General features: G+C 58.6%; 213 protein-coding genes and 2 pseudogenes (1 of these 215 cut by a window edge). 151 read left to right on the top strand and 64 right to left on the bottom strand.

Annotated elements, in window-relative coordinates:
• Positions 1–848 carry the 5' portion of a LysR family transcriptional regulator gene (locus tag AWM79_RS08870; RefSeq protein ID WP_017133436.1) on the bottom strand. Its footprint begins 70 nt before the window's first position, so only the first 848 of its 918 coding nucleotides appear in the window; it begins with the start codon at positions 846–848; its stop codon lies off the left edge, out of view.
• A gap of 151 nt (positions 849–999) precedes the next feature.
• On the opposite strand from AWM79_RS08870, the gene AWM79_RS08865 reads away from it, so the two are divergent.
• The 4 genes from AWM79_RS08865 (at position 1,000) to AWM79_RS08850 (ending at position 4,715) form a co-directional block, all read left to right on the top strand.
• Entirely contained in the window at positions 1,000–2,286 is a 1,287-nt protein-coding gene (locus tag AWM79_RS08865) for an MFS transporter (RefSeq protein WP_017133437.1), read from the top strand.
• Positions 2,287–2,347: 61 nt separating this feature from the next.
• Positions 2,348–3,100, top strand: a complete 753-nt coding sequence (locus AWM79_RS08860; RefSeq protein ID WP_017133438.1) for a 5-oxoprolinase subunit PxpA — start codon at positions 2,348–2,350, stop codon at positions 3,098–3,100.
• Entirely contained in the window at positions 3,097–3,801 is a 705-nt protein-coding gene (gene pxpB, locus AWM79_RS08855; protein ID WP_060782637.1) for a 5-oxoprolinase subunit PxpB, read from the top strand. Before AWM79_RS08860 ends, pxpB begins: the two co-directional genes overlap by 4 nt.
• Positions 3,798–4,715: a 5-oxoprolinase subunit C family protein gene (locus AWM79_RS08850; RefSeq protein WP_060782636.1), complete on the top strand. Its 918-nt coding sequence runs from the start codon at positions 3,798–3,800 to the stop codon at positions 4,713–4,715. Before pxpB ends, AWM79_RS08850 begins: the two co-directional genes overlap by 4 nt.
• Positions 4,716–4,772: 57 nt before the next feature.
• Here AWM79_RS08850 and AWM79_RS08845 read toward each other — a convergent pair whose 3' ends face one another.
• A complete protein-coding gene (locus tag AWM79_RS08845; protein WP_060782635.1) occupies positions 4,773–5,951 on the bottom strand; it encodes a vWA domain-containing protein in 1,179 nt (392 codons plus the stop codon).
• A gap of 66 nt (positions 5,952–6,017) precedes the next feature.
• A complete protein-coding gene (locus tag AWM79_RS08840) occupies positions 6,018–6,863 on the bottom strand; it encodes an AAA family ATPase (RefSeq protein ID WP_017133442.1) in 846 nt (281 codons plus the stop codon).
• A 238-nt stretch (positions 6,864–7,101) separates the two neighbouring features.
• On the opposite strand from AWM79_RS08840, the gene cysK reads away from it, so the two are divergent.
• On the top strand, positions 7,102–8,076 hold the full coding sequence (gene cysK, locus AWM79_RS08835; RefSeq protein WP_017133443.1) for a cysteine synthase A: 975 nt from the start codon (positions 7,102–7,104) through the stop codon (positions 8,074–8,076).
• Between the two features lie 208 nt (positions 8,077–8,284).
• Positions 8,285–9,223: an aspartyl/asparaginyl beta-hydroxylase domain-containing protein gene (locus AWM79_RS08830; protein ID WP_017133444.1), complete on the top strand. Its 939-nt coding sequence runs from the start codon at positions 8,285–8,287 to the stop codon at positions 9,221–9,223.
• Positions 9,224–9,277: 54 nt separating this feature from the next.
• Here AWM79_RS08830 and AWM79_RS08825 read toward each other — a convergent pair whose 3' ends face one another.
• The gene (locus tag AWM79_RS08825; RefSeq protein WP_026013346.1) at positions 9,278–10,189 is read right to left on the bottom strand and encodes a DMT family transporter; all 912 of its coding nucleotides are present in this window, start codon (positions 10,187–10,189) and stop codon (positions 9,278–9,280) included.
• Positions 10,190–10,333: 144 nt separating this feature from the next.
• On the opposite strand from AWM79_RS08825, the gene aceK reads away from it, so the two are divergent.
• From aceK to AWM79_RS08780, 9 genes are all read left to right on the top strand, one after another.
• On the top strand, positions 10,334–12,055 hold the full coding sequence (aceK, locus tag AWM79_RS08820) for a bifunctional isocitrate dehydrogenase kinase/phosphatase (RefSeq protein WP_060782634.1): 1,722 nt from the start codon (positions 10,334–10,336) through the stop codon (positions 12,053–12,055).
• Positions 12,056–12,225: 170 nt separating this feature from the next.
• Entirely contained in the window at positions 12,226–13,413 is a 1,188-nt protein-coding gene (locus AWM79_RS08815) for an AAA family ATPase (protein ID WP_060782633.1), read from the top strand.
• Positions 13,414–13,421: 8 nt separating this feature from the next.
• Positions 13,422–13,988, top strand: coding sequence for a DUF4276 family protein (locus AWM79_RS08810; protein WP_244159627.1), 567 nt, complete (start codon positions 13,422–13,424; stop codon positions 13,986–13,988).
• Positions 13,989–14,087: 99 nt separating this feature from the next.
• Complete coding sequence (gene hrpA, locus AWM79_RS08805; protein WP_060782631.1) at positions 14,088–17,999, top strand: ATP-dependent RNA helicase HrpA; 3,912 nt, start codon at positions 14,088–14,090, stop codon at positions 17,997–17,999.
• Between the two features lie 348 nt (positions 18,000–18,347).
• Complete coding sequence (locus tag AWM79_RS08800; protein ID WP_017133451.1) at positions 18,348–19,469, top strand: beta-ketoacyl-ACP synthase III; 1,122 nt, start codon at positions 18,348–18,350, stop codon at positions 19,467–19,469.
• A gap of 167 nt (positions 19,470–19,636) precedes the next feature.
• Positions 19,637–20,248: an RNA polymerase sigma factor gene (locus AWM79_RS08795; RefSeq protein ID WP_060782630.1), complete on the top strand. Its 612-nt coding sequence runs from the start codon at positions 19,637–19,639 to the stop codon at positions 20,246–20,248.
• Positions 20,242–20,481, top strand: a complete 240-nt coding sequence (locus tag AWM79_RS08790; RefSeq protein ID WP_060782629.1) for an anti-sigma factor family protein — start codon at positions 20,242–20,244, stop codon at positions 20,479–20,481. Before AWM79_RS08795 ends, AWM79_RS08790 begins: the two co-directional genes overlap by 7 nt.
• Positions 20,482–20,736: 255 nt before the next feature.
• Positions 20,737–22,065: an OprD family porin gene (locus AWM79_RS08785; protein WP_017133454.1), complete on the top strand. Its 1,329-nt coding sequence runs from the start codon at positions 20,737–20,739 to the stop codon at positions 22,063–22,065.
• Positions 22,066–22,359: 294 nt separating this feature from the next.
• A complete protein-coding gene (locus AWM79_RS08780; protein ID WP_026013349.1) occupies positions 22,360–23,484 on the top strand; it encodes a GNAT family N-acetyltransferase in 1,125 nt (374 codons plus the stop codon).
• 7 nt (positions 23,485–23,491) lie between these two features.
• On the opposite strand, the gene aqpZ is transcribed toward AWM79_RS08780, so the two are convergent.
• The 5 genes from aqpZ to AWM79_RS08755 all read right to left on the bottom strand — a co-directional run bounded on the left by aqpZ (position 23,492) and on the right by AWM79_RS08755 (position 28,602).
• Positions 23,492–24,190: an aquaporin Z gene (aqpZ, locus tag AWM79_RS08775; RefSeq protein ID WP_017133456.1), complete on the bottom strand. Its 699-nt coding sequence runs from the start codon at positions 24,188–24,190 to the stop codon at positions 23,492–23,494.
• A gap of 185 nt (positions 24,191–24,375) precedes the next feature.
• On the bottom strand, positions 24,376–26,208 hold the full coding sequence (locus AWM79_RS08770; RefSeq protein ID WP_017133457.1) for an ABC transporter ATP-binding protein: 1,833 nt from the start codon (positions 26,206–26,208) through the stop codon (positions 24,376–24,378).
• An 85-nt stretch (positions 26,209–26,293) separates the two neighbouring features.
• Positions 26,294–26,857, bottom strand: a complete 564-nt coding sequence (locus AWM79_RS08765; RefSeq protein WP_017133458.1) for a peptidylprolyl isomerase — start codon at positions 26,855–26,857, stop codon at positions 26,294–26,296.
• Positions 26,858–26,860: 3 nt separating this feature from the next.
• Complete coding sequence (locus AWM79_RS08760) at positions 26,861–27,664, bottom strand: alpha/beta fold hydrolase (RefSeq protein ID WP_017133459.1); 804 nt, start codon at positions 27,662–27,664, stop codon at positions 26,861–26,863.
• A gap of 14 nt (positions 27,665–27,678) precedes the next feature.
• Complete coding sequence (locus AWM79_RS08755; RefSeq protein ID WP_017133460.1) at positions 27,679–28,602, bottom strand: PA3225 family LysR-type transcriptional regulator; 924 nt, start codon at positions 28,600–28,602, stop codon at positions 27,679–27,681.
• A gap of 49 nt (positions 28,603–28,651) precedes the next feature.
• Between AWM79_RS08755 and AWM79_RS08750 the strand changes: the two genes are divergently transcribed.
• The 3 genes from AWM79_RS08750 to AWM79_RS08740 all read left to right on the top strand — a co-directional run bounded on the left by AWM79_RS08750 (position 28,652) and on the right by AWM79_RS08740 (position 30,788).
• A complete protein-coding gene (locus tag AWM79_RS08750) occupies positions 28,652–28,966 on the top strand; it encodes a hypothetical protein (protein WP_026013350.1) in 315 nt (104 codons plus the stop codon).
• Between the two features lie 147 nt (positions 28,967–29,113).
• Entirely contained in the window at positions 29,114–29,713 is a 600-nt protein-coding gene (locus tag AWM79_RS08745; protein ID WP_060782628.1) for an FMN-dependent NADH-azoreductase, read from the top strand.
• A gap of 220 nt (positions 29,714–29,933) precedes the next feature.
• On the top strand, positions 29,934–30,788 hold the full coding sequence (locus tag AWM79_RS08740) for a carboxylate/amino acid/amine transporter (RefSeq protein ID WP_060783959.1): 855 nt from the start codon (positions 29,934–29,936) through the stop codon (positions 30,786–30,788).
• Positions 30,789–30,824: 36 nt separating this feature from the next.
• On the opposite strand, the gene AWM79_RS08735 is transcribed toward AWM79_RS08740, so the two are convergent.
• The gene (locus tag AWM79_RS08735) at positions 30,825–32,078 is read right to left on the bottom strand and encodes a mechanosensitive ion channel family protein (RefSeq protein ID WP_060782627.1); all 1,254 of its coding nucleotides are present in this window, start codon (positions 32,076–32,078) and stop codon (positions 30,825–30,827) included.
• Positions 32,079–32,271: 193 nt separating this feature from the next.
• On the opposite strand from AWM79_RS08735, the gene AWM79_RS08730 reads away from it, so the two are divergent.
• Together AWM79_RS08730 and AWM79_RS08725 are read left to right on the top strand one after the other, a co-directional pair.
• Positions 32,272–33,618, top strand: a complete 1,347-nt coding sequence (locus tag AWM79_RS08730; protein WP_060782626.1) for a DEAD/DEAH box helicase — start codon at positions 32,272–32,274, stop codon at positions 33,616–33,618.
• A 195-nt stretch (positions 33,619–33,813) separates the two neighbouring features.
• Positions 33,814–34,206, top strand: coding sequence for a hypothetical protein (locus AWM79_RS08725; RefSeq protein WP_060782625.1), 393 nt, complete (start codon positions 33,814–33,816; stop codon positions 34,204–34,206).
• Between the two features lie 12 nt (positions 34,207–34,218).
• Here the strand turns inward: AWM79_RS08725 and AWM79_RS08720 are convergent, their stop codons facing one another.
• Positions 34,219–35,079: a DUF6279 family lipoprotein gene (locus AWM79_RS08720; RefSeq protein WP_060782624.1), complete on the bottom strand. Its 861-nt coding sequence runs from the start codon at positions 35,077–35,079 to the stop codon at positions 34,219–34,221.
• A 168-nt stretch (positions 35,080–35,247) separates the two neighbouring features.
• Complete coding sequence (locus AWM79_RS08715) at positions 35,248–35,436, bottom strand: hypothetical protein (protein ID WP_176987101.1); 189 nt, start codon at positions 35,434–35,436, stop codon at positions 35,248–35,250.
• Between the two features lie 347 nt (positions 35,437–35,783).
• Here AWM79_RS08715 and AWM79_RS08710 point away from each other — a divergent pair, with 347 nt between their 5' ends.
• Together AWM79_RS08710 and AWM79_RS08705 are read left to right on the top strand one after the other, a co-directional pair.
• Positions 35,784–36,620 (top strand): CvfB family protein, encoded by an 837-nt coding sequence (locus tag AWM79_RS08710; protein ID WP_060782623.1) that lies wholly within the window; start codon positions 35,784–35,786, stop codon positions 36,618–36,620.
• A gap of 94 nt (positions 36,621–36,714) precedes the next feature.
• Entirely contained in the window at positions 36,715–37,644 is a 930-nt protein-coding gene (locus AWM79_RS08705; RefSeq protein WP_017133469.1) for a DMT family transporter, read from the top strand.
• Here AWM79_RS08705 and AWM79_RS08700 read toward each other — a convergent pair.
• On the bottom strand, positions 37,592–38,776 hold the full coding sequence (locus AWM79_RS08700; protein ID WP_060782622.1) for an MFS transporter: 1,185 nt from the start codon (positions 38,774–38,776) through the stop codon (positions 37,592–37,594). The genes AWM79_RS08705 and AWM79_RS08700 overlap by 53 nt on opposite strands.
• A 104-nt stretch (positions 38,777–38,880) precedes the next feature.
• On the opposite strand from AWM79_RS08700, the gene ptrR reads away from it, so the two are divergent.
• Positions 38,881–39,783 (top strand): putrescine utilization regulator PtrR, encoded by a 903-nt coding sequence (ptrR, locus tag AWM79_RS08695; protein WP_017133471.1) that lies wholly within the window; start codon positions 38,881–38,883, stop codon positions 39,781–39,783.
• A gap of 127 nt (positions 39,784–39,910) precedes the next feature.
• Entirely contained in the window at positions 39,911–40,036 is a 126-nt protein-coding gene (locus AWM79_RS25865) for a PA1414 family protein (protein ID WP_017124508.1), read from the top strand.
• Between the two features lie 433 nt (positions 40,037–40,469).
• Here AWM79_RS25865 and AWM79_RS08690 read toward each other — a convergent pair whose 3' ends face one another.
• Together AWM79_RS08690 and speB are read right to left on the bottom strand one after the other, a co-directional pair.
• Positions 40,470–41,849 (bottom strand): sodium:solute symporter family protein, encoded by a 1,380-nt coding sequence (locus tag AWM79_RS08690; RefSeq protein WP_060782621.1) that lies wholly within the window; start codon positions 41,847–41,849, stop codon positions 40,470–40,472.
• 211 nt (positions 41,850–42,060) lie between these two features.
• Positions 42,061–43,011, bottom strand: a complete 951-nt coding sequence (gene speB, locus AWM79_RS08685; RefSeq protein WP_060782620.1) for an agmatinase — start codon at positions 43,009–43,011, stop codon at positions 42,061–42,063.
• 243 nt (positions 43,012–43,254) lie between these two features.
• Here speB and AWM79_RS08680 point away from each other — a divergent pair, with 243 nt between their 5' ends.
• The gene (locus tag AWM79_RS08680; RefSeq protein ID WP_017133475.1) at positions 43,255–44,148 is read left to right on the top strand and encodes a LysR family transcriptional regulator; all 894 of its coding nucleotides are present in this window, start codon (positions 43,255–43,257) and stop codon (positions 44,146–44,148) included.
• A gap of 15 nt (positions 44,149–44,163) precedes the next feature.
• A complete protein-coding gene (locus tag AWM79_RS08675; RefSeq protein WP_017133476.1) occupies positions 44,164–44,757 on the top strand; it encodes a tRNA-uridine aminocarboxypropyltransferase in 594 nt (197 codons plus the stop codon).
• 24 nt (positions 44,758–44,781) lie between these two features.
• On the opposite strand, the gene AWM79_RS08670 is transcribed toward AWM79_RS08675, so the two are convergent.
• Positions 44,782–45,369 (bottom strand): UPF0149 family protein, encoded by a 588-nt coding sequence (locus AWM79_RS08670; protein WP_017133477.1) that lies wholly within the window; start codon positions 45,367–45,369, stop codon positions 44,782–44,784.
• A gap of 285 nt (positions 45,370–45,654) precedes the next feature.
• On the opposite strand from AWM79_RS08670, the gene recQ reads away from it, so the two are divergent.
• The 3 genes from recQ to AWM79_RS08655 all read left to right on the top strand — a co-directional run bounded on the left by recQ (position 45,655) and on the right by AWM79_RS08655 (position 50,649).
• On the top strand, positions 45,655–47,784 hold the full coding sequence (gene recQ, locus AWM79_RS08665; protein ID WP_060782619.1) for a DNA helicase RecQ: 2,130 nt from the start codon (positions 45,655–45,657) through the stop codon (positions 47,782–47,784).
• A 152-nt stretch (positions 47,785–47,936) separates the two neighbouring features.
• The gene (locus AWM79_RS08660) at positions 47,937–48,371 is read left to right on the top strand and encodes a MarR family transcriptional regulator (protein WP_060782618.1); all 435 of its coding nucleotides are present in this window, start codon (positions 47,937–47,939) and stop codon (positions 48,369–48,371) included.
• Positions 48,372–48,552: 181 nt separating this feature from the next.
• The gene (locus tag AWM79_RS08655; RefSeq protein ID WP_167375455.1) at positions 48,553–50,649 is read left to right on the top strand and encodes a FimV/HubP family polar landmark protein; all 2,097 of its coding nucleotides are present in this window, start codon (positions 48,553–48,555) and stop codon (positions 50,647–50,649) included.
• A gap of 60 nt (positions 50,650–50,709) precedes the next feature.
• Here the strand turns inward: AWM79_RS08655 and AWM79_RS08650 are convergent, their stop codons facing one another.
• Positions 50,710–52,899 carry a patatin-like phospholipase family protein gene (locus tag AWM79_RS08650; RefSeq protein WP_060782616.1) on the bottom strand — a complete coding sequence of 730 codons (2,190 nt, stop codon included), beginning with the start codon at positions 52,897–52,899 and terminating at the stop codon, positions 50,710–50,712.
• A gap of 67 nt (positions 52,900–52,966) precedes the next feature.
• Between AWM79_RS08650 and AWM79_RS08645 the strand changes: the two genes are divergently transcribed.
• Positions 52,967–53,251 carry an Rdx family protein gene (locus tag AWM79_RS08645; RefSeq protein ID WP_060782615.1) on the top strand — a complete coding sequence of 95 codons (285 nt, stop codon included), beginning with the start codon at positions 52,967–52,969 and terminating at the stop codon, positions 53,249–53,251.
• Positions 53,252–53,313: 62 nt separating this feature from the next.
• Here the strand turns inward: AWM79_RS08645 and AWM79_RS08640 are convergent, their stop codons facing one another.
• Both AWM79_RS08640 and AWM79_RS08635 read right to left on the bottom strand, forming a co-directional pair.
• On the bottom strand, positions 53,314–53,610 hold the full coding sequence (locus AWM79_RS08640; protein ID WP_017133483.1) for a hypothetical protein: 297 nt from the start codon (positions 53,608–53,610) through the stop codon (positions 53,314–53,316).
• Between the two features lie 147 nt (positions 53,611–53,757).
• The gene (locus tag AWM79_RS08635; protein WP_017133484.1) at positions 53,758–54,648 is read right to left on the bottom strand and encodes a DMT family transporter; all 891 of its coding nucleotides are present in this window, start codon (positions 54,646–54,648) and stop codon (positions 53,758–53,760) included.
• 222 nt (positions 54,649–54,870) lie between these two features.
• On the opposite strand from AWM79_RS08635, the gene AWM79_RS08630 reads away from it, so the two are divergent.
• Entirely contained in the window at positions 54,871–55,692 is an 822-nt protein-coding gene (locus AWM79_RS08630) for a UDP-2,3-diacylglucosamine diphosphatase (RefSeq protein ID WP_017133485.1), read from the top strand.
• Between the two features lie 132 nt (positions 55,693–55,824).
• Here AWM79_RS08630 and AWM79_RS08625 read toward each other — a convergent pair whose 3' ends face one another.
• Positions 55,825–56,136, bottom strand: coding sequence for an Mpo1-like protein (locus AWM79_RS08625; RefSeq protein ID WP_017133486.1), 312 nt, complete (start codon positions 56,134–56,136; stop codon positions 55,825–55,827).
• A gap of 158 nt (positions 56,137–56,294) precedes the next feature.
• On the opposite strand from AWM79_RS08625, the gene AWM79_RS08620 reads away from it, so the two are divergent.
• Entirely contained in the window at positions 56,295–57,356 is a 1,062-nt protein-coding gene (locus tag AWM79_RS08620; RefSeq protein ID WP_039792811.1) for an AraC family transcriptional regulator, read from the top strand.
• On the opposite strand, the gene AWM79_RS08615 is transcribed toward AWM79_RS08620, so the two are convergent.
• Complete coding sequence (locus AWM79_RS08615) at positions 57,313–58,767, bottom strand: TrkH family potassium uptake protein (protein WP_017133488.1); 1,455 nt, start codon at positions 58,765–58,767, stop codon at positions 57,313–57,315. The two genes, AWM79_RS08620 and AWM79_RS08615, sit on opposite strands and share 44 nt — an antisense overlap.
• Before the next feature lie 118 nt (positions 58,768–58,885).
• Between AWM79_RS08615 and AWM79_RS08610 the strand changes: the two genes are divergently transcribed.
• A complete protein-coding gene (locus AWM79_RS08610) occupies positions 58,886–59,446 on the top strand; it encodes a nitroreductase family protein (RefSeq protein WP_060782614.1) in 561 nt (186 codons plus the stop codon).
• A gap of 235 nt (positions 59,447–59,681) precedes the next feature.
• Here the strand turns inward: AWM79_RS08610 and AWM79_RS08605 are convergent, their stop codons facing one another.
• From AWM79_RS08605 to AWM79_RS08580, 6 genes are all read right to left on the bottom strand, one after another.
• The gene (locus AWM79_RS08605; RefSeq protein WP_060782613.1) at positions 59,682–61,016 is read right to left on the bottom strand and encodes a sensor histidine kinase; all 1,335 of its coding nucleotides are present in this window, start codon (positions 61,014–61,016) and stop codon (positions 59,682–59,684) included.
• A gap of 75 nt (positions 61,017–61,091) precedes the next feature.
• Positions 61,092–61,517: an LTXXQ domain-containing protein gene (locus AWM79_RS08600; RefSeq protein ID WP_017133491.1), complete on the bottom strand. Its 426-nt coding sequence runs from the start codon at positions 61,515–61,517 to the stop codon at positions 61,092–61,094.
• Positions 61,518–61,764: 247 nt separating this feature from the next.
• Positions 61,765–62,442, bottom strand: coding sequence for a response regulator transcription factor (locus tag AWM79_RS08595; protein ID WP_017133492.1), 678 nt, complete (start codon positions 62,440–62,442; stop codon positions 61,765–61,767).
• A gap of 34 nt (positions 62,443–62,476) precedes the next feature.
• Positions 62,477–62,884, bottom strand: a complete 408-nt coding sequence (locus AWM79_RS08590) for an SH3 domain-containing protein (RefSeq protein WP_017133493.1) — start codon at positions 62,882–62,884, stop codon at positions 62,477–62,479.
• A 110-nt stretch (positions 62,885–62,994) separates the two neighbouring features.
• Positions 62,995–63,294 (bottom strand): YciI family protein, encoded by a 300-nt coding sequence (locus AWM79_RS08585; RefSeq protein ID WP_017133494.1) that lies wholly within the window; start codon positions 63,292–63,294, stop codon positions 62,995–62,997.
• A 1-nt stretch (position 63,295) separates the two neighbouring features.
• Positions 63,296–63,892, bottom strand: coding sequence for a septation protein A (locus tag AWM79_RS08580; RefSeq protein WP_026013352.1), 597 nt, complete (start codon positions 63,890–63,892; stop codon positions 63,296–63,298).
• Positions 63,893–63,976: 84 nt separating this feature from the next.
• Between AWM79_RS08580 and AWM79_RS08575 the strand changes: the two genes are divergently transcribed.
• The 8 genes from AWM79_RS08575 to rluB all read left to right on the top strand — a co-directional run bounded on the left by AWM79_RS08575 (position 63,977) and on the right by rluB (position 71,439).
• Positions 63,977–64,843, top strand: a complete 867-nt coding sequence (locus tag AWM79_RS08575) for a PHP domain-containing protein (RefSeq protein ID WP_017133496.1) — start codon at positions 63,977–63,979, stop codon at positions 64,841–64,843.
• A 13-nt stretch (positions 64,844–64,856) separates the two neighbouring features.
• Positions 64,857–65,486, top strand: a complete 630-nt coding sequence (locus AWM79_RS08570) for an L-threonylcarbamoyladenylate synthase (RefSeq protein ID WP_017133497.1) — start codon at positions 64,857–64,859, stop codon at positions 65,484–65,486.
• 120 nt (positions 65,487–65,606) lie between these two features.
• Complete coding sequence (locus tag AWM79_RS08565) at positions 65,607–66,305, top strand: segregation and condensation protein A (RefSeq protein ID WP_176987099.1); 699 nt, start codon at positions 65,607–65,609, stop codon at positions 66,303–66,305.
• A gap of 11 nt (positions 66,306–66,316) precedes the next feature.
• Positions 66,317–67,324 carry an SMC-Scp complex subunit ScpB gene (gene scpB / locus AWM79_RS08560; protein WP_060782612.1) on the top strand — a complete coding sequence of 336 codons (1,008 nt, stop codon included), beginning with the start codon at positions 66,317–66,319 and terminating at the stop codon, positions 67,322–67,324.
• A gap of 219 nt (positions 67,325–67,543) precedes the next feature.
• Entirely contained in the window at positions 67,544–68,734 is a 1,191-nt protein-coding gene (locus AWM79_RS08555) for an NAD(P)/FAD-dependent oxidoreductase (RefSeq protein WP_017133500.1), read from the top strand.
• Between the two features lie 25 nt (positions 68,735–68,759).
• On the top strand, positions 68,760–69,152 hold the full coding sequence (locus AWM79_RS08550; protein ID WP_017133501.1) for a DUF1641 domain-containing protein: 393 nt from the start codon (positions 68,760–68,762) through the stop codon (positions 69,150–69,152).
• Positions 69,153–69,168: 16 nt separating this feature from the next.
• Entirely contained in the window at positions 69,169–69,993 is an 825-nt protein-coding gene (locus AWM79_RS08545) for a methyltransferase domain-containing protein (RefSeq protein ID WP_060782611.1), read from the top strand.
• A gap of 240 nt (positions 69,994–70,233) precedes the next feature.
• Positions 70,234–71,439, top strand: a complete 1,206-nt coding sequence (gene rluB / locus AWM79_RS08540; protein ID WP_060782610.1) for a 23S rRNA pseudouridine(2605) synthase RluB — start codon at positions 70,234–70,236, stop codon at positions 71,437–71,439.
• 73 nt (positions 71,440–71,512) lie between these two features.
• Here the strand turns inward: rluB and AWM79_RS08535 are convergent, their stop codons facing one another.
• Together AWM79_RS08535 and AWM79_RS25265 are read right to left on the bottom strand one after the other, a co-directional pair.
• A complete protein-coding gene (locus tag AWM79_RS08535; RefSeq protein ID WP_017130114.1) occupies positions 71,513–72,478 on the bottom strand; it encodes a CgnE/CgnB domain-containing protein in 966 nt (321 codons plus the stop codon).
• Between the two features lie 66 nt (positions 72,479–72,544).
• A complete protein-coding gene (locus tag AWM79_RS25265) occupies positions 72,545–72,682 on the bottom strand; it encodes a hypothetical protein (RefSeq protein WP_017130115.1) in 138 nt (45 codons plus the stop codon).
• Positions 72,683–73,478: 796 nt separating this feature from the next.
• Here AWM79_RS25265 and AWM79_RS08530 point away from each other — a divergent pair.
• Positions 73,479–74,888 (top strand): amino acid permease, encoded by a 1,410-nt coding sequence (locus tag AWM79_RS08530; protein WP_017130117.1) that lies wholly within the window; start codon positions 73,479–73,481, stop codon positions 74,886–74,888.
• A gap of 243 nt (positions 74,889–75,131) precedes the next feature.
• On the top strand, positions 75,132–75,545 hold the full coding sequence (gene arfB, locus AWM79_RS08525; protein ID WP_017130118.1) for an alternative ribosome rescue aminoacyl-tRNA hydrolase ArfB: 414 nt from the start codon (positions 75,132–75,134) through the stop codon (positions 75,543–75,545).
• Between the two features lie 76 nt (positions 75,546–75,621).
• Here the strand turns inward: arfB and AWM79_RS08520 are convergent, their stop codons facing one another.
• The 5 genes from AWM79_RS08520 to phhA all read right to left on the bottom strand — a co-directional run bounded on the left by AWM79_RS08520 (position 75,622) and on the right by phhA (position 78,587).
• Entirely contained in the window at positions 75,622–75,804 is a 183-nt protein-coding gene (locus AWM79_RS08520; RefSeq protein ID WP_060782609.1) for a hypothetical protein, read from the bottom strand.
• A gap of 85 nt (positions 75,805–75,889) precedes the next feature.
• On the bottom strand, positions 75,890–76,021 hold the full coding sequence (locus AWM79_RS25860; RefSeq protein ID WP_017130120.1) for a hypothetical protein: 132 nt from the start codon (positions 76,019–76,021) through the stop codon (positions 75,890–75,892).
• A gap of 132 nt (positions 76,022–76,153) precedes the next feature.
• Positions 76,154–77,344, bottom strand: a complete 1,191-nt coding sequence (locus AWM79_RS08515; protein WP_017130121.1) for an amino acid aminotransferase — start codon at positions 77,342–77,344, stop codon at positions 76,154–76,156.
• Positions 77,344–77,700 carry a 4a-hydroxytetrahydrobiopterin dehydratase gene (locus AWM79_RS08510; protein WP_060782608.1) on the bottom strand — a complete coding sequence of 119 codons (357 nt, stop codon included), beginning with the start codon at positions 77,698–77,700 and terminating at the stop codon, positions 77,344–77,346. Before AWM79_RS08510 ends, AWM79_RS08515 begins: the two co-directional genes overlap by 1 nt.
• Positions 77,701–77,795: 95 nt before the next feature.
• Positions 77,796–78,587, bottom strand: coding sequence for a phenylalanine 4-monooxygenase (gene phhA, locus AWM79_RS08505; protein WP_060782607.1), 792 nt, complete (start codon positions 78,585–78,587; stop codon positions 77,796–77,798).
• A 291-nt stretch (positions 78,588–78,878) separates the two neighbouring features.
• Between phhA and AWM79_RS08500 the strand changes: the two genes are divergently transcribed.
• The 53 genes from AWM79_RS08500 (at position 78,879) to AWM79_RS08245 (ending at position 137,170) form a co-directional block, all read left to right on the top strand.
• Complete coding sequence (locus AWM79_RS08500) at positions 78,879–80,450, top strand: sigma-54-dependent transcriptional regulator (RefSeq protein ID WP_060782606.1); 1,572 nt, start codon at positions 78,879–78,881, stop codon at positions 80,448–80,450.
• Between the two features lie 245 nt (positions 80,451–80,695).
• On the top strand, positions 80,696–81,436 hold the full coding sequence (locus AWM79_RS08495) for a flagellar basal body rod protein FlgF (protein ID WP_026012980.1): 741 nt from the start codon (positions 80,696–80,698) through the stop codon (positions 81,434–81,436).
• Between the two features lie 46 nt (positions 81,437–81,482).
• Positions 81,483–82,268 carry a flagellar basal-body rod protein FlgG gene (flgG, locus tag AWM79_RS08490; RefSeq protein WP_060782605.1) on the top strand — a complete coding sequence of 262 codons (786 nt, stop codon included), beginning with the start codon at positions 81,483–81,485 and terminating at the stop codon, positions 82,266–82,268.
• A gap of 52 nt (positions 82,269–82,320) precedes the next feature.
• Positions 82,321–83,016 carry a flagellar basal body L-ring protein FlgH gene (gene flgH, locus AWM79_RS08485; protein ID WP_060782604.1) on the top strand — a complete coding sequence of 232 codons (696 nt, stop codon included), beginning with the start codon at positions 82,321–82,323 and terminating at the stop codon, positions 83,014–83,016.
• A 12-nt stretch (positions 83,017–83,028) separates the two neighbouring features.
• Positions 83,029–84,138 (top strand): flagellar basal body P-ring protein FlgI, encoded by a 1,110-nt coding sequence (locus AWM79_RS08480; RefSeq protein WP_060782603.1) that lies wholly within the window; start codon positions 83,029–83,031, stop codon positions 84,136–84,138.
• 10 nt (positions 84,139–84,148) lie between these two features.
• Positions 84,149–85,414: a flagellar assembly peptidoglycan hydrolase FlgJ gene (gene flgJ / locus AWM79_RS08475; RefSeq protein ID WP_060782602.1), complete on the top strand. Its 1,266-nt coding sequence runs from the start codon at positions 84,149–84,151 to the stop codon at positions 85,412–85,414.
• A gap of 10 nt (positions 85,415–85,424) precedes the next feature.
• Positions 85,425–87,485 (top strand): flagellar hook-associated protein FlgK, encoded by a 2,061-nt coding sequence (flgK, locus tag AWM79_RS08470; RefSeq protein WP_060782601.1) that lies wholly within the window; start codon positions 85,425–85,427, stop codon positions 87,483–87,485.
• Between the two features lie 13 nt (positions 87,486–87,498).
• Entirely contained in the window at positions 87,499–89,076 is a 1,578-nt protein-coding gene (locus tag AWM79_RS08465) for a flagellar hook-associated protein 3 (RefSeq protein WP_060782600.1), read from the top strand.
• A 119-nt stretch (positions 89,077–89,195) separates the two neighbouring features.
• Positions 89,196–92,792 (top strand): glycosyltransferase, encoded by a 3,597-nt coding sequence (locus tag AWM79_RS08460; protein ID WP_060783958.1) that lies wholly within the window; start codon positions 89,196–89,198, stop codon positions 92,790–92,792.
• A 295-nt stretch (positions 92,793–93,087) separates the two neighbouring features.
• A complete protein-coding gene (locus AWM79_RS08455; RefSeq protein WP_060782599.1) occupies positions 93,088–96,018 on the top strand; it encodes a TIGR00180 family glycosyltransferase in 2,931 nt (976 codons plus the stop codon).
• A gap of 298 nt (positions 96,019–96,316) precedes the next feature.
• Positions 96,317–97,243 (top strand): ketoacyl-ACP synthase III, encoded by a 927-nt coding sequence (locus AWM79_RS08450; protein WP_017130134.1) that lies wholly within the window; start codon positions 96,317–96,319, stop codon positions 97,241–97,243.
• 439 nt (positions 97,244–97,682) lie between these two features.
• Complete coding sequence (locus AWM79_RS08445) at positions 97,683–98,534, top strand: flagellin domain-containing protein (RefSeq protein WP_060782598.1); 852 nt, start codon at positions 97,683–97,685, stop codon at positions 98,532–98,534.
• Between the two features lie 73 nt (positions 98,535–98,607).
• Positions 98,608–98,970, top strand: coding sequence for a flagellar protein FlaG (locus tag AWM79_RS08440; protein WP_060783957.1), 363 nt, complete (start codon positions 98,608–98,610; stop codon positions 98,968–98,970).
• An 81-nt stretch (positions 98,971–99,051) separates the two neighbouring features.
• Positions 99,052–100,509, top strand: coding sequence for a flagellar filament capping protein FliD (gene fliD / locus AWM79_RS08435; RefSeq protein ID WP_060782597.1), 1,458 nt, complete (start codon positions 99,052–99,054; stop codon positions 100,507–100,509).
• A 292-nt stretch (positions 100,510–100,801) separates the two neighbouring features.
• On the top strand, positions 100,802–101,197 hold the full coding sequence (gene fliS / locus AWM79_RS08430) for a flagellar export chaperone FliS (protein ID WP_017130138.1): 396 nt from the start codon (positions 100,802–100,804) through the stop codon (positions 101,195–101,197).
• A gap of 13 nt (positions 101,198–101,210) precedes the next feature.
• The gene (fliT, locus tag AWM79_RS08425) at positions 101,211–101,507 is read left to right on the top strand and encodes a flagellar protein FliT (RefSeq protein WP_017130139.1); all 297 of its coding nucleotides are present in this window, start codon (positions 101,211–101,213) and stop codon (positions 101,505–101,507) included.
• A 170-nt stretch (positions 101,508–101,677) separates the two neighbouring features.
• Positions 101,678–103,153 carry a sigma-54-dependent transcriptional regulator gene (locus AWM79_RS08420; protein WP_060782596.1) on the top strand — a complete coding sequence of 492 codons (1,476 nt, stop codon included), beginning with the start codon at positions 101,678–101,680 and terminating at the stop codon, positions 103,151–103,153.
• A 128-nt stretch (positions 103,154–103,281) separates the two neighbouring features.
• Entirely contained in the window at positions 103,282–104,475 is a 1,194-nt protein-coding gene (locus AWM79_RS08415) for a sensor histidine kinase (RefSeq protein ID WP_208599944.1), read from the top strand.
• Between the two features lie 8 nt (positions 104,476–104,483).
• Positions 104,484–105,872 carry a sigma-54-dependent transcriptional regulator gene (locus tag AWM79_RS08410; RefSeq protein WP_167375453.1) on the top strand — a complete coding sequence of 463 codons (1,389 nt, stop codon included), beginning with the start codon at positions 104,484–104,486 and terminating at the stop codon, positions 105,870–105,872.
• Between the two features lie 134 nt (positions 105,873–106,006).
• On the top strand, positions 106,007–106,336 hold the full coding sequence (gene fliE / locus AWM79_RS08405; RefSeq protein ID WP_060782593.1) for a flagellar hook-basal body complex protein FliE: 330 nt from the start codon (positions 106,007–106,009) through the stop codon (positions 106,334–106,336).
• A 15-nt stretch (positions 106,337–106,351) separates the two neighbouring features.
• Positions 106,352–108,136 carry a flagellar basal-body MS-ring/collar protein FliF gene (fliF, locus tag AWM79_RS08400; RefSeq protein WP_060782592.1) on the top strand — a complete coding sequence of 595 codons (1,785 nt, stop codon included), beginning with the start codon at positions 106,352–106,354 and terminating at the stop codon, positions 108,134–108,136.
• Entirely contained in the window at positions 108,129–109,148 is a 1,020-nt protein-coding gene (gene fliG / locus AWM79_RS08395; RefSeq protein WP_017130145.1) for a flagellar motor switch protein FliG, read from the top strand. The genes fliF and fliG overlap by 8 nt, the downstream gene beginning before the upstream one ends.
• 10 nt (positions 109,149–109,158) lie before the next feature.
• Positions 109,159–109,941 (top strand): flagellar assembly protein FliH, encoded by a 783-nt coding sequence (fliH, locus tag AWM79_RS08390; RefSeq protein ID WP_017130146.1) that lies wholly within the window; start codon positions 109,159–109,161, stop codon positions 109,939–109,941.
• On the top strand, positions 109,931–111,289 hold the full coding sequence (gene fliI / locus AWM79_RS08385) for a flagellar protein export ATPase FliI (RefSeq protein ID WP_060782591.1): 1,359 nt from the start codon (positions 109,931–109,933) through the stop codon (positions 111,287–111,289). The genes fliH and fliI overlap by 11 nt, the downstream gene beginning before the upstream one ends.
• Before the next feature lie 6 nt (positions 111,290–111,295).
• On the top strand, positions 111,296–111,745 hold the full coding sequence (gene fliJ, locus AWM79_RS08380) for a flagellar export protein FliJ (RefSeq protein ID WP_017130147.1): 450 nt from the start codon (positions 111,296–111,298) through the stop codon (positions 111,743–111,745).
• 85 nt (positions 111,746–111,830) lie between these two features.
• Positions 111,831–112,136 carry an STAS domain-containing protein gene (locus tag AWM79_RS08375; protein WP_017130148.1) on the top strand — a complete coding sequence of 102 codons (306 nt, stop codon included), beginning with the start codon at positions 111,831–111,833 and terminating at the stop codon, positions 112,134–112,136.
• Between the two features lie 5 nt (positions 112,137–112,141).
• Positions 112,142–113,848 carry an ATP-binding SpoIIE family protein phosphatase gene (locus tag AWM79_RS08370; RefSeq protein WP_060782590.1) on the top strand — a complete coding sequence of 569 codons (1,707 nt, stop codon included), beginning with the start codon at positions 112,142–112,144 and terminating at the stop codon, positions 113,846–113,848.
• A gap of 89 nt (positions 113,849–113,937) precedes the next feature.
• Positions 113,938–114,237, top strand: coding sequence for an Hpt domain-containing protein (locus AWM79_RS08365; RefSeq protein ID WP_051000584.1), 300 nt, complete (start codon positions 113,938–113,940; stop codon positions 114,235–114,237).
• Between the two features lie 88 nt (positions 114,238–114,325).
• On the top strand, positions 114,326–115,726 hold the full coding sequence (locus tag AWM79_RS08360; protein ID WP_060782589.1) for a flagellar hook-length control protein FliK: 1,401 nt from the start codon (positions 114,326–114,328) through the stop codon (positions 115,724–115,726).
• Positions 115,727–115,975: 249 nt separating this feature from the next.
• The gene (gene fliL, locus AWM79_RS08355; RefSeq protein WP_017130152.1) at positions 115,976–116,482 is read left to right on the top strand and encodes a flagellar basal body-associated protein FliL; all 507 of its coding nucleotides are present in this window, start codon (positions 115,976–115,978) and stop codon (positions 116,480–116,482) included.
• A gap of 9 nt (positions 116,483–116,491) precedes the next feature.
• Positions 116,492–117,460 (top strand): flagellar motor switch protein FliM, encoded by a 969-nt coding sequence (fliM, locus tag AWM79_RS08350; protein ID WP_017130153.1) that lies wholly within the window; start codon positions 116,492–116,494, stop codon positions 117,458–117,460.
• Between the two features lie 57 nt (positions 117,461–117,517).
• Entirely contained in the window at positions 117,518–117,979 is a 462-nt protein-coding gene (fliN, locus tag AWM79_RS08345) for a flagellar motor switch protein FliN (RefSeq protein WP_017130154.1), read from the top strand.
• Positions 117,980–118,411: a flagellar biosynthetic protein FliO gene (gene fliO / locus AWM79_RS08340; RefSeq protein ID WP_017130155.1), complete on the top strand. Its 432-nt coding sequence runs from the start codon at positions 117,980–117,982 to the stop codon at positions 118,409–118,411.
• Positions 118,411–119,163: a flagellar type III secretion system pore protein FliP gene (gene fliP, locus AWM79_RS08335; protein WP_017130156.1), complete on the top strand. Its 753-nt coding sequence runs from the start codon at positions 118,411–118,413 to the stop codon at positions 119,161–119,163. The genes fliO and fliP overlap by 1 nt, the downstream gene beginning before the upstream one ends.
• A gap of 21 nt (positions 119,164–119,184) precedes the next feature.
• Complete coding sequence (locus AWM79_RS08330) at positions 119,185–119,454, top strand: flagellar biosynthetic protein FliQ (RefSeq protein ID WP_017130157.1); 270 nt, start codon at positions 119,185–119,187, stop codon at positions 119,452–119,454.
• A gap of 1 nt (position 119,455) precedes the next feature.
• On the top strand, positions 119,456–120,238 hold the full coding sequence (gene fliR / locus AWM79_RS08325) for a flagellar biosynthetic protein FliR (RefSeq protein ID WP_060782588.1): 783 nt from the start codon (positions 119,456–119,458) through the stop codon (positions 120,236–120,238).
• Positions 120,239–120,241: 3 nt separating this feature from the next.
• On the top strand, positions 120,242–121,381 hold the full coding sequence (flhB, locus tag AWM79_RS08320; RefSeq protein WP_060782587.1) for a flagellar biosynthesis protein FlhB: 1,140 nt from the start codon (positions 120,242–120,244) through the stop codon (positions 121,379–121,381).
• Between the two features lie 170 nt (positions 121,382–121,551).
• Positions 121,552–123,681: a flagellar biosynthesis protein FlhA gene (flhA, locus tag AWM79_RS08315; RefSeq protein ID WP_060782586.1), complete on the top strand. Its 2,130-nt coding sequence runs from the start codon at positions 121,552–121,554 to the stop codon at positions 123,679–123,681.
• Between the two features lie 11 nt (positions 123,682–123,692).
• Positions 123,693–125,021, top strand: coding sequence for a flagellar biosynthesis GTPase FlhF (gene flhF / locus AWM79_RS08310; protein ID WP_017130160.1), 1,329 nt, complete (start codon positions 123,693–123,695; stop codon positions 125,019–125,021).
• A gap of 121 nt (positions 125,022–125,142) precedes the next feature.
• Positions 125,143–125,976, top strand: coding sequence for a flagellar synthesis regulator FleN (gene fleN / locus AWM79_RS08305; protein WP_017130161.1), 834 nt, complete (start codon positions 125,143–125,145; stop codon positions 125,974–125,976).
• On the top strand, positions 125,973–126,713 hold the full coding sequence (gene fliA, locus AWM79_RS08300) for an RNA polymerase sigma factor FliA (RefSeq protein ID WP_060782585.1): 741 nt from the start codon (positions 125,973–125,975) through the stop codon (positions 126,711–126,713). Before fleN ends, fliA begins: the two co-directional genes overlap by 4 nt.
• 180 nt (positions 126,714–126,893) lie before the next feature.
• A complete protein-coding gene (locus tag AWM79_RS08295) occupies positions 126,894–127,265 on the top strand; it encodes a chemotaxis response regulator CheY (RefSeq protein WP_003183998.1) in 372 nt (123 codons plus the stop codon).
• 22 nt (positions 127,266–127,287) lie between these two features.
• The gene (locus AWM79_RS08290) at positions 127,288–128,076 is read left to right on the top strand and encodes a protein phosphatase CheZ (RefSeq protein WP_017130163.1); all 789 of its coding nucleotides are present in this window, start codon (positions 127,288–127,290) and stop codon (positions 128,074–128,076) included.
• A 14-nt stretch (positions 128,077–128,090) separates the two neighbouring features.
• Entirely contained in the window at positions 128,091–130,325 is a 2,235-nt protein-coding gene (locus AWM79_RS08285; RefSeq protein ID WP_060782584.1) for a chemotaxis protein CheA, read from the top strand.
• Between the two features lie 49 nt (positions 130,326–130,374).
• Positions 130,375–131,496: a protein-glutamate methylesterase/protein-glutamine glutaminase gene (locus tag AWM79_RS08280; protein ID WP_060782583.1), complete on the top strand. Its 1,122-nt coding sequence runs from the start codon at positions 130,375–130,377 to the stop codon at positions 131,494–131,496.
• Complete coding sequence (locus AWM79_RS08275; protein ID WP_060782582.1) at positions 131,496–132,236, top strand: flagellar motor protein; 741 nt, start codon at positions 131,496–131,498, stop codon at positions 132,234–132,236. Before AWM79_RS08280 ends, AWM79_RS08275 begins: the two co-directional genes overlap by 1 nt.
• Positions 132,237–132,247: 11 nt before the next feature.
• Entirely contained in the window at positions 132,248–133,135 is an 888-nt protein-coding gene (gene motD, locus AWM79_RS08270; RefSeq protein ID WP_017130167.1) for a flagellar motor protein MotD, read from the top strand.
• Positions 133,136–133,187: 52 nt separating this feature from the next.
• The gene (locus AWM79_RS08265) at positions 133,188–133,976 is read left to right on the top strand and encodes a ParA family protein (RefSeq protein ID WP_017130168.1); all 789 of its coding nucleotides are present in this window, start codon (positions 133,188–133,190) and stop codon (positions 133,974–133,976) included.
• 84 nt (positions 133,977–134,060) lie between these two features.
• Complete coding sequence (locus tag AWM79_RS08260; protein WP_017130169.1) at positions 134,061–134,894, top strand: CheW domain-containing protein; 834 nt, start codon at positions 134,061–134,063, stop codon at positions 134,892–134,894.
• A 71-nt stretch (positions 134,895–134,965) separates the two neighbouring features.
• The gene (locus tag AWM79_RS08255; RefSeq protein WP_017130170.1) at positions 134,966–135,448 is read left to right on the top strand and encodes a chemotaxis protein CheW; all 483 of its coding nucleotides are present in this window, start codon (positions 134,966–134,968) and stop codon (positions 135,446–135,448) included.
• On the top strand, positions 135,449–135,841 hold the full coding sequence (locus AWM79_RS08250; protein ID WP_017130171.1) for a DUF2802 domain-containing protein: 393 nt from the start codon (positions 135,449–135,451) through the stop codon (positions 135,839–135,841). It begins immediately after the preceding gene.
• Between the two features lie 24 nt (positions 135,842–135,865).
• Positions 135,866–135,991, top strand: a complete 126-nt coding sequence (locus AWM79_RS25855) for a hypothetical protein (RefSeq protein WP_279615809.1) — start codon at positions 135,866–135,868, stop codon at positions 135,989–135,991.
• Positions 135,992–136,402: 411 nt separating this feature from the next.
• Positions 136,403–137,170, top strand: coding sequence for a sulfite exporter TauE/SafE family protein (locus AWM79_RS08245; protein ID WP_060782581.1), 768 nt, complete (start codon positions 136,403–136,405; stop codon positions 137,168–137,170).
• Positions 137,171–137,390: 220 nt separating this feature from the next.
• Here the strand turns inward: AWM79_RS08245 and AWM79_RS08240 are convergent, their stop codons facing one another.
• Both AWM79_RS08240 and fliK read right to left on the bottom strand, forming a co-directional pair.
• Positions 137,391–137,720, bottom strand: coding sequence for an EscU/YscU/HrcU family type III secretion system export apparatus switch protein (locus AWM79_RS08240; protein ID WP_060782580.1), 330 nt, complete (start codon positions 137,718–137,720; stop codon positions 137,391–137,393).
• The gene (gene fliK, locus AWM79_RS08235) at positions 137,717–139,294 is read right to left on the bottom strand and encodes a flagellar hook-length control protein FliK (protein ID WP_060782579.1); all 1,578 of its coding nucleotides are present in this window, start codon (positions 139,292–139,294) and stop codon (positions 137,717–137,719) included. Before fliK ends, AWM79_RS08240 begins: the two co-directional genes overlap by 4 nt.
• Before the next feature lie 161 nt (positions 139,295–139,455).
• Between fliK and ccmA the strand changes: the two genes are divergently transcribed.
• From ccmA to AWM79_RS08180, 11 genes are all read left to right on the top strand, one after another.
• Positions 139,456–140,127 (top strand): cytochrome c biogenesis heme-transporting ATPase CcmA, encoded by a 672-nt coding sequence (gene ccmA, locus AWM79_RS08230; RefSeq protein ID WP_167375425.1) that lies wholly within the window; start codon positions 139,456–139,458, stop codon positions 140,125–140,127.
• A complete protein-coding gene (gene ccmB / locus AWM79_RS08225; RefSeq protein ID WP_017131568.1) occupies positions 140,124–140,792 on the top strand; it encodes a heme exporter protein CcmB in 669 nt (222 codons plus the stop codon). Before ccmA ends, ccmB begins: the two co-directional genes overlap by 4 nt.
• Positions 140,793–140,837: 45 nt before the next feature.
• The gene (locus AWM79_RS08220) at positions 140,838–141,596 is read left to right on the top strand and encodes a heme ABC transporter permease (protein ID WP_176987058.1); all 759 of its coding nucleotides are present in this window, start codon (positions 140,838–140,840) and stop codon (positions 141,594–141,596) included.
• On the top strand, positions 141,593–141,769 hold the full coding sequence (gene ccmD, locus AWM79_RS08215; protein ID WP_017131566.1) for a heme exporter protein CcmD: 177 nt from the start codon (positions 141,593–141,595) through the stop codon (positions 141,767–141,769). The genes AWM79_RS08220 and ccmD overlap by 4 nt, the downstream gene beginning before the upstream one ends.
• Positions 141,766–142,221: a cytochrome c maturation protein CcmE gene (ccmE, locus tag AWM79_RS08210; RefSeq protein ID WP_017131565.1), complete on the top strand. Its 456-nt coding sequence runs from the start codon at positions 141,766–141,768 to the stop codon at positions 142,219–142,221. The genes ccmD and ccmE overlap by 4 nt, the downstream gene beginning before the upstream one ends.
• Positions 142,222–142,239: 18 nt before the next feature.
• Complete coding sequence (locus AWM79_RS08205) at positions 142,240–144,213, top strand: heme lyase CcmF/NrfE family subunit (protein ID WP_167375452.1); 1,974 nt, start codon at positions 142,240–142,242, stop codon at positions 144,211–144,213.
• A complete protein-coding gene (locus AWM79_RS08200; RefSeq protein ID WP_017131563.1) occupies positions 144,210–144,746 on the top strand; it encodes a DsbE family thiol:disulfide interchange protein in 537 nt (178 codons plus the stop codon). Before AWM79_RS08205 ends, AWM79_RS08200 begins: the two co-directional genes overlap by 4 nt.
• The gene (locus AWM79_RS08195; RefSeq protein WP_017131562.1) at positions 144,743–145,213 is read left to right on the top strand and encodes a cytochrome c-type biogenesis protein; all 471 of its coding nucleotides are present in this window, start codon (positions 144,743–144,745) and stop codon (positions 145,211–145,213) included. Before AWM79_RS08200 ends, AWM79_RS08195 begins: the two co-directional genes overlap by 4 nt.
• Positions 145,210–146,409 (top strand): c-type cytochrome biogenesis protein CcmI, encoded by a 1,200-nt coding sequence (gene ccmI / locus AWM79_RS08190; protein WP_060782578.1) that lies wholly within the window; start codon positions 145,210–145,212, stop codon positions 146,407–146,409. The genes AWM79_RS08195 and ccmI overlap by 4 nt, the downstream gene beginning before the upstream one ends.
• 10 nt (positions 146,410–146,419) lie before the next feature.
• Positions 146,420–146,812 carry a hypothetical protein gene (locus AWM79_RS08185; protein WP_017131560.1) on the top strand — a complete coding sequence of 131 codons (393 nt, stop codon included), beginning with the start codon at positions 146,420–146,422 and terminating at the stop codon, positions 146,810–146,812.
• A 307-nt stretch (positions 146,813–147,119) separates the two neighbouring features.
• Positions 147,120–147,758, top strand: a complete 639-nt coding sequence (locus AWM79_RS08180; protein WP_017131559.1) for a hypothetical protein — start codon at positions 147,120–147,122, stop codon at positions 147,756–147,758.
• 96 nt (positions 147,759–147,854) lie between these two features.
• On the opposite strand, the gene AWM79_RS08175 is transcribed toward AWM79_RS08180, so the two are convergent.
• The 3 genes from AWM79_RS08175 to AWM79_RS08165 all read right to left on the bottom strand — a co-directional run bounded on the left by AWM79_RS08175 (position 147,855) and on the right by AWM79_RS08165 (position 150,512).
• On the bottom strand, positions 147,855–148,853 hold the full coding sequence (locus tag AWM79_RS08175; RefSeq protein ID WP_017131558.1) for a sulfate ABC transporter substrate-binding protein: 999 nt from the start codon (positions 148,851–148,853) through the stop codon (positions 147,855–147,857).
• 90 nt (positions 148,854–148,943) lie between these two features.
• Complete coding sequence (locus AWM79_RS08170; protein WP_017131557.1) at positions 148,944–149,768, bottom strand: ion transporter; 825 nt, start codon at positions 149,766–149,768, stop codon at positions 148,944–148,946.
• 135 nt (positions 149,769–149,903) lie between these two features.
• Positions 149,904–150,512, bottom strand: a complete 609-nt coding sequence (locus AWM79_RS08165) for a TetR/AcrR family transcriptional regulator (RefSeq protein ID WP_017131556.1) — start codon at positions 150,510–150,512, stop codon at positions 149,904–149,906.
• Between the two features lie 128 nt (positions 150,513–150,640).
• Here AWM79_RS08165 and AWM79_RS08160 point away from each other — a divergent pair, with 128 nt between their 5' ends.
• Complete coding sequence (locus AWM79_RS08160; protein WP_060782577.1) at positions 150,641–151,570, top strand: DUF808 domain-containing protein; 930 nt, start codon at positions 150,641–150,643, stop codon at positions 151,568–151,570.
• A gap of 76 nt (positions 151,571–151,646) precedes the next feature.
• Here the strand turns inward: AWM79_RS08160 and AWM79_RS08155 are convergent, their stop codons facing one another.
• The 5 genes from AWM79_RS08155 to puuE all read right to left on the bottom strand — a co-directional run bounded on the left by AWM79_RS08155 (position 151,647) and on the right by puuE (position 156,097).
• Entirely contained in the window at positions 151,647–152,954 is a 1,308-nt protein-coding gene (locus AWM79_RS08155; RefSeq protein ID WP_026013127.1) for a urate hydroxylase PuuD, read from the bottom strand.
• 19 nt (positions 152,955–152,973) lie between these two features.
• On the bottom strand, positions 152,974–153,507 hold the full coding sequence (locus tag AWM79_RS08150) for an ureidoglycolate lyase (RefSeq protein WP_017131553.1): 534 nt from the start codon (positions 153,505–153,507) through the stop codon (positions 152,974–152,976).
• 82 nt (positions 153,508–153,589) lie between these two features.
• Positions 153,590–154,585: an allantoicase gene (alc, locus tag AWM79_RS08145; RefSeq protein WP_017131552.1), complete on the bottom strand. Its 996-nt coding sequence runs from the start codon at positions 154,583–154,585 to the stop codon at positions 153,590–153,592.
• 73 nt (positions 154,586–154,658) lie between these two features.
• Positions 154,659–155,174, bottom strand: a complete 516-nt coding sequence (gene uraD / locus AWM79_RS08140; protein WP_017131551.1) for a 2-oxo-4-hydroxy-4-carboxy-5-ureidoimidazoline decarboxylase — start codon at positions 155,172–155,174, stop codon at positions 154,659–154,661.
• On the bottom strand, positions 155,171–156,097 hold the full coding sequence (gene puuE, locus AWM79_RS08135) for an allantoinase PuuE (protein ID WP_060782576.1): 927 nt from the start codon (positions 156,095–156,097) through the stop codon (positions 155,171–155,173). Before puuE ends, uraD begins: the two co-directional genes overlap by 4 nt.
• Before the next feature lie 385 nt (positions 156,098–156,482).
• Here puuE and uraH point away from each other — a divergent pair, with 385 nt between their 5' ends.
• A complete protein-coding gene (gene uraH, locus AWM79_RS08130) occupies positions 156,483–156,836 on the top strand; it encodes a hydroxyisourate hydrolase (protein WP_017131549.1) in 354 nt (117 codons plus the stop codon).
• A 161-nt stretch (positions 156,837–156,997) separates the two neighbouring features.
• The gene (locus AWM79_RS08125; protein ID WP_017131547.1) at positions 156,998–157,393 is read left to right on the top strand and encodes a lysozyme inhibitor LprI family protein; all 396 of its coding nucleotides are present in this window, start codon (positions 156,998–157,000) and stop codon (positions 157,391–157,393) included.
• 12 nt (positions 157,394–157,405) lie between these two features.
• On the opposite strand, the gene AWM79_RS08120 is transcribed toward AWM79_RS08125, so the two are convergent.
• From AWM79_RS08120 to AWM79_RS08100, 5 genes are all read right to left on the bottom strand, one after another.
• On the bottom strand, positions 157,406–157,777 hold the full coding sequence (locus AWM79_RS08120) for a glutathione S-transferase N-terminal domain-containing protein (protein ID WP_017131546.1): 372 nt from the start codon (positions 157,775–157,777) through the stop codon (positions 157,406–157,408).
• Positions 157,778–157,882: 105 nt separating this feature from the next.
• Positions 157,883–158,428: a GTP cyclohydrolase I FolE gene (folE, locus tag AWM79_RS08115; protein ID WP_017131545.1), complete on the bottom strand. Its 546-nt coding sequence runs from the start codon at positions 158,426–158,428 to the stop codon at positions 157,883–157,885.
• A gap of 78 nt (positions 158,429–158,506) precedes the next feature.
• The gene (locus AWM79_RS08110; RefSeq protein WP_017131544.1) at positions 158,507–159,064 is read right to left on the bottom strand and encodes a Smr/MutS family protein; all 558 of its coding nucleotides are present in this window, start codon (positions 159,062–159,064) and stop codon (positions 158,507–158,509) included.
• 77 nt (positions 159,065–159,141) lie between these two features.
• Complete coding sequence (locus AWM79_RS08105; RefSeq protein WP_017131543.1) at positions 159,142–159,462, bottom strand: hypothetical protein; 321 nt, start codon at positions 159,460–159,462, stop codon at positions 159,142–159,144.
• Positions 159,463–159,604: 142 nt separating this feature from the next.
• Complete coding sequence (locus AWM79_RS08100) at positions 159,605–160,195, bottom strand: cysteine hydrolase family protein (protein WP_026013126.1); 591 nt, start codon at positions 160,193–160,195, stop codon at positions 159,605–159,607.
• A gap of 218 nt (positions 160,196–160,413) precedes the next feature.
• Between AWM79_RS08100 and prmB the strand changes: the two genes are divergently transcribed.
• Positions 160,414–161,322 carry a 50S ribosomal protein L3 N(5)-glutamine methyltransferase gene (prmB, locus tag AWM79_RS08095; protein WP_017131541.1) on the top strand — a complete coding sequence of 303 codons (909 nt, stop codon included), beginning with the start codon at positions 160,414–160,416 and terminating at the stop codon, positions 161,320–161,322.
• Positions 161,323–161,346: 24 nt separating this feature from the next.
• On the opposite strand, the gene AWM79_RS08090 is transcribed toward prmB, so the two are convergent.
• Positions 161,347–162,138: a hypothetical protein gene (locus tag AWM79_RS08090; RefSeq protein ID WP_017131540.1), complete on the bottom strand. Its 792-nt coding sequence runs from the start codon at positions 162,136–162,138 to the stop codon at positions 161,347–161,349.
• A gap of 99 nt (positions 162,139–162,237) precedes the next feature.
• On the bottom strand, positions 162,238–163,194 hold the full coding sequence (locus AWM79_RS08085) for an alpha/beta hydrolase (protein ID WP_060782575.1): 957 nt from the start codon (positions 163,192–163,194) through the stop codon (positions 162,238–162,240).
• Positions 163,195–163,322: 128 nt separating this feature from the next.
• On the opposite strand from AWM79_RS08085, the gene aroC reads away from it, so the two are divergent.
• From aroC to AWM79_RS25980, 4 genes and pseudogenes are all read left to right on the top strand, one after another.
• Positions 163,323–164,414, top strand: coding sequence for a chorismate synthase (gene aroC / locus AWM79_RS08080; protein ID WP_060782574.1), 1,092 nt, complete (start codon positions 163,323–163,325; stop codon positions 164,412–164,414).
• On the top strand, positions 164,414–165,568 hold the full coding sequence (locus AWM79_RS08075; RefSeq protein ID WP_017131537.1) for an MFS transporter: 1,155 nt from the start codon (positions 164,414–164,416) through the stop codon (positions 165,566–165,568). The genes aroC and AWM79_RS08075 overlap by 1 nt, the downstream gene beginning before the upstream one ends.
• 25 nt (positions 165,569–165,593) lie before the next feature.
• Complete coding sequence (locus AWM79_RS08070; protein WP_060782573.1) at positions 165,594–166,139, top strand: 1,2-dihydroxy-3-keto-5-methylthiopentene dioxygenase; 546 nt, start codon at positions 165,594–165,596, stop codon at positions 166,137–166,139.
• 410 nt (positions 166,140–166,549) lie between these two features.
• Positions 166,550–166,729 (top strand): annotated as a pseudogene (locus AWM79_RS25980) (helix-turn-helix domain-containing protein); the annotation flags it as partial.
• 105 nt (positions 166,730–166,834) lie between these two features.
• Here the strand turns inward: AWM79_RS25980 and AWM79_RS08060 are convergent.
• Positions 166,835–167,107 carry a DUF3509 domain-containing protein gene (locus AWM79_RS08060; RefSeq protein WP_026013123.1) on the bottom strand — a complete coding sequence of 91 codons (273 nt, stop codon included), beginning with the start codon at positions 167,105–167,107 and terminating at the stop codon, positions 166,835–166,837.
• Positions 167,108–167,530: 423 nt separating this feature from the next.
• Between AWM79_RS08060 and AWM79_RS08055 the strand changes: the two genes are divergently transcribed.
• The 5 genes from AWM79_RS08055 (at position 167,531) to csrA (ending at position 172,125) form a co-directional block, all read left to right on the top strand.
• On the top strand, positions 167,531–168,049 hold the full coding sequence (locus tag AWM79_RS08055; protein WP_017131533.1) for an ankyrin repeat domain-containing protein: 519 nt from the start codon (positions 167,531–167,533) through the stop codon (positions 168,047–168,049).
• An 85-nt stretch (positions 168,050–168,134) separates the two neighbouring features.
• Complete coding sequence (locus AWM79_RS08050; RefSeq protein ID WP_017131532.1) at positions 168,135–168,665, top strand: hypothetical protein; 531 nt, start codon at positions 168,135–168,137, stop codon at positions 168,663–168,665.
• 73 nt (positions 168,666–168,738) lie between these two features.
• Positions 168,739–168,930: a PLDc N-terminal domain-containing protein gene (locus AWM79_RS08045; protein ID WP_060782572.1), complete on the top strand. Its 192-nt coding sequence runs from the start codon at positions 168,739–168,741 to the stop codon at positions 168,928–168,930.
• A gap of 488 nt (positions 168,931–169,418) precedes the next feature.
• Entirely contained in the window at positions 169,419–171,500 is a 2,082-nt protein-coding gene (locus AWM79_RS08040) for an LTA synthase family protein (protein ID WP_060782571.1), read from the top strand.
• 424 nt (positions 171,501–171,924) lie between these two features.
• A complete protein-coding gene (csrA, locus tag AWM79_RS08035; protein ID WP_017131529.1) occupies positions 171,925–172,125 on the top strand; it encodes a carbon storage regulator CsrA in 201 nt (66 codons plus the stop codon).
• Between the two features lie 2 nt (positions 172,126–172,127).
• On the opposite strand, the gene AWM79_RS08030 is transcribed toward csrA, so the two are convergent.
• The 4 genes from AWM79_RS08030 to AWM79_RS08015 all read right to left on the bottom strand — a co-directional run bounded on the left by AWM79_RS08030 (position 172,128) and on the right by AWM79_RS08015 (position 177,229).
• Positions 172,128–172,355: a YheU family protein gene (locus tag AWM79_RS08030; RefSeq protein ID WP_017131528.1), complete on the bottom strand. Its 228-nt coding sequence runs from the start codon at positions 172,353–172,355 to the stop codon at positions 172,128–172,130.
• A gap of 100 nt (positions 172,356–172,455) precedes the next feature.
• Complete coding sequence (locus AWM79_RS08025) at positions 172,456–173,649, bottom strand: osmoprotectant NAGGN system M42 family peptidase (RefSeq protein WP_060782570.1); 1,194 nt, start codon at positions 173,647–173,649, stop codon at positions 172,456–172,458.
• A 60-nt stretch (positions 173,650–173,709) separates the two neighbouring features.
• Positions 173,710–175,452 carry an N-acetylglutaminylglutamine synthetase gene (ngg, locus tag AWM79_RS08020; RefSeq protein ID WP_060782569.1) on the bottom strand — a complete coding sequence of 581 codons (1,743 nt, stop codon included), beginning with the start codon at positions 175,450–175,452 and terminating at the stop codon, positions 173,710–173,712.
• Positions 175,453–175,456: 4 nt separating this feature from the next.
• Positions 175,457–177,229: an N-acetylglutaminylglutamine amidotransferase gene (locus tag AWM79_RS08015; RefSeq protein ID WP_060782568.1), complete on the bottom strand. Its 1,773-nt coding sequence runs from the start codon at positions 177,227–177,229 to the stop codon at positions 175,457–175,459.
• Between the two features lie 415 nt (positions 177,230–177,644).
• Here AWM79_RS08015 and AWM79_RS08010 point away from each other — a divergent pair, with 415 nt between their 5' ends.
• Entirely contained in the window at positions 177,645–182,516 is a 4,872-nt protein-coding gene (locus AWM79_RS08010) for an NEL-type E3 ubiquitin ligase domain-containing protein (RefSeq protein WP_244159626.1), read from the top strand.
• Positions 182,517–182,536: 20 nt separating this feature from the next.
• Here AWM79_RS08010 and mnmC read toward each other — a convergent pair whose 3' ends face one another.
• Entirely contained in the window at positions 182,537–184,537 is a 2,001-nt protein-coding gene (gene mnmC, locus AWM79_RS08005) for a bifunctional tRNA (5-methylaminomethyl-2-thiouridine)(34)-methyltransferase MnmC2/FAD-dependent 5-carboxymethylaminomethyl-2-thiouridine(34) oxidoreductase MnmC1 (protein ID WP_026013121.1), read from the bottom strand.
• A gap of 136 nt (positions 184,538–184,673) precedes the next feature.
• Between mnmC and pap the strand changes: the two genes are divergently transcribed.
• Positions 184,674–186,194, top strand: a complete 1,521-nt coding sequence (gene pap, locus AWM79_RS08000; protein WP_017131523.1) for a polyphosphate:AMP phosphotransferase — start codon at positions 184,674–184,676, stop codon at positions 186,192–186,194.
• Between the two features lie 204 nt (positions 186,195–186,398).
• Positions 186,399–187,352, top strand: a complete 954-nt coding sequence (locus AWM79_RS07995; protein WP_026013120.1) for a DMT family transporter — start codon at positions 186,399–186,401, stop codon at positions 187,350–187,352.
• A 20-nt stretch (positions 187,353–187,372) separates the two neighbouring features.
• Here AWM79_RS07995 and AWM79_RS07990 read toward each other — a convergent pair whose 3' ends face one another.
• A complete protein-coding gene (locus AWM79_RS07990) occupies positions 187,373–188,767 on the bottom strand; it encodes a class II fumarate hydratase (RefSeq protein WP_017131521.1) in 1,395 nt (464 codons plus the stop codon).
• Positions 188,768–188,960: 193 nt separating this feature from the next.
• Here AWM79_RS07990 and AWM79_RS07985 point away from each other — a divergent pair, with 193 nt between their 5' ends.
• From AWM79_RS07985 to AWM79_RS07955, 7 genes are all read left to right on the top strand, one after another.
• Positions 188,961–189,482, top strand: coding sequence for a DUF2059 domain-containing protein (locus tag AWM79_RS07985; RefSeq protein ID WP_017131520.1), 522 nt, complete (start codon positions 188,961–188,963; stop codon positions 189,480–189,482).
• A 12-nt stretch (positions 189,483–189,494) separates the two neighbouring features.
• Positions 189,495–189,788, top strand: coding sequence for a BolA family protein (locus AWM79_RS07980; RefSeq protein ID WP_017131519.1), 294 nt, complete (start codon positions 189,495–189,497; stop codon positions 189,786–189,788).
• A gap of 169 nt (positions 189,789–189,957) precedes the next feature.
• The gene (gene trhO / locus AWM79_RS07975) at positions 189,958–190,896 is read left to right on the top strand and encodes an oxygen-dependent tRNA uridine(34) hydroxylase TrhO (protein ID WP_060782567.1); all 939 of its coding nucleotides are present in this window, start codon (positions 189,958–189,960) and stop codon (positions 190,894–190,896) included.
• Positions 190,897–190,932: 36 nt separating this feature from the next.
• On the top strand, positions 190,933–191,535 hold the full coding sequence (locus AWM79_RS07970; RefSeq protein WP_167375451.1) for a DsbA family protein: 603 nt from the start codon (positions 190,933–190,935) through the stop codon (positions 191,533–191,535).
• Positions 191,528–193,336, top strand: coding sequence for an ABC transporter ATP-binding protein (locus tag AWM79_RS07965; RefSeq protein ID WP_060782566.1), 1,809 nt, complete (start codon positions 191,528–191,530; stop codon positions 193,334–193,336). The genes AWM79_RS07970 and AWM79_RS07965 overlap by 8 nt, the downstream gene beginning before the upstream one ends.
• A gap of 211 nt (positions 193,337–193,547) precedes the next feature.
• Positions 193,548–196,007, top strand: coding sequence for an EAL domain-containing protein (locus AWM79_RS07960; RefSeq protein ID WP_060782565.1), 2,460 nt, complete (start codon positions 193,548–193,550; stop codon positions 196,005–196,007).
• A gap of 78 nt (positions 196,008–196,085) precedes the next feature.
• On the top strand, positions 196,086–196,841 hold the full coding sequence (locus AWM79_RS07955) for an iron-containing redox enzyme family protein (RefSeq protein ID WP_218165943.1): 756 nt from the start codon (positions 196,086–196,088) through the stop codon (positions 196,839–196,841).
• A 207-nt stretch (positions 196,842–197,048) separates the two neighbouring features.
• Here AWM79_RS07955 and AWM79_RS07950 read toward each other — a convergent pair whose 3' ends face one another.
• The 4 genes from AWM79_RS07950 to AWM79_RS07935 all read right to left on the bottom strand — a co-directional run bounded on the left by AWM79_RS07950 (position 197,049) and on the right by AWM79_RS07935 (position 200,610).
• Entirely contained in the window at positions 197,049–197,789 is a 741-nt protein-coding gene (locus tag AWM79_RS07950; protein WP_017131513.1) for a YciK family oxidoreductase, read from the bottom strand.
• A 49-nt stretch (positions 197,790–197,838) separates the two neighbouring features.
• Positions 197,839–198,510, bottom strand: a complete 672-nt coding sequence (gene mupP, locus AWM79_RS07945) for an N-acetylmuramic acid 6-phosphate phosphatase MupP (RefSeq protein WP_017131512.1) — start codon at positions 198,508–198,510, stop codon at positions 197,839–197,841.
• Positions 198,511–198,513: 3 nt separating this feature from the next.
• Positions 198,514–199,212: a bifunctional 2-polyprenyl-6-hydroxyphenol methylase/3-demethylubiquinol 3-O-methyltransferase UbiG gene (ubiG, locus tag AWM79_RS07940; RefSeq protein WP_017131511.1), complete on the bottom strand. Its 699-nt coding sequence runs from the start codon at positions 199,210–199,212 to the stop codon at positions 198,514–198,516.
• Positions 199,213–199,278: 66 nt separating this feature from the next.
• Positions 199,279–200,610: a TRZ/ATZ family hydrolase gene (locus tag AWM79_RS07935; RefSeq protein ID WP_060782564.1), complete on the bottom strand. Its 1,332-nt coding sequence runs from the start codon at positions 200,608–200,610 to the stop codon at positions 199,279–199,281.
• Between the two features lie 109 nt (positions 200,611–200,719).
• On the opposite strand from AWM79_RS07935, the gene mtnA reads away from it, so the two are divergent.
• From mtnA to AWM79_RS24230, 21 genes and pseudogenes are all read left to right on the top strand, one after another.
• Positions 200,720–201,796: an S-methyl-5-thioribose-1-phosphate isomerase gene (gene mtnA / locus AWM79_RS07930; protein WP_060782563.1), complete on the top strand. Its 1,077-nt coding sequence runs from the start codon at positions 200,720–200,722 to the stop codon at positions 201,794–201,796.
• A gap of 324 nt (positions 201,797–202,120) precedes the next feature.
• A complete protein-coding gene (gyrA, locus tag AWM79_RS07925) occupies positions 202,121–204,919 on the top strand; it encodes a DNA gyrase subunit A (protein ID WP_017131508.1) in 2,799 nt (932 codons plus the stop codon).
• Positions 204,920–205,127: 208 nt separating this feature from the next.
• Positions 205,128–206,213, top strand: coding sequence for a 3-phosphoserine/phosphohydroxythreonine transaminase (serC, locus tag AWM79_RS07920; RefSeq protein ID WP_026013119.1), 1,086 nt, complete (start codon positions 205,128–205,130; stop codon positions 206,211–206,213).
• Complete coding sequence (gene pheA, locus AWM79_RS07915) at positions 206,213–207,307, top strand: prephenate dehydratase (protein WP_017131506.1); 1,095 nt, start codon at positions 206,213–206,215, stop codon at positions 207,305–207,307. Before serC ends, pheA begins: the two co-directional genes overlap by 1 nt.
• 11 nt (positions 207,308–207,318) lie before the next feature.
• Positions 207,319–208,431, top strand: a complete 1,113-nt coding sequence (gene hisC / locus AWM79_RS07910) for a histidinol-phosphate transaminase (RefSeq protein WP_017131505.1) — start codon at positions 207,319–207,321, stop codon at positions 208,429–208,431.
• A 28-nt stretch (positions 208,432–208,459) separates the two neighbouring features.
• A pseudogene (locus AWM79_RS07905) lies at positions 208,460–209,359 on the top strand (prephenate dehydrogenase/arogenate dehydrogenase family protein); the annotation flags it as partial.
• A 20-nt stretch (positions 209,360–209,379) separates the two neighbouring features.
• The gene (gene cmk, locus AWM79_RS07900; protein ID WP_017131503.1) at positions 209,380–210,069 is read left to right on the top strand and encodes a (d)CMP kinase; all 690 of its coding nucleotides are present in this window, start codon (positions 209,380–209,382) and stop codon (positions 210,067–210,069) included.
• Positions 210,070–210,189: 120 nt separating this feature from the next.
• Positions 210,190–211,875: a 30S ribosomal protein S1 gene (gene rpsA / locus AWM79_RS07895; protein WP_017129659.1), complete on the top strand. Its 1,686-nt coding sequence runs from the start codon at positions 210,190–210,192 to the stop codon at positions 211,873–211,875.
• A 190-nt stretch (positions 211,876–212,065) separates the two neighbouring features.
• Positions 212,066–212,347, top strand: a complete 282-nt coding sequence (locus AWM79_RS07890) for a hypothetical protein (RefSeq protein WP_017131502.1) — start codon at positions 212,066–212,068, stop codon at positions 212,345–212,347.
• Positions 212,348–212,478: 131 nt separating this feature from the next.
• On the top strand, positions 212,479–212,769 hold the full coding sequence (ihfB, locus tag AWM79_RS07885; RefSeq protein WP_017131501.1) for an integration host factor subunit beta: 291 nt from the start codon (positions 212,479–212,481) through the stop codon (positions 212,767–212,769).
• Between the two features lie 754 nt (positions 212,770–213,523).
• Entirely contained in the window at positions 213,524–214,801 is a 1,278-nt protein-coding gene (tviB, locus tag AWM79_RS07880; RefSeq protein ID WP_060783955.1) for a Vi polysaccharide biosynthesis UDP-N-acetylglucosamine C-6 dehydrogenase TviB, read from the top strand.
• A gap of 41 nt (positions 214,802–214,842) precedes the next feature.
• On the top strand, positions 214,843–215,877 hold the full coding sequence (locus tag AWM79_RS07875; RefSeq protein WP_060782562.1) for an NAD-dependent epimerase/dehydratase family protein: 1,035 nt from the start codon (positions 214,843–214,845) through the stop codon (positions 215,875–215,877).
• The gene (locus tag AWM79_RS24250) at positions 215,877–216,290 is read left to right on the top strand and encodes a sugar 3,4-ketoisomerase (RefSeq protein WP_074862107.1); all 414 of its coding nucleotides are present in this window, start codon (positions 215,877–215,879) and stop codon (positions 216,288–216,290) included. Before AWM79_RS07875 ends, AWM79_RS24250 begins: the two co-directional genes overlap by 1 nt.
• Before the next feature lie 106 nt (positions 216,291–216,396).
• Entirely contained in the window at positions 216,397–217,524 is a 1,128-nt protein-coding gene (locus AWM79_RS24245; RefSeq protein ID WP_082712592.1) for a DegT/DnrJ/EryC1/StrS family aminotransferase, read from the top strand.
• Positions 217,524–218,804, top strand: a complete 1,281-nt coding sequence (locus AWM79_RS07865) for an O-antigen translocase (RefSeq protein ID WP_060782561.1) — start codon at positions 217,524–217,526, stop codon at positions 218,802–218,804. The genes AWM79_RS24245 and AWM79_RS07865 overlap by 1 nt, the downstream gene beginning before the upstream one ends.
• The gene (locus tag AWM79_RS07860; protein ID WP_060782560.1) at positions 218,801–219,679 is read left to right on the top strand and encodes a glycosyltransferase family 2 protein; all 879 of its coding nucleotides are present in this window, start codon (positions 218,801–218,803) and stop codon (positions 219,677–219,679) included. The genes AWM79_RS07865 and AWM79_RS07860 overlap by 4 nt, the downstream gene beginning before the upstream one ends.
• The gene (locus AWM79_RS24240) at positions 219,676–220,578 is read left to right on the top strand and encodes a glycosyltransferase (RefSeq protein WP_082712591.1); all 903 of its coding nucleotides are present in this window, start codon (positions 219,676–219,678) and stop codon (positions 220,576–220,578) included. Before AWM79_RS07860 ends, AWM79_RS24240 begins: the two co-directional genes overlap by 4 nt.
• A gap of 397 nt (positions 220,579–220,975) precedes the next feature.
• On the top strand, positions 220,976–222,934 hold the full coding sequence (asnB, locus tag AWM79_RS07855) for an asparagine synthase (glutamine-hydrolyzing) (protein WP_060782559.1): 1,959 nt from the start codon (positions 220,976–220,978) through the stop codon (positions 222,932–222,934).
• An 87-nt stretch (positions 222,935–223,021) separates the two neighbouring features.
• Positions 223,022–225,256 carry a lysylphosphatidylglycerol synthase domain-containing protein gene (locus AWM79_RS24235; protein ID WP_167375424.1) on the top strand — a complete coding sequence of 745 codons (2,235 nt, stop codon included), beginning with the start codon at positions 223,022–223,024 and terminating at the stop codon, positions 225,254–225,256.
• 25 nt (positions 225,257–225,281) lie between these two features.
• The gene (locus AWM79_RS07845) at positions 225,282–226,412 is read left to right on the top strand and encodes a glycosyltransferase family 4 protein (protein ID WP_060782558.1); all 1,131 of its coding nucleotides are present in this window, start codon (positions 225,282–225,284) and stop codon (positions 226,410–226,412) included.
• The gene (locus tag AWM79_RS24230) at positions 226,409–227,374 is read left to right on the top strand and encodes a UDP-glucose 4-epimerase family protein (RefSeq protein ID WP_074862087.1); all 966 of its coding nucleotides are present in this window, start codon (positions 226,409–226,411) and stop codon (positions 227,372–227,374) included. Before AWM79_RS07845 ends, AWM79_RS24230 begins: the two co-directional genes overlap by 4 nt.
• A gap of 439 nt (positions 227,375–227,813) precedes the next feature.
• Here AWM79_RS24230 and AWM79_RS24225 read toward each other — a convergent pair whose 3' ends face one another.
• Together AWM79_RS24225 and AWM79_RS07840 are read right to left on the bottom strand one after the other, a co-directional pair.
• Positions 227,814–228,311, bottom strand: a complete 498-nt coding sequence (locus AWM79_RS24225; protein ID WP_074862084.1) for an acyltransferase — start codon at positions 228,309–228,311, stop codon at positions 227,814–227,816.
• A gap of 373 nt (positions 228,312–228,684) precedes the next feature.
• Positions 228,685–229,622, bottom strand: a 938-nt coding sequence (locus tag AWM79_RS07840) for an IS3 family transposase (RefSeq protein WP_156430169.1), incomplete at its 5' end; no start/stop codon positions are given.

Raw genomic sequence — 229,622 nt, 5'->3', positions numbered from 1 at the left:
AGCGCGACAATCTCTTCGACCAACTCCACACCGACTCGCCAGGACACCACCACTTCCAGGTTCGGTGGGCGTATTTCCAGCGCCAGCAGGGTCAACTCGCCCCGCGCCAGTTCCGCGCTGACCAGCGCTGGCGGGAAAGCACCGATACCGAAGCCGTCGCGAATCAGTCGGGTAATCGCCGACACCGAGTTCACGCAATTGAGGCGCGGCGCGGGAACGCCGTGGGTCTGCATCAAACCGAGGATTTCCTGATGCGGTCGGGAGTTCTTGGAGAAGGTCACGATGCGTTCCCGGGCAATCTCCGCTAGGCTTGTATACTCGCGGTTGTAGATCGAGTGGCTGGCCACCACCCAGCCCATCGGGTAGCTGGCCAGTTCCAGGCTGCGGATGGATTCCTGACGCAGCAGGTCGGTTTGCAGGACCAGGTCAAGAAAGCCTTTTTGCAACTGATCGCAGAGGTTCAGCGCCGTATCGGCCACCAGCTCGATTTCCACCAGGGGGAAACGGTCCATCATTTCCGCCACCAAGGGACTGAGCCAGGTGTGGATCACCGTATCCATGACACCGATGCGTATACGCCCGACCTTGGTCGAGCTGATCTCGATAGACTGCTTGAGGGCCTGCATGGTGTCGATCATCTGCTCGGCATAATCGAGCACCTTGAGTCCTTCGGGAGTCAGGCTGACACCCCGCGAATCGCGCAGGAACAGCTTGACCCCCAGCTCGCTTTCGAGCACGGCGATCCGGCTGGAGATGGACGCCTGAGTGGTGAAGAGCTTGTCCGCGGTCAGGCGAAAGCTCTTGAGCCGGGCAACCCATACAAAGGTTTCGAGAAATTTGAGGTTCATACAATCAACTTTTTCTTATGCCTGGGAACAGCTTTTATTAGTTGGACGCGCAGGGCAGGTGCAACAAAAATGGCGCCCGACTGGTGACCAACGATAAGCGTCGCCGGCTGTTAGAACAATACCAATAAGTTCGCTGTGGAGAATTTCCCCCATGAGTACGCCCGACTCGCTGGATGTTGCCAAGGCCGAAGGTCCGCCTGGACCGTTCGCCTGGTACCGCCGTATTAATCAACAGGAACGTCGGACGTTCTGGAGTTGCAAGATCGGCTATGGCCTCGACGGTATGGACACCCAGATGCTTAGCTTTGTTATCCCGACGCTGATCGCCATGTGGGGTATCACCACTGGTCAGGCCGGGCTGATTTCCACCAGCACGTTGATCTCCTCGGCCCTCGGTGGCTGGATCGCTGGGATCCTCTCCGACCGTATCGGTCGGGTGCGCACGCTGCAATTGACCGTGCTCTGGTTTGCCTTTTTCACTTTTCTCTGCGGCTTGGCCCAGAACTATAACCAGTTGTTGGTGGCACGAACACTGATGGGCTTCGGCTTCGGCGGTGAGTGGACTGCTGGCGCGGTGTTGATGGGCGAGGTGATCCGCGCCCAGGATCGTGGCAAGGCGGTGGGCATGGTGCAATCCGGCTGGGCGCTGGGTTGGGGTATGGCAGCGCTGCTGTATGCTTTGCTGTTTTCGCTGCTACCTCCTGAAGACGCCTGGCGAGCGCTGTTCCTGTTGGGCATCGTGCCGGCGATCTTCGTGATTTTCGTCCGCCGGCTGGTCAAGGACCCGGAAATCTATCGTCAGGCCAAGGCCGAAGAAGCGCCCAGCAACCCGGCGCGCTTTTACGAGATTTTCGCCCCCGGGATGCTCAGCACCACGATTCGTGCGTCGTTGTTGACCACCGGTGCCTTGGGTGGCTATTACGCCATCACGTCCTGGCTGCCGACCTTCCTGAAAAATGAGCGCGGCTTGAGCGTGCTGAGTACGGGCGGGTATCTGGCGATGGTGATCATCGGCTCCTACGCGGGCTATGTGATCAGTGCCTATCTGACCGACCTGTTGGGGCGCAAGAGGAACTTCATCCTGTTTGCCGTCGGCTCGTTCATCATCGTCCTGCTTTATACCCAATTGCGGGTCAGCAACGAGGTGATGTTGTGGCTGGGTTTCCCGTTGGGCTTCTTCGCCTCGGGGATCTTCAGCGGCATGGGCGCGTTTCTCACCGAACTGTTTCCGACCCGGATTCGCGGCTCGGGCCAGGGCTTCTGCTACAACATCGGTCGCGCACTGGCCGCGCTGTTCCCTCTGCTGATCGGTCTGCTCAGCCAGACAGTGCCGCTGAGCGTAGGGATTGGGGGCTTTGCCGCCGTATCCTATGGCGTGGTGATCCTCGCGGCCCTGAGCCTGCCGGAAACCCGTGGCAAGCAACTCCAAGCACAGTAATCCGTGGGCGCGGGTTCTGCGCCCCGAATCAAGTCGATAACCCCCCACAGGAGCATCTACCGTGAGCCGCCTGTTACTGAATTGCGATATCGGTGAAAGCTATGGCAACTGGACCATGGGTCTGGATGCTCAAGTCATGCCGTTCGTCGACTGCGCCAACATCGCCTGTGGTTATCACGCGGGAGATCCGAGCATCATGCGCAAGACCGTCACCCTGGCCCTGACCCATGATGTGCGCATTGGCGCTCATCCGGCGTATCCGGATCTGGTCGGTTTCGGTCGCCGCTCCATGGCCTGCACCCCCCAGGAAATCCAGGATCTGCTGCATTACCAGATCGGTGCGCTGGACGGTATCTGCCGGGCCCAGGGCGCACGGGTCAGCTATGTCAAACCCCATGGCGCGATGTACAACGACATGATGGCCAATCCCGAGCAGTTGCGTTCGGTGATCAAGGCGATTGCCGCCTATGACCGCGAGTTGCCGCTGATGCTGCTGGCGATGCGCGACAACAGCGCGGCCCAGGCGCTGGGCGACGAGTATGGCGTGACGCTGTGGTTCGAAGCCTTCGCCGACCGCGCCTATGACAGCGCCGGACGCCTGGTTTCCCGGCAATTGCCGGGGGCGGTACACCATGAGCCGGAGCGCATCATCGAGCAGGCCCTGACTATCGCCCGTGGCGATGATCTGACCGCCAGCGATGGCAGCGCCTTGCGTTTGCAGGCCAACACACTTTGCGTGCATGGCGACAACGCCAGTTCGGTTGAGGCCGTGCGGCGCATTCGCGAGGCCCTGGATCGGCAGTCGAACCCATGAAGCCACGGATTGAAGTGGTGGCCATCGACTGCCTGATGGTGCGTTTATTCGATGTGATTGCCGAAGAAAACATGCTGTGGATGCTCGCCGCCAGCGAACGCCTGCGTAACGGTTTTGCCGGACACCTGGTCGACCTGGTGCCGTCCTATACCACCTTGATGGTGCATTACGACCTGATGGCCTTGAGTCCGAGCCAGGCTCGGGAACTGATCGCCGAGGCCTTGAGCGACCTGGCGCCCAATGCTCGGACTGGCGGCCAATGTCATGTGCTGCCGGTGTGGTACGACCTGAGTGTCGGCCCGGAGTTGAGCCTGTTGGCTGCACGGACCGGTTGGTCGACCGGCGAAGTGATCCGTCGCCACAGCGAGCGCGAATATCAAGTGTTTGCCCTGGGCTTTGCCCCAGGCTTCGCCTTTATGGGGCTGGTGGAAGAGCCACTGGCGGCGCCGCGCCTGAGTACGCCGCGCAAGAAAGTCGCAGCGGGCAGTGTCGGTATTGCCGAGCGCCAGACGGCGGCCTACCCGGTGGTCTCGCCGGGCGGTTGGAACCTGATCGGGCGCACCCCGAGCAAACTGTTCGACCGCGAGCGCGACGGCTACAGCCTGATGCAGCCGGGCGATACCGTGCGGTTTGCCGCGATTGACCACGCCGAGTTCATCAAGTTGGGTGGCGACGATACGCCTTTGGAGGCCCTGGCATGAGCCATCTGTTGATCGAGGCCAGCACGCCGCTGTGCCTGTTGCAGGACCGTGGACGGTTCGGCGTGCGCCATCTCGGGGTTACCCAGGGGGGCGCGCTGGATTGGGTATCGATGTCCTGGGCCAACCACCTGCTGGGCAATCCATTAGACGCGTCGGTGGTGGAAATCGCTCTCGGTGGACTCACGTTGGTTGCCCAGGAGAATTGTTGCCTGGCGTTGGCCGGAGCCGACCTGGGCGCTCAGATAGATGGCCAGGCCCTGGTGCCCTGGCGTAGTTTCGTCCTGAACAAGGGACAGCGCCTGCAATTCACCCAGCCTTTGCTGGGCGCCCGTGCCTATCTGGCGGCCCCGGGTGGTTTTGATGCGCCCAAGGTACTGGGCAGTAGCGCCTGCGTGGTGCGTGAAGAGCTGGGGGGACTTGATGGGCTTGGCAAGCCTTTGCCCAAAGGCGCCAGCCTGAGTTATTCAGGCGCGGCGGTGCCCCCCAGAGAGCTATCGGCGGCGCAGGTTCCTGACTTCCACGCCAAAGCGCCGCTGCGGGTGGTCTTGGGCGCACAGATTGGCGCGTTCAGCGGGCAAAGTCTGTTCGACGCCTTCAACAGCACCTGGACCCTGGACAGTCGTGGTGATCGGATGGGTATTCGGCTGTTGGGACCGGCGCTGACGTATCAGGGCCAACCGATGATTTCCGAGGGCATTCCCCTGGGGGCGATCCAAGTACCGCCAGACGGACAACCGATCGTGTTGCTCAATGACCGACAGACCATTGGCGGTTATCCGCGGCTGGGGGCATTGACGCCACTATCGCTGGCGCGATTGGCGCAATGCCTGCCGGGGACAAAGGTAAGGCTGGCACCGACAGTGCAGGACAGCGCTCATCGGCAGCAAGTCGAATTCATGCGCAAGTTCGCCTGATGCCGGTCCCCTGTGGCGAGCGGGCAAGTCCGCTCGCCACAGGAGTTTCGTCGCTGTTTATTTGGACAGAAATCGCATCCCTTCTTCCAGACCGCGCAGGGTCAACGGATACATCTGGTCCTCGATCAGATCCCGGACAATATGGGTCGAGGCGGTATAATCCCAAGTGTCTCTCGGATACGGGTTGATCCAGATAAGTTTCTTGTACTTTTCCATGAAACGCTGCATCCACAGATAGCCCGGCTCTTCGTTCCAGTGCTCGACGCTGCCGCCGGCCTGAGTGATTTCATACGGGGCCATGGCCGCATCACCCACAAAGATTACCTTGTAGTCGGCGCCGTACTTGTGCAGCAGGTCCTGGGTCGAAGTTCGCTGCGAACCCCGGCGCAAGTTGTTCTTCCACACCGATTCATAAATGAAGTTGTGAAAGTAAAAGTACTCCAGGTGCTTGAACTCGGTCTTGCACGCCGAGAATAACTCCTCGCAGATCTTCACATGGGTATCCATCGAACCGCCGATATCGAATAGCAGCAACAGCTTGATGGTGTTGCGCCGCTCCGGGCGCATCTGGATATTCAGCAGGCCGGCGTCACGGGCGGTGTGGTCGATGGTGCTCTCGATGTCCAGCTCTTGCGCTGCGCCCTGACGGGCGAATTTACGCAGGCGGCGCAGGGCTACCTTGATAGTGCGTGTGCCCAGTTCGACCTGATCGTCGAGGTTCTTGTACTCGCGCTGGTCCCAGACCTTGACGGCCTTGCCCTGGCGCTTGCCGGCATCGCCGACGCGGATGCCTTCCGGGTTGAAACCGCCGGAACCGAAGGGGCTGGTGCCGCCGGTGCCGATCCACTTGCTGCCGCCGGCGTGACGTTCCTTCTGTTCTTCCAGGCGTTTCTTGAATTCTTCGATCAGCTTGTCAAGACCGCCGAGGGACTGGATCTGGGCGCGCTCTTCAGCACTTAGCGAACGTTCGAATTCCTTGCGCAGCCAGTCTTCGGGAATCAGCGCCTGAAGATGCTCGTCGAGTTTTTCCAGGCCATTGAAATAGGCACTGAACGCTCGGTCGAACTTGTCGAAATGGCGTTCGTCCTTGACCAGGATCGTCCGTGCCAGGTAGTAGAACTCGTCCATGTCGGCGAAGGTCACCCGCTGTTTCAGCGCGTTGATCAGATCGAGCAGTTCGCGTAACGATACCGGCACCCTGGCCACGCGCATTTCATTGAATAGGTCGAGCAGCATGGCAATCGCCTCGGATAAACGGGAGGGTCTGTGGGAGCGCTCGCCGAGCGACAATCAGGCAGGCCACTAGCGGCTGCCGCGACGGCTCATGAACGCCAGGCGCTCAAGCAGTTGCACATCCTGCTCGTTCTTCACCAGGGCGCCGGCCAGCGGCGGGATGGCCTTGGTCGGATCGCGTTCGCGCAATACCGCTTCGCCGATATTGTCGGCCATCAATAGCTTCAACCAGTCCACCAGTTCCGAGGTCGAAGGTTTCTTCTTCAGGCCCGGCACCTTGCGCACGTCGAAGAACACATCGAGGGCTTCGCTGACCAGGTCTTTCTTGATGTCCGGGTAGTGCACATCGACGATCTTCTGCAACGTGGGGCGATCCGGGAAGGCGATGTAGTGGAAGAAACAGCGGCGCAGAAAGGCATCCGGCAGCTCTTTTTCATTGTTGGAAGTAATGATGATGATCGGGCGCTTCTTGGCCTTGATGGTTTCATCGATCTCGTAGACATAGAACTCCATCTTGTCGAGCTCTTGCAGCAGGTCGTTGGGGAACTCGATATCGGCCTTGTCGATCTCGTCGATCAGCAGGATCACCCGCTCATCGGATTCGAAGGCTTCCCAGAGCTTGCCCTTTTTCAGGTAGTTGCGCACATCGTGGACCCTGTCCACGCCCAGTTGCGAGTCGCGCAGGCGGCTGACCGCGTCGTACTCGTACAGGCCCTGATGGGCCTTGGTGGTGGACTTGATATGCCAGGTGATCAGCTTGGCACCGAAGGACTCGGCCAACTGTTCGGCAAGCATGGTCTTGCCAGTACCGGGCTCGCCCTTGACCAGCAGCGGACGCTCCAGGGTAATGGCGGCGTTGACGGCCAACTTCAGATCATCGGTGGCGACGTAGGCTAGGGTGCCTTCGAACTTCATCTGTCATTCCTCGAACGGTAACACCGGCCTGGCAGACAGGACGGCGGGAAAATGCCATGCCCGACTATAACGCGGCGTCCGGTGGAGTGTGAACGCCGACGGTTTATTCAGTCTCTGAATGGTGCGTCACATCCTGACCCGGTCGGGATACTTCATGTCAGGTTTGCCACGACTGGACGATTCGAACCCCGAGGCATACCCTTGAGAGCTTACTTTCTGTTGCCCAAAGGACCCTGTCATGAGCCGTATTTTCGCCGACAACGCCCACTCCATCGGTAATACGCCCCTGGTTCAGATCAATCGCATCGCGCCGCGCGGTGTGACTATCCTGGCCAAGATCGAGGGGCGTAACCCAGGATATTCGGTGAAGTGCCGGATCGGCGCGAACATGATCTGGGATGCCGAAAGCAGTGGCCGGCTCAAGTCGGGGATGACCATCGTCGAGCCGACCTCGGGCAATACCGGGATTGGCCTGGCCTTTGTCGCTGCCGCCCGTGGCTACAAATTATTGCTGACCATGCCGTCGTCCATGAGCATCGAGCGGCGCAAGGTCCTCAAGGCACTGGGTGCCGAGCTGGTACTGACTGACCCGGCTCTGGGTATGAAGGGCGCGATCGAGAAGGCCGCCGAGATCGTCAACGGCGATCCGGCCCACTACTTCATGCCTGCGCAGTTCGACAACCCGGCCAACCCGGCGATCCATGAGAAAACCACCGGGCCGGAAATCTGGAATGACACCGATGGCGCGGTCGATGTGCTGGTGGTGGGGGTAGGCACTGGCGGCACCCTCAGCGGTGTTTCGCGGTATATCAAGCTGACCCGGGGCAAGCCGATCCTCTCGGTGGCAGTGGAGCCGGTGTCATCGCCGGTGATCACCCAGACCCTGGCCGGACAGGAGGTCAAGCCGTCGCCTCACAAGATCCAGGGCATCGGAGCGGGTTTTGTGCCGAAGAACCTCGATCTGTCGTTGGTGGATCGGGTTGAATTGGTCACTGACGAGGAGTCCAAGGTCATGGCCCTGCGGTTGATGCAGGAGGAAGGGATCCTCTGCGGCATTTCCTCTGGCGCCGCCATGGCCGTGGCCGTGCGCCTGGCGGAGACTCCGGAAATGCAGGGCAAGACCCTTGTCGTGGTGCTGCCCGACTCCGGCGAGCGCTACCTGTCGAGCATGCTGTTCAGCGATTTGTTCACCGACCAGGAGATCCAGCAATAAATCGGCACGGGCGGCGCCCGCGCAACTGATCTGTATCAGTCCCGGTTCAGCGGGGACGTGCTACATACATGCTGTGTAGCGCCACCGCCGCTGCTGAATGTGTGGGCCGATGGGTTTTTCCCGAGGCAGGGAATGTTTATCATGGCCGGCTGCCACGTCGGGCGAATATTGCCCTGTCCCGAGGTTGCCCATTTTCAAGGAGTGTTGAATGACCTTTTCCTTTGCCGCCAAGGCCACAGTGTTGCTGCTGTTCCTCGGCAGTACGCTTTACGTGCATTTGCGCGGCAAGGCGCGTTTGCCGGTGCTGCGCCAGTTCGTCAACCATTCCGCGCTGTTTGCCCCGTACAACGCCTTGATGTACCTGTTTTCCGCTGTACCGTCCAAGCCGTACCTGGACCGCAGCAAGTTTCCCGAGCTGGATGTACTCAAGGACAACTGGCAGGTGATTCGCGAAGAGGCCATGCACTTGTTCGACGAGGGCTATATCCGTGCCGCCGAGAAGAACAACGATGCCGGTTTCGGTTCGTTCTTCAAGAAGGGGTGGAAGCGCTTCTACCTCAAGTGGTACGACAAGCCGCTGCCGTCGGCCGAGCTGCTCTGCCCGAAAACCGTCGCCCTGGTCAGCAGCATTCCCAACATCAAGGGCGCGATGTTCGCCCTGTTGCCCGGTGGCAGCCATCTAAATCCACACCGCGACCCGTTCGCCGGTTCGTTGCGTTATCACCTGGGGTTGTCGACACCCAATTCCGACGATTGCCGGATTTTTGTCGACGGCCAGGTCTACGCCTGGCGCGACGGCCAGGACGTGATGTTCGACGAGACCTACGTGCACTGGGTCAAGAACGAAACCGAGCAGACCCGGGTCATCTTGTTCTGCGATATCGAGCGGCCATTGAGCAATCGCCCGATGACCCTGATCAACCGCTGGGTCAGTGGTTTGCTGGGGCGTGCCACCGCGCCGCAGAATCTCGATGACGAACGTGTGGGCGGTATCAACCAGGCCTACGCCTGGAGCAAAAACTTCAGTGACCGTTTCAGTGGCGTGGTCAAGCAGTGGAAACGTAAGCACCCCAAGGCCTACCGCATTATGCGCCCGGTGCTGGCGGTGATGGTGCTGACGCTGCTCGGCTACTGGTTGTTCGGCTGAGTTGTTGCGATCTGTGTCGAGCGCTGGTTAGGGTCAACGCTCGCTGCATTCGCCTTATCGGTCGGCCACGCCGACCGCTTTCACCATCGCGGCCGGTTTCAGCACCTGCCACAACGCCACCGCAATCAACACCCCGCCATACAAATGGGCCATCGACAGCGGCTCACCGAGAAACAGCGCGCCCCACAATACGCCGAACGCCGGGATCATAAAGGTCACCGTCATCGACTTGATCGGGCCGATACTGCTGATCAGCTTGAAATACATGATGTAGGCCAATGCCGTACACACCAGACCCAGACTCAGCAGCGAGCTCCAGACGCTGATTCCACCCCAGTTGGCTGGCGGATGGACGATGGCGCTGTAGGCGAAGAATGGCAGGATCACCAGGGTTGCGCCGAACATGCTGCCCATGGCCGACAGCCGTGGATCCAAGCCCCCTTGCTGGTCGAGCCAGCGGCGGGTGAGGAAACCGGCGAAGCCATAACTGGTGGTTGCCAGCAGGCACGCCGCGGCGCCCAATAGTAATTCCAGATTGAAGCTCACCGGCCCGGCACGGGTCAACACCGCGACCCCGAACAGACCGAGGAAGATGCCCAGCAGCTTGCTCAAGCCGAGTCTTTCATGGAAGAACAGGCCGCCGATCAGCACGCCCATCAGTGGCGTGGTGGCGTTGAAGATCGACGAATAGCCGGCCGGTAGCACCTGGGCGGCGACCGAATACAGTGTCGCCGGCAATCCGGAGTTGATCACACCGAGCATCAAGCAGACTTTGAACTTACCCTTGAAGTCCCAACGGACGCGCATCAACGACAGGATCACCAGCAGCCCCACGGCGGCGATGGAGACGCGAAAGAAGGCGGTGGGAAAGGCTCCCAGCTCCGGGGCAATGATGCGCATGAACAGGAAACTGGCACCCCAGACGGCGGCCAGACTAAACATGCGCACAATATCGACGGGTCTCACAGGGGCGTCCTTGACGGGGTAAGGCGGGCCAGTGTCCCCGGATGTGGGTGGCAAGGCAATGGTTGCGTCACGCGACCATTGACCTCTAAGCTCAAGTGTTCCGCGATCAGAATAATCTCCGAAAAGTCACGCAGGGGTTTGACCATGTCACGGCAACGGCTGGCCACCGATATCGCCCGTCTGATCCTTGATGGTTTCGATAATTACCGCGAGCACTTTCGCCAGATCACCGACGGCGCCCGTGCCCGTTTCGAAGGTGCACGCTGGCAGGAGGCCCAGGCGGCATCGGTGGCACGAATCAACCTCTACGAAGAGCAGGTCAGAGAGGTTAGCGCGCGGCTGCGGGGCGGATTCGAGGCCAATGCCTTACTCGATATCACCCTCTGGCCCCTGGTGAAAAGTGCCTATATCAGCCTGATTGACCTGCGTTTGGACGATGAACTGGGGGAGACCTGGTACAACTCGATCTTCTGTGGGTTGTTCAGTCATGAGCTGATCAGCGACGGCTGCATGTTCATCCATACCACCCGGCCATCCTTGCGGCGGGCATGGGCGGCGCAGACCCGGACTTATCGCCCCTTCGGCGAGCTCTTGGGTATGCTCGAGCAGATCTTTACCGATTACACGTTCAGCGAGGCCTACGCCGACCTGCCCGGCGATCTGCGGCGGTTGGCGGTGCAGTTGCGCAAAAGCCTGCCGGATTGGGTCTGTAAGGACCCCGAACTGAGTGTCGAACTGTTCTCCTCGGTGCTCTACCGCAACAAAGGAGCCTATCTGGTGGGGCAGATCTCTACCCATGAGGAGCAATGGCCACTGGTGATTGCGTTGTTGCACCGTGAAGGTCGCGGGATCCAGATCGATGCGCTGATCACCGATGAAGCCGATGTCTCCATCATCTTTTCCTTCACGCGCTCCTACTTCATGGTTGATGTGCCGGTGCCGGCGCAGTTCATCGGTTTTCTGCGGCGCATCCTGCCGGGTAAGCATATCGCCGAGCTGTACACCTCCATCGGTTTCTACAAGCACGGTAAGTCCGAGTTCTACCGGGCGCTGATCAATCACCTGGCCGATACCGACGACCGATTCATCATGGCGCCGGGCGTGCGCGGGATGGTCATGAGCGTGTTTACCCTGCCGGGGTTCAACACGGTGTTCAAGATCATCAAGGATCGTTTCTCGCCATCGAAGAACGTCGATCGAGCGACGGTGATCGAGAAGTATCGCCTGGTGAAAAGCGTCGATCGGGTGGGACGCATGGCCGATACCCAGGAGTTCGCCGACTTCCGTTTTCCCCTGGGCAAGTTCGATCCTGCCTGCCTGGAGGAGTTGCTGGAAGTGGCGCCATCCACCGTGCGGGTCGAAGGAGAGACGGTGCTGATCCGTCACTGCTGGACCGAACGACGCATGACACCGCTGAATCTCTACCTGGATAACGCCAATGCAGCCCAGGTCCGCGAGGCGCTGGAGGACTATGGCCTGGCGATCAAGCAACTGGCGGCGGCGAATATCTTCCCCGGCGACATGCTGCTGAAGAACTTCGGCGTGACCCGTCACGGTCGGGTGGTGTTCTACGACTACGACGAGATTTGCCTGCTGACCGAAGTCAACTTTCGTCATATCCCCGCGCCGCGCACCCCGGAGGACGAGATGGCCTGCGAGCCCTGGTACTCCATCGGGCCGCTGGACGTGTTTCCCGAGGAGTTCCCGCCATTCCTGTTTGCCGACCTGGCGCAGCGCCGCTTGTTCGAGCAGTTGCACGGCGAGTTGTACAACGCTGATTACTGGAAGGGGCTACAGGAGGCGATTCGCGCCGGCAAGGTCATCGATGTGTTCCCGTATCGGCGCAAGGGGCTGGAAAACGGATAATAGGGTGTTTACTGGATCGAGTAGCATGGGCTGATTTGTTTTTTGCCACTTTTTAAGTGTTTTTGGGCATCATAAACGGGTGGGTAACCTCGATGAAGCAAAGGCTAAGATTTATAGAAGATTTTTGAGATATCTGTGATAATTAGAAATACTTGAAAGTTGAGATAGATATGAAAATTGAATCGATTCGTCTTAAAAATTTTAAGGTTTTCCGAGATGTCCATTTGCAAGATATTCCTCCGTTTTTGATCGTTGTTGGAGCGAATGGTGCTGGTAAGACTTCGCTCTTTGATGTTTTTGGTTTTTTGCATGACTGCCTGAAAGGCAATGTACGCCAAGCTTTAGATAGTCGTGGTCGTTTTCGCGAAGTGCTCAGCAGGGAAAGTGATGGTGATACCATCTTAATTGAAGTTCAGTATCGAATGCCTATTGCAGGTGTTAATCGTCTTGTTACATATTCTCTGGAGATTGGTGAGCGAAATAACGTCCCTTATGTTAAACGAGAAATATTGCGCTATAAGCGTGGGCGTTATGGAAGTCCCTATAGGTTTTTAGATTTTGAGAATGGCCAGGGTTTTGCTATTACTAATGAAGAGGAGTTTAAGCGATCGGACGATGAATTGGATCGAGAATATCAGTCTGTGGCGCCTGATACCCTGGCGATTAAAGGGTTGGGGCAGTTTGAGAGATTTAAAGCAGCGAATGCGTTCCGTCAGTTAATCGAACAGTGGCATGTATCAGATTTTCATATAAGTTCTGCGCGAGGTAGAAAAGAGCCTTCAGGTGATTCTGAACATCTTTCAGAGTCGGGAGGTAATTTGCCTCTAGTCGCTCGTTATATGTATGAGCAGCATCCAGAACAGTTTAAGAAAATCCTTGAAACGATGGCGAGACGGGTTCCCGGTGTGAGGGGGATTGAGCCGAGGCTTATGGATGATGGCTATCTGACCTTGCGTTTTCAGGATGGCTCATTTAAAACGCCATTTTTGGACAGATATGTTTCGGATGGAACCATAAAGATGTTTGCATATATGGTTCTTCTACATGACCCCGCTCCGCATCCTCTCCTATGTGTTGAGGAACCGGAAAATCAGCTGTACCCCACTCTTATGGAGGAGCTGGCCGAGGAGTTTCGAGGTTATGCTCTGCGCGGGGGGCAGGTTTTAGTGTCTACACATTCTCCCGATTTTTTGAATGCGGCACAATTGGATGAGGTTTGTTGGTTAGTTAAACGTGATGGAGGAACAGAGATTCGGCGCGCTAAGGACGATCCTCAAATTTGTGCTTATATGGCTCAAGGTGATCAGCTGGGATATTTGTGGAAGCAAGGATTTTTCGAAGGGGCTGATCCGCAATGAGGAGGGAATTGGTTTTTCTGCTGGAGGAAAGGTCTGCGAAGGTAATGCTTGAGAGTTTTTTACCGCGAGTGCTTGATGAGCGAGTAGAGTTTAAGCTTATTGCTTTTGAAGGGAAGCAAGATCTTGAAAAAAGAATGACAATGCGTATGCAGGCTTACTTGAACCCTGAAGCTAGATTCATAGTCATGCGCGACCAGGATAGTGTTCCTGATTGCAAAGCTATTAAGTCGAAATTGGTCGAAAAATGCAATGCCTCAGGGAGAGGAAAGCATAGTTTGGTGCGTATTGCATGTCGTGAATTAGAGGCTTTTTATTTGGCTGACCTATTGGCTGTTGAAAATGCGCTTGATATAAAAGGGTTGAGTGCTAAACAACGAGGAGCAAAATTTCGGAGTCCAGATTACCTTGTCTCCCCCAGCCATGAACTGAAGGCTGTCACCGGACATCGGTATGAAAAAATTAGCGGCTCACGAGAAATAGGTCGCTACCTAAACGTAAAGGGGGAGCGTTCTGATAGCTTTCGTAACCTGGTTGAGGGTATCAAGCGGCTAGAACAGGAGCTGCTTTCGCTGTGAGTTTTACACAGAGGAACTGGTGATGCATTAGTCTTATCAGTCAGTTGCATGCGACAATGTAAGTTCACTTGCACTGCTAAAAAGCCCTCTGCGTACCTAATGACTGACGAATCGCCTGCTATCGAGCAACTGCTGAAAAACCTTGACCTCGCCATGATTGCCGACCGCCACCGGTTGCGGCGGCAATTGCATGAGCTGCGCAAGAAGCCCGATGAGACGAAGCTGGGGCAGTGGGCCGAGAGGGTTCAGGCCTCCTGCGCCCAAGTCACGGCGCGGCGCCAGAGCGTGCCGCTGATTCGTTATGACGACAGCTTGCCCATCGCCGCCAAGCGCGACGAGATCAAGCAGGCGTTGCTCAAGCACCAGGTGCTGATCATCGCCGGTGAAACCGGCTCGGGCAAAACCACCCAGTTGCCGAAAATCTGCCTGGAAATCGGTCGCGGCCAGCATGGCCTGATTGGCCATACCCAGCCACGGCGGATCGCCGCCCGTAGCGTGGCGAGCCGGGTGGCCGAGGAGTTGGCGACCCCACTGGGCGCGTTGGTGGGTTATCAGGTGCGCTTCGAGGACCAGAGCGACGCCAACACCCTGATCAAGCTGATGACCGATGGCATCCTGTTGGCGGAAACCCAGAATGATCGTTACCTCGAACGCTACGACACGATCATCGTCGACGAAGCCCACGAGCGCAGCCTGAACATCGATTTCCTGCTCGGTTATCTGAAGACCCTGCTGCCACGGCGTCCGGACCTGAAAGTCATCATCACCTCGGCGACCATCGACCTGGAGCGCTTTTCCCGGCACTTCAACGATGCGCCGATCGTCGAAGTCTCCGGTCGGACCTTCCCGGTGCAAACCTGGTATCGCCCGCTGACCTCCGAACAGGATGAAGAAGGCAACAGCGTCGAGGACGACCTGACAGTCGACCAGGCCATTCTCGCCACCCTCGACGAGATCGCCGCCTTCGAGCGCAGCGAGCGCAAGAGCCCCGGCGATGTGCTGGTGTTTCTACCCGGCGAGCGGGAAATTCGCGATGCCGCAGACATACTGCGCAAGGCCCAATTCAAGCACACCGAAATTCTTCCTTTATATGCGCGGCTGTCACCGGCCGAGCAACAGCGGATCTTCCAGTCCCATCCGGGACGTAGAGTGGTACTGGCGACCAACGTCGCGGAAACCTCGCTGACCGTGCCGGGCATCCGTTATGTGATCGACAGCGGCACCGCCCGCATCAGTCGTTACAGCTACCGCGCCAAGGTCCAGCGCCTGCCCATCGAGGCGGTCTCCCAGGCCAGCGCCAATCAGCGCAAGGGCCGTTGCGGTCGGGTCGAGCCGGGGATCTGCGTGCGCTTGTACAGCGAAGAGGATTTCAACGGCCGGCCGCCATTCACCGACCCGGAGATCCTGCGTACCAACCTGGCGGCGGTGATCTTGCAGATGCTCCACCTGCGCCTGGGCGAGATCACTGCGTTTCCGTTTATCGAGCCGCCGGATGGCAAGGCCATCAGTGACGGTTTCAACCTGCTGCAAGAATTGTCGGCGGTAACCCGCGAGAACCAGTTGACGCCATTAGGCCGGCAATTGGCGCGGCTGCCGGTAGACCCGCGCATGGGCCGCATGTTGCTGGAAGCGGCCACACTCGGCAGCCTGCAGGAAGTGTTGATCGTCGCCAGTGCCATGTCGGTGCAGGACCCGCGCGAGCGGCCGCCCGAACGCCAGCAGGCTGCTGATCAGGCCCATGCACAGTGGAAGGACGTGGATTCGGATTTCGCCGGCCTGATCAATGTCTGGCGGGGTTTCGAGGAACAGCGTCAGGCCCTCGGCGCCAGTGCCTTGCGCAATTGGTGCAGGAAGAACTTCCTCAATTATCTGCGGATGCGCGAGTGGCGTGATTCACATCGGCAGTTGGGGCTGATCTGCCGCGACTTGCAGTTGAGCGTCAACAAGGAGCCAGCGGATTATCCCAAGCTGCACAAGGCGGTGTTGTCCGGGTTGCTGAGCCAGATCGGCCAAAAGACCGAGGACGGCGACTATCTCGGCGCGCGCCAGCGGCGGTTCTGGGTCCATCCGTCTTCGGGTCTGGGGCGCAAGCGCCCGCAATGGTTGATGGCCGCCGAACTGGTGGAAACCAGCAAGCTCTATGCGCGCATGGTCGCCAAGATCGAGCCGGACTGGATCGAACCGCTGGCCGGGCACCTGATCAAGAAGAATCACTTCGAGCCCCATTGGGAGAAGAAGCGCGGTCAGGTGGTGGCTTTCGAGCAGATCACCTTGTTCGGCCTGATCGTGGTCGGACGCCGTCCGGTGCATTTCGGCCCCGTCGATCCCGTCGCTTCCCGCGAGTTGTTTGTCCGCGAGGCACTGGTACGCGGCGAGATCCAGTCGAAGGCCAGGTGCCTGAGTGCCAATACCCGCCTGCTCGAACAGCTCGACGAACTGGAGGCCAAGGCCCGGCGTCGGGACATTCTTGCCGATGAGGAAACTCTGTTTGCCTTCTACGATGCGCGTCTGCCGGCGCAGATCCATCAGACCGCAACCTTCGACAGTTGGTATCGGGTCCATAGCCAGAAAGATCCACAACTGCTGATCATGCGCGAGGAGGACGTGCTGGCTCGCGAAGCCAGTGAAGTCACCGCCGCGCATTATCCGGACACCCTGCATCTGGGCGACTTGGCCCTGGCCTTGAGTTATCACTTTGAACCCAACCATCCCCGTGACGGCGTGACCTTGCGCGTGCCGGCGCCGCTGTTGCCGGTACTGCCCGCCGAACGCCTGGAGTGGCTGGTGCCGGGAGTGATCGAGGCCAAGTGCATTGCCCTGGTGCGCAACCTGCCCAAGGCGCTGCGCAAGAACTTCGTACCGGTGCCGGACTTCGTCAAGGCGGCGCTGCAACGTATCGAGTTCGCCCAGGGCTCGCTGCCCCAGGCGCTGGGGCGCGAGCTGTTGCGCATGACCGGGGCACGGGTCAGCGACGAAGCCTGGGTCGAAGCGGCGCAGCAGGTGGAAAGCCATCTGCGGATGAACCTGGAGGTGGTCGATGCCCAGGGCAAGTTCCTCGGCGAAGGCCGCGACCTGGCGCAACTGACGGCGCGCTTCGCCCAGGCCAGCCAGGCCGCGTTGGCTGTAGCGCAAACCGCGACGAGCCAGCAGCCGGTGGAGGCCAAGGTCTTCGCTGCCGTTGCCGAAACTACCCAGCAGAAGATCGCCGGGCTATCGATGACGGTCTATCCGGCACTGGTGGAGGAGGGCGGCACGGTCAAGGAAGGGCGTTTTTCTACCCCAGCGCAGGCTGAGTACCAGCATCGCCGAGCCTTGCAGCGGCTGCTGATGCAGCAACTGGCCGAATCGGCGAAGTTCCTGCGTGGCAAGCTGCCGGGCCTGACCGAGCTGGGCCTGCTGTATCGCGAACTGGGACGCATCGAGGCGTTGGTGGAGGACATCCTGCTGGCCAGCCTCGACGGCTGTGTCCTTGACGGTGAAGACCCGCTGCCCCGTGATGGCGCCGGCCTGGCTTCCCTGGCCGAACGCAAGCGTGGCGGCTGGACCGAGCATGCCGAGCGCCTGGCACGCCTGACCCTGGAGATTCTCAAGCTCTGGCACGGCTTGCAGAAGCGTTTCAAGGGCAAGATCGATCTGGCCCAGGCCGTGGCGCTCAACGACATCAAACAGCAACTGAGCCAACTGGTCTACCCGGGGTTTGTCCGGGAAACCCCAGGTGCCTGGCTCAAGGAACTGCCGCGTTATCTCAAAGCCATTGAATTGCGCCTGGAGAAGTTGCCCAGCCAGGTGCAGAAGGACCGGGTCTGGAGCAGCGAACTGGGGGGATTGTGGAGCCAGTACCAGACCCGTGTGGCCAAGCATGCTCAGGAGGGCAAGCGTGATCCGCAACTGGCGCTGTACCGCTGGTGGCTGGAAGAGTACCGGGTGTCCTTGTTCGCCCAGCAATTGGGGACCAAGGTGCCGATCTCGGACAAGCGCCTGGGCAAGCAATGGAGCCAGGTTGATGGCTAGTGGCCTGTGTGGTGAGTGCTGTGAGGTAACTTCGGCGCCAGCGGTCTCTGACCGGCGTTGTCGTTCCTTGCCATAGCCGGCTATGACTCGTCACAGCGCCTTGGTCATGGACTTTTGGTACCCGAACTTGAGCTAACGAACTCACCGTAGCGGCCAGCAGTCGTTAATATTGGCGTTGCGGCGAAATCCCGGCGTTTATGGCACAATTGGCGGTTATAAATGCCAGGTTCAGCGACTGAACCGGAAAAAACGCGCCAGGGTCCTCCCTGCTGTCAGGGGTTGGCCCTTTTATGTATTGGTACGATGGTGCCAGTGCTTTCTGCCTGAACAGAATATAGAGGAACGACCGTGCATAACGTGGTCATCAGCGGCACCGGCCTATACACTCCGCCAAACAGCATTTCCAACGAAGAGCTGGTGCAGTCTTTCAATACCTATGTACAGCTGTTCAATGACAAAAATGCTGCAGCCATCGAGCGGGGCGAGGTTCAGGCCTTGAGCGAATCCAGCGCGGCATTCATCGAAAAGGCTTCCGGCATTAAGAGCCGCTTTGTCATGGACAAGGATGGCATTCTCGACCCCCGTCGCATGAAGCCGCGCCTGCCCGAGCGTGGTAATGACGAATGGTCGATCCTTTGCCAGATGGCCACCGGCGCCGCCGAGCAGGCCTTGCAGCGTGCCGGCAAGACCGCCGCCGATATCGATGGAGTGATCGTCGCCTGCTCCAACCTGCAACGGGCCTACCCGGCAGTGGCGATCGAAGTCCAGGAAGCGCTGGGCATTCGGGGTTTCGGTTTCGACATGAACGTGGCCTGTTCTTCGGCGACCTTCGGCATCCAGGCCGCCAGCAACAGCGTGCAGTTGGGCCAGGCCAGAGCGATCCTGATGGTCAACCCGGAAGTCTGCACCGGCCACCTGAATTTTCGCGACCGTGACAGTCACTTCATCTTCGGCGATGCGGCGACGGCGGTGATTGTCGAGCGTGCGGACCTGGCGACTTCTTCTTATCAGTTCGACATTGTCGGCACCAAGCTGTTGACCCAGTTCTCCAACAATATCCGCAACAACTTCGGTTTCCTCAACCGCGCGGCGGAAGAGGGCGTCGGCGCACCGGACAAGCTGTTTGTCCAGGAAGGCCGCAAGGTGTTCCGCGATGTCTGTCCGATGGTGGCCGAACTGATCGGTACTCACCTGCACGAGAACCAGTTGGATATCAGTCAGGTCAAGCGTTTCTGGCTGCACCAGGCCAACCTCAGCATGAACCACCTGATCGTCAAGAAGCTGCTGGGTCGCGAAGCCTCGGAAATGGAGGCGCCGGTGATTCTCGATACTTACGCCAATACCAGCTCGGCGGGTTCGGTGATTGCCTTGCACAAGAACCAGGACGATCTCGCGGCGGGGTCGCTGGCGGTGCTCAGCTCGTTCGGCGCGGGTTATTCGATCGGCAGCGTGATTCTACGCAAACGTTGATTGACACCTTCGCGTCAGGCATCGTGTGCGCGCAGGGTCGCCAGGGCCATGTCCATATTCCGCTGGGTTTCGGGCAGAGGACGCATTCTCGTGTTGAACATGGGCATGGAGCGGCGGCAAACACTGACGCTCCATAATGTCTCGGAAATCTGAGCGCGAGGTTGTAAATGGCAGCGATGGACGATACTCAATTGCTCGAACGCTTGTTGGCTGGTGAACAACAGGCGTACAAGGAGTTGGTCAGTACCTACCAGAGTGCGATGCTCGCGGTGGCCTATGCCATTGTCGGCAGCCGCCAGGCCGATGAAGCCGTGCAGGATGCCTGGTTGGCGGTGACGCGTAACCTTTCGGGGTTCCTGGGCCGTTCGAGTCTCAAGACCTGGTTGCTGACCATCACCGCGAACGCGGCGAAGAATCGCTACAAGCAGAATCGCCGGGAAGTCCTGCTCGAAGATTTAGCTTCTCCTCACGGCACTGTCGGCGACGAGCGTTTTTCCGCTGACGGGCATTGGGCGCTGGCACCCTTCTCCTGGCACGAGGACACGCCCGAGGCCTTGCTCAGCGAGGATCAGCTGCGTGAATGCCTGGAACAGACGCTGTCGAGTCTGCCCGAGTTACAGAGCAGTGTGCTGCTGCTGCGTGAACGCCAGGGCCTGGAGTTGAAGGAAATCTGTAATCTTCTCGATATCTCGCTCTCTAATGTCCGGGTGCTGCTTCACAGGGCACGATTGAAGGTCTTCGCGACCGTGGAACATTTTGAGGAAACCGGCGAATGCTGACCTGCAAGGAACAAGTGGCGCGCTCCAGCGACTACCTCGATGATCAATTGAGCTTTCGTGAGCGGCTGATGGTGCGTCACCACTTGATGGTCTGCCCCAACTGCCGGCGTTTCATTCGCCAGATGCGATTGATGCAGGGCGCCTTGAAGGAAATGCCTGAACCGCCGGTCGAAAACCTCGATGCATTGGCCCGTCGATTAGCGGCTGAACAGCAAAACGCTGAAAAAATCTGATTTGCAATAATCTCAAGAAGCCACTATCTTTTTACGCAAAGCCCCGGGACAGGGGCTTTGCTTTTTTATGTGTGTCAAAAAGTTCCGTTGTCATAAATCTTTCACTTTATGGCAACCGCCTTGAAATAACCCAAAGCCAAGATTCCATGCCAACAACAAGGCAGATTGGGCATGGGCGACGACCGCACAGGTGTTTCAGGGCAATGGATGCAACCCAAGAATAATAGAAGTTTTTGAACCTAGAGGAGCGAATCAATGAAGAAGTCTACCTTGGCCATGGCCGTGGCCGTAGGGGTGTTGGCGCAGCATGCAGGCGCCGCTGGTTTTATCGAAGATACCAAGGGGTCGCTCAGTTCGCGCACGTTCTACTACCGTGCAGACACCCGTGAAGGCACCGCGAATGATCAAGATGAAACCGCTGAGGGCCTGAAGCTCGACCTCAAGTCCGGTTTCACCCAGGGGACAGTGGGTTTCGGTGTCGACGTTCAGGGCTTGATGGGTATTCACCTGGACGGTGGCCGTGGCCATCACCCGGACAACAACTCGTTCTTCCCGAGCGACAGCGACGGTTCCGCGCCGTCCACCTGGAGCCGTCTGGGGGCGAACGCCAAGTTCCTCGTGTCCAAGACTGAAGCTCATGTCGGTAGCGCTCTGGCGCCGAACCTGCCGATCCTGGTCGCCAACGACAGCCGCCTGCTGCCACAGACCTTCGACGGTGGCATCGTGACTTCCAAGGAGATCGACAACCTCACGCTGACCGCGGGCCAGCTCGAACATTCCGCCGGTCGCGCCTCGAGCAATAGCTCCGGCCTGAGCGTTGCCGGTGGTACCGAGGACAGCAACCAGTTCCGGTTTGCCGGTGCCGACTGGAAAGTCACCAAAGATTTGCTCCTGCAGTACTACCACGCCAACCTGAAGGACTACTACAAGCAGGACTTCTTCGGCCTGGTACACGTATTGCCGATCGGTGAGGATCAGTCGTTCAAGACCGACCTGCGTTACTTCGACAGCAGTTCCGATGGCCATAACGGCGATGCCGGCTATCGATTCAACAACAACGGTGGCTATGCCAAGCACGCTGGCGAAGTCGACAACCGCACCTGGAGCGCCATGTTCACCTACACCCTGGGTGGTCATGCCTTCCTGCTCGGCCATCAGGACGTTGGCGACGACGGCGGTTTCGTCTACCTGAACCAAGGCAACGTGGTTGACGGTAACGGGCGCAACGAGGGTAACGGCGGCACCAGTTTCTACCTGTTCACCGACAGCATGGTTAACGGCTTCGTTCGGGCCGGCGAGAAGACTAACTTCGGTCAGTACTCCTACGATTTCGCCAAGCTCGGTGTCCCCGGCTTGAAGGCATCGATCGCTTATCTGCGCGGTACCGACATCAAGACCCCTACCGGTATCGGCAAGGATCAGAACGAGTGGGAGCGTGACATGCGCGTGGACTATGTTATCCAGAGCGGCGCGCTCAAGGGCTTCGGTACCACCCTGCGTACTGGTACCTATCGTGGTGAGACCAACATCGCCGCCCAGGATCAGACTCGCCTGATCTTCAACTACACCTATAACTTCCTGTAATCAGGCGGTTTTAGCGTAATAGTCGCCAGGCCCGAGGCCTGGCGATGTGGTGATTCAAAGCTTTTTCTTCATCCGTTAAAGCTTGCGCAGTTCTTTGGACCCTGTCTTTGGCAGGGTCTTTTTTTGCCTCGACTATCGCGCATCCGCCGAGACCTCCCTGGCGGCGAGCTCGACAGGATCCCAGTCAGCCCGGTCCAGGACTCTTTAACATCGGCGCTGCAAAGACTTCGGGTTCTCATGGCCGGGTACTTGCGCGATACTCCCACCGCGTTACGCACCTGCCTGGGGATATCGATGCCGCTACAACGTCTGCACAGCCTTTGCGAGATCGCTCCCGCGGATTGGGATGCGCTGGTCCCCACGGGACAACCGTTTCTGCGGCATGCTTTCCTCAGCGCCCTGGAGGACAGCGCCAGCCTGGGTGAACATTGCGGCTGGCAGCCGGAGCATCTACTGCATATCGAACAGGGCCGGCTGATCGCGGCGCTGCCCAGTTACCGCAAATGGCATTCCTACGGCGAGTACGTGTTCGACCATGGCTGGGCCGAGGCCTGCGAACGCGCCGGTATTGCCTACTATCCCAAACTGCTGACGGCGGTGCCTTTCAGCCCGGTCAGTGGCGCGCGATTGCTGGCGGCCCGTGCCGAAGACGGTTTCGAGCTGCTGGCGGCGCTGCCGGGGTATCTGCAGATCGAGGAACTGTCCAGCGCCCATATCAATTTCACCGACACCCTGGCCGATACCGCCCTGGCGGAGCAACCGGGCTGGTTGCAGCGCTTCGGTTGCCAATACCATTGGCCGAATCGCGAGTACCGCGACTTCCAGGACTTCCTCGACGCCCTGAGCTCGCGCAAGCGCAAGCAGATGCGCAAGGAACGCGAGCAGGTCGCGGCCCAGGGCTTTGAGTTCGAGTGGCTAGAAGGGCGTGAGCTGAGCGAAGCACAGTGGGATTTCGTCTATGCCTGCTACGCCAACACCTATGCGGTGCGCCGCCAGACGCCATACTTGACGCGGGCGTTCTTCAGCCTGCTGGCCGAGCGCATGCCCGAGGCGATCCGGGTGGTGTTGGCGCGCCAGGGGACTCGACCGGTGGCGATGGCCTTCAGTCTGATCGGTGGTGACAGCTTCTATGGGCGTTATTGGGGCTGTCTGGCCGAGTTCGATCGTCTGCATTTCGAGACCTGTTTCTATCAGGGCATGGATTACGCCATCGCCCATGGCTTGCAACGCTTCGATGCCGGGGCCCAGGGCGAGCACAAGCTGATTCGCGGTTTCGAACCGGTGATCACTCATTCCTGGCATTACCTGCGCCACCTTGGTCTGAAGGCGGCGGTGAGTGATTTCCTGGTCCGCGAGCGCGTCGGCATCCTGGCCTATGCCGAAGAAGCGAGGGCGGCGCTGCCTTACCGGCAAGCCTGATCCTCTATCAGTCTTGCTCTTTGCCCAGCCAGCGATAGACCAGGCCACCGAGTAGCGCGCCGAGCAGCGGTGCGAGCCAGAACAGCCACAATTGCTGGAGTGCCCAACCGCCGACGATCAGGGCCGGTCCGGTGCTGCGGGCCGGGTTGACCGAGGTATTAGTCACCGGGATCGAGATCAGGTGGATCAGCGTCAGGGCCAGGCCGATGGCGATGGGCGCTAATCCGCTGGGCGCGCGTTTATCGGTGGCCCCGAGAATGATCAGCAGAAACATCGCCGTCATCACCAGTTCGCAGACAAACCCCGCCGCTAGCGAATAACCGCCTGGAGAATGTTCGCCGTAACCGTTGGAGGCCAAGCCACTCGCCAGTTCGAAGCCGGGCTTGCCGCTGGCGATAAAGTAGAGCAGTGCCGCCGCGACGATGCCGCCGATTACCTGGGCGACCACGTAGGCCGGCAGCTCCCGCAGAGGAAAGCGCCCGCCGACCACCAGCCCGACGGAAACCGCCGGATTCAGGTGGCAGCCACTGATATGTCCGATGGCAAAGGCCATGGTCAGCACCGTCAGCCCGAACGCCAGGGACACACCGAGCAGACCGATGCCCACATTGGGGAAAGCCGCCGCCAATACCGCGCTGCCGCAACCTCCCAAGACCAGCCAGAACGTACCTAATCCTTCTGTTACTGAACGTTTGAACAGAGACATGCATCCTGCCTTGATAGGTCAGCCTATCGCTCCGATAACGCGGTGATGCTTCCATGCAACCTGACGACAGGCTCCCTGCCTGAGTCAGAAATCAGTACAGCAGGCTTTACCGACAATTCCAGTCCCGCCAGGCCGCCACGGCGCACTTTTTTGTGGGGGGCGTGGCACGATCAACGAGGGCGAGGTCAGTCGATACCGACAAAGCCGCCGGTCTGGTGTTGCCACAATCGCGCATACAGGCCGCCATGGGCCAGCAATTCGGCGTGGCTGCCGGTTTCGGCGATGCGGCCGTTTTCCAGCACCACCAGGCGATCCATGCGGGCGATGGTCGAGAGGCGGTGGGCGATGGCGATCACCGTCTTGCCCTCCATCAGAGTTTCCAGGCTCTCCTGGATCGCCGCCTCGACTTCCGAGTCCAGCGCCGAGGTGGCTTCGTCCATGATCAAGATCGGTGCGTTCTTGAGCAGCACGCGGGCAATGGCGATGCGCTGGCGCTGGCCACCGGAGAGCTTCACCCCGCGCTCGCCGACATGGGCGTCGAAGCCGGTACGGCCCTCGGCGTCCGACAGCCGGGGAATAAACTGGTCGGCCTTGGCCTTGCGTGCCGCTTCCCAGAGTTCGGCATCGCTGGCATCGGGCTTGCCGTATAGCAGGTTGTCGCGAATCGAGCGATGCAGCAGCGACGTGTCCTGGGTAATCATGCCGATGCGCGCGCGCAGGCTTTCCTGAGCGACCTCGGCAATGTTTTGACCATCCACCAGAATTCTTCCGCCCTGCAGGTCATAGAGCCGCAGCAGCAGGTTGACCAGGGTCGACTTGCCGGCGCCCGAGGGGCCTATCAGGCCGATTTTCTCGCCCGGACGAATCGTCAGGTTGAGGCCGTCGATCACCCCGCTGCGCTTGCCGTAGTGAAAGTCCACCTGCTCAAAGCATACTTCGCCACGGCTGACCGCCAGGTGTGGCGCTTGCTTGCGATCGGTCACACTCAGCGGCTGGGCGATGGTCTGCAAGCCGTCCTGGACCATGCCGATATTTTCGAAGATGCCGTTGACTACCCACATGATCCAACCCGACATGTTGACGATGCGGATCACCAGGCCAGTGGCCAGGGCGATGGCGCCGACCGAGATCAGCGACTGGCTCCAGAGCCATAGCGCCAGGCCGGTGGTGCCGACAATCAGCAGACCGTTCATGCTGGTGATGGCGACGTCCATGCTGGTCACTACGCGAGAGGCCAGTTGAGTTTTCTCAGTCTGCTCCAACAGCGCATCGCGGGCGTACTGCTGCTCGAAATGGGTGTGAGCGAACAGCTTGAGAGTGGTGATGTTGGTGTAGCCGTCGACAATCCTGCCCATCAGCTTGGAGCGGGCGTCGGAGGAGATCACCGAACGTTCCTTCACCCGTGGTACGAAGTAATACAGGGCGCCGATGTAGCAAGCGATCCAGACCAGCAGCGGGATCATCAGGCGCCAGTCTGCCTCGACGAACAGCACTAGCGAACTGATCACATAGATCAGCACGTGCCAGAGCGCATCAACGGCCTGGACAGCGGAGTCGCGTAGCGAGTTGCCGGTCTGCATGATGCGTTGGGCGATGCGTCCGGCGAAATCGTTCTGGAAAAAATTCAGGCTCTGCTTGAGCACATAACTGTGGTTTTGCCAGCGGATCAGGCTGGTCATGCCGGGGCTGATAGTCTGATGCACCAGCAGGTCGTGCAAGCCGAAGAAGATCGGTCGCAGCACCAGCGTAACCGCCGTCATCCACAGCAACTCAGTGCCATGGAGGGTGAAGAATTCGCTATTGGGTGTGCCCTGGGTCAGGTCGATAATTCGGCTCAGGTAGCTGAACAACGCCACTTCGATCAGGGAGGCGAACAGGCCGACGACCAGCAAGGCGGCAAAACTGGGCCAGACTTGGCGCAGGTAATACAGATAAAAGGGCAGGACGGCATTGGGGGGAGCGGCGGTGGGGGCGTCGCGGAAGATATCGATCAGTTGTTCGAAACGACGATATAGCATGGGTTCTGACGCCCGTCGGGCGGGCTCTCCTTGAAAGTGAAGCAGCGCCAGCCGCCGGCACCCGGCCTACGGTTGGCGCCTGCTTTTAGTCGATGCGCTTGACCGACTTGATGATCACGGGGTCGACCGGCACGTTCTGCATACCTTGTTTGGTGGTGGTTTGTGAGTTGACGATGATATCGACCACATCCATGCCTTTCACGACCTTGGCGAATACGGCATAACCGGCGTCGCGGCCTGGATCGAGAAAGGCATTGTCCGCGACGTTGATGAAGAATTGGCTGGTGGCCGAGTCGGGGTCCGAGGTCCGCGCCATCGACAGGGTGCCGCGCACGTTGTGCAGGCCGTTGCTGGCTTCGTTCTTGATTGGCGCTTTGGTGTCTTTTTGTTGCATTTGTTGGGTAAAACCGCCGCCCTGAGCCATGAAGCCTGGAATAACCCGATGGAAGATGGTGTTGGTGTAGAAGCCGCTGTCCACATAGGCAAGGAAATTCTTGGTACTGATCGGCGCCTTGACTGGGTCCAGCTCGATTTCGATCTGGCCGTTGGTGGTCTCCAGCAATACATGCTGGGCCTTGGTGGCGTCGGCGGCCATCAGGTTGGCGGCGAACAGTACGGAGCCGGTGAAGAGGGCAATTTTTTTCAGCATGGTTCAGTGATCCTGGGTGGTGGTTTCGACTGCAGTTAGAAACTCAAGCAGGGTACGGTTGAAGACCTTGGGTTGGTCCAGTGGTGTCGCGTGACGGGAGTCGGCGATGACGACCAGTCGCGCATCGGGAATCAGTTTGACATAGCTTTCCTTCAGTGCGACCGGGGTGTAGTCGCGATCGGCGCTGACAATCAGGGTTGGACAGGCAATACGTGACAGTCGTTCCTGAACCCCCCAGCCGACGATGGCGTCGAAGCTGGCGAGATAAGCATGTTTGTCGTTCTTTGCCCAGCGCTCGGTCATCGCGCGACGCAATGGTTCCTGTTCCGGCTTGGGAAACAGCATCGAGCCGAGGGCCTTGCCGATGCTGTTCAAGCTCAGCAGGCGCGCCAGGCTCCAGCGCTTGGCCCACTGCCAGTAATCGCCCAGCGTGCGCACCTTGACCTCGCAGGTGCTGTTGATCACGCACAGGCTTTTGAGCAATTGTGGTTGGTCCACCGCGATCTGAAAGCCGATCATTGCGCCCATGGACAGGCCCGCCAGATGCACGCGGCCCAGCTCCAGGTGTTCGATCAGCGCCACAATATCGGCACTGAAACCCTCGATGCTGTAGCGTTCGCGAGGCTTGTCGGAGCGGCCATGGCCGCGAATATCCATGACGATCACCCGATAGTGTTCAGCCAGCACCGGTACCTGCATTTCCCAGTCCAGGCCACTGGAGCCCAGGCCGTGTACCAACAGCACTGGCGTGCCCTGGCCATGGTCGTCATAGTGCAGCGTGCAACCGTTGTGTTCGAAATAGGCCATGGTCAACGTCCTTGTCAGGCTTGCTGGGGAGCGGCGAAGGGGGCGTCCAGTGGTGCGGTGTCGAAGGTACGCAACAGTTCAACGAGAATCTGCGTCGCCGGTCCCAGGGGTTTGTCTTTGTTTGAGTACAGATAGAACGTCGGGTGGCGGCTGCCGCCCTGGTCCAAGGGGAGTTGCTTGAGCAGGCCCTCACGGATTTCCCGCTCGATCATATGACGTGGCAGCCAGGCAAAGCCCAGTCCGTTACCGACAAAGGTGGCAGCGGTGGCCAGGCTGCCGACCGTCCAGCGTTGCTCGGCACCGAGCCAGCCGACATCCCGTGGTTGCTGACGACCGGAGTCGCGAATCACCACTTGCAGCTGGCTTTCCAGATCCTGAAAGGTCAGCTCCCGTTGCAGGCGATGCAGGGTGTGTTCCGGATGGGCGACGGCGACGAATTCGACGGCGCTCATTTCGGTGCCCAGGTAGCCGGGGATATTGAAGCCGCTGATGGCCAAGTCGGCGACACCTTCGAGCAGCACCTCCTCGACGCCGGACAACACTTCCTCGCGCAGGCGCACGCGGCAGCCGCGGCTCTGCGGCATGAAGGCGGTCAGGGCTCGGACCAACCGGGCATTGGGGTAGGCGGCATCGACCACCAGGCGCACCTCGGCCTCCCAACCCTGCTCCATGTGATGGGCCAGGTCTTCGAGCTGGCTGGCCTGTTTCACCAATTGTCGCGAGCGGCGCAGTAACACGCCGCCGGCTTCGGTCAGCACGGCCTTGCGCCCATCGATGCGCAGCAGCGGCACGCCGAGCTGGTCCTGCATGCGGGCCACGGTATAACTGACTGACGACTGTGAACGATGCAGGGCTTCTGCCGCCTGGGCGAAGCCACCATGATCGACCACGGCCTGCAGCGTTCGCCATTGATCGATCGTCACGCGGGGCGCTTTCAAGTTGAGCTCCTCTTGTCCTAAGCTGGCGGTCCACATTGGGGACCGTCGAATGAGAAAGATCTGTTGTGTGTTGCTGGCGCTATTGCCGCTGAGCGCGTTTGCCTATCCCATCGATGTGCGCAAGCAACTCAATGGTCTGAGTATCGACTACACCCCCCACGACACCGATGAAGACATCGGTTCGATCAATCTGAACAACTACGGTAAGACCGACGCCCTGTGCAAGGTGGTGTTCCACAACGGCCCCGAAGCGCCGCGCAGCCGCCGAGTGGAAGTGCTGGCCGGGAAGAACACCAACGTCACCGCCAAGTTCAATCGCAAGATCATTCGGTTGCGAATGGACCTGTCCTGCTCTGTGAAATGACACCGGCTGTGCATCGCTGACAAGCATGCTCCGTCTATAAACAAATTTATAGATAGGTTGTAGCAAATTTTTCCGCTTTTTTATCGATATCTTACTGTTTAGTCTTCACTCCATTGACTTACCGCACTCATCGATGGAGCACTTCCCATGCCCCGCGTACTGATCATCGAAAGCAGCGCTCGCCAGCAGGGCTCGGTTTCCCGCCAACTGACCCGGCAGTTCATCGGCCAGTGGCAAGCTGCACACCCGAGCGACCCGATCAGCGTGCGTGACCTGGCGGAAAGCCCGGTACCCCATCTGGATAGCAACCTGCTGGGGGGCTGGATGAAACCGCTCGAACAGCGCAACGAGGTCGAGCAGGCCTCCCTCGAGCGTTCTAAACTGCTGACCGACGAATTGCTGGCGGCGGACGTGCTGGTACTCGCTGCGCCTATGTACAATTTCGCGATTCCGAGCACCCTCAAAGCCTGGCTGGACCACGTGTTGCGAGCCGGTGTGACCTTCAAGTACACCGAAACTGGCACGCAGGGACTGTTGACCGGTAAGCAAGCGTATGTCCTGACCGCCCGCGGTGGGTTGTATGCCGGTGGCACCCACGATCACCAGGAACCGTATCTGCGCCAGGTGCTGGCGTTCATCGGTATCCACGACATCAACTTCATTCATGCCGAAGGCCTGAACATGGGTGACAATTTCCAGAAAAAAGGTCTGGGCCAGGCGAAAGCCCGAATCGCCCAAATCGCTTGAAACCTTAATCTTCAGCTAATCCTCGGGTGTTCTAGTGTCTCCAGCGAGATAGACCCTTCAAGTTGTTCGCGCATTGATCCTCCCTTTGCACTGGTTGCTCCCTAGGTGCACCTAGCCCGATCCGGCCCCCCGCCCGATCGGGTTTTTTTTCGCCCCGGATTCCTTGTGCGGCGCAAAGCCGTTAAGGTCGCTGGCGTATCGCAACATGGGTGAGGCATTCATGGGTTATCTGCTTTTCGTTACGCTGATCCAAGCGTTTTCCTTCAGTCTGATCGGCGAATACCTGGCCGGTCACGTCGACAGCTACTTCGCCGTGCTGGTGCGGGTATTGCTGGCTGGGCTGATCTTCATTCCCCTGACCCGCTGGCGTCTGGTGGAGCCGGCTTTCATGCGTGGCATGCTGCTGATCGGCGCCTTGCAGTTCGGTGTGACCTACGTCTGCCTGTACCTGAGTTTCCGTGTGCTGACGGTGCCGGAAGTGTTGTTGTTCACCATCCTTACCCCCTTGCACGTCACCCTGATTGAAGATGCCCTGAACCGGCGCTTCAACCCTTGGGCCCTGGTCGCGGCACTGGTGGCGGTGGTTGGCGCGGCGGTGATCCGCTACGACCGGATCAACCCGGACTTCTTCCTGGGTTTCTTGCTGCTGCAACTGGCCAACTTCACCTATGCCGCCGGCCAGGTGCTGTACAAACACCTGGTGGCACGTCATCCCAGCGATCTGCCGCACTACCGCCGTTTTGGCTATTTCTACCTGGGCGCACTGGCGGTGGCGCTGCCAGCCTTCCTGCTGTTCGGCAAGAACAACTACCTGCCGCAAGCACCGTTGCAGTGGGGCGTGCTGGTATTCCTCGGGCTGGTCAGCACGGCGCTGGGTCTGTACTGGTGGAACAAAGGCGCTTGCCTGGTCGACGGCGGCACCCTGGCGGTGATGAACAACCTGCACGTGCCGGTGGGACTGCTGATCAACCTGCTGATCTGGAATCAGCATGAAGACCTGGGGCGTTTGTTCCTGGGGGGCGGGGTGATTCTGGTGGCGGTGTGGGCCAGTCGTCTCGGTGTTCGTCGCGCCTGACAGCGGCAATGTCCTTCAGTATCGAGCATAAAGGACTCACCGCGCCGACAACCCCGCCCGCCAATCAGCCCCACTTGGCTGTTGATAAACACTCAACCCAAACTCCGGCAGTATCGCCAGCAGGTAATCAAAAATATCCCCCTGTATCCGTTCGTAATCGGCCCATGCCGTCGTGCGGGTAAAGCAGTAGATTTCCAGCGGCACGCCCTGTGCCGTGGTCTGCATCTGGCGGACCATGCAGGTCATGTCCGGCTGGATCTGCGGGTGGCTCTTGAGGTAAGCCTGCGCATAGGCGCGGAAGGTGCCGAGGTTGGTCATGCGCCGGCGATTGGCCGACATCGCCGCGACAGCGCCCTGGGCCTCGTTCCAGCTTTTCAGCTCGGCCTGTTTGCGGTCGATGTAACCGGTGAGCAGGTGCACCTGGCTCAGGCGCTGTTCTTCGTCTTCATGCAGGAAGCGCACACCGCTGGCGTCAATAAACAGGTTGCGCTTGATCCGCCGGCCACCGGATTGCTGCATGCCCCGCCAATTGCGGAACGACTCGGACATCAGTCTCCAGGTGGGAATCGAGACGATGGTCTTGTCGAAGTTCTGTACCTTGACCGTGTGCAGGGTGATGTCCACCACATCGCCGTCGGCGCCGACCTGAGGCATCTCGATCCAGTCGCCGACCCGCAGCATGTCGTTGCTGGTCAGTTGCACGCTAGCGACGAACGACAGCAAGGTGTCCTTGTAGACCAACAGGATCACCGCCGACATAGCACCCAGCCCGGACAGCAACAACAGTGGCGAGCGATCGATCAACGTGGCGACGATAACGATCGCGCCAAACACGAACAGCACCATCTTCGCCAGTTGCACGTAGCCCTTGATCGAGCGAGTGCGGGCATATTCGGTGCGCGCGTAGATGTCCAGCAGGGCGTTGAGCAGAGCGCTCAGGACCAGCACCAGGAACAGAACGGTGACGGCCAGCGCCGCGTTGCCAAGGAACAGCAGGGCGGTCTTGCTCAGTTCCGGCACCAGGTGCAGGCCGAACTGGATCACCAATGACGGCGTCATCTGCGCCAGGCGATGGAATACCTTGTTCTGGCGCAGATCGTTGAGCCAGTGCATCGCCGGCTGCCGACCGAGCAGCTTGGTCGCGTGCAGGATCAGGTAGCGTGCCACTCGTCCGAGCAGCAGCGCTACCAACAGCAGCAATACCAGGCCCAGGCCAGTGTGTAGCAGGGGATGTCGATCAAGGCTGCCCCAGAGGTCTTGGGCGTTGAGCCAGAGCTGTTTCATATCCATGGGAAAAGAGCGATCTTCTGCAGAAAGTAACGGTTCGATTAGAACATTTAAGTCAGCAGATGAGACGGTCCTGGACAAATCCGCTCACAAAAACGTCACTGTTTGCGGCGATAAGTGCAAAGAAACTCGGCCTCGGCGCTCGAAACCGTTACCCTATGCGGCTGAATATTTGCATTTCTTCGAGGTAGCACCCGTGTTTTCCCAATTCGCCCTGCACGAACGCCTGCTCAAAGCCGTGGCCGAGCTTAAATTTGTCGAGCCAACGCCCGTGCAGGCCGCGGCCATTCCGCTCGCGCTCGAAGGGCGTGATTTGCGGGTGACGGCGCAAACCGGCAGCGGCAAGACCGCTGCGTTCGTGCTGCCGATCCTCAACCGCCTCATTGGCCCGGCCAAGGTGCGGGTGAGCATCAAGACCCTGATCCTGCTGCCGACCCGCGAGCTGGCCCAGCAGACCCTCAAGGAAGTCGAGCGCTTCTCCCAGTTCACTTTCATCAAGTCCGGCCTGATCACCGGCGGCGAGGATTTCAAGGTCCAGGCGGCGTTGCTGCGCAAGGTCCCGGATATTCTGATCGGCACCCCAGGGCGGATGATCGAGCAACTGAATGCCGGCAATCTCGACCTCAAGGAAGTCGAGGTGCTGGTGCTCGACGAAGCCGACCGCATGCTCGACATGGGATTTGCCGAAGACGTGCAGCGCCTGGTGGACGAGTGTCCGAACCGCCAGCAGACCATGCTGTTCTCCGCCACCACCGGCGGTTCCGGCCTGCGCGAGATGATCGCCAAGGTTCTGAACAATCCCGAGCACTTGCAGCTCAATGCGGTCAGCCAACTGAACGACACCACTCGCCAGCAGATCATCACCGCTGACCACAACCAGCACAAAGAGCAGATCGTCAATTGGTTGCTGGCCAATGAAACTTACCAGAAGGCCATTGTCTTCACTAACACCCGGGCCATGGCCGACCGTATCTATGGCCGTTTGGTGGCCCAGGAATACAAGGCCTTCGTGCTGCACGGCGAAAAGGACCAGAAGGACCGCAAGCTGGCCATCGACCGCCTGAAGCAGGGTGGGGTGAAGATCCTCGTGGCCACCGATGTCGCTGCCCGTGGCCTGGATGTGGAAGGGCTGGATCTGGTGATCAACTTCGATATGCCGCGCAGTGGCGACGAGTACGTGCATCGTATTGGTCGGACCGGGCGTGCCGGCAACGACGGCCTGGCGATCTCGCTGATCTGCCACGGCGACTGGAATCTGATGTCGAGCATCGAGCGCTACCTCAAGCAGAGCTTCGAGCGCCGCACCATCAAGGAAGTCAAAGGCAGTTACGGCGGGCCGAAGAAGGTCAAGGCTTCGGGCAAGGCCGTGGGCGTGAAGAAGAAAAAGACCGACGCCAAGGGCGACAAGAAGAAGTCGGCGGCCAAGGCACCGACCAAGCGCAAGATCGCCAACCGGCCGAAGACCGACGCCCTGTCGCTGGTCAGCAAGGACGGCATGGCGCCGCTCAAGCGCCGCAAGCCGCAAGCGCCAGCGGACGAATAACCCGCTCGACGGGTGGACTGGTTGTCTTGCCCGGTGAGGTGCAGCGCAGGCTGCCCCTGTGTCGGGTCCGGCAATCGATGTTGGTCCGCCCAATGGTCACGCTGACCTGAAATCGGGCTGAACGTCGATCGCTGCTGTCTGTCACTACTGTAGAGGGGGGGATTTCTTCTATCAACGGTAGGAGGTCGCATCAGGATGACGACTTATAACTGGGAGCTGATCGAACGTCTGCTCCACGAAGTACAGAACAGTGCCGGCCACAGCTTCGCTCCGCGGGCCTATGCCGAACAACATGCCTGCGCGCAGGCTGCCGAAGGCGAGCCGACGGGTAACCTCGATGCACTGAAAACCCTGGCGACCGATTATGAGCGGTTATTGCTCAACAACGGCTTTATCGAGTCGCGGCCAGAAGAAGAGGGCGGCGATGGCGAGAACTTTGTCCTGACGCCCCGCGGTTCCAGCTTGTTGAGCATGATCGACAGCAGTATCCCCGGCAACGACCACCCGCGCCAGATGCTGGATGAACAGCGCGATGCGCTGGACCCACTGGTGTTCGATGCCCTGGTGTCCGAGGCCCGGATTGCCTGATTGCCCAGGGCCTCAAACTGCCTTCAGGCAGCTCAGTTGGCTGAAGTCGCGGCGCAGATCGGCGATTCTTTTCAGTAGCTGGCTGCGCTGGGCAGGCGTGCTGTCGGCCATCAAGTCCACCAGTAGGCGGCGGGTGGACTGCTCGGTACGCTCGTAGGCCTGGCGGTACTCAACGGTCCACAGGCTGTCCCGATGTTGCAGTAATTGCTCGATGCGCTGGGGAAAGTCGGCGTTCTGGCGTTCGGCGACTGCCGCGCTCAGTTGCGCCTGCCAGTGCGCGCGGTTGGCAATCCAAAAGCGGTTCTGCTCACCGAGTTCGGTTGACCAATCAATGACCCGTTGCTGCTGGTCCGGGCTGAGCGGTCCGAGCCAGACCTCCAGGCGTTTGCTCATCCGCTTCGCGCGTTGGCGAATCTGCTCATCCAGGGGCGGTGCGACATACTCGGTATAGCGTTCGCGTTGTTCCTTGGCGAATGCCTCGTTCATCTCGGCCACTTGTCGAGCATCCAGACCCTTGAGCAACTCGATGGCTGACGGCGTGATTTGCCGGGCGACTTGGGCTATAGCCGCCTTGGCCTCAACGGTCCGCGCCAACAACTGGGCATCGCTGACCTGAGTGTTTTCGACCATCTGCCGCAAGCGGTCGAGCCACTCCAGATAAGCAGGCAATTGCGTGGTGCAATGCCATTGTAGGTGCTCCTTCAGACGTTCTTTGAACCAGTCCTTCTGCTCGCGGCGCATGTCCACATAGTCGCTGAGGGTCCAGGGGATGATGACATCCAGGTGGCGATAGGCGACGCCGACCCGGTTGCAGCCAAACAGCGCCAAGCCCAGGATCAGGCAGCAAAACAGGAAGTGGGATCGGCGCGACATGAGCGAATCCTTGCGATGGCGTTTTCCCCATAGAGCGCCTTGTGGCCTGGCAGTTCAATGGCAAGATGCAATCGGAGTCAGGCTATATCGCCTCAGCCCTAGCGCCTTGAGGATCAAAGCGCATAGCGGCCAACGTGCTGCGAGGGCAGAGCAGTTTCGAGGGATAACTTATTTTTTGCCGAGGGTGATCTGTTTCGACGGGCCGAAAGTCTGGCCGCTGACGCCTTTGGCAATCTGTTGGATTTCGCCGCCGGATTTCAGGAAAGCAGCAATTTGCTCGTTGATCGAGTCGCTGGTTTCAACGGCTGGGGCTGGCTTTGCTTTGCTGTTGGATGCTTTTACGCGCATGGCGGCCATTAACCTGTAGATATTAACTGAATCAGCCAGCATACCAGAAGTTCTTGATAATAGCTCGGCAAATATGTTCTCGAAATAGGCGACGGTTTTATCCCTGTGATTGTCAAACTGAACGCATTATTGTTCGCTAAGCCGCTGTTTTAAATCGTAACTCCGCTCCATCGACTTTTTTTGGCGAAGGATTTCGCTCGACCAAAGAGTGTCTGGTCTGACGAACGGTGACATAGAGGATCGGGAAACCCTTGAAAGATTGGGGTTGGCGGGGATTTTTCAGTCGTGGGCAAGGGCCATGAAACAGCACTGGCAAACTCGGGTAGAATGGCACCCACGTAATAAGGGGACTGGAAATGGCTTTAGTCGGGCGTTACAACAGCTTGCAAGTGGTTAAGCACACTCACTTCGGTTTGTATCTGGACGGTGCGCAGGATGGCGAAATTCTTTTGCCCAATCGTTATATTCCCAAGGATATTCCCAGTGAAGATGAAGATTGGCTGAATGTTTTCATTTATCTGGACAGTGCTGATAAGTTGATTGCCACCACTGAAACACCGAAAGTGCAGGTCGGTGAATTCGCTAGTCTCAAAGTCAAGGAAGTCAACAGCATTGGTGTATTCCTCGACTGGGGGCTGCCCAAGGATCTGCTGCTGCCATATTCCGAGGAAAAACGCCAATTGACCGCTGGCGAGTACTGCGTGGTGCATGTCTATCTCGACAAGCACACCCGGCGCATCACCGCCACCACGCGCCTGGATCGCTATCTGGACAAGACTCCGGCCAATTACAAGGTAGGCCAGGGAGTCGACTTGCTGGTGGCTGAGGCCACCGATATGGGCTTCAAGGCCATTATCGACAACAAGCACTGGGGCTTGATTCACAAGAACGAAGTATTCAAGTTTCTGCGTGCTGGCAAACAGGAAAAAGGTTTTATCAAGGAGATTCGCGCCGACGGCAAGATCAGCCTGAGCCTGCAACCCGTGGGTGCAGAAGCCGCCAGCAGCCTGAATTCGCAGATTCTCGCCAAGTTGCGGGAAAACAACGGCGTTCTGGCGGTCAGCGACAAGAGCGATCCGACCGTGATCAGCGCTCTATTCGGTGTCAGCAAGGGCAACTTCAAGAAGGCCATCGGTGCGCTGTACAAACAGGGCCAGATCGTTATTCACGCCGATCGCATCGAGTTGAGCTGAATCTCGCACGGCAAGTCGCTACTTGAGGCGGCTTGCCAGGGAGCTGGTTTTTTTTGGAAACTGCCATGTCTTTGTTTTCTAGCCCGGCGCGCTCATGAGTACGTCACGGCGTAATGCTGATCGTTTTGCCATTCAGGTCATGCTCGGACTGTGCCTGATCTGGGGTGTCCAGCAAGTGGTGATCAAGTGGGCCGCGGCGGATATCGCGCCGGTCATGCAGGCGGTCGGGCGCTCCGGGATCTCGGCGCTGCTGGTCGGCCTGTTGATGTGCTGGACGGGCGGCTGGAGCCATATCGGCGCGACCTGGCGCGGCGGGCTGCTGGCGGGCGCGCTGTTCGGCCTGGAGTTCCTGTTCATCTCCGAGGGCCTGCAACTGACCTCGGCGGCGCATATGTCGGTGTTTCTCTACACCGCGCCGATCTTTACCGCCTTGGGGGTGAATTGGCTGTTGCCCAGCGAGTGCCTGAGGCCGTTGCAGTGGCTGGGGATCGGCCTGGCCTTTGTCGGCATTGCCTTCGCGTTTGCCGGTGGTGTGTCGTTCTCCGACATGGACAGCAACATGTTGCTGGGCGATGCCCTGGGGGTGCTGGCCGGAGCCGCCTGGGGTGCGACCACGGTGGTGGTGCGGGCTTCACGGTTGTCGGAAGCGCCGGTGACACTGACGCTGTTCTATCAGTTGATCGTCGGTTTCGTCGGCTTGCTGGCGATTGCCGCGGTTTCCGGCCAGATCAGTCAGGTCAGCCTGACGACCGTTGCCGTCGCCAGCGTGCTGTTCCAGGGTTTGGTAGTCTCGTTCTTCAGCTATCTGGTGTGGTTCTGGCTGCTGCAGCGCTACCTGGCGTCGAACCTGGCGGTGTTTTCCTTTATGACCCCGATGTTCGGCGTGACCTTCGGGGTTGTCCTGCTCGGCGACCCCTTGAGTCTTGACTTCGTCATTGGCGCGGCACTGGTGCTGCTGGGAATCACCCTGGTCAGTGCCGAGCAGTGGATACGCCGCCGTTTGCGTAAGGCACTGGGGCAGTAGGGGGTCGCAGCACGGCCAATCCGGCCAATACCAGGCCGCTGCCTGCTACGATCAACGCCGGTTGCAGGCCACCGCTGAAGTGGTTACTCACGGCGGCCAGCAATGGCCCGGCGAGCTGGCCAACGGCGAAGCAGGCGGTGAGCAGGCCGGCATTGCGCTGGGTGGAGTGAGGTGCCAGTTCCCGCGAGCGCTGCATCACCAACTGCATGCTGGCAAGAAACGGGGTACCGCAGAGGAGCACGCCCAGCACCAGGCCGATGCTGCTCGATGACAGGCAGGCGAACACCCCGGCCGCCTGCAGCCACAAGACCCCGGTCAACCAGTGGTGGGTTGCAGGGGAGGTGGGCCGACGTAGGCTGACCAATAATACCCCGAGGGCCGCCGCCAGGCCGAAGCTGGGCCAGAACAGATCGGCCTGCCATTCGCCGTGGAAGCGCACGTTGGCCATCTGCGAGAGAAAGGTTGCCGGGATGATATAGCCCAAACCAAACAGGCCGTAGGCCACGCACAGGATACCGATGCCCTGGCTGCCGGAGTTCGTCGCCAGCGCAGCGGGGGTGGCATCGGCGGTGTTCGCGGGGTGGGGCAGGAACGGCACGATCATCAGCAACATCAGCAGGCCGGCCGTGGCGTAGACCAGCCACAACACGGACGAGCTTTGCTCCAGCCGATTAGAACCCAGCGCCAGCAGCCCGGTGAGCAGGATGCCCAGGCCGGGACCGGCGAACACCAGAGCCCCCAGGCGATGTCGGCCACTGCTGGCGGCCAGTGGTTGACTCAGGCTGGTGATCATCACCACGACCCAGGCACTGCCGAGCCCGGTACCGAAACGCAACAATAGATGCGACCAGAATCCATGGGCCCAGAACGAAGCCAGGGTCAACAGCACGCACAACCATAAACCGACCAGCAGACGCTGGCGAACCTGGCGCGGGCGTCGAGCAAACATTGCGTCCAGCGCCCCCAGCATATAGCCCAGATAGTTGGCGGCCGCGATCAGGCCGCCAGCGGTCAGGTCGATCTGGCCTTCGCTGATCAGGTGCGGCAATTGTGGCGTCAGGGCAAAACGGCCGATGCCCATGGCGATCATCAACGCGATAAAACAGGCGATTAAACGAATCAGCGGCGACATGGCGGCCATTCCCGGAGAGAGGCAATTGATCGTCAGACTAGAGCTGATTGACTTTCTTTAAAAATGAATAATATTAAGTAACTTGTTCATTTTTGGAGAGGAACATGGAGTTCAGCCAGTTGCGAATCTTCCAGGCCGTGGCCGAGGAGGGGTCTATCACCCGTGCGGCCGAACGTTTGCATCGGGTACCGTCGAACCTGTCGACCCGGCTCAAGCAGCTCGAGGAACAACTCGGTGTCGAGTTGTTCCTGCGCGAGCGCCAGCGTTTGCAACTGTCGCCAGCGGGCAAGGTGCTGCTGGACTACTGCGCGAAACTGTTCGTGCTGCATGACGAAGCCCAAGCGGCGGTGCAGGGCGGCCAGCCGGGCGGCGACTTTGTGCTGGGGACCATGCACAGCACGGCGGCGATCCATCTGCCGCCGCTGCTGTCGCGTTACCACCGCGCCTATCCGGCGGTGAACCTGCAGGTGCAATCGAGCATCAGCTGCGAGCTGTTCGAGGGCGTGCTCAGTGGCCGTCTGGATGCCGCGCTGGTCGATGGTCCACTGCAACTCGCGGGGTTGGAAGGCATTCCGTTATTCCAGGAGTCGCTGATCATGATTGGCGCCGCCGACCATCCGCCGATACACAGTGCGCGGGATGTCGAGGGGCGTCCGGTGTTTACCTTCCGCCCAGGCTGTTCCTACCGTGGTCGCCTTGAAGCCTGGTATGCGCATTATCAGGCCACCATGGGGCGGGCCATCGAAATCGAGTCCTATCCCGGCATGCTGGCTTGCGTCACCGCCGGCTCCGGCGTGGCGATGATGTCCCGCTCGATGTTGGCCAGCCTGCCCGGACGCGAGAATGTCTCGGTGCATCCAATGGCCGCGCCGTTTGACACCGCCACCACTTGGCTGATGTGGCGCAAAGGCATGAAGGGCGCGAACTTGACGGCCTGGATCGAGATGGAGCAGGAGCGCAGGGCACAACGGAATGCCGATGTCGTGAGTGTCCGTGCGTCGGCCTGAAGCTTTTTGCCATGATTTAGCGCCACGAACGCTATGGAAAGGAAGCATTACGTAGGACTTAGAGCTATGATTTGTGTGAGGCGACTTACGAGAGCTCCGTCGCTCGCATTACCCTGAAGGGGGCTATATGAAAGACAAACTGCAAACTTGGCTCCACGACCTCGGTGTTGCCCTCGGCCTGATCGAGCCACCGCTGCAACCGGTGCCGATTCGCACGGACGACGAACGTCGTCGTCGGCAGCCACGTCGGTAACGCCTCCCAGTCGACAGCCCGCTCGGACTGTATGATCGCGCTCCCCGTGGTGTGCGGGAGCGTGGTTTTCCCGCAAAAAAGGGCTGCCTCCTTTGTCCTTGGCTCTATTGCGCCGGAGCCGTCAAGATGGGCGCCTTGTTATACGAAGGCACCTTGAGCTATCACCGGCAGCAGTGTCATTGGCAAATCAGGGCCGGAGCCACGGGCATTATTCGATGTCCGACACACGAGCAGTATTTTGCCTGTGAATCGTGTCGCGATCTTTTCGAAAACACCCACGACCCGCTTTGAACCGGCGTCGCGTCAAAGATCGGCGATTGATCACCTTCAATCAGCACCTCGGGCGGGCATTTTGGGCTGCGCCCAACAGGCAACCATTGAAAAAAAACGGGTGTGACAACCGACGTCGCACCCGCTGAAGTAGCTGCGTTTATCAGATGGCGTTGGCCACTGTCGACGGACGCGGGGGCAGCAGGCTGATCACCACGAAGCTGATCAGGCCGATGGCCAAGCTGTAGTAGATCGGCGTGTTCGAGTCCAACCCATCGACGACCATGAATACCAGTGCGGTGATGAAACCCAGGGCCATGCTGGTGATCGCGCCGGCGGTGGTGGCGCGTTTCCAGAAAATGGCACCGATCAGCGGGATCAGCATGCCGCCAACCAGCAGGTTATAAGCCAGGGTCAGCGCGCTGATCACATCGCTGACCAGCAGGGCGATGCCTAGTACGATGATCCCGGTCAGGCAGGTGAACAGGCGGTTGACCGCCAGGTTCGACGGCTTGCCTGCGCGCAGTTTCGGCAGCAGGTCTTCGGTCAGTACGGTGGACGCGGCCAGCAGCCCGGCGCTGGCGGTGGACATCATGGCAGCCAGGGCTGCGGCGATCACCAGGCCACGAATGCCATCGGGCAGCGACAGCTTGACGATGGCGGCGAAGGCGTTGTTGACGTTGTCCAGGTCCGGGATCAACACATGGGCGGCCATGCCGATCAGTGCGCAGGCCAGGCCGTAGGCGATGCAGTAGACCCCGGCGACGCTGCCGGCATACTTCGCGACGTTCTCGTCCCTGGCGGTGAACACCCGTTGCCAGATGTCCTGACCGATCAGGATGCCGAAGAAGTAGATCAGGAAGTAGGTGATGATGGTGTCCCAGCCGATGGCGGTGAAGCTGAAGCTCGCCGCCGGCAGCTTGCTCACCAACTCATCCCAGCCGCCGACTCGGTACAGGCAGATCGGTAGCAGGATGAACATCAGGCCGACGGTCTTGATGACGAACTGGACGATATCGGTCAAGGTGAGCGACCACATACCGCCGATGGTCGAGTAGACCACTACCACGCCGCCGCCGAGCAGTACCGAAAGCCAGAACGGCAGACCGAACAACACTTGCAGCACGGTGCCGATGGCGAGGGTCGAGGTCACGCCGATCATCAGCGCGTAGGCCAGCATGATCACCGCGCTGGCTTGGCGGGCCATGGGGTTGTAGCGCTTTTCCAGTACCTGGGTAACGGTGAAAATCTTCAGCTTGAGCAGCGGCTTGGCGAGGAACAGGTTCAGCGCGATGATGCCCAAGCCCAAGGCCGCGCAGAGCCAGAAACCGGAAATCCCATGGACATAGCCCAGGCGCACCGTACCGACGGTGGAGGCACCGCCTAGTACGGTCGCAGCCATGGTGCCCATGTACAGGGTCGGGCCCAGGTTGCGCCCGGCAACCAGATAGTCTTCGTGGGTCTTGGCCTTGCGCATGCCGTAGTAACCGAGTACGAGCATGCTTGCGGCGTAAATGAGTACAACCAATAAATCCAGGGCCATGACGGTGTGTCTCCGATTATCTTTTTTATGATGAAACAGTCAGTTGTGCGCTGCCGGTGGTTGACACCGAACCTGTGGGAGCGGTGCTTGTGTGGGAGCCGAGCTTGCCGGCAAAGGTGCCGGGCAGGAATAACAGGCTGGCGACCAACACGGTGATGCGGTTACCCATGGCTCACAGCGCAGCCATGGCAGGGTCGTTCATGAGATCGCCTCAGCGATGGGCCACGCCTGGAAGTACACAGAGCATTTCGTACAGCAGGTTGGCGCCCAGCAGTGAGGTGTTGCCGGTGGTGTCGTAGGGTGGCGAGACTTCTACCAGGTCGCAGCCGACCAGGTCGAGGCCCTGGCAGCCACGGACGATCTCGATGGCCTGGATAGTGGTCAGGCCGCCGATTTCCGGGGTGCCGGTGCCGGGTGCCCATGCCGGGTCGATGCCGTCGATATCGAAGCTCAGGTACACCGGGCCGCCGCCGACCTTTTCGCGGACTTCAGCCATTAACGGCACGAGGGATCGGTGCCAGCACTCTTCGGCCTGGACCACGCGAAAGCCCTGCTTGCGGCTCCAGTTGAAGTCTTCGGCAGTATAACCCTGGGCGCGCAGGCCGATCTGGACGACACGGTTGCAGTCCAGGAGGCCTTCTTCCACGGCGCGCCGGAAGGTGGTGCCGTGGGCGATCTTCTCGCCGAACATGTGATCGTTGACATCGGCGTGGGCGTCGATGTGCACCAGGCCGACCTTGCCGTATTTCTTATGGATCGCCCGCAGGATCGGCAGGGTGATGGTGTGATCGCCACCCAGGGTCAGCGGGATCACAGGGTGTTCGAGAATGTCGTCGTAGGCCTCTTCGATGATGCGCACGGCGTCGAGCAGGTTGAAGGTGTTGATCGCCACGTCACCGATATCGGCGACCGACAGCGAATCGAATGGCGCGGCGCCGGTGGCCATGTTGTATGGTCGGATCATCACCGATTCGGCGCGGATTTCCCTTGGGCCGAAACGGGTCCCGGCGCGTAGCGAGGTGCCGATGTCCAGAGGAATGCCGATAAAGGCGGCGTCGAGGCCGGCGGCCGTCGGCAAGTGAGGGAGGCGCATCATGGTCGCGATGCCGCCGAAGCGCGGCATTTCGTTACCGCCCAGTGGTTGGTGAAGAATCTTGTCCACGGGTAAGCCTTAGCATTTGTTTGGGTTATCGGGTGGCGATTCTGCGAAAGGAGGCGGGCGGGAAGAATCGCTGTCGGCAAATACTTAGTTCAGATTTTTCTAAACTAACTGCAGGCCGAGGGATAGACTTGTTTCTGCTCAATAGCGTTTCTGTTCAATACCTATGTGGCGAATATCTCTGTGGCGTTGCGCCAAGCCCCCTCTCCACAATGCCCGGCATTCAGGCCCTCTATAGGAATTCACATGGCCAGCGCTTTACCCGACCTGAAGCTATTGCGCGTCTTTGCCAGCGTGGTGCGCCACCAGGGATTTGCCAATGCCCAGCAGGAACTCAACCTGTCGACCTCGGCCATCAGCACCTACATGAGCCAGCTTGAGGCCACGTTGGGGCTGATATTGTGCCATCGTGGCCGGGGTGGGTTCAGTCTGACCAGCAAGGGTGAACTGTTCCATCAGGAAACCCTACGGTTGCTCGGCGAACTCGAAGGTTTCGAGCAATATGCCGCCGCCCTCAAAGGCGAGTTGCGCGGCACCCTGAACCTCGGGGTGATCGACTCCACCGTCAGCGAGCCGGCGTTGCCCTTGGCCGAAGCCATCGGTGCTTACAGCCAGGAACACCCGGCTGTGCATCTGCACCTGTCGGTGATGAGCCCCTACGAATTGCAGCTAGGTGTGCAGGACAACCGCCTGGACCTGGCCATCGGCGCATTTTCCACGCGCATGAGCGGGCTGGTCTACCAGCCGCTGTACCGCGAACAGCACTGGCTGTATTGCAGCAATCGCCATCCGCTGTACAACGAGCGCCGGATTCCTCAGCAGGTCATTACCCAGCAGCGCATGGTCGGTCGGGGCTACTGGAGCCAGGCCGAACTGGCCCGCCATGGCTTCAAGCACAGCGCGGCCACCGTGGAGAGTATGGAGGCGCAGTTGATCCTGGTGCTGTCCGGTGCCTATATCGGCTACTTGCCCGAGCACTATGCCCAGCCCTGGGTGGATAAGGGCGACTTGCGGGCGCTGCTACCGGCGACCTTTGGTTACCAGGCGCCGTTTTCGATGATCCTGCGCCGTGGCCGCAGCCGCGAGCCGCTGATCCAGACCTTCCGCGACCTGCTCAAAGCGCCACTCAACCCATCCTGATTGGAGCCTTCTTTAATGTCCAGAGCTCGCTGCGACCGCTGCCTGCGCCCTGAAACCCATTGCCTGTGCGCACTGATCCCGCAACTCGACAGCCGCACCCGAGTGCTGGTGTTGCAACATCCCAGCGAGGTCGGCCACGCCTTGAACACGGCGCGGCTGGCGACCCTGGGACTGACCAATGCCGAGCTGCGGGTGGGTGAAGTGTTCGAGGATCTGCCGGCGTTGCTCAATCAACCGGGTTATCAGGCGCGACTGCTGTTTCCGGCGGACGACGCGCAGTTGCTGCGAGCCTATCGGTTGGCCGCAGAGGAAGAACCGTTGCTGCTGGTGGTGCCCGACGGAACCTGGCGCAAGGCGCGCAAGTTGTTGTATCTGAATCCGTTGCTGGCGGCGTTGCCAAGAGTCACTCTGGGGCTAGGCAGGGTGTCCCGCTATCGCCTGCGCAAAGCCCCGGAGCCGGGGGCGTTATCGACAGTGGAAGCGCTAGTCCAGGCGCTGGAAACCCTGGAGCAACCGACCTCCTTCGACGTCTTGCTCAAGCCGTTCGAAGCGCTGATCGAGGGGCAGATCCAGGCCATGGGCAGTGACACCTATCAGCGCAACCACTAGTGGCCCGCCGCCACAGGCTACGGCTCAGTGGTGACGGGGCTTGAGGATCGCCGGCTTTTCGTCGGGCGCGTTGCACAGCAGGTACAGCGCGGTCAGCGCTTCCGGAATCTGCACGATCATATCGTCCATCAGGTTGGCGTCGGCGGCGATATCGGAGAACTCCGGTTGTTCGTCGAACAGCCCCGAACCGACCATGATCGGCAGGAGCATTTCGCTGACTTCTTCCTCGGCGGTTTCGAACCAGGCGGCTTCACGCAGGAACACGCCTTCCATGAAACCGATGCACCAGCCGCGCAGGTCGGAATCGTCCGGATCGTCGCCCAGGTCGAGGTCGCACGGCAGTTCGAATTCTTCGTCGGAAGCCAACTGGCGGGCGATATGGGCCTTGAGCTGAACCAGCGTGGTTTCGATTTCCTCGCGCTGGGCGGCATTGTTGTAGTGCGGTTCCTCGGCAAACAGGGCATCGATCCATTCGCGCTCAGGCACCACCTCGGCACAGATCGACAGCGCGGTCAGGTAGCCATGGGCGGCGACATAGTCCAACGCTTCTTCATGCAGCTCGTCGGCGTCGAGGAAGGCTTGCAGGCGGGTGAGTTGCTCAGCGAAGGACATGGGGGGCTACCTTGGGAATAAACGATGCTGAATTCTAGGCGTTCTTGAGCGTCCAGGCCAGCAAGCACATAGATTTGCGCGGTTTTAACGGTGAAATAAGTGCGAAGGTCGAGCGACCGGCATAGCCCTCTGTCGTGGAGTGCTCGGGTATACTGCCGCGCTTTGTAATGCCCTGCCGACGGTGGCTATGACGGGAGAAATTCCTGTTTACGGTTTTTTCCGTGAAAACGGTGAATTTTCGACCAGCCTTGAGGCAGGGGTGTTTCGGTGATTTTTGGAGTGGTTATGCTCGAACAGGCTCAGCGCGTGCTCAAGGACATCTTCGGTTACGACAGCTTTCGTGGTCGTCAAGGTGCCATTATTGAGCGCGTGGCCAACGGCGGCGATGCTCTGGTGCTGATGCCCACCGGTGGCGGCAAATCGCTGTGCTTCCAGGTTCCTGCGTTGTTGCGCGAGGGGCTCGCGGTGGTGGTTTCGCCTCTGATCGCGCTGATGGACGACCAGGTCGCGACGCTGGAAGAGCTGGGTGTGGCGGCGGCCTCCCTGAATTCCACCCTGAGCGCCGAGCAGCAGCGCGAGTTGGCCTCGCGAATCCGCCGTGGTGAAGTAAAAATGCTCTACCTTGCCCCCGAACGGCTGGTACAGCCGCGTATGCTGGCGTTCCTGCAGAACCTCGATATCGCCCTGTTCGCCATCGACGAGGCCCACTGTGTGTCGCAGTGGGGCCACGACTTCCGACCGGAATACCTGCAACTTGGGCAACTGGCCGAAATGTTTCCGAATGTGCCGCGTATCGCCCTGACCGCCACCGCCGACAAGCGTACCCGCGAGGAGATCGTCAATCGCCTGCACTTGCAGGAGGCCGAGCGTTTTCTCTCCAGTTTCGACCGACCGAATATCTTCTACCGGATCGTGCCCAAGGAGCAGCCGCGCAAGCAGTTGTTGGCGTTCCTCTCGCAGCGCCGTGGTGATGCCGGGATCGTTTATTGCCTGTCGCGCAAGAAAGTCGATGAAGTAGCCGCGCTCCTCTGCGAGCAGGGTTTTCCGGCATTGCCGTATCACGCCGGCTTGCCCAACGAAACCCGTGCGGCCAACCAGAAGCGCTTTCTCAACGAGGAAGGCTTGATCATGGTTGCGACCATCGCCTTCGGCATGGGCATCGACAAGTCCAACGTGCGGTTTGTGGCGCACCTCGATTTGCCCAAGTCCCTTGAGGCCTATTACCAGGAGACCGGTCGTGCTGGCCGCGACGGACTGCCGGCGGACGCCTGGATGGCCTACGGCCTGCAGGACGTGGTGATGCTCAAGCAGATGCTCCAGAACTCCGAGGGCGACGAGCGCCACAAGCGCCTGGAACATCACAAGCTCGATGCCATGCTGGCGTTGTGTGAGGAAATCCGATGCCGACGCCAGACCTTGCTGGCCTATTTCGACGAAGACCTGCCGCAACCCTGCGGGCATTGCGACAACTGCGTCGATGGTGTGCGCACCTGGGATGCCACCGAGCCGGCACGGCAGGCGCTGTCGGCGATTTACCGCACAGGGCAGCGCTATGGTGTCGGCCATCTGGTGGATGTGTTGCTGGGCAAGGAGAACGACAAGGTGCGCAGCTTCGGTCACCAGCACCTTTCGGTGTTCGGCGTGGGCAAGGCGCGTGGCGAGAGCGAGTGGCGCTCGTTGTTCCGGCAACTGGTGGCGCGCGGGCTGGCGGATATCGACCTGGAAGGCTACGGCGGCCTGCGTCTGACCGACACCTGCCGACCGTTGTTGCGGGGGGAAGTTAGCCTGGAGTTGCGCCACGAGCTCAAGCCGCAGACCTTGGCCAAGAGCGTCTCCGCCAGCCCGGCCAGCCAGTTGGTGCGCGGTGAAGAACGTGAGCGCTGGGAAGCCCTGCGTGCCCTGCGGCGCAAGCTGGCCCAAGAGCATGGCGTCCCGCCGTATGTCATTTTTCCCGATTCCACTCTGCTGGAGATGTTACGCAGCCAGCCGACCTCTCTGGCGGAAATGGCCCGGGTCAGTGGCGTCGGCGCACGCAAGCTGGAGCGTTACGGTGAAGCCTTCCTCGAAGTGCTGGGCGGCGAGGCCGAGGCGCCCAAGGTGGTTGCCGATATCCGCCATAAGTTGATCAGTCTGGCCCGTGCCGGGATGACGCCCCTGCAGATTGCCGGCCAGTTGCAATGCTCGGAAAAAAATGTCTATACCCTGCTGGCTGAAGCCATCAGCCGCCAGCAATTATCGCTGGAGCAGGCCCTGGACCTGCCCGAAGATCTGCTTGGCGAAGTGCAGGATGCATTTCTTGACGGTGAAGGCCAATTGCCCGCTGTGACGGAGATTGCCGCGCAGTTCGTCGGGCGCGTCCCGGAGGGTGTTCTGTACTGCGTGCGGGCGGCCCTGCAATCCGAATTCGAATCATAAGGAGCAGGAAATGGACTATTGCCGGGGTTTCGCTGTTTTAATCGCTACCCGTCATATTTGCATACAGCGTAGACCTTGCCTCCGGCCGAGCGTCATGCTTAGCTGACTAATAATTAGTTTTGTCCTGTTTTCAGTCTATCCATGAGTCTTTTATGTCGTTAACCGATGAACACCGTTTTGGCATGCAGTTGGCACACATGTCCCGAGGCTGGCGCGCCGAGCTGGATCGTCGCCTGGCCGGCCTGAGCCTGTCGCAAGCGCGTTGGTTGGTATTGCTGCACCTGGCACGTTTTGCCCAGGCGCCTACCCAGCGCGAGTTGGCGCAGAGCGTGGGTGTCGAAGGACCGACCTTGGCGCGGTTGCTCGACAGCCTGGAAACCCAGGGACTGGTACAGCGCCAGGCAGTACTCGAGGACCGCCGGGCGAAGAAGATCGTGCTCTGCCCCTCGGCCTGCCCCTTGATCGAACAGATCGAAACCATTGCCACTGCCTTGCGCCATGAGCTGTTTGTGGGGATCGACGAGGAAGAGCTGCGGATATGCATGCGGGTTCACAGCCGGATTCTGGCCAACTTGGAAAAATCCTGAGGCATTCTCATTCTGTCGGATTTGGAGAATCTTCGGTCGGCATACTATAAGAATGAGTGGTTCTGTGTAGTGTGTTGGCATTCCGAGCCTTTTCGGGGCCGATGAGGTTTAAGGGATACTCATGCTCGAGAGTTTGCAGTCCGTGTTGCGGTGTTCCACTGAAAAGTCCCCAGTGACCAAGATGCGCCTGTGCTGGATGGTGATCGCGCTGGTGTCACTGTTGCATTCGGCACTGACCTCGGCCATGGGACTGGGGGATATCACCCTGCATTCGGCGCTTAATCAGCCGCTCAATGCGCAAATCGCTCTGGTCGATCCCGGCGAGTTGGCCGAAGGCGAGCTCTCTGTCAGCCTGGCGACCCCTGAAGAGTTCTCCCAGGCGGGGGTCGAGCGGGTCTTTTTCCTCAACGACCTGCGTTTCACGACGATCCTGCGGGGTAACCGCAGTGTGATTCAGGTGCAGTCGAACAAGCCGGTCACCGAACCTTTCCTGAATTTCCTGGTGCAGGTTAACCGACCTAATGGCCGCTTGTTGCGTGAATATACGGTGTTGCTCGATCCACCGGGCAGTTCGAGCGTCTACAACCTGCCGGCGCGCGGCGCGGCGTTGGAACCACAGGCGCCGCTGGCCGATATCGCGCCTCCGGCAGCGGCCCAAGGCAAGCGTTATACAGTGGTCAAGGGCGACAGTGTCTGGATTATTGCCAAGCGTCTGCAGGCCGGCGGCCAAACCAGCGTCGACGAGATGTTCCAGGGTATCCGCGCCCTCAATCCCGGCAGCGAGCAATTGACAGTGGGCCAGAGTTTGTTGCTGCCGGACGTCGCTGTCGTGCCGGGGGCTCCTTCGCCGACGGCTGCTCCGAACCTTGCGGTCCCGGCGACCGACACTGCGGGCAACGCCGAGCAGTTGGCGGCGGCGAGCCTGGAAAACCAGCAACTGCAAAAAACAGCCGAGCAATTGCGGGTCAGGCTGGAGGCCCAGGATGAGCAGATCAGCCGCGACCAGAAGCAAATGGGCGACCTGCGAGCCCAGTTGGCGGAGCTCAAGGCCCGGGCCGCTGCCGTGCCCGTCACGGCACCCGCGCCAGTGGTGGCGCCTCCGGTGGTCGCCCAACAGTCCGGCGAATTCAGTCTGCCGCTGCTGGTTGCCCTGGCCTTGCTGGTTCTGCTGCTGGCTGGCGCCCTGATCGTGCGCCGACGGCGGCGGTTGGCACAAATGGCCGTCGAGCCCGCGCCTGTTGCACCGGTGGGTCAGGATACGCCGATGGTCAGCCAGATGGTTCCCGCCGCCGCGCCGGTGGTCGTCAGTGCTTCGGCGACGCGGATCGAGCCGGTGGCCGAAGCGCTGGCGACAGCACGGCGCGAGACCAATGAAGTCCCGGATGCCCTTGAGGGGGTGAGTATCTACATCGCCTATGGCCGCTTCAGCGAGGCCGCCGGTATTCTGCGTGAAGCGATGCTCAAGGAACCCCAGCGCACGGACCTGCGCTTGCGCTTGCTGGACATGTTAGCCCTGCAGGGCGACAGTACTGGCTATGCGCTCGAGGAGCAGAGCCTGTTGGCGTCCGGCTTCAGCGAGGCGACATTACGCGAGCTGCGCTCAAAGTACCCGAAACTGCAAGCCGCTTCGGTCTCCCCTGTGGTTGCGACCTCCGAGCCAGCCCCCACGCCGGCATCTTCAGGCGTACCGATGGTACCGGTCGCCGCGCCTGTACTGGCGGCCGAATGGATGGAAGCGGTGCCCAAGGCCGAGGCCAAGCCGCTGGAGGATGAGTTCCAACTCAATCTCGACGACTTGTCGATGGATGCCGACTGGGATCTTGCCGGTTCGTTCGAGGACGCACCGCGGCAGGGGAACAAAGCGGCCCTCGATTCGTCGGTACTTTCCGGTACCGATCCGGTGTCGACCAGTCACCTCGACGAACTCCCTGAAGTGTTCGAGATGCCTGAGGAGCAGTTCCTCTGCGATTTTGCCGAGCCAGAGCCCGAGTTGTTCGCCGAAACCGAGTTGAGCTTGCCGTTGACGGGCGATGCCTCGGACGACGAGTTTCTTGAGCATTTCATGGACGATGCCCAGCCGCTGGACATCGAGCCGCTGGAAGTGGACTTCGCCAGCCTGGAACGTGAGCAAGCCTGTGCGAGCAAGCTGGAGCAGGCGCAGGCCTGCATCACTATCGGTGAGCTGGACAACGCCAGCCAGTTGCTACACGAATTGCTCAGGGAAGCTGACGAGGCCCTCAAGCAGGTGGCCCGCACGCTGCTCGCCAGTATCCGTTGACTGCCCGGCGCCCGAGACGACAACGCCGCACCCCTGCGCGTGGCGTTGTCGTTTCGGGCTTCAGAAGGTTTGCCCGAGGTTGAGGTAGAGGGCTTGCTGGTTGTCGTCATTGATGCCATAGCTGAAGTTCAGCGGGCCCAGTGGTGTGTCGAAGCCAAGGAAGATACTGGCGGCGTTGATGTAACCGCTGTCGAATGGGTTGTCATTGTTCCAGGCCCGACCACGTTCCAGCGAGGCGCCCATATATAGCGGGAAGTCCAGCGGCAGGTAGGCGCGCGGAGTGAGACGCCGGTAATACACGGCGCGCATCAAACTGATGTTCTGCCCGCTGAGCGAATCCTGGCGAAAACCCGACAACTGTCGGGCACCGCCAAGCAGGAAGCTCGACGTCACCACTTCGGACTTGTCCAGGGTACGCCCGTAGCGACCGCCGAGGATCCAGGTGTCCGCCCCCCGGCTGAGGGCTTTGTCCAGTTTCATCTCCCACTGCCGGTAGCGTTGATCGGAACCGAGGTTGGGGTCGAACTGCCGCAAACTCAGACCGATGTCCTCGCCGCTGTGGGGGAAGTAAACGTTGTCGAGGGAGTCGAAGGAATACTTCAACTGGTAGAAGCCCTCGCTGAAGCTCACCCGCGGCAGGTCGCGATCGCCAATCTTGACATCGGCCTTGCCCCAGGCTTCGCCGATGCCGAAGCGGATTTCACCGTTATTGGCGATCTGCCGTCCGAGGTTTATGCCCAAACCATAACGTTCCAGCCGATACTCGGCGATGGGGTCACTGTCGAGTGTGGCCTCGACGTTTTGCGACAGGGCATTGACGTAAGGCGCGACAAAGTAGCGCGAGCCCTCGTCCAGAGGCTGGTAGAATTCGCTGTAGAGGTCCTGTGTGTCGCCGATCTGCAAGCGTGTCAGCCACTCGCCGCCGAGGCGGTTGATGCCGTTGACCCGATAGCTGGCACCAATATTGAAAGCGCTGTCGCCGCGCAGGTCGTCGGACAGGTTCAGTCCCAGGCGCAGGTAGTCGGTACCGCTGCGTTTGCCTCGTGCGTTGATGACCAGGGTGTTGTCCTGGCCCTTGTGTACCACCCGGTATTGCACCTGCTCGAAGTAGTCCAGGCCATAGAGCGTGCCCATATCCGTTTGCAGGCGGCCCAGGTCAAGCGGTTTACCCAGGGCCTGGCGGATGTAGTAGCGAATCACCGAGTCGCCGACTTTCGAGTCGTTCTCGATCTTGATGGCAGTGATGATCGGTGTGCGTTGTTGGGGGGTGCGAGCGGCATTCAATTCGGGATCGAGTGTTTGCGCCGGGCGCAGCGAGGCCAGGCGTGCGTCGAGAACACGTGTCGCCCGATAACCGGCATCGATGATCTCCTGAGCTCGGCCAAAGTCGGTCCCGGTGTAATTGGCCAGGCTCGGCTGGATCAGGATGTCGTCGCGTTGCAGGGTTGCCAGTTGCTCCTCCGAATTGCGCCGGGTCATCAGGGTGATTGACTGATTCAGCACGTCGACCACCGTGGTCAGTTGTTTACGCGAGCGTAGCGGGGTGCCAATGTCGACCACGATGACGAGATCGACGCCCATTTCCCGCGCCACATCCACGGGGATGTTATCGGTCATGCCGCCATCTACCAGCAGCCGGCCATCCAGCTCGACCGGGGCGAACACCGCCGGGATCGACATGCTGGCGCGGACCACTGTGGGCAGGTAGCCCTTGCGAAACACGACTTTTTCACCGCTGGCGATATCGGTGGCGACGGCACGGAACGGAATCGGCAGTTTGTCGAAATCAGCCGTGTCGCTGGCGTGGGCCAGCATGCTTTCGAGCAGCAGGGCCAGGTTCTGTCCCTGGATCACCCCCAGTGGCAGGCCGAGGCTGCCGTCATCGCGAAAGCTGAGTTTCTGTTTCACCAGGAAGTCGCGATCATCCTGTTTGCGCCGAAAGGGCATGTCCTCGCGTGGCGGATCGTCGGACAGCGTGCGTTTCCAGTCGATATCCAGGGCCAGCTTTTCCAGTTCGTCGATCTTGTAGCCGGAGGCATACAGGCCGCCGATCACCGCGCCCATGCTGGTGCCGGCGATAGCGTCGATGTGGATACCCTGTTCCTCGAGGGCCTTGAGTACGCCGATATGCGCCAGGCCTCGGGCCGCGCCACCGGACAGCACCAGGCCGACCTTCGGCCGGGGAGGTTCGGCGGTGTGCGACAGGACGGGAAGCAGGCAGAGCAATAGGCAACACAGCAGGCGGCGCATCACGGATCTCAAGGAACAAAGGGCGTTATTATAACGGCACCCAACCACCCAGGAGCCCAAGTCAATCATGTCCGCAGGTAAACCGGAAATCGTCATCACCTACTGTACTCAGTGCCAATGGCTGCTGCGCGCCGCTTGGCTGGCCCAGGAATTGTTGAGCACTTTCGCCAGGGATCTCGGCAAGGTCTCTCTGCAGCCAGGGACTGGCGGGGTGTTCCGCATCACCTGCGATACGGTGCAGATCTGGGAGCGCAAACTGGACGGTGGCTTTCCCGAGGCCAAGGTGCTCAAGCAGCGTGTGCGCGACCGGATCGACCCCGAGCGTGACCTGGGTCATAACGAATCGCGCTGAGGTCGACAACGTCATTGCCGCACGGCGCTGACGTTGTGGTGATCGACCGTTCAACCATGGGCTTACTCGGTGGTCTTGAGCTTGGCCTTGATAAAACCGACGATCAGGGTCAGGAGTGCGCCGCCGACACCACCGCTGGCGATGCTGCTGACAATGGCTGTCAGGTCCATGCCGGCGACACTGCCGCCCAGGGTGCCATTGGTAAGGGCTGAGAGCACCTGTGCCAGCAACGCTCCGCCAACCCCGCCCGCCACTGAGTTGAACCAGGGGCCGAGGCTGTATTTACCGCTGGCCGCGCCCGCGACATTGCCGCCCACGGCACCGCTGATCAGTTGAATCAGGAGACTGATGAATTCCATGGATAAACCCTCCACAGTTTGAGTAGGAGGGCAACTGGCATCGAGCTACTGCCTGGAACACTGCCGCTGTCGCCGAGCAGCCCTGGTTATCCGGATAACGACGGCTGGCTGTTGCGGATGCTCCAAGTATAGGACAGTCTCCGCAAATCAATGGGTCGAAGCCACTTCCGTGGTTTTGGGAGCGGATGCCTGGCCCAACACGCTCGACAACACGATCGCGACAATGATCAACGCGCCACCGAGCAGCATGCGCGGACTCGGATTTTCGTCGAACAATAACCAGGCGGCACTGATGCCGTACACCGGCTCCATGGCGAAGACCACGGCGGCAGTGCGGGCCTTGATTACCGCCAGGCTGGCGACGAACAAGCTGTGGGCAAGGCCGGTGCAGAAGATTCCGAGCAGACCGATCCACAGCCAGTCCAGTGCCCGGACTTCGCCCAGCCCAGACGCCGCCCAGGGTAGCAGGCAAGCGGCGACTACCAGGTTCTGGCACAGCGCCGCCTGCACTGGCGCAATCCGTTGGGAACCGGCCCGATTGGCCAGCGACAACAGGGCAAACAGCAGTCCCGACCACACCGCCCAGAGCAGGCCGCTAGTGGCTTGGCTGGCGAGGTCGAAATCAGGCGTGACCAGCACCAATCCGACGCTGACTAGCAGCACCAGGAGGATCTCGTTCAAACGGATACGCTCACGGAAAATCAACCCTTCGAGGAGCACGGTAAAGGCCGGAAAACTGGCAAAGCCCAGGGTGGCGATAGCGACACCGGCGACTTTCACCGCAATGAAGAAGCTCACCCAGTGTCCCGCCAACAGCAGGCCGCTGAGCAACAGTCGGCGCCAGTCCTGGGCCTGCAGGCGCTGCCAGCCGCCGTTGCCGGCCAGACCGGCGAACAGCGCAAGGGCGAGCACGGCAAAGGTGGCACGACCGAAGACGATGATGGCGGGAGAGGTGGCGGCGAGTTTGCCGAACACGCCGGTCAGGCCGAACATCAATGCGCCGATATGTAGGGCGCCGAGGGCGGAGCGGGGAGTCATTGCAGTCCTTGGACACGCGGGTCAGGGGCTTGTAGAGCCGAAATTGACTGACAGAATCAGCCATACAAGCCGCTAGAGTGCCAGTGATGTTACTGTCTGTCGTGTGCCTCGTGTCAATGGTCGTCAGGCTTGCGACGTGGCGATTGTCATCAGACCGTCGTGCGATTGTCATGGAGCATTAATGGCTCCGGTGCAAGCTCAGGAAAAATCCGGAGAATGCCCATGACCCGTGCGGAGCTCGCCAAACCCAGCCGTAAGCAGCGTGTGCGAACCCTGTGGATTTCCGATGTGCATCTCGGCACCCGTGATTGCCAGGCGGAGCACCTGTCACAGTTCCTCAAGGGCTATCACGCCGACCGGATCTACCTGGTCGGGGATATCATCGATGGCTGGAAGTTGCGCGGCGGCATGTATTGGCCGCAGGCCCACACCAACGTGATTCGTCGCCTGCTGACCATGAGCAAGCGTGGCACCGAAGTGATCTATGTCACGGGTAACCACGATGAATTCCTACGCCGCTATTCGAAGTTGATCCTCGGCAATATCCAACTGGTGGACGAGGTTGTACATGTCACTGCCGATGGTCGCAAGCTCCTGGTGATCCACGGCGACCAGTTCGACGTCATCACCCGTTACCACCGTTGGCTGGCCTTTCTCGGCGATTGGGCCTACGAGTTCACCCTGACCCTCAACCGCTGGCTGAATCATTGGCGGGCGCGTTACGGTTATGGCTACTGGTCGCTGTCGGCCTACCTTAAGCACAAGGTCAAGACCGCGGTCAGCTTTATCAGTGATTTCGAGGAGGCCATCGCTCACGAATGTGTGAAGCGCGGGCTCAATGGCGTGGTCTGCGGGCATATCCACCATGCCGAGATTCGCCAGGTCGGCGAAGTGGAATACCTCAACTGCGGCGACTGGGTCGAATCCTGCACGGCGCTGATCGAGCACTGGGATGGCACCATCGAACTGTATCGACTGGCCGATGCTCATGCCCGCGAGGCGCAGCTCAAGTTGGAACTGGAGAAGGTTGCGCGGGTGGGATAGTTTTTTCGACGTAGATCCGCGCTCGCCCATGCGGCGTTGCAAGCAGGTTCCTAAGGCTCATTGACGGCGGTCGACTGCACTTGCTGGTCGGTGTCTTGCCTATCCTTCGCTCGAAAGCAGTTCGTACAGACCCTAAAACGGCACCTTACCCAGCAGCATGTCGCGGTACATGGCGAAATCGCCCAGCACGCTGTAGAAAGGATACTGAAAAGTTGCCGGGCGATTCTTTTCGAAGAAAAAATGCCCAACCCAGGCAAAGCTGTAGCCGGCCACCGGCACGACCCACAGCAACCACCAGGCCGAGCGCCCGATGGCCAGGGCGAGAATGAAGATGACCAGGCTGGTTCCGACAAAATGCAGGCGCCGGCAGCTGCTGTTGCCGTGCTCGCTCAGATAATAAGGATAGAACTCGGTAAAGCTGTTGAATTTCCTTGGGTTTTCCACTGTGTAGGCTCCGTACTTCGACGACGGGTGGTGAGAGCTTCGCGGGGAGCTTATTTGAGTCTAGGGTCATTCGCTGTAACCACCAGTGACAATAGGCGCCACTTTAGTATCCTTAGGCCGTCAGTCGTAATATGCGGCTTATCATGTAAGAAAAGGCCATGAGCGAAAGAACGACTTCTGCAAGCTGGGCGATGGGGATTGTCAAAGCACTGGAGATGGACGGTCTGGATTGCCGTGCTCTTTTCAAGCAGGTAGGGCTCGATTACGCGGCGCTGGAGGACCCTGACGCACGTTTCCCTCAGGACGCCATGACACGCCTCTGGCAGCGCGCGGTAGAGCTTTCCGGCAACCCGGCGATTGGCTTGAACATGGGCAAGGTCGTGCGTCCGGCGTCCTTTCATGTGGCCGGGTACGCGTTGATGTCCAGTCGGACCCTGGCCGAAGGTTTCATGCGCCTGGTGCGTTACCAGCGAATCATCGCCGAAAGCGCGGACCTGAGCTTTCGCTTGCTGCCCGAGGGGTACGCGCTGATCCTGACTGTACACGGCGATCACCTGCCGCCGACCCGGCAGAGTGCCGAGGCGTCGTTGGCTTGTGCGCTGGCGTTGTGCGGCTGGCTGACCGGGCGCAGGCTGCAACCGCGCAAGGTCTTGGTCCAGGGGGCCCAGCCGGAAAACATCGAGCCCTACAAAGAAGCGTTTCACGCGCCGCTGGTGTTCAACTCACCCTACGACGCGCTGATTTTCGAAAAAGCCGATATGGAAATGCCGCTGCCGACGGCCAATGAAGCGATGGCCTTGCTGCATGATCGCTTCGCCGGGGAATACCTGGCGCGCTTCTCCGAGAGCCGAGTGACCCACAAGGCGCGCCAGGTGTTGTGCCGGTTGCTGCCCCAGGGAGAGCCCAAACGCGCGCGAGTCGCGCAGACCCTGCACCTGTCGCAGCGCACCCTACAGCGGCGCTTGCAGGAAGAAGGCACGAGTTTCCAGGCACTGCTTGACGACACGCGTCGCGAGCTGGCCGAGCAATACTTGGCGCTGCCACGCATGACCCTGCTGGAAATCGCCTATCTGCTGGGTTTTGCCGACCCGAGCAACTTCTTCCGCGCGTTTCGGCGTTGGTTCGAAGTGACGCCCGGCGAGTACCGGGCGCGGTTGCTGGGGACGATGGCGACGATCAGTGACGCCAGAAGGCTGGAATACACAACACGAACACTGTGATGATCTCCAGTCGACCCAGCAACATGCCCAGGGACAGGATCCACTTGGCTCCGTCCGGTAGGCTGGCGAAATTGCCCGAAGGGCCGATCACTTCACCCAGGCCCGGTCCGACTCCGGACACGGTGCTGGCTGCGCCGGTCAGGGCGGTCATCCAATCCAGGCCGAGCAACGACAGGGCCAGGGCAATCGCACAGATGGTGATGGCGAAGAAGAACGAGAAGGTCAGGATCGAACGGACGATTTCCTCGTCGAGCCGATGACCATTGTACTTCTGCTTGATCACCGCCCGTGGATGGATCAACTGGTTGAGGTTGGCCTTGAGCAGGATATAGGCCACCTGGAAACGAAAAATCTTGATCCCCCCCGCTGTCGACCCTGAGCAGCCGCCGATAAATCCCAGGTAGAAAAACAGCATCAGCGAGAAATTGCCCCACAGGCTGTAGTCGCCCAGGGCAAAGCCGGTGGTGGTGACCACCGAGGTCACGTTCAGCGCCACATGGCGCAAGGCATCGAGCCAATGCAGGTCGGTGGTCCACCAGTACCAGGTGCCGAGCACCAGCCAGGTGACCAGCAACAACCCGAGCAGGCCCTGCACCTGTTGGTCCTTGATCAACGCCTTGCGGTGCCCGCGCAGGGTCGCGACGTAGAGGGTGAACGGCAGGCTGCCCAGAATCATCACCGCCACCGCCACCCAGTGCACCGCTGGCTGCCGCCATTTGGCCAGGGACTGGTCGGAGGTGGAGAAACCGCCGGTGGAGATTGCCGACATCGCATGGTTGATCGCATCGAACAGACTCATGCCGGCCCACCAGAAGGCCAGGCTACCGAGGACAGTGATGCCGATATAGGCGGTGACGATCAGGCGCGCCACCATATGCGAGCGCGGCATGACTTTTTGCGAGCGGTCCGAAGATTCGGTCTGGAACAACCGCATGCCGCCGATCCTCAGCAACGGCAGGATCGCCACCGCCATGCCGATAAAGCCGATCCCCCCCAGCCAGTGCAACAGCGAGCGCCAGATCAGGATGCCGGGGGACATGCCGTCCAGGCCGCTGAGCACCGTCGAGCCGGTGGCGGTGATGCCTGACATGCTTTCGAAGAAGGCGTCGGCGTAGCTGGTGTGCAGCGTCAGTAGAAAGGGCAGGGCGGCGAAGATGCACACCACCACCCAACTGCAGACGGTCAGCAGGTACATGTCCCGGGGGCGCAGGTGTACCTGCTCGGGGCGCCCTGGGATCACCAGCGCCAGGCCGGCGATAAAGGTCATGGTGCTGGCCCAGAGAAACGGCGGCAGGTCGCCGGTACGTTCGAAAATCACCAGGGTCAGCATGGGCACGACCATGCTGATAGCCAGGGTAATCAGGAAGATGCCGATAATGAAACCGATGATGCGCAGGGTCGGCAACGCCATGAAATAAGCTCGGGGCAGGGGAAGGCCGTCATTCTACCTGTGAGCCTGTCCATGTAAACCGCCAAGGCCGCTACGGATATGGCTAAAATAACCGCACATTTTCCCGAGGAGGTGGCCGATGGAGGCTCTCGATAATTTGCTTAACCGTGTTTCCGCCCCGCGTCTGTTGGACCCGGCGCCGACGCCGGCCCAGCGCGACATCCTGTTCGCCGCGGCCATGCGCGCGCCAGATCATGGGCAATTGCGGCCCTGGCGCTTCCTGACGGTGGAAGGTACTGCCCGCGAGCAGTTGGGGCAATTACTGGCCGAGGCGGTACGACAGCAAGGTGGCGAAGTGACCCAGGCGGCGCTCGACAAGGCCTTGGCAATGCCGTTGCGAGCACCGTTGGTGGTGGTCGTGGTTGCGCGTCTGCAGGCGCACTTCAAGGTGCCGAAGTCGGAGCAGGTGCTGGCGGCCGGCTGCGCGGCCCATGCGATTTTGCTGGCGGCGCATGCCCAGGGCATCGGTGCGGTGTGGCGCACTGGCGAGCTGTCCTACTCGCGCCATGTGGCCAAGGGTCTGGGCTTGAGCGACGATGAAGAGGTGATCGCCTTCCTCTACCTGGGCACACCACAGAACGAACTGCGTCCGGCGCCCAAGGTTGATCTGACGGAGTTCGTCAGCGCCTGGTCGGCCTGAAACGTTTTCTGATGATGAAGCGATGGACGAGATGCGTGCCTTGGTCGCGTCCAGCGCACCCTGAACAGCGGTCACGAGTGGCCTGTGTGGTGAGTTCTATGAGTCCATTTCGGCGCCCTAAATCCCTGGCCTGCGTTGCTGTTCCTCGCCATAGCCCGGCTACGGCTCGTCACAGCGCTTTGGCCATGGACTTATGGCATCCGACCTTGAGCTAACGAACTCACCGTACAGGCCACTAGACTACCGCTCCGGGCTCCAACGGTAGATCGAGTTTGGCAACGAACCCTCCCTCGGGATGATTCATCAGAACAAGGCCGCCGCCATGCCGTTCCGCTGCCCGGCGGGCAATTGCCAGGCCCAGGCCATGGCCCGGCGCAGTCTGGCCCGGCGCACGGAAGAACGGTTCGCCCAACTGCGCCAGGTGCTCGGCCTCGACGCCGGGGCCATGGTCGCGGACGCTGATTTCGATTCGTTCGCCCTGGCGCCGCGCTACGACTTCGATGACCCGACCTTCAGGGTTGAAGCGCTGGGCATTGCGCAGCAGGTTGTCCAAGGCTCGTTCGATCATGGTCGGCCAGCCCCTGAAGCGCAGAGCTTGCTCGACATCCAGTTGTACCGGCTGTTGCGGTGAGCCGAGCACGGCTTCCCTTTGCAGGTCTGTCAGCAACGAGTTGAGGTCGACTTCTTCGGCGCTGGCCTGGTCGGCATCGACCCGAGCCAAGGCCAGAATCTCACTGATCAGCGCTTCCAGACGGTCGCATTCGCGGGTCAGCCGCGGCCAAAGCCGCTCACGTTCTGCGGGACCTGAACGTTCGGCCAGGGCCAGGGCGATTCGCAAACGCGCCAGCGGCGAGCGCAGTTCGTGGGAGACATCGCGCAACAACTGGCGCTGGCTGCCGATCAGGCTCTGCAAGCGGGCGCCCATTAGGTTGAAGTCTCTGGCCAGCACGCCGAACTCATCGCGCCGCGCCGCCAGTTTCGCCAGGCTGTTCTGTTGATAGGTGGCCTGGCCCAGGTCGTGCACCGCGCCGCGCAGGCGGCTCAGTGGACGGGTGATCGATAGCGTCACCAGCAGGCTGAACAAGGTCAGCACCACCAGGGCGATACCTAGGGCGCTGAGAGGCCAGAGCAGGCTTTCGCGGTGCCAGGCATCCAATTCGGGATGAGGAATACGGTAGATCAACAGGTAGGTGTCGCCGCTTTTCGGGCTGGTGTATTCGGCGGTCAGGCGCCGCCATGGCAATCGACGGTCATCGTTGTTTTGCCGGGCCTCGAAGGCGGCTGCGCGTTGTGGAAAGGTGCCCCGCACGACCGGGTCGCCACTTTCGTTGAGGACCTGGACATTGATGTGATACTGCTGTTTGCGTTGTTCCAGGATCTCCTGGGCGGCTTCTTCGCCCTGGTTCTCGTAGGTCTGGGTCCATTCTTCGGCCAGGGTTGCCAGGCCGGGATGCCGGCTGAGGATCCAGGCGTCCTGGTTGAGTATGTGCCCGAGCAGAATCGACAACCCCGCGACAAGGGCAATGGCCAGCCAGAAGCTGGCCAGGACGCGCCAGAACAGTGATCGCACAGCAATTCCTCAAACCATCGGATGCAAAGAGGGAACGCCCGACGGGGTTGGCCGTCGGGCTCGGTGTGGCGTGGATTATTGCGCTTTTTGCGCTTGCTGTGCTTTCCAGGCCTTGAATTCTGCCCATTCGGCACGGCGTTCGGCGCGTTTTTTCTGGATTTCGTCGAAGGCCTTTTGCTGATCGGGCTTGAGCAGGGCGCGGATTTCGCTCTGGGTCTTCTGGCGAGCGGCGTCTTTCTCGTTCTTGAAGGCTGTTTGGTCGGCTGCCGGGAGCTTTGCCAGGTACTTCTCGGCCAAAGCCTTGCGGCTGTGCATCTGCTCGCCCATCAGCTTGCCAATCTGCTGGCGCTGTTCGCGGCTCAGGTCCAGTTGACTGTAAGGGCTTCTCCACTGATGCAGGTCGCTGTGAGGGCCACCCATGGCGCCAGTATCTCTGGGCATGGCCATGGCGACGGTCGGCAGGGCAGCAGCGAACATCAGGGCGATAAGGGTCTTGCGCATGGTGTCTCTCCTTGTCTGGGGTCCGGTCGGTCCGGATGGGTACAGCTTAAGGAGATCAAGGTCAGCGGCGGTCAGCGCAGGGTAAAGCTTGGGTAAAGAGGTTGGCACAGGGCGCTGACATTGGCCACGAAGTCGCAATTATCTGCAGGCGTCGGCGGGCTGACGCTGAGGACGCAAGTTGACGGCGTTCCGACCGTCGTGGCCGGCAATCGAGCGTCGATCGGCGTTCCTACCCGAAAGGGATGGCTTACGGCGCATAGTAATAACCCCGGCTGCGTAGCGCGACAATGCGCGGTCGGCCATCGGCGTGCGGACCGATTTTTTTGCGCAGGTTGCTGACGTGCATGTCCAGGCTGCGATCATAGAGGGTCAGCTTGCGGCCCAAGGCGATCTGCGCCAGTTCCTGCTTGTCCAGCGGCTCTCCCGGCTGTTGCAGCAGGGCCTCGAGCAGGCGGCTTTCGGAGACGGTCAGAATGAAATCCTGTTGGTCGATGGTGACCACGCCGCGCACCGGGCTGAAACATAAATCCCCCAGGGCCAGCTGGCTCGGCGTCGCAGTCGGGTGGCTACGGCGCAGCACCGCGCGCAAGCGGGCGGTCAGCTCCCGTGGATCACAGGGCTTGGCCAGGTAATCGTCGGCTCCCAGTTCCAGGCCGAGGATGCGATCCAGGGGTTCGCCCCTGGCCGAAAGCATCACCACCGGCAATTCCGGATGCTCACCGCGCAACTGTTTGAGCAGTTCAAGGCCGCTGCCGTCAGGCAGCATCACGTCCAGTACCACCGCTGCCGGGGTGCTGTCGACTAATGCCTGACGCGCACTGAGGCCGTCGTGGCAGGCACGTACCTGAAAGCCTTCCTGGCTCAACCAACTGCTCAGGAGCTCGCACAGCTCCTGGTCATCGTCTATCAGTAACAGGTCGCTCATGAAGTTCTCGATAACAGATCGCCCGATGGCGTTCTCAATTCAACCATTGCCGGCGCTTTCTGCGTCCGCCACCCGCGAAGATACCGCAGAGCAGGGCCAGGAGTGCAACTGCGCCACCGGTAACGAACCATTGCTGCTGGTCGGTCAGCAGACGGGACGCCGGGCTGGCCTGCGCCTCCCTGAGTTGTAGCTTGAGGCGTTGGTTTTCCTGACGCAACCGGCTCAGTTGAACGCTTTCGCGTTCGGCGTCGGTGTTGGCCAGTTGCTTGCCCAATTCTTCACGCAGTCGCTCGCTTTCTTTCAGGCGTTGGCGCAAATCGGTGATCTGGCCGCCGACACTCAGGGACAGGGGGGTGGTAGCCCCCGCGCCGCTTTCTTCAGCCTGAGCGATTGCCCCAATCGATAACATGACACACAGCAGACACAACGGACCTTTACGCATCGGAAACTCCTGATTCCAATCGGTATTCAGAACGTTGTCGGCTGTCGAAGGAGAATAATGAGCGATTGCAGGCGCGATGCTCCACGGCGAGTCATCGCACCAGCGGCGACTCAGGGCATGGTTTGGCGCAAGGGTTTGACCTGTACATGGTCGTAGACACCGGCGCTGACAAACGGATCGGCATCGGCCCAGGCCTGGGCGGCGGCCAGGCTCTCGAACTCGGCGACGATCAGGCTGCCGGTAAAACCGGCCGCGCCCGGATCGTTGCTGTCGATGGCTGGATGCGGGCCGGCCAGGATCACGCGGCCCTCGGCATTGAGCCGTTGCAGGCGCTCGATATGCGCGGGACGCGCCGCCAGGCGTTTTTCCAGGGAGTTCTCGACGTCGGTGGCAATGATTGCGTAGAGCATGTCAGTCCTCGGTTTTTGGCGTAGCGGGGTCGGCGTCGTGCAAGTGACGGGACAGATAGATGCCCTGGCCGACCAGGAACAGCAACGTCATGCCCAGACTGCCGAATACCTTGAAGTCGACCCAGTACTGTTGAAAGGTGAACGCGACGAACAGGTTGGCCGCGCCACAGAACAGGAAGAACACGATCCAGGCGACGTTCAGGCGTGTCCAGACCGGCTCCGGCAGGTTCAGGGCGTGACCCATGATGCGCTTGATCAACAGGCGGTCGCCAATGAAGTGGCTGCCGGCAAAGGCCAGGGCGAACAGCCAGTTGACCACCGGAGCCTTCCACTTGAGGAAGGTTTCGCTGTGGAAGGCCAAGGTCAGGCTGCCAAATACCAGGCAGGCGATCAACGTCAGCCACTGGCTCTTCTCCAGCTTGCGTTGCTTGACGAACAAGGCGCCATAGACCACCAGGGAACTGATGATCAGTACCGCCGTGGCGCTGTAGATACCGCCGAACGTCACACTCTCGCCAGCGATGTCGAGGATGCGGGGTTCGATTTTATAGACGATGAAAAACAGGAACAACGGGATGAAATCGATGAATTGTTTCACAGTGGCAGCCAGAAGCAGGATGTAGCGGCATAATAACAAACATACTTGCCAGCGAAAGCGCCACCTAGAGGTTATTCAGTTCCCGTGGAAATCGACCTGCATTGCCATAGCACGGCGTCCGACGGCGCCCTCGCGCCCGCGCTGCTAGTTGCCCGCGCGCACGAGAAAGGCGTGCGAGTCCTGGCGCTGACCGACCATGACACCCTCGAAGGCCTTGCAGAGGCCCGTGTCGCGGCCAATGTGCTGGGTATGCAACTGGTCAATGGCGTCGAATTGTCCTGCACCTGGGGTGGCGCGACCATCCATGTGCTGGGTTATGGCTTTGATGCGAATGCACCCGTTCTGGTCGAGGCTATCGCCAGGTTGCATGAGGGTCGTTGGCTGCGCTCCGAGGAAATCAGCCGCAAGCTGGCCCTCAAGGGCATGCCGGGCGCGTTGGAAGGTGCGCGGGCGATCCAGCGGGAACTGGGCGATAGCGGTAATGCGCCGGCGCGGCCGCATTTCGCCGACTTCCTGGTACGCGAAGGTTTCGTCAAGGACCGTGCCGAAGCTTTTCGCAAATGGCTGGGAGCCGGCAAGCTGGGGGATGTCAAACTGCACTGGCCGAGCCTGGACGACACCGTCGGCACCCTGCGCGCAGCCGGCGCCTGGGTCAGCCTGGCGCATCCCTGGCACTACGATTTCACCCGCAGCAAGCGCCGCAGGTTGATTGCCGACTATATTCAAGCAGGAGGCCAGGCGCTTGAAGTGGTCAACGGGCGCCAGCCGGCCGAGCAGGTCGGCAGCCTGGCGATCCTGGCCCGTGAGTTCGGGCTGTTGGTCAGTGCCGGCAGTGATTTTCATGGCCCCGGAGGTTGGTCCGAGATCGGCGAGTATCGCCCGCTTCCCGAAGATCTACCGCCGCTTTGGTGTCGGTTCAACTATGCCCAGCCAACAACCGAATGCGTCTGAACAGGTAGAAAATGTGAGTCAATTTTTCCAGATTCATCCGGAAAACCCGCAGGCGCGCCTGATCAAGCAGGCGGTGGAGATCATTCGCAAAGGTGGGGTGGTGATCTATCCGACCGACTCGTCCTATGCCATCGGCTGCCAGATCGGTGACAAGACTGCGGTCGAGCGCGTGCGGCGGTTGCGGCAACTGGACGAAAAACACAACTTTGCGCTGATCTGTGCCGACCTGTCGCAACTGGGCCTGTTCGCCAAGGTCGACACCGGCCTGTTCCGTCTGCTCAAGGCGCATACGCCGGGGCCCTATACCTTTATCCTGAACGCAACACGGGAAGTTCCGCGGCTGCTGCTGCACCCGAAAAAACGCACTATCGGCCTGCGTATCCCCAGCCACCCGATTGCCCTGGCGTTGCTGGCCGAGCTGGGCGAACCGCTGATGAGCGTGAGCCTGATCATGCCCGGCGACAGCGATCCGATGATTGATCCCTACGAGATCCGCCAGTTGCTCGAACATCAGGTCGAGCTGATCATCGATGGCGGTTTCGGCGGGATCAAGGCGTCCACCGTGATCAACCTGGCCGATGGCGAGCCGCAAGTGGTGCGCGTCGGTTGCGGCGATCCGGCACCCTTTGGGGGCGAGGCCTGAATGTCCGCCGTTGAAACCGTCGACAGCCAGGCTGGAGCGCAGCAGGAACTGCCCTTTGCCATGGTCTACGGCCAGGCAGTCATGGAAATGCCGCTGGATCTGTATATTCCGCCGGATGCCCTGGAGGTTTTCCTCGAAGCTTTCGAAGGCCCGTTGGACCTGCTGCTATACCTGATCCGCAAGCAGAACATCAATATTCTCGACATTCCGGTGGCGGAAATCACTCGCCAATACATGGGCTATGTCGAACTGATGCAGTCGGTGCGCCTGGAGCTGGCAGCCGAATACCTGGTAATGGCGGCCATGCTCGCCGAGATCAAGTCGCGGATGCTGCTGCCGCGTTCGGCTGACGTCGAGGAGGAGGAGGGCGATCCGCGTGCCGAACTGATCCGTCGCCTGCAAGAATATGAGCGGTTCAAGGCGGCTGCCGAAGGCATCGATGGCTTGAGCCGGGTGGGGCGCGATGTCGTCGTGCCTAAGCTCGACGCGCCGCAAGCGCGAGCGCGCAAATTACTGCCGGACGTCAGCCTGGAAGAAGTATTGCTGTCCATGGCCGAAGTGTTGCGCCGTGGCGACATGTTCGAAAGCCATCAGGTCAGCCGTGAACAACTGTCGACCCGCGAGCGCATGAGCGATGTACTCGACCGGCTCAAGGGCGGTGGTTTTGTGCCGTTTGTCGAGCTGTTCAGCGCCGAGGAAGGCAAGCTCGGTGTGGTTGTGACCTTCATGGCAATCCTCGAACTGGTCAAGGAATCCCTGGTCGAGCTGGTGCAGAATGAGCCCTTCGGGGCAATCCATGTGCGGGCCCGAGCCGAATAACGAGCGAATCAATGAATCTGACTGAACCCCGCGAGCTGGCTACGCTGCTTGAAGCTTTTCTGTTGGCCTCGGGAAAGCCGCAATCGCTGGAACGCCTGTACGAGCTGTTCGAGGAAGCCGAGCGCCCAGAGCCGGCAGTCTTCAAGAAAGCCCTGACGCTCCTCGCCAAGTCCTGCGATGGCCGTGCCTTTGAATTCAAGGAAGTGGCTTCCGGCTATCGCCTGCAGATTCGCGAAAAGTTCTCGCCCTGGGTCGGTCGGCTCTGGGAGGAGCGTCCACAGCGTTATTCCCGGGCGATGCTGGAAACCCTGGCACTCATTGCCTATCGCCAGCCGATTACCCGGGGCGAGATCGAGGATGTGCGCGGGGTGGCGGTCAACAGCCAGATCGTCAAGACCCTGCTGGAGCGTGAATGGATTCGGGTGGTCGGTTATCGCGAGGTGCCGGGCAAGCCTGCGATGTTTGCCACCACCAAGGCCTTTCTCGACCACTTCAACTTGAAGAACCTTGACGATTTGCCGCCGCTGGCGCAGCTGCGTGAGCTTGAGCCGGACCCGGTGCTCGATTTCGAGGATGCGCCGGTGCCCGAAAGCCTTCAAGCCCTGGCCGATGCCAGCGCCGATCCGGAGGCGGTGGAGGAGCAGAAGGAAGAAACCAGCTTTCATACCCTGCTGCTGGAGCTGGATTCGATGGAGGAAGGCATCAAGACCGATTTCGACGATTTGCTCAGAGATAGCGAAAGCCCGGTGCCGAGCGGGGAGTCGCGCAGGGAACCCGAGCTGGAGCTGCCCGCAGAGGTCGAGGAGCTGCGTGACGGGTTGGATCCGGATCTTCGCTCCGCCGAAGTGCCTGATGAACCGGAGGAAGATTCAGTCGGCGCCGCCGAGGCTCGCGAGCGGCTGCTGGCCGCGGTCGCCGCGCTGAACGTCGCCGCCCCGCCCGATTTGAGTGATGAAGAAGCAGAGGCCCAGGCCCTGGCCGAAGCCATCGAGAACGAACGGCGTCAGTGGGAGGATTGACTTTTGCCCTGGAAGGCGGATGGGCCGCAATGTGCCCCAAAAACCGACTACCTCTGATCAACGCCCTTTCGAGGTGTGGAAACGACGCGCAGGACATAAAAACCAGCCTGTTAGGTGGTAATTAGCCAAGCTGTTTTAATCGCCTATTATTCTTAGCTCTTTTCAGAAATCGTCTAATTTCCATCCGATGGATCGAACTTAAACCAAGGAAGGTGACGGGTGGCCAAGCAGGTTATTATTGTCGGTGGCGGTGTTGGCGGCACGATGCTTGCCAACCAGTTGGTCAACAAGCTCTATTCGGAGATTCAGCGCGGTGAGGTACGCATTACCTTGCTATCGAATTCGCCTGATCATTTTTATAAACCCGCGTTTATGTACGTGGCCTTCAATCAGTTCTTTGAAGAGGAGCTAAAGCGTCCGGAGCGTTCATTGTTGCGCCCGGAAATTGACTTTCAAGTCGACGAAGTCACGCGCTTCGACTTCTCCGGACAGTACGTGCAGACCCGCGGCGGCAAACGTCATGGTTACGATTTTCTAGTCATCGCAACAGGTTGCATTCCAGCTCCCGAGCGCATCGAGGGGCTTAAAGAGGCGGGCGACCACTTCTATCAATACCCAGCGGCACGGCAATTGGCCCAGCGCTTGAGCACCATAGAAAAGGGCCGAATCTTTATTACGGTGTCTTTCCCCAAGACGCCAAATGTTCCGCACCAATGCGGTATCGCTCCGGTGGAGACGACTTTGATGCTGGACGACTTCCTGCGTCGTCGCGGCGTGCGGGATAAGGTTGAAATCATTTACACCTATCCCACCACCGCCCAACTCCTGCGCAATTGTTTGTTCTTACAGCGACCGACTGGCGAGATTCTTCCAAGCATCTTCGAGCAGAAAAACATCCGCTTTCAGCGCGGTTTTACCTTGAGCAAGGTCGATCCAGGGCGGCGTATTGCCTACTCCGAAGAAGGTGACGAGCAACCCTTCGATATTCTGATGGCGACACCCCCCATTCGTGCGGTGGATGTGGTACTCGAGAGTGGTGCATCGCAGGCCGAGCATGACGAAGGTTGGTTGCCGACCCATCATGAAACGCTACAAGTCTATGGGTTGGAAGGCGTCTATGTAATAGGTGACACAGTGGATCTACCTATCAGCAAGGCGGGAGGAGCCTGCCACAACCAAGCTCCGGTCATCGCCAATAACATCGCTGCCGAAATCCGTCTGGGGGCGCCCTGCGCGGTGTATGACGGGCGCGTCCAAGCGGTGGCACAGATGGGGCTCAATGGCGGGATGCCGCTGTGGTACGACTACACACATGATGTTCTGCCGACTCCGCCGAGCAAGCTAGGCGGGCTGCTTCGCAACGGATTCAACCGCGGCCTGTATTGGGCCGTGGCTCGGGGAATGCTTTGAACCTGCATACGGATGAGTGAAAGTCATGGATGTCGCCAATGAGTTGCCGCAAATCAATACCACTGCCAACGTTCTATCGCCTGGCCACAATGCAGGGCTCGAGGCGCTGCTTGGCAAGCTACAACCTCTGCTGGACGGCGGTCGCATGGATAATATTGCCGATGCTCTAGCTTTGATTTCCGACCTGGTGGATCTGCTGGATTCTGCCTTGGTGGAAAAGCTTGCCGGGTTGTTCGAGAGCGCGACTGCTGTCTCTTGGAGCTTTGGCAATGCGTTGCGTATGGCCAAGGCTGAGACCACGGCGGAGGAAGGTCCCCCCAGTCTCTTTGGGCTACTGTCGTTGCTGCGTGAAACGGACACCCGCCGAGGGATAGCACTGATACTCAGAACACTGAATGTCATCGGAAAGCAACTTTGATCTAAAGGACTAGCTCATGCTTATCAAGCCTCAGCCGTCAACGGCAAGGACTGCCAGTACCCAATGGGATCCCCAGGCATACCTCAAATTCACCCGTCTACGAGAACGACCAGTGGTGGAATTGTTAAACCAGGTCAATCTAGAACATCCTAAACGAATCTATGACTTGGGGTGCGGCACCGGGATTGCAACTCAATTGTTAGCCACACGCTGGCCAGAGGCTGATCTGACCGGCGTTGACAACTCGACGGAGATGCTCGAAGAGGCCCGGAGCTTGCCAATCAAAGCGTTTTGGCAGGCATGCGACCTACAAGTCTGGAAGGCCGATCAGCGAGCAGACCTGTTGTTTGCAGCGGCGGTGCTGCACTTCATCAAGGATCACAAAGTGTTGCTGCCACATTTATTGGCACAACTCAATCCCGGTGGCTGCCTGGCGGCGCATATGCCCAACTGGCGTGATGCACCCTGGTATCAATTGATGCTGGAAACCCTTGAGCACGGCGGTATCAATAACGGACCACTGGGGGATTTGCAACTGCGACGGTCTATGGCCGAGCGTTCGGTGCTGTCACTAGACGATTACTATCGTTTGTTGGCTCCGCTGACCAAGGACGTGGATATCTGGGAAACAGAGCACTTACAGATAGTCGAGGGCAACTCACCGATCTTCGACTGGGTCAAGGTCTCGGCATTACGTCCAGTGCTGCTGGCACTGGACGAGCAAGAACGGCAAAGATTTCTCGATCACTATCTGCCACGTGTTCATCAGGATTACCCACCGGAAGGGAATGGATGCACCCTGTTTCCGTTCAAACGGATCTTCATTCTCGCGACTGTTTGAGCGCGAAGGCGGCGGTGCCCGACATAACGTGGATAACCGCCCGGACTTAACCATCGAAGCCAGGGGGCGGAAAAGTTGCTCTCCAAACCCCTGGAAACGGCGTTCCCACAAACTGCTGCTCGTTAGTGCATGAAACTGCGGATCGGCGTATGATTGGTGCCCCTTCGACGATCCTATCGTCCAGAACAGGCTTTTATCTCTTCAGGCCGAGCCTGAATCGACACACCGGGAGGTGCCCAGATGAGTGACAACGATCAGAAAGACAGCCAGGAAATCGGCCCCGCAGGCGAAAAACTGCAGAAGGTCCTCGCCCGTATCGGCGTTGGCTCGCGCCGCGACGTGGAAGGCTGGATCAGTAAAGGCCGGATCAAGGTCAATGGCAAAGATGCCACTCTTGGCCAGCGCGTCGACCTGCACGACGCCATCACCATTGATGGCAAGGTCATCAAGCGCGAAGAAGCCGCTGAATCGGTGCGCCGCGTGATCATGTACAACAAACCCGACGGCGAAATCTGCACCCGTGACGATCCGGAAGGGCGCCCGACTGTGTTCGATAAGCTGCCGCGTCCGAAAGAGGGCCGTTGGATCAATATCGGCCGCCTGGACATCAATACCACCGGTTTGTTGATGTTCACCACCGACGGTGAACTCGCCAATCGCCTGATGCACCCGTCCTACGAAATGGACCGTGAATACGCGGTCCGTGTGCGTGGCGAGGTTGACGACGAGATGATCGAGCGGCTCAAGGCTGGTGTGGTCCTCGAAGACGGTCCGGCGAAGTTTACCGACATCCAGCAGGCACCGGGTGGCGAAGGCTTCAACCATTGGTACCACTGCGTGGTGATGGAAGGTCGCAACCGTGAAGTTCGTCGCCTCTGGGAATCTCAGGGCCTGGTGGTCAGCCGTCTCAAACGCGTGCGTTTTGGCCCGGTATTCTTGAACTCCGACTTGCCGATGGGCCGCTGGCGCGAAATGACCCAGTACGAGGTCGATATCCTCAGTGCCGAGGTTGGCCTGACGCCGGTGGCGATGCCGCAGTTGAACGCCAAGAGTAAGGACAAGCTGGAGCGGATGCAGCGTAAATCCTCGCGTCCAATGGGCAAGACCGAGCGTGTACGGACCTTGCGTCCGGCCAGCGGCGCAGCCGCCCCTGAGCGTGTATCGCGCGAGCCGCACATCGACGGTGAGCGCCCGGCTCGCAAACCGGCCCCTCGTCAGGATGGTGAGCGCACCCCCCGCGCCCCGCGGCCAGCCGGTCGTGGCGAGTCGCGCGGAACACCGCTGGCGGATCGTCCGGTGGACAGCAAGCGTCCGGCCAAGCCAGCACCGAAGTCCAAGCGTCCAGGTATCAGCCTGGTGGACAAGGACGCGCCGTCGGGCAAGCGTCGTGGCGCCCCGGCCGGTTCTGGCCAGCGCCCTGGATTCGGGCGGCACAAGCCTGAATAAGCGCTGAGCGTCCTGTTGGAATAAACAACGCCAATCCTCGGATTGGCGTTTTTTTTGCCGATCAATTGTGTAATCAGAACGCGAATTGGCCGTCGAATACCGGTTTGCCATCCAGCGCCAGTTCACCACTGGCGAATATCAGGTCCAGGTGGTGACTGCCCTTGGCGCCGCCACCGAGGCCCAGGTGTAGGCCGCAATGCCGTTCCTCGAATCCCGAGTTGCGCGCATACAGCTCTGTTATGCCTTCATTGGTTCCGATGCCTAGCTCCTCGACCCGACGATTGGAGGGGTTGGCACTCAGGTATTTGTTGAAATCGGCTTCCAGGCCCGGCACTTGGCTGGAAACCCGGCTGATGATGGAGTTGTCGATCCACAGCTCCAGGGGGGACTCCAGCACGCCATACTTGCGGGCGAAGGGAATGGTCCCGAGAAAGGTCCCGATAAATTGCACGTGACCATTGATTGTATCGCTGTGGGTGGCGATTTCTCCGGGCGCCAGGTCGTAGTTGCCGACGCCGTTGATATTGGTCCACTTGTGGATGTTGTGCAGCGGCGCCTCCAGGTAGGAGCCATGGCGGTCCTTGAAGCTCAGTATGCTGGCTTGGGAGATCCGTCGGATCAAGGTTTCATTGAGGTCGGCAATGCGCTGGGGACTGACGCTGAAGGTGTCGTAGAAATAGTCGCCGTAATCCTTGAACAGCAGCGACTTACGCCAATGTTCAGCCATCACGCCATGCAGTGCGCGCATGAATTCGGGTCCTTCCGGACGCGGTGGCGAGAGTGTCGAGGAATCGTAGAAGAAGATATACAGGTCGCTGTCGGTAATGGCCTCCTGAAGGATCGGGCTGGGTTGGAGATCCAGGCGCATGGCGTCGAACGAAAAATGCCGGGTACCAGCAGCGTGCTCGATAATGGCGGCGCAGATGTCGGTGTAGTCCAAGGTGTGCCCCACCAGCACTTTCGGATGGGCAACGCCTTCAAGGGCCGGGTGGTGTCCCAGGTAGTAGAGAAAGTGTTCGAGGGCGTGGGTCTTGTCCATGACGTCGTTCCTGGTCCGCATCGAAAAGTGGCGGGTGCGTTGCACCGCCCCCGCCCTGGGATGCCTTTAGAAAGGCCACATCGCGGTGCCGAATGGCACGACCGCATCGGCTTGCATCATTTCAACGGCTGCCTCGTGTGTCGGGGCTTCAAACCAGTCGTCCAGTTGCAGGTCGGTTACCACGTCTTGATCCGATACTTGCATGATGAATCTCCTTATTAAGAATGTCTTGCACGGCTATCGGGCGGTGTTCAAAGAGGCGTACCGGTTTGCACCGCTCGTTGACTCGCCGAAGCGGTTTCGGCAAGTGGGTGAAAATTTAGTGCAGGAACTTCCTTGGTGCAAAAAATAATTCAAAATATTTTTAGATGGATTTTTTATTCTGTTTTTTGCTGAAAAGCTTGCTCAGTAAAAACAATGGTTCAGTCGAAAATATCGGATCGAAAAGCGCTATTCGTCAATTTACAGGCAGTCGAGTTGATTCGCATGATTGGAAGATTTTCGTTACGCAGTGTCAGACAATGCTTACGGATTACCGGTCAAGCCCTTTGAAATCACTCGTCTGGATGCCGTGCAAGGAATAGTTGCCGAGGTTGCGAGCAACCGGGTTTTTTCTGCCGACTGTCCTCCGGCATCGCGGTGGTGTGATGCGCCTACCTGCCGGTCGCAGCTTAGCGGTGTACAATACCGGGCGTTTTAACTGTGACCCAACTGCGTACCCGCATTTTGTCCTGCTCGGTGGCTGCCTCGCGATGCCCCGAAGGCCGTACACTCAAGGCTACCCGCCTTATTCACGCCATCGCGCCACAAGCGTGATGGGTTCGATTTCGTCACGGATAAAAACAAACAGGTGACGCATGACTCGTAATATTTCCTACAATTGCTGCCCTCTGAATGCCTGGCGTCCATGCGGTGGCCTGGTGTGTGTCTCTGCGGTTTCATCTAGCACCCATCGCTGATACCTCGACACCTCATCAAACCTTGCGTGAGACCCTTTGTAATGAGTGGATCCATTCCCCCTTCAGGTGAGCTGAAACGCGGCCTGAAAAATCGTCATATCCAATTGATCGCCCTTGGCGGCGCCATCGGCACAGGGCTGTTCCTCGGTTCCGCCGGGGTGCTGAAATCCGCCGGTCCGTCGATGATCCTCGGCTATGCGATCTGTGGCTTCATTGCCTTCATGATCATGCGTCAACTGGGCGAGATGATCGTCGAAGAGCCGGTGGCCGGCTCCTTCAGCCACTTCGCCCACAAGTATTGGGGCGGCTTCGCCGGTTTCCTGTCGGGTTGGAACTGTTGGCTCCTGTATATCCTGGTGGGCATGTCGGAGTTGACCGCAGTCGGCAAGTACATCCACTATTGGTGGCCGACTGTCCCCACCTGGGCTTCGGCGGCGGCTTTCTTCGTACTGATCAACCTGATCAACCTGGCCAACGTCAGGGTCTTCGGTGAGGCGGAGTTCTGGTTTGCCATCATCAAGGTGGTGGCTATTGTCGGCATGATCGCCCTCGGCAGCTACCTGTTGGTCAGCGGCCACGGCGGCCCTCAAGCCTCGGTGAGTAACCTGTGGGAGCACGGTGGTTTCTTCCCCAATGGCGTTAGTGGCCTGGTTCTGGCCATGGCGATCATCATGTTCTCCTTCGGTGGCCTGGAAATGCTCGGTTTCACGGCAGCTGAAGCCGACCAGCCGAAAACCGTGATTCCCAAGGCGATCAACCAGGTGATCTACCGGATTCTGATTTTCTACATCGGCGCCTTGATCGTGCTGCTGTCGCTGACACCCTGGGACAACCTGCTCAGTAGCCTGAACGGCTCTGGCGACGCCTACAGTGCCAGCCCGTTCGTCCAGGTGTTTTCGATGCTCGGCAGCAACACCGCCGCGCATATCCTCAACTTCGTGGTCCTGACTGCGGCGCTCTCGGTGTACAACAGCGGCACCTACTGCAACAGCCGTATGCTGCTGGGTATGGCCGAGCAGGGTGATGCGCCGCGGATGTTGGCGCGGATCGACAAGCGTGGCGTGCCGGTGCGTTCGATTCTCGCTTCGGCGCTGGTGACCTTCGTCGCCGTGGTCATGAACTACCTGATCCCGCAGCATGCCCTGGAGCTATTGATGTCACTGGTGGTTGCGACCCTGGTGATCAACTGGGCGATGATCAGCTACTCGCACTTCAAGTTCCGCCAGCACTTGAATAGCACGCAACAGGTGCCGTTGTTCAAGGCACTCTGGTACCCCTATGGCAACTATGTCTGCCTGGCGTTCGTGGTGTTCATCCTCGGCATCATGCTGATGACTCCGGGTATCCAGGTCTCGGTGTATGCCATTCCGCTGTGGTTGGCGTTCATGTGGTTCTGCTACGGCCTCAAGAACAAGCGCGATGCCAGACAGCCGGTGCCAGCGGTGAAGTAGGCAATGATGGTGCCAGACAAACCCGGTCCCGCAGCAAATGTACCCGCGTGTGCCTTGTCTGGCCCTCGCTCTCAAACATTTGGTACTGAGCCCATGAGTTAAACCTGGACGTGCGGCGTTCCGATACGCAGGCTCGCCACAAGGGGGGGGCGACTGCAAAGGTTTAAGTGAACAGCATGATGCGGCCCTGTATCGGGTTGGTTATTTCGGTATCCTGAATGCCCTGATGTCGGACGCTTTCACATGCTGGTGATTTCCAACAACGTGCACCTGCCGGATACCGAGATCGAGCTGACGGCCATCCGCTCCCAGGGCGCTGGCGGGCAGAACGTCAACAAGGTGTCCAGCGCGGTGCACCTGCGTTTCGATATTCCGGCCTCGTCCCTGCCGCCGTTCTACAAGGAGCGCCTGCTGGCCCTGCGGGACAGTCGCATCACTGCTGACGGAGTGATTGTGATCAAGGCCCAGCAATATCGAACCCAGGAGCAGAATCGCGCGGATGCCCTGGAGCGCCTGGTCGCGTTGATTCTGGCGGCGACTAAGGTCGTCAAGAAGCGCCGTCCGACCCAGCCCACACAGGGCTCGAAAAAGCGTCGACTGGAGACCAAGAACCAGCGCGGGGCGATCAAGGCAGGGCGCGGCAAGGTCGATTTCTAGGCGAATAACAACGATAGGCTGAGCGGCGGGTGGCTTGCAGGGCGTTAAATCGAACCCAGGCCGGGCGGGGCAGCGTTCAGGATTGGGTCGGTGCCAACAGTCGAGTAGCGACCAGGGCGGCCAGGGCATTTTCCTGATTGCCGAAACGGGCGAGCAAGACAGCCTGTTTTTCCGGGCTAAGACTGTTCCACAGCTCGATCATCTTTTCGGCGGTGCCGATCAGTAGGCTGGCTTGGGTTTCGTCGAAAGTGTCGGTCACGGCGTGGTCCGGGGAGTGATGGTTGTGTCTGGCTGTATGAAAAACACCAGAGGCGGTTTTTCACACGGCCAGCGTTTCAGGCGTTTCAGTCTTCGCTGTCGGCCTTGAGGCTTTCTGCGGCCTCGGTCTTTTCAGGCGGTTGGGCACTGGCTGGTTGCGGGGTTTTCTGCTCAGTTTCGTGCAGGCTTGGGAAGGGGAGGTTGGGTATCTCGTGCATCGTCGTCGCTCCTCGCAAGGTCTGTTTTTAAATCGCTGGGTAGATCCGCGCTTTTAAAAAAGCCTGGATAGGATACAGCAGTACAAATAACAGAAAGATTTTTATCTGTCCGGTGGTGGCTCATTACCGGTACTAGCAGACCGCCGCAATCGCCTCGGCCAGTGCGTTCAGGCGTGTCGCGTCGATCCCGGCGACGTTGGCCCGGCCAGAGCTGACCATATACACGCTGTACTCGTCGCGCAGGCGCTTGACCTGGGCGGGTGACAGGCCTGTGTAGGAAAACATCCCGCGCTGCTGGCCGATATGCGCAAAGCGTTGCGCCAACCCATGGGGCTGCAGGGCTTCGACCAGGCCGCTGCGCAACTGCGCGATTCGCAGACGCATGGCTTCCACTTCGTCGGCCCACAGGCTTTTCAATTGGGCATCGTCAAGGATGCTCATGACCACCGCTGCGCCATGGTCCGGCGGGTTGGACCAGAGATTACGGGCGATGGCGGCCAACTGGCTGCGCACATCCAGCAGCTTATCGGCATCGGCGGTGCTGACGATCAGCGCGCCGGTGCGCTCGCGATACAGGCCAAAGTTCTTCGAGCAGGAACTGGTGATCAGCACCTCCGGCAGTTCCTGGGCGAACAGGCGCACGGCCCAGGCATCCTGCTCTACACCGTCGCCAAAGCCCTGGTAGGCGAAGTCGATCAGTGGCAGCAGTTCGCGGCGACGGACGATATCCAGCACCTTGTACCAATCCGCGTGGGACAGATCGAAACCGGTCGGGTTGTGGCAGCAGGCGTGCAACAGCACGACGTCGCCCGGCGGAACCTGCTCCAGGGTGGCCAGCATGCCTGCGATGTCCAGGCGGTTGTGGGCGTCGACGTAAGGGTAGTGGCTGATCTTCAGGCCGGCGGCGGCGAAGATGGTTTCGTGGATCGGCCAGGTCGGATCGCTGAGCCAGATGCCCCGCCCCGGCAGGCAGTGGGCGATAAAGTCGGCGCTCAGGCGCAACGCCCCGGTGCCGCCGGGGGTCTGGGTGGCGCCGACACGCTGGCCGGCGATCAGCGGCGAATCGGCGCCCATGACCAGTTCGGTCAGCAGACTGGCGAAACGCGGATCACCATGGCCGCCGATATAGGACTTGGTCATCTGTCCTTCCACCAGTTTCTGCTCGGCCAGCTTGACCGAGCGCAGGATCGGCGTCAGGCCTTGGGCGTCTTTGTAGACCCCTACGCCGAGATCGAACTTGGCCGGGTTGGGGTCCTGGGCATAGGCCTCCAATAATCCGAGAATCGGATCGCCAGGTACGCGCGCAATGGCGGTGAAATGCATTATTTACAGCCCTCGGCGGATTTGCTGACCTCGTCGGTGCGTGCCGCCATGATGAAATCGTTACGGTGCAGACCCTTGATCGAGTGGCTCCACCAGGTCACGGTGACTTTGCCCCACTCGGTCAACAGGCCAGGATGATGGCCTTCGGCTTCGGAGAGGTCGCCGATGGCATTGGTGAAGGCCAGGGCGAACTTGAAGTTCTTGAACCGGTAGACCTTCTCCAACTGCATGATGCCGTCGCGGACTTCGATATTCCAGTCCGGAATCTGTTTGATCAGTACCGGCAGTTCTTCGTCGCTGACATGTGGGGCATCGGCGCGGCAGGCTTCGCAGTGGGCTTGGTGCAAGCTGTTCATGGGGTATTCCTGTGGTTCGTTTTTGTTCGGTAGACGCCATTCGCCCAGATGAACGTATGTGGGCGAGAATGGCTCGGGCAGTGGCAAAAAGCCGATCAGGCAGCCTTGGGCTTGGGCGCAAATTTCGCTGGGTGCAAGCCCAGCTTCATCCCTTGTTCGACCATACCCATGATGTCCTCGTGGGCCAGATCGAACAACCGCTTGAGGTTCGGCAGCGTAAAGTACACCGGTTGCAGGATATCGATGCGATACGGGGTGCGCATGGCTTCCAGCGGGTCGAACGGTTGATGCTCGGGCGTGTCTGACAAGCTGTACAGCGTCTCCTTGGGCGAGGAGAGAATGCCGCCGCCATAGATGCGCCGGCCTTGTGGCGTGTCCACCAGGCCGAATTCGATGGTCATCCAATACAGGCGCGCCAGGTACACCCGTTGTTCCTTACTGGCCTGCAGGCCGAGCTTGCCGTAGGTGTGGGTGAATTCGGCGAACCAAGGGTTGGTCAACAGTGGGCAGTGGCCAAAGATCTCGTGGAAGATGTCCGGCTCCTGCAGGTAGTCCAGCTCTTCTTCGGTACGAATGAAAGTGGCCACCGGAAACTGCTTGTTGGCCAGCAATTCAAAGAAGGTCTGGAACGGGATCAATGCCGGCACTCGAGCCACCTGCCAGCCAGTGGTGGCCGCCAGGACCGTGTTGATTTCGCCGAGTTGCGGAATTCGCTCATGGGGTAGCTTGAGCTTTTCGATGCCATCCAGGTATTCCTGGCACGCACGACCCTCGATCACTTGCAACTGACGAGTGATCAGAGTGTTCCAGACCGCATGCTCGGCGGGCGGGTAGTCGATAAACCCTTGTGCGTCGGGCTCGCGCGCCACGTATTGCGTCTGCTTCATACCGCTCTCCTGCTCGAGGGATCATTCTTGTTATGTCTACTAGTGTTGATCCGCGGACGCGGGAAATGCATCGGAGCGGGAGGTCGCGATGAAGCGCTTGAGGCGGTTGACCTGTAAAGTATTCGTGACGAGTGTCGGCCGTTGTCGAGAAGACGGGGCTTTTGTGCGATGGCGAAGTTGATATCTGTCACGTAATCTTTACGAAAAATTGCAAGGCAATGGAAAAAATTGCCCAGAGTCGGGCCGAAAAACGCCCACGACACCGTCCCCACCATCTTCCTGGATCTTTCCATGCGTATCAAAGTGCATTGCCAGAACCGCATCGGCATCCTGCGCGACATTCTCAACCTGCTGGTGGACTACGGCATCAACGTGGCCCGTGGCGAGGTCGGTGGCGACCAGGGCAATGCCATCTACTTGCATTGCCCGAACCTGATCAACCTGCAGTTTCAGGCCCTGCGTCCGAAGTTCGAGACCATCGCGGGGGTGTTTGGCGTGAAGCGGGTCGGGTTGATGCCCAGCGAGCGCCGGCACATGGAGCTCAATGCGCTGCTGGGGGCGCTGGAGTTTCCGGTGTTGTCCATCGACATGGGCGGCTCGATTGTCGCGGCGAACCGGGCGGCGGCGCAGTTGCTCGGTGTGCGGGTCGATGAGGTGCCGGGGATCGCTTTGTCCCGCTATGCGGCGGATTTCGACCTGCCGCAACTGGTGCGCACCAGCAAGTCGCGAATCAATGGCCTGCGGGTCAAGATCAAGGGTGACGTCTTTCTGGCGGATATCGCCCCCCTGCGGTCGGAGCATGACGACATCGAGGCGATGGCTGGCGCGGTGTTGACGCTGCACCGCGCCGATCAGCTCGGTGAACGGATCTATAACGTGCGCAAGCAGGAATTGCGTGGGTTCGACAGTATTTTCCAGAGTTCCCGGGTGATGGCCGCGGTGGTGCGCGAGGCTCGGCGTATGGCCCCGTTGGATGCGCCGCTGTTGATCGAAGGTGAGACCGGTACCGGCAAGGAGCTGTTGGCGCGCGCCTGTCACCTGGCCAGTCCACGTGGCCAGGCGCCGTTGATGGCGCTTAATTGCGCTGGGCTGTCGGAGTCGATGGCCGAAACCGAATTGTTCGGTTATGGCCCCGGCGCTTTTGACGGTGCGCGCGCGGAAGGCAAGCTCGGGTTGTTGGAGCTGACGGCCGGCGGCACGCTGTTTCTGGATGGGGTTGCGGAGATGAGCCCGCGCTTGCAGGCCAAGCTGCTGCGCTTTCTGCAGGATGGCGGTTTCCGTCGGGTGGGCAGTGACGAAGAGGTTTATCTCGATGTGCGGGTGATCTGCGCCACCCAGGTCGATCTGTCGGAGTCGTGTGCCCGTGGCGAGTTTCGCCAGGATCTGTATCACCGCCTCAATGTACTGTCGCTGCATATCCCGCCCTTGCGTGAATGCCTGGACGGCCTGGCGCCACTGGTGGAGCACTTCCTCGACCAGGCCAGCCGGCAGATCGGCTGCCCGTTGCCGCAACTGGCGCCGGCGGCCATGGAGCGCCTGAGTCACTACCACTGGCCGGGAAATATCCGGCAACTGGAAAACGTATTGTTTCAGGCGGTTTCGTTATGCGAAGGGGGATGGGTCAAGGGCGAACATATTCGCCTGCCGGATTACGGGGTGCGCCAGCCGCTGGGGGACTTTTCCCTGGAGGGTGGGTTGGACGAGATTGTCGGACGATTCGAGAAGGCGGTGCTGGAGCGCTTGTATTCGGAGCATCCGAGCAGTCGTTTGCTGGGCAAGCGGCTGGGCGTTTCCCATACCACCATTGCCAATAAACTGAAGGAACATAATCTCGGAAAGAGAGACAGCGTATCGGATTCCTAGGGTACATCGGAGCTGGGTCTGCCTGGGCGCCGGCTTTTCTCCCGCATCGCTACCGATACTTGCCGTCAGCGGCATAACTGCGCCGTTTTTTCGTCCCTGCTCACCCTCTTGAAACCCTCGAAATACCATCGAAGTCCCGGCTGGCTTGGGTTTGGCCGTAAAAAAAACAAGTTGGTGCAAAAATTGCTAGGCCTCTCGCTGTACAACGGTGGGCGGCAAACGTCCGTCAGTAAAGAGGAAAGACTGTGGACAAGTACCTTTACGTGGCAATGACCGGCGCCAGCCAGAATGCTCTGGCGCAAAAGGCACATGCCAACAATCTGGCGAACATCTCCACCAGCGGCTTTCAGCGTGACCTGGAGCAGGCCCGTTCGATGCCGGTGTTCGGTGATGTCTTTGCGGCGCGCGCGTTTGCCATGTCCGAGCGGCCGGCAACCGACTTCTCGCCAGGCCCGATGCAGCAAACCGGGCGTGATCTCGACGTAGCCGTGGGCGGCACCGGCTGGGTGGCGGTGCAGGCTCCCGACGGTAGCGAAGGCTATGTGCGTACCGCGAGCATGAATATCGATGCGCTGGGCATATTGCGTGCAGGCAACGGTATGCCGGTGATGGGCAATGCCGGGCCGATTGCCGTGCCGCCCGAGGCGAAGGTCGAAGTGGGCGAGGACGGCACCATCAGTATCCGTGCGATGGGTGAAGGCCCGCGTGTCGTGGCCGTGGTCGATCGCATCAAGCTGGTCAACCCGGACCTGAAGAACATGACCAAGGGCCTGGACGGGATGATCCACACCAAGGACGGCCAGCCAGCGGCGGCGGATGCCAACGTCAAGCTGGTGTCCGGTTTCCTTGAGGCAAGCAACGTCAATGCCGTCGAGGAAATGACCTCGGTGCTGGCCTTGGCCAAGCAGTTCGAGTTGCATATCAAAATGATGAACACCGCCAAAGACGATGACCAGGCAATGGCTCGGGTCTTGCAGATTAGCTAATCACCACAACGTAGCGCCGTAAAACAGGCGCGCGAAGGAGAGCAGAATGCTTCCGGCACTATGGGTTGCAAAAACAGGTTTGGCGGCGCAAGACACCAACCTGACCACCATTTCCAACAACCTGGCCAACGTCTCGACCACCGGCTTCAAACGTGATCGCGCCGAGTTCCAGGACCTGCTGTACCAGATCAAACGCCAACCTGGCGCCCAGTCCACTCAGGACAGCGAACTGCCGTCTGGCTTGCAACTGGGTACGGGTGTGCGCATTGTCGGCACGCAAAAGAACTTCGCCGCCGGCAGCCTGCAGACCACTGATCAACCGCTGGACATGGCGGTCAACGGTCGCGGCTTCTTCCAGATACTGCAACCGGACGGCACCACGGCCTACACCCGTGACGGCACTTTCCATCTGGACAACAACGGCCAGATCGTCACCGCCAGCGGCTTTGCCCTGGATCCCGCGATCGTGATTCCGAACAACGCCCAGACCTTCACCGTGGGCAAGGACGGCACCGTGTCGATCACCGTCGCCGGCAACCCGGCTTCGCAAGTGATCGGCAACCTGCAGACCGCCGACTTCATCAACCCGGCTGGCTTGCAAGCCGTGGGCGGCAACCTGTTCCTGGAAACCGCCGCCAGTGGCGCGCCACAGGTCGGTACGCCGGGGCTCAACGGTTTCGGTACCACCGAGCAGAGCACCCTGGAAACGTCGAACGTCAGCACGGTGGAAGAGATGGTCAACATGATCACCACCCAGCGTGCCTACGAAATGAACTCCAAGGTGATCTCCACCGCCGACCAGATGCTCTCGTTCGTCACGCAGAATCTGTAATCAAGTCTATGGGGCGGTCTGACGGTCGTCTGCAACACCGTGAGGTAGGGTCATGAATCGGTTGTTTTCAATTCTCGCGCTGAGTGGGGTCGTTGCACTGGCAGGTTGCGTGAATCCGCCACCCAAGCCGAACGACCCTTACTACGCGCCGGTGTTGCCGCGCACGCCGTTGCCCGCAGCGGCAAACAACGGTTCGATCTATCAGGCCGGTTTCGAACAGAACCTGTACAGTGATCGCAAGGCATTCCGGGTCGGCGACATCATCACCATCACCTTGAACGAGGCGACCCAGGCCAGCAAGAACGCCAGCTCCAACCTGTCGAAGAAAAGTGCCACGAACATCGGTCTGAGCTCGTTGTTTGGCAGTACGCCCAATACCAACAACCCACTGGGCGGCGGTGACCTGAGCCTGAGCGCCGGCTACAGCGGCAACCGTGCCACCGACGGCTCGGCCAAGGCCGGCCAGAGCAACAGCCTGACCGGTTCGATCACCGTCACCGTGGCGGATGTATTGCCCAACGGCATCATTGCGGTGCGTGGCGAGAAGTGGATGACCCTCAACACCGGCGATGAGCTGGTGCGGATTGCCGGCCTGGTTCGGGCCGACGATATCTCCACCGATAACACCGTTTCATCGACCCGAGTGGCCGATGCGCGCATCACCTATTCGGGGACCGGCTCCTTTGCCGATACGAGCCAGCCGGGTTGGTTCGACCGTTTCTTCCTCAGCCCGCTCTGGCCTTTCTAGGTGCCGATGACCATGTTCAACTTCAAGCATCTGATGGTGGTTGTGTTACTGATGTCCATCGCCTTCGATGTCCAGGCCGAGCGGTTGAAGGACATCGCCAGCATTTCCGGCGTGCGCTCCAACCAGTTGATCGGTTATGGCCTGGTGGTCGGCCTCAATGGCACCGGTGACCAGACCACCCAGACGCCGTTTACCCTACAGACGTTCAACAACATGCTGTCGCAGTTCGGTATCAAGGTGCCGCCCAGTTCCGCCAACGTGCAGTTGAAGAACGTCGCGGCGGTGTCGATCAGCGCCGATCTGCCGGCGTTCGCCAAGCCGGGTCAGGTGGTGGATATCACCGTTTCTTCCATCGGTAACTCCAAGAGCCTGCGTGGTGGCACTTTGCTGCTGACGCCGCTGAAGGGGATCGACGGTAACGTCTACGCCATCGCCCAGGGCAACCTGGTGGTGGGCGGTTTTGATGCCGAGGGGCGTGACGGTTCGAAGATCACCGTCAACGTGCCGTCGGCCGGTCGTATTCCCGGTGGTGCTTCGGTCGAGCGCGCGGTGCCCAGTGGTTTCAATCAGGGCAATAGCCTGACCCTGAATCTCAACCGTTCGGACTTCACCACGGCCAAGCGCATCGTCGATAAAATTAACAATATGCTCGGCCCCGGCGTGGCACAAGCCATCGACGGCGGCTCGATTCGGGTCACCGCGCCACTGGATCCGAGCCAACGTGTCGACTACCTGTCGATCCTGGAAAACCTTGAGGTCGATCCGGGGCAGGCGGTGGCTAAGGTCATCATCAACTCGCGTACCGGCACTATCGTGATCGGTCAGAACGTCAAGGTTTCGCCGGCGGCAGTGACCCACGGCAGCCTGACGGTGACCATCACCGAAGACCCGATCGTCAGCCAGCCAGGCCCGCTGTCGAACGGCACCACGGCGGTGGTCCCGCGTTCGCGGGTCAATGCCCAGCAGGAAGCCAAGCCGATGTTCAAGTTCGGTCCAGGCACGACCCTGGACGAGATCGTCCGGGCGGTGAATCAGGTGGGGGCGGCGCCAGGCGACCTGATGGCGATCCTCGAAGCGCTGAAACAGGCCGGCGCGCTGCAAGCCGACCTGATCGTGATTTGAGGCCGTTTCCATGGTGGATATTCACAAGAGTGGGATCGTCAGCGCCAGCGACTCGGGCGCCTATACCGACCTCAATCGCCTGAACAATCTGAAGGTCGGCGACCGCAACAGTGACGGCAACCTGCGCAAGGTCGCGCAGGAATTCGAGTCGCTGTTTCTCAGTCAAATGCTCAAGTCCATGCGTTCGGCCACCGAAGTGCTGGGCCAGGACAATCCGCTCAATACTCCGGCGGCCAAGCAATACCAGGAAATGTATGACCAGCAACTGGCCGTGACCATGTCCCGCCAGGGTGGAGGTATCGGTCTGGCTGACGTGTTGATGCGCCAGATGTCCAAGGAAAAATCCTCCAGGCCGTCGGAAAGTGGGCTCAAGGCCGGACCGCCAGCGGGAGCGCTCGAGAAGCCGGCCCAGACGCCGATTGCCGCAGGTACCGCGACGCCGACGCCGGGTTCGCCGTTCGTGCGCTCTAACGGCCAGCACGCCCTGTGGGCGTCGCGGGTCGCTACGCAGAACAACGCCGACGCCAGCCTGCGCAACGATGTGGCGAAACTCAACTCGCGGCGTCTGGCGTTGCCGAGCAAGCTGGCTGATCGCTTGCTGGCCGGGCTTGTCCCGTCGATTGACGGTGCCCAAGTCGCACCGGCCAGGCACGTCCTGGCGCAACGTGCCGCTGGCGATAGCGTGGTCAATGGCGACTGGCTGGCCGTACCGAATGGGGGCATGCAGATCTACGGTCGCGCCATGGCTCAGCCGCCCTTGGCGCCGGCCAGGCGGGCGTTCAGTTCTCAGGATGAATTTGTCGCCACCCTGCTACCCATGGCGCAACAGGCGGCCCAACGCATTGGTGTCGATCCGCGTTACCTGGTGGCTCAGGCAGCCCTGGAAACCGGTTGGGGCAAATCGGTCATGCGCCAGCAGGACGGCAGCAGCAGTCATAACCTGTTCGGCATCAAGACCGGCGGCAGTTGGCAGGGACCGCAGGCTCGGGCGATCACTAGCGAGTTTCGCAATGGGCAGATGGTCAAGGAAACGGCGGACTTTCGCTCTTACGCTTCCTACCAGGACAGCTTCCACGATTTGATCTCGATGCTGCAAAGCAACAATCGTTATCAAGATGTGCTGAAGTCAGCCGATAACCCAGAGCAGTTTGTCCGTGAGCTACAAAAGGCCGGGTATGCAACCGACCCGGACTACGCCAGCAAGATTTCGCAAATAGCAAAAACCATGAAGAGCTACCAGAACTACGCTGCGGCGGGCGCTTCCACGAATTTATAAGGTCTGAATCATGAGTCTGCTCAATATCGGGATGACGGGGTTGAACGCGGCCAGCTCGGCGCTATCGACCACCGGCAACAACATTGCCAACGTGGATACCGCCGGTTATTCGCGTCAGCAAACCGTGCAGAGCTCCGCAGCCTCGCAGAAGTACGGCAGCGTCTTCATCGGCACCGGTACCACCCTGGCAGATGTGCGCCGAGTCTACAGTTCGTACCTGGAATCGCAGCTGCATACCGCGACCTCGCTCAACAACGATACTGCCTCGTACCTGGCCCAAGTCACGCCGACCGATGCGATGCTGTCCGATACCAACACCGGCATGACGGCCTCCCTGCAGAAGTTTTTCAGTTCCCTGCAAGCGGTCTCGGCCTCGCCAACCGACGACCCCTCCCGGCAGAGCGCACTGAGCAGTGCCAAGGCCCTGAGTGATAAGTTCAACGCCATCGCCAAGCAGCTCAACGAGCAGAACACCGGTATCAACACCAATCTGGCGGATATGGCCGACCAGGTGAACAAACTGGCAACCAGCGTCGCTCAATACAACGACCAGATTTCCAGGATTTCCCCATCCGGTGGCGCGCCCAACGACCTGATGGACAAGCGTAACGAGGCTGTTCGTCAGTTGTCCGAACTGGTCGGCACTTCGGTGACCGAGCGCGGCGCCAACTATGATGTCTACCTCGCCAATGGCCAACCGCTGGTCATGGGCAACAGCACGAACACCCTGGCGGCGGTGCCGAGCAAGGACGATCCGAGTCGTTCGGCACTGCAACTGAACCGCGCCTCGAGTACCATCGATATCACCAACACGGTGAGCGGTGGCGAGATCGGCGGTCTGCTGCGTTATCGCAACGAAGTGCTGAACCCGGCGCTGAACGAGCTGGGTCGCGTGGCCTTGGTGGTTGCCGATCAGATGAACCGGCAGAACGCCCAAGGCATCGACAAGAACGGCAACTTCGGTTCGGCGATCTTCAACGATATCAACAGCGCCGCGTTGATCAGCCAGCGCAGTATCGCCAAGTCGACCAACAGTGCCGGTTCCGGCAACCTGAACGTGAATATCAGCGACACCGGCGCCTTGACCACCTACGACTACCAAGTGACCTTCACCAGCGGCACGAACTACTCGGTCAAGCGTTCCGACGGCACCGACATGGGCAGTTTCAGCACGGCTACCACGCCGCCGCCGGTTATCGATGGCTTCACCCTGAACCCCAATAGCGCCACGGCGATGACTGCCGGCGACAGCTTCAAGATCACCCCGACCCGCAGTGGCGCCAGCGATATCCAGACGGTGATGAGCGATTCGAAGAACATCGCCGCCGCTGCGCCGCTGACCGGTGTGACCAGTGCCAACAATGGCGGGACCTATACCCAGCCGACCCTGGTCGACCAATTGGGGGCCTCCACCCCGATCAACAACGCGCAGTTGCGGGACGCCATCAAGTATGGGACGCCGGCCAAGCTCGTCTTCGCTGCCCCCGGCACCGGGGCGGCGGCGGGCACCCAGAACTACACCCTGACCGACGCCAAGGGCAATGTCATGGGCACCGGCACCATCGTGCCAGGCCAGGCCAACACCCTGAACTTGAAGATCAACATGGTGGATGCCTCGGGTAACCCAGTGATGGACACCACCGTCACGCCTAACGTGCAGAAGACCTTCACGGTCCAGACCACGGTGGGCGGCAACCCGAAGGCCGGTGAAAGCTTCACCCTGTCGATGACCGGTGCCGGTTCCTCGGACAACCGCAACAGCACCGTCCTGGTCGGCTTGCAGACCAAGAAGACCGTCGACACCGGCACGCCAAGCCAGGGCATCAGCCTCTCGGATGCCTACGGCAAGCTGGTCTCCAATGTCGGTACCCGGGCATCCACGGCCAAGTCGGACAGCGACGCGACCACCATGGTGCTGACCAACGCCAAGGGCGCGCGCGATTCCCTGTCCGGGGTCAATCTCGACGAGGAAACCGGCAACCTGGTCAAGTACCAGCAGTACTACACCGCCTCGTCGCAGATTATCAAAGCGGCCCAGGAAACTTTCAGCATGCTGATCAACAGTCTTTAAGGAGTCGTAATTGATGCGCATTTCCACCGCTCAGTATTACGAAACGACCGCTGCCAATTATCAGCGTGGCTACAATGACACGCTCAAGAGCGCCGCCGAAGCCAGCAGCCTGGTCAAGGTCAATACCGCCGCCGACGACCCGGTTGGCGCGGCGCGGCTGCTGCAACTGGGTCAGCAAAGCGCGGCGCTGACTCAGTACGGCACCAATAGCTCGGCACTCAAGACACAATACACTCAAACCGAAACGGCGCTGGACTCGATCCAGACGGCGATGCAGCGGGCTCGTGAGCTGGCGTTGGCCGCCAACACCGGCAGCAAGACCGATGCCGACCGCAAGGCGGCGGCCCAGGAACTGGGGCAGATCCAGCAGACGATCCTTGGCCTGATGAACAGCCAGGATTCGAACGGCAACTACCTGTTTGGCGGCTCGAAGACCAATGCCGAGCCTTATACCGCCAACGCGGACGGTACCTACCGCTACAACGGCGACCAGTCCACCTTGAGCCTGCAAGTTGGCGAGAATCTGTCGCTGGGCAGTAATATCACCGGTTGGGAAGCCTTCCAGCAGTCCATCAATACCGCGCGAACCCAGGTCACCCTGACCGCGCCGGCGGTGGACGATGGTCGGGTGAGCCTGTCCAACGGCCTGGTCAGCGACAGTGCAACCTACAACGCCGCATTCACTGCCGGCCAACCGTATACCGTGACCTTCCTCAGTAGCACGCAGTTGAGGATTACCGACGGCGCCGGCAACGATGTCACCGCGCAAGCGAGTCAGAACGGCCTGATCAGCAACAGCAACGGTGCCAATCAGACCGTGAACTTCCGTGGCGTCGACCTGGCCCTTAACATCAATCTGAAGGCCGGCGATGTCCCTGACACCGTGATCGCCGGACATAGCTTCACGCTGGCGGCGCAACCGGACTCCTTCAATACCACGCGCAGTCCGGGCAACAGCTCGACAGCGGTGATTACCAGCGCCACCACCACCAACCCGGCGGCCTATACCAGCACCTTCCCTGGCGGTGGGGCAATCATCAAGTTTGGCGCCGGCGGCGCCTATGACCTCTATGCCGCGCCGATCTCGGCGGACAGTAAACCGGTGTCCTCGGGCACCCTGCCGGCGCTGCCGGCGGCGCAGACCATCACCGCCGCTGGCGTCACTTTCACCTTCAATGGCGCGGCCAATGCCGGTGACCAGTTCATCGTTCAGCCCAACGATCATCAGACCCAGAATATCCTCGACACCCTGAACTCGATGATTATTGGCCTGAACACTGCGGTCGACGGCAATCCGCCAGCCCAGCAGAAACTCCTCGCGACCATAAATGCCGGAATCAGCAATATCGACAGTGCGATGAATCAGGCGGGTAGCGCGATTACCACCGTCGGTACGCGGGGTGGGGCACTCGATACTCAGGCGGCCACCAACGAAAGCCTGACCCTGGCCAACGGCAGCAGCCAACAGGCCATCAGGGATTCCGATCCGGCCGAGGTGATGACTCGTCTGACGCTGCAGCAGACCATGTTGCAAGCAGCGCAGTTGGCTTTCAGCAAGATCAGCCAGCTCGGTCTGTTCAACAAGATTTGAAGGCGCTGGGCGCCAAAGCGTCCTCGGCTTCCAATGGTACTGTCGTCTATCAGCCGCTGTGCTCAGCGGCCCTGGGGGTCTCCCGGTCGGGAGAGTCCCTGTCGCTTGAGAGCTTCGTCGTGAACCCTATCCCGCTTGTCAGTGTTGTTATCCCAGCCTTCAATCCACGGTTTTTCGCCGCCGCGCTGAGTACCGCGTTGACTCAGAGTTACGCCAATCTGGAAGTTGTCGTCTGCGACGACAGCCAGGGCGATGAGATCGAGAAGCTGGTGTTGTCGCTCCGCGAGCAGACGGCCAAGCCGGTGCGTTACGTGCGCAATCCTCAGCGACTGGGTTTTGTCGCTAACCTGCTAGCGTGCCTGGAGCAGGCCCAGGGCGACTACATCAAGTTTCTCTGCGACGATGATCGACTGTTTTCCGGGTGTGTCGAGCAGCAGGCACAGGTCTTGATTGGACAGGCGGATGTCAACCTGGTGCTGGGCCAGCGGCTGCTGTGGGATGCGGACAATCTTCAGTTGCCCTCGCGCCTGGAGAACAGCGCGCTGTCGCCGGTCTCGGGATTGTTCAAGGGCGAGGATCTGTTGGGGATCTGTGAAAACTTCCCGGTCAATTTCTTCGGTGGTTTTAGCAGTACGTTGTTTCGTCGGGTGGACATGCTCGAGTTGTTGCCCGCGCTGACTCAGCCGGGGCATTGTTTTGCCGCGTCGCTGGACTTGGCCCTGTACATCTGCCTGATGCGCCGCGGCAATATCGTGGTATTGAACACCGTCTTGAGCGTCGAGCGTCTTTATCCTGAACGGCTGAGCAACCAGCAGTCGATGAAGGAGGCAAAAACCATCGAAATGGATTGGCTGATACAGATGCTCAAGGCGCGCAGTGGCGAGCCGGCGCCAGCGCCAGGCTGGGTGCGGTATGTGCCCCTGGTGCGCGCCGATGAAGTGCCACGCCCCTGGGAGGAACTGCCACTCAGTCGGACGCTGGGGACCAAGCAGACCACGCAATCCTGGCGGGTCGGGATTGCCAGCGAGAGCTTTGCACAGATGTATGCCCAGTGGCTGGGCTGCCGCACGCTGACCGACGCCCAGCGCCTGTTGCTGCCCGATACCGTCAGTGGCTGGGCGACGCAGCCGAAGATCGTAGCGGTCGTCATTGACGAGCAGGGCAGCCATGCGGGCCTGCAGGTGACGCTCGACAGTCTCGACGGGCAAAACTATGCGTCGGAGCTGACGCTGGTGCTGTCCAGTGCCTGTACCGAGTCGGTACTGGACGGGCGCGTGTTCCGCCTGCCCTTGCTGGACGACTGGAGGCAACAACTGAACGAGTTACTGCCGCAGTTGCAGGGTGCTCACTGGTTTTATCTGCTGCGCGCCGGTGACCGGCTGGTGGCGCCGGCCTTGCTGATTCTGGCCGAACGTATTGCGGTCTCGTCGCAGGCCCTGTGTGTCTATAGCGACGAAGGTGGCCTGCATGAAGGGGAGTCCATGGCGCCGGTGTTCAAGCCGGACTTCAACCTGGACCTGATGCGTAGTTATCCCTATGTCGGACGGGCATTGGCGTTCCAGCGCGAGGCCTTTCTGGCCTCGGGTGGCTTTGACGTGAGCCATGGTGAGTTGGCACCGCACGATATGCTGTGGCGCCTGGTCGAACTCGCGGGCACCCAGGCCGTGGAGCATATTGCCGAGATCCTGCTGGAGTCGGGGTTTTCCCTGGCCGACTGGCTTTCGTTGCCTGAACTGGTCGAGCTCAACCCTCTTGTCGTAGGTGCGCATTTGCGGCGTCTGGGTATCGCGCACGAGATCCGTCGCGGCTCCGCGCCGTTGCTCAACCACGTGGAGTACCGGCATGGCGAGCGACCGCTGGTGTCGATCATTATTATCAGCAAGGATCAATCGGCCGCCGTGCAGCGTTGCGTCGAGAGTCTGCTGGAGAAGACCGCTTATGCCGAATACGAGTTGCTGCTGGTCGACAATGGCAGTGAAGGCGTCGAGGCCAAGGCGTGGTTGGCCGGCATGGCGCAATTGGCCGGCAGCCTGGTGCGGGTGCTGGAATATCCTGGGCAAGGTAATGTCGCCGCAGTGCGTAATTTCGCGGCTCGACAGGCTCGTGGCCAGTACTTGTTGCTGCTTAATCCCTTTGCCGTGATCACCGACGGCCAATGGCTGGAGCAAATGCTCAATCAGGCCCAGCGGCCGGAAGTCGGGGTGGTGGGGGCGAAACTGTTCAGTCATGATGGCAGTATCCTACACGCGGGCTTGATCCTCGGGTTGCGCGGCCCGGCGGGCTTGCCGTTCTATGGCGAGACCCTGAATGCCTCCGGGTATATGTATCGGTTGCAGGTGACACAGGATCTGAGCGCGGTCGGTGCCGATTGCCTGTTGGTGCGCAAGTCGGTGTTTGATGACGTGGGAGGGCTTGACGAACAACACTTTGCCCACACCCTCAATGAGGTTGATCTTTGCCTGCGCATCGTTCAAAGCAATCACTTGGTGGTGTGGACACCCCACGCACAGTTGGCTATCGGCGTTCAGCCAGCGGTGGCCCAGAATGCAGCCGAGCAGGCGTTGCGAGCCAAGGAAGAAGAGCTGTTTTACCAGCGTTGGTTGCCGTCGATTGCCAGAGACCCGGCGTACAATCCCAACCTGACACTCGACGGCCTCAATGGCTCCAGCTTCAGCCTGGAACCGGGCTTGTGTGCAGGCTGGACACCTTTTTCCAGTCGACATCTGCCTAGGATCATGGCGCTGCCGGTCAATGCCTCGGCTATCGGCCACTATCGGGTGACCCAGCCGCTTATCGAGCTGGAAGCGGCGGGCAGGGCGGTTGGCCGAACCTACTACAACTTGCCGACGATCATTGAGGTAGAACGTCAGTCGCCTGATGTGATTGTCCTGCAAGGCCGTTATGCCGAACAGCCGATCAATGAAATCACGGGTTTGAAAACCTATAGCCATGCCCGGCGCATCTATGAACTGGATGACTATGTCATTAAGGTGCCCCACAAGAACGGGCACATCCGCAACTTGCCGGACCAGATGGAGATGGAGCGGCTGGTGCGTCGTGGCATCGGCATGTGTGACCGGGTCGTCGTGTCGACGCCGGAGCTGGGCAATGCCTTGTCGTCCATGCACAGCGATATCCGGGTGGTCCCGAACATGCTCGCGCCTCACCTCTGGACGGGCCTGCGCAGTCGACGGCGGACATCGAGCAAGCCACGGGTGGGCTGGGGTGGTGGCACCAGCCATGCGGGGGACCTGGCGATTATCGCCGATGTCGTCCGGGAGTTGGCGGACCGGGTCGATTGGGTGTTCTTTGGCATGTGCCCGGAAGAGTTGCGTCCGTATATGCATGAATTCCACGGCGTCATCGACCTGAGCATCTACCCGGCGAAACTGGCCAGCCTCAATCTGGACCTGGCCCTGGCACCGTTGGAGTTTCATATCTTCAACGACTGCAAGAGCAACTTGCGCCTGCTTGAATATGGCGCTTGCGGTTACCCGGTGGTCTGTACCGATACCGCCGCCTATCGAGGTTACTTGCCTTGTACGCGGGTGATGACCAACACCACCGAGGAATGGCTGGAGGCTATTGGCATGCATCTGGCCGATCCCGATGCCAGTTACCGCATGGGTGATCAGCTTCGCGAGGTGGTGCTGCGCGACTACCTGCTGCAGGGCGATAACCTGCGCTACTGGGAGCACGGCTGGTTGGCTGACTGATCGAGAGTGCCCGGTGGTTGTCTTCGACTGGTGCTCGATAAAGAGCGACTCGGCGTAAGGTCCTCTCGGCTGCCGGCACCACTGACCTATCCTCCTGTATTCGCGGCCTTTCCTGCCTGTCAGGCCAGTGAATTGGCGCGTTTCCTGCAACGACTGCATCACTTCAAGCCTAAGCCAATTATCTGGCACACCCTGGGCCCTTGGTGAGTCAAACAGCGCGTCATTAGTCTTGTGTCTAAAACAAAGACATCACTATTAAGTTCATCGGGCGATTAGCCGACTGTGGGGAAAAGTTATGCAAGGCAATTTCGGTTCTGAACACGCGTTACCACTGAACGAGCTGTTGACGGTGCTGTTGATCACCCACAACCGACCTGCTTTCCTACGCAGAGCATTGGAGTTCTACAGCCCGCTGCCTTGCCGGATCATTGTTCTCGACTCCTCTGTGCAGACCAGTGAAGGCGTGGCCGATGGCATGTCCAATGTCGATTACCGGCACCTGCCACAATTCGGTTATTGGGATGCCCAGGCCAAAGTCGTGTATGGCATCGATCAAGTCACCACGCCTTATACGGTGTTTGCCGCCGACGATGACTTCCTTATCCATGACTCGGTGGTCGAGTCGGTAAAATTCCTCGAAGCCAATCCCGATTATGGTATGTGCCATGGTTATTGCCTGATGTACCTGGCACTGGCCAACAGCGTGACTTACTACCGGCGCGACAAGAAAGTCTGTGAAGACTATGCGTCCGAGCGGGCACAGGATCGTGTCCTGGATTTCATGAATCAGTTCATTCCGCCGTTTTATGCCGTGCATCGGACCTCGCTGTTTCGCGACTGGTATGCAGCCATGCCGAACGACGCGAAGTTCGAATGGCAGGAGATTGGCCATACGTTCTACATGCTGGCCCAGGCCAAGGCGCGGATTCTTCCGATGGCGTATGTGGTCCGCGAGATCAACTACATACAGTCGGAGCACAAGACCGAGGTTTATCACTCGCTGACGTTCACCGACAGCAAGTCGGTAGCCGAGCGCGAAGCGTTTGCCGAGTTTCTGGCGGGTCTGACCGCCGGACAAACCGGCTTGGACCTGCGCGAAGGCAAGGCGTTTGCACTCCAGGCCTTCGAAGCGATGGCCGAAAGCCTGATTTGCGGGCGAGCCCTGGCAGCCGAAATCATTTTCGAGTCCTACTGGAAGAGCGCCACGCAAGCGCCTGAGCGACGTTTCGGCCCTCGCCAGTACGTCGAGATGCCGTTTTACAACCAGGTGTTTTTCGACGAGTTGACTCATATCGAGTTTCTGCTCCACGGCTTGCCGGCGGGGCGTCTGCAGCTCGAAAAACTGGAAGGTGTCTGGGCGCGGCAGCACGACCTGATACGGGCGCGTAATAACGATACGGCGCAAAGCGTGGTTGATCGTTTGTGGCAGGCGCACGATTGCAATATGTTTGATCGGGATCTGGTCAAGCGATTGGCCCGGCAACTGGATCTGCTCGGAGAGCAAGAAGATGCCGAGAAAATGAGCGCCTGGGCGACGCGCCTGGACACCTTGCCGGATCCTCACAATCAGCGGACCTTCGCCGCGACCCGCTCGGGACGTCTGCTGCAATGGCTGGAGGCCCGCCAACCCGATCACGAGCAAGCCGAGGCGGCGATCCAATACCTGGCGGCTCGCCAGGGCCCGCCTCAGTTCGGGATCATGGTGCTCGATCTGGAGGGTGATATCGATAAACTGCAGGTGACGCTCGATAGCCTGCTGGAGGGGCATTGCAAGTCCTTCCGGATCGTCGTCCTGACCACCGGTGAGCCGTTGGCGGCGACCACCCCACAGAACCTCCTGCACTTTGTCCGGGTGAGCCTGGGCAACTACGTCGACAAACTCAACCAGGTGGCGCGGCAGTCGCCTTGTGAGTGGCTGTTGCTGGTTGAAGCGGGCGACGAGTTTACTGCCAGCGGCCTGTTGCGCGCCGACCTGGAGCTGCTGGATGCAACCTCCTGCCGGGCGGTGATGACCGATGAGATCCAACGTGCGGCGGACGGTGCGCTGATGGATGTATTCCGTCCGGGATTCAACCTCGATCTGCTGCAAAGCGTGCCGGCCTTGATGGCGCGCCATTGGCTGATTCGCCGCGAGGTCCTGGTGGCGGTCGGTGGCTATAGCGCCGACTTCAGCAAGGCACTCGAATTCGACCTGTTGTTGCGGGTGATCGAGCAGGGCGGCATGGCCGGGCTGGCGCATCTGGATGAGCCCCTGCTGATCAGCCGGGCGGTGGAGGTGCAGGAAAACCCTCAAGAGCGCCAGTCTCTGCTTCGCCATCTGGGCACGCGCGGTTACAAGGCCCAGGTGAGTTCGCCGTTGCCGGGTACTTATCTGATCGATTATCGGCATACCGCACGTCCTCTGGTATCGATCATCTTGCAGAGCCAGGACAATCTGCCCGCGCTACAACGCTGCCTGGCCGCTGTCCTGCAGCGCACTCGCTATACCCACTACGAAGTGTTGATTGTCGATAACCATAGCCAATCCGCTGCCGTTGCGGCCTGGCTGGAGGAGCTGGCGCGCCAGGGCGGCAAGGTCAGTGTGATCAGGCTTGAGCAGCGTCTGGAGACATCGGCGTTGCACAACGTTGCCAGCCAACAGGCCCAGGGCGAATACCTGGTACTGTTATCGGCCGAGAGTGAGGTGGTCAACCCGAATTGGATTGAATCGCTGCTCAATCAAGCGCAGCGCCCGGAGGTCGGGATCGTGGGGGCGAAGCTGTTTGATCGGGACACCAAGGTTTTCCAGGCTGGGTTGCTGCTGGGGCTGAACGGCGCCGTGGGCTCGCCTTTCGTGGGTGAAGACAAGGATGCCAAGGGCTACTTGCAGCGTTTGGTGGTAGGACAGAACTACAGCGCGGTTTCCTCCGTGTGTCTGATGATTCGCCATGACCTCTACAATGCCGTCGGTGGTATGGATGAGGAAGTTTTCGTCGATGCCTTGGGGGATGTCGACCTGTGCCTGAAAGTCGGGCAGGCCGGTTACTTGATCGTCTGGACACCGCAAGTGCAGGTTCTTTACTCGGGAGAGGTGGCGCAAGCCGCGTCGGCGATCGAGGCACTCCGCGAGAAGTGGGCAGATGCGTTCGCGCATGATCCGGCCTACAATCTGAACCTGTCGTTGAGCGGAAAAGGCTTCGCTCTGGGCGCCGCCGCCGGTCCGGATTGGGCTCGGTTATTGGTTTGAACGGGTTGAAGCGTTCAGTGCCCACCAGCGCTGATACGCCTCTGGACGGCTTGCTGGTCGAATAAGTTCCTTCATCTGTGGATTCGGGCAAAATAAGCGTGACCTGTGAGTCATAACGCGCATCTTCACTGTATTGTATTTGCCGGGGATGCGGGCACCTGAGCCTTTTGGGTCAGTGATTGCCCCTCGACTCCGCCGTTTCTACTCCATTTTTTGGGAGGGCGGCAAATCCCTGTTGGTCGGCGCCCTCGATTCCTGCGAGCGGCGGTATTCAGCTGTTTATTATTGGGAAGCCATAATGATTGGCATAAAAAGCATTGCCAGTTACGTGCCGACAGCCGGCGTGGATAACTACGCTCAGGGTGCCAAATTCGCCAAGGATGAAGACTTTATCCTGGGTAAGATCGGTTCAGCCTTTCTGCCGCGCAAAGACCCCGGTCAGGAAACCTCGGACCTGTGTGTCGAAGCGGTGAATGCCTTGTTCGCCAGGCATCCCGAACTCCAACGCGAAAGCATTGATGCGCTGATCGTGGTCACCCAGAACGGTGACGAGGAAGGCCTGCCGCACACTGCGGCGATTGTCCAGGACAAACTCGGTCTGGCGACCAGCGTGGCGGCGTTCGATATTTCCCTGGGCTGTTCCGGTTACGTCTATGGCATCTATGCCATGAAAGGTTTCATGGAAGCCGCCGGTCTGAAGAACGGCCTGCTGGTGACCGCCGATCCGTATTCGAAGATCGTCGACCCCGAGGATCGCAATACCACCATGTTGTTCGGCGATGCCGCGACTGCGACCTGGATGGCCGAAGATGCGCCCTGGCAGTTGGGCAAGGCCAAGTTCGGTACCGACGGTGCTGGTGCGCCGCACCTGAAGGTCAGCGACGGGGTGTTCTTCATGAACGGTCGCCAGGTGTTTAACTTCGCCTTGCTGAAGGTGCCGGCGCACTTGCACGAACTGCTCGATGAGTCCGGCCTGCAACCGGCCGACATCGACGCATTCTGTATCCACCAGGGCAGTGCGGCGATTGTCGACGCCGTAGCGCGGCGTTTCGAGGGCGAGCCGGAGAAGTTCATCAAGGACATGGTCGAGACCGGCAATACCGTGTCTTCGAGTATTCCGTTGCTGCTGGAAAAGCATGCCCTGGATTCCACTTGGAAGCGCGTCGCCCTCAGTGGCTTCGGCGTCGGTCTGTCGTGGGGTTCGGCGATTATTCATCGACCTTGACCCCACAAGGTCGCAAAGTAGCGCTGCGGGTAGGTTGACCGTGAGCGCTATTTTTTTGCGCGGATATTGAGCGAAGTACCCGCAGCGCAAGCTTTGCGCTCAATGCACGGATCAGCGGGGCGCACCGGTCAGGTTTGTCGCCCCGGCGTCATACGCAATAGCCCCCGGCTTGCTTTGCGGTTCCTCGCCATAGTCGGGCCATGACTGTTCACAGCGCTTTGGCCATGGGCTTCTGGCCTTCGAACTTGCGCTAACGAACGCCCCGTACAAACCACTAGACCCTCGTTTTTTCAGGGATGGCAGCTTGATGGCAAAATTTTTGAAAAAACCCCTCAAGCAACCTGCTATCGCGACGATAACTATTACGAAGGTTCTCTAGGCCACACCCGGCGGTTGCCAGGGCCGGAAGCCGCAGTACCCAACCCACGAGGATTTCGTCATGGCTTTAACCGTAACCACCAACACCACGTCGTTGAGTGTTCAAAAGAACCTGAATCGTGCTTCCGATGCACTGTCTACCTCCATGCAGCGCCTGTCTTCTGGCCTGAAAATCAATAGCGCCAAAGACGACGCCGCCGGCCTGCAGATCGCCAGCCGCATGACCTCGCAGATCCGTGGCATGGTCCAGGCCACGCAAAACGCCAACGACGGTATCTCCATTGCACAGACCGCTGAAGGCGCGCTGCAAGCTTCGACCGACATCCTGCAACGTATGCGTGAATTGGCGATCAAGGCACGTAACGGCACCAACAGTTCCGCCGACCAGACCGCTACCAACGCTGAATTCGGTCAGATGTCCGACGAACTGACCCGTATCGCCGCTTCGACCAACCTGAACGGCAAAAACCTGCTGGATGGCACAGCTGGCACCATGCAACTGCAAGTCGGCGCCAACGTGGGTTCGGCCAACCGCATCGACCTGGTGTTGAGCTCCCAGTTCGACGCCGTCAGCCTGTCGGTAGGTAGCGGTACTGTTGTGCTGACCGGCGCCACTTCCGCCACTCTATCCGCGAACATCGACAACGCCCTTACCGCAATCGACGCCGCACTGGCAACCATCAACGCCACTCGTGCCAACCTCGGTGCTTCGCAGAACCGCCTGACCAGCACCATCGCCAACCTGCAGAACATCACCGAAAACACCACCGCGGCACAAGGTCGCGTACAAGATACCGACTTCGCCGCAGAAACCGCTAACCTGACCAAGCAGCAGACCCTGCAACAGGCTTCCACTGCTGTTCTGGCCCAGGCTAACCAACTGCCTTCCGCTGTACTGAAGCTGCTTCAGTAATTTCGGAATGAGTTTGAGCGAGAGAGTGTGCCGGTTGCGCTCTCTCGCTTTTTTTCGTTGAGAGGTGATGAAGATGGACATGAGTGTAAAGCTTAATCTGTCTTACCCTGCTGTGACGCCGGTCAGTTCAAGCCCGGTGGCCGATCAGCCGACCGTGGCACCTCAGGTGGATAGAGTGAAAGCCGCTCCTGCTCCGCACAAGGATGAGGGTTCCTCCGAAAGACTCAAGCAGGCTGTGCGGGACATCGAAAAGTTCGTGCAGTCGATCAAGCGAAACCTGGAGTTCTCCATTGATGAACACTCCGGGAAGGTCATCGTCAAGGTCATCGTCAGCGAGACCGGCGAAGTGGTACGGCAGATTCCGACCGCTGAAGCCTTGAGCCTGGCGGACAATTTAAGTTCGGCGAGCAGCGTGCTGTTCGACGGCGAAGTCTGACAACGGCATGAATAGTGCCTGTATGTTCTTTAGGCGCGGTTAAGGGTCAAAAGACTGGCGGCAAGCTGAAGGGAGAAGTCAATGGCAAGTCCAATTTTACCAGGCGCGGGCTTAGGTTCTGGCCTGGACATCGGTGCGATCGTCACCGCTCTGGTGGATGCCGACAAGTCGGCCAAGCAGACCCAGATCGATAAAGCCACCAAAACCAACACGCTGAAGATTTCCGGCATTGGTTCCCTGAAAAGTGCGTTGACCGCATTTCAGGCGACGCTGACCAATCTTGGCAATACGACGAGTCCGGCGTTTTCCGGGTATACCGCGACTTCGGGTACTCCGGCGATTTTGACCGCCAGTTCCGACAATACCGTGGTTGCCGGTACGTACGGTGTCGTGGTGCAGAGCCTGGCCACCGGTTCGAAAATAGCCAGTGCCGCTTTTGCCGGTGGCGCGAACAGTGCCATTGCCAGCGGTACCTTGAAAATCAACCAGAATGGCATTGATTACGATGTCGCGATCCCGGCCAACGCGACCTTGCAGAGCACTCGCGATGCGATCAACAGCTCGCAGGCGAGCAATGGCTTCTCGGCTAACATCGTCACCGATAGCAGTGGCTCGTCGCGCCTGGTGATCAGTTCGAGCAAGACCGGTGCGGGCTCGGACCTGAAAGTCAGCGGTATTGCGGGGCTTGTCATCGACGGTACGCAGGTTATGGCCAACCCCCCCCTGGCCTCGTCTTCGGGCGCGGTCAGCGGAGTCGCCACCGATGCAAAACTGACCGTCGATGGCCTGCAGGTGACCAGTAAGAGCAACACGGTGACCGGTGCGATCAGTGGTCTGACGTTGAATCTGGTGGCCGTCAGCGCGGGAACGCCGCCAGCGACTCCTGCGGCGATCACCGTTGCGACTAATACCACAGGTTTGCAGACCTCGATCAAGTCGTTCGTCGACGCCTATAACACCTTGCTGACCGCCATCAATGCACTGTCCGATGCGACGCCCGACGCCGATGGCAAGCCGGCCGTCGCGGCCGCTTTCACTGGCGACTCCATGCCGCGCTCGTTGATTGCCGATATTCGCAGCGTGCTGACGGCTCCTGGAACCGGCAGCCAGTTGGCGGTCCTGTCGCAGTTGGGAGTGATGACGGACAGGAGCGGCCAGTTGGGATTCGACAGCGTCACTTTCAACAAGGCGATGTCGACCAGTGGCATGAGCAGTCAAGTGCAACAACTGTTCACGGGGACCGATCCCAGCAACGGTCTATTGTCGCGCATGGGGCATGCGCTCGACGCCTATCTGGGGACGCCGCTCTCGACGGGGTTGCGAACAGGAGGACTGCTCGATCAGCGCAACACCAACCTGCAGGTCCAAAGCAAGCAACTCCAGGAGCAGCAGACGGCCTTGAACGTGCGAGTCACCAGCCTGACCGCGACCCTGACCGCCAAGTACAACGCAATGGACATATTGGTCGGGCAGATGAAAGCGACGGCCAGCAGTATCACCTCGTTTTTCAACTCTCTGAACGCACAGAAGTCCAGCTAGTGGCCTGTACGGTGAGTTCGTTAGCTCAAGTTCGGCTGCCACACGTCCATGACCAAGGTGCTGTGACGAGTCATAGTCGGGCTATGACGAGGAGCGGCAATGCAGGCCAGGGGCGGGTGGCAGCCGAAATTGACTGACAGAACTCACCACACCGGCCACTAGTTTCCAAACTGGCGCCAAAAACCCGGCTACACTTTAGTGCGCGCCGGGTTTTTGCCTTTCGAGCTAAAGTTTTTTGGCGCGAAGGCGATACATTGGGTATACGAACTCTTGAGTTGCGACGAGGTAGAACATGAACCCGATGCTAGCCCTTCGGCAATATCAGAAGGTGGGTGCTCAAGCACAGACTTCCGAGGCCAGCCCTCACCGTCTGGTACAAATGCTGATGGAGGGTGGCCTGGATCGTATCGCCCAGGCCAAGGGCGCCATAGAGCGCAAGGATATCGCCGCCAAAGGCGTGGCGATCGGCAAGGCCATTGGCATTGTCGGTGGCTTGCGCGAAGGCTTGGATCTGGAAAATCAGGCCGACACGCTCGCGGATCTGGACAACCTGTACGCTTACATGATGAAGCGACTGGTCGAGGCCAATATCCATTCCGATCCGCAGATCCTGGATGAAGTCTCAGGCCTGCTCGGCACCGTCAAAGAGGGCTGGGACACAATCGGCGCGCCGGGACCACAGTTTTAAGGAGTAGATCTTCATGAGCTCGGTACTGCAGCGTATCCAGGAGACCCGCGAAGCCCTTGTCGAGGCTTTAGCCGAGCGCGATTGGGCGAGTATTGCCCAGTTGGACCTGGCCTGTCGTGCCTGCATGGAGGAGGTGCTCAACGAGGCATCACTGAATGAGGATGCCTTGCGCAGTCATCTGGAAGAGCTATTACACGTCTACCGGCAGTTGTTGGAAACGGCGATGGCACAAAGACAAGCGATAGTCGACGAGATGCAACAGATCCAGCAAGCGCAGAACGCGACAAAGGTTTACCATCTGTTCGGTTAACGGCGGGTTAATCGAAGCGTATTGCGCCATAAATTTGACTGGGTACGATTTTTTGACTTAACTAGTGCTGTTTTTCAGGTTTAAGTCGTCTTTGAGGATGTTATCGCACCTCGGGCGTCTAACTTGCCCACCATCTTGGGCATCGAGTTGACTAGGGAAGTTGCTATTGCATGTGGCGTGAAACTAAAATTCTGCTGATCGATGACGATAGCGTTCGCCGCCGCGACCTGGCGGTGATTTTAAATTTTCTTGGCGAAGAAAATCTGTCCTGCGCGAGCCTTGACTGGCGCCAGGCGGTCGACGCTCTGGCTTCCAGTCGTGAGGTGCTTTGTGTCCTGATCGGCACGGTCAATATGCCGTCGGGGCTATCGGGCTTGTTAAAGACACTCGGAACCTGGGATGAGTTCCTTCCGGTTCTGCTTTTGGGTGAAAATACTTCCAGCGACCTATCCGAAGACTTGCGTCGTCGGGTTCTTTCCAGTCTGGAAATGCCGCCCAGCTACAGCAAATTGCTCGACTCCCTGCACCGTGCCCAGGTCTATCGCGAAATGTATGATCAGGCTCGCGAGCGTGGTCGCCAGCGCGAGCCGAACCTGTTTCGCAGTCTGGTCGGCACCAGTCGTGCCATCCAGCATGTGCGCCAGATGATGCAGCAAGTGGCCGATACCGATGCCAGTGTGCTGATCCTCGGCGAATCCGGCACCGGCAAGGAGGTGGTGGCGCGCAACCTGCACTATCACTCCAAGCGCCGTGATGCGCCGTTCGTCCCGGTCAACTGTGGGGCGATTCCTGCGGAGCTGCTGGAAAGCGAACTGTTCGGTCATGAGAAGGGCGCCTTTACGGGAGCCATCACCAGTCGCGCCGGACGTTTCGAACTGGCCAACGGTGGCACCCTGTTCCTTGACGAAATCGGCGACATGCCGCTACCGATGCAGGTCAAGCTGCTGCGCGTGCTGCAGGAGCGTACCTTCGAGCGCGTGGGCAGCAACAAGACCCAGAGCGTGGACGTGCGTATCATTGCCGCGACCCACAAGAACCTCGAAAGCATGATCGAGGTCGGCAGTTTTCGTGAAGACCTCTACTACCGCCTGAACGTTTTCCCGATCGAAATGGCGCCGCTGCGCGAGCGGGTCGAAGATATCCCTTTGCTGATGAACGAGCTGATTTCGCGCATGGAGCACGAAAAACGCGGTTCGATTCGTTTCAACTCGGCGGCGATCATGTCCCTGTGCCGCCACGGCTGGCCAGGCAATGTTCGCGAGCTGGCCAACCTAGTGGAGCGCATGGCGATCATGCATCCGTATGGGGTGATCGGCGTCATCGAGCTGCCAAAGAAATTTCGCTATGTCGACGATGAAGACGAGCAGATGGTCGACGGCCTACGTAGCGATCTGGAAGAACGCGTGGCGATCAATGGTCATACGCCGGACTTCGGTACTTCGGCGATGCTGCCGCCCGAAGGTCTGGACCTCAAGGATTACCTCGGTAGCCTGGAGCAGGGTCTGATCCAGCAAGCGCTGGACGATGCCAACGGCATTGTTGCGCGAGCAGCCGAGCGCCTGCGCATCCGCCGTACCACCCTGGTGGAGAAGATGCGCAAGTACGGCATGAGTCGTCGTGAGGGCGAGGAACAGGCGGATGATTGACGCCTGTTTTTCAAGTCACTGAAAACCAGTTGGTTTTTTTTAGGCACGGGTATTGCTAAGTCTCCTGCAACGTTCCGTTTAAATGACGGTCAGCCAAGCGAGAGAGCACGATGCCCCAAGCCGCCCAGATGTCTCCTGTCCCCGCAGTGCCGGGACAACCGTCGTCCGTAGAGCGAGCCAACCGGCTGGGTCTTGAGCAGACCTTCGACCTGTTCGATCAGATGTCGACGCAGCTCAGCGACTCCTACAGCTTGCTTGAGGCGCGAGTCACTGCGCTCAAGGGCGAACTGGCCGTGGTCAGCGCCCAGCGTATGAGCGAGCTGGCGGAAAAGGAGCGCCTGGCCAATCGCTTGCAGAACCTGCTGGATCTGTTGCCTGGCGGGGTGATCGTGATCGACTCCCATGGTTTTGTCAGCGAGGCCAATCCCGCGGCCCATGAGCTACTGGGCTTGCCGCTGGAAGGTGAGTTGTGGCGTCGGGTGATCGCCCGCAGCTTTGCGCCCCGTGAAGATGACGGTCATGAAGTCTCCCTCAAGGACGGTCGGCGTTTGTCGATTGCCACGCGTTCGCTGGAAGGCGAGCCGGGGCAACTGGTGCTGCTCAATGACCTGACTGAAACCCGTCGCCTGCAGGGCCAGTTGGCTCGCCATGAGCGGCTATCGTCCCTGGGGCGGATGGTGGCCTCGCTGGCCCATCAGATTCGCACCCCGTTGTCGGCGGCGCTGCTGTACGCCAGTCATCTCACCGAGCAGGCCTTGCCGGTGCAAACCCAGCAACGTTTCGCCGCACGCCTGAAAGAGCGCCTGCACGCACTGGAACATCAAGTGCGCGACATGTTGGTGTTTGCTCGTGGCGAGCTGACGCTGACCGATCGCCTGGCGCCCAAAGTGTTGTTGCAGGCTTTGCAGAGTGCCGCACAGGTCCACGTGCAAGGCGTGGCGATCCGTTGGCAGTGCGATAGCCATGAGGGCGAGCTGCTGTGCAATCGCGATATTCTGGTTGGAGCGCTGCTCAACTTGCTTGAAAATGCCTTACAGGCCGGCGGTCGCGATGTGCGCCTCAAGGTGCACTTGTACAGCCGTGGGAGCACCTTGCGCCTGAGCGTCAGCGATAACGGCAGCGGGATCGAGCCCGAAGTGCTGGCGCAACTTGGCGAACCTTTCTTCACCACCAAGGCTACCGGCACCGGTCTGGGCTTGACCGTGGTCAAGGCTGTTGCCAGGGCGCACCAGGGCGACATGCAACTGCGTTCACGACTGGGACGCGGCACCTGTGCAATGTTGTGCCTGCCGCTGATCCCTGGCGCCATGGAGATACACTAATGGTCGGGATGATCAAAGTCCTGTTGGTCGAGGACGATCGGGCGCTACGCGAAGCACTGGCGGACACCTTGTTGCTGGCGGGCTATGAATGCCTCGCGGTCGCCTGTGCCGAGGAGGCCCTGGAGGCCGTGACGCGAGAGTCGTTCAGCCTGGTGATCAGTGATGTGAATATGCCGGGCATGGACGGGCATCAGTTGCTCGGCTTGCTGCGCGTGCGCCAGCCACTGCTGCCTGTGCTACTGATAACCGCGCACGGTGCGGTCGAGCGCGCCGTGCAAGCGATGCGCCAAGGGGCCGCCGACTATCTGGTCAAACCGTTCGAACCCAAGGCTTTGCTGGATCTGGTGGCGCGCCATGCGCTTGGTCAGTTGGGCGCGGTGGAGAGCGAAGGGCCGATTGCCGCTGAGCCTGCCAGCGCCCAGTTGCTCGATTTGGCGGCACGGGTGGCACGCAGCGATTCGACTGTGCTGATTTCCGGCGAGTCGGGGACCGGCAAGGAAGTACTGGCGCGGTATATCCACCAGCAGTCCCATCGCGCCTGCCAACCGTTTGTCGCGATCAACTGTGCGGCAATCCCCGACAATATGCTTGAGGCGACCCTGTTCGGGCATGAAAAGGGCGCGTTTACCGGTGCCATCGCCGCCCAGGCGGGCAAGTTCGAGCAAGCTGATGGCGGGACGATTCTACTCGACGAGATTTCCGAAATGCCCCTCGGTCTGCAAGCCAAGCTGCTGCGAGTGCTGCAGGAACGCGAGGTCGAGCGGGTCGGGGGCCGTAAACCGATTACCCTGGATATCCGTGTGGTTGCCACCACCAACCGCGACCTGGCCGGCGAAGTCACGGCAGGGCGGTTTCGTGAAGATCTCTATTATCGGCTGTCGGTATTTCCGTTGGCCTGGCGTCCGTTGCGCGAGCGCACTGGCGATATCCTGCCGCTGGCCGAACGCCTGCTGACCAAGCACAGCGCAAAAATGAAGCATGCCGCCGTTAGATTGTCGCCCCAAGCCCAGGCTTGCCTGATCGGTTATGCCTGGCCGGGCAATGTCAGGGAACTCGATAATGCGATTCAGCGAGCGTTGATTTTGCAGCAGGGCGGACTGATCCAGGCCGAGGATTTTTGTCTGGCCGGGCCATTGGCTTGCGCACCCTTGCCAATCCTGTCGGCGCCGTTGATCGAGACGGTGGCCCGTGAAGGGGGGGCTGGCGAATCCGGGGCCTTGGGCGACGACCTGCGTCGACGCGAGTTCCAGATGATCATCGACACTTTGCGTGCCGAGCGCGGGCGGCGCAAGGAAGCGGCGCAACGCCTGGGTATCAGCCCACGGACGTTGCGCTACAAGTTGGCGCAGATGCGCGATGCCGGCATGGACGTCGAGGCTTATTTATTCGCCACTTGAGTCAATCTAATCCTAATGCAGTGCGGTAGCGGTTTTTGTTCAGGGGCGACAAGGAGCTGGCACCCTTGTTGCTAACACCTCATTAACCGCTGCACGAGTGTCAAAAAATTGCAGGTCGCCGGAGAGAGCAATCCATGAGCCAGGGTATTGAATTTAATCGATTGATGTTGGACATGCGGGCCATGCAAATGGACGCCATGGCTCAACCGAAATCGGCTGTGGCGGCGCCGCAAATAAGTGGTAGCAGCTTTGCCGATCTGCTCGGCAAAGCCGTCGGCAAGGTCAACGACACCCAGCAGGCCGCGGGCCAGTTGGCGAACGCCTTCGAGATCGGCAAAAGCGGTGTGGACTTGACGGACGTGATGATTTCCTCGCAGAAAGCCGGCGTTTCATTCCAGGCCTTGACCCAGGTGCGCAATAAGTTGGTCCAGGCCTACCAAGACATCATGCAGATGCCGGTTTAAGGACGAGATTGAGTCATGGCTGAAGCAGTCGCCGATAACGTACCGGTCAAGACCGGTTCGACAGACGGCAAACCACCGCTGTTTGGTTTGTCCTTTCTGGAAAACCTTTCCGAGATGACCATGCTGCGTCAGGTCGGCCTGATGGTCGGCCTGGCCGCGAGCGTGGCGATTGGCTTTGCCGTGGTGTTGTGGTCTCAGCAACCGGATTACCGGCCGCTGTATGGCAGCCTGGCCGGTATGGACGCCAAGCAGATCATGGAGACTCTGGCGGCCGCGGATATTCCCTACACCGTTGAACCCAATTCCGGCGCGTTGTTGGTCAAGGCTGACGACGTGTCCCGCGCCCGCATGAAGCTGGCGGCGGCGGGTGTGACGGCCAGCGATGGTAATATCGGTTTCGAGATCCTCGACAAGGATCAAGGCCTGGGCACTAGTCAGTTCATGGAGGCGACCCGTTATCGCCGTGGCCTGGAGGGTGAGTTGGCACGGACCATCTCCAGCCTGAACAATGTCAAGGGCGCGCGCGTGCACTTGGCGATTCCAAAGAGTTCGGTGTTCGTGCGCGACGAGCGCAAGCCGAGTGCCTCGGTATTGGTCGAGCTGTATTCCGGTCGTTCGTTGGAACCGGGCCAGGTGGTGGCGATCATCAATCTGGTGGCGACCAGTGTTCCCGAACTGAGCAAGGCGCAGATCACCGTGGTCGACCAGAAGGGCAACCTGCTCTCCGACCAGGCGCAGAACAACGAATTGACCATGGCCGGCAAGCAGTTCGACTACAGTCGCCGCATGGAAAGCATGCTGACCCAACGTGTACACAATATCCTGCAGCCAGTGCTGGGTAACGACCGTTATAAGGCCGAAGTGTCCGCCGATGTGGATTTCAGCGCCGTCGAATCGACGTCCGAGCAGTTCAACCCGGATCAGCCGGCGTTGCGCAGTGAGCAATCGACCACCGAGCAGCGCACTGCCAGCAACGGTCCGCAAGGTGTTCCCGGCGCGTTGAGCAACCAGCCGCCGGCACCGGCCTCGGCACCGCAGACCACCGCTGGCGCCACCGCCTCGACGGGCCCGGTGCAGCCCGGCCAGCCGCTGCTCGATGCCAACGGCCAGCAGATCATGGACCCCGCCACCGGCCAGCCGATGCTGGCGCCGTACCCGGCGGACAAGCGTCAACAATCCACGAAAAACTTCGAGCTGGATCGCTCTATCAGTCACACCAAGCAGCAACTGGGTCGCCTGACCCGTCTGTCAGTGGCGGTAGTGGTCGACGATCAGGTCAAGGTCAACGCCGCCAATGGCGAAACCAGCCGTGCGCCGTGGAGTGCCGAGGAATTGGCGCGCTTCACCCGCCTGGTCCAGGATGCCGTTGGCTTCGACGCCAGCCGTGGCGACAGCGTCAGTGTGATCAATGTGCCGTTCTCCGCTGAACGCGGGGAGGTAATCGCCGATATCCCGTTCTACTCGCAACCCTGGTTTTGGGATGTGGTCAAGCAGGTCGTGGGCGTGCTGTTTATCCTGATGCTGGTGTTCGGCGTGCTGCGTCCGGTGCTCAACAACATCACTGGCGGTGGCAAGAAGCAACTGGCGGGCATCGGCGGCGATGCCGAGCTGGGCGGTATGGGCGGTCTGGACGGCGAATTGGCCAATGATCGCGTGAGCCTTGGTGGTCCGCAAAGCATCCTCTTGCCCAGCCCGAGTGAAGGCTATGACGCTCAACTCAATGCCATCAAGAGTCTGGTAGCTGAAGATCCGGGCCGTGTGGCACAGGTCGTCAAAGAATGGATTAACGCCGATGAGTAATAACGCCGCCGTCACCCAGAAGCTGAGCCGGGTCGATAAAGCCGCGATCTTGCTGCTGTCGCTGGGTTCCACCGATGCCGCGCAGGTGTTGCGCCACATGGGACCCAAGGAGGTTCAACGGGTTGGCGTGGCCATGGCGCAGATGCGCAACGTGCATCGCGAGCAGGTCGAGCAGGTCATGAGCGAGTTTGTCGAGATTGTCGGCGACCAGACCAGCCTGGGCGTCGGTTCCGATGACTATGTGCGCAAGATGCTCACCCAGGCCCTCGGCGAAGACAAGGCCAATGGCCTGATCGACCGCATCCTGCTCGGTGGCAATACCAGCGGCCTGGATAGCCTCAAGTGGATGGAACCGCGCGCCGTGGCGGACGTGATCCGTTACGAGCACCCGCAGATCCAGGCAATCGTGGTGGCCTACCTGGACCCCGATCAGGCCGGCGAGGTGCTGAATAACTTCGACCACAAGGTGCGCCTGGACATCATCCTGCGTGTCTCCTCGCTGAACACGGTACAGCCGGCGGCCCTCAAGGAGCTCAACCAGATTTTGGAGCGCCAGTTCTCCGGCAATTCCAACGCCGCGCGTACCACCCTGGGCGGTATCAAGCGTGCCGCGGATATCATGAACTTCCTCGACAGCTCGATCGAAGGCCAGTTGATGGACTCGATCCGCGAAGTGGACGAGGACCTGTCGACTCAGATCGAAGACCTGATGTTCGTCTTCAACAACCTGTCCGACGTCGACGACCGGGGTATCCAGGCGCTGTTGCGCGAGGTCTCCTCCGATGTACTGGTGCTTGCCCTTAAAGGCTCGGATGAGGGCGTCAAGGAAAAGATCTTCAAGAACATGTCCAAGCGCGCCGCGGAGCTGCTGCGCGACGACCTCGAGGCCAAGGGGCCGGTGCGCGTCAGCGACGTCGAAGCCGCCCAAAAGGAAATTCTCACCATCGCCCGCCGTATGGCCGAAGCCGGAGAAATCGTGCTCGGTGGCAAGGGCGGCGAAGAGATGATCTAAGGATCAAGTCATGACTGATCCAACCGATCTGATCCGCGCACGGGACGTAACAGGCTTCGACCTATGGTCGTTGCCCAGCTTCGATCCGCCTGTCGAGGAGCCTGAACCTGCGCCGGTGCAAGAGCCACCGGTCGAGATCGAGGAGGTGCCGCTGGAGGAAGTGCAGCCACTGACCCTCGAAGAACTCGAGAGCATCCGCCAGGAAGCCTACAACGAAGGTTTCGCGGTGGGCGAGCGAGAAGGTTTCCACAGCACTCAAATCAAGGTACGCCAGGAGGCCGAGGTCGCCTTGAGCGCCAAGCTGGTCCACCTGGAAACCCTGATGAGCAACCTGTTCGCCCCCATCGCCGAGCAGGACCGGCAGATCGAGCAAAGCCTGGTAGGGTTGGTTGGACATATGACTCGCCAGGTCATCCAGCGCGAACTCAAGATGGACTCCAGCCAGATCGGGCATGTCCTGCGCGAAACCCTCAAGCTGCTGCCACTGGGCGCCGAGAATGTACGGTTGTACATCAATCCCCAGGACTTCGAGCAGATCAAGGCCTTGCGCGAACGCCATGAGGCGACCTGGCGCATCGTCGAGGATGAGGCTCTGCTGCCCGGTGGTTGTCGGGTCGAGACCGAGCACAGTCGGATCGATGCCAGCGTCGAAACCCGCATCGAGCAGGCGCTGGCGCAACTGTTCGATCAATTGCACGAGCAATCCCTGCATCCAGCCCAGCCCGACCTGGCATTGGCGCTGGGCGAACCTCATGTACCGACCAGTGCTGCGGACCTGTGCGATGCGCCTTGAGCGAACCAGCTTCGGCAGACGCCTGAGCACCTACGCCGATGCCATCGACTTGCCCGGCCAGCCGATTCTCGAAGGTCGCCTGGTGCGCATGGTTGGCCTGACCCTCGAAGCCGAAGGCCTGCGGGCCGCCATGGGCGCTCGCTGCCTGGTCATCAACGACGACAGCTATCACCCGGTGCAGGTCGAAGCCGAGGTCATGGGCTTCTCCGGCAACAAGGTGTTTCTGATGCCGGTGGGCAGTGTGGCCGGTATCGCCCCAGGTGCCAGGGTCGTACCACTGGCCGACACCGGGCGTCTGCCAATGGGCATGAGCATGCTCGGGCGGGTGCTGGACGGGGCAGGGCGAGCACTGGATGGTAAGGGGGCAATGAAGGCCGAGGATTGGGTGCCGATGGACGGCCCAACCATCAACCCGCTCAAGCGTGACCCCATCCATCAGCCACTGGATGTGGGCATCCGCAGTATCAACGGATTACTGACGGTGGGCCGCGGCCAGCGTCTCGGCCTGTTCGCCGGCACAGGGGTGGGCAAGAGTGTGCTGCTGGGTATGATGACCCGCTTTACCGAGGCCGACATCATCGTGGTCGGGCTGATCGGTGAGCGGGGCCGCGAAGTGAAGGAGTTCATCGAGCACATTCTTGGCGAGGAAGGACTCAAGCGTTCGGTGGTGGTCGCGTCGCCCGCCGACGATGCGCCATTGATGCGCCTGCGCGCCGCCATGTATTGCACGCGGATCGCCGAGTATTTCCGTGATAAGGGCAAGAATGTCCTGCTACTCATGGATTCGTTGACCCGTTTCGCCCAAGCCCAGCGAGAAATCGCCCTGGCCATCGGCGAGCCACCGGCGACCAAGGGCTATCCGCCGTCGGTCTTTGCCAAGCTGCCAAAACTGGTGGAACGTGCGGGTAACGCCGAGGCCGGCGGTGGTTCAATCACGGCGTTCTATACCGTGCTGTCCGAGGGCGACGACCAGCAGGACCCGATTGCCGACTCGGCGCGGGGGGTGCTCGATGGGCATATCGTGCTGTCCCGGCGCCTGGCCGAGGAAGGTCACTACCCGGCAATCGATATCGAGGCGTCCATCAGTCGGGTGATGCCGGCGGTGGTCAGTGCCGAACACATGAAGCGTGCGCAATATTTCAAGCAGCTCTGGTCGCGCTACCAGCAAAGCCGTGACCTGATCAGCGTCGGCGCTTATGTGGCTGGCGGCGACCGCGAGACCGACACGGCGATCTCCCTGCAGCCGGCGCTGGTCCAGTACCTGCGCCAGGGGCTGAACGACAATGTCAGCCTGGGCGAGAGTGACGCACACCTGGCGACGGTCTTCGCGCCCGCGGCGGGCGGTTGACCGGCCATGGCCCAGAGTCGTGTCGCGAGGTTGGCGCCGGTGGTCGAGATGGCCCAAAGCACTGAGCGGACCGCTGTCCAGCGTCTGGGGTATTTCCAGGGGCAGGTGCGGCTGGCGCAAAGCAAACTGGCCGACCTCGAAGGATTTCGTCTGCAATACCAGGAGCAATGGATCGAGCGTGGCCGCCAGGGCGTTTCCAGTCAATGGTTGCTGGGCTATCAGCAGTTCCTCAGTCAGCTGGATACCGCCGTTGCCCAGCAACGGCAGAGCCTGGCCTGGCACCAGAACAACCTCGACAAGGGCCGGGTCAGCTGGCAAGAGGCCTATACTCGTGTCGAAGGCTTGCGCAAGTTGGTGCGACGCTACATCGAAGAGGCTCGCCAGTTGGAAGACAAGCGTGAACAGAAACTCCTGGACGAGCTGTCTCAGCGGTTGCCGCGCCAGAGCCCGTATTGAGCAGGTATTTTGACGTTTTCGGTTGCTCTGCTGTCAGTGGGGTGCTACACCTTGTACACATCGCCATTGACAAGGAAGCTGGATCATGGCTGTAGAGTCGGCAGTAACAGGCAACGGCAGAAAGTTGACGATTTCCATCAAAGGGCGGTTTGACTTCGGCAAACATCAGGCATTTCGCAATTCCTACGAACAGCTCGACAGCCTGCCTGAGTCGGTTATCGTCGACTTGAACGAGACCACCTACCTCGACAGTTCGGCCCTGGGCATGCTGTTGTTGCTGCGCGACCATGTCGGTGGCGACGATGCCGATATCCGGGTGATCAACAGCAATTCCGACGTGCGCAAGATCCTCGCCATTTCCAATTTCGACAAACTCTTCGACATCGTTTGAGCACCATGCAGCCTGGAGAAGAGTCGCTGACGGTACTGATCGCCGAGGACGGCGCGGCGGATCGCTTGCTGCTGTCGAACATCGTGCGGCGCCAGGGGCATGCGGTGCTGACTGCAAGCAACGGTGCCGAGGCGGTCGAGGTCTTCAGGGCGCAACGACCGCAGTTGGTACTGATGGATGCCCTGATGCCGGTGATGGATGGCTTCGAAGCGGCGCGAGAGATCAAGGCGCTGGCCGGCGAATCGCTGGTGCCGATCATCTTTCTCACCTCCCTGAGTGAAAGTGACGCCCTGGTGCGCTGCCTGGACGCGGGCGGTGACGATTTTCTGGCAAAACCCTACAACCAAGTCATTCTCGGTGCCAAGATCAAGGCGATGGATCGTCTGCGACGCCTGCAGGCCACCGTGCTGCGCCAGCGCGACTTGATCGCCCGGCACCACGACCACCTGCTCAACGAGCAACGGGTGGCTAAGGCAGTGTTCGACAAGGTGGCGCATTCCGGATGCCTGCGAGCGCCGAATATCCGCTACCTGCAATCGCCCTATGCGTTATTCAACGGCGACCTGCTGCTGGCAGCCCATACCCCGGAGGGGGGCATGCATATCCTGCTCGGCGATTTTACCGGGCATGGCCTGCCCGCCGCCGTCGGCGCGATGCCCCTGGCGGAAGTCTTCTATGGCATGACCGCCAAGGGCTATGGCGTGCCGGAAACCCTGCGGGAGATGAACGCCAAGCTCAAGCGTATCCTGCCGGTGGATATGTTCTGTTGCGCCACTTTTCTGCGCCTGAGTCCGCAGCGCCAGGTGGTCGAGGTCTGGAACGGCGGCATGCCCGACGGCTATCTGCACGATGTCGCCTCGGGCGCGCGGCGTCCGCTGGTGGCGCGGCACCTGCCGTTGGGGGTGCTGGGGGCCGAGGCGTTCGACGATCACACCGATGTCTATCCCATGGCCCAGGGCGACCGGATTTTCCTGCTGTCCGACGGAGTAATCGATACCTGTAATCGCGATGAGCAGTTGTTCGGCGTCGAGCGCCTGCATCGGGTATTCGAGAGCAACCGGGACCCGGATTGCCTGTTCGAGGAAATCCAGTTGGCGTTGATGCGGTTCGGTGGCGAGGCGCGTGACGACATCAGCATGGTCCAGATCAGTCTCCCCGTGCCCGGACAGGCATTGCCTGCAACCATGGTTTACTCCGACAGTGGCGAGTCGTGCCCGCTGGATTGGTCGGTGAGCTTCGAATTCCGTGCGGCGACGCTGCGACGCTTCAATCCGTTGCCTTATCTGCTGCAACTGCTGATGGAGATACACGGCTTGCGTACTCACAGCGGAGCGCTATACAGCGTACTGGCCGAACTCTATTCCAATGCCCTGGAGCACGGCGTCCTGGGCCTGGATTCAAGCCTCAAGCGCGATGTCCGCGGATTTGCGCAATACTATGAGCAGCGCAATCGGCGTTTGCTCGACTTGCGGGAAGGTTTTGTCCGCGTGAGCCTGCGAGTGGTTCCTGAAGGAAAGGGTGGGCGGTTGTGCATCGAAGTCGAGGACAGCGGCGAGGGGTTTGACGTCGAGCAGGTCATGGCGCGTCCATTGGAGGTCGATCGGTTATCGGGAAGAGGTATCGACCTGATTCGGCAACTGAGTCACCGTGCCCGTTGGTCAAACGACGGGCGGCGTGCCCACGTGGAGTTTTCGTGGGGGACTCAGGCATAATTTGCAGGTGTTGATCAAGGAGTGAACCAGTGAATGGCAATCAGGAAAAGCACCTCGACTACGATGTGCTGGGCGCATTGCGGGAAGTCATGGAAGATGAGTATCCACTGTTGCTGGATACTTTTCTCAACGATTCGGAAAAACGCCTGGGGCAGTTACATCAGGCCAGCAACGCGCTGGAGCTTGGGCGGGCAGCCCACAGTTTCAAGGGCAGCAGCAGCAATATGGGGGCTTTGTACTTGGCCGATCTTTGCCGGCAACTGGAAGAGCGGGCCGCACGGTTGCCGCTGACGGGGATCGAAGATCTGGTCGGGCGGATCGATCGCGAGTACGAACAGGTACGCCATTTGTTCGCGCGCGAGCGTGAGCGTTTCCCGGTCAAGCATTAACCCGCGTGGCGATTCAGGAAAACTGGCCCGAACCTTGCTGTCACTCCCTGCATTGACTTTACAATCCCTGTGCAGCGGAGACTGTGTTATGCCCCTTGCTCCCCATTCTCTTCTTCAGGCCACCGCTGCGGTCAAACCCAAGGCGGACCTCGCGAGCAATCCGCTGGCAGCTGTTGCGCAGCCCAAGGACAATGCTTCCAGCTTTGCCCAGGTCTACCAGGAGAACCAGGGCAAGGCGGGAAAGGCAGTTGACAATCCGCTCAAGTCGACCCGGGATAATAGCCCTGCGGTGCCTGCAAAAAAGGAGGCGGTTGCCAGCAACAAAAGCGACGCGGCAAAGTCGGCGGTTGCCGATAGCGGCAATTCCTTGCCTGCCGATAAAACCACCGGCAGCGATACCGCGCAGACTGCCGGCGACCAGAGCGCCTCTGACGAAAGCGACAAGGACATCGGCGACGAAAGCCCGGTGGCCGATGCCACGCCGGTGGCTCCAACTCTTGATCTGGCGCTGATCCAGGCTGGCGTTACGCCGGCGACGCCAGTCGCCGAAGCGCCGCAGCCGGTCGTGCCTATGCAACTGCCGGTGGTCGAGGCGCCCCTGACGGCGGTGACCGCTGCGCAGGTGCCGGAAGTGGCGACCGCTGCGACCGCCGGTGGTGATTTCGATCCGAATTCCGATCCGCTGGATAACCTGCCCGCCGTGCGTCTGGCGATGGAGCAGGGTGGGCATGTGTCGACGACCAGTCAGTCGGCCACGAAGACCGCCAGCCATAACGAAGCGGACCCGAACCTGGCGCTCAATCAGACCGTTGGCGTGGCCATGCAAGGGGAGCCGGATACCGACGCCAGCGCCAGCGAGCAGGGTGGCGAAAAGTCCTTCAAGGGATTGATCGAGGATGGCCTGAAAGATTTGCAGAACGCCTCTGGTGACACTCGGGTCGACGACTTCGCCAATCGCCTGGCCGCACTGACCCAGGCCACGGTGCCGAAAACCGCGAACGCGCTGCCGGTTAACCAACCTCTGGCCATGCATCAGAGTGGCTGGACCGAAGAAGTGGTCAATCGGGTCATGTACCTGTCGAGCAGTAGCATTAAGTCCGCCGATATCCAACTGGAGCCGGCCGAACTAGGGCGACTGGATATCAAGGTCAATATGGCCGCCGATCAGGCGACGCAGATCAGTTTCATCAGTGGTCATGCCGGCGTGCGTGATGCCTTGGAAAGCAACCTGTTCCGCCTGCGCGACATGCTCCAACAGCAAGGCCTGGGGCAGGCCGATGTCAGCGTTTCGGATCAATCGCGCGGCTGGACCGGCCAGGGTCAGGATCCACAACAGCAGCAACAGCAGGCTCAGAAAGGCCGTAACAACGGTAGCGGTGGTCGTCTGGATAGTGGCGAGGACGATATTGCCATCGTCACCGCGACCGATACGGCAACCACCGGCGCCAGCGTGGTGGTGGGTTCCAGCGCGGTCGACTACTACGCCTGATGGCTTTGTTGTGGGAGCGGTGCTGGTGGGCTGGCGCTTCGCCGTGAAGCGGCTGTTGAGGATGCCAAAAGCCTCATGGGCAAGTCTGCGCCCACAATCAGCACGACTCTGACAGGTTCTCTCATACTGCCTTATTTGCAGCGCTTGCCCGCACACGCCTTTGCTTCCGATTTCCAGCAACTCTGGCATAACACTTGCTCCAGCCTTGCCCTGCGACTGTGAAAAACCGAATAGTGACGGATTATTGGCATGGCGAAGAGCGAAGCAGCAGCGGTAAAAGAACCTGTCGGGCAAGGCAAACTCAAGCTGATTATCGTGATCATATTGGCTTTGCTGCTGGCAATCGGTCTGTCCGTGGGGGCGACCTGGTACTTTATGCACAATGCCCAGAGCAAAGTCGCGGCGACGCCCGCCGAGGCCAGCACGACCCAGCAGCCGGCGATCTACGAGTCGATGGCGCCGCCCTTTGTCGCCAATTTCAAGGATGCCAATGGCCGCCAGCGCTACCTGCAAGTGAGCATTACCATGATGGCGCGCAACTCCGCTGACCTGGAGGCCCTGAAAGTCCATATGCCAGTAATCCGCAACAACCTGGTGATGTTGTTTTCCGGACAGACCTACGAAACCCTGGCGACCCCGGTCGGCCAGGAGTTGCTGCGCCAGAAAGCCACTGCCAGCGTGCAGGAAGTGGCACAGAAAGAGATCGGCAAGGTAGTGGTCGAACAGTTGCTCTTCACTAACTACGTACTGCAGTAGGATCACGAGATGGCCGTGCAAGACCTGCTGTCCCAGGATGAGATCGATGCCCTCTTGCATGGTGTCGATGATGGTCTGGTACAGACCGAAAACCCTGCCGAACCCGGCAGTGTCAAAAGCTACGACCTGACCAGCCAGGATCGCATCGTCCGTGGACGCATGCCGACCCTGGAGATGATCAACGAGCGTTTTGCCCGTTATACCCGTATCAGTATGTTCAACATGCTGCGCCGTTCCGCCGATGTGGCGGTGGGCGGCGTTCAGGTGATGAAGTTCGGCGAGTATGTGCATTCGTTGTATGTGCCGACCAGTCTCAATCTGGTCAAGATCAAGCCGTTGCGTGGCACGGCCCTGTTTATCCTCGATGCCAAGCTGGTGTTCAAACTGGTGGACAACTTCTTCGGCGGCGACGGTCGTCATGCCAAGATCGAGGGACGTGAATTCACTCCCACCGAACTGCGTGTGGTGCGCATGGTGCTGGAGCAGGCCTTCATCGATTTGAAGGAAGCCTGGCAAGCGATCATGGAAGTCAATTTCGAGTACATTAATTCGGAAGTGAATCCGGCCATGGCCAATATCGTCGGCCCGAGCGAAGCAGTGGTGGTCTCCACCTTCCACATCGAACTCGACGGTGGCGGTGGCGACCTGCACGTGACCATGCCGTACTCGATGATCGAGCCGGTGCGCGAGATGCTCGATGCCGGTTTCCAGTCGGACCTCGACGACCAGGACGAACGTTGGGTCAAGGCCTTGCGCGAAGACGTGCTGGACGTGGCGGTACCGCTCAGCGCCACGGTGGCGCGGCGTCAACTGCGCCTGCGGGACATCCTGCACATGCAGCCAGGGGATGTGATCCCCGTGGAGCTGCCCGAGGATATGGTCATGCGCGCCAACGGCGTGCCGTCGTTCAAGGTCAAGCTCGGTTCCCACAAGGGCAACCTGGCATTGCAAGTGATTGAGCCGATCGAGCGCCGTTGAGCGGGTCGATCAAGAATAGGCTGTGTTAACTGATTTTCTGCCCGCCGAGGACAACTGATGGCTGACGAACACAATTTGACTGACGACCAGGCCCTGGCCGACGAGTGGGCGGCTGCCTTGGAAGAGTCCGGCGAAACCGGCCAGGACGATATCGACGCCCTGCTGGCGGCCGATGCCGCTAGCGCGCCGAGCTCCCATCGGCTGCCGATGGAAGAGTTCGGCAGTGTACCCAAGAGCCATGAGCCGGTGACCCTCGACGGTCCGAACCTGGACGTGATCCTGGATATTCCGGTGTCGATTTCCATGGAAGTCGGCAGTACCGATATCAATATTCGCAACCTGCTGCAACTGAACCAGGGATCGGTGATTGAGCTCGACCGGCTGGCTGGCGAGCCGCTGGACGTGCTGGTCAACGGCACCCTGATTGCCCACGGCGAAGTCGTGGTAGTTAACGAAAAGTTCGGTATCCGGCTGACGGACGTGATCAGCCCGAGCGAACGCATCAAGAAGTTACGCTGAATGAACAGGTTCTTCGGAAGTCTCCTGTTTTTGCCGTTCAGTGTGCTGGCTGCCGAACCCGTGGCCAACGCGGTGGCTGCGCCAGCAGCCAGCGGCGGTATGGCCGGGCAACTGACACAATTGGTGTTGGGCTTGCTGCTGGTATTGGCGATCATCTTTGCCCTGGCCTGGCTGCTGCGTCGTGTGCAGCAGGCGGGACCGACGGGTAAGAAGAATCAGGTGATCGAGCTGATCGGCTCCCGTGCCCTCGGACCGCGTGACCGGCTGGTGCTGGTGCAAGTCGGCAACGAGCAGATCCTGCTTGGGTTGACGCCGGGCTCCATCACGCCGTTGCATGTGCTCAAGGAGCCGGTTGAGGTGCCGAGTGGCGAGCCGGCGAGCGCGGAGTTCGCTCAACGCCTGATGGAGCTGCTGGGTAAGGACAAGAAGTGATGGCGCCGTTGCGGCTTATCCTTGCTCTGACGCTGGTGCTGGTCGCGCCATTGGCGTTCGGCGCCGATCCGCTGTCGATCCCGGCAATCACGCTCGGCACCGGGGCCAACGGGCAGCCGGAGTACTCGGTCAGCCTGCAGATCCTGCTGATCATGACCGCGCTGAGTTTTATTCCGGCGTTCGTCATCCTGATGACCAGCTTTACCCGGATCATCATCGTCTTCTCGATCCTGCGTCAGGCCCTGGGCCTGGCGCAGACACCGTCGAACCAGATTCTGACCGGCATGGCGATGTTCCTGACCCTGTTCATCATGGCGCCGGTCTTCGACAAGGTGAACCAGGACGCCCTGCAGCCCTACCTGGCCGAGAAACTCACGGCCCAGGACGCGGTGCTCAAGGCCCAGGGGCCGATCAAGGACTTTATGCTGGCACAGACCCGCAGCAGCGACCTGGAGCTGTTCATGCGCCTGTCCAAGCGCACCGACATCGCCACACCCGACCAGGCGCCACTGACCATTATCGTGCCGGCCTTCGTCACTTCCGAACTCAAGACTGCGTTCCAGATCGGTTTTATGATCTTCATTCCGTTCCTGGTTATCGACCTGGTGGTCGCCAGTGTGTTGATGGCGATGGGGATGATGATGCTGTCGCCGCTGATCATTTCCCTGCCGTTCAAGATCATGCTGTTTGTATTAGTGGATGGCTGGGCGTTGATCATCGGTACTTTGGCGAGCAGTTTTGGTGGTGTCTAAAACCTTCACGAGTAGCGCGCCATGACGCCTGAAGTTGCCATTGACATCTTTCGCGACGCCCTTTGGCTGACCACCCTGATGGTCACGGTGCTGGTGATCCCGACCCTGCTGGTGGGCCTGCTGGTGGCGATGTTCCAGGCCGCCACGCAGATCAACGAACAGACCCTGGGTTTCCTGCCGCGCCTGCTGGTGATGCTGATCACCCTGATTGTCGCGGGTCCGTGGCTGGTGCAGAAATTCATGGAATACATCCTGTCGCTCTACGGCAGCATTCCGCAGGTCATCGGCTGATATGTCGCTGCTGGCCCTGACGGACACGCAGATCAGTACCTGGGTCGCCAGCTTCATGCTGCCGATGTTCCGGGTCGGCGCGGTGATCATGACCATGCCGATCTTTGGGACCACTCTGGTGCCACGGCGCATACGACTGTATTTCATCGTGGCCATCACCGTGGTGATCGCGCCAGGCCTGCCGCCGATGCCTGCGGTACATCCGCTGGATCTCAGCGGGTTGATGTTGATCGCCGAGCAGATCATCTTCGGTGCCTTGCTCGGCTTCTCCCTTCAGCTGTTTTTCCAGGCTTTCGTGGTCGCCGGACAGATTGTCGCGGTGCAGATGGGCATGGGTTTCGCCTCCATGGTCGACCCGATCAACGGTGTCTCCAGTGCGGTGATCGGGCAGTTCTTCACCATGCTGGTGACGCTGATGTTCCTGGCGATGAATGGTCATCTGGTGGTGTTCGAGGTCTTGATCGAGAGTTTCACCACCTTCCCGGTCGGCAGCGGGCTGTCGACCACGGATCTGTGGGTGATTGCCGGCAAGCTCGGTTGGGTCCTCGGTGCCGCGCTGATGCTGGTGCTGCCGGCGATCACCGCGTTGTTGGTGGTCAACGTGGCCTTCGGAATCATGACTCGCGCCGCGCCGCAGTTAAACATCTTCTCCATCGGTTTTCCGCTGACCCTGGTGCTGGGGATGTTCATCCTCTGGGTGAGCCTGGGCGATATTCTCAATCAGTATCAGCCGTTGGCCGTCGAGGCCTTGCAGTTTCTACGTCAACTGATACGGGCACCCTGAGCCATGGCGGAGAGCGAGAGCGGTCAGGACAAAACAGAAGACCCCACGGAAAAAAGAAAGAAGGAATCCCGCGAGAAGGGCGAGACTGCCCGTTCCAAGGAGCTCAACACCCTGGCGGTGATGCTGGCCGGGACGGGTGGCCTGCTGGTCTTTGGTGGGGCGCTGGCCCAGGAGATGGCCGAACTGATGCGCCTGAACTTCACGCTCTCGCGGGAAGTGATACTCGATCAGCGTTACATGGCGACCTTTCTCCTGCAGTCGGGCAAGATGGCGATCTGGGCGGTTCAGCCCATCCTCCTGACCTTGCTGTTGGCTGCCTTTATCGGCCCAATCTCCCTGGGTGGTTGGTTATTCGCGGCGAGCAGCATGGCGCCCAAGTTCAGCCGGATGAACCCCTTACCTGGGCTCAAACGAATGTTCTCGGTCAAGGCCCTGGCGGAACTGCTTAAGGCCCTGGCGAAATTCATCATCGTGCTGTTGGTAGCGCTGGTCGTGTTATCGTCGGATATCGACGATCTGGTGCGGATCGCCCATGAACCCCTGGAATCGTCGATTATCCACAGCCTGCAAGTGGTGGGCTGGAGCGCCTTGTGGATGTCTCTCGGACTGTTGCTGATTGCCGTGGTGGATGTGCCGATACAGCTCTGGGAAAGCCACAAGAAACTGCTGATGACCAAGCAGGAAGTGCGTGACGAATACAAGGACCAGGAAGGCCGGCCAGAGGTCAAGCAACGGATTCGCCAGTTGCAGCGCGAGATGTCCCAGCGGCGCATGATGGCGGCGATCCCCGAGGCGGACGTGGTGATCACCAACCCGACCCACTATGCGGTGGCGCTCAAGTACGACGCCGAGAAGGGCGGAGCGCCGGTGCTGCTGGCCAAGGGCAATGACTTTATCGCCCTGAAGATTCGTGAGATCGCTGTCGAACACCAGATCATGCTGCTCGAATCACCGGCCCTGGCGCGGTCGATCTACTACTCCACCGAACTGGACCAGGAGATTCCGGCGGGCCTCTACCTGGCGGTGGCGCAGGTACTCGCCTATGTCTTCCAGATCCGCCAGTTCCGCGCAGGCAAAGGCAAGCGCCCGGACCCGCTCAAGGACAACCTGCCGATTCCACCAGACCTGCGCCGCGATTCCTGAAGGTTTATTCGCTAGGTGTCACGGCCATCGCCGACCAGCCGGCGCCTCCGGATCTGTTGATCGTCCCTGTATTTTCAATTATTTCACCGGAGTTGGAAGGTTTCTTGCACAAGCAGATTTTGCGACGCTTTCAGCGTCAAAAGTTTGCTTCAAAGTGACGAGGAATACCGGTGGACCGCACTCAATTTATCAACACCGCGCGCAGCAACTTGAGCGACCTCGGCCGGGGCAACCTGGGCGTGCCGCTGTTGTTGTTGGTCATGCTGGCGATGATGATGTTGCCGGTGCCGGCGTTCCTGCTGGACGTTTTCTTTACGTTCAACATCGCCTTGTCGATCGTCGTCTTGCTGGTTTGCGTCTACGCCTTGCGGCCACTGGACTTCGCTGTCTTCCCGACCATCCTGCTGATTGCCACGTTGTTGCGCCTGGCCCTGAACGTGGCCTCTACTCGCGTGGTGATGCTCCACGGTCAGGACGGGCATGCCGCCGCGGGCAAGGTGATCCAGGCCTTCGGCGAAGTGGTGATCGGTGGTAACTACGTGGTCGGTATCGTGGTTTTCGCCATCTTGATGATTATCAACTTTGTCGTGGTGACCAAGGGGGCCGGGCGGATTTCCGAGGTGAGCGCGCGTTTCACCCTCGATGCGATGCCGGGCAAACAGATGGCGATTGACGCCGACCTCAACGCCGGCCTGATCGATCAGCCGCAAGCCAAGCTGCGCCGCTTGGAAGTGGCTCAGGAAGCCGAATTCTACGGTTCCATGGACGGTGCCAGCAAATTCGTGCGCGGTGACGCCATCGCCGGTTTGCTGATCCTGTTCATCAACCTGATCGGTGGCATGGCGGTCGGGATCTTCCAGCACAACATGTCATTTGCCGACGCCAGCAAGGTCTACGCGTTGCTGACTATCGGCGACGGTTTAGTGGCGCAATTGCCATCACTGTTATTATCCACGGCGGCAGCCATTATGGTGACCCGTGCTTCCGGCTCGGAAGACATGGGCAAGCAGATCAACCGGCAGATGTTCGCCTCGCCTAAGGCCCTCGGGGTGGCCGCCGGCCTGATGGCCGTGATGGGATTGGTACCGGGCATGCCGCACTTTTCCTTCCTCAGCCTGGCCCTGGTAGCGGGCGGTGTGGCCTATCTGGTCTGGAAGAAACAGAACGTGGTCAAGGTCCAGGCCCTGGCCGAAGTCCAGCGTCAGCAGGAGCTTCTGCCTTCGCCGGCGCGTGCCATGGAAACCAAGGAACTGGGCTGGGATGACGTCACGCCGATCGACATGATCGGTCTGGAAGTGGGCTATCGCTTGATTCCGTTGGTGGACCGCAACCAGGGCGGGCAATTGCTGGCGCGGATCAAGGGTGTGCGCAAGAAGCTCTCCCAAGACCTCGGCTTCCTGATGCCCACCGTGCATATTCGTGACAACCTCGATCTGGCGCCCAGTGCTTACCGCCTGACCCTGATGGGCGTGACCCTGGCCGAGGCCGAGATTTACCCGGATCGCGAGCTGGCGATCAACCCGGGTCAAGTCTACGGCACTCTCAACGGCATCACCGCCAAGGACCCGGCCTTTGGCCTGGAAGCGGTCTGGATCGAAATCAGTCAGCGTGCCCAGGCGCAGTCGCTGGGTTACACGGTGGTGGATGCCAGTACGGTCGTGGCGACTCACCTCAATCAGATTCTCTACAAGCACTCCAGCGAACTGATCGGCCACGAAGAAGTCCAGCAACTCATGCAACTACTGGCCAAAGGCTCGCCGAAGCTGGCCGAGGAACTGGTACCGGGCATCATTTCTCTGTCGCACCTGCTCAAAGTGTTGCAATGCCTGCTCGCTGAACACGTACCGGTACGCGATATTCGCAGCATTGCCGAGGCTATCGCCAACAATGCCGCCAAGAGTCAAGATACTGCCGCCTTGGTGGCCGCGGTGCGTGTTGGTTTGTCGCGCGCAATCGTCCAAAGCATTATAGGGCTTGACTCCGAGCTGCCTGTGATCACCTTGGAACCCAGGTTGGAACAAATATTGCTCAATAGTCTGCAGAAGGCCGGACAGGGCTCGGAAGAAGGGGTTCTGCTGGAACCGAGCATGGCTGAAAAGCTGCAGCGTTCACTGATCGATGCCACTCAGCGTCAAGAGATGCAAGGACAGCCGGTGATCCTGCTGGTAGCCGGCCCGGTTCGCGCGATGCTTTCGCGGTTCGGCCGCCTGGCGGTACCCAGCCTGCATGTCTTGGCCTATCAGGAAATTCCGGACAATAAGCAAGTTACCATCGTTGCCACAGTAGGGCCCAACGGCTGAGGTAGTGGGTTATGCAAGTTAAGCGTTTTTTCGCCGCCGATATGCGTCAGGCCATGAAGCTGGTTCGTGATGAGCTGGGCTCGGACGCCGCTATCATCGGCAACCGCCGGATTGCGGGCGGTGTCGAGCTGACGGCTGCCCTGGACTACAAGCTCTCGGCCCTGACGCCACGGGTGCCGAACATGGAGCTCGAAGATGAGCTGCGCAAGACCCAGTCGCGGATTGCCACCGCTCGAGCCGAACTGAGCCTGCGTAGCGAAGGCGACAGCGATGCAACCACCAATCGCCAGTTGTTCGCCGGTTTGCCGCTGACCGCCGCCGAGCCGCTGATTGAACCGACTTTCGACGAGCCACGACGCTCGGCCCCGGCGCCTGTTGCCTCGGCCCCGGCGGTGGACCCACGGGTCTTCGACTCGATGCGTTTCGAACTCAACGGCCTGCGCGAATTGCTGGAAGTCCAGCTCGGCTCCCTGGCGTGGAACCAATTGCAAGGTAGCCAGCCGGCACAGGCCAATCTCTGGCGCCGCCTGCAGCGTATCGGACTGTCCGGTCCGCTGTCGCGCGACCTGCTGGCGCTGATCAACGGCATCGAAGAACCGCGCCAGGCTTGGCGTATGCTGTTGGCGCACCTGGCCCGGATGATCCTCACCCCCGAGATCGAGCCGTTGGAGGAGGGTGGAATTATCGCGATGGTTGGCCCGGCTGGAATGGGCAAGACCACCACGCTGGCCAAGCTGGCGGCGCGCTACGTGCTCAAGTACGGCGCGCAGAACATCGCCCTGGTGAGCATGGACAGCTTCCGGATCGGTGCCCAGGAACAGCTCAAGACACTCGGGCGAATCCTCAATGTGCCGGTGACCCATGTCGATCCGGGCCAGTCTTTGGTGCAAGCCCTCGATCCGCTGCTGCGCAAACGCGTGGTGCTGATCGACACCGCTGGCCTGCAGGCCAGCGACCCGGCCTTGCGCATGCAACTGGAAAGCCTGGCCGGGCGCGGGATCAAGGCCAAGAATTACCTGGTCCTGGCCACGACCAGCCAGAAACAGGTGCTGACCGCTGCCTACCACAGCTACAAGCGTTGTGGGCTGGCCGGCTGCATCCTGACTAAACTGGATGAAACGGCCAGTCTCGGCGAAGTGCTGAGCCTGGCCATCAGCCATGAATTGCCAGTGGCCTATCTGACCGACGGTCCAAGGATTCCGGACGATCTGCATTTGCCGCGCCGCCACCAGTTGGTGAGTCGCGCAGTCAGTGTGCAAATGCAGGACAGACCCAGCGAAGAGGCGATGGCCGATATGTTCGCGGACATCTACCATCAGTCCTCGAAACGAGTGGGTTGAGGTCATTATGAAGACGTTGCCATGCACCTATATCGATAGTCTGCCAGGCAGTAGTTCCGTTCGAGAACGCGTGGCCAGTTATGTGGCCTTCCGTCTAAGCAAGACAAGGTAAGAAGAGAACATGGGCAGCATGCATCCCGTACAGGTGATTGCGGTGACCGGCGGCAAGGGCGGCGTCGGCAAGACTAACGTGTCAGTGAACTTGTCCCTGGCATTGGCTGAGCTTGGCCGGCGGGTCATGCTGCTGGACGCCGATCTGGGGTTGGCGAATGTCGACGTCCTGCTGGGGTTGACCCCCAAGCGGACCCTGGCCGATGTGGTCGAGGGGCGCTGTGAGCTGCGCGATGTGTTGCTGCAGGGACCGGGCGGGATCCGTATCGTCCCGGCCGCCTCCGGCACCCAGAGCATGGTTCATCTAAGCCCGGCTCAGCATGCCGGCCTGATCAACGCCTTCAGCGATATTGGCGACAACCTCGATGTGTTGGTGATCGATACTGCCGCGGGTATTGGAGACTCGGTCGTCAGTTTCGTCCGCGCGGCCCAGGAAGTACTGTTGGTGGTCTGCGACGAACCGACCTCGATCACCGATGCTTATGCGCTGATCAAGCTGCTCAATCGTGACTACGGTATGAACCGCTTCCGGGTGCTGGCCAACATGGCCCAGAGCCCGCAGGAAGGACGCAACCTGTTCGCCAAGTTGACTAAAGTCACCGATCGCTTCCTTGATGTCGCCCTGCAATACGTCGGTGCGGTTCCTTACGATGAATGCGTGCGCAAGGCTGTGCAGAAGCAGCGTGCCGTCTACGAAGCGTTCCCTCGTTCGAAATGTGCGCTGGCGTTCAAGGCCATCGCCCAGAAGGTCGACACCTGGCCGTTGCCCGCCAACCCACGGGGGCATTTGGAGTTTTTCGTCGAACGTCTGGTGCATCGGACGAGCGCGGGACCGGTGCTATGACCGCCAGTGGCTATCGCATGTATTCCAACTCGTCGCGTGACAGCCAGTATGAGTTGATCGAGCGTTATACGCCGTTGGTCAAGCGAATCGCCTATCACTTGTTGGCGCGGCTGCCGGCCAGTGTCCAGGTCGAGGATCTGATCCAGGCGGGCATGATCGGTCTGTTGGAAGTCTCAACCAAATATGACGCCAGCAAGGGTGCAAGTTTTGAAACCTATGCCGGTATCCGGATTCGCGGTGCAATGCTCGATGAGGTCCGCAAGGGCGACTGGGCACCCCGTTCGGTACACCACAATACCCGTATGGTCAGTGACGCAATCAGGGTAATTGAAGCGAAAACCGGTCGTGATGCTAAAGATCACGAAGTCGCAGCCGAACTCCAATTGAGCCTCGATGATTATTACGCAATTTTGAACGATACCTTGGGCAGCCGACTGTTCAGTTTCGACGACCTGTTGCAGGACGGCGAACATGAAGGGCTGCATGAGGATGGCGCGAGTGCTCATCTCGAACCGTCACGCGACCTGGAGGATGAACGCTTCCAGACCGCGTTGGCGGATGCGATTGCCAATTTGCCGGAGCGTGAGCGACTGGTGTTGGCGCTGTACTACGACGAGGAGCTGAACCTCAAGGAAATCGGTGAGGTGCTGGGGGTCAGCGAATCACGAGTCAGCCAGTTACACAGCCAGTGCGCGGCCCGTTTGCGGGGGCGTTTGGGGGAATGGCGAGCGCGTTGACAGGCGGTGTGGGGGACACTGCGAACGAGACCGATGCGGCGTTTGACGGTGCCTCGGCGCTCGGTCGGTAGTGATTTCCATGCAGTAGGGGCTGTCGAAAGCTGTGCCGAATTGATTGAACAGCGCGTTCAGGTGCTGAAACGCGTTTAAGACTGCTTGGAGGTCGAATTGAACAAGAACATGAAAATCCTCATTGTTGATGATTTCTCAACGATGCGGCGGATCATCAAAAACCTGTTGCGTGACCTCGGGTTCACCAACACGGTCGAGGCCGATGACGGTACCACCGCCATTCCGGTCCTCAATAGCGGTAGCATCGACTTTCTGGTCACCGATTGGAACATGCCCGGCATGACCGGCATCGACTTGCTGCGCCATGTGCGTGCCGATGAAAAACTCAAGCACCTGCCGGTGCTGATGGTCACGGCCGAAGCCAAGCGCGAGCAGATCATCGAAGCCGCCCAGGCCGGCGTCAACGGCTATGTGGTCAAACCATTCACGGCCCAGGCGCTGAAAGAGAAAATCGAGAAGATCTTCGAACGCATCGGTTGATGAAGTCCGCCACGGGGGCGCTATGGAGCACAACGAATCTTCACTGGGCGATTTTGAATCGACCCTGAAAAAACATGCCCGTGAACTGGTCGACAGCCTTGAAAAGGGCCGCTTCGGCGACGCGGTGCAAATGATCCATGAGCTTAACCAGACCCGTGACCGCGGCCTGTATCTGGAAGTCGGCAAGCTGACTCGCGAACTGCACAGCGCCATCGTCAATTTTCAGATTGATCCGACCATGCCGCAAGCCGAGGAGGTTTCGCAGATCACCGACGCGACCGAACGCTTGTCCTATGTGGTCCGGCTGACCGAGGCGGCGGCCAACCGCACCATGGATCTAGTGGAGAGTGCCACCCCTCGGGTCAACGGGCTGAATGACGAAGCCAAGGCGCTGAGGAACGACTGGGGGCGCTTTATGCGGCGTGAGGTCGGTGCCGAAGAGTTTCGCGTGTTGGCCCGGCGAGTCGATGATTTCCTCTCGCGTAGCGAGCAGGAGACCCGTGCGGTGTCGAACGATCTCAATGACATTCTGCTGGCCCAGGATTACCAGGACCTGACCGGCCAGGTGATCAAGCGCGTCACGCAGATGGTCACCGAAGTCGAAAGCAATCTGCTCAAACTGGTGTTGATGGCCAGCCAGGTCGATCGTTTTGCGGGTATCGAACACGACCGCGAAGCCATCCTCGCGGAAAAAGATCCACAAAAACAGATGGCCAAGGGTGAAGGTCCGCAAATTCATGCCGATAAACGTGAAGACGTCATGTCCGGTCAGGACGATGTCGACGATTTGCTTTCCAGCCTTGGATTCTAGGAGCACCCCTACACATGAGCTTCGGCGCCGATGAAGAGATCCTTCAGGATTTCCTGGTTGAGGCCGGCGAGATTCTTGAGCAACTGTCCGAGCAACTGGTCGAGCTGGAAAGCCGCCCGGATGACGCGGATCTGCTCAATGCTATTTTTCGCGGTTTTCACACTGTAAAAGGAGGCGCCGGCTTCCTCCAGCTCAACGAGTTGGTGGAGTGCTGTCACATCGCCGAGAACGTGTTCGACATCCTGCGCAAGGGTGAGCGACGCGTCGACTCGGAATTGATGGACGTGGTTCTGGAAGCGCTGGACGCGGTCAACGGCATGTTCGGCGAAGTGCGCGAACGCCGCCCGATCACCGCCGCCACCCCGCAACTGTTGGCAGCCCTGGCGCGCCTGGCGGAGCCGGCAGCCGCTGATGAAGCAGCGGCTGCCGTGGAAGCGGTCGTCGTCGAGCCGTCCGCCGATTCCGGCGACATCACCGACAATGAATTCGAGTTGCTCCTCGATTCACTCAATGCGGTCAAGGAACAAGCGCAAGTGCCCGTGGCGCCGACCCCGAGTGCTGCCCAAGCAGGTAGCGACGAGATCACCGATGCCGAGTTCGAGTCGTTGCTCGATCAGTTGCACGGCAAGGGGCAGTTCGCCCCAGCGGTTATTGCTGCCGAGGCCGCCGTCGCGGCGAGCGCCGCACCGGCACCGGACTCGGCGCCGGAAAGCGGCGATATTACCGATGACGAATTCGAAGCCTTGCTCGATCAGTTGCATGGCAAGGGTTCGTTCAAGGTTGATGCCCTCGACGCGGCTGTGGCCTCTGCACCAGTGGCGAACGCCTCCGACAGTGCTGCGGTCGCGAGCGGCGACCTGATCACCGATCACGAGTTCGAATCGCTGCTCGACGAGCTGCATGGCAAGGGCAAGTTTTCCGAAGTGGCGGGTGGCACCACCGCTGCCGTTGCCCCACCGACGGCAGCCAAGCCGGCTGCGGCGCCTGTCGCCAAAGCCGAAGCCAAGGTCGAGCCGGTCAGGCCTGCGGCGGCGCCCGCGCGTGCGCCGGCAGCGACGGCGGAAAAACCGGCCAGCGAAGCCGAAACCACCGTGCGGGTCGATACCGCGCGCCTGGACGAGATCATGAACATGGTCGGCGAGCTGGTGCTGGTGCGTAACCGTCTGGTGCGCCTGGGCCTCAACAGCGGCGACGAAGCCATGTCCAAGGCGGTGTCCAACCTCGACGTGGTGACCGCCGACCTGCAGACTGCGGTGATGAAGACCCGGATGCAGCCGATCAAGAAAGTTTTCGGGCGCTTCCCGCGCCTGGTTCGCGACCTGGCCCGGCAGTTGAAGAAAGAGATCAACCTGGAACTGGTGGGCGAGGAAACCGACCTCGACAAAAACCTCGTCGAGGCCCTGGCCGACCCGTTGGTTCACTTGGTGCGAAATTCGGTCGACCACGGCATCGAAGAGCCGACCGAGCGTGAAGCGATGGGCAAACCCCGCAACGGTCGGGTCGTACTGTCGGCGGAACAGGAAGGCGACCACATTCTGCTGTCGATCTCCGATGACGGCAAGGGTATGGATGCCGACGTGCTGCGCGGCATTGCAGTGAAGAAGGGCCTGATGGACAAGGATGCGGCGGACCGTCTCAGCGAGACCGAGTGCTTCAACCTGATCTTTGCCCCAGGCTTCTCGACCAAGACCGAGATTTCCGATGTGTCCGGTCGTGGCGTTGGCATGGACGTGGTGAAAACCAAGATTGCCCAGCTCAACGGCACCATCAATATCTACTCGACCAAGGGCAAGGGCTCGAAGATCGTCATCAAGGTGCCGTTGACCCTGGCGATCATGCCGACCCTGATGGTGATGCTCGGCAACCAGGCCTTTGCGTTCCCGCTGGTCAATGTCAACGAGATCTTCCACCTCGACCTGTCGCGCACCAACGTGGTCGACGGCCAGGAGGTGGTGATCGTGCGAGACAAGGCCCTGCCGCTGTTCTACCTCAAGCGCTGGCTGGTCAGCTCCGCCGCTCACGAAGAACAGCGCGAAGGCCATGTGGTGATCCTGTCGGTGGGCACCCAGCGGATCGGCTTTGTCGTTGATCAACTGGTGGGTCAGGAAGAAGTGGTCATCAAGCCGCTGGGCAAAATGCTCCAGGGCACACCGGGCATGTCAGGCGCCACCATCACCGGCGACGGTCGTATCGCGCTGATTCTCGATGTGCCGAGCATGCTCAAGCATTACGCCGCCCGGCGTATTTGATTATGGTTCGGCGGTGCATGAGTCTGCCGCCGTGCCTAACGGAGTGTTTATGGTAGTCAAGGTCCTGGTGGTGGATGATTCGGGTTTTTTCCGCCGCCGCGTCTCGGAAATCCTTTCGGCGGATCCGAGCATCCAGGTCGTCGGTACGGCGACCAATGGTAAAGAAGCCATCGATCAGGCCCTGGCGCTCAAGCCGGACGTGATCACCATGGACTACGAGATGCCGATGATGGACGGCATCACAGCGGTGCGGCATATCATGCAGCGCTGCCCGACGCCGGTTCTGATGTTCTCGTCGCTGACCCACGAAGGCGCCCGCGTCACTCTCGACGCGTTGGATGCCGGGGCCGTGGACTTCTTGCCGAAGAATTTCGAAGACATCTCGCGGCATCCCGAGAAGGTCAAGCAACTGCTGTGCGAGAAAGTTCACAGCATTTCGCGCAGCAACCGTCGTTTCAGCAGCTACAGTGCACCAACCCCGAGTGTCGCGCCCGCTCCGTCCAACAGTTTTGACCACGGTGCTCCGGCATCGCCCCCTGTGCGCACCGCGCCGCTGGCCAGCCGTGCCCCGGCACCCGCCGCCCCGACCTCGGCTGCCCCGAAACGCAAGGCCTACAAGCTGGTTGCCATTGGCACTTCCACCGGCGGTCCGGTCGCCTTGCAACGCGTCCTGACGCAACTGCCGGCGAACTTTCCGGCGCCGATCGTGTTGATCCAGCATATGCCCGCAGCTTTCACCAAGGCCTTTGCCGAGCGCCTGGACAAGTTGTGCCGGATTAGCGTGAAGGAAGCGGAAGATGGTGACCTCTTGCGCCCAGGTTTGGCATTGCTAGCCCCAGGTGGCAAGCAGATGATGGTCGACGGTCGTGGCGCGGTAAAAATCCTGCCGGGCGACGAGCGCCTGAACTACAAGCCGTGCGTAGACATCACCTTCGGTTCCGCCGCTAAGTCCTACGGCGACAAAGTTTTGGCGGTGGTACTGACCGGCATGGGCGCCGACGGTCGCGAAGGCGCGCGCCTGCTCAAACAGGGCGGCAGTGCGATTTGGGCCCAGGACGAGGCGAGCTGCGTGATCTACGGCATGCCGATGGCGATCGTCAAGGCCGAGCTGGCGGATGCCGTGTATTGCCTGGACGACATTGGCAAACACTTGGTCGAGGCCTGTCTCTGATGGATGTGTTGAGCCTTATTGGCATCATTACGGCGTTTGTCGCCATTATTGGCGGCAACTACCTCGAAGGCGGCCACCTCGGCGCCCTGGCCAACGGCCCGGCAGCCTTGATCGTAATCGGCGGGACCATCGGCGCGGCGCTGCTGCAATCGCCGCTGAGCGCGTTCAAGCGAGCCATGCAGACCCTCGTCTGGATCCTGTTGCCACCCCGCGTCGACCTGCCCGGTGGCATCGATCGTGTGGTGAACTGGAGCCTGACCGCGCGCAAGGAAGGCCTGCTGGGCTTGGAAGGCATAGCCGATGCCGAACCAGACACCTACTCGCGCAAGGGCTTGCAATTGTTGGTCGACGGTGCCGAGCCGGAGGCTATTCGCAGTATCCTTGAGGTGGATTTCTATACTCAGGAAAACCGCGATATCGAAGCCGCCAAGGTCTTCGAAAGCATGGGTGGCTACGCGCCGACCATTGGTATCATCGGTGCGGTCATGGGGTTGATCCACGTGATGGGCAACTTGGGCGATCCCTCACAACTGGGCAATGGCATTGCCGTGGCGTTCGTCGCGACCATCTATGGCGTGGCCAGTGCCAATCTGGTGCTGTTGCCGATTGCCAGCAAACTGAAATCGATTGCCCGGCGCCAGTCGCGTTATCGGGAAATGCTCCTCGAAGGCATTCTGTCGATTGCCGAAGGCGAAAACCCACGCTCCATTGAACTGAAGCTCCAGGGCTTCATGGACTGATGGAGTAGGACATGGCCAGACGTCGCCAACACGAAGAGCATGTGAACCACGAGCGCTGGTTGGTTTCCTACGCCGACTTCATCACGCTGCTGTTCGCCTTTTTTGTGGTCATGTACTCGATCTCGTCGATCAACGAAGGTAAGTACAAGATCATCTCCCAAGCCTTGGTTGGCGTCTTCACCGATACCGACCGCAGCCTCAAGCCGATCCCCATCGGCGACGAACGTCCAGTGACCGTCAAACCCGCCGACCCGCTGATCAAGGAGGCCGAACAGACCGACGCCGCCTTCGGCCAGGGTGCGGCGGACCCACTCAAGAGCATTGCCGACGACATCAGCGCGGCGTTCGGCGACCTGATCAGCACCCACCAAATGACCGTGCGCGGCAACGAACTGTGGGTCGAGATCGAACTCAATTCCGGCCTGTTGTTCGGCAGCGGTGACGCCTTGCCCAGCGACCAGGCCTTCGACATCATCGCCAAGGTGGCGAAGATCCTGGAGCCCTTCGACAACCCGATCCATGTCGAAGGGTTTACCGATGATCAGCCGATCCAGACGGCGCAGTACCCGACCAACTGGGAGCTGTCCTCGGCGCGTTCGTCGAGTATCGTGCGGATGATGGCCATGGAAGGGGTCAACCCGCAGCGGATGGCCTCGGTCGGTTATGGCGAATTCCAGCCGGTGGCCAACAACGCTACCGCGCAAGGCCGGGCGCGCAATCGCCGGGTGGTATTGGTGGTGTCGCGCAACCTGGATGTGCGCCGTAGCCTGACCGGCACGGGTACCGCCAACGCGACGCCGGATGCGGCACTCAAGCGCGCTGGCACACAAACTGCACCGCCAGCGGTAAAGCAAGCGGTACGCGAGAGCTCCGTCAAATCTCCGGCACCTACTCTATAACTTAGCGCCATTTCTCGGCGGGCTCGATGCTTTGCCCAGAGGAACACACCGAATGAGAGTCTGGGCAGTAGCTAATCAAAAAGGAGGGGTCGGTAAGACCACTTCTTCCATCGCTTTAGCCGGCTTGCTGGCCGAGGCGGGCAAACGCGTGGTCGTCGTCGATCTCGACCCGCACGGCTCGATGACCAGCTACTTCGGCTACGACCCAGACACCCTGGAGCACAGCAATTTCGACCTGTTTCAGCACCAAGGCCAGGTGCCTGAAGATTTGCCGGGCCAATTGCTGCTGTCCACCAGTGACGCACGTATTTCCCTGCTGCCTTCCAGTACCGCGCTGGCAACCCTCGAACGGCTGTCGCCGGGACAGAGCGGGCTGGGATTGGTGATTGCCAAGAGCCTGGCGCAGTTGTGGCAGGATTTCGACTATGCGGTGATCGACAGTCCGCCATTGCTGGGCGTACTGATGGTCAACGCCCTGGCGGCCAGCCAGCAGTTGGTGATTCCGGTGCAGACCGAACACCTGGCGGTAAAGGGCCTGGAACGCATGGTCAACACCCTGGCGATGATCAATCGCTCGCGCAAACAGGCCTTGCCTTACAGCATTGTGCCCACCCTGTTCGACCGGCGCACCCAGGCGTCCATGGGCACCCTGCGAGTGTTGCGCGACAAGTTCCCGGAGTCGATCTGGCAGGGCTACATTCCCATCGACACGCGCCTGCGCGACGCCAGCCGGTTGGGGGTTACGCCGTCGCAATTCGACGGCAAGAGCCGTGGCGTGCTGGCTTACCGGGCGCTGCTCAAGCATCTGCTGACCCAGCAGCTCGTGCCGCAGGTGGCCTGATATGATGTACGGCTCAAGTTGCCTGCCGGTCCCGCCGATAACCCCTACAGGTCACTGTAACGGTGCATCTCCATGAGCATTCCGATGAACCGTCCTGTCGACATCGCCACCCGTCCGCAACTGGCATTGCAGTCCTATCTGGATGCATTGCTGCAGGAGGCGACCGGCGAGTTGCCGGTGGCGCTTGCCGTAGAGCCGGCGCTTGTCGGCGAACTGGATGACTTTCAGGCGGCGGTACTCGAAGAGCAGGCTCGTGATGCCCTGGCCGCTGAGGTGACTGTCGCGGCCGTTGCGCGTGCGCCAGTGCCCACTCCGGTCCAAGTGATAGCTGAAGCGGCTGTTCGACCGGTCGCCCCGGTGTGGGTAGAACCGGTGGTTGAGGTGCATCTGCCTCCCGCCCGGAACATCCCACCGCCACCGGTCGAAGGCGACGCCCGCCCGCATTGGGCCGCCGAGCCGTTCGAATGTCTGTTGTTCGATGTCGCCGGGCTGACCCTGGCGGTGCCGCTGGTGTGCCTGGGATCGATTTATTCCCTGGCCGGCCATGAACTGACGCCGCTGTTCGGTCAGCCCGATTGGTTCCTTGGCATCCTGACGAGCCAGGCCGGTAATCTTAAGGTACTGGACACGGCCCGCTGGGTGATGCCTGATCGCTATCGCGACGACTTCCGCCAGGGGCTGCAATACGTTATTTCGGTGCAGGGCTACGAATGGGGGCTGGCGGTGCATCAGGTCAGTCGCTCGTTGCGCCTGGACCCCAGTGAAATAAAATGGCGCACCCGTCGTGGACAGCGACCGTGGCTAGCGGGCACGGTCATCGAACACATGTGTGCGTTGCTCGACGTCTCCGAACTGGCCGAGTTGATCGCCAGCGGCGCGGTCAAGCACCTGCAGTTGCACAAGCCAACCAATAATTGAGCCGGGGCGGTTACTGCGTCCGGCGTTAGACAGCACACACACCGTATCAACGGTAATCAAGGGGCAGGGGTATGAACAAGTCAGCGTCTTCACAGGGTTCCGATGATCCAATCCTGCAGTGGGTGACGTTCAAGCTGGACAACGAGTCCTATGGCATCAACGTGATGCGGGTCCAGGAAGTCCTGCGTTATACCGAGATTGCTCCGGTACCGGGCGCGCCGAGCTACGTGCTGGGGATCATCAACCTGCGCGGCAACGTCGTCACCGTGATCGACACCCGCCAGCGTTTCGGCCTGTTGCCGACCGAGGTCAACGACAACACTCGTATCGTCATCATCGAAGCCGACAAGCAAGTGGTCGGGATCATGGTCGACAGCGTGGCGGAAGTGGTGTACCTGCGCCAGTCGGAAGTCGAGACCGCGCCGAACGTCGGTAACGAAGAATCGGCCAAGTTCATCCAGGGCGTGTGCAACAAGAACGGCGAACTGTTGATCCTGGTCGAGCTGGACAAGATGATGAGTGAAGAAGAATGGTCCGAGCTGGAGAGCATCTGATTGATTCTTGAGGTCGCAGTCATCCTCCTGGCCCTGTTGTGGGTCGGGACGCTGGGCATGTGCCTGGCCTATACCCGCCGCCGGCGGCAGATTGCCGCGCAGCAGGCCGAGGGCGATGCGTTGCGTGACCAGCGCATCAAGGAGCTGGCTCGCCGTGTCGATAACTTCCAGAACGGCACGGTGCGCATGGGCGAGGACCTGCACGAGCTGCGCGCAGTGGTCGCGCCCTTGCCAGACAAACTGGCGCGGTTGGAACAGCGCGATCCCTCGACCCTGTCCTTCGCCCAGGCTGCCCGCCTGGTCGGCATGGGCGCCAGCGTCGACGAGCTGACCCAATCCTGCGGCCTGACCCAGGCCGAGGCGGAGCTGATGAGCAAGCTGCATCGGGGTTGAGGGGGGCTATCGTTCCCAGGCTCCATGATCGTGTCAGCGAACCTCGACGAGGAGTCGGACCGGCAGGCGTTGCGGGGCGGGACCGATGAAGGGGTGCCGCTGGGGTATTCGTTGCAGACCTTGATTGGGGAGATTCGAGCGACGACTTGAGTGGGAGGATGGTGGTGCCTGAGAGAAAAATGGCTATTCAATTGTTGCAACTAATTTCAAGTAAAGTATTTATGGACGATAGCAAGTCCTACAAAAAAGTCGCGATGTAGAGCTGTTGCTTTCAATGGTACGCTCTATATGTTGTGTGAACTATCTTACATACCAATTTTTTAGGGTGAATTAAATCGCTTTGGCGCCTTCTTGTCCTGTGTTGAAATGTTGACAAGATTGAGGGTGTCTATCTAAATTGGAATTGTCTAGCATGCTGTTTGGACAATGCGTAGTAGAGAAATACATAAAAAACCGAAGGTAAGTATTAGGCAGGTCGTGGTGTCTAAGGTGTGTGGTTTCCACATAAATAGGATTTCATAATGTTTGGTCAAGAACGCAAATCCTGGCTGGGCAATTTATATGGATTTTGAACACGCCTTAATTGTGTTAGGTGTTTTTGCTTTTTGCGGTGGCTTGATTGATGCTGCAGTGGGTGGAGGTGGGCTGATACAGTTGCCCGCACTTTTACACGCTTTGCCCCAATACAGTTTGGCTACGGTTTTTGGAACCAACAAGCTAGCTGTTTTGGCGGGTAATTTGTCTTCTGTATTCACCTATCTCAAAAGAATAAAAATCATCTGGAGGCTTATGCTTCCAACTATGATCTCAGCTTTTGTATTTTCATTTTTTGGTGCGCTCTCTGTTTCTCTCGTTCCAAAGAGGTTTATGGAGTATGTTGCTTTCTTTATTTTGATAGTGATGGCTGTTTATATTTTTGTAAAAAAAGACTTAGGTCGAGTCAAATCCAATATTGAAATCGGAAAGAAAGAGGTTTTGCTAGGGGTTTTTTGGGGCGGATTAATTGGTTTTTATGACGGTGTTTTCGGGCCTGGTAGCGGTAGCCTTCTGCTTTTTGTTTTTGTAAGGTGTTTTGGGTTTGATTTTCTAAATGCATCAGCTTCAGCAAATTTGGTTAATTTAGGAACATTTAGTGCCGCGCTGATGTTTTTTATCCCGTCTGGTAATGTCTTGTGGGCAATAGGTGGTGTGGTTTCCATATGCAATATTGCAGGTTCTATCACTGGAGCTTTTTTATCGCTGCGTTATGGCAGTGGTTTTATTCGAATATTCTTTTTAATTTTACTTGTGTTTCTCATCGGAAGGATGGGGGTGTCCATTTTTTTATAAGTAAAGTCGTTTGTAAGTGATCAGCAAACAATCAGCTTGTGATCTTTATTCAATTCAATCCGGATGTGATTGTTGAGGTTTTTCGACGACTTTCGTGCATGCTCGCTGGGCTTCGACGATTCTTTGCGAACAATATATAATTACCATTAAACTAGCGGTCACGAAAATTTCACCCAAAATGTTGGATTTTATTTTTGCGAGCTGTGAATGATTTTCTGAATCAATAATCTTCCCCGCGCTCGGTAATATCTCTCTCCACTGTCGGTGTATTCGAGTCCTGTTCCTGGGGGAATTTGCCCTTTAGGCGCCAGGCGAAGGCAATGATTTCAGCGATGGTCCGGTACAGCTCCTCTGGAATGCTGTCGCCCAGTTCCAGGCGAGCCAGCAGTTTCACCAATTCGGCATTCTCATAGATCGGCACTTTATAGTCGCGGGCCAACTTCAAGATGGCTTCGGCCAGTTGTTCATCGCCCTTGGCGGTCAGGGTCGGGGCTTGCTGGCCATCGTACTTGAGGGCAATGGCCTGGCGTGGGGTATGCGGATTGTTCATGCGGTTTCGTCGACCCAGCGTTGTTCCAGTCGGGTTTGATTGCCCTGTGGCGGTAGGCCCTGATGGCAGTCGAGTTCGCCGACATTCAGGCCACTGGCGCGCAGTTGTTCACGCAACGCTCCCAGCTCGCTTTCGATCAGCGTGGCGGTGGCGGGCCGTTCGGCCCAGAGTCGGCCGGACAAGCTGCCTTGCAGCAGTTGTGCCTGGACGTGGAGCGGGCCTAGCGGCGCAAGATCGAAGGCCAGTTCCACGCGCCACAGCGGCGCCTTGTGCTCGCGTTGTTGAGGCTGCTCACTGGCTTCATTTTCCGAGGTCTCTTCGCGCTGGATCTTGACCTGCAAGGGCACGATGTCCTGCAGGTTACGCAGGGGGATTTCCAGTTGCCAGGTGGTTTGCAGGTTGCCGTCGGGCGTGCGACCGGTCTGTTCGAGGCTCGCCAGTTGATGACTCTGCAGGCGTGAAACGGCGGCGGCAGCCAGGTGCAGCAGGTTCTCCAGGCTACCTTCGCCGGCCAGGGTCCGCAGCAGCCGTGAGGGCAACGGAAAACCAAGGGGTTGGGCCTTGCCGCCGACCTGCCCGAGCGCCCCGAGGGCACTGCGGACAAAGCCTGGCAAGGCCTGGGCCAACACGGCGGCGCCGGCGCCGGGATTGGCGGTCGCGGTGTCCGGCAATTGCGGTATGACCTGGGCGATCAAGCGCAACAGGCTGCCCTTGAAGTCCGGCGTCAGGGTCGGGTTTTGCCCCAGCAGCAGTTTGGCTTCGAAGAACAGCCCACTGTTTTGCAAGGCTTGGGTCAGACCCCTGGGGTTGCTCAGTTGCGCCATATCGGGGAGATCGTCGAGCAGGCTGGCGATGGCTGTGCGCAGATCGGGCGCCTGGGCCAGCTCATCGTTTTGCGGCAGGTTGCGCAGGTGGCTGATCAGGCTATCCAGTGAGCCCTGGCGCGCTTGCTGAGTCAGCAGCTGCTGGGCGACCGCCAACTGCTCCTGGCGGTCGCCCAGCGGCACGAAGCTCAGGTTTTGCGAGTCCTGCACCAGGGCGCTGAGCAGGCTGCCGATCCGCAGTGGCTGCGGGCTGTCCAGGGCCAGGGTAGTGCCGCTCAGCACGGTATTGAGCAGGCTCACCAACGAGCGATAGACCAAGGGTTCGCCCGGCACCGCGGGTAGCACCTGGCGGCTTATGACCTTGCCTTGCAGCAGAGTGCCAGCCGGCAGTTGCGCGGTGTCCAGGCGGGTCAGGACGGCAACGTTGGCACTGCGGGCCTGCAGCACGGTAATGGCCAGGTTGCCAGCCGAGGGTTGGGTCACGGTCAGTTGGGTACCCTGGGGCAGCGGTTGGCTGCCGGTAGCTTGCACGGTGCTCTGGCGACCGTTGTCGGTGGTCAGCTTGAGCAACATCTGGAAAGTCTGACCGGCCTGCTTCAGCGACAGCACATCGGCCTTGACACTCTGTCCGGGAGCGATCAGCCCGTCCTGGGGCGGTGTCAGCCTGAGCAACTCGCTGGCGAGTACCGCCGGACGGCTACTGGCCGCAATCACCTGGGTCAGAGGAGAGATGTTGAGTTCGCCTGTCATCGGGTCGCAACCTGTCGAAATAGGCCTCTTTAGCATAGGGGCATGGCATGTATGATGCCGCGCTGCCCCCAAATAGAGTTTTCAAAATATTGCTAAATTGATACAGCTCGGTGAATAGAGCAGCAAAAGCATCTATCCTGCTTCACGTTAACGGCCGCGCCATGACCGACTTGAGAACCGCAAAAGGCCTCGATGATTTGACCAGCCCCTTTCTAGAAGCCTTAGCACTCGCCTGTGAGCGTGATTGGCGGATGCTCTTCGAGAACCTTGATGTGCGTCTGAGCCCTGGCGACATGTTACAGGTCAGTGGCCCTAACGGCAGTGGCAAGACCAGCTTGCTGCGCCTGCTGGCCGGATTGATGCGGCCAACCGCTGGCGAGATCCGCCTCAAGGACAAACCGCTACACAGTCATCGTGGCGAGCTGGCGCGCACCTTGCTGTGGATTGGCCATGCCGCCGGGATCAAGGACCTGCTCACCGCCGAGGAAAACCTCAGTTGGCTCTGCGCGCTGCACCAGCCGGCTGGCCGCGAGGCCATCTGGCAGGCGCTGGCGGCTGTTGGCCTGCGTGGTTTCGAGGATGTGCCCTGCCATACCCTGTCGGCTGGCCAGCAGCGACGCGTGGCTCTGGCCCGGTTGTACCTGGACAGCCCGTCGCTATGGATTCTCGACGAACCCTTCACCGCCCTGGACAAGCAGGGCGTGGCTCAGCTTGAAGAGCACCTCGCCGCTCACTGCGAACGCGGTGGAATGATCGTGCTGACCACTCACCACAGCCTGACGCGTGTACCTGCCGGCTACCGCGATCTCGATCTCGGACGGTGGCGCGTATGAGTGTCTTCGGGCTGCTGTTCGCCCGCGAAGCGCGGCTGCTGTTCCGGCGTCCGGCAGAACTGGCCAATCCGCTGGTGTTTTTTGCCATCGTGATCGCATTGTTTCCGCTGGCGGTGGGTCCCGAGACTAAACTGTTGCAAACCTTGTCTCCGGGACTGGTCTGGGTCGCGGCACTTTTGTCCGTCTTGCTCTCGCTGGACGGGCTTTTCCGCAGTGATTTCGAAGACGGCTCCCTCGAACAGTGGGTCCTTTCGTCGCACCCTCTGGCTCTTCTGGTTTTGGCCAAGGTGCTGGCACACTGGGTATTCTCCGGCCTGGCCCTGGTTCTGCTGGCGCCGCTGCTGGCGCTGATGCTCGGCCTGCCGAGCGCCTGCCTGCCGGTGTTGTTGTTGTCGCTGTTGTTGGGAACACCGATATTGAGTTTGCTCGGTGCCGTGGGGGCAGCGCTGACGGTGGGGCTCAAGCGCGGCGGCCTGTTGCTGGCGTTGCTGATTCTGCCGTTGTATATCCCGGTGTTGATTCTCGGCAGCGGTGCCTTGCAGGCAGCGTTGCAAGGCATGCCGGCAACGGGTTACCTGCTCTGGCTTGGCAGCCTGGCCGCCCTGGCGGTGACCCTGACACCTTTTGCAATAGCCGCCGGCCTGAAAATCAGCGTCGGCGAATAATGAGGTCTGGTCGGTTTACGGCCAGCAAAGACCCTTGGATGTACCGTGATGAACTGGACTTGGTTTCATAAGTTGGGCTCGCCCAAATGGTTCTATGGCATTAGCGGGCGCTTGTTGCCCTGGCTGAGCATCGCCGCCGTGCTGCTGATCGGTGTTGGCGTGGTCTGGGGACTGGCCTTCGCGCCGCCGGATTACCAGCAAGGCAACAGCTTTCGCATCATCTACATCCATGTGCCGGCCGCGATGCTGGCCCAGTCCTGCTATGTGATGCTGGCGGTCTGCGGCGTGGTGGGGCTGGTGTGGAAGATGAAGCTGGCCGATGTCGCCCTGCAATGCGCGGCACCCATCGGTGCCTGGATGACTGCGCTGGCGCTGATTACCGGGGCGATCTGGGGCAAACCGACCTGGGGCGCCTGGTGGGTCTGGGACGCGCGCCTGACCTCGATGCTGATCCTGCTGTTCCTGTATTTCGGCCTGATCGCTCTGGGCAATGCCATCAGCAACCGCGACAGTGCCGCCAAGGCCAGTGCGGTGCTGGCGATTGTCGGCGTGATCAATATCCCGATCATCAAATACTCCGTGGAGTGGTGGAACACCCTGCATCAGGGCGCGACTTTCAGCCTCTCCGAGAAACCGGCGATGCCCGTCGAGATGTGGATGCCGCTGCTGCTGACCGCGCTGGGCTTCTACTGCTTCTTCGGCGCCGTGCTACTGCTGCGCATGCGCCTTGAGGTGCTCAAGCGTGAGGCCCGGGCGAGCTGGGTCAAGACCGAAGTGCTGAACGAACTGGAGACGGCTCGATGAGTTTTGCTTCATTTGGCGAATTGATCGCTATGGGCCATCATGGTCTTTATGTCTGGTCGGCCTACGGTATCTGCCTCGCGGTACTGGTCCTGAACGTCGCGGCGCCACTGCTGGCCCGCCGGCGTTACCTGCAACAAGAGGCGCGACGTCTGCGCCGGGAGAATGCCAAGTGAACCCGTTGCGCAAGAAGCGTCTGATCATCATCCTGGCGATCCTGGTCGGGGTCGGTGCTGCCGTTGGCCTGGCCTTGAGCGCGCTGCAGGAGAACATCAATCTGTTCTACACCCCGACCCAAATCGCCAATGGCGAGGCGCCCCCGGACACACGGATCCGTGCCGGTGGCATGGTCGAGAAGGGCTCGCTGGTGCGTTCCAGCGACTCCCTGGACGTGAAATTCGTGGTCACCGACTTCAACAAATCCGTGACCATCACCTATCGCGGGATTCTTCCTGACTTGTTTCGTGAAGGGCAGGGCATCGTCGCCCTGGGTAAGCTGAACGCTGAAGGCGTGGTGGTGGCCGATGAAGTCCTGGCCAAGCACGACGAGAAGTACATGCCGCCAGAAGTGACCAAGGCACTCAAAGACAGCGGCCAGTCCGCATCCACTCCCACCAAAGAGGGTTGATCGATGAATTCGGAGCTGCTGATACCAGAGCTGGGCCACCTGGCCATGATCCTCGCGTTGTGCTTTGCCCTGGTGCAGGCCATCATCCCCCTGCTGGGTGCCTGGCGGGGGGATCGCCTATGGATGAGCCTCGCACAGCCCGCGGCCTGGGGACAGTTCGCCTTTCTCGTCTTTGCTTTCGGCATCTTGGTCTATGCATTCATGACCGATGACTTTTCCGTCAGCTATGTGGCCAACAATTCCAACAGCGCCTTGCCCTGGTACTTCAAGTTCAGTGCCGTGTGGGGCGCCCACGAAGGATCGCTGCTGCTCTGGGCGCTGATCCTCGGCGGCTGGACCTTCGCCGTGTCAGTGTTCTCCCGGCAATTGCCGCAAGTGATGCTGGCCCGCGTACTGGCGGTGATGGGCATGATCAGTACCGGTTTTCTGCTGTTTCTGATCCTTACTTCCAACCCGTTCTCGCGCATTCTGCCGCAGATTCCGGCGGACGGGCGTGATCTCAACCCGTTGCTGCAGGACATTGGTCTGATCGTCCATCCGCCGATGCTCTACATGGGTTATGTCGGTTTCTCGGTGGCCTTCGCTTTCGCCATCGCCGCGCTGCTCGGTGGTCGGCTCGACGCCGCCTGGGCGCGCTGGTCGCGGCCCTGGACCATCGTTGCCTGGGCATTCCTCGGCATCGGTATCACCCTTGGTTCCTGGTGGGCTTACTATGAGCTCGGCTGGGGTGGCTTTTGGTTTTGGGACCCGGTGGAGAACGCTTCGTTCATGCCCTGGCTGGTGGGCACGGCGCTGATCCATTCCCTGGCAGTCACGGAAAAGCGCGGAGTGTTCAAGAGCTGGACCGTGCTGCTCGCCATCGCTGCATTCTCCCTCAGCCTACTGGGTACCTTCCTGGTGCGTTCGGGTGTACTGACCTCGGTGCATGCATTCGCTTCCGACCCGGCGCGCGGCGTGTTCATCCTGATTTTCCTGCTGTTCGTGGTGGGTGGTTCGCTGACGCTGTTCGCCCTGCGGGCGCCAGTGGTAAAAAGCCATGTGGGCTTCAATCTGTGGTCCCGCGAAACCCTGCTGCTGGGTAACAATCTGGTGCTGGTGGTGGCAGCCTCGATGATCCTGCTGGGTACCTTGTATCCGTTGGTGCTCGATGCCTTGACTGGTGCCAAGCTGTCGGTCGGCCCGCCGTACTTCAATGCATTGTTTATTCCGCTGATGGCGCTGTTGATGGTGGTGATGGCGGTCGGCGTACTGGTGCGCTGGAAGGACACCCCGGTGAAATGGCTGCTGGGCATGCTGACCCCGGTGTTGCTGGGTAGCGTGGCCTTGGCCATCGTCGCGGGTGTGGTCTATGGCGACTTCAACTGGGCAGTGCTGGCGACCTTCCTACTGGCGGCTTGGGTGGTACTGGCCGGTGTCCGCGACATCCTCGACAAAACTCGCCACAAAGGCCTGATCAAGGGCTTGCCGGGCCTGACTCGCAGTTACTGGGGCATGCAGCTGGCGCACTTGGGAATCGCGGTCTGTGCCTTGGGCCTGGTGCTGGCGAGCCAGGAGAGCGCCGAACGCGATTTGCGCCTGGCGCCGGGTGAGTCCATGGAATTGGCCGGTTATCACTTCGTCTTCGAAGGGGCCAAGCACTTCGAAGGACCGAACTTCACTTCGGACAAAGGCACCATCCGGGTGATCGACAACGGCAAGGAAATTGCCGTGTTGCATCCGGAGAAACGTCTCTATACCGTCCAGCAATCGATGATGACCGAAGCCGGGATCGACGCTGGCTTCACCCGTGACCTCTATGTCGCTCTCGGCGAGCCGTTGGGCGATGGTGCCTGGGCGGTACGAGTGCATGTCAAACCGTTCGTTCGCTGGATCTGGTTCGGCGGCCTGCTGACCGGTTTTGGCGGTTTGCTGGCGGCGTTGGATCGGCGTTATCGGGTCAAGGTCAAGAGCCGTGTACGTGAAGCACTGGGCATGAGTGGAGTGACTGCATGAAGCGTTGGGTCATGATATTGCCGCTGGCGCTGTTTCTGGTGATGGCGGTGTTTCTGTATCGGGGGTTGTTCCTGGATCCGGCCGAGTTGCCCTCGGCCATGATTGGCAAGCCGTTCCCGGCGTTTTCCCTGCCCAATGTGCAGGGCGACAAGACCCTGACCCAGCTCGACCTGCACGGCAAGCCGGCGCTGGTCAACATCTGGGGAACTTGGTGCATTTCCTGCCGGGTCGAGCACCCGGTACTGAACCAGCTCGCCCAGCAGGGCGTACAGATCTATGGGGTGAACTACAAGGATGACAACGCCGAGGCGCTGAAGTGGCTGAAGGATTTCCACAACCCCTACCAACTGGATATCCGTGACGAACAAGGCAGTCTGGGTCTGGACCTGGGCGTGTATGGCGCGCCGGAAACCTTCTTTATCGATGCCAAGGGCGTGATTCGCTACAAGTATGTCGGGGTGATCGACGAAGTGGTCTGGCGCGAGCAACTGGCGGCGGTCTACCGGTCGCTGGCGGACGAGGCCCGGCCATGAAGCGTTGGTTAGCCGCCGTTGCCCTGGGCCTGACCCTGACCGGCATCGCCCATGCTGCTATTGATACCTATGAGTTCGCTAATGAGGCTGAACGTGAGCGTTTCCGTGATCTGACCAAGGAACTGCGCTGCCCCAAGTGCCAGAACCAGGACATCGCCGACTCCAACGCTCCGATTGCCGCCGACCTGCGCCGGGAGATTTTTCGCATGCTCGGCGAGGGCAAGGACAATCAACAGATCATCGACTTCATGGTCGATCGTTATGGCGATTTCGTTCGTTATAAGCCGGCCCTGACGGGCAAGACCGCGTTGCTCTGGTTCGGCCCCGCAGGGTTGTTGCTGGGTGGCCTGGTCGTGATTGCGGTGATCGTCCGCCGCCGCCGCGCCCGGCGCAACGAAGCCCCGGATACGCTTTCCGCCGAGGAGCGTGAGCGCCTCGACCACTTGCTGGATAAAAACCACGAATGATTGATTTCTGGCTTGCTACAGGTCTGTTGTTACTGATCGCCCTGAGTTTTCTGCTGATCCCGATACTGCGTGATCGCCGCGCCCAGCGGGAAGAGGATCGAACCGCGCTGAACGTGGCGCTTTACCAGGAGCGCGTGACTGAGCTGCAGGCTCAGCAGGCAGAAGGTGTGCTGACGGCGCAGCAGATGGACAGTGGCCATGCCGAAGCCGTTCGCGAATTGCTGGCCGATACCGAGGGCGTGGCTCCGGCGCGGGTATCGCGGCTGGGCAAGCCGCTTCCGTTGCTGGCGGCGGTGTTGGTGCCGGTGCTTGGGTTAGGGTTGTACCTGCATTATGGCGCCAGCGACAAGGTCGAATTGGCCCGTGAATTCGCCCAGGCACCGCAGTCCATGGCTGAGATGACTTCGCGCCTCGAACGGGCGGTGGCAGCTCAGCCGGATTCCGCCGAAAGCCTGTATTTCCTTGGGCGTGCCTATATGGCCCAGGAGCGTGCGGCAGAGGCGGCAAAGCTCTTCGAACGCACGGTCCAGTTGGCTGGCCGTCAGCCGGAACTGCTCGGGCAGTGGGCCCAGGCGCGGTACTTCGCCGAGGGTAAGCAGTGGTCGCCGTCCGTACAGGCACTGACCGATGAAGCCCTCAAGGCCGATCCGAACGAGGCCACCAGCCTGGGTCTGCTTGGCATCGCCGCCTTCGAAGGTCAGCGTTACCAGGAAGCCATCGACTACTGGACACGCCTGTTGGCCCAGTTGCCGGCGCAGGACCCATCCCGCGCCGCCATGCAGGGCGGTATCGACCGCGCCAGCGAGAAGTTGCTGCAATCTGGTGGCAAGGTCGACAAAGCGGCGGTTGCCCAAACCGCCGTGCTCAAGGTTCGGGTCGAGCTGGCCGCCGACCTGAAAGCCAAGGTGCGACCGAGCGACAGCGTCTTTATCTTTGCCCGTGCCACCCAGGGGCCACCGGCGCCGCTGGCGGCCAAACGGCTGACGGTAGCCGATCTGCCGGCCACGGTCGAGTTGGGGGATGTGGACGCGATGATGCCGCAATTGAAACTGTCCAACTTTCCTGAAGTCCAACTGGTTGCACGGGTTTCCCGCGCCGGCCAGCCGACGGCAGGCGAGTGGATCGGGCGCAGCCAGCCGTTGGCCAGCAGCACCGCCGCGCAACAGAACCTGACCATCGACAGCCCGGACAAATAGAGAATCCGCCATGACCGCCATCGCTCGCCTCTCCCTGTTAACGCTGGTCCTGGGGTTGAGCGCTTGTGCGGTTCATCAGCCGCCGCCCTCCGGCCCGACCATCCCGCCTTCCGGCCCGAGTACTCAACCCTACCCGCCGGCCACGCCGGGGAAACCGATCCCGCCGGCCAAGCCGCGTCCGAGCACCTCCGCGACCTTCGCCCCGCCACCGGGTGGTGGCAGTCATTGGGACGGGCAAATGGGCGTCTATGTGCTCGACAGCCAGCCCAACACCTTCTATCGCCAGCGCACCTACTATCGCTGGAACAACGGCTGGAGTCGCGCCATCAGCCCCAATGGGCCGTGGGAGGAGACCGATATTCACGGTGTGCCACCAGGGCTGAGCAAACAGTTTGGGCAGTAAGTGAAAACGGCGACCTCGATGGGTCGCCATTTTTTTTTGCGCTCGCTGAACATCTCGTCAATTGGCGTTTTAATGTCCCAGGCACTGGCACGGCCTGATATCGATCTACAATCGTGAGCGTCCGCGTCAGTCTTTGAGATACAAAATGCCAGATGTCGTGCATCGGACGTTGTCGTGAAGCAGGTGTAAATCTATTTCAGGACTAGCGAGATACTGATATTTCATCCTCGAGCCCGCTGATTAGCGCTATAACAGTCTTGGTGAGTTTGCATCCATCGATATCTCTACTCAAGGAACCTGAATTCCCATGAAATCGATTTTCGGTAAATCGGCCCGCCGTAGTGCGTGGGCTTCGGCGCTGAGCTGCGCGGTATTGATGTCTGTCGGTGTGGCGCGGGCCGCCGATGCCCCGGCCCAGAGGGTCGCGGTACGCGGTGAGATCACCGCGGTCGAGGCGGATGCACTGAAAGTGCATACCCTCGCCAACGAGGATGTCACGGTCGGCCTGACCGAGGACACTCAGGTGCGCGGCGTGACCCTGGCGAAAATCACGGATATCAAGCCCGGCAGTTATATCGGCACGGCAGCGATGCCCGGTCCGGATGGCACGCTGACATCGATGGAGGTGCATGTCTTCCCGCCGGAGATGGCCGGTACGGGAGATGGTCATCGACCGTTCGACCTGGCGCAGGGCAGCACCATGACCAATGGCCGCGTGGGTGAGTTGAAAGTCGCCGAGGGTCGGACCCTGACCGTAAACTACAAGGGCGGCGAGAAAAAGGTGGTGGTGCCCGAGGGCGTGCCGATCGTCAACCTGGTGCCGGGAGATCGCAGCCTGCTCAAGCCAGGCGTGAAGGTGGTGTTGTTCGCTCAGCAGGGCGCGGACGGCAAGCTGACAGCGGTGGGGATTTCGGCGGGGGAGAACGGGATCAAACCGCCGATGTAGATGGGATTGTCCGGGTTGGAATGCCGCCCCAGGCAAGCCTGCTCCCGCGTTGTTGAGCTGGGATTTCGTGACAGGCTTGCCCGCGAAGCTTGAGGGTTATCGGCCGGTGTAGATCTGGTCGAACACACCGCCGTCGTTGAAGTGGATCTTCTGCACCGCTCGCCAGTCGCCGAAGGTCTTCTCCACCGAGAGGAAGTCGACTTTCGGGAACCGATCGGTGAACTTGGCCTGCACCGCCGGATCACGCGGGCGCAGGTAGTTGTTGGCGGCGATTTCCTGGCCTTCTGGCGACCATAAGTACTTCAGGTATTCTTCTGCCGCTATGCGGCTGCCTTTCTTGTCGACCATCTTGTCGACCACGCTCACTGGTGGCTCGGCCTCGGCAGAGACGCTTGGGTAGATCACTTCGAACTGGTCGCGACCGAACTCTCGGGCAATCATTTCCGCTTCGTTCTCGAAGGTTACCAGCACGTCGCCGATCTGGTTGGTCATGAAGGTCGTGGTGGCGGCGCGGCCACCGGTATCGAGCACCGGTGCCTGTTTGAACAGCCTGGCGACAAAGTCCTTGGCCTGGTTTTCATCACCACCGTTCTTCAGCACATAACCCCAGGCCGACAAGTAGGTGTAGCGGCCATTACCCGAGGTCTTCGGGTTCGGCACGATAACTTGCACGCCGTCCTTGAGCAGATCCGGCCAGTCCTTCAGAGCCTTGGGGTTGCCCTTGCGCACGATAAACACGGTCGCCGAGGTGAAGGGCGCGCTGTTGTTCGGCAGGCGGCTGGCCCAGTTCTCCGGCACCAGCTTGCCATTGTCCACCAGCGCATTGATGTCAGTGGCCATGTTCATCGTAATCACGTCCGCCGGCAGGCCGTCGATAACCGAACGCGCTTGTTTGCTGGAGCCACCGAAGGACATCTGCACAGTGATGTTTTCGTGGTGCTCGGCCTGCCAGTGTTTCTGGAAGGCGGCGTTATAGTCCTTGTAAAAGTCGCGCATGACGTCATAAGACACGTTCAGCAGAGTCGGAGCGGCCTGGACCACGCTGGCGAATGCCAGGCCAACGGCCAGGAGTGAGGCGCCAAAAAGTGTTTTCACCGCGCATTCCTTGTTCGAGTAGAGAAAGGCAATTTGCCAGCGACTATAACGGCGGTGGCATAGTCGCTTAAAGATTAAAAAGTACTGTGCTTATTCCAATTTCCGAAAAAGTGCATTGCCACACCGGGAGCAGAAAGAGGCTTCGGGTTCGTGGCTGTTCTTCTTGCATACCGGGCAATCGTGTTGGAGTTGTTCACCGCGCAAGGTACTGGCCAGTTCGGCGGTGAAAATTCCGGTGGGTACGGCGATGATCGAGTAGCCAGTGATCATCACCAGGGCCGAGATCACCTGGCCGAGCGTGGTCTTGGGCACTATGTCGCCGTAGCCCACCGTGGTCAGGGTGACGATAGCCCAATAGATGCTTTTCGGAATGCTGGTGAAGCCATGCTCCGGGCCTTCGATCACGTACATCAGGGTGCCGAATACGGTCACCAGGGTGCAGACACCGAGCAGGAACACCAGGATCTTCTGTTTGCTGCCGCGCAGGGCCGCGAGCAGGTAATGGGCCTGTTTCAGGTACGGGCCGAGCTTAAGTACCCGGAAGATCCGTAGCATACGGATAATGCGGATGATCAGGAGGTACTGCGCATCGCTGTAGTAAATCGCCAGGATGCCGGGGACTATCGCCAGCAGGTCCACCAGTCCGTAGAAGCTGAAAGCGTAGCGCAAGGGGCGTGGCGAGCAATAGAGGCGCGCCAGGTATTCGATCGCGAAGATCAACGTGAAACCCCACTCGATGTACGCCAGGGCGTCGGCGAAGTTCTGATGGACGCTCTCGATACTGTCGAGGATCACCACCACCAGGCTGGCGAGGATGATCAGCAGGAGGATCTTGTCGAAACGTCTGCCGGCGACGGTATCGGTTTGGAAAACCATGACATAGAGCCGTTGGCGCCAGTCGTTGTTGCTGTTCATGAGGTGCTGCCCAAACGGTAAATGTGGGCAGCGTGGGGCAATAGCGATCAATGCGCAAGCCGGGCTGGGGCAACGTCCGCGCTGCAGTTCGAGCCAGGAGGCGGTGGCCCGTGGCGAATGCCGGGGAGGGGCGGTTTACCGGTCGGGCTCGCAGCCCTTGAGCACCAGTCGCACGATGGTCTGCGCCGCCGCTTCATAATCGCTGTCGTCGAGCTTGGCCTTGCCGGTGATCGCGGAGATCTGCCAATCGAAGTCGGCATAGGTCTGGGTCGCGGCCCAGATGGTGAACATCAGGTGATGAGGGTCGATGGCGGCGATCTGTCCCTGGTCGATCCAGCTCCGGATGCACTCGATATTGTGTCGGGCCTGGGCATTGAGCTGTTCCACTTGCTCGCCGCTCAGGTGCGGCGCGCCGTGCATGATTTCGCTGGCGAAAACCTTGGAGGCCGCCGGCAGGTCACGGGAGATGCGGATTTTCGAGCGGATATAACCGGCCAGCACTTCGTTGGGCACGCCTTCGGGGTTGAACGGCGTTGACGCCTGCAGGATCGGCTCGATAATGCTTTCCAGTACCTCTCGGTAGAGGTTGTTCTTGGACTTGAAGTAGTAATAGACATTGGGCTTGGGCAGGCCGGCCCTGGCCGCGATGTCGCTGGTTTTGGTGGCAGCGAAACCCTTGTCGGCGAACTCTTCACTGGCTGCGCGCAGAATCAGTTCTTTGTTGCGTTCGCGGATGGTGCTCATAAAGCGCGATGTTCCTTGCCTGTGCGGGCGGTCGGGCATGGTAGCACCGGGCTTGCGCGAGTCTCAAGATTGCCCTGCGGGACGCCCGGCGGCACACTGTGCAACGCAACTTTCCTGAGGAATGCACCATGGCAGGAAGCAGTTTACTGGTCTTGATCGACGATATCGCGGCGGTCCTGGATGACGTCGCACTGATGACCAAGCTGGCGGCCAAGAAAACCGCCGGTGTTCTGGGCGACGACCTGGCCCTCAACGCCCAGCAGGTCTCCGGGGTGCGCGCCGAGCGTGAGCTGCCGGTGGTCTGGGCGGTGGCCAAGGGGTCGTTTCGCAACAAGCTGATCCTGGTTCCGGCGGCACTGGCGATCAGCGCGCTGGTGCCCTGGCTGGTGACGCCGCTGTTGATGTTGGGCGGCGCCTACCTGTGTTTCGAAGGCTTTGAAAAGCTCGCGCATAAATTCCTCCACAGCCAGGCCGAGGACCAGGCCGGGCATGCCCAATGGGTACAGGCGATGAGCGATCCGGCGAGCGACCTGGTGGCATTCGAGCGGGACAAGATCAAGGGGGCGGTGCGTACCGACTTCATTCTCTCGGCGGAGATCATCGCCATTACCCTGGGCACGGTGGCCGATGCACCGTTGTTACAACAGGTGGTGGTTTTGTCGGGCATTGCCCTGGTGATGACGGTCGGGGTGTATGGCCTGGTGGGCGGTATCGTCAAGCTCGACGACGGCGGCCTGTACCTGAGTCGTCGGGCCGGTGACGGCGCTTGGGCCGGTTTGCAACGCCGTTTCGGGCGTGGCGTGCTGAGTGCCGCGCCGTACTTGATGAAGAGTTTGTCGGTGATCGGCACGGCGGCGATGTTCCTGGTCGGTGGGGGGATTCTCACCCATGGCGTGCCGGCGTTGCATCACTGGATCGAAGGTGTGGCCACGGCTACCGGCGGCTTTGCGGCGGTGGTGCCGACGCTGCTCAATGCGGTGGTGGGGATTGTCGCCGGAGCGCTGGTTATGGCGCTGGTTTCGCTGACCGGCAAGCTCTGGCGCATGGCTCGCGGCTGATTATCAGCTTGTCCGGGTAGCGCCGATGGGGGGGCGTCGGGCAGTCGAGCACAAAAAGCTCGCCACCTGCTCCGGCTCAGTGGGTACGCGCTCCCTGGTTGATCCAGGCGCCAATCAGCTCACGTTCCTGCTGGGTCATCTGGGTGATATTGCCCAGGGGCATGATCTGGCTCGTGACGGCCTGGGCTTGGATCCGAGGAGCCAATTGCTGGATCTGTTGTGCGGTGTCGAGCATCACGCCAGCCGGGGCGGTGCTGAACAACGGGCTGCTGGGCTTGGCCGAATGGCACACCGCGCAACGTTCTTGGATCACGCTGTGGACCTTGTCGAAAGCAATATCGCCGGAGGCGTTGTTCGCCGATGTCGGCACTGCGGGCGTGGCCGGCTCAATGGTTGGCGCCGGCTTGAGCCCACCGTCCAGGGCGGTTTCCGGCAACGGCTGGTAGTCGATCTTCGCCGCCGCCCTGGCCGCTGGCGGTGCGCTCGGGCTCGATGCGGGTGCGGTGACATAGGCCAGGCAGATCATGCCCAGCGCCGCGACCGGCAAGGTCCAGGCAAACTTATGGCTGTCGTGACGGCAGTTGAAGTGATGCCGCACCAACACCGCCAACAGCGCGATCCCGGCCAGAATCAGCCAGTTGTACTGGCTGCCGTAGGTGCTTGGGAAATGGTTGCTGATCATGATGAACAGCACCGGCAAGGTGAAATAGTTGTTGTGTCGTGAGCGCAACAGGCCTTTGGCCGGCAATGTCGGGTCGGGCGCACGGTTCTCGGCGATCGCCGCCACCAGGGCGCGTTGCGCCGGCATGATAATGGCAAAGACGTTGCCGACCATGAGGGTGCCGATGATTGCGCCAACGTGCAGGTAGGCCCCACGTCCGCTGAACACCTTGCTGAAACCGTAAGCCGAGGCGATCAGCAGGACAAACAGGATGAAGCCAAGCAGGGCCGGACGCTTGCCCAAGGCCGAGTCGCAGAGGCAGTCGTAGACGAACCAGCCGACGATCAGCGCGCCGATGCCGATGGCGACGCCGGCCGGACCACTCAGGCCGCTACCCGGGGCCACGAGATAGAGTAGGGGGTTGGAGTAGAACACCACACAGAGCAACGCGATCCCGGACATCCAGGTGAAATAGGCTTCCCATTTGAACCAGTGCAGGTTGTCCGGCATGGTCGGCGGGGCCAACCGGTATTTTTCCAGGTGGTAGATGCCGCCGCCGTGGATGGCCCAGAGGTCGCCGGCCAGACCGTCCCTGGGGTTGACCCGATTGAGGTGGTTCTCCAGCCAGACGAAATAGAATGACGCACCGATCCAGGCGACGCCGGTGATCATGTGAACCCAGCGCACGCTCAGATTCAGCCATTCCATCAAATGTGCTTCCACGGCTCGTACCTCTTGCTCGTCACTCTTTTTCGGGAGTGATCAAGCCTTCTCTTATGAGTGAAGGAAGGATCAGGTATTGATCCTCTTTGAAGAAATGCTCATCACAGTTGTTGCCACTGCCACTGCGATCAACCACCAGGAAGTCGTCGCGCTTTGCGATTGCCAATACCGGGTGGTGCCAGACCCCGCGATGGTAATTGATGCCCTGCCTGCCATTGCTGACGAAGGCGCGGACCAGACTTGATACTGGTGTATCGCCAAGGGGTGCGACCACGATCAAAAAGGCGTTGCCGAGCAGCGGAATAAACGCCTGGCTGCCCAGCGGATGGCGTTCAAGCATGCGTAGGGTCAGTGGCATGTCGAGTGCGTCTGCGCGGAAAATGCTGATGATCGCCTTGTCGCCAGGGATTGCCGTGTCGACCGTGGCCAGACGATGAAAGCGCTGGGTCGAACCGTTGTTGATCAGGAAGTGATCGCTGCCGTCGGTTTCGATCACGTCACCGAAAGGAGCGAAGGCTTCTTTGGTCAGGGATTCGATCGTCAGTGTGCGCATGGCTGTCTTCTTATTCGAATGCGGTGTGATTTGTTCTGCTGTGGTGGCGAGGAGCAAGCTCCCTCGCTGCAGGGCGCTGCGCTTATTTGGCGACTTTACCGAATACCCGCAGACGGCTCACGCCGCCATCGGGGAACACGTTCAGGCGGATATGGGTGATCGGTCCCAGGGCCTTGATCTGCTCGACAAAGCTGTGTTCGGCGTGCATTTCCAGCTTCTGGCTTGGCAGCAGTTCGCGCCAGAACAGGCTCTGGGTCTCGATCTGGCTGTCGGTGCCGCCCTTGACGAAGGCCGCCTGAATCGAGCAGCTGTCGGGGTAGTTGCCTTTGAAGTGTAAGGTGTCGACGATGATCTTCTCGATCTCGCCCGGATGACCCAGGGCGACGATTACCCAGTCATTGCCCGGGGTACGACGACGAGCGGTTTCCCAGCCGTCGCCCATGTTGATGCCACGGCCTGGATTGAGGATATTGTTCATGCGTCCGAAATGTTCGTCGGAGCAGGCCAGCGCGCGTCCCCCGTTGAGGGCGGCGGCCAGGTCGATCTGTTCGTGGTCGTCTGTGGCCGACCAGTCGCGATAGGGGATACCGTGGACTCGCAGGCGAGCCACGCCACCGTCCGGATAGATGTTGAAGCGCAGATGGCTGAAGGCCTGATCGTGGCTGATAGCGTGATAGTGGTGGCTGTTGCCTTGCAATTCGACGGCACCGAGCACTTCGACCCACTGGGTGTTTTCATCGGGTTCGCCGTGGCTCAGGAAGCAGGCTTCCAGCGAGGCCGATGGCGGGTAGTTGCCGGTGAAGAATGAGGTGTCGATATCCACGCCCTTGATCGAGCCGGGCACGCCCAGGCGGATCACCGCGCTGTCGTGGCCTTCGAAGCGCTTGCGACGCGATTCCCAGCCGTCCATCCACTTGCCGTTGTCATCGAACACACCCTCTTTCCATACCGCCGGGGTCGGCTGGAACAGGCGGTTGGCGTCGGCGAACCAGTCATCGGTGACGGAAACGATTTGGGTGCCCAGGCGGGCATCGGCCAGGTTGAGGAATTTCTCGAAAGGTACGGCATAAGTTTTCATTGTTCATGTCTGCCTTTGAAGAATAGGTGGCTGGGAATACCACAGGCCCCTGCGCACTTTCGGGCCAAGGTCCCTATAGAGCCAGTAACCGAAACAGGGCAATCTTGTTGATCTGCGCCAGCGCGCAGTTGAACTCCGTGTCCTGCGGGTTGTGGAGACGTGTTTCGAACGCGGCGAGAATCTGCTGCCGATTACTGCCTGTTACCGCCATGATGAAGGGGAACTTGAATTTGGCCTTATAGGCCTGGTTCAGCTCGGTGAAACGCTGGAATTCTTCGGCCGTGCAGTGCTGGATACCGGCACCGGCTTGCTCATGGGCGCTGGCCGCGCTGAGTTGGCCCTGGACGGCGGCTTTACCCGCCAGGTCCGGGTGGGCGTTGATCAATGCCAACTGGCTGGCATGATCGGCGTTTAACAGGATGTCGCTCATGCGCTGGTGCAGAGTGTCGATCTGGTCGATACCGCTGTCCTGGCCCAAGTCGAAGGCCTGTTCGGCGACCCATGGCGAATGTTCATAAATATCGGCAAAGGCTTCGACAAACGCCGTGCGGCTCAGGGTCGATGGCTTTAGGGTCCGGAAAGTACTCATTTCATTGGCGCCTGGTACGGGTGGGTGGCATGCCAGTGACGGGCGATATCGACCCGGCGACTGAACCAGACCCGATCGAAGCCCTTCACATATTCGATGAAACGCTGCAGCGCGGCCAGGCGCGCCGGGCGCCCGGTCAGCCGGCAGTGCAGGCCGATGGAAAGCATTTTCGGCGCCTCGGCGCCTTCGGCGTAGAGCACATCGAAAGCGTCCTTGAGGTACTGGTAGAAATCGTTGCCCTGGTTGAAACCCTGTACCTGGGTGAAGCGCATGTCGTTGGTGTCCAGTGTGTACGGGATCACCAGGTGCGGTTTACCGGTTGGGTTGTCCGGTTCCCAGTAGGGCAGGTCATCGTCGTAGGTGTCCGAGTCGTAGAGGAAGCCGCCTTCCTCCATCATCAGCCTGCGGGTGTTCGGCCCGGTACGACCGGTGTACCAGCCCAGCGGCCGCTCTCCGCTGACTTCGCTGAGGATGCGGATGGCGTCGAGCATATGCTCACGCTCTTGCACCTCGTCGATGTACTGGTAGTCGATCCAGCGGTAGCCGTGGCTGCAGATTTCGTGGCCGGCCTCGACCATGGCGCGAATAACGTCTGGGTGGCGCTGGGCGGCCATGGCCACGGCAAAGATGGTCAATGGGATGTCGAAGGATCTGAACAATTTGAGAATCCGCCAGACGCCGGCGCGACTGCCATACTCATAGAGCGATTCCATGCTCATGTTGCGTTCGCCTTGCAGCGGCTGCGCCGCGACCATCTCCGAGAGAAAACATTCGGATTCCTTGTCGCCGTGCAGGATATTGCGCTCGCCGCCCTCTTCGTAGTTGAGCACGAAAGATAAGGCGATACGGGCATTTCCCGGCCAATGGGGGTGAGGAGGCTTATCGCCGTAACCGATCAGGTCGCGTGGATAGTCAGGGCTCACTGCCGTCTTCCTTCTTGTCCGTGGTAACGGTTGCGTGGTGTCACAGTGAAAGCTTTATTGTATACAACTCTGTGATCACCTTGTCAGCCACGTTTTTTCATGTCTACCAAAAAAACCTGTTTGGTCGCTTGATAGAAATGGGCTTGATCGATCAACTAATAAACGAAAAACCCTTAGTCCACGGTCTTTCTGTCAATGTTAGCAACGTTCGGAACATGCGCCATAAAGTGCGAAATTTATTGTGTACAATTTTTATTGAAGGTGTCTTAATCATTTCGTCGCCGCCCTCTTAGAGCTTTCCCGGCCGTGCGGCACGCCTTTATCCACTGATTCCGGGAGGCGCGAAGCCCGGTCTGCCAGCAGGGCAGGCGGGCACGCAGAAGCAATGGGACGTTTGACTACGCATGTTTTGGATGCCGCACAGGGTTGCCCCGGCCGTTCGATCAAGGTCGAACTGTATCGGGTCGAAGGCACGCAACTGAAACGGGTGGCCAGTGCCCGAACCAACGACGACGGGCGCTGCGATGCGCCGTTGCTGCAGGGGAGCGACTACCGTTGCGGGGTCTATCAGTTGCAGTTTCATGCTGGCGACTACTATCGGGCCTGTGGCGTGACGCTACCGGAGCCGGCCTTTCTCGACGTGGTGGTGCTGCGCTTTGGCATCAGCGCAGAACAGGACCACTATCACGTCCCTCTGTTGATCTCGCCTTACAGTTATTCGACCTACAAAGGAAGCTAGTGGCCTGTGTGGCGAGTTCTGTTAGTCGGGTTGACCGGCAAATCTGGAAATACTTAAAGCGGCCTCAGGGGCGGTTTGTCTTTTCCGGCGCAGGCACCTTTGCGACCATCAAAGTCCTAGCGAAAGCTTGGTTTCCTATCCACTTGAAGGGGGTGTCGTCCATGAAATATCCAGTCGTAGCTTTTTTGGCTTTCGGTTTGTTGAGCCAGGTCGCCGGTGCGCAGACAGCCGAGGATTGCGCTGCCAACCAGGCGTCGATGAATGAGTGTGTGGGCAAGGAGTTCAAGAAAGTCGATGACGATTTGAACAAGTACTACAAGACGCAGATGGACTACCTGAAGACCCAGGCTTCCAAGGACGCACTCAGGGATGCCCAACGCAAATGGCTGGCTTTTCGCGATGCCGACTGCCTGTACCGGAATGGCCGGCCGGCGGATGGCGGCTCGCTGTGGCCAATGCTCAATCTGCAATGCAAGACTGAGCTGACCAACCAGCGCGCGGCGCAGTTGAAGAGCTACACCGAGTGCCGCGATGAAACCAACAACTGTCCGAATTGACTGGTGCCGACATCAGGCAGCGGCAAACCGCTGATTCAGGTAAGCGATGATCGTCTGGGATTCGTACATCCAGGTGGTCTGGCCATTTTCTTCGATACGCAGGCATGGCACTTTGATCTTGCCGCCTTGTTCGAGCAGCGTCTGTCGATGGTGTTCGTCGTTCTTCGCGTCACGCAGCGCCACCGGCAGGTTCAGGCGGCGCAGGGTACGGCGGGTCTTTACGCAGAACGGACAGGCGTGGAACTGATACAGGGTCAGGTCGCGGGCGGCGGCATCGACCTTGGCCTGGGCGGCGGCGGTGCGCTGCTGCTTGCGTGGTCGGGTGAGGAAGTCGATGAAGATGATGAGCTGGCCGAGGCCGACTCGGAGTGCTTTGACGAACACGGTATAGCCTCGCGGGCGGTGAAGAAGAGGGTACGCAGCTTACCTGATTTTTCCCGCTCGAAAAAAACCGGCGATGGGCGCCGGTTTTTTTCAGGTCGCCACATCTTATTTGATCAGCGCCAGGAACTCGCTACGGGTCGCGGCGTTTTCGCGGAATTCACCGAGCATCACCGAAGTGATCATCGACGAGTTCTGTTTTTCCACGCCACGCATCATCATGCACATGTGCTGGGCTTCGATCACCACGGCCACGCCCAGGGCGCCGGTCACCTGCTGGACCGCATCGGCGATCTGGCGGCTGAGGTTTTCCTGGATCTGCAGGCGCCGGGCATACATGTCGACGATCCGTGCGACCTTCGACAGGCCCAATACCTTGCCACTCGGGATATAGGCAACATGGGCCTTGCCGATGAACGGTAGCAAGTGGTGTTCGCACAGCGAGTAGAGCTCGATGTCCTTGACCAGCACCATTTCGCTGTTGTCGGAACTGAACAAGGCACCGTTGGTGACTTCTTCCAGGGTCTGTTCGTAACCGCGGCAAAGATACTGCATGGCTTTGGCCGCGCGCTTGGGCGTGTCCAGCAGGCCCTCGCGGGAGACGTCCTCGCCGAGTTGGCCGAGAATCGCCGTATAGTTTTGTTCCAGGGACATGAAGCTACCTGTGGGAGTCTGCGCAAAGGAATAAGGATACGGCGGCTGACAGCCGCCTGCAAACTCATGATAGTCCAATTATTCGTCGCGGCCTTCCATCATGGTGCGCTTGAGCATCACATACACCGCGCCCGCGCCGCCGTGTTTCGGCTGGCAGGAGGTGAAGCCGAGCACCTGGGCATGCTGGCGCAACCAGGTGTTGACGTGGCTCTTGATCATGGGGCGCTTGCCGTCCAGACGCACGGCCTTGCCATGGGTGACTCGCACGCAACGGATTTCGAACCGGGTCGCTTCGCCAAGAAATGCCCAGAGGGTTTCCCGGGCCTTTTCCACGCTCATGCCGTGCAGGTCGAGGCTGCCTTCGAAGGGAATCTGGGCGGCCTTGAGCTTGCGCATCTGGCTGTCCTGCACACCGTCGCGGGACCAGTGCAGCTCGTCTTCAGGGCCGACATCGATGACGAACTGATCGGACAGGCCATCCACCGTCGTGGATTCGCTGCGCACGGTCGCCGCCTGGCGTAGCTTGGCCAGTTGTGCGCGGTCGGACCTGGGTTTGCCGGTATCGGCACGATCGTGCTTGAGCGGCTTTACACCACGGATTTCGCTTTTGAACAGGGAAAAATCATCGTCTTGCATGTCAATCTCCGCAGGAGTCGCCAGTTTACCTAAGTCATAGGGCGCAAGTCACAGGCCGATTCCCGGGAGAGGATTTATCAATCGTGTTTCTTCATCAGGTGCGGGGCCAGGTTTAGCGCCTGGTTACGCTGTGTCCGGCGTCGGCTGCGCCGCCAGAGCCAGACACCGCCATACAGCACCAGTAACCCCACCACCAGGATCACCGCCGAGCCGCTGGTGGTGGCGTTCAGGTCGCCCATGGCCGGTGCATGTCCCAGCAGGCTGGCGGCACCGGCCATGGTCAGCAACACCCCGAAGGTTGCCAACAGCGCCGCGAAACCGGCGCCTAAACGCGAGCGCCAGGTGCTCTGGCATTTGGGGCGCAGGCGGCGAGCGTCAAAACCATCGGATATCTTCATTCCGATTTCCTCTATGAGTATCGGCCCTTCGACCGGGAGATGGTCGGCTTGTTCCTGATGCGGTTGGGAAATCGGAAAATGACGGGTGGTTAGGCGCCTGTAACAGATGGGCGGTCGTAACGACGGCCCATCCTGCCCGAACTCAGATCAAGTCCTTGGTCAGGGCCAGGGTGGCGAAGTTGTCGGCCATGATCGCCATTTCAGTGTGTTGGACCTGCTCGGCACTGATGATCTGGCCCTTGTAGGAGAGGTCGCGGGTGGCACAGGCGTCTTCCACCAGAGTGCAGCGAAAGCCAAGGTTCTTGGCGGCGCGCACGGTGGTGCTGACACTGGAGTGGCTCATGAAGCCGCAGACGATCAGGTCCAGCGACCCGAGGTCTTGCAGGTGTTTCTCCAGACCTGTGCCATGAAAGGCGCTGGGCAGCAGCTTGCCGATCAGGGTTTCGTCGCCCTGGGGTTCGAGGCCGGGGATGAACTCGCCACGTTCGCCCTGTGGGTCGAACAACCCACCGACTGTGCCCAGGTGGCGGATATGCACGATTGGCCGACCCGCCGCACGGGCGGCGGCGACCAACTGCTTGATGTTGCCGACGGCCGCCTGCATGCCGGACAGCGCGAGCGGGCCGCTGAGGTATTCTTTCTGGGCATCGATGATCAACAGGCTGGCATGGTTCAGATTAGCTGCGGCATAACCACGACCGCTGAGTTGAAACATCGTTTTTGGAACGGACATTCTGGGGCTCCTTTGAGTGGGGCTTTTGTCGCATTGTCCTCTGGCTGAGCGCTTATGTGAATCGCTACCGGCACAGGCGGTGTGATTATTGGCTTGTAGCCGTGTCGAGGGGCGACGGCGGAGGTCGCAAAGCCGCTCCATGATATCTTTTTGCCTTGTTTTTACCCGATGTCTATTTGGCTGTTAGAATTGCCCGTTGTTTTTTCAGGAGTCTACCCGTGATCACTTCCCGCCTGCGTACCCTGCGTGACCACATTCGTTGGGCTGTCAGCCGTTTTCATGGCGCGGATCTGTTTTTCGGTCACGGCACCGACAACGCGTGGGACGAGGCACGTCAATTGGTGCTGGGCGCGCTGCACTTGCCCTGGGAAATCGCCGACAGCTACCTCGACTGCCACCTGGAGGAGGACGAGCTGACCTATCTGCAGCATCTGCTCAAGCGTCGTATCGAAGATCGGGTGCCGACCGCTTACCTGCTGGGCGAGGCCTGGTTCTGCGGGTTGTCGTTCATCGTCGATGAGCGCGTGCTGATCCCGCGCTCGCCGATCGGCGAACTGATCGAAAGCCGCTTCGCTCCCTGGCTCGGCGCGGAGCCGGCGCGAATCCTCGACCTGTGTACAGGTTCTGGTTGCATCGGCATTGCCTGCGCCTACACGTTCGAGCAGGCGCAAGTGCTGTTGGCCGACGTGTCCTTCCCGGCGCTGGAAGTGGCGAACCAGAATATCGAGCGTCATGGTCTCGATGAGCGAGTGTTCACGGTCCAGGGCGATGGTTTCGACGGCTTGCCGGGACAGCGCTTCGACCTGATCGTATCCAACCCGCCCTATGTCGATGCCGAGGATTTCGCCGACATGCCGGACGAGTACCAGCATGAGCCGGAGTTGGGCCTGGCCTGCGGCGAAGATGGCTTGAACCTGGTGCGGCGGATGCTCGCCGAAGCGGCGGATCACTTGACCGAGAAAGGCTTGCTGATCGTCGAGGTGGGCAATAGTCAGGTCCACGTCGAGGCCCTGTACCCGGAAGTGGATTTTGCCTGGCTGGACTTCGAGCGTGGTGGGCACGGAGTGTTCATGCTGACGGCGCCACAGTGCCGTGAACATCAAGCGTTGTTCGCCTCCAGGGTCTGAGTCGACGCAGGAGCGCCACCTCTGTTAGCGGTGTGTGGCCATCCAGATCAATAGCCCGGCCTGGAACATCGCAAAGGCCACCAGGCAGGTGATGGTGAAGCGCAGCCCGCTGTCTTCGCGTTTGAACTTGCCGACGCGCTCTTCCTGTTGGCGCAGCTTGACCTCCTGTTCCATCAGGTTTTGTTCGGCATTTTGCAACATCTGCGCTGCCTCGAGAATTTCCACGAATTGCAGCTTCTCGGTGTTCCACTGGGCCAGCAGTTCGCCAACCTGCAGGTCCTTGTAACTGCCCTTGAGGTGCAGGGGGTCGGCGTAGACCACGTCGAAACCCTGGACTCGCAAGAAGTGATCGCGGCGCAGACGGGTGTCCTCGCTCAGCGCGTCCTTGTTCTGCAAGGCTGCGCCATCGACCCGGTAATGCGACCATTTTTTTTGCGCCCAGATGGCGCCCTGCGCCACCAGGAAACGACCGATCCCACGATTCCACGGTTCCACCTGTAAACCACTCTCGGGCCTGAAATGCACGCGTTTGGTGGTGTGATCGACCCACATGTCCAACTGATTCTGTTCCTTGCGCACCCGTTGCGCCGGTAACTGGATACTCATGCGCAGCAGGCTGCGTTCCTTGTGGTTGCGCTCGGCATAGCCGAATTGGACAAATCGCAGCGGTCGCCCGCCAGTAGCCCGGTCAGTAGCCAGCGGCGCCAGACGCAACATCTTGAAATGCTCGGGTTGCACATCTGCCCACGGCAGATCAACCGGCGCGGATTCCACGGCTTCGGCGTTGCTTTCGGGTGACGCTTGGGTATCAGTCATTCGGTGAGATCCTGTCCGTGTCCAGCTTGCCGGTCACACTATCGATACCGGCAAGGGCCTTATCGGCCGTTTCTGTCAGGACTGGAGTGAAAAATCGTCTCAATGGGGAGTGAGCCCGTCGATAAAGGTGCTGATCGGTCCTTCCAGTGCGGCCGTCAGAGGCTGTTGCGGGTCGTTATAGGAAGCCAATTGAGACGGGATGTCGTTGGACACAATGCGCAGGACATGATTCATGCCCTCAACCAGCACCAGCCGTGCATTGGGTTTGGCCTTCTTCAGGTTTTCTGCGTCGGCGACACTCACTTGGATGTCATGACGTCCTTGGATAATCAGTGCTGGCATTTTTAACCGACCGAAGGCCGCCGCCGGGTCCTGGCGGAACAGGCTGATCAGGTAGGGCTGGACGCTGGGACGGAAGATCGGCTCCAGTGGCGGTGGGATATCGTTGTCCAGCCGCCCGGCCTTGAGGCTGTCGAGCAGCTCGTTGCTACGCAGCAGCAACGCCGGCGGCAGTTGATGGGCCAGTTGCTGGCGGACCACCTGATCGACCGGACGACCGCTGCCGGATAGGGAAATGACCCCGACGGCATCCAGCTTCGGCGCGGCGAGGGTGGCGATCAACGCGCCTTCGCTGTGGCCCAGGAGGATGAGCGGCCCCAGGCTCGGGTCGGCCTTGAGTTTCTCGCCCCAGGCGACGGCATCGGCGACATAGCCTTCGACACTCAGATGGCGTTCATCGGGTTCGGCAGACAGGCTCGCCGCCACGCCGCGCTTATCATAGCGCAGGCTGGCGATATTGTGCCTGGCCAGCAGCCAGGCCAGGCGCTTGAGACTGTCGTTGCGTGCGCCGTCGGGGTTGTTGCCGTCCCGGTCGGTGGGGCCGGAGCCGGCTATGATCAGCACCACCGGTACCGGCGTGGCCGATTTTGGCAGCAACAGCGAGCCGAACAGCTCGCCGCTACCGATGTTCAGGCTGATCGGTCGTTGCAGCACCACGCCCGCTTGGGTGAAACCGCTGAACAAGGTCAAGGTAAGGAGCAAAATACGTAGCATCATCACGCCATTATGAACAAGGTGTCGGTTGGACTCGCGCCTGGCGCTAAGGTTCGAGGATGAACTACTTGGACAGCCTGCGTATACTGGGCCGCTCGGTTATCTCTAGATCTGATTCGCGGAGCCCCTGCATGTCCGGCAATACCTACGGCAAGCTGTTCACTGTCACCACCGCTGGCGAAAGCCATGGCCCGGCGTTGGTCGCCATTGTCGATGGCTGCCCGCCGGGCCTGGAGCTGTCGCCAGAGGACCTGCAACGCGACCTCGACCGCCGCAAGCCCGGCACTAGTCGGCACACCACCCAGCGTCAGGAAGCCGATGAAGTGGAGATTCTTTCGGGGGTCTTCGAAGGTCGCACCACCGGTTGCCCCATCGGCCTGTTGATCCGCAATACCGACCAGAAGTCCAAGGACTACTCGGCGATCAAGGACCTGTTCCGTCCCGCCCATGCCGACTATAGCTACCACCACAAATACGGTGAACGCGACTATCGGGGTGGTGGCCGCAGCTCGGCCCGGGAAACTGCAATACGCGTTGCCGCCGGTGCCATTGCGAAGAAATTTCTGGCGAGCCGGGGCATTGTCATTCGCGGCTATATGAGCCAGCTAGGCCCTATCGAAATCCCGTTCAAGAGCTGGGACTCGGTGGAGCGGAACGCCTTTTTCAGCGCGGATCCGGACAAGGTGCCTGAGTTGGAAGCTTATATGGACCAGTTGCGCCGCGACCAGGATTCGGTCGGCGCGAAAATCACCGTGGTCGCCGAAGGCGTGATGCCGGGCCTTGGCGAGCCGATCTTCGATCGCCTGGATGCCGAGCTTGCGCATGCGCTGATGAGCATCAACGCGGTCAAGGGCGTGGAAATCGGCGCCGGGTTCGCCTGTGTGGCCCAGCGTGGTACGGAACATCGCGACGAAATGACCCCGCAAGGTTTTCTCAGCAACAACGCCGGCGGCATTCTTGGCGGCATTTCCTCCGGCCAGCCGATTGTCGCGCACTTGGCGCTCAAGCCGACGTCGAGTATCACCACGTCGGGTCGCTCCATCGATATCCATGGCAATCCGGTGGATGTGATCACCAAGGGACGCCATGACCCGTGCGTCGGCATCCGTGCCACGCCGATTGCCGAGGCGATGATGGCCATTGTCCTGATGGATCACCTGTTGCGTCATCGCGGGCAAAATGCGGATGTGCGCGTGAGCACCCCGGTACTGGGCCAGTTGTAATGTCCGCAGCACCGCTCCCTTACTGGCGGCTGTCCGGTTTCTATCTGTTCTACTTTGCCCTGCTAGGGGCGACGGCACCGTTTCTGGCACTGTACTTTCACCACCTGGGCTTTGCTCCGGCGCGGATTGGCGAACTGGTAGCCGTTCCCATGCTGATGCGCTGCGTGGCGCCGAATATCTGGGGCTGGCTGGGTGACTTCACTGGCCAGCGCCTGGCGATCGTGCGTTTTGGCGCGGTCTGCACACTGCTGGCGTTTTCCCTGATTTTCTTTGACAAAAGCTACGCCTGGCTGGCGCTGGTGATGGCCCTTCACGCGTTCTTCTGGCATGCGGTGCTGCCGCAGTTCGAAGTCATCACCCTGGCGCACTTGCAGAGCCAGCCCGCGCGTTACAGCCAGATCCGCCTGTGGGGCTCGATCGGTTTCATCCTCACCGTGGTGGCGTTGGGGCGACTGTTCGAATGGCTGAGCCTGGATATCTATCCGGTGGTCATTGTGGTGATCATGAGCGGTATCGTCCTGAGCAGCGTCTGGGTGCCCAATGCCCAGCCGGTGAGCCAGGCCAACCGTCCTGCGGGCGAGGGATTTCTCAAGCAACTTCGCAGCTCTGGGGTGCTGGCCTTCTATGGCTGTGTCGCGCTGATGCAGATGAGCTACGGTCCTTATTACACCTTCCTGACCCTGCACCTTGAGGATCTCGGCTATGGCCGTGGCCTGATCGGTCTGCTCTGGGCTTTGGGCGTGGTCGCGGAAGTCCTGATGTTCCTGGCCATGAGCCGGATCCTCGTGCATTTCTCCGTGCGCCAGGTGCTGTTGGCCAGTTTTCTCCTGGCAGCCTTGCGCTGGTTGTTGTTGGGCTCGTTCGCCGAGCATCTGTGGGTGCTGTTGTTCGCCCAACTGTTGCACGCCGCCACTTTCGGCAGCTTTCACGCTGCGGCCATCCATTTTGTGCAACGCAGCTTCGGTGCGCGCCAGCAAGGACAGGGTCAGGCTTTATATGCGGCCTTGTCCGGCATTGGCGGAGCCGTAGGTGCTTTGTACGCCGGCTACAGTTGGAAGGCCCTGGGGCCGACCCTGACATTCAGTATTGCCAGCCTGGCGGCCCTGGCGGCCGCGATGATTATTGCCACCCGCATGCAAGAGGAACGGCCCTGAGCCCGACCCAAGGAAAGAGAGCCTAATGAGCAGTCTGTCCGTTTACCCTGTTGCCACCCCGGAACTTGCCAACAAGGTCTTGACCCACGTCGACGACATTGCCTCGACCCTGGCGGAACACGGTGTTCGTTTCGAACGCCGATCCGCTGCGACGCCGATTCGCGCCGGAGCCAGTCGGGAGGAAGTGATTGGCGCTTATCAGTTGCAGATCGATCAACTGATGAGTGAGCACGGTGGCGCGACTGTCGAGGTCATCAGCCTCGACAACGGCCATCCTCGGCAAGCCGAGTGGTGCGCGGCAGGCTTCGCCGAACAACATCACGCGGCCAACGAAATACGTTTCTTCGTCGCCGGTCGCGGCCTGCTCAGCCTGCACATGGGTGACTATGTCTATGCCGTGCTGTGCGAGCGCAATGATCTGGTTTCGCTGCCGGCTGGCACGCGTCACTGGTTCGACATGGGGGAGCACCCGCGCTGCGTAGTTATTTGTCTGTTTGATCGGCCTGAGGGGCGAGTGGCCAGTTTCACCGGCGAAGATATCGCTAGCCACTTTCCGCGTCTTGACGAGTGAATCCAAGCGACATTAAACATGTGATGACCGGCAGGAGCGATTAAAGCTTGAGTCGGAGTCGCATGTTTTAAGTTGTAGGATGTTGCCTATTGAAATGTCGGGCATCCCTGTTTGTGTGTGCAGTTGGTTGTTAAATGCTGCTTCTGTGTAACTCTCTGTTTTTGATAGTTGCGCATTTGTTGCCAGAAAAACCTGGCGACGGTCGTGCGATTTATTGAAATTCACAGGGAGAAACAGACATGAGCATTCCCAAGAGGCTGGATGCCGTTATCGGGCATACGGTCAGGCTCCGAGCGGTCGACATGGTGGATTTGCGCGAGCCACTTAAACAGGATGTTGTCCAAGTGGTGTTGCTGCCGGGTTTGAGCAAGCCCAGGAGAAACCGTCTCGCCAAAGCCAAGGCCCTGAGCGAAAAGGAACTGGAAGTGCTCAGGTGGGCGAGGGCGGGAAAGACGGTATGGGAAATCAGCGTGATCCGCGAGGTGTCGCAAGCCACGGTGAAGCATCACTTACGCAACATTTATCACAAGCTCGGAGTGAGCAACCGCGCGCATGCGGTCGGCGAAGCCGTTAGCCGCGGCTTGGTGTAGGGGGTTATAGCGCGGGGTACAGGGATGTGGTGGGCCACGGGCGGCTAGGCGAAGCGGCGGCTTCCACCCCTGCTTGCAACCCGTGGCCGAAGGTCTGCCGTTGACTCAATAATAGGTCGGCAGGGCAAAGCGGTTCTGGCTCTGCAACAGCGAAATCGACGGCAACTCGCTGGCCTCGCCAGCCAGGTCACGACGAATTGCACTGATCACCCAGGTCAGTTGTTCGGCGGTATGTAACTGGGCGTAGGAAATTGAACGCCGGACCTGCTTGCCATCGCTGTCACGTAGGGTCAGCAACACACCGCCGTCAGGACGCGATTGGGTGGTCACTTCGTAGTTGGAGAACACAGAGGAGAATTTTTCCTGGATGAGGTTCATGTCGATCAGCTCCATCAGTTCATGAATGGCTAGGCATGGACTGATAGGTGCAGTGATTGTGCCAGTATGCTTTTTTAAAAAAATATATATAAATCAATTTGTTATATTTTTTTAACTTCGAGCAGTCGTGCAAATTGCAAGAATAGCCACCGTGCATCCTGCATTTTGCCCTTTGGCCGTCGAGACTGACGGTTGCCCAGAATGCAAAGCTTTTCAAAACCTTCATGGGCGGTATTGCGCGAGGCGAGGTTATTTTTCGCGGCGGGGCAGGTAGTGGATAGATGGGGCTATTCATGCTAACAAGCCCCGTTATTGATCGTGACTATGGAAACGCTTGAAAAATAAGGCATGACAAGGAAACTTCTGCTCGGGAAACTAACGACCTAGATTTTCTAGTTCTCGTTTAGCCACAGGGAGTCCAACATGTCCGATCAAGCCCGACAAATGACCGAAGAGGAAGCCGCCGAGTTTGCCGAACAGGTATTCGACGTGGCACGCAAAGGTGATGCGCCATTGCTGGCGGCGTTGCTGAGCAAAGGCCTACCGGCGAACTTGCGCAATCACAAAGGCGATACCCTGTTGATGCTTGCCAGTTATCACGGGCACATCGATGCCGTGCGGGTATTGCTCGAGCATCAGGCCGATCCGGAAATCCGCAACGACAACGGCCAGAGTCCGATTGCCGGAGCCGCCTTCAAGGGCGACCTGCCGATGGTCAAGCTGTTGATCGAAAGCGGCGCTCAGGTCGAGGGCGCTTCGGCGGACGGTCGCACGGCCTTGATGATGGCTGCGATGTTCAACCGCACCAGCATTGTCGAGTACCTGCTCAGCCAGGGTGCCGATCCTCAGGCCAGGGACGCCAACGGTGTCACTGCCCTGGCGGCGGCGCGGACCATGGGCGCGACCGACACCGTGAACCAGTTGCAACGACTCGACGCCTGAGGGGCGCGGCGCGGGTTTTGAACCCGCGCCGGCATTTGCGCTATCCTTCGCGGCCCCGAACAACCCAAGGTCGCAGGATCCCGTCATGAAAGCCGCCCTTATCGAACTCATCAGTCAAATCAGCTCCGGCTGCATGGGCGAGACCGAGATCCAGCAGATCGCCGACGAAGCGGCCCAGGCTTATGCCGATGCAACGGGATTTCTGGCGGCCAATCCGGATATCAATTACGACGAGAGCTTCCCGATTGCCCTGGGCGAATGGGTGGTGGTCGGCAGTCTGCCGGAAACCGTGTTGTTCCAGGCGGACACCTATATGGAGTTGTTCGCGCAGATCGTCGACTCCTTCGGCAAGGATGTTTCGTTCAATATCAAGCCCAGGCAACTGTCCAAGGTCGAGGCGCTGACGGCACTGAAGCGGATTCAGATTCAGCTCGGCAGCATGAATCCGGAAATGGGTGGCTATGTCCTGATGAATTTCAGCCAGCCGCTGGATGACGAATTGCAGGCGGTCCTGGTCTACGGCAACGACCTGCCACGGGTCCTGGCGTTGTGCGAGCGAGTCGGCATCGCCGCTGCACCGTCCCTGGAAGCCCTGCGGATCGCCTTGCACGTCTGAGCGGCAAAATAACGGAACCCTGTCCTCAGCCGGCTATCCTAAGGAAGGTAAATCCTCATTCAGGAGCAACACCATGGGTTCAACCTTCAATGGCCTCGTTGGCCTGATCATTCTGGTCCTGGATATCTGGGCGATCATCAATGTGCTGAAAAGCGGCGCTGAAAACGGAATGAAAATCCTCTGGATATTGCTGATCATCCTGTTGCCGGTGCTGGGCCTGATTATCTGGGCGATTGCCGGACCCAGGGGCAATGTGCGGCTCTAGATCGGGAGCGGCGGTTTGTGTGGCAAGTTCTGTGAGTCAAGTTCGGCGCCACCGGCCCCTGCTTGCGTGGCTGTTGCTCGCCATGGCGGGGCACGTGCCTCGGCCATGGATGCTGATGGCCGAACTTGAGTTAACCCGTTCGTACCGGCCACCAGACGACAGTAGATGACGACCTCCTGCCGGCGCCGGGAGCATTGCTTCGCCAGGTTGTTTTTTATGTGTCAAAACGTGCGCCAGACGAAATTTTCACATTCCGTCACAGACAATTCCTGCGCATGATTGACCTCTCGCTTCTTGCAATCCGCCGTTTTAGAGCGGTTTTCGGCTTGGGCGAGGAAATATTTCAACAGCGACCGACAATGCACGGGTGGTAAACCATCGATGATCGTGCAACATTTGCCGGCTTCGCGCCGCTCTCATGATCCATCGAGGGTTGGGCGCTGCTGAACCCGACTTTCCAACTTGAATCCTACGAGTCCCAAACCGACATGGCAAACCCGGACGCCCTGAGCAAGCAGCGCCCCTCAACGTGCCTGCTGCAACCGACAGTTAAGTCTCATCTGGCCTATACGCTGTTGTGCGCATTGATCATGATGGTGATGTTCACCCTGCTGCGGGTTGCATTGCTGGTCTATAACCGCGAGATGATTCTCGACACCCCGGCTTCGACCTTTATCGAGGCATTCGGCAACGGGCTGCGTTTTGATATCCGCATCGTGGTCTACTTCTGCATTCCGTTGACGCTGGCCTTGCTCAGTGCCCGGGCAATGGCCGCTCGCGGCCTGTTCCGCCTCTGGCTGACTGTGGCGTCGAGCCTCGCGCTGTTCTTTGGGCTGATGGAGATGGACTTCTACCGCGAGTTCCACCAGCGGCTCAACGGCCTGGTGTTCCAGTACGTGAAGGAAGACCCGAAAACCGTCATGAGCATGCTCTGGTATGGTTTTCCAGTGGCCCGCTACCTGCTGGCCTGGGCTGTGGGCACGGTGATATTGAGCCTGCTGTTCAAGGGGGCCGATCGTCTGACCCGCCCCCGTGCCACCTTCAGTGCAAGCGCTGGCGCCCGCGCCGTGGCGCCGTGGTACGCCCGGATCGTGCTGTTCGTGGTGCTGTTGCTGATCTGTGTCGTGGCGGCTCGCGGCACTCTGCGCCAGGGGCCGCCGCTGCGCTGGGGGGATGCCTATACCACCAATTCAAACTTCGCCAACCAGCTAGGCCTCAATGGTTCGTTGACGCTGATCTCGGCGGCCCATAGCCGCTTGTCCGATGATCGCGACAATATCTGGAAAGCCACTCTGCAACAGCCACTGGCCCAGCAGACCGTGCGCGACATGCTGCTGACCGGCGACGACAAACTGGTCGAGAGCGATATCGCCGCGATCCGCCGGGACACCACGCCACCGGCGCAGAATACCCTGGCAATCAAGAACGTGGTGGTGATCCTGATGGAAAGCTTCGCCGGGCACTCGGTGGGCGCTCTGGGTCGTCCCGGCAACATCACCCCATACTTTGACCAGCTGTCGAAGGAGGGCCTGTTGTTCGACCGCTTCTTCTCCAACGGCACCCATACCCACCAGGGCATGTTCGCGACCATGGCCTGTTTCCCGAACCTGCCGGGTTTCGAGTACTTGATGCAGACGCCAGAGGGCAGCCACAAGCTATCGGGCCTGCCGCAACTGCTTAGCGCTCGCCAGTATGACGATGTGTATGTCTACAACGGCGATTTCGCCTGGGACAACCAGTCGGGGTTTTTCGGCAGCCAGGGCATGACCACCTTTATTGGCCGTAACGACTTCGTCAACCCGGTGTTCTCCGATCCCACCTGGGGCGTCTCCGACCAGGACATGTTCGACCGCAGCCTGGAGGAGCTCAAGACCCGTGGTGAGTCGGGCAAACCGTTCTATGCGCTGCTGCAGACCCTGTCCAACCACACCCCGTATGCGCTGCCGACGCCGCTGCCGGTGGAACGGGTGACCAACCGTGGCTCCCTCAACGAGCACCTGACGGCGATGCGTTATGCCGACTGGGCGCTGGGGCAGTTCTTCGAGAAGGCCCGCAAGGAGCCTTACTTCAAGGAGACTCTGTTCGTGGTGGTCGGCGACCATGGTTTTGGCAACGACGAGCAGATCACCGAAATGGACCTGGGGCGCTTCAACGTACCGCTGCTGCTGATCGGTCCGGGGATTCAGGAAAAGTTCGGTGCGCGCCGCGACACCGTGGGCACCCAGATCGATATCGTCCCGACCATCATGGGACGCCTGGGTGGCGAGTTCCGCCAGCAGTGCTGGGGGCGTGACCTGCTCAACCTGCCGGAAGGCGATAAGGGCATCGGCATGATCAAGCCATCGGGTAACGAGCCGACCGTAGCGATCATCCACGGCGATCATATCCTGGTCCAGCCCAAGGATGTGCCGGCCAAGGTCTGGCGCTACCAGCTAGGCGCCAATCCTGTTGGCGAAGTGATCCCCGACTCACCGGACGAGGCTGAGCTGAAGCAGAAACTGGGTTCGTTCATCCAGACCGCGACCCAGAGCCTGCTGGATAACACGGCAGGTGTTGCTCCGACCAAATAATGCCGTCCGTGGATTATCCGTCGACATGAAAAGCGTCCCGAGCTGTCGGGGCGTTTAATCAGATGCTCAACCCCAACACCCTGCGAGAGTGGCGCTTTTGCAGGGTGTTTTTATGCGCGGACCATCACTCCGATTAACAGGCGCCATGATCGAGCTGCGCTTTTGCCTGAGGCATTGTGCAATCTGCAGGGCGGCCGACAAGTTGTGGGTCAAGGTCCGGCAGTCGGTGCGAGAGGTTATCGAATGGGGACTGTGTTCAGGTATTCCCGCAACGAAAGTTCTGATTGGCAAAGGTATGAAATCTTATTCTGTAGGGCGAATCGGCCATGTCGGTAAGGGCAGGCTGATTTGCTGCGCCTGCATTGAAGGCCGTGGTCGGGCCGGGCAGTCTTGGCCGCTCATAAACCCTGTGAGGATGAGTGCCATGCTTGTATTGAGCCGCGTCGTGGGCGAGATGATTTCCATCGGCGATAACATCACCGTGCGAGTTCTCGCCGTTAACGGCAACCATGTGCGTTTTGGTGTGGAAGCACCCAAACACGTCAATGTACATCGTGCCGAAATCTATCGGCGGATTCTGACAAAGGGAGAGCCTGGCGTCCCTGCCCGCGAGCCGGTGGCCTGAGGTCAGTCGAAGAACTCCCTGGGTACTGCGTGCTTGGGGAGCAATTGGCATTGTTGGCTTTCCAGGTCGAAGAAAATCACCGCCTGGCCTTTGCTCAGCGCTTTTCGTACCCGCAGCACACGGGTTTCCTGGGGGGTGTCATCGCCGTTGTCGGTGCCGTCGCGGCTGACGAAATCTTCGATCAGCCGGGTCAGGGTGTCGGGTTCGAGTTGGTCGTAGGGAATCAGCATGGCAAGTTATCTTCAGGAATCCGCGGCATGCTACTGCCACCAGCCCAGTCCGGCTACCGGTAATGCGGCGGGGCACCGGAGCATCTGGCGGCGAATACCTTCAGTCGAGTGGATTGCGCTGGCCGATCAAGCTGTCCACTGATGGCACTCGGGTGTCGCTTTCCATCTGGGTCTCGTGTTCCAGTTGATGGCTGAAACGGTCGAGGGAGCCGGTGGCCGGCTGTGCATCGCTGGCGAACACCGGCGGGCTGAGCATATAGGCACCGAGCAGGCGGCTCAACGCTGCCAGGCTGTCGATATGGGTTCTCTCATAACCGTGGGTGGCATCGCAGCCGAATGCCAGCAGCGCCATGCGACTGTCATGCCCGGCGGTGGCCGCCGAATGGGCATCGCTGAAATAGTAGCGAAACAGGTCGCGGCGCACCGGCAGTTCGTTCTCGGTCGCCAGCCTCAGCAGATGGCGCGACAGATGGTAGTCATACGGCCCCCCGGAGTCCTGCATCGCCACGCTCACCGCATGCTCGTTCGAATGTTGGCCCGGCGCGACCGGGGCAATATCGATGCCGACGAATTCGCTGACATCCCAGGGCAATGCCGCTGCCGCGCCGCTACCGGTTTCCTCGGTAATGGTGAACAGCGGATGGCAGTCGATCGGTGGTTGCGCATCGCTTTCGACAATCGCCTTGAGGGCGGTGAGCAGGGCGGCGACCCCGGCCTTGTCATCGAGGTGGCGGGCGCTGATATGACCACTGCCGGTGAATTCCGGTAACGGATCGAAGGCGACGAAATCACCCACGCTGATGCCCAGTGAGTCGCAATCGGCACGGGTTGAGCAGTAGGCGTCAAGACGCAGTTCGACATGATCCCAACTGACCGGCAGTTCATCCACCGCCGTGTTGAAGGCGTGTCCGGAGGCCAGTAGCGGCAATACGCTGCCGCGGATCACCCCTGTATCGGTGAACAGGCTGACCCGGCTGCCCTCGGCAAAGCGACTCGACCAGCAGCCAACCGGCGCCAGGCTCAGGCGCCCGTTGTCCTTGATCGCCCGCACAGCGGCGCCGATGGTGTCGAGGTGAGCCGATACGGCGCGGTCGGGACTTTTCTGGTGGCCCTTGAGGGTGGCGCGCAGGGTGCCGCGTCGGGTCAGTTCGAAGGGAATGCCCAACTCCTCCAGACGTTCGGCGACATAACGCACGATGGTGTCGGTGAACCCCGTCGGGCTGGGAATGGCGAGCATTTCCAGCAAGACTCGTTGCAGGTAGTCGAGATCGGGTTGTGCAATAGCGGTGTTCATGGTCGCTCCTTCTTGCATGAGAATTCTTGCGCGGAAAAGGCAACGATCCGCGCTACTTCATCACGTTGGCAGGCTATGGGGAAACAGCAGATCGATAAAACGCTCGGCTGTGGGCTGTGGTTCATGGTTGGCCAGCCCGCAGCGTTCATTGGCTTCAATGAAAACGTAGTCCGGCTGGTCCGCCGCGCAAACCATCAGGTCGAGCCCGACCACTGGGATATCCAAGGCCCGCGCCGCACGCACGGCGACCTCGGCCAGCGTCGGATGGAGGATGGTCGTGACGTCTTCCAGGCTGCCACCAGTGTGCAGATTGGCGGTGCGGCGCACCGCCAGCTGTTCGCCCGGAGCCAATACCGTGTCGTAGTCATGGCCGGCTGCCCGCAGGGTATGCTGGGTTTGCGCATCGAGAGGAATCCGGCTCTCACCGCCGGTGGCCGCTTGGCGGCGACGACTCTGTGCTTCGATCAGCGCGCCGATACTGTGGTGGCCATCGCCGACCACCTGGGCCGGATGCCGGATGGCGGCAGCCACCACTTCGAAACCGATCACCACGATGCGCAGGTCCAAGCCTTCGTGAAAGCTCTCCAGCAGCACCCGGCTGTCGAAGGCGCGGGCAGCCTCGATGGCTTGCGCCACTTCGTCGCCGGTGCGCAGGTCCACGGCCACCCCCTGTCCCTGTTCACCATCGAGGGGTTTGACGACGATGCGCCCATGGGCTTGGAGAAATGCCCGATTGTCGGTGACCGTGCCGGCGCGCTGCTGGTGAGGCACCTTCAGGCCGGCTTGCTGGAGCACCCGGTGGGTCAGGCTCTTGTCCTGGCACAGGCTCATGCTGATGGCGCTGGTCAGGTCGGTCAGCGACTCCCGGCAGCGTACTCGCCGCCCACCGTGACTGAGGGTGAACATACCGGCCGAAGCGTCGTCGACCTGCACGTCGATCCCGCGTCGGTGGGCTTCGTCTACCAGGATCCGTGCATAGGGGTTGAATTCGGCCTCGGGTCCTGGCCCGAGGAACAACGGTTGGTTGATGCCATTCTTGCGCTTGATGGTGAAGGTACTGAGGGTGCGGAACCCAAGCTTGGCGTACAGGCTCTTAGCCTGGCGATTGTCGTGCAGCACCGACAGGTCCAGGTGGCTCAGGCCACGACTCATGAAGTGCTCGATCAGGTGACGCGCCAGCACTTCGCCGACCCCCGGCCGGCTGCAATTGGGGTCCACCGCCAGGCACCAGAGGCTGCATCCGTGTTCCGGATCATGGAAGGCCTTCTGGTGGTTGAGGCCCATGACGCTGCCGATCAAGGCGCCGCTGTCCTCGTCTTCCGCCAGCCAGTACACCGGACCGCCCTGATGGCGCGGGGTCAGTAAGCGCGGGTCGATGGGTAGCATGTCGCGGGCGATGTAGAGTGGGTTGATCGCTTGCCAGTCTGCGAGGGTCTGCGCCCGGCGAATACGGAAACCGCGAAACACCCGGGTGGCCGGCCGGTAATCGCTGAACCACAGGCGCAGCGTGTCGGAGGGATCGAGAAATAGCTGTTGCGGCGCTTGGGCAAGCACCTGTTGGGGCGCGGCGACATACAGCGCTATGTCGCGCTCGCCAGGCTGTTCGTGCAACAGCGCTTCGGCCAGTCCGGCGGGATCGGCGAAGGTGTGCCCGATCAGCAGCCGGCCCCAGCCGCAATGCACCGCCACCGCTTGGGTGGCCGGTTCGTTGCCGTCTTCGGCGTGGCGTGCCTGCAGGCGTTCGTAGGACGGTGGCTGGCCGCGCAGCAGGCGTTGGCTGTAAGCCGTGGCATGAGCTTTCATCGGATCAGATTCCTTGTTCGCTGAGCCACAGATTCAGGGCCGCCAGTTGCCACAGCTTGGAGCCGCGCAACGGGGTCAGTTGGCCGTGGGGATCGGTGAGCAGGCGATCGAGTGTCGCCGGGTTGAACAGGCCCCGGTCCTGGCTAGGGTCGAGCAACAGCTCGCGTACCCAGTCCAAGGTATCGCCTTGCAGGTACTTGAGACCGGGGACCGGGAAGTAGCCTTTCTTGCGGTCGATAACCTCGCGGGGAATGACCAGGCGGGCGGCTTCCTTGAGGACCTGCTTGCCACCGTCCGGCAGTTTGAACCTGGCGGGCACGCGAGCCGACAGTTCCACCAGCCGATAGTCGAGAAACGGCATGCGGGCTTCCAGGCCCCAGGCCATGGTCATATTGTCGACGCGCTTGACTGGGTCGTCCACCAGCATCACCGTGCTGTCCAGGCGCAAGGCCTTGTCTACCGCGGCACTGGCGCCGGGGAGGGCGAAATGTTCGCGGACAAAATCGCCGGCGGCATCCTGCTCGACTCGCCAGCGTGGCTGCACAGTGTCGGCATAATCGGCGTAGCTGCGGTCGAAGAAGGCGGCACGGTAGGCGGCATGGGGATCGGCGGCACCGTCCACTTGTGGGTACCAGTGGTAGCCGGCGAACAGCTCGTCGGCACCCTGGCCGCTTTGCACCACTTTGCAGTGCTGGGCGACTTCCCGGGCCAGCAGGTAGAAGGCGATGCAGTCATGGCTGACCATCGGCTCGCTCATGGCGCGGAATGCCGCCGGCAACTGCGCGATGATCTGCCGTTCGTCGATGCGCAACTGATGGTGCTGTGTACCGTAATGGCGGGCGATCAGATCCGAGTAGTGGAACTCGTCGCCGCGTTCGCCGCCGGCATCCTGGAAGCCGATGGAAAAGGTCGACAACTGCTCGACCCCGACTTCGCGCAACAAGCCAACCAGCAGGCTCGAATCGACCCCGCCGGATAACAACACGCCGACATCGACCGCAGCTCGTTGGCGAATTGCCACGGCTTGGCGGGTACTGTCGAGCACGCGGTCACGCCAGTCTTCCAGGTTCAGCTGGGTCTCATCGGCATTCGGCCCGTAGGGCAGCGACCACCAAATGCGCTGTTCGGTGCGGCCGTCGGCCTCGATACGCATCCAGCTCGCTGGCGGCAGTTTCTCGACTCCGGCCAGCAAGGTGCGCGGTGCGGGGACCACGGCGTGAAAATTCAAGTAGTGATTGAGGGCCACCGGGTCCAGCAGCGGGTTGATGTCGCCGCCCTGGAGCAGCGCCGGCAGGCTTGAGGCCAAACGCAGGCGTTGGGGGGTGCGCGACAGGTACAGCGGCTTGACCCCGAGGCGGTCGCGGGCGATGAACAGGCGCTGGGCATCGCGTTCCCAGATGGCGAACGCGAACATGCCATTGAGCTTGGGCAGCAGCGCCTCACCCCAGGCGTGGTAGCCCTTGAGCAAGACTTCGGTATCGCCGTCGGAGTGGAACGCATAGCCCTGTTGTTCCAGTTCGCGGCGTAGTTCGGGGAAGTTGTAGATCGCGCCATTGAACGCCAGGGACAAGCCCAGGTCAGGGTCGATCATCGGCTGCGCCGAGGCATCCGACAGGTCCATGATTTTCAGTCGCCGATGACCGAGAGCGATGGGTCCCTGGCTGTAGAAACCCCAGGCATCGGGGCCGCGTGGAGCCATATGGTGGGTGATCCGCTCAAGCGCTGCGAGGTCCGCGGGGTGTCGATCGAAACGTAACTCTGCTGCTAATCCGCACATAAATTCCTTACCGGTTGTCCGTTGGGGAGGGGGCGTGACTCTGCAACAGACCCACTGAGAAGTGAGGAGTTTTATATCAATCCATTATAAACAGCGCCGTAACCGGCCAACCCGGCAGGTGGCCGGTGTGGTGCGAGGTTGTGAAAAGGGTATTAACCGGTTATTCGATTGATCGAAGTTATTGATTTAACTTGTTGATAATAAACATTTTTTTATATTTTTTTGGCCAAATGGACTGCTATCGTCACGGCAACGATCCAGAGCGCCTGGACCGAGTCCCGCGACCCAGCGCACGGCGTTGTGTAAGGAGCTTGGCGCCAGGCCGATAGGTCGCTGTGGCACCGAGACGCTGGAAGCGATAGTCGCCGCCCTGAAAAGCAGCGGGCGGCGGACTCTTAAAAAAAGGAAATTTGAAATGTCGGCCGTTACCCATTTTGTTCCGTCGGTTCTGAGTGAGCAGAGCTATAACGAAGAGGTGATCAATACCCATGCTCCGCCGTGGTTGCTGGCGGCTCGGCCCGGAGATATCGTGCGTTTGCGCGAAGATCTACGCCGCAGTCAGCTCCTCAAGGAGCAAGTGTCCTTATGGTTCAAGGATCTGAAAAGCATCGAGGATTTTTCTGCGCCTTTGCTGGAGAACGCACTGCACCAGCGATTCGGCCCAGGGTTGGATATTCACCACGGCAAACTGAATGTCGCCAATCGATGGCCCGCGCTGCCGTCGTCTGTCGGGACGGGTTACTTTTTTCCGATGACTTATACCCGTCGCAGCTTACTCGAGGCTGCGCTGCACAACTTCGAAGCGAACGAGCGTCTACCCCCTCTATCCCATGTCAGCCTGGATCGGAATTTGACAATTGCGCCAGAAGTCACCCCACAAGCTTTCATGGAAGTGGTGCGTCGGCTCGATCTGGGAAAACTCTACCAGCAACACCTGTGCGAATTTTTTCATCTCTCCGAGACCCAAGAGACGCTCGAAGAGGAGTCTGATAGCGATGCGTTGCGAATCCAATCGACGATCATGCAACAAAAGAAAGCCGATATGTTGGTGGACGCGCATATCGCCTACCTGAAAAAAGACATCGATGACGCGGCTCGTCAGCAGGTCGGCAGGTTGATCGAGTTGAATGTCACCCTTGTCGCAGAGGGTTCGAGCATGGTGGCCAACGAATTGCAGATGCTCGGTGTGACCTTGTCGGGCATTTGTCTGTTCACGTTGCAGAACACGCCACCGACCGAGCCCGTGAGCATGAAAGATCGGGTACTGGTGCATATTCCCAATGATCCGCTGACGCGCTTCAAGCTCTATGCTTCGCTGGACGCGTTCCAGATGGAGCTACGCCGTCGCCTTTGGCAGCCGGCGTATGAACGCTTTTTTAGCGCTTTTGTCAGCAAGCGGGACTTGCCGGGTTTCCTGTCGCGGTTGAGGAAACTGTTGACCGTTGAGACCCGAGGTGCCGACGGCGCGGTCACAAGGTCCTTGAATCCTGCGGCTGATCTACAGCTGAAGCTGATGCCGCTGGACGATGAATTGTTTTTCCATCTCTATCGACAACAGATCCTGCGGCTTCAGGCGGATGCGCGATATGTGGCCGTGCCGACCGAAGACGTCGACCAGGATGCTCGCGAAGCCTTATATCTGTCTTTGTCGGGGTTGGGCATGACGCTGTTGAACCTGGCCGCTTTCGTCAATCCCTGGCTCGGCTTGCTGATGATGGGGGTCGCGGTCGGACAACTGCTGAGTGAGGTCTATGAGGGGTATCAGGATTGGCAGCATGGTGACCGTGATGAGGCGATCACGCACATGATGTCGGTTGCCGAGGACATTGCGACCATGGTCGCAATGGGTGTGGCCATGCATTGGGGAAGTAAGGCGCTCAAGGGCTTTTTCCAGCGACCTTCGAGTTTTTTCGACGACCTGGTGCCGGTCAGATCGAACGATGGTCGCTATCGGTTGTGGCAGAGCGACCTGGGCAGTTATCGTCATGACGTTCCCGATCTTGCGGACACGGCGCTGGATCATGAGGGGTTTTATCTGGAAGCAGATGCGGGGGAAGGACATCGTTACCTGGATATCGCCGGCGAGCCTTACCGGGCCTATTGGGATCAGTCCATGGGAGCCTGGCGCCTGCGGCATCCGTTGCGTGAGGCGGCCTACGAACCCTTGCTCGAACACAATGGCTCTGGAGCCTGGAGGCTGGCCCATGAATGGCCCTTGCAATGGCACGATCCGGTTTATCTGTTTCGTCGCCTGGGGCCTGATGTGCGTTTGCTGAGCGATGAAAATATCGAGCATATCCTGTTGATTCATCGACTCGACGAATCGATGTTGCGTTGGATGCACGCGAACGATGCGAAGATCCCAGCTCCCTTGCTCGACTCGATACAGCGTTTCAGGTTGGACAACGAGTTGAGTTGGCTGCTCGCGCCTGCCGAGGCGCCCGCGGCGGCCACGGCGCGCTTGTTGGATTTGAAGTTGCAGATTTTGCCTGGCCTCAAGAATTGGCCCCGCGATCACACGATCATGCTCATTGATTCGGCGAACAAACCGCTGGGTGAATATGGGGCGGACCTGACAACGCAACCGCATCGGCTGATGGTGCGGGCCAGCGACCTCGAGGCGGACGGCCTGAGGGGCATTTGGAACAAACTGACGATACAGGATCAGCAGGCATTGCTCAGCCCAGGGGCGTCCACCGAGCAAGTATCGGCACTGCTGGAAGAAGTGCTGCGCCAGCAGGTACGCGAGCAGCGCTTCGCGGTGTTCCAGCGTCTTTACCGTTTGTACTGCGTAACGGATGTCGGGTTGCCGATGAACTTCAGGCAAAGCTTTGCCGATTTACCGAACGGGGTGCTGCGTGAACTCCTAGGACAAACGAGCGATGTGGTGAAAGAGCAATTGGATCGGCGTGATCGCGTGCCTTTGTCGTTGGTTGAAACGGCGAACGAGGGGCGACGTGAAATTCTGCTCAACCACGCGCTGGATACAGGTTTCCTCAAAAGCCAGGGCAGTCTGGATAACGCCAAGTTGCAGTTGCTTATGGCGAAAACAATGAATGGATGGCCATCGGACGTGCTCTGGGAGATTCGTCATGAGCATTTTGATGGTTCGCTGTTGTTCAAGATGGGCACTGACGATTTACCGAGGCGTCGGGTTCTGGTCAGGAGCGCGCGGGGATACCAGGTCTTTGATAACGAGGGCCTGAGCCTGGGGCGACCGCTCGCGCGCCCCGATGCTCTGAGTGGCGCGGTACTGAGTGCCTTGCGGTTGAGCGAGCGTAGTGTCATGGCGATCAAGCTGGATGGGGCCGACCTGCTGCACAAGCGGTTGATGTCCAATTTGGTGGCGCATCCACGTGTCTTGCTCGAAGAGGAGCTTGGCCTACCTGCGCGCAAGCCCGGTTATCGTTCGCCGGCCTGGCGCGATGGCGACACCCAGGGTTGCTTGCGCGTCAGGCGGGGCATCGTCTATGGATCGCGACGTGGCCTGCGGAGAGTGACCCGGCTGTATCCGGACTTGTGCGAGCCGGAGGCGCGCAACTTCCTTTTTTCCATGGGCGAGGATTCGGCGCTGGTCAAAAGCCAATTGGAGGACCTTGAGGATGAACTGCGCAAGTTGCGCTCGACGCTGCTCGACTGGCGAGGGGAACAGGCGACTACTCGCACGCACGCCTGGCTGGGAGGTATCGCCGAAAGCCGTGAGCAGGCTGCCTCGATCATCGAGCGGTGTTGGCGCCGGCAAACCCCCAAAACCTATGACGAGAGTGGTATGGTCATCGGTCGCAGCCTGAGCTTGGCCGGCTTGCGGGTCGGTAGTTTGCCGAGCCTACCCTCCGGGATCAATTTTGATCATGTCACCGAGCTTTCGCTCAATAGCATGGGGCTGGATCGGATTCCCGAAAGTTTTCTCGAGCACTTTCCCAATTTGCGCAAACTGGAATTGAACAATAATCGGCTGGAGTTTCCGCCGAGTGCGATTGCCGATATGAGCCAGCTCAGGGAGCTGTATCTACAGGATAACCGGATCACGCTGAGCCCCGGTTCGGTCAACGTATTGTCGAGCTTGCACAACCTTGAAGTGCTGAACCTGAATGGTAATTTCGATGTCCGTCTGCTGGATGTCAGCCAAATGCCGCACCTGCGTCGCTTGCTGTTGCGCTCAACCGGGATCGATGGTTTGCCCGCGGGGCTGTTGACACGGGTTCGCCTGTACGAAGCGGACCTGCGCGACAACCGCATCGAGAACGTGCCGCAGGGCCTCTACACGGCACCTTCATCGATCAATCGGCGGATCATCCTGCGTAACAATCCCTTTACCGTAGACAACCAGAATCTGTTGGCCGCCTATCGGGAACGCGTTGGAATCAGCTTCGGCATTCCAGATACGGAGCTGGCGCTGGATGACTACAGCGCGCGTCAGCGTTGGCTGACCGACATTGCGGACGGGGAGCGTCGGGACACCCTGCGGGACTTGTGGCACGACTTGAGGCATGAGGAAGGGTCCGAAGAGTTTTTCCTGCTATTGGCGCGTCTGAGCGGCAGTGCCGAGTATCAGAAGATTCGAGCGGATTTGACACGACGCGTCTGGGAGGTGCTGGAGGCCGCGACCAAGGACACGGCATTGCGCACTGAATTGTTCGACCTGGCGGCCAATCCGATGACCTGTGTCGACAGCGCGGCGCGAAATTTCAGTCACCTGGAAGTCCGTGTGTTGTTGGCCAGGGCCCGCGTCCTGGCGTCCCGCAGCGACGAGCCGACGGAGTTGCTGAAACTGGCACGCGGTCTGTTTCGCCTGGAGCGCATTGATGAGGTGGCCCGGGATCACATCAGGGATCTATCCGACAGGCCCGAAGCGACCTCATCGAGTCCTGTCGATGAGGTCGAAGTGAATCTGGCCTACAGGGTCGGTCTGGGGCGTTCCCTGTATTTGCCCGGGCAGCCGAAGGAAATGGTTTTCAGGTCCATTGCCAATGTCACCGAAGAACAGATTCTGGCAGCGCGCAATCGTATCCGGCAAACTGAACATATGCCTGCCCTGAAGACCTTCATTGCTTCGCGCGATTTCTGGATCGACTACCTGAAGAGGAAATATCAGCGCGATTTCATCCGTTTCAACAAACCGTTTCATGATCAGGAGGAACGGTTGCTGAACAATTCCCCGCTGATGCCCAGTGACCAGTACTCTCGACGATTGTCGATATTGATGGAGACCCGCATCGCCGAGGAGAAAATCTTTCTTGAGGCGCTCACCCAGCACGAATTGGATGAGCATCCAGCCTCGCGCTGATGCGCCATGGAAGCGACGGTTTAGGCGTTCGCCCCAGGTTTGCGTTTGCCTCGAACCAGCGCCCGCAGGGCGAAGCGGTTCGCATGACAGGCCTCGGCTACGCCGCGTGGCAGCGCCAGCGGTTCGTTCTCCAGCCAGGCGGCCAGCAGCTCGCCGCAGAGTGGCGCGCTGATCAGGCCGCGCGAGCCATGAGCGCTGTTGATGTAGAGACCCTCGAGCCAGGGGCAGGGCACCTGTGGTACCTGCCGGGCATCCCGGGCCAGGATGCCGTAAGCCTCGGCAAACGCTTTCGGATCGGCCAGCGGACCGACTATCGGAAGATAGTCGGAACTGGTGCAGCGAAAGGCGGCGCGTCCTTGCAACTGCGCCGGGTCCTGCCCGGCGACGTTCAGGCGCGTCGCCAGATCGGGCGAGATGTCCTGTAATAACGCCAGGTTGCCGATGTGTTCGGCAGCGGTCGGCGCCAGGTCGTCGTTCTTGAAGTCGAAGCTGGCCCCCACCGTATGTTCACCCAGGCGTGCCGGCGCGACATAACCTTCGGCGCAGACCACGGTGTTCAACACGGCGCTGTCAGCGGTTTGCGCCAGGCGGGTGATCTGCCCGCGAATGCGCTTGAGCGGCAACGCCGCACCAGCCGCGAAACGTCGCACCTCGGCCGCTCCGGCGAGAATCACCACCGGGGCGTCGCCCAGCAGGGTATTGGCGTCCCAGGCCTGCCATTGCCCCTCGACCTGGCGCAGCTCGACAGCATGACTGTAGGGACGCACGTCAATGTTCGGGTGGTCGGCCTGCCAATGACACAGGGCTGGCGGGTGAACCCAACCGCCTTCCGGGAAAAACAATCCACCGTGTTCAAGCGTCACGCCGGCACGGACTTGCGCTTGGGCCCGATCCAGCACCTGCAGCAACTCCGGGCTGAAGGCAGCAGCCAACTGCGCCTGACGCTCGACTTCCTTCTCGTCGAAGGCCAACTGCAGTACGCCGCAACTGTCCCAATCGAGACCTTTGTGCAACTGTTCGAGCAAACGTCGGGTATACCCGAAGCCGCTGAGAATCAGTTGCGACAGCGCCGTGCCATGGGCCGACAGTTTGAGGTACAGCACGCCCTGGGGGTTGCCAGAGGCTTCCTGAGCCAAGGCCTCGTGGCGTTCCAGCAGGCAGACTCGCCAGCCACGGGCGGCCAGGCTCGCGGCGCTGGCACAACCGGCCAGGCCGCCGCCGATCACCAGGGCGCGGCGTTCGCCGGAGTGGGGAGTTGGGCGAGCAAACCAGGGTTTGGGGGATAGCGGTGCCGGGGCATCCGCCGGCCAGCCGGCGAACTCGCCTCGCAGGATCTCCCACTTACGGCCGATGCCCGGCGTGCGTTTCATCTTGAAGCCGGCCGCGTTCAGCGAGCGCCGGACCCAACCCGTACTGGTAAAGGTGCTGATAGTCGAACCGGGAGCCGCCAGTCGCGCCAGTTCGGCGAACAGCTCGGGGGTCCACATCCCGGGGTTTTTCGCCGGAGCGAAGCCGTCGAGAAACCAAGCGTCGACCTGGGCGTCCAGTTGCGGCAATTGCTCCAGCACATCACCGATCAGCAAGGTCAGGGTGACCCGGCCATTGTCCAGTAGCAGGCGCTGGAAACCGGGATGGATCGCCACGTACTGCTTGAGCAGCGGTGCGGCAAACGCTGCCAGTTCGGGCCAGAGGGCCAGCGCCCGTTGCAGGTCGGCGTGGCTCAGCGGGTACTTTTCGACGCTGACGAAATGCAGCCGCGCACTCGACACCGCGCACTGCTCGAACAGTTGCCAGGCGCAGAGAAAATTCAGCCCGGTGCCGAAACCTGTTTCACCGATCACCAGCCGCCCGTTCGGCTCCAGGGTTTCAAAGCGTTCTTTCAGGCGATTCTGTTCGATAAACACATAACGGGTTTCCTCCAGACCCGAAGCATCGGAAAAATATACATCATCGAACATCCGAGAGTGAGGCAATCCTTGGTCATCCCAGTCGATCTGGGCGTGAGGCGGTACGCGGCTCATGGTGGAACTCGTGAACAAACAGTCGGCCATTCTAGCCGATTGGTCGGGAGTACATTGCAGGGCAAATGTCAGGGACTTACTGACCCTCGGGGCGGTCTGATCCGCTAACCTTGATCAATTCTGGAAGGAGCCCGCCATGTTCGAATCCGCTGAAATCGGTCACGCCATCGACAAAGACACCTTCGACGCCCAGGTGCCCGCCCTGCGCGAAGCCTTGCTCGAAGCTCAGTTCGAATTGCAGCAGCGTAAGCATTTCCCGGTGATTGTGCTGATCAACGGCATCGAGGGCGCCGGCAAGGGCGAGACCGTCAAATTGCTCAACGAATGGATGGACCCGCGGCTGATCGAAGTCCGCACCTTCGATCAGCAGACCGATGAAGAACTGGCCCACCCACCTGCCTGGCGCTACTGGCGGCAGCTCCCGGCCAAGGGGCGGATGGGGGTGTTTTTCGGTAACTGGTACAGCCAGATGCTGCAGGGACGGGTACACGAGCTGTTCAAGGACGCGGTGCTCGACCAGGCCATTGCCGGGGTCGAGCGCCTGGAGCAGATGCTCTGCGATGAAGGCGCGCTGATCTTCAAGTTCTGGTTCCATCTTTCCAAGAAGCAGATGAAAGCCCGGCTCAAGGCCTTGCAGGATGATCCTCTGCACAGCTGGCGCCTCAGCCCGCTGGATTGGCAACAGTCGCAGACCTACGACACCTTTGTGCATTTCGGTGAGCGGGTGCTGCGCCGGACCAGTCGCGATTATGCCCCTTGGCATGTGATCGAAGGCAACGATCCGCACTACCGCAGCCTGACGGTGGGGAAGATTCTCCTCGAAGGTTTGCAGGCGGCGTTGAAGTCCTCTCAGGTGGAACCGCGACCGACTCATACTGCGCCGCTGCCCACGGGTGTCGACTCGATGAGTCTGCTCGCCAGTCTGGACATGACCCTGAGCCTGGAGAAAGCGGATTATGAAGAGCAACTGATCACCGAGCAGGCGCGGCTGTCGGGGCTGATGCGCGACAAGCGCATGCGCAAACACGCCCTTGTCGCGGTGTTCGAGGGCAATGACGCGGCGGGTAAGGGCGGTGCGATCCGCCGTCTGGCCGCCGCTCTCGACCCCCGCCAGTACAGCATCGTGCCGATTGCCGCGCCCAGTGAGGACGAGCGGGCCCAGCCTTATCTGTGGCGCTTCTGGCGGCAGATCCCGGCGCGGGGCAAGTTCACCGTGTTTGACCGTTCCTGGTATGGTCGGGTGCTGGTGGAGCGGGTCGAAGGTTTTTGCCGCACCAGCGACTGGTTGCGCGCTTACGGCGAGATCAACGACTTCGAGGAGCAGTTGAGCAATGCTGGAGTGATCGTGGTGAAGTTCTGGCTGGCCATTGACAAGCAAACCCAACTGGAGCGTTTCCAACAACGCGAAGCGATTCCGTTCAAGCGCTTCAAAATCACCGAGGACGATTGGCGCAATCGTGAGAAGTGGGATCTTTACCGGGCGGCGGTGGATGATATGGTCGACCGTACCAGCACCGAGATCTCGCCGTGGACCCTGGTGGAGGCCAACGACAAGCGCTGGGCACGGGTCAAGGTACTGCGCACGATCAACCAGGCGATAGAGGACGTCTTCGAAAAACGCGACCGGCATGACAAGAAGAGTAAGAAGTCGAAATAGGAGCTAGTGGCCTGTGTGGTGAGTTCTATGAGTCAGTTTCGGTGCTGCAAGCCCCTGGCCGGCGTTGCTGCTCCTCGCCATCGCCCGGTTAGACGGGGCACAGCGCCTGGGCCATGGAATTGTGGTATCCGAACTTGAGCTAACAAACTCACCGTACAGGCCACTAGAATGGCGACCTTAATCTCTCGGCCCATAGGACTTTCCATGCATATTTCATCTGGACGTTGGGGTTATGGAATGTTTCTCGCCTTGTTGACCGCCGTGCTCTGGGGCATCCTGCCCATCAAGCTTAAGCAGGTCTTGCTGGTGATGGACCCGGTGACCGTCACCTGGTGCCGGTTGATCGTCTCCGGCGCTTTGCTGTTCGGCTACCTGACGGCCACGCGGCGCCTGCCGAGCTGGCGCGTGCTGGGCCCGCGAGGCGGCTGGCTGGTGGCGTTGGCGGTGTTCGGCTTGACTGGCAACTATGTGCTGTACTTGATGGGCCTGAACCTGCTCAGTCCCGGCACTACGCAACTGGTGGTGCAAGTGGGGCCGATCTTCCTGCTGATCGCCAGCCTGTTCGTGTTCAAGGAGCGCTTCAGCCTGGGTCAGGGCATTGGGCTGCTGGTGCTGCTGGTCGGTTTCGGGTTGTTCTTCAATCAACGTCTGAGTGAGTTACTGACCTCCCTGGGCGATTACACCGCTGGCGTACTCCTGATAGTGGTGGCTTCGACAGTCTGGACCTTTTACGCGCTGAGCCAGAAGCAGTTGCTGACGGCCTGGAATTCGTTACAAGTGATGATGGTGATCTACCTGTTCTGCGCCTTGCTGCTGACGCCCTGGGCGCACCCTGGCGAAGTCTTGCGGTTGAATCCGCTGCAAAGCTGGCTGCTGCTGGCTTGCTGTCTGAATACGTTGGTCGCCTATGGCGCGTTCGCCGAGGCGCTGGCGCATTGGGAGGCCTCGCGGGTCAGCGCGACCCTGGCGATCACGCCCTTGGTGACCTTTGGCTCGGTGGCGCTGGCGTCCTGGCTCTGGCCGGAATTTGTGCAGGCCGAAGAGATCAACGGTCTGGGCTATGGCGGTGCGGTGTTGGTGGCGGTCGGCTCGGCGCTGGTGGCCCTGGGACCGTCGCTGGTTGCCGGGCTCAAGGCCCGGCACCGGCGAATGGCATAAGCCTGGTGACCCAAGGAGGGTCAGCCGTTCTTGCCCGATTCCAGCATGTTTTCCGGGCGTACCCAAGCGTCGAACTCTTCATCGCTGAGGTAGCCCAGCTCCAGCGCCGCTTCGCGCAGGGTGAGGTTCTCTCCGTAGGCTTTCTTGGCAATTTGTGCTGCCTTGTCGTAGCCGATGTGCGGGTTCAGGGCGGTGACCAGCATCAATCCACGTTCCAGGTGCGCGGCCATCTGCAGCGGGTCCGGCTCCAGCCCGGCGATGCAATGCGCCTGGAAGTTGCGGCAGCCATCTGCCAGCAGGCGGATCGATTGCAGCAGGTTGTGAATGATCACCGGTTTGTACACGTTCAACTGCAGGTGGCCCTGGCTGGCGGCAAAGCCGATGGTCACATCGTTGCCCATGACCTGGCAGGCCAGCATCGACAGTGCTTCACACTGGGTCGGATTGACCTTGCCGGGCATGATCGAACTGCCTGGCTCATTGGCCGGCAACCTGATTTCGGCGAGGCCGGCGCGAGGACCTGAACCCAGCAGGCGCAAGTCGTTGGCGATCTTCATCAGGGCCACGGCCAGGGTCTTCAGGGCGCCGGACAGGCTGGTCAAGGGTTCATGGCCGGCCAGGGCAGCGAACTTGTTCGGCGCGCTGACAAATGGCAAGCCGGCCAGGGCCGCCAACTCGGCGGCGATTGCCTCGGAAAACCCCTGGGGAGCGTTGAGCCCGGTCCCGACCGCCGTCCCGCCCTGGGCCAGCTCGCACACGGCGGGCAGGGTGGCGCGAATGGCCCGCTCGGCATAGTCGAGTTGCGCGATGTAAGCCGAGACCTCCTGGCCAAAAGTGATCGGCGTGGCATCCATCATGTGGGTGCGCCCGGTCTTGACCAGCTTCATATGACGGGCGGCCAGCTCGGCCAGGCCACCCGACAGCTCGGCAATGGCCGGCAGCAATTGCTGATGCACGGCCTGGATCGCAGCGATGTGCATGGCGGTGGGGAAGCAGTCGTTGGAGCTTTGCGAACGATTGACATGATCGTTCGGGTGTACGGGCGATTTGCCGCCGCGGGTGTTGCCGGCCAACTCGTTGGCGCGTCCGGCGATGACTTCGTTCGCGTTCATATTGCTTTGGGTACCGCTGCCGGTCTGCCAGACTGCGAGGGGGAACTGTGTGTCATGTTCGCCGGCCAGCACTTCGTCGGCGGCCTGTTCGATCAGCCGGGCGACGTCGGCGGGCAGGTCGCCGTTGCGGTCGTTGACCCGAGCCGCGGCTTTCTTGATCAGGGCCAAGGCATGCATCACCGCCAGCGGCATCTTTTCCTCGCCAATGGCGAAATTGATCAGTGAACGTTGGGTTTGGGCACCCCAGTAGGCATCTTCCGGGACATTCACCTGGCCAAGGCTGTCGGTTTCGATACGGCTCATTGGGTACACTCCTTAAGGTCTGATAGCGCAGTTTAGGCCCTGATGGGCCAGGTAGGTTCCTTTCACAGGTTTTACCATCATTGGCTCGATGGGTGGCTGTGACAATCGGTGTCGGGGTTGAGTGACACACTTTATTAGGTGCAGAATGTCGCTCTTGGGGTTTTGACCTCGCCTGTTACTTAAAGGAAACTCGATGACTCGCCTTCGTGCCCTCTGTACCGCGGTTGCTCTGGTATGCGCCAGCGGCCAGGTTTTCGCCGATACCGCCAGCCACAACGCCAGTGCCGAAGCTTTCCTGACGCTGGCCCATGCCGATAAGCTCGGCACCCCGGTCTACCAGCAAGTGCAGCAAATGTTCGCCCAACGCTTTGCCCAGACCCAGGCGCCGGACTCGAAAAAGCCGCTGCTCGATACCTACCAGGCCAAAGCCAACGCCGCCCTGGATCAGGCCATTGGTTGGAACAAGCTTAAGCCTGACATGGTCAAGCTCTACACCAGTAACTTCAGCGAGTCCGAACTCAAGGATCTGGTAGCGTTCTATCAGTCGCCGCTGGGCAAGAAGGTTCTGGAAAAAATGCCGCAACTGACCCAGCAATCGGCGCAAATGACCCAGGCCAAGCTGGAAAGCGCGGTGCCGGTGGTCAACAAGCTGCTGGAAGACATGACCAATGAGCTGGCTCCGGCCAAGGCACCGGCCCCAGCGAAGAAGAAGTAAGCGGAGTCTGTAATGACCATGCAACAACGTATCGAAACCGCCTTGGCCGCCTTGCACCCCGAGCACCTACAGGTGCTGGATGAAAGCCATATGCACAGCCGTGGGTTGCAGACCCATTTCAAGGCGGTGCTGGTCTGCGAGCAGTTTGCCGGGTTGAACAGCGTCAAGCGCCACCAGCAGGTCTACGCCACGCTGGGCGACTTGATGGGGCAGTTCCATGCGTTGGCCTTGCATACCTATACCCCTGAAGAATGGGTGAAAATCGGTGCGGCGCCGGCTTCGCCGACCTGTGCTGGCGGCCACTAGCGCGCAAGGCCGGATCAGGCCAAAGCAGGCAAGCAAGCGCGGTTGATGGGTTGTCAATGAGCATTGCGAGTCTGTTTTTTGCTAGAATTTGCCACGCGCCGCTTAGTCGGCGCGTTTTTTTGCGTCCGGTTCGCCCTTTGCGAGGGCAGCCACCTGGAGAGAAATACCCATGACCCAACCTATCGTCGTGGCGGCATTGTACAAGTTCGTCACCCTCGAAGATTACGTCGCGTTGCGCGAGCCATTGTTGCAGGCGATGGTCGATAACGGCATCAAGGGCACTTTGCTGATCGCCGAGGAAGGCATCAACGGCACCGTGTCCGGTAGCCGCGAAGGCATCGACGGGCTAATGGCCTGGCTGAAGAACGATCCGCGCATGGTGGATATCGACCACAAAGAATCCTATTGCGACGATCAGCCGTTCTATCGAACCAAGGTCAAGCTGAAGAAGGAAATCGTTACCCTGGGCGTCGAAGGCGTGGACCCCAACAAGCAGGTGGGCACCTATGTCGATCCTCGGGACTGGAACGCCTTGATTGCCGATCCACAAGTGCTGCTGATCGATACCCGCAACGATTACGAGGTTTCGATCGGCACCTTCGAAGGCGCCATCGACCCGAAAACCACCAGTTTTCGCGAGTTTCCCGACTACATCAGAGCCCACTTCGATCCGGCCAGACACAAGAAAGTCGCCATGTTCTGCACCGGCGGCATCCGTTGCGAGAAGGCTTCGAGCTATATGCTCGGCCAGGGCTTCGACGAGGTCTACCACCTCAAGGGCGGGATCCTGAAGTACCTCGAAGAAGTGCCTGAGGAAGAAAGTCGCTGGCGCGGCGACTGCTTTGTGTTCGATAACCGTGTGACCGTTCGTCATGACCTGAGCGAAGGCGACTATGATCAGTGCCACGCCTGTCGTACCCCGGTGAGCGTCGAAGACCGTGCGTCGGAACATTATGTGGCCGGCATCAGTTGTCCGCGTTGCTGGGACACACTGAGCGAGAAGACCCGCCGCAGTGCCATCGATCGGCAGAAGCAGATCGAGCTGGCAAAAGCGCGCAACCAACCTCACCCGATCGGTTACAACTATCGCCAACCTTCCGAGGTCTGAATCATGTCCGCGCGCCTGCTCTACGTGATGGATCCAATGTGCTCCTGGTGCTGGGGGTTTGCCCCGGTGGCCGAGGCCCTGGTCGAGCAGGCGCGAGCTGCCGGGGTTGAGCTGCACCTGGTGATGGGCGGCTTGCGCACCGGTAGTGGCGCGCCCCTGGAGCCGAGCACCCGGCGTTATATCCTTGAGCACTGGCAGACGGTCACCGAAGTCACCGGGCAGCCTTTTCGGTTCGAAGGCGCCTTGCCCGATGGTTTTGTCTATGACACTGAGCCTGCGTGTCGGGCGGTGATCACCGCGCGCAGCCTGGCGGCGGATCGCGCTTGGCGTCTGGTCGGATTGATCCAGCGGGCTTTCTACGTGGAAGGACGGGATGTCACCCAAGCCAGCGTGCTGGTGGAACTGGCCGAAGCGGCCGGCGTGCCGCGTATCGAGTTCGCCGAGGCCTTCGACAAGTCCGAGCAGCATGCGGCCACGGCGGCTGATTTTAGCTGGGTCCAGGATCTCGGCATTGCCGGTTTCCCGACGCTGCTGGCCGAGCGCAATGGCCAGCTGGCGCTGTTGACCAACGGCTACCAGCCCCTTTGCGAGTTGTCACCGCTGCTCGGCCGTTGGCTGGAGCGCGCGGCCTGTGCCTGATCCCGAACCTGCGCAACAACCTGCAGATCGCCTGAGCTGGGCGCAGATCCGGCGCCTGGCGCTACAGCATAAAAAATCCCTATGGGTTGCCAACGCCGTCGCGGTAATGGCGACCTTGTGTAGTGTACCGATCCCGCTGTTGCTCCCGTTGCTGGTGGATGAGGTGCTGCTCAAGCATGGCGACGCGGCGTTGCGGGTGATGAACCACGTGCTACCTGCTGGCCTGCAGAGTGCAGTCGGTTATATCGGTCTGATGCTGCTGATAACCCTGTGCCTACGTTGTGGCGCGTTGCTGTTCAATGTCCTCCAGGCCCGACTGTTTGCCGGGTTGGCCAAGGATATTGTCTATCGTATCCGTATCCGCCTGATCGAACGCCTGAAATGGATTTCCCTGGGCGAATATGAAAGCCTCGGCAGTGGCACGGTAACGACTCACCTGGTCACCGACCTGGATACCCTCGACAAGTTTGTCGGAGAGACCCTGAGCCGCTTCCTGGTGGCCACGCTGACGCTGGTTGGCACCTCCGGCATCCTGCTGTGGATGCACTGGAAGTTGGCGCTGCTGATTCTGCTGTTCAACCCGTTGGTCATCTACTTCACCGTGCAGTTGGGCAAGCGCGTCAAGCACTTGAAAAAACTGGAAAACGACAGTACCTCGCGGTTTACCCAGGCGCTGACGGAAACCCTCGATGCCATCCAGGAAGTGCGCGCGGGTAATCGCCAGGGCTTTTTCCTCGGGCGCCTCGGGCTGCGGGCTCGAGAAGTGCGTGACTATGCCGTGGCCTCTCAGTGGAAAAGCGATGCATCGGGGCGGGCCAGCGGCCTGCTGTTCCAGTTCGGCATCGATATCTTTCGCGCCGCGGCCATGCTCACCGTGTTGTTTTCGGACTTGTCGATTGGCCAGATGCTCGCCGTGTTCAGCTATCTATGGTTCATGATCGGTCCGGTGGAGCAACTGCTCAACCTGCAATACGCCTACTATGCGGCTGGAGGGGCGCTGACGCGGATCAACGAATTGCTGGCGCGTGACGACGAGCCGCGCTACCCCGGTAGCGCCGATCCGTTTGTCGGACGCGAAACGGTCGGGATAGAGGTGCGTGGGCTAAGTTTTGCGTATGGCCAGGAGCCGGTTCTCGATCAACTGGATCTGTCCATCGCTCCCGGTGAAAAGGTCGCAATCGTCGGTGCCAGCGGGGGCGGTAAGAGCACCCTGGTGCAATTGCTGCTCGGCCTCTATACGCCGCAGTCCGGGAGCATTCGTTTTGGCGGCTTGTCCCAGGCCGAGATCGGCCTGGAGACTGTGCGCGAGAACGTGGCCGTGGTATTGCAGCACCCGGCGCTGTTCAATGACACAGTCCGCGCCAATCTCACCATGGGCCGCGACCGCAGTGATCAAGCCTGCTGGCGAGCTCTGGAAATCGCCCAGCTCGAAAGTACGATCAGCGTTTTGCCCCAGGGCCTGGACAGCATTGTCGGGCGTTCCGGTGTGCGCTTGTCCGGTGGTCAGCGGCAGCGCCTGGCAATTGCCCGGATGGTATTGGCCGAACCCAAGGTGGTCATTCTCGACGAGGCGACCTCGGCGCTGGATGCTGCCACCGAGTACAATCTGCATCAGGCCCTGAGCCAGTTTCTCCGTGGCCGCACTACATTGATCATCGCCCATCGCCTGTCGGCGGTAAAACAGGCCGATCGAATACTGGTGTTCGATGGCGGACGAATCGCCGAAGATGGCGACCATCAGCAACTGATTGCCGAGGATGGTCTGTACGCTAAGCTTTACGGGCACTTGCAGAAAATTTGAGGGTCTTGAGCTTTTTCAATTTCATGCGCTTAGTGGTTGAATTGATTGAAAGAAATCATTTTCTTCCTCTCGCGTGGGAGCGGTGCGTCAGCTTTGGTGATTTCGAGTGGATCAACGATCCATTCGAGATGCCGAAAAGTAGCCTAGTCTGTGCTATCAGAAATGGATCTCTCTCGGCAGTCCATCTGGCTGTGCTGATGCAAGGGAACTCATGAAGCGCAAGCAAACTCTCGGAACGCCTCGGTTGTTGGGTATCGTCTGGCCCTTTATCGCCGTCGTGCTGTTTCAGGCATTGCTGGGGTGTCTCAGCCTCTATGTGCTTTCAGCCGTGCGTGGCTACGTGGCTGGCGAAAGCCTTTGGTCAAAGGGCCAGAAGGACGCGATCTATTATCTCAACCTGTATGCCGACAGCCGCGACGAGGCCATTTTCCTCAAGTACCAGCAGGCGATTGCCGTGCCTCAGGGCGGTCATGAGCTGCGTATTGCGCTAGATGCGCCGACACCGGATCTGAAGGCGGCGCGTCGGGGTATCCTGAAAGGCGGCAATCACCCGGATGACGTCTCCAGCCTGATCTGGCTGTACCTCAATTTCCGCCATTTCAGTTATCTCGAACAGGCCATCGAAAAGTGGACGATGGGTGATGGTTATCTGGTGCTGTTAGATGAAGTTGCCCAGCAGATGCACCAGGCGATTTCCAGCAAAATGGCCACTACCTCCGATATCCAGCACTGGAAAAGCCAGATATTCGCCATCAACGATGGTGTGACACCGGCTGCGAAGGCTTTCAGCGATGCCCTCGGCGAAGGCTCACGAGTCATCCTGCGACTGTTGTTGATCACCAACCTCACCACAGCTTTGGGGCTGATCATCCTGGCCCTGCTACGCACGCACAAGCTGCTGGCCCAGCGCCATGCCTTTGCCGACGCCTTGCAACTGGAAAAGGAGCGGGCGCAGATCACCTTGGAGTCCATCGGCGACGGAGTCATCACCACTGATGTCGAGGGCGCCATTGCCTATATGAACCCTGCGGCGGAGCAGTTGACCCACTGGAAGGCCGGCCATGCTTATGGGCTGCCTCTGTCGGCACTATTTACCCTGCTGGACGAAAATGCCCAGGAGGAAGGCTTTACGCTGATCGAGCATATTCTCGGCGGGCAATTGGGCGGTGGGAGCGAGCACTCTAAGCTGATCCAGCGACTGGATGGCAGCACCGTGTCGGTGACGTTGGTGGGCGCGCCGATCCGCAATGCCGGCAAAGTCAGTGGTGCGGTGCTGGTATTGCATGACATGACTCAGGAGCGGCAATACATTGCCAATCTGTCCTGGCAGGCCACCCATGATGCCTTGACCGGCTTGGCCAACCGTCGCGAGTTCGAATACCGGCTGGAACAGGCGCTGCATAACCTGGGGCGCCAGCCGGCCCGTCACGCCTTGATGTTCCTCGACCTGGATCAGTTCAAGTTGGTCAATGACACCTGTGGGCATGCCGCCGGTGATGAGTTGCTCCGGCATATCTGTGCATTGTTGCAATCCGGTTTGCGCGAAGGCGATACGCTGGCGCGTCTGGGCGGTGATGAGTTCGGAATTTTGCTGGAGAATTGCCCTTCAGACGCTTCTGAAAAAATCGCGGAAGGATTACGCCAGACTGTGCAGAACCTGCACTTTGTCTGGAAAGGGCGACCCTTTGTCACGACGGTCAGTATTGGTTTGGTGCATATCCATCAGACTCCCGCGACGCTCGAGTCCTCCCTGCGCGCAGCGGATATGGCGTGCTACATGGCCAAGGAAAAAGGTCGTAATCGGGTTCAGGTGTATCACGCGGACGATTCGGAGTTGTCCTTGCGCTTCGGTGAAATGGCCTGGGTCCAGCGTCTGCACATGGCCTTGGAAGAGGATCGTTTTTGCCTGTACTCGCAGGAAATTTCCGCGCTGGGTCAGACCGATCACGCAGGGGGGCACGTAGAAATCCTGCTGAGATTACATGATGAGGCGGGGCGGATGATCCTGCCCGACAGCTTTATTCCGGCGGCCGAGCGCTACGGATTGATGAGCCAACTGGACCGCTGGGTGGTGCGAAACGTATTCAAGGTGGTCGCCCAATGCATTGCTCTGGCGGGTGAGGAGCCCATGGCGATGTGTGCGATCAATCTGTCAGGCACCACCATCGGCGACGAGAACTTTTTGGGCTTTCTTTATGAGCAATTTGCCCTGCACGGCATTCCGCCGCAGTTGATCTGTTTTGAAATCACCGAAACCAGTGCTATTTCCAATCTCGGGAGCGCCATTCGTTTTATCAATGAGCTCAAAGGATTAGGCTGTCACTTCTCCCTGGATGACTTTTGCGCGGGTATGTCCTCATTCGCTTATCTTAAACATTTGCCTGTAGACTTCCTGAAGATCGATGGAAGTTTCGTAAAGGATATGCTGGACGACCCGATTAACCGCGCCATGGTCGAAGTGATCAACCACATCGGCCATGTCATGGGGAAGCGAACCATTGCAGAGTTTGTTGAAACACCGCAGATCGAGCAGGCATTGCTGGAGATCGGTGTCGATTATGCTCAGGGCTATGTGATCGAACGCCCGCAGTTGTTCACGTGCGACACGCTGTTGTGTCGTCCCGCGCGACCTCGACCGTTGTTGTTCAGGGCGCCTGGCACGTTCCGTTGAAACCTTCGCAGGTCTGCACAATCACCACTCAAAAGGAGCTCGACAGTGATCGACACATTCAGCAGAACCGGCCCGCTTATGGAGGCCTCCAGCTACCCCGCATGGGCACAGCAGCTTATTCGGGATTGTAGCGAGAGCAAGCGCCGGGTTGTCGAACATGAACTTTACCAACGGATGCGCGACAACAGGTTGAGCGCGAAAACCATGCGTCAATACCTGATTGGCGGCTGGCCGGTAGTAGAACAGTTTGCGCTGTACATGGCCCAGAATCTCACCAAGACACGCTTTGCTCGCCACCCTGGCGAGGATATGGCGCGCCGTTGGCTGATGCGCAATATTCGCGTGGAGTTGAACCATGCCGATTACTGGGTGCACTGGAGCCGCGCCCATGGTGTCACGCTTGAAGAGCTGCAGGCGCAACAGGTTGCCCCTGAGCTGCATGCGTTGAGCCATTGGTGCTGGCATACCAGCTCCGCGGATTCGCTGGTGGTAGCCATCGCCGCGACCAACTACGCGATCGAAGGGGCTACTGGCGAGTGGTCGGCGCTGGTCTGCTCCACCGGCGTCTATGCGGCGGCGTTCCCTGAAGAGGATCGCAAGCGGGCGATGAAATGGCTGAAGATGCATGCCCAGTATGACGATGCTCATCCGTGGGAGGCGTTGGAGATCGTCTGTACCCTGGCGGGCATGAACCCGAGCAAGGCACTCCAGGTCGAACTGCGCCAGGCTGTCTGTAAGAGCTACGACTACATGTACCTGTTCCTGGAGCGTTGCATGCAGTTGGAAAAGACCTCGCTTGTCCGTGAGCGCCAGCTAGAACTCGCTGAAGGTTAAGTAATGGGTTGCAACCTCTACGCTTGGCGACAGACAAGGCGCTTTGTGCGCGTCGTAGAAGGCATAATGTCGACTTCCTCGCCATAGCGAAACACCGGTCGATATTACGCAGACAGCTCTTGATCGAGACAGCGACGACCTTGAGCAGCTGGTCGCCAGCGATGCTCGCCGTGGCGGTATTGCGCCACGGCGCATTAAGGTGGGGGGTTACTGGGCGTTAAAGGCCTGGCCATTGATGCCGGTGCTGTCCGGGCCCATCAGGTACAGGTAGACCGGCATGATTTCTTCCGGCGTCGGGTTGTTCTCTGGATTTTCTCCCGGATAGGCCTGGGCGCGCATGCTGGTGCGGGTGGCGCCGGGGTTGATGCTGTTGGCGCGTACCGGCGCGACGGTTTCGAGTTCGTCGGCCAAGGTCTGCATCAGGCCCTCGGTGGCGAATTTGGACACTCCATAGGCGCCCCAGTAGGCACGGCCTTTGCGGCCGACACTGCTGGAGGTGAAAATCACCGAGGCGTCCTGGGACAGCTTGAGCAGTGGCACCAGCGTGCTGGTCAGCATGAACATAGCGTTGACGTTGACCTGCATGACCCGCATGAAATTTTCGCCCGAGAGCTGCTCGAGCGGCGTGCGTGGACCGATGATCGAGGCGTTGTGGAGCAGGCCGTCGAGGTGGCCGAACTCGGTTTCGATCATCGCCGCCAGCTCGTCGTATTGGTGCGGCAGGGCGGTTTCCAGATTGAACGGAATTACCACCGGTTGTGGATGGCCAGCAGCTTCGATTTGGTCATAGACCTGGGTCAGATTGGCTTCGGTCTTGCCCAGCAGCAGCACAGTGGCGCCGTGGGCGGCATAGGTCCTGGCAGCGGCTGCGCCGATGCCGCGACCGGCACCGGTGACCAGAATCAGCCGATCCTTGAGCAATTCGGGGCGAGCGGAATAATCAAACATGGCTAAACCTCAACAAATGTAAGACGGTACTGTGAATGAGCCGGGTGGCTCAGCAACTGCACAGTGCGTTATCCAGAAGGCGGCGTAGCTGCAACGGATGATCCACCACGATATCGGCGCCCCAGTGATCGGGGTTGTCGTGCGGGTGGATATAACCGTAGCGCACGGCGGCGGTCCGGGTTCCGGCGGCGCGCCCCGATTCGATATCGCGCAGATCATCGCCGACGAACAGGACGCTGGCAGGTTCCAGGTTGAGCATCTTGCAGGCCAGGATCAGCGGCTCCGGATCGGGTTTGCTATTTTTCACATGGTCCGGGCAGATCAGCAGGGCCGAGCGCTCAGCCAGACCGAGTTGGCGCATGATCGGCTCGGCGAAGCGCAAGGGCTTGTTGGTGACCACGCCCCAGAGCAGATTGGCTTTCTCGATGTCGGCGAGCAATTGATCCATGCCGTCGAATAACTTGCTGTGGACGGCACAGGCCTTCAGGTAACGCCCCAGGAACTCCTGGCGCAGCTCCTCGAAGCCCGGCGATTCGGGGTCCATCATAAAGGTCGCCGCGACCATCGCGCGGGCGCCACCGGAAATTTCGTCACGGATCAGCTTGTCGGCAATCGGCGCCAGCCCGCGATCAGCCAGCATGGTCTGGCAGATGGCGATAAAGTCCGGGGCGGTATCGAGCAGGGTACCGTCCATGTCGAAGAGAACCGCTCTCAAACGCATCGATCATTCCTCACGCAGGGTCTGGATCATGTAGTTCACCGCCACGTCGGAGGCCAGCTTGTAGTGCTTGGTCAATGGGTTGTAGGTCAGGCCGATGATGTCCTTGACCGACAGGCCGGCGTCGCGACTCCAGGCACCCAGCTCGGAAGGGCGGATGAATTTCTTGAAATCATGAGTGCCGCGTGGCAGCAGGCCCATGATGTATTCGGCGCCGACGATGGCGAATAGATAGGCCTTCGGATTGCGGTTGATGGTGGAGAAGAACACCTGGCCACCGGGCTTGACCATGCGATAGCAGGCACGAATCACCGACGAGGGGTCGGGCACGTGCTCAAGCATTTCCAGGCAGGTGACCACGTCGAACCGTTCGGGCATTTCTTCGGCCAAGGCCTCGGCGGTGATCTGCCGGTACTCGACGCTGACACCCGATTCCAGTTGATGCAACTGGGCCACGGCCAGGGGCGCTTCGCCCATGTCGATGCCCATGACCGTAGCGCCGCGCTGGGCCATGGCTTCGCTGAGAATGCCGCCGCCGCAACCGACATCGAGGACGTTCTTGCCGGCGAGCTTGACCCGCTCGTCGATCCAGTTGACCCGCAGCGGGTTGATGTCGTGGAGCGGTTTGAACTCGCTTTCACGGTCCCACCAGCGATGGGCGAGGGCTTCGAATTTGGCGATTTCGGCGTGGTCGACGTTGCTCATGGGACTATCCTCTAAAAACTTGAAAACCAGGGTGGTCCGGGGCTTTTCTGGCCCAGGATGATCAAATCAGTGCACATGCCCGCCGATACGCCGACCCCAGGCCTGGGCCGTGGCGCTCAGTCGGTGTTCATCCAGGTGGGTCAGGCGCCGATCGTCGAGCAGTTGCTTGCCGCCCACCCACAGGTGTTGCACGCAATCGCGACCGCTGGCGTAGATCAGGGTGGAAACCGGATCATAGACCGGTTGTTGGGTCAGGCCCGAAAGGTCGAAGGCGACAATATCCGCGGCCTTGCCCACTTCCAGTGTGCCGATTTCACTCTCCTGGCCCAACGCGCGCGCGCCGTTGAGGGTGGCCATGCGCAGGGCGCGATGGGCATCCAGGGCGCTGGCGGAGCCGGCAACGGCTTTGGCCAGCAGGGCCGCGGTACGGGTTTCTCCCAGCAGATCGAGGTCGTTGTTGCTGGCCGCGCCATCGGTGCCTATTGCCACATTGACGCCGGCCTGCCACAAGCGTTCCACCGGGCAGAAACCGCTGGCCAGTTTAAGGTTCGATTCCGGGCAGTGGATCACGCTGGTGTTGCTTTCTACCAACAAGGCCAGGTCTTCATCGCTTATCTGGGTCATGTGCACGGCCTGGAAGCGCGGCCCCAGCAAGCCCAGGCGAGCCAGGCGGGCCAGTGGCCGTTCGTCGTTCTGGTCCACCGCTTGCTGGACCTCAAAGGCCGTCTCATGCACATGCATATGGATCGCGACGTCGAGTTCTTCGGCAATGACGCGGATTTTTTCCAGATTATTGTCGCCAACGGTATAGGGTGCATGGGGGCCGAGGGCTATCTTGATACGGGGATGATGCTTGAGATCGCCGAACAGTTCGATGGCCTGGCGCAGGGACTCGTCGCTGCTGGTCGCGCCAGGGATCGGGAAGTCGAGGATCGGCACGGCGATCTGGGCGCGTATCCCGCTGCGATGCACACATTCACTGGCGACTTTCGGGAAGAAGTACATGTCCGAGAAACAACTGATACCGCCCTTGAGCTGTTCGGCAATGGCCAGGTCGGTGCCGTCGCGGACGAACGTTTCGTCGACCCATTTGCCCTCTGCGGGCCATATATGTTGTTCCAGCCAGGTCATCAACGGTAGGTCGTCGGCCAAGCCGCGAAACAGCGTCATGGCGGCGTGACCATGGGCATTCACCAAGCCTGGCGTGAGCAGCGCCCCCGGCAGCTCGCGAACTTCGCCAGCGGTGAGTTTCAAGGCCTCGGACCGGGGGCCGATAAAGACGATACGCCCATCGCGGATACCCAGGCCGTGCTCCTTGAGGACCACCCCGGCGGGTTCGACAGGCACCAACCAGGTGGGCAACAACAGCAAGTCGAGCGGCGCGGCGATGTTCGGCATCGAGGAGGGCTTCCAGGCTTTACATAAAAGGACAGCGAAGTATACCCGAGCGTCTTGGTGGGGGGCTCGCTATAATCGGTGGCTTTTGTTTTTCAATACGGAGTGAATTATGCGCGATCGGTTGTTGGCGGCGGAAAAGGTCAGGGCCATCGATTGGCGCCAGGGGGCCTTGTATCTGCTCGACCAGCGCATCCTGCCGTTCGAGCAACGCTGGCTGGCCTGTGACAGCGCGGCGGAGGTGGCCGAGGCGATTCGCTCGATGGTCGTGCGTGGTGCGCCGCTTATCGGTATCGCTGCCGCCTACGCACTGGTGCTGGCGGCGCGCGCGCGGTTTGCCGAGGGTCGGGGTTGGGCGGCGGCGCTGGAAGAGGATTTTGCCCTGCTGGTCGCTTCGCGACCCACCGCGATCAATCTTTCCTGGGCGCTCGGGCGGATGCGCGAAAGGCTGGCGCGTGCCCGCGACATCGCCGATCCGCTGGCGGCGCTGGAAGCCGAGGCCATTGCTATCCATGAAAGTGATCGTGAAGCCAACCTGACCATGGCGCAATTGGGAGTCGATCTGATTCGCAAGCACCAGGGCCATGCCCAGGCGATCCTCACTCACTGTAATACCGGAGCCCTGGCGACCGGCGGTTTCGGCACTGCGCTGGGCGTGATTCGCGGTGCGTTCCTCGAAGGCATGGTCGAGCGAGTCTATGTCGACGAAACCCGGCCCTGGCTGCAAGGTTCGCGCCTGACTGCCTGGGAGTTGGCCAATGAAAACATTCCGGTGACCGTGAACGCGGATTCCACCGCCGCTCACATCTTGAAGACCAAGGGAGTGACCTGGGTCATCGTCGGCGCCGACCGGATTAGCGCGAACGGTGACGTGGCGAGCAAGATCGGCACCTATCAACTGGCCGTTTGCGCCATGCACCACGGAGTGCGGTTCATGGTGGTGGCGGCGAGTTCGACCATCGACATGGGCCTGGCCAGCGGCGACGATATCGCGCTTGAAGAACGCGATGGCGACGAATTGTTGAGTCTCGGTGGGCGGCAGCTCGGTGCGTCGGTCGAAGCGTTCAATCCGGTATTCGATGTGACGCCGGCTGACCTGATCGATGTCATCGTGACCGAAAAGGGGGCCGTTCAAAGGCCGGATGCCGCGAAGATGGCTCAATTGATGTGTCGAAAACGCCTGCACTAAGCTTTTTCTAGGCTAAGTGTTTTTTAGGGGGGGGGTAAATGCGGGCATTTTGCTTTTAAGCCCCTTTCAATGCGCTCTCGAAGGGTTTCATTGGTCGCCTGTCTACTTCCTTATGTATCCGGGGATAGGTGCGTGGCGGCGATTGTGATAACATTCGGCGGTTTCCAGGGCTGTCCGAACCGACTGCCCTTACTGCGCAGATCCATGGCATAACTCGTTGATTTGTCGTAAGTCGTTGCCAGGCATCAGGTCGGCGACGGCAAGCTTCGTTCGTCCCCTATGTGATGTGACGAAGTTTCACCAGAAAAAGGAATCAGGCTTCTCATGGGCGAACTGGCCAAAGAAATCCTCCCGGTCAATATCGAAGACGAGCTGAAACAGTCCTACCTCGACTACGCGATGAGCGTGATTGTCGGGCGGGCATTGCCCGATGCGCGCGATGGCTTGAAGCCCGTGCACCGGCGTGTCCTGTTTGCGATGAGTGAGCTGGGTAACGACTGGAACAAGCCTTACAAGAAATCTGCCCGTGTGGTCGGTGACGTGATCGGTAAGTATCACCCTCACGGCGATACTGCGGTGTACGACACCATTGTTCGGATGGCGCAGCCATTCTCCCTGCGTTATCTACTGGTCGACGGTCAGGGCAACTTTGGTTCGGTCGACGGCGACAATGCCGCGGCCATGCGTTACACCGAAGTGCGCATGACCAAGCTGGCGCACGAGCTGCTGGCCGACCTGCACAAGGAAACCGTGGACTGGGTGCCCAACTATGACGGCACCGAGCAAATCCCGGCGGTCATGCCAACCCGTATCCCCAACCTGTTGGTCAACGGTTCCAGCGGCATCGCGGTGGGTATGGCGACCAACATTCCACCGCACAACCTCGGCGAAGTGATCGACGGTTGTCTGGCGCTGATCGACAACCCCGAACTGACCGTCGATGAACTGATGCAGTACATTCCGGGGCCGGACTTCCCGACCGCCGCGATCATCAACGGTCGTGCCGGGATCATCGAGGCCTATCGCACCGGTCGCGGACGTATCTACATGCGTGCCCGCTCGACCGTCGAGGATATCGACAAGGTCGGCGGTCGCCAGCAGATCGTCATCACCGAACTGCCCTACCAACTGAACAAGGCTCGTCTGATCGAGAAGATCGCCGAACTGGTCAAAGAGAAAAAACTCGAAGGCATCACCGAGCTGCGCGATGAGTCCGACAAGGACGGTATGCGCGTAGTGATCGAGTTGCGTCGTGGCGAGGTGCCTGAGGTCATCCTCAACAATCTCTACGCCCAGACCCAGTTGCAGAGCGTGTTCGGTATCAACATCGTTGCGCTGATCGACGGTCGCCCGCGGATCCTCAATCTCAAGGATCTGCTGGAAGCGTTCGTCCGTCACCGTCGCGAAGTGGTGACCCGACGCACCGTGTTCGAACTGCGCAAGGCCCGCGAGCGTGGGCATATTCTCGAAGGCCAAGCAGTTGCGCTGTCGAACATCGATCCGGTCATTGCCCTGATCAAGGCTTCGCCAACCCCATCGGAAGCCAAGGAAGCGCTGATCAGCACGCCTTGGGAGTCCAGTGCGGTGATGACCATGGTCGAGCGTGCGGGAGCAGATTCGTGCCGTCCGGAAAACCTCGATCCGCAATACGGTCTGCGTGACGGCAAGTACTTCTTGTCGCCGGAGCAGGCGCAAGCCATTCTGGAACTGCGCTTGCACCGCCTGACCGGCCTGGAGCACGAGAAGTTGCTGGCCGAGTACCAGGAAATCCTCAACCAGATCGGCGAACTGATCCGCATCCTCAACAGTGCCACGCGCCTGATGGAAGTGATCCGCGAAGAACTGGAGGTCATTCGCGCCGAGTACGGCGATGCGCGTCGCACCGAAATCCTCGATGCGCGCCTCGACCTGACCCTGGGCGATATGATTCCCGAAGAAGAGCGTGTGGTGACCATTTCCCACAGCGGCTACGCCAAGACCCAGCCGTTGTCGGCCTATCAAGCCCAGCGTCGCGGTGGCAAAGGCAAGTCGGCGACCGGCGTCAAGGATGAGGATTACATCGCCCACCTGCTGGTTGCCAACAGCCATGCCACGCTCCTGCTGTTCTCCAGCAAAGGCAAGGTGTATTGGCTCAAGACCTATGAGATTCCCGAGGCTTCTCGCGCCGCTCGTGGCCGACCGCTGGTCAATCTGCTGCCGCTTGACGAAGGTGAGTACATCACCACCATGCTGCAGATCGACCTGGAAGCCCTGCAGCAGAGCGCCGGTGCCGATGACGAGCTGGACGATGCCGACGATGCGGTGATCGAGGGTGAGGTGATCGAAGCCGATGAGGCGGGAGAGGTAGCCGAAGAGGTGGATGGCGACACGGCGGAGTTGGTGGCCGAGCCGACCGGTGCCTACATCTTCATGGCCACGGCCTTCGGTACGGTCAAGAAAACCCCCTTGGCACAGTTCAGTCGTCCACGCTCCAGTGGCTTGATCGCCTTGAAACTGAAGGAAGGCGACACCCTGATTGCTGCCGCGATCACTGACGGTGCCAAGGAAGTCATGCTGTTCTCCAATGCCGGTAAGGTGATTCGTTTCGCTGAGAGCGTGGTTCGCGAGATGGGTCGTGGTGCACGCGGTATTCGTGGCATGCGCATCGGTAAGGGGCAGCAGTTGATTTCCATGCTGATCCCGGAATCGGGGGCGCAGATCCTGACGGCTTCCGAACGCGGTTTTGGTAAGCGCACGCCGTTGAGCAAGTTCCCACGACGCGGACGTGGCGGCCAAGGTGTGATCGCCATGGTCACCAAGGATCGCAACGGCCAACTGATTGGGGCGATCCAGGTGCAGGAAGGTGAGGAGATCATGCTGATTTCCGACCAGGGCACCCTGGTGCGTACCCGTGTCGATGAAGTCTCCAGCCTGGGGCGTAACACCCAGGGCGTGACCTTGATCAAGCTGGCCAACGACGAGACACTGGTCGGGCTTGAGCGGGTACAGGAACCGTCGGAAGTCGAAGGCGAGGAGCCGGAAAATGAAGAAGGCGTCGAGTTCGAGGGCGAAGTGTTGATCGATGGCATGGCCGACGACTCGTCGCTGGACGCGGCGGTAGATGAAGTTGAACCGCAGGATTAATCAAGCGCTCGCGCCTGACGTTGTAGCTACTGTAGGGCAACCGATCTGGATGTGACGGTTGTGATCGAACGCGGAGCGGTCGTTGTCGGACCGCTTTGTCGTGTCAGAAGTATCGAGATTCATCGACCCTGTGGGTCGGCGACTCTTTCCCGCGGGGCGCCGGACAGGTCGGGCGGCGTGTATATCTCCAAGCAAAGCGAGAGTGGATGTGAGCAAACGAGCCTATAACTTCTGCGCGGGTCCTGCTGCGCTGCCTGAAGCTGTCCTATTGCGTGCCCAGTCGGAATTGCTGGACTGGCATGGCAAAGGACTATCGGTCATGGAAATGAGCCATCGCAGCGATGAATTCATCTCCATCGCCACCAAGGCCGAGCAAGACCTGCGTGACCTGCTGGATATCCCCTCGAACTACAAGGTGCTGTTCCTGCAAGGCGGCGCCAGCCAGCAGTTTTCTCAGGTGGCGTTGAACCTGCTGCCTGAAAACGGCAAGGCCGATTATATCGATACCGGTATCTGGTCGCAGAAAGCTATCGAAGAAGCCTCGCGTTATGGCGTTGTCAATGTGGCGGCTACGGCCAAGCCCTATGACTATTTCGCCATACCGGGACAGAACGAATGGAACCTGTCCAAGGATGCCGCCTACGTCCACTATGCATCGAACGAAACCATCGGTGGCCTGGAATTCAGCTGGATTCCGCAAACCGGCGACGTACCGCTGGTCGCCGACATGTCCTCGGACATTCTCTCGCGTCCTATGGATATCTCGCGTTTCGGCATGATCTACGCGGGCGCGCAGAAGAACATCGGCCCGAGCGGACTGGTGGTGAACATCATTCGCGAGGACCTCTTGGGGCGCGCGCGTTCGATCTGTCCGACCATGCTTAACTACAAGGTCGCAGCCGACAACGGTTCCATGTACAACACCCCGCCAGCCCTGGCCTGGTATCTCTCCGGGCTGGTATTCGAATGGCTGAAGGAGCAGGGTGGCGTGGCCGCCATTGGCAAGCTCAATGAAGTCAAGCAGCGCACCTTGTATGACTTCATCGATGCCAGCGGCCTGTACAGCAACCCGATCAACAAGGCCGACCGTTCGTGGATGAACGTGTCGTTCCGTCTGGCTGACGATCGCCTGGACAAAGCGTTCCTGGCCGGTGCCGAGGATCGCCGGCTGTTGAACCTCAAGGGGCACCGTGCGGTGGGCGGTATGCGTGCCTCCCTCTATAACGCCGTCGACATCAGTGCGGTCAACGCTTTGGTGGCGTACATGGCGGAGTTCGAGAAGGAACACGGCTAATGTCTGAACAAGAACTCAAGGCACTGCGCCTGCGCATCGACAGCCTCGACGAGAAGGTCCTGGAACTGATCAGCGAGCGCGCCCGCTGCGCCCAGGAAGTCGCGCGGGTAAAGATGGCTTCGCTGGCCGAAGGCGAAGTGCCGGTGTTCTATCGTCCAGAGCGTGAGGCCCAGGTGCTCAAGCGGGTCATGGAGCGCAACCAAGGACCGTTGGGCAACGAGGAAATGGCGCGGCTGTTCCGCGAGATCATGTCCTCCTGCCTCGCGCTGGAACAGCCGCTGAAAGTGGCTTATCTGGGGCCAGAGGGGACCTTTACCCAGGCGGCGGCGATGAAGCACTTCGGTCATGCGGTGATCAGCAAACCGATGGCGGCCATCGATGAAGTGTTCCGTGAAGTCGCCGCCGGTGCGGTGAACTTCGGTGTGGTACCGGTGGAAAACTCCACCGAGGGTGCGGTCAACCATACCCTCGACAGTTTTCTCGAGCACGACATGGTGATCTGTGGCGAGGTCGAGCTGCGTATCCACCATCATCTGCTGGTGGCTGAAAACACCAAGACCGACAGCATCAGCCGCATCTACTCCCATGCCCAGTCACTGGCCCAGTGCCGCAAGTGGTTGGACGCCCACTACCCGAATGTCGAGCGCGTGGCGGTGCCGAGCAACGCCGAGGCGGCCAAGCGGATCAAGGGTGAATGGAATTCGGCGGCGATTGCCGGCGATATGGCGGCCAGCCTGTATGGATTGACCCGTCTGGCCGAGAAAATCGAGGACCGCCCGGACAACGCTACGCGATTCCTGATGATTGGTAGCCAGGAAGTGCCGCCGACCGGCGACGACAAAACCTCGATCATTGTTTCTATGAGCAACAAACCGGGGGCGCTCCATGAGCTGCTGGTGCCGTTCCACGACAACGGAATTGACCTGACGCGAATCGAAACCCGACCGTCGCGCAGCGGTAAATGGACCTACGTGTTCTTTATCGACTTCGTCGGCCACCACCGTGATCCGCTGGTCAAGGGTGTGCTGGAGAAGATTAGTCAGGAAGCGGTGGCCCTCAAGGTGCTGGGTTCCTACCCGAAAGCAGTTCTATAAAGGCGTTGAACATGAGTGGCGACTTCCTCGCACTGGCGCAGCCGGGCGTGCAACAACTTTCGCCTTACGTTCCGGGTAAGCCCGTGGACGAATTGGCGCGCGAGCTGGATATCGATCCGGCACGCATCATCAAGCTGGCCAGCAATGAAAATCCGCTGGGCGCCAGTCCCCGGGCCTTGGCGGCGATTCGCGACGAGTTGGCCGAACTGACCCGCTACCCGGACGGCAACGGCTTCGAACTGAAGCAGCGCTTGTCCGAGTTGTGCGGCGTACAGGCCAACCAGGTGACCCTGGGCAACGGTTCCAACGATATTCTCGAACTGGTTGCCCGTGCCTACCTGGCACCGGGCCTGAATGCGGTCTTCAGCGAGCATGCCTTCGCGATCTATCCGATCGTGACCCAGGCCGTGGGGGCCGATGCCCGCGTGGCGCCCGCCAGGGATTTTGGTCATGACCCGCTGGCGATGCTGGCGGCGATAGACGAGAACACCCGTGTGGTGTTTATCGCCAACCCGAACAATCCAACCGGTACCTGGTTCGGCCCGCAGGCGTTGGAAGCTTTCCTCGCGGCGGTGCCCGGCAATGTGCTGGTGGTGCTGGACGAGGCGTATATCGAATATGCCCAGGGCGAAGGCCTGCCAAATGGCCTGAACTACCTGTCGACTTATCCGAACCTGCTGGTTTCCCGCACCTTCTCCAAGGCCTACGGTCTGGCGGCGCTGCGGGTCGGCTACGGGCTGTCGTCGCCAGCGGTGGCGGATATCCTCAATCGCGTGCGCCAACCCTTCAATGTGAACAGCCTCGCCCTGGTGGCGGCCCGTGCCGCGCTGGATGACGCCGAGTACGTGGCGCGCAGTCGCGAGCTGAACGAGGCAGGCATGCTGCAACTGGAGGACGGCTTCCGGCAGATGGGTTTGAGCTGGATTGCCTCCCGGGCCAACTTCATTGCCGTCGATGTCGGTCGCGATGCGGGGCCGGTGTATCAAGGATTGTTGCGCGAGGGCGTGATCGTGCGTCCGATTGCCGGCTATGGTCTGCCGCAGCACCTGCGGATCAGTATTGGCCTGGCCAGTGAAAACAGCCGCTTGCTTGAGGCTTTGGCCAAGGTTCTGGCTCGTGGTTGATGTCATGCCGATGCAATCGGTGACACCTATGATCGGTCGCCTGGTGGTGGTCGGCCTGGGGCTGATTGGCGGTTCCTTCGCCAAAGGGCTGCGGGAAAGCGGCCTTTGTCGAGAAGTGGTCGGTGTCGATCTCGATCCGCAATCACGCCAGCTGGCAGTGGAGTTGGGGGTGGTCGATCGCTGCGAGGAAGATCTGCTGAGCGCCTGCCGGGGCGCCGATGTGATTCAGCTCGCGGTGCCGATCCTGGCCATGGAGAAGCTGCTCGGCCTGTTAGCGGGCATGGACCTGGGTCAGGCGATCCTGACGGATGTCGGCAGCGCCAAAGGTAACGTAGTGCGTGCCGCCTGCTCAGCGTTCGGCGCCATGCCGCCACGGTTTGTGCCCGGGCATCCAATTGCCGGGTCTGAACAGAGTGGGGTGCAAGCCTCCAACGGCAGGCTATTTCGCCGGCATAAGGTGATCCTGACCCCGCTGGAGGAAACCGATCCGGCGGCGGTGGCCCTGGTCGACCGGCTGTGGCGTGCCCTGGGCGCGGATGTCGAACATATGCCGGTCGAGCGCCACGACGAAGTACTGGCGGCGACCAGTCATTTGCCGCACCTGTTGGCTTTCGGCCTGGTGGACTCCCTGGCCAAGCGCAATGAGAACCTGGAGATTTTTCGCTATGCCGCGGGCGGATTCCGTGATTTCACGCGAATTGCCGGCAGCGATCCGGTCATGTGGCATGACATCTTTCTGGCCAACCGCGAGGCGGTGTTGCGTGCACTGGATACCTTTCGTGGCGACCTGGATGTTTTGCGCGACGCCGTTGATGCGAGTGATGGACAGCAACTGCTGGCTGTGTTCGAGCGGGCCCAGGCCGCTCGCGAACATTTCGGCAGAATCTTGGCCCGAAGGGCCCGTAAGGACACAATGAACGCCAACGATGATCACAAAGAGGTTCAGTCGTGAATATTCAAGCTCCAGTCATCGCCATCGACGGACCCAGCGGATCGGGCAAGGGGACTATCGCCGGTTTGTTGGCCCAGCGTCTGGGTTGGTGCCTGCTGGATTCCGGTGCGCTCTATCGGTTGCTGGCCTTCGCCGCTCGCAATCACGGCGTCGACCTGACCAACGAAGAGTCCCTCAAGCTGCTAGCTGCTCACCTCGATGTGCAGTTCATCGGTGCGACCGACGGCCAGCCGCAGCGCATCATTCTTGAAGGCGACGATGTCACTCAGGACATCCGCAACGAATCGATCGGTGCGGGCGCCTCCCAAGTTGCGGCCCTGCCGGCGGTGCGCGACGCCCTGCTGCAACGCCAGCGCGCGTTCCAGGAGCCGCCGGGGTTGGTGGCCGATGGTCGCGATATGGGGACGGTGGTATTTCCTGATGCGCCGCTGAAGGTCTTCCTCACCGCCAGCGTCGAGGAACGAGCGCGCCGCCGGTACTTACAGTTGAAGGCCAAGGGTGATGATGTTAGTCTGTCGAGTCTGCTAGATGAGATACGTGTGCGTGATGAGCGCGACACCCAGCGAGCGGTAGCCCCGCTCAAGCCAGCGGTTGACGCCATACAGCTGGATTCCACGGAGTTGTCCATCGAGCAGGTGCTGGAACGCATCATGAGCGAAATCGCCATTCGCGATATTGCCGGGTGACCAAGAGGCGCGCAGGGGACCAGTCATAGTCCTGCACGGCTTCTTTCATATGAACGTAACCCTCACCGTCTGGGGTGTGGCAGATGGGCGTATTCTTCGCCCTTATCAACAGGAATTAAAATGAGCGAAAGCTTTGCGGAACTCTTTGAAGAGAGCTTGAAGACCCTCAATCTTCAGGCTGGTTCGATCATCACCGGTGTTATCGTTGATATCGATTACCAAGCTCGTTGGGTCACTGTCCACGCCGGTCTGAAGTCTGAAGCTCTGATCCCGCTGGAACAGTTCTACAACGATGCTGGCGAGCTGAACATCAACGTCGGTGATGAAGTTCACGTGGCGCTGGATTCGGTTGAAGACGGCTTCGGTGAAACCAAGCTGTCCCGTGAAAAAGCCAAGCGCGCTGAATGCTGGATCGTTCTGGAAGCAGCCTTCGCAGCCGAAGAAGTGGTCAAGGGCGTTATCAACGGTAAGGTTAAAGGCGGCTTCACTGTCGACGTTAACGGCATCCGTGCGTTCTTGCCAGGTTCTCTGGTTGACGTCCGTCCGGTGCGCGACACCACGCACCTGGAAGGCAAAGAGCTCGAGTTCAAAGTTATCAAGCTCGACCAGAAGCGCAACAACGTTGTTGTTTCCCGTCGTAGCGTCCTGGAAGCAGAGAACTCCGCCGAGCGCGAAGCTCTGTTGGAATCCCTGCAGGAAGGCCAGCAAGTCAAGGGTATCGTCAAGAACCTCACCGACTACGGCGCATTCGTCGATCTGGGTGGCGTCGATGGGCTGCTGCACATCACCGACATGGCCTGGAAGCGCATCAAGCATCCATCGGAAATCGTCAATGTTGGCGACGAGATCGATGTCAAGGTTCTGAAGTACGATCGCGAGCGCAATCGTGTTTCCCTGGGCCTGAAGCAACTGGGCGAAGATCCATGGGTTGCTATCAAAGCCCGTTACCCAGAAAGCACTCGTGTGACCGCGCGCGTCACCAACCTGACCGACTACGGCTGCTTCGCTGAGCTGGAAGAGGGCGTTGAAGGTCTGGTACACGTTTCGGAAATGGACTGGACCAACAAGAACATCCATCCTTCGAAAGTCGTACAAGTCGGCGACGAAGTGGAAGTCATGGTTCTGGACATCGACGAAGAGCGTCGTCGTATCTCCCTGGGCATCAAGCAGTGCAAGTCGAACCCATGGGAAGACTTCTCTGGCCAGTTCAACAAGGGCGACAAGATCTCCGGTACTATCAAGTCGATCACCGATTTCGGTATCTTCATTGGCCTGGACGGCGGCATCGACGGTCTGGTTCACCTGTCCGATATCTCCTGGAACGAAGTGGGCGAAGAAGCCGTGCGCCGTTTCAAGAAGGGCGACGAACTGGACACCGTTATCCTGTCGGTTGACCCGGAGCGCGAGCGCATCTCCCTGGGCATCAAGCAACTGGAAAGCGATCCGTTCTCCGAGTACGTCTCGGTTAACGACAAAGGCGCCATCGTTAAAGGCACTGTGAAGGAAGTTGACGCCAAAGGCGCCATCATCGTTCTGGCCGACGATATCGAAGCGACGCTGAAAGCCTCCGAAATCAGCCGTGACCGCGTTGAAGACGCGCGTAACGTCCTGAAAGAAGGCGAAGAAGTAGAAGCCAAGATCATCAGCGTTGACCGCAAGAGCCGCGTGATCCAACTGTCGATCAAGTCGAAAGACGTTGAAGACGAGAAAGAAGCCATCCAGAGCCTGAAAGCAGCTCCGGAAGGTGAAGCAGCCGACACCACCATGGCTGCCCTGCTGCGTCAAGCAATGGCCAAACAGAACTGAGTTCTGTCTAACTGTTGAAAAGGGCGACTTCGGTCGTCCTTTTTTATGGCCGGAATTTGGGTGTTTCAAAGGTGAAACCAAATCGGACTTGCTGCGGTCACATTGATAATGCGTAAAGATCTATATTCCGGATCAGCCATTGTCAGTTGTTGCAGCTTTTTCTTAAGGTATCGCTTTGATAAGGATGTGAATGAGCAAGTTCATAGCAGTAATCGCCCTGGTGCTGCTTGCCGGATGTACCACCCACGCCAGGACCCACGCCAGGCATGGTGTGAGCGGCATCGAAATCGACTGCTCGGGATTGGGTTCTGGCTGGGACAAGTGCTATAAGCGTGCAGCTCGCGAATGCAAGGTTCAGGGCTACAGGGTCGTCGCCAAGTCCAGTGATGCCAAGGATGAAGAAGGTGACTATCTCTTTGGCTGGAATCCGGCAGGCTATGTCACCCGAACGATGCTGGTGACCTGCAACTAGTCGATGTGCGCCTCTGGGTCTGGACGTATCTGATATGCAGATAAGTCAATCTATGGGCTGTTCAAAATCCTCCCGTCATGCTAAAACCTTCGAAGCGCTTTTCCTAGCTGCTTGAAAAAGAAGGGAAAAATATGACGAAGTCGGAGTTGATCGAACGAATTGTCACCCATCAGGGGCTGCTTTCATCCAAGGATGTCGAGCTGGCCATCAAGACCATGCTTGAGCAAATGTCCCAGTGCCTGGCGACTGGGGACCGGATCGAAATTCGTGGGTTCGGTAGCTTTTCGTTACATTATCGAGCGCCGCGGGTTGGGCGCAATCCCAAGACCGGGCAATCAGTGAGCCTGGATGGCAAGTTTGTGCCGCATTTCAAGCCGGGGAAGGAGTTAAGGGATCGGGTGAATGAGGAGGAAGAAATTTAGGTGGTGCGACTGTCTTTCTGATAGCTTATTGACTCAGTCGCGATTAGTAACTGGTATTCAAGCTGCTCTTGGACTAGTCCAAGGGAAGGTTTGTCGAAGGAGCCCCTCGCCTTTAGATTTTGCTGAGGGATACAAGGGAGCTTTTTGAAGGCTCGACTGCTTCTCCAGCTATTGGGCCTTGATGGCGTCTATTTCCTGAGATGCTGACGCTAGTACTCTTCCTTCCCTCGCCCTGATAGTGATCTCTTCTTTGAGCGAATGAGAGACCTCCACTAAGCCTCCAGTAGCGGCTCCTTAACAATCTTCTGACGATAAGTCGTATAATCAAAAGCTTAGATATTTTTATCTTAAATTTTTCACTCAGATTTCAAGCTATCAAAGAGTTGGGTTTTGAAATGTCATTTTTGGGAATGGGAATTGCTATTAAATTTACATATGGAAATGGAAAAATTTGGTGTTCGAGGCATCCAGAAACGACTAAATCTGACAGTTTGTGCTTCGCAGGATTTGTGGGGGAGGGGGACGAGAGCAGCTTCTCCTCCTCGAAAGAAGGGGGCTCCTTATCGAGAAGCAGCAGTATTTATGCGTTTCCGTTTGAGGTCACTTGAGCTCTACCCAGTGCGGCAGCGGATAATCAGGCGAAGCAGTAAGTGCACCATTTCACTATGTTGTTCTTGTGGTGGCGATAAAAATTTAGTGTAATAAGATAATTTTAATTTTTAACTTTCTCAAAATGATTGATTGGGCGCTGATTATGCAAAACTTGGAAGCTATCAAACTCGCCATTATAGGACTTGGATATGTGGGGCTGCCGCTGGCCGTCGAGTTCGGTAAGCAGCGCTCTGTGATCGGATTTGATATCAACCAGTCACGTATTGATGCCCTCAACACCGGATATGATTCGACGCTTGAGGTGAGTAGTGATGAGCTGAAACAGGCTATTTATCTATCTTATACCGCCGATCTAAAAAACATCGCAACATGCAATACTTTTGTTGTTACCGTACCAACGCCTATCGACGATTATAAACAACCTGACTTGACTCCCTTGATCAAGGCCTCGGAGTCCATTGGCCGACTGCTTAAAGAAGGAGATATAGTTATTTATGAGTCTACGGTTTACCCTGGAGCCACCGAGGAAATTTGTGTGCCTATACTGGAGAAGATTTCAGGGTTAAAATTCAATACTGATTTCTTTGCTGGGTATAGTCCTGAACGGATAAATCCAGGTGATAAGCTGCATCGTGTCACAACAATTAAAAAAGTAACTTCTGGTTCGACACCAGACATCGCAAATATCGTTGACGCTTTATATAACCAGATTGTTGTTGCAGGTACACACAAGGCTTCTAGTATCAAGGTTGCTGAGGCGGCGAAGGTCATTGAAAATACACAGCGTGATTTGAACATTGCATTGATCAATGAGTTGGCTATCATTTTTAATAAGATGGGTATCGATACTGAAGCTGTACTTAATGCCGCAGGTACCAAGTGGAACTTTCTTCCTTTTCGGCCCGGTTTGGTAGGTGGACATTGTATTGGCGTGGATCCTTATTATCTAACTCATAAGGCTCAGTCTATTGGTTATCATCCTGAAATAATCCTAGCGGGACGCCGTTTGAACGATAGTATGGGGGGGTATGTTGTATCTCAATTTGTCAAGGCAATGTTGAAAAGACGCATTCACGTCGAGGGTGCTCGGGTTCTATTAATGGGGTTTGCTTTTAAGGAAAACTGTCCAGACCTAAGAAATACACGAGTGATTGATATCGTTAGAGAGTTGGCCGAATATAATATTTCCGTTGATATTTACGACCCATGGGTAAGTAAATCTGAGTCTGAGGGTGAGTATGGGATTACTCCTATAACTAATCCAGATAGTAATACTTACGACGGTATCATTTTGGCTGTTGCCCATGATGAATTTAGAGAGCTCGGAGCTGCCAAGATTCGCCAATTTGGGAAGACTATCCATGTTTTGTATGATTTAAAGTATCTGTTGAGCGCTGATGAGTCTGATCTTCGTTTGTGAGACGTTAAATTGATAATTGATTTGACAAGTTAAGGTATTGTATGACTCGTTATAAGGAATTGCTTGAAAGTTTATCATTAAATCCCAAAACATGGTTAGTGACCGGAGTGGCAGGGTTTATCGGTTCTAATCTACTAGAAACATTATTACTAGCGGATCAATATGTAGTTGGTCTAGATAACTTTTCAACAGGATATCAGAGTAATCTGGACGAGGTTCAGAGTCTTGTTAGCCCTGAGCAATGGGCAAGATTACGTTTCTTTAAAGGCGATATTCGCGAGCAATCTGATTGTCACAAGGCATGCGTAGATATTGATTATGTCTTGCATCAAGCAGCACTAGGGTCTGTTCCTCGATCGCTTAATGATCCTGTGAGCACTAACGCTACCAATATTGATGGTTTTTTGAATTTGCTGATAGCTGCTAAAGATGCAAAAGTAAAAAGTTTTATCTATGCCGCCAGCAGCTCGACCTACGGTGACCATCCAGGATTACCTAAAATCGAAGATACTATCGGGAGACCTCTTTCCCCATATGCCGTTACCAAGTATGTTAATGAACTTTACGCTGAGGTTTTTGCTCGTTGTTATGGAGTTAATACGATTGGGCTTCGCTATTTTAATGTCTTTGGAAAGCGCCAGGACCCTGAAGGTGCCTATGCTGCGGTTATTCCAAAATGGACAGCAGCGATGATCAGCGAGGAAAGTATTTTTATTAACGGTGATGGGAAAACTAGCAGGGATTTTTGCTTTATCGAAAATACAGTACAAGCTAATTTGTTGGCCGCCACTGCGACGGACGATGGAGCACTAAATCAGGTTTATAATGTTGCTGTTAGTGGTCGAACGGATTTGAACCAACTGTTTTCTATATTGGTTAAAGAACTTTCTGAGAATGGCATTCTATATAAGAAAAGCCCTGTGTATAGGGATTTTCGAGCTGGTGATGTTAGGCATTCCCAAGCAGATATTAGTAAAGTAAAGTCGCTGCTGGGATATCACCCGACTTTTAATATTGAGCAAGGTATCGCTAAGGCAATGCCCTGGTACATAAATGTTTTGGGTAGGGGCATGTAATGAGTCTTCTAGAGTGGGCTGAGTTTCCTCCGTTAGGGGATGATCGTGGGTCGTTGGTTGCCCTTGAGGGAGGACGCACAGTCCCCTTTGATATCAAGAGGGTTTATTATATATTCGGTACACAGCTGGGTGTGTCTCGCGGTTTTCATGCACATCGGAAACTCAAGCAAGTTGCCGTCTGCGTAACTGGCAGATGTGAGATTGTTTTGGATAATGGTGTTTCTCGTGAAAAGGCAAATTTGGACTCTCCTACGAAAGGTCTAATTATCGGTGATTTGATCTGGAGGGAAATGCATAACTTTAGTGAGGATTGTGTATTGTTGGTTCTTGCTAGCGAACACTATAATGAAATGGATTATATTAGAAATTATTCTGAGTTTGTTAAAGAAGTGAGAAAAGTTATTGTCAGCTGATATATTTTAATTGGGTAAAATATATTGGTTAGGGATTTCTATAGATTTATAGGATTGAAGGTTGTTTCTCTGAGCTTTGAATATTAATAGTTTGAGTGATCATATAATGATTCCGTTTCTAGATCTAAAAAAAATAAATTCGTTGATTCGAGATGAACTTATTGAAGCTTGCACTCGAGTGATCGACTCCGGTTGGTATATTGGTGGTGGTGAACTGTCAAAGTTTGAGGCAGGTTTTGCCGAGTATTGTGGAGTTGAGCATTGCATTGGTGTAGCTAATGGGCTTGATGCGTTGATTCTAACGTTGCGCGCATGGAAAGAACTAGGGAAACTCCAAGATGGTGATGAAGTCATTGTTCCTGCCAATACATACATCGCTAGTATTCTAGCTATTACCGAAAATAATCTGAAACCTGTATTGGTTGAACCAGATAGGGATACTTTTAATTTGTGTCCTGTGAGTACGAGAGCAGCGTTAACCGATAAAACAAAGGCAATACTTGTAGTGCATCTTTATGGCCAGCTAGCCTGTATGCCAGAGTTATGTGATATCGCAAGAGTTCATGGCCTACTTATTCTTGAGGACGCCGCGCAGGCTCATGGGGCAAGCCTTGATGGGCGAAAAGCGGGCAGTTGGGGCGATGCTGCGGGTTTCAGTTTTTATCCAGGAAAAAATCTCGGTGCCCTAGGTGATGCGGGAGCAATTGTTACGAGTGATGGAGAGTTGGCGAAGACGCTCCAAGCGCTTCGCAATTATGGTTCTCATGAGCGTTATCATAACCTTTATAGAGGTTTGAATAGTCGCTTGGATGAGATTCAGGCAGCAATGTTACATGTTAAATTAAAATATCTGGATGAGCAGACAAATCATCGCCGCGAGATTGCTCAAATATATCTGGACAACATTAGCAATCCAGAAATTATCATGCCATTTTTCCAAAAAATCAAAATGGAAAAGTTGAAATCGCATGTTTGGCATCTTTTTGTTATCCGGTGTGAACGTCGGGAAGCCCTTCGAGCTCATCTCTTGGAGCATGGAGTCCAATCGTTGATTCATTACCCGATTCCGCCTCACCAGCAGAAGGCTTATGGTGAGTGGAAAGATCTTTCTTTTCCAGTCACGGAATTTATTCATCAAACTGTAATTAGCTTGCCAATAGGACCAACTATTTCTAGTGAGGAAGCGCTTACTATTTCACACATATGTAACGAGTTCTTCGGTGATAGAAAATAATGACCTTGCTCAGGACAAGTCTGCTTAACTCCATCGCAGTTATTATAAAGATGCTTACTTTGTTAGGCATCAATAAGATTCTAGCCTTGTATATCGGTCCGGCAGGTTATGCTGCGCTAGGGCAATTTCAAAATTTAGTACAGATGATAACTACCTTTGCGGGTGGCTCAATGAATATAGGTGTTACTAAATATACTGCTGAATTTTATGATGATGAAGATAAACAAAAAAAAATATGGACTACTGCAGGAACCATCTCTTTTGTCGGTTCTTGTTTTGTCGCGCTGGGTATATCTTTTTTTGCAAAATTTTTGGCAAAAAATCTCCTGCACAATGAGACATATTATCAGATTTTTTATTGGCTTTCTGGGGGATTGATTTTTTTTGTATTGAACGCACTAATGCTAGCTATTCTTAATGGGAAAAAGGAGATTCAACTATATGTCCTAGCGAATATTTTTGGGAGTGTCTTAAGTTTTTTAATTACAGTTATTCTATCGGTGAAGTTTGGTCTATATGGTGCACTGGTTTCATTATCTATTTACCAATCAGTGGCGTTTATAGTAACTGCTTATATTTGTTATAGAACGAGCTGGTTTAAATTTAATCATTTATTTGGGGTGATTGACCCACCTTCCTTATTGAAACTTTCTAAGTATTCATTGATGGTTGCAGTTTCTGCGTCCTGCGTACCTTTATCGGCGATGCTGGTAAGATGGTTTCTAATAAAAAATTATGGATCAGAGTTTGCCGGATATTGGGAGGCACTTACCAGAATGAGTGGCGCCTATCTGATGTTGGTTACAACTACGCTGAGTTTGTATTTTTTACCTCGTTATTCCGAGATTAAAGCTTCTAGTGAACTCCAGCAAGAGGTTTTGAAAGCCCTTTTCTTTGTTGTTCCCATAGCAACAATAGGAGGAGGCTGCGTTTTTGCTCTTAAGGAATGGCTGATTGTTTTGCTATTTTCAAAAGGGTTTTCTCCTGTAGAAGACCTTGTGGCATGGCAGGTAGTAGGGGATACATTAAAAATTATAAGTTGGATTCTTGGCTTTCTTTTATGGGCCAGAGCATTAGTAATAACATTTATTTTTACTGAAATCGTTTTTTCCTTTGGATTCTATTTTTTGACTGTTGCTTTTTCTCTTCGATTTGGAGACAAAGGGGTTGTCATTGCATATGCGATAAATTATTTACTATATTTAATTACATTAATGGTGTATTTCTTTTTTTGGTTTAGGTCAAAAAATACCGCTACTCTGAATGGTGATTCTTTATGAAAGTTAGTGTGGTCGTCCCATCTTATAATCATTCTGAATTTGTTTGTAAAACAATAGAATCGATTTTTTTGCAAGATATAGCTAAGGAAAATTTTGAACTGATTGTAGTAGATGATTGTTCTTCCGATGATAGCGTCTCGAAAATTATAAAGCTAAAAGAAAAATATAATTTTATTTTTATAGAGAAAGAAACTAATGGCGGGCTAAATCATTCTATTGATTGTGCGTTAAAATATTGTTCTGGAGAGTATATATCGATTATTGCATCAGATGATATCATGTTGCCGAATAAGCTACGAGAGCAAGTAGAATATTTGTCGGATAACGATTTTGATTGTGTTTACTCGAAGGGCGAAATTATAAATATAAAAGGAGATGTGATTGGTCAACAGAATCTATGTGAATTTGAAGCTGAGTTGAATGCAGGAACGGCTTATGAGTTTTCTGCAGTGGATGATACCTCTGGGCCGCTGTTACAGTCGGCTATGCTTAAACTAAAGATAATGCGGGAGGTATCTAGCTTAAGAAAAAAATTTAAATCCGATGATTGGGTTGTTCTCTTGTATCTATTAAAAAAATGTAAAGTGGGCTTCATTGATCGGACTACATTTCAGTATCGAGTTCATGAGGATAATACACACTCAAAGTATTGGGATACATTACCCATGCGTTTGGAAATCCCCTTTATATTTTTGAAGGAAGAAAGCCCAAAACTTCGAAGAAAATCAATATCTAATACGTTATCCTCACACGCCGCGGCTTTGTTCAGGGACGGAAAGTATGTCGATGCAGTTCGCTTTTTTTTGGCTAGTGTTTGTTTTGGTGTACCAACAAAAAAAATTTTTAGATTTGTGCTGAAGAGAGTTGGTTTATGAGTAGTATTGAAGTTTCTGTAATTGTTCTGACCTATAATCATGAGGATTTTATAGTTTCTGCTCTTGAGTCAGTTGAAGAGCAAGATTTTTTAAATATACAAGTTGTAATTGGTGATGATGCTTCTGATGATTCAACGTGTGCGTTGATTGAATTTTTTGAAAAAAAATCGAGACTTAAATTTGATAAGATTTTTTCAAATGAAAATCGCGGAATAACAAAAAACTTCAATGCTTGTCTATCTCGGTGTACAGGTGAAATCATTTTTTTGTTAGGTGGCGATGACATTTTTTTGCCCGGAAAAATTTCTGCTCAAGTTAAACATATGTTAAATGATCCGAGTATTTCAATTTCATATCATGATGTAGAAGTTTTTGATTCTGAATCGGATCGTACACTTTATTATTATAATAATGTCCATGGAAGGCAAGAGGGAGGAGCATCTGTTTTAGTTGAGCGTGGGGCATTTAATTGCGGTTGTTCGGTTGCTGTAAGAAATCGTAATTTACCAATGTGTGATGAACGCATAAAATTTGCTTCCGATTGGTTATGGTATATTGAGATATTAATGAGTGGAGGGGGGGATATAAAATATCTTGATGGAGTATTTGCTCGATACCGTAGGCATGGAAATAACATAACGGGTAGCGCATATTTAAATCAACAATATCAAGAAGTTATGCTCAGTTTAAATATAATTAAAGAAAAATATCCGTCTTTGGCAACTGGTGTTACGCAAGCTGAGTCTGAAAGGATTTTTGCTTTTTTTATAAAATTTTTGGTACTGCATGATTATAAGAAAGCATTTTATTTGTTGAGACAGGCTCTTTCTGTTAATATTTTATCGCCTTTTGTATTTTTTAGAATAAGAGTTAGGCGTATCTTAAAAATTTTTCGTTGAGTTATAATGCGTGAGTAAACATAGCAGCCTAATAGGCAATAGATTAAAGTTGATCTGTTTTTGATTTGTAAGAATTAGTTTTTCCTAGAATCTATCCCGATTCTGTTTGGTTTCTTATTAAAGTGTATTGGCAGTTTTTTCATAAAAAATGGTGTTCGGATGAGTTTGGCTCTATTTTTCGAATGGTGTAGAAACCCTTATTATCGACAGATGTGCCAACGAGCGGTGCTGAGGGGGGATGTCAGAGGGACACAGGTGCTGACTGATAAGCTAAAGTGATAGAGTATGATTGGAGTAGTCTCTAGTAAAAAATTGGAAAAAGACCCAAAAGCACTCCACCAGAATCCAATTTCAGAAGCTGCTATGAGCGACTGTACAAAAGTAAGGATAATAGTTGATGTGTGGCCTAGTCGGTATTTTTTGTGCTCGCCCGGGGATGGAGCTGGGACCAATTATCACTCGTATGAACAACAAAATCGCTCATCGAGGTCCTGATGCAGCGGAAATATGGGTAGATACATCTGCCGGAGCAGCGCTTGGTCATCGGCGACTGGCAATCGTCGACCTTACACCCGCAGGTAAGCAGCCCATGCTTTCGGATTGCGAGCGGTTCGTTATCGTTTTTAATGGTGAAATTTATAACCATGAAGAACTTAGAAAAGAAATTGATGCCGATACATATCGAGTGGAATGGCGCGGTCATTCAGATACAGAGGTTTTGCTTGCTTGTTTAATACATTGGGGGGTTGAGCGAACGCTTAGAGCTGTTGTTGGTATGTTTGCTTTCGCTTTCTGGGATCGCCAGGAAAAATTGTTAACCCTGGCCCGTGATCGGATAGGCGAAAAACCACTATACTACGGTTGGCAAGATGAAACGCTACTATTTGCTTCCGAGCTCAAATCGATCAAAGCTTTTCCTGGGTTTAAGGCTGAAGTTAATAGAAATTCACTGGCTCTATTTTTACGACATAATTGCGTTCCTGCACCATATAGTATTTATAACGGTATTTATAAGCTATGCCCGGGGCACTACTTATCGTTGTCTCTAGAAAATGTTGTGACTGCTAAATCAGCCGAGCCAAGGGTCTATTGGTCGCTGAATGAAGCGGTCACTCGTGGTTTGGCTGAACCTTTCCACGGCACGCAACAGGAAGCGGTGGATATGCTTGAGGAACGATTATCGTCAAGCATAAAACAACAGATGGTCGCCGATGTTCCATTGGGGGCGTTTCTGAGTGGCGGAATTGATAGCAGTACAATTGTTGCTCTCATGCAAGCGCAGAGTAATGAACCTATACGGACATTTACAATTGGATTTAATGAAGCAGGTTATAACGAGGCCGAGCATGCTAAGGTAGTTGCTCAATATCTAGGTACTCATCACTCAGAATTATATGTTCGATCGGAAGATGCACTATCGATAGTTTCACTTCTTCCATCCATGTATTGTGAGCCTTTTGGTGATAGCTCGCAAATTCCTACGTACTTGGTTAGCCGCATGGCGGGGACCAAGGTAAAGGTCGCTCTCAGTGGTGACGGCGGAGATGAACTATTTGGCGGCTACAATCGCTATCTTGTCGCCAGAAAGGTGTGGAGTAAAATGCATGCAATGCCTAGGATTGTCCGCACTACATTCTCCAAACTACTTCTATGTTTGTCTCCAGCTCATTGGGATTCATTATTTGCTTTAGTAAAGCCGATATTACCTCGCCATCTGAAATTCTCCTCTGTAGGAGATAAAATGCATAAACTCGCTAATATATTAGAACTTTCATCTGAGTATGACTTTTTCCATCATCTTACTAGCCATTGGAAGAATCCTGCTCAAATTGTCATCGACGCTGTTGAGCCTGAGACATTGCTCACAAACTCAGATGCTTGGCCCAAAACCGATAGCTTCGAACAGTGGATGATGGCTATGGATGCGCAATCTTATATGGCTGACGATATTTTGGTGAAGGTTGATCGCGCAGCGATGTCAGTCGGCCTCGAGACACGGACACCGCTTATCGATCATCGCATTGTTGAGCTTGCTTGGCGGATGCCTCAGGATCTAAAAATACGCGATGGTCAAGGTAAGTGGTTACTTCGCCAAGTATTATATCGTCATGTTCCGAAAGAACTTATTGAGCGACCAAAGCAAGGGTTTTCTATCCCGTTAGACAGTTGGTTACGAGGCCCACTACGTGAATGGGCTGAAAGTCTATTAAATGAAACACGTCTGCGCGATGAGGGTTATTTTTATCCAGGGCCCATCCGCAGATTATGGAGTGAGCATCTCAGTGGGCAGCGAAACTGGCAGTACCATCTTTGGAGTATTCTGATGTTTCAGGCTTGGTTGGATGAACAAGCATAGGGTAGCTTATGCTTATAGGGGACAAGTAAGAGGCGGATATTTTAATGATTTTGGCGAGATAGCTTGAAATATGATTAAGGGATGAATATGAAAATCTTTAAAAAAAATAGACGTTATATTGTTTTTCTTATTTCATTGTTATTGATTGTTTGCTTGTTTGGCCATTTCGGTCCAGAAGAAATATATACTCAATTAAAGGAATTTCCTCTGCTGCTGAACGTAGGGGTGTTTTTAATGATTATGGCGAATGTGTTGGTAGTTATTTATCGCTATTGGCGTATTCTGTCGTGTGTCGGATTTCGCTTACCTTGGAGTCTCGTGTTTCGTGCAAGTACAGCCGCTAATATCGCGTCTTTATTGATAATCCCATTATTTGGCCAAGTAGCAGGTCGCCAAGCAGTTTTACAAAAAGCCGGAGTTAGTGCTGTCGAAAATGCTGTTATTGCTGCCTACGAACGTGTTTTGGTTGGTGGTATCAGCGCGGTGCTTGCGTTTATTGGAGGAGTTTATTTGCTGGGAAATATAGTCAGGGACTATGCTGTTCTAATTCCTTTCAGTGAAATACTTCCAATAATATTGATCGCTATTTTTTTTACATTATTTTTTTCAATTAGTCGTTTTGAGTTATCTCTTTATCAGGCTCTATTTTCACTGAAAAATCTTGTACGGTTTATAGAACTTATACTGATTACTCTTTTTAGTTCTCTATTAATGCTCAGTAGTTTTTCGGCGCTTTTCCATTTTATAGCACCCAACGCAGATTGGTTATCAATTTTTTCGGCGGCAGCTGTTGTTTCATTTGTTGCTGGGTTGCCAGTAAGTTTTGGTGGCTGGGGGTTGCGTGAAGCATCATCTATATACATTTTAGGCCATTTAGGTGTTAGCTCTGATAAGGCCTTAGCTGCATCTATCTTGTGTGGGATCCTATCTATCGGTGCGATTATTTTTGTCGCTCCATTTGCATTAATAGGTAGTCGAGTTGTTGCAGGTAGCAATGTGTGGTCAGAATCGATTAACTCCTATCGTACAACAGATAGCAATATCAACATTGAGTCCGCAGCCGCCTGGATTTTGTGCTTTTCAGTTTCGTTACTGATTCTTTTTCAAGTTCATGTAACCGTCGGTAGTTCAACAATAAACGTAAATCTCGCCGATCCTTTTGCGGTTTTGGCGTTATCAGTTGTGTTGTTAAATTCTTTTTTTAAACGAAGACTTCCTCTTTGGTATGTGCCTCATTTCAACGCTCTGTTATTGTTGATGTCGAGTATCTTGGTTGTGGCTTTTTTTCATGGATGGTTAAAGTTTTCAAGTAGTTCTTGGGCAGTCAGCAAGATTTTTGGTTGGCTGGTTTTACTCGGATTCTTAGCGTCGGGTTATCTTGCCGCTTCCTATCATGGTGCTCGAGGGAGCAGACGCATAATTGAAGTCATGGTGACAGTTCTTTGTCTTGTTTTGCTTTTTCAGATAATTTTTCGAGTTTTACATGTTATTAATATCATAGACTGGAAAGGTTTTACATACTCTTTCGAAGGTTATTCTGGGAATCGTAACGCACTCGCGTTTCAGATTTTAGCCGTTTTTGCCGCGTTCATTGGTTTGCTTCCGATGTACAAGAATAAAAATTTAAAGTTTTTTCCTCGTATTAGTTGTGAATTTCTCTTGACTTCGGTTCTGGGGTTGATGATCGTAGGTTTATACTATACATCATCGCGATCGGGTATCGCTGTTATGTTCCTGTTACTCGTATTTTCATGCCTTACTGGGATGGCAGATTTTAAAATTATTTTGAAGGCATTGATTATTAGTGTCTCGATATGGCTGATAGTTTTATGTTTTCCGAACTTGGCTGACTCAGATTATGCGGCTCTCCCTATTCAGGTTCAATCAGGATTTTCTGAGGCACCGAGTGATCTAGTTAGATGGTCGCTAATTAAGCAGTCTATCATGGAGTGGTTGGATTCCCCCATTTTTGGACAAGGATTGGGCTATTTTTTCATGAGGAGTCCTGAGCTGATTGGGTTTCCCATAATTATTCACAACACAATTTTTTGGTTGTTAACTGAAACGGGAATAGTTGGAGCCGTAGGTTTTTTACTTGCATTATTTTTGATCGTAAAACATTTAGTTGTCGATAGATCAAATAAACTTCGAAGTAACTCTGCAATTTTACTGATTTTTTGCTTTGTGTTGATGAGTCTATTTCATGAGGTGCTCTATCAACGGATTTTTTGGTTTGTCTTTGGAGCGTTAATATCTGTTCGGTATTCCGCTTATGTTCCGTTACAAAAAAATAAAAAAGCCAGTTTTTTGAATTTGTTATAATCGACTTTATCTTAGGTGTATAGATATGAGCAAAATTCTTTTGATTGTTGTAAATGATCCGAGATTTTTTCTATCTCATCGTCTTGAAATCGCACAGAGTGCGAGATCAAACGGTTACATAGTTAATATTGCCAGTATGGGAGGAGAGGGCGTTGATACTATTCGCGGCCTCGGTTTTTTACATCATGATCTCCCATTTTCGAGAAGTGGTAAAAGTCCAACGAGAGAACTTTTGACCTTGTATTTTGTCTGGCGGTTGTTGTGGAAGCTAAAGCCAGACTTGTTGCATCTTGTCACCATAAAACCTGTCCTATATGGTGGGATTGCTGCTCGTTTAGCCCCTGTAGGTGGTGTTGTTGCGGCAGTGTCTGGGCTTGGCTTTGTATTTTTATCTCGTGGTACTAAGTCCATGGTACTACGCAAGTTGGTAGTTTTTCTTTATAAAGTTGCATTCGGTAAACGGAATTTAAAAGTTATATTTCAGAACGCGGATGATCGCGATATGCTTATTTCACTAGGAGTGTTGAAGGAGGCTCGAACTGCTTTGATTCGAGGGTCGGGTGTCAATTTGTCTCATTATGAGAGCAGTTTTGAAAATCCCGGAACGCCGATCGTATGCATGGCCTCCAGGCTTTTGCACGATAAGGGTATCGTAGAGTACATTGATGCTGCTCGATTACTAAGAGCACGCGAGATCGATGCCACGTTCCAGTTGATTGGTGATGTTGATCCGGGCAATCCCGCAACAGTAAGTTTTGATGAACTGCAATTATGGAAAAAAGAAGGAGTCGTTCAAATTTTGGGTTTTCGTAAAGACATTGCAAATTTATTTGCTAACGCCCATATCGTGACGTTGCCATCGTATAGGGAGGGGCTGCCGAAGGTGCTCGTTGAGGCGGCAGCTTGTGGCCGAGCAGTTGTAACTACTGATGTGCCTGGTTGCAGAGATGCAATCGAACCGGGGGAGACAGGCTTATTGGTACCTGTCCGGGACGCCGAGGCTCTTGCCGAGGCTCTGGCGTTATTGATCACTGACTCTACTGTACGGCGGAAAATGGGTAACGCAGGGCGATTATTAGCCGAACGTGAATTTTCAATTGAAAAAATAGTTCAGCAGCACTTAGATATTTACCGTTACCTGGCGCTTAATGTATGACTGGGAAGGCAAAGGTACTGATTACTGGGGGATCTGGATTCGTCGGCAGCGCTTTGATAGACAGATTGTTGGCGTCTAATAAATTTGAGGTCCTAGCTCTAATTCGACGAAAGGATATTAGTTTTCCAAAAAAGGTTACGGTGATTTCATCATTGCCCGATACAGTTTTCGGTGTTGAGTTTTTTCCACGTGAATGCGATTGTGTGATTCATGCAGCTGCGCGCGTTCATGTTATGAGTGAGTCTTCGATCGATCCGCTTGCGGTGTTCCGGAAAATTAATGTCGACGGGACGTTAGAAATAGCCCGTCAGGCTGCCGCTGCTGGAGTTCGACGATTTATCTTTATCAGTTCGATCAAGGTAAATGGAGAAAGCACTTTTCCTGGTAGACCTTTTTTTGCGGATGATTTACCGAATCCAATTGACCCCTACGGAATTTCAAAAATGGAGGCTGAGACAGGTCTTCGAGATATAGCACTGAGAACGGGCATGGAGGTAGTAATTATTCGACCTGTATTAATATATGGGCCAGGTGTTAAGGCGAATTTTCATCGGATGATGAATTGGCTGAATAGGAGGCTGCCACTACCGTTGGGATGTATTAATAATAAGCGTAGTTTGGTGGCGCTAGATAATCTTGTTGATTTAATATTTACCTGTATTGTGCATCCTGCGGCTGCCAATGAGATATTTTTGGTTAGCGATGATGACGATATGTCTACGACGGAGCTGCTAAAGAGATTAGGTCTAGCGCTAGACTCCCCAGCACGATTATTGCCTATTCCTCAGTCGTTGTTTGTTTTAGGTGCAACATTGCTAGGACGGCGTGACGTTGCTCGTCGTCTTTGTTCATCTTTACAGGTTGATATTAAAAAAAATCTCGATATCCTTGGCTGGTCACCACCGAAGTCTGTAGATGAGTCTCTTGGAGAAGCCGCTTTGTCGTTCAAAAAAATTCGCTAGCAACACAATTGTTGTAGTCGTGGGATGAAATAAAAATTAATATTTTTTTATTTTTTAATTCACTTTTTTGATATCTTTTTTCTTACTGATTTTTCAGCACTATACGCAGAGAGGTGGTCTGATTGATATTCCCACTAATTGGAGTTCCCTCTATTAGCCGATTCGACGCGTTATTTTACTCTTGCTAAGCATTGCTGCCCTGGAGCTAGTCGCCAAAAAAGTGCCGTGCTCATGGAGTAAATGGGAACTACAACGCATATGCAAATCTCGTGCATCAACTCATACTTCTTCCGGATACTTGATTAGTCTCATTTAACTGTGCCTTTATCCGTTCGCTGTGATCAGTTCGCGGGAAGGTTTTATCCAAAAAATCGCGCCCGCATCGGGCGCAGAAAAAATATCTATCATTTTTTTAGCGTCTAACCAAAAAAAACAAATATTAATCTATATCTAATCTGTTTGAATCCGAAACTAATCGAATTTTCTTTGCAGGATTACCAAATACTAAGGTGTTATCAGGCACATTTTTAGTAACGACTGAGCCGGCGCCAACCATCGAATTTTTTCCGATGATAATTCCGGGCAAGATGGTGCAATTTGCACCAAGAGATGCCCCTTTTTTTACAGTTATGCGAAGAAATTTTTCGGGATAAATTTTGCTTCTTGGAAACATATCATTTGTAAAGGTTACATTGGGACCAATAAATACGTCATCCTCTATGGTTATACCGTCCCATATTTGAACGCCACACTTTATCGTAACTCTGTTTCCAATTAATACATCGTTTTCTATAAAAACATGGTCGCAAATGTTGCATTCGCTACCAATAACGGCATTTTTTAAAATATGCGAAAATGCCCATATGTTAGTGCCTCCTCCTATATTTTTTGACTCGCAAATTGCTCTCTCATGTACAAAATATTCTTTTTTAAACATAACTTAATCGTCTCCGCGATCAGCTTAAGGGGTTTATCAGCAATGTGACTGCATAGGGGTTAGATGAAATCTCCACCAATGTGGGGTACTACAAACCCGCTAACAACATGGGGAATTTTCGCTTACTATTGTATATCCGATAAACGGTTCTACGACAGTAGTACTTCGAAATCATTAAGCGCTGTCGTCGGCGACAGCTATTCCAGTACGTGACATTAGCACGTATCTGTCTTCTGAGCGTTGACACTCACAGTTTCGATCAGACCATAAATTTTTGCTCTGGTGATCGCCTTTTTGACGAACGAAGCTTTGCTCTAAACGGGTTCTGGGGGCGTATCTGATCAGTACCCTCCGTTAAACCTGTCTGTAGTGGTCAACTAATTCCGGACACCTCGATAGGTAATTTCGATGCAATCGCCCGCTCGTAAACGGTCGGTGGCAGATACCCCAGTTTCGAGTGCAGCCGTTCGTTGTTGTAAAATCCAACGATGTACTCGGTGATGTCACGTATGGCCTCGCCATGGTTGGCGTAGTCACGGCGCCATACACGTTCCATTTTCAGGCTCAGGAAGAAACGCTCCATCACGGAATTGTCCCAACAATTTCCTTTGCGACTCATGCTCTGCTGCATGCCATTTCGTTCCAGCAGCGCTCTGTAGCTCGTGCTTGCATACTGACTCCCCCTGTCCGAGTGGGCGATCAGTCCCGGTGCCGGCTGGCGCTGGGCAATAGCCAGTTGCATGGCGTTGCATACCAGCTCGGCAGGCATGTTTGGGGCCATGGACCAGCCCACGATCTTACGCGAGAACAAGTCCAGCACCACGGCCAGGTACAGCCAGCCACTGCGGGTCCGGATGTAGGTCACATCCGCCACCCACGCCTTGTTCGCCGCCTCGGGCTCGAACTGACGATTCAGTACATTCTCTGCAACCGGTAAATCATGATTGCTATGCGTGGTGTGCACAAATTTACGCTTCCAGGCCGAACGCAAGCCGTTGGCTCGCATCAAGCGGCGGATTTTATAAAGACCTATCTGCATCCCCTTGGCGTGCAGGGCTTTGCGCAACGGACGACTGCCGTAACAACCGCCACTTTCGCTAAACGAGGCCTTGAGCTGTACCGTGACGGGGCAAATCGATACGGGCGCCTCGGCACGTTTACGGGCTTCGTAAAAGCCAGATCGACTGACGCCCAGTACCCGACAGACGTGAGCCACCGAATAAGCCTTCTGTTGCAACTGCTGAACCAGGTGGTAGGTCACTTCAGCTCGCGGGCAAAGAAGGCTGTAGCTTCCTAAGAAACACCCTCCGT

This window comes from Pseudomonas agarici (assembly GCF_001543125.1).
GTDB classification, from domain to species: Bacteria; Pseudomonadota; Gammaproteobacteria; order Pseudomonadales; family Pseudomonadaceae; genus Aquipseudomonas; species Aquipseudomonas agarici.
The sequence above is the reverse complement of the archived record's forward strand: the minus strand, read 5'-3'. Positions and strand labels throughout refer to the sequence as shown.

What these genes read in the sequence shown, in the direction of transcription:
- AWM79_RS08865 (WP_017133437.1), top strand. Translation starts at nt 1,000, where the DNA reads ATGAGTACGCCCGACTCGCTGGATGTTGCCAAGGCCGAAGGTCCGCCT.
- pxpB (WP_060782637.1), top strand. Translation starts at nt 3,097, where the DNA reads ATGAAGCCACGGATTGAAGTGGTGGCCATCGACTGCCTGATGGTGCGT.
- AWM79_RS08850 (WP_060782636.1), top strand. Translation starts at nt 3,798, where the DNA reads ATGAGCCATCTGTTGATCGAGGCCAGCACGCCGCTGTGCCTGTTGCAG.
- AWM79_RS08845 (WP_060782635.1), bottom strand. Translation starts at nt 5,951, where the DNA reads ATGCTGCTCGACCTATTCAATGAAATGCGCGTGGCCAGGGTGCCGGTA.
- AWM79_RS08840 (WP_017133442.1), bottom strand. Translation starts at nt 6,863, where the DNA reads ATGAAGTTCGAAGGCACCCTAGCCTACGTCGCCACCGATGATCTGAAG.
- cysK (WP_017133443.1), top strand. Translation starts at nt 7,102, where the DNA reads ATGAGCCGTATTTTCGCCGACAACGCCCACTCCATCGGTAATACGCCC.
- AWM79_RS08830 (WP_017133444.1), top strand. Translation starts at nt 8,285, where the DNA reads ATGACCTTTTCCTTTGCCGCCAAGGCCACAGTGTTGCTGCTGTTCCTC.
- aceK (WP_060782634.1), top strand. Translation starts at nt 10,334, where the DNA reads ATGTCACGGCAACGGCTGGCCACCGATATCGCCCGTCTGATCCTTGAT.
- AWM79_RS08815 (WP_060782633.1), top strand. Translation starts at nt 12,226, where the DNA reads ATGAAAATTGAATCGATTCGTCTTAAAAATTTTAAGGTTTTCCGAGAT.
- hrpA (WP_060782631.1), top strand. Translation starts at nt 14,088, where the DNA reads ATGACTGACGAATCGCCTGCTATCGAGCAACTGCTGAAAAACCTTGAC.
- AWM79_RS08795 (WP_060782630.1), top strand. Translation starts at nt 19,637, where the DNA reads ATGGCAGCGATGGACGATACTCAATTGCTCGAACGCTTGTTGGCTGGT.
- AWM79_RS08790 (WP_060782629.1), top strand. Translation starts at nt 20,242, where the DNA reads ATGCTGACCTGCAAGGAACAAGTGGCGCGCTCCAGCGACTACCTCGAT.
- AWM79_RS08785 (WP_017133454.1), top strand. Translation starts at nt 20,737, where the DNA reads ATGAAGAAGTCTACCTTGGCCATGGCCGTGGCCGTAGGGGTGTTGGCG.
- AWM79_RS08780 (WP_026013349.1), top strand. Translation starts at nt 22,360, where the DNA reads ATGCCGCTACAACGTCTGCACAGCCTTTGCGAGATCGCTCCCGCGGAT.
- aqpZ (WP_017133456.1), bottom strand. Translation starts at nt 24,190, where the DNA reads ATGTCTCTGTTCAAACGTTCAGTAACAGAAGGATTAGGTACGTTCTGG.
- AWM79_RS08770 (WP_017133457.1), bottom strand. Translation starts at nt 26,208, where the DNA reads ATGCTATATCGTCGTTTCGAACAACTGATCGATATCTTCCGCGACGCC.
- AWM79_RS08765 (WP_017133458.1), bottom strand. Translation starts at nt 26,857, where the DNA reads ATGCTGAAAAAAATTGCCCTCTTCACCGGCTCCGTACTGTTCGCCGCC.
- AWM79_RS08760 (WP_017133459.1), bottom strand. Translation starts at nt 27,664, where the DNA reads ATGGCCTATTTCGAACACAACGGTTGCACGCTGCACTATGACGACCAT.
- AWM79_RS08750 (WP_026013350.1), top strand. Translation starts at nt 28,652, where the DNA reads ATGAGAAAGATCTGTTGTGTGTTGCTGGCGCTATTGCCGCTGAGCGCG.
- AWM79_RS08745 (WP_060782628.1), top strand. Translation starts at nt 29,114, where the DNA reads ATGCCCCGCGTACTGATCATCGAAAGCAGCGCTCGCCAGCAGGGCTCG.
- AWM79_RS08740 (WP_060783959.1), top strand. Translation starts at nt 29,934, where the DNA reads ATGGGTTATCTGCTTTTCGTTACGCTGATCCAAGCGTTTTCCTTCAGT.
- AWM79_RS08735 (WP_060782627.1), bottom strand. Translation starts at nt 32,078, where the DNA reads ATGGATATGAAACAGCTCTGGCTCAACGCCCAAGACCTCTGGGGCAGC.
- AWM79_RS08725 (WP_060782625.1), top strand. Translation starts at nt 33,814, where the DNA reads ATGACGACTTATAACTGGGAGCTGATCGAACGTCTGCTCCACGAAGTA.
- AWM79_RS08720 (WP_060782624.1), bottom strand. Translation starts at nt 35,079, where the DNA reads ATGTCGCGCCGATCCCACTTCCTGTTTTGCTGCCTGATCCTGGGCTTG.
- AWM79_RS08715 (WP_176987101.1), bottom strand. Translation starts at nt 35,436, where the DNA reads ATGGCCGCCATGCGCGTAAAAGCATCCAACAGCAAAGCAAAGCCAGCC.
- AWM79_RS08710 (WP_060782623.1), top strand. Translation starts at nt 35,784, where the DNA reads ATGGCTTTAGTCGGGCGTTACAACAGCTTGCAAGTGGTTAAGCACACT.
- AWM79_RS08705 (WP_017133469.1), top strand. Translation starts at nt 36,715, where the DNA reads ATGAGTACGTCACGGCGTAATGCTGATCGTTTTGCCATTCAGGTCATG.
- AWM79_RS08700 (WP_060782622.1), bottom strand. Translation starts at nt 38,776, where the DNA reads ATGTCGCCGCTGATTCGTTTAATCGCCTGTTTTATCGCGTTGATGATC.
- ptrR (WP_017133471.1), top strand. Translation starts at nt 38,881, where the DNA reads ATGGAGTTCAGCCAGTTGCGAATCTTCCAGGCCGTGGCCGAGGAGGGG.
- AWM79_RS25865 (WP_017124508.1), top strand. Translation starts at nt 39,911, where the DNA reads ATGAAAGACAAACTGCAAACTTGGCTCCACGACCTCGGTGTTGCCCTC.
- AWM79_RS08690 (WP_060782621.1), bottom strand. Translation starts at nt 41,849, where the DNA reads ATGGCCCTGGATTTATTGGTTGTACTCATTTACGCCGCAAGCATGCTC.
- AWM79_RS08680 (WP_017133475.1), top strand. Translation starts at nt 43,255, where the DNA reads ATGGCCAGCGCTTTACCCGACCTGAAGCTATTGCGCGTCTTTGCCAGC.
- AWM79_RS08675 (WP_017133476.1), top strand. Translation starts at nt 44,164, where the DNA reads ATGTCCAGAGCTCGCTGCGACCGCTGCCTGCGCCCTGAAACCCATTGC.
- AWM79_RS08670 (WP_017133477.1), bottom strand. Translation starts at nt 45,369, where the DNA reads ATGTCCTTCGCTGAGCAACTCACCCGCCTGCAAGCCTTCCTCGACGCC.
- recQ (WP_060782619.1), top strand. Translation starts at nt 45,655, where the DNA reads ATGCTCGAACAGGCTCAGCGCGTGCTCAAGGACATCTTCGGTTACGAC.
- AWM79_RS08660 (WP_060782618.1), top strand. Translation starts at nt 47,937, where the DNA reads ATGTCGTTAACCGATGAACACCGTTTTGGCATGCAGTTGGCACACATG.
- AWM79_RS08655 (WP_167375455.1), top strand. Translation starts at nt 48,553, where the DNA reads ATGCGCCTGTGCTGGATGGTGATCGCGCTGGTGTCACTGTTGCATTCG.
- AWM79_RS08650 (WP_060782616.1), bottom strand. Translation starts at nt 52,899, where the DNA reads ATGCGCCGCCTGCTGTGTTGCCTATTGCTCTGCCTGCTTCCCGTCCTG.
- AWM79_RS08645 (WP_060782615.1), top strand. Translation starts at nt 52,967, where the DNA reads ATGTCCGCAGGTAAACCGGAAATCGTCATCACCTACTGTACTCAGTGC.
- AWM79_RS08640 (WP_017133483.1), bottom strand. Translation starts at nt 53,610, where the DNA reads ATGGAATTCATCAGTCTCCTGATTCAACTGATCAGCGGTGCCGTGGGC.
- AWM79_RS08635 (WP_017133484.1), bottom strand. Translation starts at nt 54,648, where the DNA reads ATGACTCCCCGCTCCGCCCTCGGCGCCCTACATATCGGCGCATTGATG.
- AWM79_RS08630 (WP_017133485.1), top strand. Translation starts at nt 54,871, where the DNA reads ATGACCCGTGCGGAGCTCGCCAAACCCAGCCGTAAGCAGCGTGTGCGA.
- AWM79_RS08620 (WP_039792811.1), top strand. Translation starts at nt 56,295, where the DNA reads ATGAGCGAAAGAACGACTTCTGCAAGCTGGGCGATGGGGATTGTCAAA.
- AWM79_RS08615 (WP_017133488.1), bottom strand. Translation starts at nt 58,767, where the DNA reads ATGGCGTTGCCGACCCTGCGCATCATCGGTTTCATTATCGGCATCTTC.
- AWM79_RS08610 (WP_060782614.1), top strand. Translation starts at nt 58,886, where the DNA reads ATGGAGGCTCTCGATAATTTGCTTAACCGTGTTTCCGCCCCGCGTCTG.
- AWM79_RS08600 (WP_017133491.1), bottom strand. Translation starts at nt 61,517, where the DNA reads ATGCGCAAGACCCTTATCGCCCTGATGTTCGCTGCTGCCCTGCCGACC.
- AWM79_RS08595 (WP_017133492.1), bottom strand. Translation starts at nt 62,442, where the DNA reads ATGAGCGACCTGTTACTGATAGACGATGACCAGGAGCTGTGCGAGCTC.
- AWM79_RS08590 (WP_017133493.1), bottom strand. Translation starts at nt 62,884, where the DNA reads ATGCGTAAAGGTCCGTTGTGTCTGCTGTGTGTCATGTTATCGATTGGG.
- AWM79_RS08585 (WP_017133494.1), bottom strand. Translation starts at nt 63,294, where the DNA reads ATGCTCTACGCAATCATTGCCACCGACGTCGAGAACTCCCTGGAAAAA.
- scpB (WP_060782612.1), top strand. Translation starts at nt 66,317, where the DNA reads ATGAATCTGACTGAACCCCGCGAGCTGGCTACGCTGCTTGAAGCTTTT.
- AWM79_RS08550 (WP_017133501.1), top strand. Translation starts at nt 68,760, where the DNA reads ATGGATGTCGCCAATGAGTTGCCGCAAATCAATACCACTGCCAACGTT.
- AWM79_RS08545 (WP_060782611.1), top strand. Translation starts at nt 69,169, where the DNA reads ATGCTTATCAAGCCTCAGCCGTCAACGGCAAGGACTGCCAGTACCCAA.
- rluB (WP_060782610.1), top strand. Translation starts at nt 70,234, where the DNA reads ATGAGTGACAACGATCAGAAAGACAGCCAGGAAATCGGCCCCGCAGGC.
- AWM79_RS08535 (WP_017130114.1), bottom strand. Translation starts at nt 72,478, where the DNA reads ATGGACAAGACCCACGCCCTCGAACACTTTCTCTACTACCTGGGACAC.
- AWM79_RS25265 (WP_017130115.1), bottom strand. Translation starts at nt 72,682, where the DNA reads ATGCAAGTATCGGATCAAGACGTGGTAACCGACCTGCAACTGGACGAC.
- AWM79_RS08530 (WP_017130117.1), top strand. Translation starts at nt 73,479, where the DNA reads ATGAGTGGATCCATTCCCCCTTCAGGTGAGCTGAAACGCGGCCTGAAA.
- arfB (WP_017130118.1), top strand. Translation starts at nt 75,132, where the DNA reads ATGCTGGTGATTTCCAACAACGTGCACCTGCCGGATACCGAGATCGAG.
- AWM79_RS25860 (WP_017130120.1), bottom strand. Translation starts at nt 76,021, where the DNA reads ATGCACGAGATACCCAACCTCCCCTTCCCAAGCCTGCACGAAACTGAG.
- AWM79_RS08515 (WP_017130121.1), bottom strand. Translation starts at nt 77,344, where the DNA reads ATGCATTTCACCGCCATTGCGCGCGTACCTGGCGATCCGATTCTCGGA.
- AWM79_RS08510 (WP_060782608.1), bottom strand. Translation starts at nt 77,700, where the DNA reads ATGAACAGCTTGCACCAAGCCCACTGCGAAGCCTGCCGCGCCGATGCC.
- phhA (WP_060782607.1), bottom strand. Translation starts at nt 78,587, where the DNA reads ATGAAGCAGACGCAATACGTGGCGCGCGAGCCCGACGCACAAGGGTTT.
- AWM79_RS08500 (WP_060782606.1), top strand. Translation starts at nt 78,879, where the DNA reads ATGCGTATCAAAGTGCATTGCCAGAACCGCATCGGCATCCTGCGCGAC.
- flgG (WP_060782605.1), top strand. Translation starts at nt 81,483, where the DNA reads ATGCTTCCGGCACTATGGGTTGCAAAAACAGGTTTGGCGGCGCAAGAC.
- flgH (WP_060782604.1), top strand. Translation starts at nt 82,321, where the DNA reads ATGAATCGGTTGTTTTCAATTCTCGCGCTGAGTGGGGTCGTTGCACTG.
- AWM79_RS08480 (WP_060782603.1), top strand. Translation starts at nt 83,029, where the DNA reads ATGTTCAACTTCAAGCATCTGATGGTGGTTGTGTTACTGATGTCCATC.
- flgJ (WP_060782602.1), top strand. Translation starts at nt 84,149, where the DNA reads ATGGTGGATATTCACAAGAGTGGGATCGTCAGCGCCAGCGACTCGGGC.
- flgK (WP_060782601.1), top strand. Translation starts at nt 85,425, where the DNA reads ATGAGTCTGCTCAATATCGGGATGACGGGGTTGAACGCGGCCAGCTCG.
- AWM79_RS08465 (WP_060782600.1), top strand. Translation starts at nt 87,499, where the DNA reads ATGCGCATTTCCACCGCTCAGTATTACGAAACGACCGCTGCCAATTAT.
- AWM79_RS08455 (WP_060782599.1), top strand. Translation starts at nt 93,088, where the DNA reads ATGCAAGGCAATTTCGGTTCTGAACACGCGTTACCACTGAACGAGCTG.
- AWM79_RS08450 (WP_017130134.1), top strand. Translation starts at nt 96,317, where the DNA reads ATGATTGGCATAAAAAGCATTGCCAGTTACGTGCCGACAGCCGGCGTG.
- AWM79_RS08445 (WP_060782598.1), top strand. Translation starts at nt 97,683, where the DNA reads ATGGCTTTAACCGTAACCACCAACACCACGTCGTTGAGTGTTCAAAAG.
- AWM79_RS08440 (WP_060783957.1), top strand. Translation starts at nt 98,608, where the DNA reads ATGGACATGAGTGTAAAGCTTAATCTGTCTTACCCTGCTGTGACGCCG.
- fliD (WP_060782597.1), top strand. Translation starts at nt 99,052, where the DNA reads ATGGCAAGTCCAATTTTACCAGGCGCGGGCTTAGGTTCTGGCCTGGAC.
- fliS (WP_017130138.1), top strand. Translation starts at nt 100,802, where the DNA reads ATGAACCCGATGCTAGCCCTTCGGCAATATCAGAAGGTGGGTGCTCAA.
- fliT (WP_017130139.1), top strand. Translation starts at nt 101,211, where the DNA reads ATGAGCTCGGTACTGCAGCGTATCCAGGAGACCCGCGAAGCCCTTGTC.
- AWM79_RS08420 (WP_060782596.1), top strand. Translation starts at nt 101,678, where the DNA reads ATGTGGCGTGAAACTAAAATTCTGCTGATCGATGACGATAGCGTTCGC.
- AWM79_RS08415 (WP_208599944.1), top strand. Translation starts at nt 103,282, where the DNA reads ATGTCTCCTGTCCCCGCAGTGCCGGGACAACCGTCGTCCGTAGAGCGA.
- AWM79_RS08410 (WP_167375453.1), top strand. Translation starts at nt 104,484, where the DNA reads ATGATCAAAGTCCTGTTGGTCGAGGACGATCGGGCGCTACGCGAAGCA.
- fliE (WP_060782593.1), top strand. Translation starts at nt 106,007, where the DNA reads ATGAGCCAGGGTATTGAATTTAATCGATTGATGTTGGACATGCGGGCC.
- fliF (WP_060782592.1), top strand. Translation starts at nt 106,352, where the DNA reads ATGGCTGAAGCAGTCGCCGATAACGTACCGGTCAAGACCGGTTCGACA.
- fliG (WP_017130145.1), top strand. Translation starts at nt 108,129, where the DNA reads ATGAGTAATAACGCCGCCGTCACCCAGAAGCTGAGCCGGGTCGATAAA.
- fliH (WP_017130146.1), top strand. Translation starts at nt 109,159, where the DNA reads ATGACTGATCCAACCGATCTGATCCGCGCACGGGACGTAACAGGCTTC.
- fliI (WP_060782591.1), top strand. Translation starts at nt 109,931, where the DNA reads ATGCGCCTTGAGCGAACCAGCTTCGGCAGACGCCTGAGCACCTACGCC.
- fliJ (WP_017130147.1), top strand. Translation starts at nt 111,296, where the DNA reads ATGGCCCAGAGTCGTGTCGCGAGGTTGGCGCCGGTGGTCGAGATGGCC.
- AWM79_RS08375 (WP_017130148.1), top strand. Translation starts at nt 111,831, where the DNA reads ATGGCTGTAGAGTCGGCAGTAACAGGCAACGGCAGAAAGTTGACGATT.
- AWM79_RS08370 (WP_060782590.1), top strand. Translation starts at nt 112,142, where the DNA reads ATGCAGCCTGGAGAAGAGTCGCTGACGGTACTGATCGCCGAGGACGGC.
- AWM79_RS08365 (WP_051000584.1), top strand. Translation starts at nt 113,938, where the DNA reads ATGGAAGATGAGTATCCACTGTTGCTGGATACTTTTCTCAACGATTCG.
- AWM79_RS08360 (WP_060782589.1), top strand. Translation starts at nt 114,326, where the DNA reads ATGCCCCTTGCTCCCCATTCTCTTCTTCAGGCCACCGCTGCGGTCAAA.
- fliL (WP_017130152.1), top strand. Translation starts at nt 115,976, where the DNA reads ATGGCGAAGAGCGAAGCAGCAGCGGTAAAAGAACCTGTCGGGCAAGGC.
- fliM (WP_017130153.1), top strand. Translation starts at nt 116,492, where the DNA reads ATGGCCGTGCAAGACCTGCTGTCCCAGGATGAGATCGATGCCCTCTTG.
- fliN (WP_017130154.1), top strand. Translation starts at nt 117,518, where the DNA reads ATGGCTGACGAACACAATTTGACTGACGACCAGGCCCTGGCCGACGAG.
- fliO (WP_017130155.1), top strand. Translation starts at nt 117,980, where the DNA reads ATGAACAGGTTCTTCGGAAGTCTCCTGTTTTTGCCGTTCAGTGTGCTG.
- fliP (WP_017130156.1), top strand. Translation starts at nt 118,411, where the DNA reads ATGGCGCCGTTGCGGCTTATCCTTGCTCTGACGCTGGTGCTGGTCGCG.
- AWM79_RS08330 (WP_017130157.1), top strand. Translation starts at nt 119,185, where the DNA reads ATGACGCCTGAAGTTGCCATTGACATCTTTCGCGACGCCCTTTGGCTG.
- fliR (WP_060782588.1), top strand. Translation starts at nt 119,456, where the DNA reads ATGTCGCTGCTGGCCCTGACGGACACGCAGATCAGTACCTGGGTCGCC.
- flhB (WP_060782587.1), top strand. Translation starts at nt 120,242, where the DNA reads ATGGCGGAGAGCGAGAGCGGTCAGGACAAAACAGAAGACCCCACGGAA.
- flhF (WP_017130160.1), top strand. Translation starts at nt 123,693, where the DNA reads ATGCAAGTTAAGCGTTTTTTCGCCGCCGATATGCGTCAGGCCATGAAG.
- fleN (WP_017130161.1), top strand. Translation starts at nt 125,143, where the DNA reads ATGGGCAGCATGCATCCCGTACAGGTGATTGCGGTGACCGGCGGCAAG.
- fliA (WP_060782585.1), top strand. Translation starts at nt 125,973, where the DNA reads ATGACCGCCAGTGGCTATCGCATGTATTCCAACTCGTCGCGTGACAGC.
- AWM79_RS08295 (WP_003183998.1), top strand. Translation starts at nt 126,894, where the DNA reads ATGAAAATCCTCATTGTTGATGATTTCTCAACGATGCGGCGGATCATC.
- AWM79_RS08290 (WP_017130163.1), top strand. Translation starts at nt 127,288, where the DNA reads ATGGAGCACAACGAATCTTCACTGGGCGATTTTGAATCGACCCTGAAA.
- AWM79_RS08285 (WP_060782584.1), top strand. Translation starts at nt 128,091, where the DNA reads ATGAGCTTCGGCGCCGATGAAGAGATCCTTCAGGATTTCCTGGTTGAG.
- AWM79_RS08280 (WP_060782583.1), top strand. Translation starts at nt 130,375, where the DNA reads ATGGTAGTCAAGGTCCTGGTGGTGGATGATTCGGGTTTTTTCCGCCGC.
- AWM79_RS08275 (WP_060782582.1), top strand. Translation starts at nt 131,496, where the DNA reads ATGGATGTGTTGAGCCTTATTGGCATCATTACGGCGTTTGTCGCCATT.
- motD (WP_017130167.1), top strand. Translation starts at nt 132,248, where the DNA reads ATGGCCAGACGTCGCCAACACGAAGAGCATGTGAACCACGAGCGCTGG.
- AWM79_RS08265 (WP_017130168.1), top strand. Translation starts at nt 133,188, where the DNA reads ATGAGAGTCTGGGCAGTAGCTAATCAAAAAGGAGGGGTCGGTAAGACC.
- AWM79_RS08260 (WP_017130169.1), top strand. Translation starts at nt 134,061, where the DNA reads ATGAACCGTCCTGTCGACATCGCCACCCGTCCGCAACTGGCATTGCAG.
- AWM79_RS08255 (WP_017130170.1), top strand. Translation starts at nt 134,966, where the DNA reads ATGAACAAGTCAGCGTCTTCACAGGGTTCCGATGATCCAATCCTGCAG.
- AWM79_RS25855 (WP_279615809.1), top strand. Translation starts at nt 135,866, where the DNA reads ATGATCGTGTCAGCGAACCTCGACGAGGAGTCGGACCGGCAGGCGTTG.
- AWM79_RS08245 (WP_060782581.1), top strand. Translation starts at nt 136,403, where the DNA reads ATGGATTTTGAACACGCCTTAATTGTGTTAGGTGTTTTTGCTTTTTGC.
- AWM79_RS08240 (WP_060782580.1), bottom strand. Translation starts at nt 137,720, where the DNA reads ATGAACAATCCGCATACCCCACGCCAGGCCATTGCCCTCAAGTACGAT.
- fliK (WP_060782579.1), bottom strand. Translation starts at nt 139,294, where the DNA reads ATGACAGGCGAACTCAACATCTCTCCTCTGACCCAGGTGATTGCGGCC.
- ccmA (WP_167375425.1), top strand. Translation starts at nt 139,456, where the DNA reads ATGACCGACTTGAGAACCGCAAAAGGCCTCGATGATTTGACCAGCCCC.
- ccmB (WP_017131568.1), top strand. Translation starts at nt 140,124, where the DNA reads ATGAGTGTCTTCGGGCTGCTGTTCGCCCGCGAAGCGCGGCTGCTGTTC.
- ccmD (WP_017131566.1), top strand. Translation starts at nt 141,593, where the DNA reads ATGAGTTTTGCTTCATTTGGCGAATTGATCGCTATGGGCCATCATGGT.
- AWM79_RS08200 (WP_017131563.1), top strand. Translation starts at nt 144,210, where the DNA reads ATGAAGCGTTGGGTCATGATATTGCCGCTGGCGCTGTTTCTGGTGATG.
- AWM79_RS08195 (WP_017131562.1), top strand. Translation starts at nt 144,743, where the DNA reads ATGAAGCGTTGGTTAGCCGCCGTTGCCCTGGGCCTGACCCTGACCGGC.
- ccmI (WP_060782578.1), top strand. Translation starts at nt 145,210, where the DNA reads ATGATTGATTTCTGGCTTGCTACAGGTCTGTTGTTACTGATCGCCCTG.
- AWM79_RS08185 (WP_017131560.1), top strand. Translation starts at nt 146,420, where the DNA reads ATGACCGCCATCGCTCGCCTCTCCCTGTTAACGCTGGTCCTGGGGTTG.
- AWM79_RS08180 (WP_017131559.1), top strand. Translation starts at nt 147,120, where the DNA reads ATGAAATCGATTTTCGGTAAATCGGCCCGCCGTAGTGCGTGGGCTTCG.
- AWM79_RS08170 (WP_017131557.1), bottom strand. Translation starts at nt 149,768, where the DNA reads ATGAACAGCAACAACGACTGGCGCCAACGGCTCTATGTCATGGTTTTC.
- AWM79_RS08165 (WP_017131556.1), bottom strand. Translation starts at nt 150,512, where the DNA reads ATGAGCACCATCCGCGAACGCAACAAAGAACTGATTCTGCGCGCAGCC.
- AWM79_RS08160 (WP_060782577.1), top strand. Translation starts at nt 150,641, where the DNA reads ATGGCAGGAAGCAGTTTACTGGTCTTGATCGACGATATCGCGGCGGTC.
- AWM79_RS08150 (WP_017131553.1), bottom strand. Translation starts at nt 153,507, where the DNA reads ATGCGCACACTGACGATCGAATCCCTGACCAAAGAAGCCTTCGCTCCT.
- alc (WP_017131552.1), bottom strand. Translation starts at nt 154,585, where the DNA reads ATGAAAACTTATGCCGTACCTTTCGAGAAATTCCTCAACCTGGCCGAT.
- uraD (WP_017131551.1), bottom strand. Translation starts at nt 155,174, where the DNA reads ATGAGTACTTTCCGGACCCTAAAGCCATCGACCCTGAGCCGCACGGCG.
- uraH (WP_017131549.1), top strand. Translation starts at nt 156,483, where the DNA reads ATGGGACGTTTGACTACGCATGTTTTGGATGCCGCACAGGGTTGCCCC.
- AWM79_RS08125 (WP_017131547.1), top strand. Translation starts at nt 156,998, where the DNA reads ATGAAATATCCAGTCGTAGCTTTTTTGGCTTTCGGTTTGTTGAGCCAG.
- folE (WP_017131545.1), bottom strand. Translation starts at nt 158,428, where the DNA reads ATGTCCCTGGAACAAAACTATACGGCGATTCTCGGCCAACTCGGCGAG.
- AWM79_RS08110 (WP_017131544.1), bottom strand. Translation starts at nt 159,064, where the DNA reads ATGCAAGACGATGATTTTTCCCTGTTCAAAAGCGAAATCCGTGGTGTA.
- AWM79_RS08105 (WP_017131543.1), bottom strand. Translation starts at nt 159,462, where the DNA reads ATGAAGATATCCGATGGTTTTGACGCTCGCCGCCTGCGCCCCAAATGC.
- AWM79_RS08100 (WP_026013126.1), bottom strand. Translation starts at nt 160,195, where the DNA reads ATGTCCGTTCCAAAAACGATGTTTCAACTCAGCGGTCGTGGTTATGCC.
- AWM79_RS08090 (WP_017131540.1), bottom strand. Translation starts at nt 162,138, where the DNA reads ATGACTGATACCCAAGCGTCACCCGAAAGCAACGCCGAAGCCGTGGAA.
- AWM79_RS08085 (WP_060782575.1), bottom strand. Translation starts at nt 163,194, where the DNA reads ATGATGCTACGTATTTTGCTCCTTACCTTGACCTTGTTCAGCGGTTTC.
- aroC (WP_060782574.1), top strand. Translation starts at nt 163,323, where the DNA reads ATGTCCGGCAATACCTACGGCAAGCTGTTCACTGTCACCACCGCTGGC.
- AWM79_RS08075 (WP_017131537.1), top strand. Translation starts at nt 164,414, where the DNA reads ATGTCCGCAGCACCGCTCCCTTACTGGCGGCTGTCCGGTTTCTATCTG.
- AWM79_RS08070 (WP_060782573.1), top strand. Translation starts at nt 165,594, where the DNA reads ATGAGCAGTCTGTCCGTTTACCCTGTTGCCACCCCGGAACTTGCCAAC.
- AWM79_RS08060 (WP_026013123.1), bottom strand. Translation starts at nt 167,107, where the DNA reads ATGAACCTCATCCAGGAAAAATTCTCCTCTGTGTTCTCCAACTACGAA.
- AWM79_RS08055 (WP_017131533.1), top strand. Translation starts at nt 167,531, where the DNA reads ATGTCCGATCAAGCCCGACAAATGACCGAAGAGGAAGCCGCCGAGTTT.
- AWM79_RS08050 (WP_017131532.1), top strand. Translation starts at nt 168,135, where the DNA reads ATGAAAGCCGCCCTTATCGAACTCATCAGTCAAATCAGCTCCGGCTGC.
- AWM79_RS08045 (WP_060782572.1), top strand. Translation starts at nt 168,739, where the DNA reads ATGGGTTCAACCTTCAATGGCCTCGTTGGCCTGATCATTCTGGTCCTG.
- AWM79_RS08040 (WP_060782571.1), top strand. Translation starts at nt 169,419, where the DNA reads ATGGCAAACCCGGACGCCCTGAGCAAGCAGCGCCCCTCAACGTGCCTG.
- csrA (WP_017131529.1), top strand. Translation starts at nt 171,925, where the DNA reads ATGCTTGTATTGAGCCGCGTCGTGGGCGAGATGATTTCCATCGGCGAT.
- AWM79_RS08030 (WP_017131528.1), bottom strand. Translation starts at nt 172,355, where the DNA reads ATGCTGATTCCCTACGACCAACTCGAACCCGACACCCTGACCCGGCTG.
- AWM79_RS08025 (WP_060782570.1), bottom strand. Translation starts at nt 173,649, where the DNA reads ATGAACACCGCTATTGCACAACCCGATCTCGACTACCTGCAACGAGTC.
- ngg (WP_060782569.1), bottom strand. Translation starts at nt 175,452, where the DNA reads ATGAAAGCTCATGCCACGGCTTACAGCCAACGCCTGCTGCGCGGCCAG.
- AWM79_RS08015 (WP_060782568.1), bottom strand. Translation starts at nt 177,229, where the DNA reads ATGTGCGGATTAGCAGCAGAGTTACGTTTCGATCGACACCCCGCGGAC.
- AWM79_RS08010 (WP_244159626.1), top strand. Translation starts at nt 177,645, where the DNA reads ATGTCGGCCGTTACCCATTTTGTTCCGTCGGTTCTGAGTGAGCAGAGC.
- mnmC (WP_026013121.1), bottom strand. Translation starts at nt 184,537, where the DNA reads ATGAGCCGCGTACCGCCTCACGCCCAGATCGACTGGGATGACCAAGGA.
- pap (WP_017131523.1), top strand. Translation starts at nt 184,674, where the DNA reads ATGTTCGAATCCGCTGAAATCGGTCACGCCATCGACAAAGACACCTTC.
- AWM79_RS07995 (WP_026013120.1), top strand. Translation starts at nt 186,399, where the DNA reads ATGCATATTTCATCTGGACGTTGGGGTTATGGAATGTTTCTCGCCTTG.
- AWM79_RS07990 (WP_017131521.1), bottom strand. Translation starts at nt 188,767, where the DNA reads ATGAGCCGTATCGAAACCGACAGCCTTGGCCAGGTGAATGTCCCGGAA.
- AWM79_RS07985 (WP_017131520.1), top strand. Translation starts at nt 188,961, where the DNA reads ATGACTCGCCTTCGTGCCCTCTGTACCGCGGTTGCTCTGGTATGCGCC.
- AWM79_RS07980 (WP_017131519.1), top strand. Translation starts at nt 189,495, where the DNA reads ATGACCATGCAACAACGTATCGAAACCGCCTTGGCCGCCTTGCACCCC.
- trhO (WP_060782567.1), top strand. Translation starts at nt 189,958, where the DNA reads ATGACCCAACCTATCGTCGTGGCGGCATTGTACAAGTTCGTCACCCTC.
- AWM79_RS07970 (WP_167375451.1), top strand. Translation starts at nt 190,933, where the DNA reads ATGTGCTCCTGGTGCTGGGGGTTTGCCCCGGTGGCCGAGGCCCTGGTC.
- AWM79_RS07960 (WP_060782565.1), top strand. Translation starts at nt 193,548, where the DNA reads ATGAAGCGCAAGCAAACTCTCGGAACGCCTCGGTTGTTGGGTATCGTC.
- AWM79_RS07955 (WP_218165943.1), top strand. Translation starts at nt 196,086, where the DNA reads ATGGAGGCCTCCAGCTACCCCGCATGGGCACAGCAGCTTATTCGGGAT.
- AWM79_RS07950 (WP_017131513.1), bottom strand. Translation starts at nt 197,789, where the DNA reads ATGTTTGATTATTCCGCTCGCCCCGAATTGCTCAAGGATCGGCTGATT.
- mupP (WP_017131512.1), bottom strand. Translation starts at nt 198,510, where the DNA reads ATGCGTTTGAGAGCGGTTCTCTTCGACATGGACGGTACCCTGCTCGAT.
- ubiG (WP_017131511.1), bottom strand. Translation starts at nt 199,212, where the DNA reads ATGAGCAACGTCGACCACGCCGAAATCGCCAAATTCGAAGCCCTCGCC.
- AWM79_RS07935 (WP_060782564.1), bottom strand. Translation starts at nt 200,610, where the DNA reads ATGCCGAACATCGCCGCGCCGCTCGACTTGCTGTTGTTGCCCACCTGG.
- mtnA (WP_060782563.1), top strand. Translation starts at nt 200,720, where the DNA reads ATGCGCGATCGGTTGTTGGCGGCGGAAAAGGTCAGGGCCATCGATTGG.
- gyrA (WP_017131508.1), top strand. Translation starts at nt 202,121, where the DNA reads ATGGGCGAACTGGCCAAAGAAATCCTCCCGGTCAATATCGAAGACGAG.
- pheA (WP_017131506.1), top strand. Translation starts at nt 206,213, where the DNA reads ATGTCTGAACAAGAACTCAAGGCACTGCGCCTGCGCATCGACAGCCTC.
- hisC (WP_017131505.1), top strand. Translation starts at nt 207,319, where the DNA reads ATGAGTGGCGACTTCCTCGCACTGGCGCAGCCGGGCGTGCAACAACTT.
- rpsA (WP_017129659.1), top strand. Translation starts at nt 210,190, where the DNA reads ATGAGCGAAAGCTTTGCGGAACTCTTTGAAGAGAGCTTGAAGACCCTC.
- AWM79_RS07890 (WP_017131502.1), top strand. Translation starts at nt 212,066, where the DNA reads ATGAGCAAGTTCATAGCAGTAATCGCCCTGGTGCTGCTTGCCGGATGT.
- ihfB (WP_017131501.1), top strand. Translation starts at nt 212,479, where the DNA reads ATGACGAAGTCGGAGTTGATCGAACGAATTGTCACCCATCAGGGGCTG.
- tviB (WP_060783955.1), top strand. Translation starts at nt 213,524, where the DNA reads ATGCAAAACTTGGAAGCTATCAAACTCGCCATTATAGGACTTGGATAT.
- AWM79_RS07875 (WP_060782562.1), top strand. Translation starts at nt 214,843, where the DNA reads ATGACTCGTTATAAGGAATTGCTTGAAAGTTTATCATTAAATCCCAAA.
- AWM79_RS24250 (WP_074862107.1), top strand. Translation starts at nt 215,877, where the DNA reads ATGAGTCTTCTAGAGTGGGCTGAGTTTCCTCCGTTAGGGGATGATCGT.
- AWM79_RS24245 (WP_082712592.1), top strand. Translation starts at nt 216,397, where the DNA reads ATGATTCCGTTTCTAGATCTAAAAAAAATAAATTCGTTGATTCGAGAT.
- AWM79_RS07865 (WP_060782561.1), top strand. Translation starts at nt 217,524, where the DNA reads ATGACCTTGCTCAGGACAAGTCTGCTTAACTCCATCGCAGTTATTATA.
- AWM79_RS07860 (WP_060782560.1), top strand. Translation starts at nt 218,801, where the DNA reads ATGAAAGTTAGTGTGGTCGTCCCATCTTATAATCATTCTGAATTTGTT.
- AWM79_RS24240 (WP_082712591.1), top strand. Translation starts at nt 219,676, where the DNA reads ATGAGTAGTATTGAAGTTTCTGTAATTGTTCTGACCTATAATCATGAG.
- asnB (WP_060782559.1), top strand. Translation starts at nt 220,976, where the DNA reads ATGTGTGGCCTAGTCGGTATTTTTTGTGCTCGCCCGGGGATGGAGCTG.
- AWM79_RS24235 (WP_167375424.1), top strand. Translation starts at nt 223,022, where the DNA reads ATGAAAATCTTTAAAAAAAATAGACGTTATATTGTTTTTCTTATTTCA.
- AWM79_RS07845 (WP_060782558.1), top strand. Translation starts at nt 225,282, where the DNA reads ATGAGCAAAATTCTTTTGATTGTTGTAAATGATCCGAGATTTTTTCTA.
- AWM79_RS24230 (WP_074862087.1), top strand. Translation starts at nt 226,409, where the DNA reads ATGACTGGGAAGGCAAAGGTACTGATTACTGGGGGATCTGGATTCGTC.
- AWM79_RS24225 (WP_074862084.1), bottom strand. Translation starts at nt 228,311, where the DNA reads ATGTTTAAAAAAGAATATTTTGTACATGAGAGAGCAATTTGCGAGTCA.